This is a genomic window from Herbaspirillum sp. ST 5-3 (assembly GCF_004804275.1).
Lineage (GTDB): Bacteria > Pseudomonadota > Gammaproteobacteria > Burkholderiales > Burkholderiaceae_D > Noviherbaspirillum.
Genome location: NZ_STGI01000001.1, coordinates 227,718 through 454,282, shown reverse-complemented (window position 1 = coordinate 454,282; position 226,565 = coordinate 227,718). Strand labels below are relative to the sequence as shown.

General features: G+C 59.8%; 231 protein-coding genes and 1 riboswitch (2 of these 232 cut by a window edge). Of the genes, 121 read left to right on the top strand and 110 right to left on the bottom strand.

The window, feature by feature from the left end:
- Nucleotides 1-757, top strand: partial view of an AraC family transcriptional regulator gene (locus tag E6W33_RS02245; protein ID WP_136413819.1) — the 3' portion only. Its footprint begins 326 nt before the window's first position; 757 of the gene's 1,083 nt are visible here — the last part of the coding sequence; its start codon lies beyond the left edge, outside the window; it ends in the stop codon at nt 755-757.
- Between the two features lie 32 nt (nt 758-789).
- Entirely contained in the window at nt 790-2,307 is a 1,518-nt protein-coding gene (locus E6W33_RS02240) for a radical SAM protein (RefSeq protein WP_136413817.1), read from the top strand.
- Nucleotides 2,308-2,325: 18 nt separating this feature from the next.
- Here E6W33_RS02240 and E6W33_RS02235 read toward each other — a convergent pair whose 3' ends face one another.
- From E6W33_RS02235 to E6W33_RS02220, 4 genes are all read right to left on the bottom strand, one after another.
- Nucleotides 2,326-3,222 carry a sigma-70 family RNA polymerase sigma factor gene (locus E6W33_RS02235; protein WP_136413815.1) on the bottom strand — a complete coding sequence of 299 codons (897 nt, stop codon included), beginning with the start codon at nt 3,220-3,222 and terminating at the stop codon, nt 2,326-2,328.
- Nucleotides 3,219-3,791, bottom strand: a complete 573-nt coding sequence (locus tag E6W33_RS02230) for a hypothetical protein (protein WP_136413812.1) — start codon at nt 3,789-3,791, stop codon at nt 3,219-3,221. The genes E6W33_RS02235 and E6W33_RS02230 overlap by 4 nt, the downstream gene beginning before the upstream one ends.
- Nucleotides 3,751-4,191 carry a hypothetical protein gene (locus E6W33_RS02225; RefSeq protein WP_136413810.1) on the bottom strand — a complete coding sequence of 147 codons (441 nt, stop codon included), beginning with the start codon at nt 4,189-4,191 and terminating at the stop codon, nt 3,751-3,753. Before E6W33_RS02225 ends, E6W33_RS02230 begins: the two co-directional genes overlap by 41 nt.
- Before the next feature lie 98 nt (nt 4,192-4,289).
- Nucleotides 4,290-4,505 carry a DUF3717 domain-containing protein gene (locus E6W33_RS02220; RefSeq protein ID WP_136413808.1) on the bottom strand — a complete coding sequence of 72 codons (216 nt, stop codon included), beginning with the start codon at nt 4,503-4,505 and terminating at the stop codon, nt 4,290-4,292.
- A gap of 63 nt (nt 4,506-4,568) precedes the next feature.
- Between E6W33_RS02220 and E6W33_RS26880 the strand changes: the two genes are divergently transcribed.
- From E6W33_RS26880 to E6W33_RS02210, 3 genes are all read left to right on the top strand, one after another.
- Nucleotides 4,569-4,715 (top strand): hypothetical protein, encoded by a 147-nt coding sequence (locus E6W33_RS26880; protein ID WP_168798480.1) that lies wholly within the window; start codon nt 4,569-4,571, stop codon nt 4,713-4,715.
- A 64-nt stretch (nt 4,716-4,779) separates the two neighbouring features.
- Nucleotides 4,780-4,977, top strand: a complete 198-nt coding sequence (locus E6W33_RS02215) for a hypothetical protein (protein ID WP_136413806.1) — start codon at nt 4,780-4,782, stop codon at nt 4,975-4,977.
- Entirely contained in the window at nt 4,974-5,708 is a 735-nt protein-coding gene (locus E6W33_RS02210) for a phosphatase PAP2 family protein (protein WP_136413804.1), read from the top strand. The genes E6W33_RS02215 and E6W33_RS02210 overlap by 4 nt, the downstream gene beginning before the upstream one ends.
- A gap of 442 nt (nt 5,709-6,150) precedes the next feature.
- On the opposite strand, the gene E6W33_RS02205 is transcribed toward E6W33_RS02210, so the two are convergent.
- From E6W33_RS02205 to E6W33_RS02180, 6 genes are all read right to left on the bottom strand, one after another.
- The gene (locus E6W33_RS02205; RefSeq protein ID WP_136413802.1) at nt 6,151-7,002 is read right to left on the bottom strand and encodes a transporter substrate-binding domain-containing protein; all 852 of its coding nucleotides are present in this window, start codon (nt 7,000-7,002) and stop codon (nt 6,151-6,153) included.
- Nucleotides 7,003-7,082: 80 nt separating this feature from the next.
- Nucleotides 7,083-7,694: a transposase DNA-binding-containing protein gene (locus E6W33_RS02200; RefSeq protein WP_136413800.1), complete on the bottom strand. Its 612-nt coding sequence runs from the start codon at nt 7,692-7,694 to the stop codon at nt 7,083-7,085.
- Between the two features lie 247 nt (nt 7,695-7,941).
- The gene (locus E6W33_RS02195; RefSeq protein WP_136413797.1) at nt 7,942-8,964 is read right to left on the bottom strand and encodes a serine hydrolase domain-containing protein; all 1,023 of its coding nucleotides are present in this window, start codon (nt 8,962-8,964) and stop codon (nt 7,942-7,944) included.
- Nucleotides 8,945-9,481 carry an AAA family ATPase gene (locus E6W33_RS02190; RefSeq protein WP_136413795.1) on the bottom strand — a complete coding sequence of 179 codons (537 nt, stop codon included), beginning with the start codon at nt 9,479-9,481 and terminating at the stop codon, nt 8,945-8,947. Before E6W33_RS02190 ends, E6W33_RS02195 begins: the two co-directional genes overlap by 20 nt.
- A 64-nt stretch (nt 9,482-9,545) precedes the next feature.
- Nucleotides 9,546-9,899 carry a hypothetical protein gene (locus E6W33_RS27240; RefSeq protein ID WP_136413793.1) on the bottom strand — a complete coding sequence of 118 codons (354 nt, stop codon included), beginning with the start codon at nt 9,897-9,899 and terminating at the stop codon, nt 9,546-9,548.
- Between the two features lie 86 nt (nt 9,900-9,985).
- Nucleotides 9,986-10,900, bottom strand: a complete 915-nt coding sequence (locus tag E6W33_RS02180) for a LysR family transcriptional regulator (protein WP_136413791.1) — start codon at nt 10,898-10,900, stop codon at nt 9,986-9,988.
- A gap of 107 nt (nt 10,901-11,007) precedes the next feature.
- Between E6W33_RS02180 and E6W33_RS02175 the strand changes: the two genes are divergently transcribed.
- From E6W33_RS02175 to E6W33_RS02165, 3 genes are all read left to right on the top strand, one after another.
- Nucleotides 11,008-11,685, top strand: a complete 678-nt coding sequence (locus tag E6W33_RS02175; RefSeq protein WP_136413789.1) for a carbonic anhydrase family protein — start codon at nt 11,008-11,010, stop codon at nt 11,683-11,685.
- 335 nt (nt 11,686-12,020) lie between these two features.
- Complete coding sequence (locus tag E6W33_RS02170) at nt 12,021-12,716, top strand: HAMP domain-containing sensor histidine kinase (RefSeq protein WP_136413787.1); 696 nt, start codon at nt 12,021-12,023, stop codon at nt 12,714-12,716.
- 21 nt (nt 12,717-12,737) lie between these two features.
- Nucleotides 12,738-14,366 (top strand): tetratricopeptide repeat-containing response regulator, encoded by a 1,629-nt coding sequence (locus tag E6W33_RS02165; protein WP_136413785.1) that lies wholly within the window; start codon nt 12,738-12,740, stop codon nt 14,364-14,366.
- Between the two features lie 94 nt (nt 14,367-14,460).
- Here E6W33_RS02165 and E6W33_RS02160 read toward each other — a convergent pair whose 3' ends face one another.
- The 9 genes from E6W33_RS02160 to E6W33_RS02125 all read right to left on the bottom strand — a co-directional run bounded on the left by E6W33_RS02160 (nt 14,461) and on the right by E6W33_RS02125 (nt 22,827).
- The gene (locus tag E6W33_RS02160) at nt 14,461-15,642 is read right to left on the bottom strand and encodes a pyridoxal phosphate-dependent aminotransferase (protein WP_136413783.1); all 1,182 of its coding nucleotides are present in this window, start codon (nt 15,640-15,642) and stop codon (nt 14,461-14,463) included.
- Nucleotides 15,633-15,761, bottom strand: coding sequence for a hypothetical protein (locus tag E6W33_RS27765; protein WP_282183673.1), 129 nt, complete (start codon nt 15,759-15,761; stop codon nt 15,633-15,635). The genes E6W33_RS02160 and E6W33_RS27765 overlap by 10 nt, the downstream gene beginning before the upstream one ends.
- A 16-nt stretch (nt 15,762-15,777) precedes the next feature.
- Complete coding sequence (locus E6W33_RS02155) at nt 15,778-16,995, bottom strand: MFS transporter (protein WP_136413781.1); 1,218 nt, start codon at nt 16,993-16,995, stop codon at nt 15,778-15,780.
- 107 nt (nt 16,996-17,102) lie between these two features.
- Nucleotides 17,103-17,939, bottom strand: a complete 837-nt coding sequence (locus E6W33_RS02150) for an alpha/beta hydrolase (RefSeq protein WP_136413778.1) — start codon at nt 17,937-17,939, stop codon at nt 17,103-17,105.
- A complete protein-coding gene (locus tag E6W33_RS02145) occupies nt 17,939-19,000 on the bottom strand; it encodes a branched-chain amino acid ABC transporter permease (protein WP_136413776.1) in 1,062 nt (353 codons plus the stop codon). The genes E6W33_RS02150 and E6W33_RS02145 overlap by 1 nt, the downstream gene beginning before the upstream one ends.
- Nucleotides 18,997-20,013, bottom strand: coding sequence for a branched-chain amino acid ABC transporter permease (locus tag E6W33_RS02140; RefSeq protein ID WP_136413774.1), 1,017 nt, complete (start codon nt 20,011-20,013; stop codon nt 18,997-18,999). Before E6W33_RS02140 ends, E6W33_RS02145 begins: the two co-directional genes overlap by 4 nt.
- 13 nt (nt 20,014-20,026) lie before the next feature.
- Nucleotides 20,027-20,764, bottom strand: coding sequence for an ABC transporter ATP-binding protein (locus E6W33_RS02135; RefSeq protein ID WP_136413772.1), 738 nt, complete (start codon nt 20,762-20,764; stop codon nt 20,027-20,029).
- Nucleotides 20,761-21,540: an ABC transporter ATP-binding protein gene (locus E6W33_RS02130; protein WP_136413770.1), complete on the bottom strand. Its 780-nt coding sequence runs from the start codon at nt 21,538-21,540 to the stop codon at nt 20,761-20,763. The genes E6W33_RS02135 and E6W33_RS02130 overlap by 4 nt, the downstream gene beginning before the upstream one ends.
- A gap of 114 nt (nt 21,541-21,654) precedes the next feature.
- Complete coding sequence (locus tag E6W33_RS02125; RefSeq protein ID WP_136413768.1) at nt 21,655-22,827, bottom strand: substrate-binding domain-containing protein; 1,173 nt, start codon at nt 22,825-22,827, stop codon at nt 21,655-21,657.
- A gap of 277 nt (nt 22,828-23,104) precedes the next feature.
- Here E6W33_RS02125 and E6W33_RS02120 point away from each other — a divergent pair, with 277 nt between their 5' ends.
- The 3 genes from E6W33_RS02120 to E6W33_RS02110 are packed head-to-tail and all read left to right on the top strand — an operon-like array spanning nt 23,105 to nt 25,413.
- The gene (locus E6W33_RS02120) at nt 23,105-24,592 is read left to right on the top strand and encodes a DNA-3-methyladenine glycosylase 2 (protein WP_136413767.1); all 1,488 of its coding nucleotides are present in this window, start codon (nt 23,105-23,107) and stop codon (nt 24,590-24,592) included.
- A 2-nt stretch (nt 24,593-24,594) separates the two neighbouring features.
- Nucleotides 24,595-25,071, top strand: coding sequence for a methylated-DNA--[protein]-cysteine S-methyltransferase (locus E6W33_RS02115; protein WP_136413765.1), 477 nt, complete (start codon nt 24,595-24,597; stop codon nt 25,069-25,071).
- A 30-nt stretch (nt 25,072-25,101) separates the two neighbouring features.
- Entirely contained in the window at nt 25,102-25,413 is a 312-nt protein-coding gene (locus E6W33_RS02110) for a hypothetical protein (protein WP_136413763.1), read from the top strand.
- Nucleotides 25,414-25,674: 261 nt separating this feature from the next.
- On the opposite strand, the gene E6W33_RS02105 is transcribed toward E6W33_RS02110, so the two are convergent.
- The gene (locus E6W33_RS02105) at nt 25,675-25,887 is read right to left on the bottom strand and encodes a hypothetical protein (RefSeq protein ID WP_136413760.1); all 213 of its coding nucleotides are present in this window, start codon (nt 25,885-25,887) and stop codon (nt 25,675-25,677) included.
- On the opposite strand from E6W33_RS02105, the gene E6W33_RS02100 reads away from it, so the two are divergent.
- Nucleotides 25,881-26,801 carry a cation diffusion facilitator family transporter gene (locus tag E6W33_RS02100; RefSeq protein ID WP_136413758.1) on the top strand — a complete coding sequence of 307 codons (921 nt, stop codon included), beginning with the start codon at nt 25,881-25,883 and terminating at the stop codon, nt 26,799-26,801. The two genes, E6W33_RS02105 and E6W33_RS02100, sit on opposite strands and share 7 nt — an antisense overlap.
- 1 nt (nt 26,802) lies before the next feature.
- Here the strand turns inward: E6W33_RS02100 and E6W33_RS02095 are convergent, their stop codons facing one another.
- Nucleotides 26,803-27,024, bottom strand: a complete 222-nt coding sequence (locus E6W33_RS02095) for a glycine zipper 2TM domain-containing protein (protein ID WP_136413756.1) — start codon at nt 27,022-27,024, stop codon at nt 26,803-26,805.
- Nucleotides 27,025-27,161: 137 nt separating this feature from the next.
- Here E6W33_RS02095 and E6W33_RS02090 point away from each other — a divergent pair, with 137 nt between their 5' ends.
- Entirely contained in the window at nt 27,162-27,572 is a 411-nt protein-coding gene (locus tag E6W33_RS02090; RefSeq protein WP_136413754.1) for a GFA family protein, read from the top strand.
- A 15-nt stretch (nt 27,573-27,587) separates the two neighbouring features.
- On the opposite strand, the gene E6W33_RS02085 is transcribed toward E6W33_RS02090, so the two are convergent.
- The 5 genes from E6W33_RS02085 to E6W33_RS02065 all read right to left on the bottom strand — a co-directional run bounded on the left by E6W33_RS02085 (nt 27,588) and on the right by E6W33_RS02065 (nt 33,798).
- The gene (locus E6W33_RS02085; protein WP_136413752.1) at nt 27,588-27,932 is read right to left on the bottom strand and encodes a DUF4870 domain-containing protein; all 345 of its coding nucleotides are present in this window, start codon (nt 27,930-27,932) and stop codon (nt 27,588-27,590) included.
- 41 nt (nt 27,933-27,973) lie between these two features.
- A complete protein-coding gene (locus E6W33_RS02080; RefSeq protein WP_136413750.1) occupies nt 27,974-30,628 on the bottom strand; it encodes a DNA topoisomerase III in 2,655 nt (884 codons plus the stop codon).
- 223 nt (nt 30,629-30,851) lie between these two features.
- Nucleotides 30,852-31,328, bottom strand: a complete 477-nt coding sequence (locus E6W33_RS02075) for a DUF494 domain-containing protein (RefSeq protein WP_136413748.1) — start codon at nt 31,326-31,328, stop codon at nt 30,852-30,854.
- Between the two features lie 207 nt (nt 31,329-31,535).
- A complete protein-coding gene (gene dprA, locus E6W33_RS02070) occupies nt 31,536-32,651 on the bottom strand; it encodes a DNA-processing protein DprA (protein ID WP_136413746.1) in 1,116 nt (371 codons plus the stop codon).
- Nucleotides 32,652-32,667: 16 nt separating this feature from the next.
- Entirely contained in the window at nt 32,668-33,798 is a 1,131-nt protein-coding gene (locus E6W33_RS02065; protein ID WP_136413744.1) for a LysM peptidoglycan-binding domain-containing protein, read from the bottom strand.
- A gap of 177 nt (nt 33,799-33,975) precedes the next feature.
- On the opposite strand from E6W33_RS02065, the gene def reads away from it, so the two are divergent.
- Together def and fmt are read left to right on the top strand one after the other, a co-directional pair.
- Nucleotides 33,976-34,515 carry a peptide deformylase gene (gene def, locus E6W33_RS02060; RefSeq protein WP_136413742.1) on the top strand — a complete coding sequence of 180 codons (540 nt, stop codon included), beginning with the start codon at nt 33,976-33,978 and terminating at the stop codon, nt 34,513-34,515.
- Nucleotides 34,516-34,592: 77 nt separating this feature from the next.
- Complete coding sequence (gene fmt, locus E6W33_RS02055) at nt 34,593-35,546, top strand: methionyl-tRNA formyltransferase (RefSeq protein ID WP_136413741.1); 954 nt, start codon at nt 34,593-34,595, stop codon at nt 35,544-35,546.
- A gap of 48 nt (nt 35,547-35,594) precedes the next feature.
- On the opposite strand, the gene E6W33_RS02050 is transcribed toward fmt, so the two are convergent.
- On the bottom strand, nt 35,595-35,978 hold the full coding sequence (locus E6W33_RS02050) for a tautomerase family protein (protein WP_136413739.1): 384 nt from the start codon (nt 35,976-35,978) through the stop codon (nt 35,595-35,597).
- A 10-nt stretch (nt 35,979-35,988) separates the two neighbouring features.
- On the bottom strand, nt 35,989-36,606 hold the full coding sequence (locus tag E6W33_RS02045) for a cysteine hydrolase family protein (RefSeq protein ID WP_136413737.1): 618 nt from the start codon (nt 36,604-36,606) through the stop codon (nt 35,989-35,991).
- A 366-nt stretch (nt 36,607-36,972) separates the two neighbouring features.
- Between E6W33_RS02045 and metH the strand changes: the two genes are divergently transcribed.
- Nucleotides 36,973-40,716 carry a methionine synthase gene (metH, locus tag E6W33_RS02040; RefSeq protein ID WP_136413735.1) on the top strand — a complete coding sequence of 1,248 codons (3,744 nt, stop codon included), beginning with the start codon at nt 36,973-36,975 and terminating at the stop codon, nt 40,714-40,716.
- A 5-nt stretch (nt 40,717-40,721) separates the two neighbouring features.
- On the opposite strand, the gene E6W33_RS02035 is transcribed toward metH, so the two are convergent.
- The 3 genes from E6W33_RS02035 to E6W33_RS02025 all read right to left on the bottom strand — a co-directional run bounded on the left by E6W33_RS02035 (nt 40,722) and on the right by E6W33_RS02025 (nt 44,060).
- Complete coding sequence (locus E6W33_RS02035; protein ID WP_136414369.1) at nt 40,722-42,005, bottom strand: EAL domain-containing protein; 1,284 nt, start codon at nt 42,003-42,005, stop codon at nt 40,722-40,724.
- Nucleotides 42,006-42,323: 318 nt separating this feature from the next.
- On the bottom strand, nt 42,324-43,094 hold the full coding sequence (locus E6W33_RS02030) for a class II glutamine amidotransferase (protein WP_136413732.1): 771 nt from the start codon (nt 43,092-43,094) through the stop codon (nt 42,324-42,326).
- 51 nt (nt 43,095-43,145) lie between these two features.
- Nucleotides 43,146-44,060: a LysR family transcriptional regulator gene (locus tag E6W33_RS02025; protein ID WP_136413730.1), complete on the bottom strand. Its 915-nt coding sequence runs from the start codon at nt 44,058-44,060 to the stop codon at nt 43,146-43,148.
- Nucleotides 44,061-45,123: 1,063 nt separating this feature from the next.
- On the opposite strand from E6W33_RS02025, the gene E6W33_RS02020 reads away from it, so the two are divergent.
- The 4 genes from E6W33_RS02020 to E6W33_RS02005 all read left to right on the top strand — a co-directional run bounded on the left by E6W33_RS02020 (nt 45,124) and on the right by E6W33_RS02005 (nt 47,967).
- A complete protein-coding gene (locus tag E6W33_RS02020; protein ID WP_136413728.1) occupies nt 45,124-46,128 on the top strand; it encodes a LysR family transcriptional regulator in 1,005 nt (334 codons plus the stop codon).
- 62 nt (nt 46,129-46,190) lie between these two features.
- Complete coding sequence (locus E6W33_RS02015) at nt 46,191-46,880, top strand: C39 family peptidase (protein ID WP_211097205.1); 690 nt, start codon at nt 46,191-46,193, stop codon at nt 46,878-46,880.
- 172 nt (nt 46,881-47,052) lie between these two features.
- A complete protein-coding gene (locus tag E6W33_RS02010; protein WP_136413726.1) occupies nt 47,053-47,367 on the top strand; it encodes a hypothetical protein in 315 nt (104 codons plus the stop codon).
- A gap of 69 nt (nt 47,368-47,436) precedes the next feature.
- Nucleotides 47,437-47,967: a hypothetical protein gene (locus E6W33_RS02005; protein ID WP_136413724.1), complete on the top strand. Its 531-nt coding sequence runs from the start codon at nt 47,437-47,439 to the stop codon at nt 47,965-47,967.
- A gap of 39 nt (nt 47,968-48,006) precedes the next feature.
- Here the strand turns inward: E6W33_RS02005 and E6W33_RS02000 are convergent, their stop codons facing one another.
- Nucleotides 48,007-48,246 carry a hypothetical protein gene (locus E6W33_RS02000; protein WP_136413722.1) on the bottom strand — a complete coding sequence of 80 codons (240 nt, stop codon included), beginning with the start codon at nt 48,244-48,246 and terminating at the stop codon, nt 48,007-48,009.
- On the opposite strand from E6W33_RS02000, the gene E6W33_RS01995 reads away from it, so the two are divergent.
- The 3 genes from E6W33_RS01995 to E6W33_RS01985 all read left to right on the top strand — a co-directional run bounded on the left by E6W33_RS01995 (nt 48,245) and on the right by E6W33_RS01985 (nt 49,446).
- The gene (locus E6W33_RS01995; protein ID WP_136413719.1) at nt 48,245-48,532 is read left to right on the top strand and encodes a hypothetical protein; all 288 of its coding nucleotides are present in this window, start codon (nt 48,245-48,247) and stop codon (nt 48,530-48,532) included. The genes E6W33_RS02000 and E6W33_RS01995 overlap by 2 nt on opposite strands.
- 196 nt (nt 48,533-48,728) lie before the next feature.
- Nucleotides 48,729-49,001, top strand: coding sequence for a hypothetical protein (locus E6W33_RS01990; protein ID WP_136413717.1), 273 nt, complete (start codon nt 48,729-48,731; stop codon nt 48,999-49,001).
- Nucleotides 49,002-49,170: 169 nt separating this feature from the next.
- Nucleotides 49,171-49,446 carry a hypothetical protein gene (locus E6W33_RS01985; protein WP_136413715.1) on the top strand — a complete coding sequence of 92 codons (276 nt, stop codon included), beginning with the start codon at nt 49,171-49,173 and terminating at the stop codon, nt 49,444-49,446.
- A gap of 56 nt (nt 49,447-49,502) precedes the next feature.
- On the opposite strand, the gene E6W33_RS01980 is transcribed toward E6W33_RS01985, so the two are convergent.
- From E6W33_RS01980 to E6W33_RS01900, 17 genes are all read right to left on the bottom strand, one after another.
- Entirely contained in the window at nt 49,503-50,720 is a 1,218-nt protein-coding gene (locus E6W33_RS01980) for a hypothetical protein (RefSeq protein ID WP_136413713.1), read from the bottom strand.
- 469 nt (nt 50,721-51,189) lie between these two features.
- Entirely contained in the window at nt 51,190-52,632 is a 1,443-nt protein-coding gene (locus tag E6W33_RS01975) for a sigma-54 dependent transcriptional regulator (RefSeq protein WP_136413711.1), read from the bottom strand.
- A 367-nt stretch (nt 52,633-52,999) separates the two neighbouring features.
- The gene (locus E6W33_RS01970) at nt 53,000-53,698 is read right to left on the bottom strand and encodes an SAM-dependent methyltransferase (RefSeq protein WP_136413709.1); all 699 of its coding nucleotides are present in this window, start codon (nt 53,696-53,698) and stop codon (nt 53,000-53,002) included.
- A gap of 11 nt (nt 53,699-53,709) precedes the next feature.
- Nucleotides 53,710-54,612 (bottom strand): LysR family transcriptional regulator, encoded by a 903-nt coding sequence (locus tag E6W33_RS01965; RefSeq protein WP_136413707.1) that lies wholly within the window; start codon nt 54,610-54,612, stop codon nt 53,710-53,712.
- Nucleotides 54,613-54,839: 227 nt separating this feature from the next.
- Entirely contained in the window at nt 54,840-55,097 is a 258-nt protein-coding gene (locus tag E6W33_RS01960) for a DUF3567 domain-containing protein (protein ID WP_136413705.1), read from the bottom strand.
- A gap of 136 nt (nt 55,098-55,233) precedes the next feature.
- Nucleotides 55,234-55,593 (bottom strand): GTPase, encoded by a 360-nt coding sequence (locus E6W33_RS01955; protein WP_136413703.1) that lies wholly within the window; start codon nt 55,591-55,593, stop codon nt 55,234-55,236.
- Nucleotides 55,590-56,330 (bottom strand): response regulator, encoded by a 741-nt coding sequence (locus tag E6W33_RS01950; RefSeq protein WP_136413701.1) that lies wholly within the window; start codon nt 56,328-56,330, stop codon nt 55,590-55,592. The genes E6W33_RS01955 and E6W33_RS01950 overlap by 4 nt, the downstream gene beginning before the upstream one ends.
- A 129-nt stretch (nt 56,331-56,459) precedes the next feature.
- Nucleotides 56,460-58,754 carry an ATP-binding protein gene (locus tag E6W33_RS01945; RefSeq protein ID WP_136413699.1) on the bottom strand — a complete coding sequence of 765 codons (2,295 nt, stop codon included), beginning with the start codon at nt 58,752-58,754 and terminating at the stop codon, nt 56,460-56,462.
- Nucleotides 58,755-58,756: 2 nt separating this feature from the next.
- A complete protein-coding gene (locus tag E6W33_RS01940) occupies nt 58,757-59,266 on the bottom strand; it encodes a DUF4390 domain-containing protein (RefSeq protein ID WP_247869500.1) in 510 nt (169 codons plus the stop codon).
- Nucleotides 59,267-59,519: 253 nt separating this feature from the next.
- Nucleotides 59,520-60,836 (bottom strand): 16S rRNA (cytosine(967)-C(5))-methyltransferase RsmB, encoded by a 1,317-nt coding sequence (gene rsmB / locus E6W33_RS01935; protein WP_136413697.1) that lies wholly within the window; start codon nt 60,834-60,836, stop codon nt 59,520-59,522.
- A 45-nt stretch (nt 60,837-60,881) separates the two neighbouring features.
- Nucleotides 60,882-61,520, bottom strand: coding sequence for a LysE family translocator (locus E6W33_RS01930; RefSeq protein ID WP_136413695.1), 639 nt, complete (start codon nt 61,518-61,520; stop codon nt 60,882-60,884).
- 254 nt (nt 61,521-61,774) lie between these two features.
- Nucleotides 61,775-62,119, bottom strand: coding sequence for a DUF1840 domain-containing protein (locus tag E6W33_RS01925; protein WP_136413693.1), 345 nt, complete (start codon nt 62,117-62,119; stop codon nt 61,775-61,777).
- 119 nt (nt 62,120-62,238) lie between these two features.
- Nucleotides 62,239-63,492, bottom strand: coding sequence for an MFS transporter (locus E6W33_RS01920; protein ID WP_136413691.1), 1,254 nt, complete (start codon nt 63,490-63,492; stop codon nt 62,239-62,241).
- 1 nt (nt 63,493) lies between these two features.
- A complete protein-coding gene (locus tag E6W33_RS01915; RefSeq protein ID WP_136413689.1) occupies nt 63,494-64,015 on the bottom strand; it encodes a hypothetical protein in 522 nt (173 codons plus the stop codon).
- Nucleotides 64,016-64,066: 51 nt separating this feature from the next.
- A complete protein-coding gene (locus tag E6W33_RS01910) occupies nt 64,067-65,056 on the bottom strand; it encodes a DMT family transporter (protein WP_136413687.1) in 990 nt (329 codons plus the stop codon).
- 57 nt (nt 65,057-65,113) lie between these two features.
- Nucleotides 65,114-65,962 carry an AraC family transcriptional regulator gene (locus tag E6W33_RS01905; protein WP_136413685.1) on the bottom strand — a complete coding sequence of 283 codons (849 nt, stop codon included), beginning with the start codon at nt 65,960-65,962 and terminating at the stop codon, nt 65,114-65,116.
- 34 nt (nt 65,963-65,996) lie between these two features.
- Complete coding sequence (locus tag E6W33_RS01900; RefSeq protein ID WP_136413683.1) at nt 65,997-66,335, bottom strand: hypothetical protein; 339 nt, start codon at nt 66,333-66,335, stop codon at nt 65,997-65,999.
- A gap of 175 nt (nt 66,336-66,510) precedes the next feature.
- On the opposite strand from E6W33_RS01900, the gene E6W33_RS01895 reads away from it, so the two are divergent.
- On the top strand, nt 66,511-67,959 hold the full coding sequence (locus E6W33_RS01895) for a PLP-dependent aminotransferase family protein (protein WP_136413681.1): 1,449 nt from the start codon (nt 66,511-66,513) through the stop codon (nt 67,957-67,959).
- Nucleotides 67,960-68,094: 135 nt separating this feature from the next.
- Here the strand turns inward: E6W33_RS01895 and E6W33_RS01890 are convergent, their stop codons facing one another.
- Nucleotides 68,095-69,618, bottom strand: a complete 1,524-nt coding sequence (locus E6W33_RS01890; protein ID WP_136413679.1) for a YifB family Mg chelatase-like AAA ATPase — start codon at nt 69,616-69,618, stop codon at nt 68,095-68,097.
- Nucleotides 69,615-69,866, bottom strand: a complete 252-nt coding sequence (locus tag E6W33_RS01885) for an accessory factor UbiK family protein (RefSeq protein WP_136413677.1) — start codon at nt 69,864-69,866, stop codon at nt 69,615-69,617. Before E6W33_RS01885 ends, E6W33_RS01890 begins: the two co-directional genes overlap by 4 nt.
- Nucleotides 69,867-70,125: 259 nt before the next feature.
- Between E6W33_RS01885 and E6W33_RS01880 the strand changes: the two genes are divergently transcribed.
- From E6W33_RS01880 to E6W33_RS01825, 12 genes are all read left to right on the top strand, one after another.
- Nucleotides 70,126-70,851, top strand: coding sequence for a TorF family putative porin (locus E6W33_RS01880; RefSeq protein WP_136413675.1), 726 nt, complete (start codon nt 70,126-70,128; stop codon nt 70,849-70,851).
- Between the two features lie 11 nt (nt 70,852-70,862).
- The gene (gene glnK, locus E6W33_RS01875; RefSeq protein WP_136413673.1) at nt 70,863-71,201 is read left to right on the top strand and encodes a P-II family nitrogen regulator; all 339 of its coding nucleotides are present in this window, start codon (nt 70,863-70,865) and stop codon (nt 71,199-71,201) included.
- A 12-nt stretch (nt 71,202-71,213) separates the two neighbouring features.
- Complete coding sequence (gene amt / locus E6W33_RS01870; RefSeq protein ID WP_136413671.1) at nt 71,214-72,749, top strand: ammonium transporter; 1,536 nt, start codon at nt 71,214-71,216, stop codon at nt 72,747-72,749.
- Nucleotides 72,750-73,010: 261 nt separating this feature from the next.
- Nucleotides 73,011-74,309 carry a glutamate--cysteine ligase gene (gshA, locus tag E6W33_RS01865; protein ID WP_136413669.1) on the top strand — a complete coding sequence of 433 codons (1,299 nt, stop codon included), beginning with the start codon at nt 73,011-73,013 and terminating at the stop codon, nt 74,307-74,309.
- Nucleotides 74,310-74,312: 3 nt separating this feature from the next.
- Entirely contained in the window at nt 74,313-75,254 is a 942-nt protein-coding gene (gene gshB, locus E6W33_RS01860) for a glutathione synthase (RefSeq protein WP_136413667.1), read from the top strand.
- Nucleotides 75,255-75,352: 98 nt separating this feature from the next.
- Nucleotides 75,353-75,754, top strand: a complete 402-nt coding sequence (locus E6W33_RS01855; protein ID WP_136413665.1) for a PTS fructose transporter subunit IIA — start codon at nt 75,353-75,355, stop codon at nt 75,752-75,754.
- Nucleotides 75,755-75,771: 17 nt separating this feature from the next.
- A complete protein-coding gene (locus tag E6W33_RS01850; RefSeq protein WP_136413663.1) occupies nt 75,772-76,041 on the top strand; it encodes an HPr family phosphocarrier protein in 270 nt (89 codons plus the stop codon).
- A 7-nt stretch (nt 76,042-76,048) separates the two neighbouring features.
- The gene (gene ptsP, locus E6W33_RS01845; RefSeq protein WP_136413661.1) at nt 76,049-77,800 is read left to right on the top strand and encodes a phosphoenolpyruvate--protein phosphotransferase; all 1,752 of its coding nucleotides are present in this window, start codon (nt 76,049-76,051) and stop codon (nt 77,798-77,800) included.
- Nucleotides 77,801-78,023: 223 nt separating this feature from the next.
- Nucleotides 78,024-79,172 carry a homoserine O-acetyltransferase gene (locus E6W33_RS01840; RefSeq protein ID WP_136413659.1) on the top strand — a complete coding sequence of 383 codons (1,149 nt, stop codon included), beginning with the start codon at nt 78,024-78,026 and terminating at the stop codon, nt 79,170-79,172.
- Nucleotides 79,169-79,771: a methionine biosynthesis protein MetW gene (gene metW, locus E6W33_RS01835; RefSeq protein ID WP_136413657.1), complete on the top strand. Its 603-nt coding sequence runs from the start codon at nt 79,169-79,171 to the stop codon at nt 79,769-79,771. The genes E6W33_RS01840 and metW overlap by 4 nt, the downstream gene beginning before the upstream one ends.
- Before the next feature lie 114 nt (nt 79,772-79,885).
- Nucleotides 79,886-81,097: an AmpG family muropeptide MFS transporter gene (locus E6W33_RS01830; RefSeq protein ID WP_247869499.1), complete on the top strand. Its 1,212-nt coding sequence runs from the start codon at nt 79,886-79,888 to the stop codon at nt 81,095-81,097.
- A gap of 44 nt (nt 81,098-81,141) precedes the next feature.
- Nucleotides 81,142-82,020 (top strand): M48 family metallopeptidase, encoded by an 879-nt coding sequence (locus E6W33_RS01825; RefSeq protein ID WP_136413653.1) that lies wholly within the window; start codon nt 81,142-81,144, stop codon nt 82,018-82,020.
- Here E6W33_RS01825 and E6W33_RS01820 read toward each other — a convergent pair.
- Nucleotides 82,010-82,807 (bottom strand): exodeoxyribonuclease III, encoded by a 798-nt coding sequence (locus E6W33_RS01820; RefSeq protein ID WP_136413651.1) that lies wholly within the window; start codon nt 82,805-82,807, stop codon nt 82,010-82,012. The genes E6W33_RS01825 and E6W33_RS01820 overlap by 11 nt on opposite strands.
- Nucleotides 82,808-83,112: 305 nt before the next feature.
- On the opposite strand from E6W33_RS01820, the gene pyrE reads away from it, so the two are divergent.
- Nucleotides 83,113-83,778, top strand: a complete 666-nt coding sequence (gene pyrE, locus E6W33_RS01815; RefSeq protein WP_136413649.1) for an orotate phosphoribosyltransferase — start codon at nt 83,113-83,115, stop codon at nt 83,776-83,778.
- Between the two features lie 38 nt (nt 83,779-83,816).
- The gene (locus E6W33_RS01810) at nt 83,817-84,440 is read left to right on the top strand and encodes a DUF4124 domain-containing protein (RefSeq protein WP_136413646.1); all 624 of its coding nucleotides are present in this window, start codon (nt 83,817-83,819) and stop codon (nt 84,438-84,440) included.
- Nucleotides 84,441-84,497: 57 nt separating this feature from the next.
- Here E6W33_RS01810 and gatB read toward each other — a convergent pair whose 3' ends face one another.
- From gatB to gatC, 4 genes are read right to left on the bottom strand one after another with little or no spacing between them, the layout of a single operon-like run.
- Nucleotides 84,498-85,973 (bottom strand): Asp-tRNA(Asn)/Glu-tRNA(Gln) amidotransferase subunit GatB, encoded by a 1,476-nt coding sequence (gene gatB, locus E6W33_RS01805; RefSeq protein ID WP_168798506.1) that lies wholly within the window; start codon nt 85,971-85,973, stop codon nt 84,498-84,500.
- Between the two features lie 57 nt (nt 85,974-86,030).
- A complete protein-coding gene (locus E6W33_RS01800; RefSeq protein ID WP_136413641.1) occupies nt 86,031-86,513 on the bottom strand; it encodes a hypothetical protein in 483 nt (160 codons plus the stop codon).
- Between the two features lie 2 nt (nt 86,514-86,515).
- Nucleotides 86,516-87,976 carry an Asp-tRNA(Asn)/Glu-tRNA(Gln) amidotransferase subunit GatA gene (gatA, locus tag E6W33_RS01795; RefSeq protein ID WP_136413639.1) on the bottom strand — a complete coding sequence of 487 codons (1,461 nt, stop codon included), beginning with the start codon at nt 87,974-87,976 and terminating at the stop codon, nt 86,516-86,518.
- A 49-nt stretch (nt 87,977-88,025) separates the two neighbouring features.
- Nucleotides 88,026-88,328 carry an Asp-tRNA(Asn)/Glu-tRNA(Gln) amidotransferase subunit GatC gene (gatC, locus tag E6W33_RS01790; RefSeq protein WP_136413636.1) on the bottom strand — a complete coding sequence of 101 codons (303 nt, stop codon included), beginning with the start codon at nt 88,326-88,328 and terminating at the stop codon, nt 88,026-88,028.
- Between the two features lie 264 nt (nt 88,329-88,592).
- On the opposite strand from gatC, the gene E6W33_RS01785 reads away from it, so the two are divergent.
- From E6W33_RS01785 to E6W33_RS01760, 6 genes are all read left to right on the top strand, one after another.
- A complete protein-coding gene (locus E6W33_RS01785; protein ID WP_057290805.1) occupies nt 88,593-89,636 on the top strand; it encodes a rod shape-determining protein in 1,044 nt (347 codons plus the stop codon).
- A 99-nt stretch (nt 89,637-89,735) separates the two neighbouring features.
- Nucleotides 89,736-90,941 carry a rod shape-determining protein MreC gene (gene mreC / locus E6W33_RS01780; protein WP_136413634.1) on the top strand — a complete coding sequence of 402 codons (1,206 nt, stop codon included), beginning with the start codon at nt 89,736-89,738 and terminating at the stop codon, nt 90,939-90,941.
- Complete coding sequence (gene mreD, locus E6W33_RS01775; protein ID WP_136413632.1) at nt 90,938-91,453, top strand: rod shape-determining protein MreD; 516 nt, start codon at nt 90,938-90,940, stop codon at nt 91,451-91,453. Before mreC ends, mreD begins: the two co-directional genes overlap by 4 nt.
- Before the next feature lie 105 nt (nt 91,454-91,558).
- A complete protein-coding gene (mrdA, locus tag E6W33_RS01770) occupies nt 91,559-93,547 on the top strand; it encodes a penicillin-binding protein 2 (protein WP_136413630.1) in 1,989 nt (662 codons plus the stop codon).
- Nucleotides 93,547-94,668 carry a rod shape-determining protein RodA gene (gene rodA, locus E6W33_RS01765; RefSeq protein ID WP_136413628.1) on the top strand — a complete coding sequence of 374 codons (1,122 nt, stop codon included), beginning with the start codon at nt 93,547-93,549 and terminating at the stop codon, nt 94,666-94,668. The genes mrdA and rodA overlap by 1 nt, the downstream gene beginning before the upstream one ends.
- Before the next feature lie 248 nt (nt 94,669-94,916).
- Nucleotides 94,917-96,005 carry a septal ring lytic transglycosylase RlpA family protein gene (locus E6W33_RS01760; protein ID WP_136413625.1) on the top strand — a complete coding sequence of 363 codons (1,089 nt, stop codon included), beginning with the start codon at nt 94,917-94,919 and terminating at the stop codon, nt 96,003-96,005.
- Between the two features lie 6 nt (nt 96,006-96,011).
- Here the strand turns inward: E6W33_RS01760 and rsmI are convergent, their stop codons facing one another.
- Complete coding sequence (gene rsmI / locus E6W33_RS01755) at nt 96,012-96,920, bottom strand: 16S rRNA (cytidine(1402)-2'-O)-methyltransferase (RefSeq protein ID WP_136413623.1); 909 nt, start codon at nt 96,918-96,920, stop codon at nt 96,012-96,014.
- Between the two features lie 11 nt (nt 96,921-96,931).
- Between rsmI and E6W33_RS01750 the strand changes: the two genes are divergently transcribed.
- From E6W33_RS01750 to E6W33_RS01715, 8 genes are all read left to right on the top strand, one after another.
- A complete protein-coding gene (locus tag E6W33_RS01750) occupies nt 96,932-98,161 on the top strand; it encodes a penicillin-binding protein activator (RefSeq protein WP_136413621.1) in 1,230 nt (409 codons plus the stop codon).
- Nucleotides 98,161-98,535 carry a YraN family protein gene (locus E6W33_RS01745; protein WP_136413619.1) on the top strand — a complete coding sequence of 125 codons (375 nt, stop codon included), beginning with the start codon at nt 98,161-98,163 and terminating at the stop codon, nt 98,533-98,535. The genes E6W33_RS01750 and E6W33_RS01745 overlap by 1 nt, the downstream gene beginning before the upstream one ends.
- Nucleotides 98,536-98,661: 126 nt before the next feature.
- Nucleotides 98,662-99,258, top strand: coding sequence for a phosphoheptose isomerase (locus tag E6W33_RS01740; RefSeq protein WP_136413617.1), 597 nt, complete (start codon nt 98,662-98,664; stop codon nt 99,256-99,258).
- On the top strand, nt 99,251-99,892 hold the full coding sequence (locus tag E6W33_RS01735) for a BON domain-containing protein (RefSeq protein ID WP_136413615.1): 642 nt from the start codon (nt 99,251-99,253) through the stop codon (nt 99,890-99,892). The genes E6W33_RS01740 and E6W33_RS01735 overlap by 8 nt, the downstream gene beginning before the upstream one ends.
- Nucleotides 99,893-99,979: 87 nt before the next feature.
- Nucleotides 99,980-100,570: a LemA family protein gene (locus E6W33_RS01730; RefSeq protein WP_136413613.1), complete on the top strand. Its 591-nt coding sequence runs from the start codon at nt 99,980-99,982 to the stop codon at nt 100,568-100,570.
- Nucleotides 100,571-100,706: 136 nt separating this feature from the next.
- Entirely contained in the window at nt 100,707-102,632 is a 1,926-nt protein-coding gene (locus E6W33_RS01725) for a M48 family metallopeptidase (RefSeq protein WP_136413611.1), read from the top strand.
- Entirely contained in the window at nt 102,629-103,060 is a 432-nt protein-coding gene (locus E6W33_RS01720; RefSeq protein WP_136413609.1) for a DsrE family protein, read from the top strand. The genes E6W33_RS01725 and E6W33_RS01720 overlap by 4 nt, the downstream gene beginning before the upstream one ends.
- 73 nt (nt 103,061-103,133) lie before the next feature.
- Nucleotides 103,134-103,661 carry a TlpA disulfide reductase family protein gene (locus tag E6W33_RS01715; protein ID WP_136413607.1) on the top strand — a complete coding sequence of 176 codons (528 nt, stop codon included), beginning with the start codon at nt 103,134-103,136 and terminating at the stop codon, nt 103,659-103,661.
- A 75-nt stretch (nt 103,662-103,736) separates the two neighbouring features.
- Here E6W33_RS01715 and E6W33_RS01710 read toward each other — a convergent pair whose 3' ends face one another.
- The 4 genes from E6W33_RS01710 to E6W33_RS01695 form a co-directional block, all read right to left on the bottom strand.
- A complete protein-coding gene (locus tag E6W33_RS01710) occupies nt 103,737-104,381 on the bottom strand; it encodes a phosphatase PAP2 family protein (RefSeq protein ID WP_136413605.1) in 645 nt (214 codons plus the stop codon).
- Nucleotides 104,382-104,768: 387 nt separating this feature from the next.
- Entirely contained in the window at nt 104,769-105,743 is a 975-nt protein-coding gene (lipA, locus tag E6W33_RS01705; protein ID WP_136413603.1) for a lipoyl synthase, read from the bottom strand.
- 48 nt (nt 105,744-105,791) lie between these two features.
- Nucleotides 105,792-106,430 (bottom strand): lipoyl(octanoyl) transferase LipB, encoded by a 639-nt coding sequence (gene lipB, locus E6W33_RS01700; protein WP_136413601.1) that lies wholly within the window; start codon nt 106,428-106,430, stop codon nt 105,792-105,794.
- Between the two features lie 68 nt (nt 106,431-106,498).
- Nucleotides 106,499-107,347: a helix-turn-helix transcriptional regulator gene (locus E6W33_RS01695; protein ID WP_136413599.1), complete on the bottom strand. Its 849-nt coding sequence runs from the start codon at nt 107,345-107,347 to the stop codon at nt 106,499-106,501.
- 280 nt (nt 107,348-107,627) lie between these two features.
- Here E6W33_RS01695 and E6W33_RS01690 point away from each other — a divergent pair, with 280 nt between their 5' ends.
- The 4 genes from E6W33_RS01690 to E6W33_RS01675 all read left to right on the top strand — a co-directional run bounded on the left by E6W33_RS01690 (nt 107,628) and on the right by E6W33_RS01675 (nt 111,357).
- Complete coding sequence (locus tag E6W33_RS01690) at nt 107,628-108,188, top strand: Rrf2 family transcriptional regulator (RefSeq protein ID WP_136413597.1); 561 nt, start codon at nt 107,628-107,630, stop codon at nt 108,186-108,188.
- 49 nt (nt 108,189-108,237) lie between these two features.
- Entirely contained in the window at nt 108,238-109,383 is a 1,146-nt protein-coding gene (locus tag E6W33_RS01685) for a branched-chain amino acid ABC transporter substrate-binding protein (RefSeq protein WP_136413595.1), read from the top strand.
- A gap of 227 nt (nt 109,384-109,610) precedes the next feature.
- Nucleotides 109,611-110,327 (top strand): aspartate/glutamate racemase family protein, encoded by a 717-nt coding sequence (locus tag E6W33_RS01680; protein ID WP_136413593.1) that lies wholly within the window; start codon nt 109,611-109,613, stop codon nt 110,325-110,327.
- 16 nt (nt 110,328-110,343) lie between these two features.
- Entirely contained in the window at nt 110,344-111,357 is a 1,014-nt protein-coding gene (locus E6W33_RS01675; protein WP_136413591.1) for a type I asparaginase, read from the top strand.
- A 10-nt stretch (nt 111,358-111,367) separates the two neighbouring features.
- On the opposite strand, the gene arsN2 is transcribed toward E6W33_RS01675, so the two are convergent.
- The 5 genes from arsN2 to E6W33_RS01650 all read right to left on the bottom strand — a co-directional run bounded on the left by arsN2 (nt 111,368) and on the right by E6W33_RS01650 (nt 114,213).
- Nucleotides 111,368-111,823, bottom strand: a complete 456-nt coding sequence (gene arsN2, locus E6W33_RS01670) for an arsenic resistance N-acetyltransferase ArsN2 (RefSeq protein WP_136413589.1) — start codon at nt 111,821-111,823, stop codon at nt 111,368-111,370.
- On the bottom strand, nt 111,820-112,680 hold the full coding sequence (locus tag E6W33_RS01665; RefSeq protein WP_168798479.1) for a DMT family transporter: 861 nt from the start codon (nt 112,678-112,680) through the stop codon (nt 111,820-111,822). Before E6W33_RS01665 ends, arsN2 begins: the two co-directional genes overlap by 4 nt.
- A gap of 282 nt (nt 112,681-112,962) precedes the next feature.
- On the bottom strand, nt 112,963-113,274 hold the full coding sequence (locus E6W33_RS01660; RefSeq protein ID WP_211097204.1) for a cupin: 312 nt from the start codon (nt 113,272-113,274) through the stop codon (nt 112,963-112,965).
- Nucleotides 113,275-113,293: 19 nt separating this feature from the next.
- Nucleotides 113,294-113,806 (bottom strand): DUF3291 domain-containing protein, encoded by a 513-nt coding sequence (locus E6W33_RS01655; protein WP_136413585.1) that lies wholly within the window; start codon nt 113,804-113,806, stop codon nt 113,294-113,296.
- A 56-nt stretch (nt 113,807-113,862) separates the two neighbouring features.
- Nucleotides 113,863-114,213: a DUF2917 domain-containing protein gene (locus E6W33_RS01650; RefSeq protein ID WP_168798478.1), complete on the bottom strand. Its 351-nt coding sequence runs from the start codon at nt 114,211-114,213 to the stop codon at nt 113,863-113,865.
- 143 nt (nt 114,214-114,356) lie between these two features.
- Between E6W33_RS01650 and gcvA the strand changes: the two genes are divergently transcribed.
- Nucleotides 114,357-115,253, top strand: coding sequence for a transcriptional regulator GcvA (gene gcvA / locus E6W33_RS01645; RefSeq protein ID WP_136413581.1), 897 nt, complete (start codon nt 114,357-114,359; stop codon nt 115,251-115,253).
- Here the strand turns inward: gcvA and E6W33_RS01640 are convergent, their stop codons facing one another.
- The 10 genes from E6W33_RS01640 to E6W33_RS01595 form a co-directional block, all read right to left on the bottom strand.
- Nucleotides 115,254-115,523, bottom strand: coding sequence for a DUF493 family protein (locus E6W33_RS01640; protein WP_136413579.1), 270 nt, complete (start codon nt 115,521-115,523; stop codon nt 115,254-115,256). It lies immediately after the preceding gene.
- Between the two features lie 76 nt (nt 115,524-115,599).
- Complete coding sequence (locus tag E6W33_RS01635) at nt 115,600-116,451, bottom strand: D-amino acid aminotransferase (RefSeq protein WP_136413577.1); 852 nt, start codon at nt 116,449-116,451, stop codon at nt 115,600-115,602.
- Nucleotides 116,452-116,633: 182 nt separating this feature from the next.
- Nucleotides 116,634-117,779, bottom strand: a complete 1,146-nt coding sequence (locus E6W33_RS01630; protein WP_136413575.1) for a D-alanyl-D-alanine carboxypeptidase family protein — start codon at nt 117,777-117,779, stop codon at nt 116,634-116,636.
- A 99-nt stretch (nt 117,780-117,878) separates the two neighbouring features.
- A complete protein-coding gene (locus E6W33_RS01625; protein ID WP_136413573.1) occupies nt 117,879-118,502 on the bottom strand; it encodes an alpha/beta hydrolase in 624 nt (207 codons plus the stop codon).
- 1 nt (nt 118,503) lies between these two features.
- Entirely contained in the window at nt 118,504-118,821 is a 318-nt protein-coding gene (locus tag E6W33_RS01620) for an NAD(P)H-dependent oxidoreductase subunit E (protein ID WP_136413571.1), read from the bottom strand.
- Between the two features lie 85 nt (nt 118,822-118,906).
- The gene (locus E6W33_RS01615; RefSeq protein WP_136413568.1) at nt 118,907-120,046 is read right to left on the bottom strand and encodes a VanZ family protein; all 1,140 of its coding nucleotides are present in this window, start codon (nt 120,044-120,046) and stop codon (nt 118,907-118,909) included.
- 101 nt (nt 120,047-120,147) lie between these two features.
- A complete protein-coding gene (locus tag E6W33_RS01610) occupies nt 120,148-120,759 on the bottom strand; it encodes an ABC-type transport auxiliary lipoprotein family protein (protein WP_136413566.1) in 612 nt (203 codons plus the stop codon).
- A 13-nt stretch (nt 120,760-120,772) separates the two neighbouring features.
- On the bottom strand, nt 120,773-121,708 hold the full coding sequence (locus E6W33_RS01605; RefSeq protein ID WP_136413564.1) for an MlaD family protein: 936 nt from the start codon (nt 121,706-121,708) through the stop codon (nt 120,773-120,775).
- 9 nt (nt 121,709-121,717) lie between these two features.
- Complete coding sequence (locus E6W33_RS01600) at nt 121,718-122,485, bottom strand: ATP-binding cassette domain-containing protein (protein ID WP_136413562.1); 768 nt, start codon at nt 122,483-122,485, stop codon at nt 121,718-121,720.
- Nucleotides 122,485-123,612 (bottom strand): ABC transporter permease, encoded by a 1,128-nt coding sequence (locus tag E6W33_RS01595; RefSeq protein ID WP_136413560.1) that lies wholly within the window; start codon nt 123,610-123,612, stop codon nt 122,485-122,487. The genes E6W33_RS01600 and E6W33_RS01595 overlap by 1 nt, the downstream gene beginning before the upstream one ends.
- Before the next feature lie 126 nt (nt 123,613-123,738).
- Here E6W33_RS01595 and E6W33_RS01590 point away from each other — a divergent pair, with 126 nt between their 5' ends.
- From E6W33_RS01590 to E6W33_RS01580, 3 genes are read left to right on the top strand one after another with little or no spacing between them, the layout of a single operon-like run.
- Nucleotides 123,739-124,536, top strand: coding sequence for a biotin--[acetyl-CoA-carboxylase] ligase (locus tag E6W33_RS01590; protein ID WP_136413557.1), 798 nt, complete (start codon nt 123,739-123,741; stop codon nt 124,534-124,536).
- A 4-nt stretch (nt 124,537-124,540) separates the two neighbouring features.
- A complete protein-coding gene (locus E6W33_RS01585; protein WP_136413555.1) occupies nt 124,541-125,305 on the top strand; it encodes a type III pantothenate kinase in 765 nt (254 codons plus the stop codon).
- 15 nt (nt 125,306-125,320) lie between these two features.
- On the top strand, nt 125,321-126,028 hold the full coding sequence (locus E6W33_RS01580; RefSeq protein ID WP_136413553.1) for an SPOR domain-containing protein: 708 nt from the start codon (nt 125,321-125,323) through the stop codon (nt 126,026-126,028).
- 80 nt (nt 126,029-126,108) lie between these two features.
- Here the strand turns inward: E6W33_RS01580 and E6W33_RS01575 are convergent, their stop codons facing one another.
- The 3 genes from E6W33_RS01575 to E6W33_RS01565 all read right to left on the bottom strand — a co-directional run bounded on the left by E6W33_RS01575 (nt 126,109) and on the right by E6W33_RS01565 (nt 128,190).
- On the bottom strand, nt 126,109-127,233 hold the full coding sequence (locus E6W33_RS01575; RefSeq protein WP_136413551.1) for a branched-chain amino acid ABC transporter substrate-binding protein: 1,125 nt from the start codon (nt 127,231-127,233) through the stop codon (nt 126,109-126,111).
- Nucleotides 127,234-127,405: 172 nt separating this feature from the next.
- Complete coding sequence (locus E6W33_RS01570) at nt 127,406-127,618, bottom strand: zf-HC2 domain-containing protein (RefSeq protein WP_136413549.1); 213 nt, start codon at nt 127,616-127,618, stop codon at nt 127,406-127,408.
- On the bottom strand, nt 127,618-128,190 hold the full coding sequence (locus E6W33_RS01565; protein ID WP_136413547.1) for a sigma-70 family RNA polymerase sigma factor: 573 nt from the start codon (nt 128,188-128,190) through the stop codon (nt 127,618-127,620). The genes E6W33_RS01570 and E6W33_RS01565 overlap by 1 nt, the downstream gene beginning before the upstream one ends.
- A gap of 121 nt (nt 128,191-128,311) precedes the next feature.
- Between E6W33_RS01565 and argB the strand changes: the two genes are divergently transcribed.
- A complete protein-coding gene (gene argB, locus E6W33_RS01560; protein WP_136413546.1) occupies nt 128,312-129,223 on the top strand; it encodes an acetylglutamate kinase in 912 nt (303 codons plus the stop codon).
- A 66-nt stretch (nt 129,224-129,289) separates the two neighbouring features.
- Here argB and E6W33_RS01555 read toward each other — a convergent pair whose 3' ends face one another.
- Nucleotides 129,290-130,099: a TraB/GumN family protein gene (locus E6W33_RS01555; RefSeq protein ID WP_247869484.1), complete on the bottom strand. Its 810-nt coding sequence runs from the start codon at nt 130,097-130,099 to the stop codon at nt 129,290-129,292.
- A 170-nt stretch (nt 130,100-130,269) separates the two neighbouring features.
- On the opposite strand from E6W33_RS01555, the gene E6W33_RS01550 reads away from it, so the two are divergent.
- The 4 genes from E6W33_RS01550 to pabB all read left to right on the top strand — a co-directional run bounded on the left by E6W33_RS01550 (nt 130,270) and on the right by pabB (nt 134,675).
- Nucleotides 130,270-130,992: a pyrimidine 5'-nucleotidase gene (locus tag E6W33_RS01550; protein WP_136413541.1), complete on the top strand. Its 723-nt coding sequence runs from the start codon at nt 130,270-130,272 to the stop codon at nt 130,990-130,992.
- A gap of 25 nt (nt 130,993-131,017) precedes the next feature.
- On the top strand, nt 131,018-131,593 hold the full coding sequence (gene slmA / locus E6W33_RS01545) for a nucleoid occlusion factor SlmA (RefSeq protein ID WP_136413539.1): 576 nt from the start codon (nt 131,018-131,020) through the stop codon (nt 131,591-131,593).
- A 239-nt stretch (nt 131,594-131,832) separates the two neighbouring features.
- Nucleotides 131,833-132,723, top strand: coding sequence for a DMT family transporter (locus E6W33_RS01540; protein WP_136413537.1), 891 nt, complete (start codon nt 131,833-131,835; stop codon nt 132,721-132,723).
- Between the two features lie 101 nt (nt 132,724-132,824).
- Nucleotides 132,825-134,675, top strand: coding sequence for an aminodeoxychorismate synthase component I (pabB, locus tag E6W33_RS01535; RefSeq protein ID WP_136413534.1), 1,851 nt, complete (start codon nt 132,825-132,827; stop codon nt 134,673-134,675).
- On the opposite strand, the gene E6W33_RS01530 is transcribed toward pabB, so the two are convergent.
- Together E6W33_RS01530 and E6W33_RS01525 are read right to left on the bottom strand one after the other, a co-directional pair.
- Nucleotides 134,676-135,872: a YbfB/YjiJ family MFS transporter gene (locus tag E6W33_RS01530; RefSeq protein WP_136413532.1), complete on the bottom strand. Its 1,197-nt coding sequence runs from the start codon at nt 135,870-135,872 to the stop codon at nt 134,676-134,678.
- A gap of 4 nt (nt 135,873-135,876) precedes the next feature.
- Nucleotides 135,877-136,767, bottom strand: coding sequence for an EamA family transporter (locus E6W33_RS01525; protein WP_136413530.1), 891 nt, complete (start codon nt 136,765-136,767; stop codon nt 135,877-135,879).
- A 189-nt stretch (nt 136,768-136,956) separates the two neighbouring features.
- Here E6W33_RS01525 and E6W33_RS01520 point away from each other — a divergent pair, with 189 nt between their 5' ends.
- Nucleotides 136,957-137,355 carry a hypothetical protein gene (locus E6W33_RS01520; protein ID WP_136413528.1) on the top strand — a complete coding sequence of 133 codons (399 nt, stop codon included), beginning with the start codon at nt 136,957-136,959 and terminating at the stop codon, nt 137,353-137,355.
- Here E6W33_RS01520 and moeB read toward each other — a convergent pair.
- From moeB to gpmA, 5 genes are all read right to left on the bottom strand, one after another.
- Nucleotides 137,342-138,103, bottom strand: coding sequence for a molybdopterin-synthase adenylyltransferase MoeB (gene moeB / locus E6W33_RS01515; protein ID WP_136414361.1), 762 nt, complete (start codon nt 138,101-138,103; stop codon nt 137,342-137,344). The two genes, E6W33_RS01520 and moeB, sit on opposite strands and share 14 nt — an antisense overlap.
- A 98-nt stretch (nt 138,104-138,201) precedes the next feature.
- On the bottom strand, nt 138,202-139,503 hold the full coding sequence (locus E6W33_RS01510; RefSeq protein ID WP_136413526.1) for a divalent metal cation transporter: 1,302 nt from the start codon (nt 139,501-139,503) through the stop codon (nt 138,202-138,204).
- A 137-nt stretch (nt 139,504-139,640) separates the two neighbouring features.
- A complete protein-coding gene (locus E6W33_RS01505) occupies nt 139,641-141,122 on the bottom strand; it encodes a S41 family peptidase (protein ID WP_136413524.1) in 1,482 nt (493 codons plus the stop codon).
- 48 nt (nt 141,123-141,170) lie between these two features.
- A complete protein-coding gene (locus E6W33_RS01500; RefSeq protein ID WP_136414359.1) occupies nt 141,171-142,529 on the bottom strand; it encodes a peptidoglycan DD-metalloendopeptidase family protein in 1,359 nt (452 codons plus the stop codon).
- Nucleotides 142,530-142,613: 84 nt separating this feature from the next.
- Nucleotides 142,614-143,360: a 2,3-diphosphoglycerate-dependent phosphoglycerate mutase gene (gpmA, locus tag E6W33_RS01495; RefSeq protein WP_136413522.1), complete on the bottom strand. Its 747-nt coding sequence runs from the start codon at nt 143,358-143,360 to the stop codon at nt 142,614-142,616.
- A gap of 121 nt (nt 143,361-143,481) precedes the next feature.
- On the opposite strand from gpmA, the gene E6W33_RS01490 reads away from it, so the two are divergent.
- The 5 genes from E6W33_RS01490 to E6W33_RS01470 all read left to right on the top strand — a co-directional run bounded on the left by E6W33_RS01490 (nt 143,482) and on the right by E6W33_RS01470 (nt 146,263).
- Nucleotides 143,482-143,883, top strand: a complete 402-nt coding sequence (locus E6W33_RS01490; protein ID WP_136413520.1) for a rhodanese-like domain-containing protein — start codon at nt 143,482-143,484, stop codon at nt 143,881-143,883.
- Between the two features lie 13 nt (nt 143,884-143,896).
- Entirely contained in the window at nt 143,897-144,160 is a 264-nt protein-coding gene (gene grxC, locus E6W33_RS01485; RefSeq protein ID WP_136413518.1) for a glutaredoxin 3, read from the top strand.
- Nucleotides 144,161-144,235: 75 nt separating this feature from the next.
- Nucleotides 144,236-144,736 carry a protein-export chaperone SecB gene (gene secB, locus E6W33_RS01480; RefSeq protein WP_136413516.1) on the top strand — a complete coding sequence of 167 codons (501 nt, stop codon included), beginning with the start codon at nt 144,236-144,238 and terminating at the stop codon, nt 144,734-144,736.
- A gap of 36 nt (nt 144,737-144,772) precedes the next feature.
- Nucleotides 144,773-145,219: an SH3 domain-containing protein gene (locus E6W33_RS01475; RefSeq protein WP_136413514.1), complete on the top strand. Its 447-nt coding sequence runs from the start codon at nt 144,773-144,775 to the stop codon at nt 145,217-145,219.
- A gap of 42 nt (nt 145,220-145,261) precedes the next feature.
- Nucleotides 145,262-146,263 carry an NAD(P)H-dependent glycerol-3-phosphate dehydrogenase gene (locus E6W33_RS01470; RefSeq protein ID WP_136414357.1) on the top strand — a complete coding sequence of 334 codons (1,002 nt, stop codon included), beginning with the start codon at nt 145,262-145,264 and terminating at the stop codon, nt 146,261-146,263.
- A 3-nt stretch (nt 146,264-146,266) separates the two neighbouring features.
- Here E6W33_RS01470 and E6W33_RS01465 read toward each other — a convergent pair whose 3' ends face one another.
- Genes E6W33_RS01465 through E6W33_RS01455 form a run of 3 tightly spaced genes read right to left on the bottom strand, consistent with a single transcriptional unit; the run spans nt 146,267 to nt 147,659 of the window.
- A complete protein-coding gene (locus E6W33_RS01465; protein ID WP_136413512.1) occupies nt 146,267-146,632 on the bottom strand; it encodes a cupin domain-containing protein in 366 nt (121 codons plus the stop codon).
- Nucleotides 146,633-146,659: 27 nt separating this feature from the next.
- Nucleotides 146,660-147,034, bottom strand: coding sequence for a ribbon-helix-helix domain-containing protein (locus tag E6W33_RS01460; RefSeq protein WP_136413510.1), 375 nt, complete (start codon nt 147,032-147,034; stop codon nt 146,660-146,662).
- 43 nt (nt 147,035-147,077) lie between these two features.
- Nucleotides 147,078-147,659 (bottom strand): DJ-1/PfpI family protein, encoded by a 582-nt coding sequence (locus E6W33_RS01455; protein WP_136413508.1) that lies wholly within the window; start codon nt 147,657-147,659, stop codon nt 147,078-147,080.
- A gap of 373 nt (nt 147,660-148,032) precedes the next feature.
- Between E6W33_RS01455 and gspG the strand changes: the two genes are divergently transcribed.
- Genes gspG through E6W33_RS27760 form a run of 12 tightly spaced genes read left to right on the top strand, consistent with a single transcriptional unit; the run spans nt 148,033 to nt 159,325 of the window.
- On the top strand, nt 148,033-148,497 hold the full coding sequence (gspG, locus tag E6W33_RS01450) for a type II secretion system major pseudopilin GspG (RefSeq protein ID WP_136413506.1): 465 nt from the start codon (nt 148,033-148,035) through the stop codon (nt 148,495-148,497).
- A gap of 38 nt (nt 148,498-148,535) precedes the next feature.
- Nucleotides 148,536-148,997, top strand: a complete 462-nt coding sequence (locus E6W33_RS01445; RefSeq protein ID WP_136413504.1) for a GspH/FimT family pseudopilin — start codon at nt 148,536-148,538, stop codon at nt 148,995-148,997.
- A 4-nt stretch (nt 148,998-149,001) separates the two neighbouring features.
- Complete coding sequence (gspI, locus tag E6W33_RS01440; protein WP_136413501.1) at nt 149,002-149,379, top strand: type II secretion system minor pseudopilin GspI; 378 nt, start codon at nt 149,002-149,004, stop codon at nt 149,377-149,379.
- On the top strand, nt 149,379-150,032 hold the full coding sequence (locus E6W33_RS01435) for a prepilin-type N-terminal cleavage/methylation domain-containing protein (protein ID WP_348983143.1): 654 nt from the start codon (nt 149,379-149,381) through the stop codon (nt 150,030-150,032). The genes gspI and E6W33_RS01435 overlap by 1 nt, the downstream gene beginning before the upstream one ends.
- Nucleotides 150,029-150,991, top strand: coding sequence for a type II secretion system minor pseudopilin GspK (gene gspK / locus E6W33_RS01430; RefSeq protein WP_136413499.1), 963 nt, complete (start codon nt 150,029-150,031; stop codon nt 150,989-150,991). The genes E6W33_RS01435 and gspK overlap by 4 nt, the downstream gene beginning before the upstream one ends.
- 15 nt (nt 150,992-151,006) lie before the next feature.
- A complete protein-coding gene (gene gspL / locus E6W33_RS01425) occupies nt 151,007-152,257 on the top strand; it encodes a type II secretion system protein GspL (RefSeq protein ID WP_136413497.1) in 1,251 nt (416 codons plus the stop codon).
- The gene (gspM, locus tag E6W33_RS01420) at nt 152,254-152,781 is read left to right on the top strand and encodes a type II secretion system protein GspM (RefSeq protein ID WP_136413495.1); all 528 of its coding nucleotides are present in this window, start codon (nt 152,254-152,256) and stop codon (nt 152,779-152,781) included. Before gspL ends, gspM begins: the two co-directional genes overlap by 4 nt.
- Before the next feature lie 28 nt (nt 152,782-152,809).
- Complete coding sequence (locus E6W33_RS01415; protein WP_136413493.1) at nt 152,810-153,583, top strand: type II secretion system protein N; 774 nt, start codon at nt 152,810-152,812, stop codon at nt 153,581-153,583.
- Nucleotides 153,580-155,793, top strand: a complete 2,214-nt coding sequence (gspD, locus tag E6W33_RS01410) for a type II secretion system secretin GspD (RefSeq protein WP_136413491.1) — start codon at nt 153,580-153,582, stop codon at nt 155,791-155,793. Before E6W33_RS01415 ends, gspD begins: the two co-directional genes overlap by 4 nt.
- Nucleotides 155,790-157,229, top strand: coding sequence for a type II secretion system ATPase GspE (gene gspE, locus E6W33_RS01405; RefSeq protein ID WP_168798477.1), 1,440 nt, complete (start codon nt 155,790-155,792; stop codon nt 157,227-157,229). Before gspD ends, gspE begins: the two co-directional genes overlap by 4 nt.
- 3 nt (nt 157,230-157,232) lie before the next feature.
- Nucleotides 157,233-158,453, top strand: coding sequence for a type II secretion system inner membrane protein GspF (gene gspF, locus E6W33_RS01400; RefSeq protein WP_136413489.1), 1,221 nt, complete (start codon nt 157,233-157,235; stop codon nt 158,451-158,453).
- A 23-nt stretch (nt 158,454-158,476) separates the two neighbouring features.
- Complete coding sequence (locus E6W33_RS27760) at nt 158,477-159,325, top strand: type II secretion system protein N (RefSeq protein ID WP_136413487.1); 849 nt, start codon at nt 158,477-158,479, stop codon at nt 159,323-159,325.
- A gap of 27 nt (nt 159,326-159,352) precedes the next feature.
- Here the strand turns inward: E6W33_RS27760 and E6W33_RS01390 are convergent, their stop codons facing one another.
- From E6W33_RS01390 to dksA, 5 genes are all read right to left on the bottom strand, one after another.
- The gene (locus tag E6W33_RS01390; protein ID WP_136413485.1) at nt 159,353-159,550 is read right to left on the bottom strand and encodes a hypothetical protein; all 198 of its coding nucleotides are present in this window, start codon (nt 159,548-159,550) and stop codon (nt 159,353-159,355) included.
- Nucleotides 159,551-159,595: 45 nt separating this feature from the next.
- Complete coding sequence (gene hslU, locus E6W33_RS01385; RefSeq protein ID WP_136413483.1) at nt 159,596-160,939, bottom strand: ATP-dependent protease ATPase subunit HslU; 1,344 nt, start codon at nt 160,937-160,939, stop codon at nt 159,596-159,598.
- 27 nt (nt 160,940-160,966) lie between these two features.
- Nucleotides 160,967-161,503 carry an ATP-dependent protease subunit HslV gene (gene hslV / locus E6W33_RS01380; protein WP_136413480.1) on the bottom strand — a complete coding sequence of 179 codons (537 nt, stop codon included), beginning with the start codon at nt 161,501-161,503 and terminating at the stop codon, nt 160,967-160,969.
- A gap of 193 nt (nt 161,504-161,696) precedes the next feature.
- A complete protein-coding gene (locus tag E6W33_RS01375) occupies nt 161,697-163,139 on the bottom strand; it encodes a hypothetical protein (RefSeq protein WP_136413478.1) in 1,443 nt (480 codons plus the stop codon).
- A 431-nt stretch (nt 163,140-163,570) separates the two neighbouring features.
- Nucleotides 163,571-164,068 (bottom strand): RNA polymerase-binding protein DksA, encoded by a 498-nt coding sequence (gene dksA, locus E6W33_RS01370; RefSeq protein WP_136413476.1) that lies wholly within the window; start codon nt 164,066-164,068, stop codon nt 163,571-163,573.
- A 49-nt stretch (nt 164,069-164,117) separates the two neighbouring features.
- Here dksA and E6W33_RS01365 point away from each other — a divergent pair, with 49 nt between their 5' ends.
- Nucleotides 164,118-164,681 (top strand): hypothetical protein, encoded by a 564-nt coding sequence (locus E6W33_RS01365; RefSeq protein ID WP_136413474.1) that lies wholly within the window; start codon nt 164,118-164,120, stop codon nt 164,679-164,681.
- A gap of 19 nt (nt 164,682-164,700) precedes the next feature.
- On the opposite strand, the gene E6W33_RS01360 is transcribed toward E6W33_RS01365, so the two are convergent.
- The 6 genes from E6W33_RS01360 to E6W33_RS01335 form a co-directional block, all read right to left on the bottom strand.
- Nucleotides 164,701-165,741: a GTP-binding protein gene (locus E6W33_RS01360; protein ID WP_136413471.1), complete on the bottom strand. Its 1,041-nt coding sequence runs from the start codon at nt 165,739-165,741 to the stop codon at nt 164,701-164,703.
- Between the two features lie 16 nt (nt 165,742-165,757).
- Nucleotides 165,758-166,273 carry a Fur family transcriptional regulator gene (locus E6W33_RS01355; protein ID WP_136413469.1) on the bottom strand — a complete coding sequence of 172 codons (516 nt, stop codon included), beginning with the start codon at nt 166,271-166,273 and terminating at the stop codon, nt 165,758-165,760.
- A gap of 92 nt (nt 166,274-166,365) precedes the next feature.
- On the bottom strand, nt 166,366-167,568 hold the full coding sequence (locus tag E6W33_RS01350; protein WP_136413467.1) for a class I SAM-dependent rRNA methyltransferase: 1,203 nt from the start codon (nt 167,566-167,568) through the stop codon (nt 166,366-166,368).
- 89 nt (nt 167,569-167,657) lie between these two features.
- On the bottom strand, nt 167,658-168,620 hold the full coding sequence (xerC, locus tag E6W33_RS01345; protein ID WP_136413465.1) for a tyrosine recombinase XerC: 963 nt from the start codon (nt 168,618-168,620) through the stop codon (nt 167,658-167,660).
- Nucleotides 168,621-168,637: 17 nt separating this feature from the next.
- Nucleotides 168,638-169,306, bottom strand: a complete 669-nt coding sequence (locus E6W33_RS01340; protein WP_136413463.1) for a DUF484 family protein — start codon at nt 169,304-169,306, stop codon at nt 168,638-168,640.
- Between the two features lie 148 nt (nt 169,307-169,454).
- Nucleotides 169,455-170,459 (bottom strand): porin, encoded by a 1,005-nt coding sequence (locus E6W33_RS01335; RefSeq protein ID WP_136413461.1) that lies wholly within the window; start codon nt 170,457-170,459, stop codon nt 169,455-169,457.
- Between the two features lie 333 nt (nt 170,460-170,792).
- Here E6W33_RS01335 and E6W33_RS01330 point away from each other — a divergent pair, with 333 nt between their 5' ends.
- Nucleotides 170,793-172,304: an SEL1-like repeat protein gene (locus E6W33_RS01330; protein ID WP_136413459.1), complete on the top strand. Its 1,512-nt coding sequence runs from the start codon at nt 170,793-170,795 to the stop codon at nt 172,302-172,304.
- Nucleotides 172,305-172,345: 41 nt separating this feature from the next.
- Here E6W33_RS01330 and dapF read toward each other — a convergent pair whose 3' ends face one another.
- Genes dapF through E6W33_RS01315 form a run of 3 tightly spaced genes read right to left on the bottom strand, consistent with a single transcriptional unit; the run spans nt 172,346 to nt 174,931 of the window.
- Nucleotides 172,346-173,197 (bottom strand): diaminopimelate epimerase, encoded by an 852-nt coding sequence (gene dapF / locus E6W33_RS01325; RefSeq protein ID WP_136413457.1) that lies wholly within the window; start codon nt 173,195-173,197, stop codon nt 172,346-172,348.
- A 16-nt stretch (nt 173,198-173,213) separates the two neighbouring features.
- On the bottom strand, nt 173,214-174,080 hold the full coding sequence (locus E6W33_RS01320; RefSeq protein WP_136413455.1) for a lipid A biosynthesis acyltransferase: 867 nt from the start codon (nt 174,078-174,080) through the stop codon (nt 173,214-173,216).
- Complete coding sequence (locus E6W33_RS01315) at nt 174,077-174,931, bottom strand: lysophospholipid acyltransferase family protein (protein ID WP_136413453.1); 855 nt, start codon at nt 174,929-174,931, stop codon at nt 174,077-174,079. Before E6W33_RS01315 ends, E6W33_RS01320 begins: the two co-directional genes overlap by 4 nt.
- A gap of 197 nt (nt 174,932-175,128) precedes the next feature.
- On the opposite strand from E6W33_RS01315, the gene metK reads away from it, so the two are divergent.
- The 6 genes from metK to E6W33_RS01285 all read left to right on the top strand — a co-directional run bounded on the left by metK (nt 175,129) and on the right by E6W33_RS01285 (nt 181,957).
- Complete coding sequence (gene metK / locus E6W33_RS01310; protein ID WP_136413451.1) at nt 175,129-176,298, top strand: methionine adenosyltransferase; 1,170 nt, start codon at nt 175,129-175,131, stop codon at nt 176,296-176,298.
- 42 nt (nt 176,299-176,340) lie between these two features.
- Entirely contained in the window at nt 176,341-177,267 is a 927-nt protein-coding gene (locus tag E6W33_RS01305; protein WP_136413449.1) for a M14 family zinc carboxypeptidase, read from the top strand.
- 14 nt (nt 177,268-177,281) lie between these two features.
- Nucleotides 177,282-177,358: riboswitch (S-adenosyl-L-homocysteine riboswitch) on the top strand.
- A gap of 33 nt (nt 177,359-177,391) precedes the next feature.
- A complete protein-coding gene (gene ahcY, locus E6W33_RS01300) occupies nt 177,392-178,810 on the top strand; it encodes an adenosylhomocysteinase (RefSeq protein ID WP_136413446.1) in 1,419 nt (472 codons plus the stop codon).
- 125 nt (nt 178,811-178,935) lie between these two features.
- On the top strand, nt 178,936-179,274 hold the full coding sequence (locus E6W33_RS01295; RefSeq protein ID WP_136413444.1) for a phage holin family protein: 339 nt from the start codon (nt 178,936-178,938) through the stop codon (nt 179,272-179,274).
- 1 nt (nt 179,275) lies between these two features.
- Nucleotides 179,276-180,130 carry a methylenetetrahydrofolate reductase [NAD(P)H] gene (gene metF / locus E6W33_RS01290; protein ID WP_136413442.1) on the top strand — a complete coding sequence of 285 codons (855 nt, stop codon included), beginning with the start codon at nt 179,276-179,278 and terminating at the stop codon, nt 180,128-180,130.
- Nucleotides 180,131-180,466: 336 nt separating this feature from the next.
- Complete coding sequence (locus E6W33_RS01285; RefSeq protein ID WP_136413439.1) at nt 180,467-181,957, top strand: methyl-accepting chemotaxis protein; 1,491 nt, start codon at nt 180,467-180,469, stop codon at nt 181,955-181,957.
- Nucleotides 181,958-181,992: 35 nt separating this feature from the next.
- Here the strand turns inward: E6W33_RS01285 and E6W33_RS01280 are convergent, their stop codons facing one another.
- Nucleotides 181,993-182,535, bottom strand: a complete 543-nt coding sequence (locus E6W33_RS01280) for a 5-formyltetrahydrofolate cyclo-ligase (RefSeq protein WP_136413437.1) — start codon at nt 182,533-182,535, stop codon at nt 181,993-181,995.
- 74 nt (nt 182,536-182,609) lie between these two features.
- Here E6W33_RS01280 and E6W33_RS01275 point away from each other — a divergent pair, with 74 nt between their 5' ends.
- The 25 genes from E6W33_RS01275 to E6W33_RS01155 all read left to right on the top strand — a co-directional run bounded on the left by E6W33_RS01275 (nt 182,610) and on the right by E6W33_RS01155 (nt 216,468).
- Nucleotides 182,610-184,559, top strand: a complete 1,950-nt coding sequence (locus E6W33_RS01275) for a lytic transglycosylase domain-containing protein (RefSeq protein WP_136413435.1) — start codon at nt 182,610-182,612, stop codon at nt 184,557-184,559.
- Nucleotides 184,560-184,668: 109 nt separating this feature from the next.
- Nucleotides 184,669-185,634, top strand: coding sequence for a complex I NDUFA9 subunit family protein (locus tag E6W33_RS01270; protein WP_136413433.1), 966 nt, complete (start codon nt 184,669-184,671; stop codon nt 185,632-185,634).
- Between the two features lie 142 nt (nt 185,635-185,776).
- Entirely contained in the window at nt 185,777-186,490 is a 714-nt protein-coding gene (locus E6W33_RS01265) for a glutathione S-transferase family protein (RefSeq protein WP_136413431.1), read from the top strand.
- Nucleotides 186,491-186,500: 10 nt separating this feature from the next.
- Nucleotides 186,501-187,733, top strand: a complete 1,233-nt coding sequence (locus E6W33_RS01260) for a multifunctional CCA addition/repair protein (RefSeq protein ID WP_136413429.1) — start codon at nt 186,501-186,503, stop codon at nt 187,731-187,733.
- Between the two features lie 98 nt (nt 187,734-187,831).
- Complete coding sequence (locus E6W33_RS01255; protein WP_136413426.1) at nt 187,832-188,809, top strand: cytochrome c peroxidase; 978 nt, start codon at nt 187,832-187,834, stop codon at nt 188,807-188,809.
- Between the two features lies 1 nt (nt 188,810).
- A complete protein-coding gene (locus E6W33_RS01250; protein WP_168798476.1) occupies nt 188,811-190,292 on the top strand; it encodes a DAHL domain-containing protein in 1,482 nt (493 codons plus the stop codon).
- A 366-nt stretch (nt 190,293-190,658) separates the two neighbouring features.
- Nucleotides 190,659-192,449 carry a thiamine pyrophosphate-binding protein gene (locus tag E6W33_RS01245; protein ID WP_247869482.1) on the top strand — a complete coding sequence of 597 codons (1,791 nt, stop codon included), beginning with the start codon at nt 190,659-190,661 and terminating at the stop codon, nt 192,447-192,449.
- 9 nt (nt 192,450-192,458) lie between these two features.
- The gene (locus E6W33_RS01240; RefSeq protein WP_136413420.1) at nt 192,459-193,208 is read left to right on the top strand and encodes an SDR family oxidoreductase; all 750 of its coding nucleotides are present in this window, start codon (nt 192,459-192,461) and stop codon (nt 193,206-193,208) included.
- A gap of 16 nt (nt 193,209-193,224) precedes the next feature.
- Nucleotides 193,225-194,031, top strand: coding sequence for a citryl-CoA lyase (locus E6W33_RS01235; RefSeq protein WP_136413418.1), 807 nt, complete (start codon nt 193,225-193,227; stop codon nt 194,029-194,031).
- Nucleotides 194,028-194,864, top strand: coding sequence for a citryl-CoA lyase (locus tag E6W33_RS01230; protein ID WP_136413415.1), 837 nt, complete (start codon nt 194,028-194,030; stop codon nt 194,862-194,864). The genes E6W33_RS01235 and E6W33_RS01230 overlap by 4 nt, the downstream gene beginning before the upstream one ends.
- Before the next feature lie 56 nt (nt 194,865-194,920).
- A complete protein-coding gene (locus E6W33_RS01225) occupies nt 194,921-197,029 on the top strand; it encodes a TonB-dependent receptor (protein WP_136413413.1) in 2,109 nt (702 codons plus the stop codon).
- Between the two features lie 188 nt (nt 197,030-197,217).
- On the top strand, nt 197,218-198,339 hold the full coding sequence (locus tag E6W33_RS01220) for an ABC transporter substrate binding protein (protein WP_247869481.1): 1,122 nt from the start codon (nt 197,218-197,220) through the stop codon (nt 198,337-198,339).
- A gap of 111 nt (nt 198,340-198,450) precedes the next feature.
- Nucleotides 198,451-202,917 carry an EAL domain-containing protein gene (locus tag E6W33_RS01215; protein ID WP_136413411.1) on the top strand — a complete coding sequence of 1,489 codons (4,467 nt, stop codon included), beginning with the start codon at nt 198,451-198,453 and terminating at the stop codon, nt 202,915-202,917.
- Between the two features lie 496 nt (nt 202,918-203,413).
- On the top strand, nt 203,414-204,736 hold the full coding sequence (locus E6W33_RS01210; RefSeq protein WP_136413409.1) for an extracellular solute-binding protein: 1,323 nt from the start codon (nt 203,414-203,416) through the stop codon (nt 204,734-204,736).
- A gap of 127 nt (nt 204,737-204,863) precedes the next feature.
- Nucleotides 204,864-205,781 carry a sugar ABC transporter permease gene (locus E6W33_RS01205; protein ID WP_136413407.1) on the top strand — a complete coding sequence of 306 codons (918 nt, stop codon included), beginning with the start codon at nt 204,864-204,866 and terminating at the stop codon, nt 205,779-205,781.
- A gap of 2 nt (nt 205,782-205,783) precedes the next feature.
- Nucleotides 205,784-206,692, top strand: coding sequence for a carbohydrate ABC transporter permease (locus E6W33_RS01200; protein ID WP_136413405.1), 909 nt, complete (start codon nt 205,784-205,786; stop codon nt 206,690-206,692).
- A gap of 12 nt (nt 206,693-206,704) precedes the next feature.
- Nucleotides 206,705-207,802: an ABC transporter ATP-binding protein gene (locus E6W33_RS01195; protein ID WP_136413403.1), complete on the top strand. Its 1,098-nt coding sequence runs from the start codon at nt 206,705-206,707 to the stop codon at nt 207,800-207,802.
- A 9-nt stretch (nt 207,803-207,811) separates the two neighbouring features.
- The gene (locus E6W33_RS01190; RefSeq protein WP_136413401.1) at nt 207,812-208,684 is read left to right on the top strand and encodes a xanthine dehydrogenase family protein subunit M; all 873 of its coding nucleotides are present in this window, start codon (nt 207,812-207,814) and stop codon (nt 208,682-208,684) included.
- A complete protein-coding gene (locus E6W33_RS01185; protein ID WP_136414349.1) occupies nt 208,684-209,178 on the top strand; it encodes a (2Fe-2S)-binding protein in 495 nt (164 codons plus the stop codon). The genes E6W33_RS01190 and E6W33_RS01185 overlap by 1 nt, the downstream gene beginning before the upstream one ends.
- Nucleotides 209,165-211,534: a xanthine dehydrogenase family protein molybdopterin-binding subunit gene (locus E6W33_RS01180; protein WP_136413399.1), complete on the top strand. Its 2,370-nt coding sequence runs from the start codon at nt 209,165-209,167 to the stop codon at nt 211,532-211,534. Before E6W33_RS01185 ends, E6W33_RS01180 begins: the two co-directional genes overlap by 14 nt.
- Nucleotides 211,531-212,409 (top strand): NAD(P)-dependent oxidoreductase, encoded by an 879-nt coding sequence (locus tag E6W33_RS01175; protein WP_136413397.1) that lies wholly within the window; start codon nt 211,531-211,533, stop codon nt 212,407-212,409. Before E6W33_RS01180 ends, E6W33_RS01175 begins: the two co-directional genes overlap by 4 nt.
- Nucleotides 212,410-212,411: 2 nt before the next feature.
- Entirely contained in the window at nt 212,412-213,059 is a 648-nt protein-coding gene (locus tag E6W33_RS01170; protein ID WP_136413395.1) for a carbon monoxide dehydrogenase subunit G, read from the top strand.
- A 100-nt stretch (nt 213,060-213,159) separates the two neighbouring features.
- Nucleotides 213,160-214,161, top strand: coding sequence for a porin (locus E6W33_RS01165; RefSeq protein ID WP_136413393.1), 1,002 nt, complete (start codon nt 213,160-213,162; stop codon nt 214,159-214,161).
- A gap of 78 nt (nt 214,162-214,239) precedes the next feature.
- Nucleotides 214,240-215,433, top strand: coding sequence for a M20 aminoacylase family protein (locus tag E6W33_RS01160; RefSeq protein ID WP_136413391.1), 1,194 nt, complete (start codon nt 214,240-214,242; stop codon nt 215,431-215,433).
- Nucleotides 215,434-215,448: 15 nt separating this feature from the next.
- Nucleotides 215,449-216,468, top strand: coding sequence for an XdhC family protein (locus tag E6W33_RS01155; protein ID WP_136413389.1), 1,020 nt, complete (start codon nt 215,449-215,451; stop codon nt 216,466-216,468).
- A gap of 61 nt (nt 216,469-216,529) precedes the next feature.
- On the opposite strand, the gene E6W33_RS01150 is transcribed toward E6W33_RS01155, so the two are convergent.
- Nucleotides 216,530-217,894 carry an L-serine ammonia-lyase gene (locus E6W33_RS01150; RefSeq protein WP_136413386.1) on the bottom strand — a complete coding sequence of 455 codons (1,365 nt, stop codon included), beginning with the start codon at nt 217,892-217,894 and terminating at the stop codon, nt 216,530-216,532.
- A gap of 4 nt (nt 217,895-217,898) precedes the next feature.
- A complete protein-coding gene (locus E6W33_RS01145; protein ID WP_247869480.1) occupies nt 217,899-218,210 on the bottom strand; it encodes an NIPSNAP family protein in 312 nt (103 codons plus the stop codon).
- Between the two features lie 138 nt (nt 218,211-218,348).
- On the opposite strand from E6W33_RS01145, the gene E6W33_RS01140 reads away from it, so the two are divergent.
- The gene (locus E6W33_RS01140) at nt 218,349-219,035 is read left to right on the top strand and encodes a TetR/AcrR family transcriptional regulator (RefSeq protein WP_136413384.1); all 687 of its coding nucleotides are present in this window, start codon (nt 218,349-218,351) and stop codon (nt 219,033-219,035) included.
- Nucleotides 219,036-219,142: 107 nt separating this feature from the next.
- Here E6W33_RS01140 and E6W33_RS01135 read toward each other — a convergent pair whose 3' ends face one another.
- On the bottom strand, nt 219,143-220,279 hold the full coding sequence (locus E6W33_RS01135) for an ABC transporter substrate-binding protein (RefSeq protein ID WP_247869479.1): 1,137 nt from the start codon (nt 220,277-220,279) through the stop codon (nt 219,143-219,145).
- Nucleotides 220,280-220,500: 221 nt separating this feature from the next.
- Between E6W33_RS01135 and E6W33_RS01130 the strand changes: the two genes are divergently transcribed.
- Nucleotides 220,501-221,193: a GNAT family N-acetyltransferase gene (locus E6W33_RS01130; RefSeq protein ID WP_136413382.1), complete on the top strand. Its 693-nt coding sequence runs from the start codon at nt 220,501-220,503 to the stop codon at nt 221,191-221,193.
- Nucleotides 221,194-221,266: 73 nt separating this feature from the next.
- Here E6W33_RS01130 and E6W33_RS01125 read toward each other — a convergent pair whose 3' ends face one another.
- A complete protein-coding gene (locus tag E6W33_RS01125; RefSeq protein WP_136413380.1) occupies nt 221,267-221,758 on the bottom strand; it encodes an Lrp/AsnC family transcriptional regulator in 492 nt (163 codons plus the stop codon).
- Between the two features lie 138 nt (nt 221,759-221,896).
- Between E6W33_RS01125 and hppD the strand changes: the two genes are divergently transcribed.
- A complete protein-coding gene (gene hppD, locus E6W33_RS01120; RefSeq protein WP_136413378.1) occupies nt 221,897-223,009 on the top strand; it encodes a 4-hydroxyphenylpyruvate dioxygenase in 1,113 nt (370 codons plus the stop codon).
- Nucleotides 223,010-223,019: 10 nt separating this feature from the next.
- Nucleotides 223,020-223,901, top strand: coding sequence for a phenylalanine 4-monooxygenase (phhA, locus tag E6W33_RS01115; protein ID WP_136413376.1), 882 nt, complete (start codon nt 223,020-223,022; stop codon nt 223,899-223,901).
- A 3-nt stretch (nt 223,902-223,904) separates the two neighbouring features.
- On the opposite strand, the gene E6W33_RS01110 is transcribed toward phhA, so the two are convergent.
- A complete protein-coding gene (locus E6W33_RS01110; RefSeq protein ID WP_211097203.1) occupies nt 223,905-224,198 on the bottom strand; it encodes an EF-hand domain-containing protein in 294 nt (97 codons plus the stop codon).
- A gap of 233 nt (nt 224,199-224,431) precedes the next feature.
- Here E6W33_RS01110 and E6W33_RS01105 point away from each other — a divergent pair, with 233 nt between their 5' ends.
- Nucleotides 224,432-226,565: the 5' portion of an indolepyruvate ferredoxin oxidoreductase family protein gene (locus tag E6W33_RS01105; RefSeq protein WP_136413374.1), read on the top strand. 1,481 nt of this gene lie beyond the right edge of the window; the window shows 2,134 of its 3,615 coding nt (coding positions 1-2,134); it begins with the start codon at nt 224,432-224,434; its stop codon lies beyond the right edge, outside the window.

The following is a 226,565-nucleotide window of genomic DNA, read 5'->3' as shown; positions in this document are numbered from 1 at the left end:
CAGCAAACTGCGCTGCACCATGCTGGAATTTCGCCCGTACTGTGACGACACCCATTGCCGCTTGCAGGTGCGGGAACTGTTCGATCTCGGCGACCTCCGGACCCCGATACTGGAAGCCGCATTGATGGTGGTCGTGCGCCTTCTTCAAACCGTGCTCGGCCAGGTGCCGGAGGAGGTGCAGTACAAGCTGCCTTATCCCGAGCCCGCATGGAGCGCCGCATATGCCTCGTTGTTGCGAGGCCGCAAGCGTTTCGGCACGGTCTGCCTCGAAATCAAGCTGCCGCGCGCACTGCTGGATGCGCCTTGCCTCACCGCCGACCCGGTCGCCTTTGCATCGGCCCGGCGCGACTGCGAGCAGGCGCTGGAACAGATTCTGCACAAGAGCGATCTGCTGCAGCAGATCAGGCTGCGCCTGCGGGCATGCGCAGAGGCGTTTCCGACCTGCGAGGCCATCGCGGCGGAGCGGAACATGTCTTCCCGCACGCTGATCCGCAAGTTCAAGCAGCGCGGCACCAGCTATCAGGATTTGCTGGACGAGGTGCGCAAGGAGCGGGCGCAATGGCTGCTGCAGAACACCGCCTGTTCGCTGGCCGAGATCGCCGAGCGGCTGGGTTACTTCGATGCATCGAACTTCAGTCGCTCGTTCCGGCGCTGGTTCGGCGTATCACCCAACGTCTTCCGGCAGGCGAACCGCAGTCATGTCGAGAGTGCATCGCTCCCCCAATTGAATCGCGAAGCAGGCGGGGCGCAGGCGTAAAATAGCGGCTCACCGATTTGCCTGCCTTCCCTATGACCATCCTGCTTGCCACCCTGAACGCCCGTTTCACCCACGCATCGCTCGGGCTGCGTTATCTGCTCGCCAACATGGGCGACTTGCAGGAATCGACACGCCTGGAGGAATTCGTGATCGGCACCAAGACCACCGAAGTGGTCGAGAAGATACTGGCGCACAAGCCGCGCATCGTCGGCCTCGGTGTGTACATCTGGAATGCCGAGGAGGCCGCCAAGGTCGTCGCCGTGCTCAAGCGCGTCGCGCCCGAGCTCATCGTCGTGCTCGGCGGGCCGGAAGTGTCGCATGAAACCACCGAGCAGGCGATCGCGCAGATGGCGGACTATGTCGTCACTGGCTGGGGCGATGTGACCTTCCCGAAGCTGTGCCGCGAGATCCTGAACGGACCCAAGCCGCTGATGAAGATCCATGCCGGCGTGCAAGCGCCGATGAACGAAATCAAGCTGCCGTATGCGTTCTACAACGACAAGGACATCGCGCATCGCACGCTCTATGTGGAGGCGTCGCGCGGCTGTCCGTTCAAGTGCGAGTTCTGCCTGTCCTCGCTCGACAAGACCGCCTGGCCCTTCGATCTCGATACCTTCATGGCGGAAATCGAATCTCTGCATGCGCGCGGCGCGCGGCTGTTCAAGTTTGTCGATCGCACATTCAATCTCAACATCAAGTCGAGCTTGCGGATCATGCAATTCTTCCTCGACAAGCTCGCTGCCCATCCCGAGGACCCGGTCTATGCGCACTTCGAAGTCGTGCCCGACCATTTGCCGGACGCGCTGAAGGAAGCGATTGCAAAATTCCCGCCGGGCACGCTGCAACTGGAGATCGGCATCCAGTCCTTCAATCCGGAAGTGCAGGCCACCATCAGCCGCAAGCAGAACAACGAGAAGGCCGCCGACAATCTGCGCTGGCTGTGCGAACACTCGCACGCGCACTTGCATGTCGACCTGATCGCCGGCTTGCCCGGCGAGGACATGGAAAGTTTCGCGCGCGGCTTCGACCATCTGGTGCGGATCAATCCGCATGAAATCCAGTTCGGCATCCTCAAGCGATTGCGCGGCACGCCGGTGATCCGCCATACGCAAACCTACGGGCTGGTTTTCGATCCGTATCCGCCGTACACCATCCTGGCGAACAATTGCATCGACTTCGCCACCATGCAGCGCCTGGTACGCTTTGCGCGCTACTGGGACATGGTCGCCAATTCGGGACGTTTCGCCAACACTCTCAAACTCATCCTGGACCAATCGCCATTCGCCAATTTCATGGCGCTGTCCGACTGGATCTACGTCAAGACCGATGCTACGCATCGCATCGCCCTCGAACGCCTTACCGGCCTCGTCGGAGAGTGGCTGCGCGAACGCGGCCATGATGCCGAGGCAGTGACCGCGGCGATCGACAGCGATTACGCCGGCCAGATGCAAAAGCGCGAAGTGCGTCTCAAAGGCGCGGCAGAGCATGCCAAAAACAAGGCCAAGGCCGACGCGCTGCCGCAGCGGCAGGCGCGCCACATGGCTGCTTAGGCCACATGGCGGCTTAGTTTACGGCGCCACCATCTGCAGCTTGTCCGGATTGCGCGTCACGTAAATTGCCTTGATCTCGCCCGGCGCGCCGGGTTCGAGCGCGATCGTCTGCACCAGCTCGCCCTGCACGGTGGAAATCACGAAGCCGGGCAAGCCATTGATGCGCGCCGGACGGGTGCGATGCACCTGCGCATCGTACAGGCGCGCAAAGCCGATCAACACCTTCGCAATCTGATCGCGGCCGAACAGCGGCAGAGGCACGGCCGTGACATGGCCACCACCATCGGATATGAAGGTCGCATCTCGCGCCAGAACCTGCGCCAGCGCATCGACATCACCATCAAGCAGCGCGCGCGCAAATGCGCCTGCCAGACGTTGCTCTTCGTCCGGCGTCACCTTGACCGCGGGCCGGTTCGCATGCACGTTGGTGCGGGCCCGCGAGGCAAGCTGGCGGCAGGCGGATGCGCTGCGCCCCAGCGCCGCCGCAATCTCGTCGAAACCCATGTCGAACACATCATGCAGCAGGAAAGCCGCGCGCTCCAGCGGCGACAGGCGCTCCAGCGTCAGCATGAAGGCAAACGACAAGTCGCTGGCCAACTCATGCGCCGCCTCCGGTCCCGGCTGGAACGCCGCTTCGTCATCGACCACCGGCTCGGGCAGCCAGGAGCCGACATAGACCTCGCGCTGAGCCTGTGCCGACTTGATGCGGTCCAGGCACAGGCGCGTGACGGTGCGCGACAAGAAGGCGCGCGCATTCTCGACGCGCTCGCGATCCGTCGCATGCCAGCGCAGCCACGTATCCTGCACCGCATCCTCGGCCTCGGCGCGCGAACCGAGCATGCGATAGGCCAGTGCACGTAGATGCCGGCGATGCGGCTCGAAATCGTCCGCCGTCTGCGCTGCTGTCGCCGTCATGCTGCCGACTCGCGCACCGAGGAAGAAGGTGTTTGCGCAGCGACACGCGTCTCCGTCTCGCCGATGCGCACGCGCGTGCATGCCTGGCCATGGCCCAGTGCATATTTCAGAGTCGGATAGACCTTCCCCGCGGCGATCGACAATGCGAGCGACACCACCGCCCGCTGGCCCCAGCGGGCAGCGATCTGCTCGCGCAAGCGATCGGCTTCCAAGTCGTGCGCCAGCACTGCGCGCGCGTAGCGCACCGCGAGCGTGACATCCGGACCCATGGCCTTCTCGTCATTGTCGAACACCGCGCGCAGCAGCCGCGCGCTCACACCTTCCTTCTCCGCCATGGTCACTGTCAGCTGCGTGCAGGGGCCGCAATCCTCGGAGCGCATGGCGACGATTTTCGCCGCATACCAGGCATCGACCGGAATATCTTCTCGATGGCTCGACATCTTCATGACGGGAGCGAAGCGGGTAAAGGCTTTCCAGCTCGCGTCCAGTATCTCGTACAAATAGCTTGCGTCGTAATTGAACGCCCGCTCAAACGCGGCGAGCCGTCGCCGTGCGATCCATTTCAGCATTGAAGTTCTCCTTTGAAAAAATGCCATGCCGGCGCGGCCACGCCAGCCAAACCGCAACAACAGGAAGCAGGAACACGCCCGGCACGTCGCGCAGCCAATGATGAGCATCCATGGTGCCGGCTATCATCTCGCCGACGTGTACCAGCGCATGCAACACCAGAAAGAGGCTGCCCACCATGGCCGCCCGCCAGGCGGTCGCGTCGCGCCAGAGCCAGAAGAAACCGGTTCCGGCCACCAGGTAGGCGCAGCCGATGTCGCGCACGAAATGCGCGTTCAGCATTCCGGTTTCGGTGACGCCCGGCGTCGTTGCATACCAGAGGGCGGGCACGAGGAGCATGGCGAACCCGTTCGCGGCAAGCAAGGTCGCCAGCAACAGGCGTGCGGAAGGCAAAAAGTGCATGATGTTCCTCCTCCTGAAAAGTCTTTGTACTCTCAAGACGAGACAGCCAGCCGAAATGTGACATGTCCGCGCAAAAAACGCGAATGGCTGAAAAGGCATCATGCCGAGCGTTGACGCCAGGCGTCGATCAATTGTCGCGCCGCCTGATCGAGCGCATCCAGCGGAAGGGTGCGCGCCTGTTGAAAAATCATCATTGCGTACACCGTTGCCAGGGTATTCACTTCAGGCGACAGGGCGCGCTCCTCGCCGCTGGAAGGCCGCAGTGTGCGCCAGTAATTGATGGCTTGTTCGAGTTCGGGCAGGGTGATGTCCATTTTTCCATTCTAAGGCAGATACCCGAGCAATTTGCTCGGCAATCGCGGGCGAGGCGACAGCAGATGCCGACTGGTCAGCTTGCCTGCCATCCGGAAAAAGATATTGATCTACATTCACATACCAGCGGCGAAGGCGGCATAGAGTATGCGGATGACGAGATCGGGAAATTGATCGCTATGGCCCCGAATGCGCCGCGTCGCCTGCCTTGAAAAAGTAGCACTTAGGGCAAGCCGAGCCGTCGCCGCCCATGCGACACGCTTTGCCGGCCATGCTATGCTGCACGCCTTGGCCGATGAGGGCGGCGCCTTTGTTGGCACTAATCAATCTCTCGACTGTCTCAAGAAAAACATCCTGACCGTTCTGCGCCCCGGTCCACGGTTGGCCGCCTTCCGGGGCAAGGCTGCATCGCGCGCGATCCGCATGCCGGGCGCCGCACCGGGCATAAACGGTCTTTATCGGAAGCTGTCATGAAAACCCTGCAGAATACCTGGCGCACCTATGAACTCCTGGCCTTGCCGCTTGTGCTCGCCCCGTTCATCTTCTGGATTTTCGAGGCCACGCCGATCGACCGTGTTCTGATCGGCTGGTACTACGACGCGCATGCACACATGTTCCCGCTGCGCGACAGCCCATTCATGCAGAACGTCATGCATACCGGATTGAAGATGGCAATGATCGCCGTCGGCGTGGTGGTGCTCGGTGCATTTCTGATGACCTTCATCCGGCCGCAATGGCAGCCGCATCGCCGCAGACTGCTCTGGCTGTTCGTCGCCATGGTCGGCGGTCCGCTGCTGGTGTCCGTACTCAAATCCACCAGCACGCTGTATTGCCCATGGGACCTCGTCGACTACGGCGGCTCCGCGCCTTTCCACGCCTTGTTCGAACGCCTGCCTGCGGGTATCGCTCCCGGCAAATGCTTCCCCGGCGGCCATGCCTCCGGCGGCTTCGCACTGATGGCCGTGTACTTCGCATGGCGCGACACGCACGCCAGATTCGCCCGCCTGTTTCTCCTGATCGGCCTCGCCGCCGGCATGCTGATGGGATGGGCGCAGATGATGCGCGGCGCGCACTTCCTCTCGCACAACGTCTGGTCAGCCTGGGTCGTGTGGGTGTTTTTGGCGGTGTTTTATTATTTGCTGCCGCCGCATCCGGTGCGTCGTGCTGTTGTTGCAGATGATGAGGCGGTGGCGCGGGCGGCTTGAGTGTGAAGTGCGCTGAACGAAGCGTCTCGACGTACGGCAGCGGATGAGCGGGCAGGCGAGACAAAGACGAGCTTGATGAGTGCTTGGGCCGCCGTGTCGCTTGCTGCTCAGGACATGTATTCCAAGTTGATGCGGAGGTCAGGTGCTTACGAAATGGCGGCATTTTGTATGGCCGCTACCGACCCTTTGTCGTCGGTCATGTTTCTCGGAAGCGGTCGCTCAAAATCTAAACGCTCAGGTACCAATTCCTAATTGTTATTGCTTAGATCATTGCCCATCTTATTTCTCCATACACAGATTAATTAGCTTTACTGTTTTTCTCAAATCAAAATCTTCATTTCTAAAGCTAAAAAATGCCAAATTGCACCCATTAGGGGAACGCAAAAAATAATCGTTGAGATAGCAGGAAAACCTTTGGGAGAGAAGGCAACCTGAGCCGATTCTAAGGAACCGGCTTTTTTATATCGGCGCTTATCTTTGCGTCCATCGGACCGAGCTGGACTGCGCCGTCCATCACCACCCAAGGCACCTTCCAATACGTGGACCATTTCTCAGCCAATTGTTTGAATGTTCCATCTTTTTTCATGTGGTCTAGCTCGGATTGCCAGCGTTGAACAAGTTCGGGAGCTGTCGATTTGGAAAAACCGATATAAAGCTGTGTAATGAATAGCAGGTAGGCAGGCTCAAATTCTGCAATATCAAATCCCGCTTCCCGTGCATTGATCGGCAGATCGGTGTCGGTCATGATCATGGCGGACACGCGTCCAAGGATCAGTTTTTTAAACACAGTGGTCCATTGCACAGAATAATCCAAATTCGTAAAGCCGTTGCTTTTTAAGAATTGCTCCTTGGAATCCTCTGGCATCACACCAATTCTTTCCAACCTTCGTGCGTCGTCGAGGCTTTTGATGGAAATTCCGCTACCCTTCTTCACATACAAGAACGACTTGCTATACGCCAGCGGTCCGACCCATTGGAAAAGGTTTTCGCGCACTTGGGTTCGGGCCATCGAGAACAACACAACATTCGGCTGGGATTCCAATAGCCTGTAACTGCGCGCCCACGGAACAATCGTGATATCCCCCTTGTCGCCGGTACGTTTCATGATTTCGCGAACCACATCAGGCGCAAATCCTTTGATATCGTTTCCGTACACAAGACTCTTGTTCGGGACTTCTGTAAAGTTCATGGGCGGTTCGTGGAATGTATAGACAGAAAGCGTTTCCGCGTATACAACCGTCGAAAGAAGGCCCCAAAACGCTACGGCACAGCGTTTACCAAGTTGACCAAACATGACTGCCTTTCAGCCTACTTCTTCGACAAGGAGTGTTTGACGTATCCGTTTTTATAAGGACCCTCAATTACCCACAATTTCTAGCGCAAGCTCAAATCCAAGTTCAATTTCAGTAAGGCGAGAGAGTCCCGGCCAAATGACGGTGTTGCCCGGCAGGGGGGGCGTGCGAGCGTGAGGGCGCTGCATCCCTTGAATTGCTGTCGGTTCCAGAACTTGACTGCCACCAGGCCGTTTGGCAGCCCCTCCAATGTGACTGCCAAACGGGAATGCATCAGAAGACCGCAAATCGTCCGTGACATCGGGCGTCCCTGCGCATCCTTGCCAACAAAGGATTTGTGCGTGATGCCAACGGAAAAAGCATTGTCCCGCTGAAACGAGAAGGTTGTGGTGTTGTGCAAGATCAGCACCGGGCCGCTCGTGGTACGAACACGATCACGGGCCACTTGAAAATACCCTTCGAGGATCACGTTTTCCTGAACACGATCGTTGTCAAGAAAACGGCAGGCAGCCTTGGTGTTGACCCAGTCCTGGCACGTCATGGGAATGCTTTGACCACGATGTTCCCAAAGTTGCGTCGACAATTCCTGCATTCGCCTTGCCAGGCGCACATCGAAGAAGCAATAACCATCCAATTCCCTCTTCAGCCAGGCAGGCGTGTTCCGTCTCACGCCATGTTGCCGCGGTTCCATCATAGCTTCTTGTCCGACATCGTCCCCTCAGGCTAGGTCACGCCGGCCGCTATGTCAAAACTTATGGGTAATTGAAAGCCAATTTGTTCCATATGGACGGTATCCTGCCACCGGAATATTGCCGTCGCAACAACGATTGAAATGTAACGATGACCGGCGGCAATTGGCCGCAACCTGCCCGATTTCCCACAAACGCTATTTGATTAGAGCTACTACTTGTGACCTGAGACGCTTTTCTAACAACCACACATCACTCCGAGACGCACGCCTCCAACCACTTAAACGCAGGATGATCGCCAGGCAGTACTGTCCTGGTTACCTCGTCGATTAATCGAAGACCGGTATTGCTATTCGTAAAAACGACAATGCCCGCATGCTTATCAGTGCTACCCATTACGAAAGCGCGCACGCCCGGCATTTTTCCCCATTGAAAGAAAGTGCTATGAGTCGGTTCAAGGCCCCATCCAAGTCCCCACGCAACGCCCGCATCCATTTCAATGATTTCGCGTTCCAGGTTGGTCGCTGATCTGCTGGGTACATTTACCGCGGGCGTAAGCCATTCGGAAAAGGTAGCCGGTTTCAGGCGATCCCCCTTTAGCACTGCAGCCATGAAGGATCCGTAGTCGGCAGCGGTTGTCTGGAGCGAATACGAGGCATTTGCTGTCTGAGGGTGATGCTTTTCAATCCGTGCGCCTCCTTCGTGAGGGTTGGCCGCATTATTAACGAATCGAGGCTGCCATATGAAACTGGACGACATCATGTTGAGCGGTTCAAACACGAGTTGCTTCATTATGGGTTCCAATGACTCACCGGTAGCTGCCTCGATTGCACTTTGAAGATAAGTAAACCCAACGCTGGAATAGCTGAACCGTGCCCCCGGAGCAAAATGGATCCGCAACGTTTCCTTGCCACGCAAATTGGGAAGTCCAGAGGTGTGCGCGAGTATGTGGCGGGCAGTGATAGCGACTGCAGCTGTATCGTCCGGCACGATTGGCGGAACATACCTTGACAGTGGTTCATCCAGGTTCAAAGCACCACGATCCGCGAGCTGAAGCACTGCATAGGCCATCATGGGCTTGCTGAGAGACGCCACATCAAATACGGTTTGGGCATTGACGGATTCACGGCCGACAATATCCCTGATTCCGGCTGCGGTGACGGCTACTTCACCATGACGAATGACCGCAATAGATACTCCGGGAACCGATGCCCTATGGGCCAGAGACTGGATCAATGCCTGCAAAGCCATTTGATCATTTTTCACTATGCTCATTACTCGGACTTGTGGCGAGAGCCTCAATCAGAAATATCTGTGCTGATGCTTCAGAGGTTAAATGGAAACGCTGCCCGATAAAGCTTTCAAACAGTCCTTTGTGTCCGAGATACGAGCAAAGATCAGTGCGTCGATCATACGTCGCGGCCCATTCAGTCAATCGGCGTAGTCCTTCTTCGGATTGGGCCCTACCTAAATGTTTTTTGCTTACGCTACTTCGCTGCTCCAGCCTGACCTTGCACATGCCCCATGGAATATCCAGCCAGATAAGGCAGTCCGCGTCATTCAAGTACCGCTGCGCCAGCTCACCAAATACCCCTTCAACAATCCATCGGTCCACGCATTTCGTTCCGAAGATAAGAGCATCCACCTCCTCCTGGGTCCGCTTGCGATCAAAGCCGCCTTCTTGCCAGAACAAATGATCAAGGTGAACAACTCTGGCATTTGCATGGTCTGCTAATCGGGTCGCCAACCAGGTTTTTCCGCTACCGCTGTTCCCGATAATTATTGTCTTCATGAAACAAAGATTGTGATTTGTTCGACTTTGAGGTGGACGACTATTTGCTGGCTTAGCAGATTCGTTATGCGCGCTTCGTACCAATGAGTACCGGCTGGTAGAACGCATCATCCAATTGCCTGACATCTTTAAATCCAGCCTCAGTCATCAGTCTTAACAGTGTCGACGTCGAGATCGCGTAGTACCGCGACCGCATTGCGTGCGTCTTCACTTCGCCATTCGCCATATTCTCTTCCACAAAGAAGATCGTGATGTTGCAGTACCGATCCTCAAAGTCCCATACCTGAAAGAGCAGGTAGCGGCTTTGCCCTTGCATCCGAACGCCGTATGGCTTGACGATGTTCGTTCCTCTTGGCTCGTTATCGTAGTCACGAACCGTTATGACGCAACCGCCACCAGGACAAAGACAGGCATACATCTGAGCAAGAGCACCTCGTATGTCGTCGTCGGTGAGCAGATGCGGGCAGCAACTCGGCTGTAGTTGGTGTTGGCTATTCTTACCTGCTACACGCCTGACTCGCGCCGCTCACTCCATTCGAATGCTGACCGCTTGAGATGTTCGAGGAAAACAGCCGCAATCGGGGAAAGCCTTTTGCCGCGCGGATACAGAGTGAACCAGTGGGACTGGAGCGGGAATCCCGTCACGTCGAGAATTGTCAGTTGATCGTCCTCCGGCCGGGCTGGAAGTGCATGGCGCGAGATCACGGCAAGACCAAGGCCACCGGAAACGGCCTGCTTGATCGCCTCATTGCTGCCCAACTCCAGCCGCACGGCCGGTACGAAAGCGCTGCGCGCGAAGTAAGCATCGCATGCGAGGCGCGTGCCGGAACCACGTTCTCGAAGGATGAATCGCTCCGCCAGGAGGTCAGTGAGTTCCAGATGGCGCCCCTTCAGTCGGTGCCCTGCGGGAGCAATCAAAACCAAGGGGTTGTGCAGGAATGCATGCTGTTCGAGGTCAAGGCTCTCGGGCGGCATCGACATAATGTAAAGATCGTCACGGTTTTCGCGTAGGCGCGCGACGACGCCATCGCGGTTCAGAATCTCAAGAGCAATCTCGATGTTCGGATGTTTCGTACAAAAACTGCCCAGCAGACGCGGCACGAAGTACTTCGCGGTGCTCACCAGGGCGACGCGCAACCGCCCCTGCTCAAGCCCCTTCATCGCATTGATGGCCTGCTCGAACTCCATCCATTCGTCAAGCATTGCCCGTGCTGTCTCGGCGAGCGCCTCGCCAGCTTCGGTCAGGTGAAGGCGCTTCCCGATCTGTTCATATAGGGGCAGGCCGACGGCGTCGGCAAGCTCGCGCAATTGCATCGACACCGTTGGCTGCGTGACATGGCATGCCTTGGCGGCGCCAGTGACACTGCCGTGCTCGGCCAGCGCCAGAAAGAGGCGCAACTGGCGAAAAGTGGTGTTCATAGATTTTTAACTATACATATGATAACTAATATCGATTATTAATTATTTTTGCTTGTAGTTAACATAGTGGCCAAGCCCAATTGTCGAAAATCAAGATACGCCCGACCATGAAAACGCATACCTCCGAAACTCAAGCCACTTGCACCCCGGCACTTGCCTTGCAGTTCCTCAAGGACGGCAACGCCCGCTTCGTTAACAACTTGCGCGCCAGCCGCGATTTGCTGCAGCAGGCCAACGAGACGCGCGACGGCCAATGGCCGTTCGCCACCATCGTCAGTTGCATCGACAGCCGCACGTCAGCAGAGTTGATCTTCGACCAAGGCCTGGGCGACATCTTCTCCGTACGCATCGCCGGCAACGTGATCAACACCGACATCCTCGGCAGCCTCGAGTTCGCATGCCACGTGGCCGGGTCGAAACTCATTGTAGTGCTCGGGCACACCTCGTGCGGCGCAATCAAGGGGGCCTGCGACCATGTAGAGCTTGGCAACCTGACCGAACTGCTGTCGAAGATCCAGCCGGCGGTGTACGAAGAGAGCCACACCCCGGACCCGGCAAGGCGCAATTCGAAGAACACTGCGTTCGTGGAGAATGTTGCCGACCTGAATGTGCGCCGCTCAGTGCGATCGATCATCAACCGCAGCTATATCCTCGAGCACATGATCGCCGCCGGCAAGATAGGCATCATCGGCGCCAAACACAACCTGGCCAGCGGAGAAGTGGCCTTCTTTGACGACACCTGGGTGCACGACAAGACATCGATGCAGCGCGTCGTTGCCGGATAGTTGCGCTTCCGACCGACCGTACGGGAATTTCTCCTTAACCTCGATTGTATGCTTTCGCGGGTTTGGGAAGCTGCCGCACATGTGCTCTCAAGGCTGAACGGCGGTTAAACGGGGGCTGTACACCTCAGTAGTTCACCCCAACGACAGTTGTGGCGCGTCGAGATTTTTTGCGCTTCTCAAGACGGTGCTCCCTCGCTAGCCCTCGGGCATGACGAAAAATCTCCGATAAGCATCGCACTTGATCCCCAATGACATGTATTATGATGTTGCTCATAGGAAAGTTTGTCTAGGCAGCCTATCCCATCGGCATTTCCTGCCCTCGTAGCGAGCGAACCATGGAAGACCATCCGCCCCAGCCCGATCTGCCGATATTTTTGGCCTCGGCCGCTCACGACATGAAGAATTCCATCAGCATGTTGAGCGGTACCCTTGAAGCGGTCTTGCTCGACCCTGCGGTGCAAGCGCTGCCCGCCTACCGGCAGGTGGTGCACTTGCTGTATGAAACGCGGCGCATGAACGACAATCTGATCCAGCTGCTGGCCTTGTATAAACGAGTCGGCAGTCCCTCTTATCCGTTCGATCCCCAGCCACAAGCCATTGCCGATTTCGTCGCAGAGATCGAAGCACAACACCGCGTTTTGCTCGAAGCCAAGGGCATCGCATTCGAGGCCGACTACCCGCCGGAACTGATCTGGTGTTTCGACGAGGACCTGGTGGTCGGCGTCGTCGGACATGCCCTCAACAATGCCATCCATTACACCAGTGACAAGATCCGTTTAATCATCAATCAAGTCGGCGAGTTGCTGGAAATCCGCGTGGAGGATAACGGTCGCGGGTTTCCGCCGGCGATGCTGGAAGCGGGAGCGACTATCGACAGCGGCGTCGATTTCACGACCGGCAGTACTGGTCTGGGTCTGTATTTTTCGAGCGAGGTCGCCAAGGCGCACAAGCATCGCGGCCGCCATGGCAGCATTGCGCTGGAAAATGGCGGAAGTTGCGGCGGCGGTTGTTTCGTGCTGCGCTTGCCGTGAACGCAAGAATGAAGGACAGGTATGGACAAGCGTGAAATCACCGATTGGATAAGCAAGCAGTACTTGCTGATCGATGACTTTCCCAGCATGTGCCAGATGTTGCGCGACATGCTGCACAGTCTGGGCGCGCGCTATATCGACCAGGCGGAAAATGGCGCTGCCGCGGCCAGCATGCTGAGAAAGAAGAAGTACGATGTCGTGCTGTGCGACTACCATCTCGGTGGTGGCAAGAATGGCCAGCAGGTGCTGGAAGAGGCCAAGATCCGCGACCTGGTCGGACCTGCCTGTATCTGGCTCATGGTGTCTGGCGTCAAGAACGTCGAATCGGTGATGGGCGCCGCCGAATACCAGCCGGACGGCTACCTGCTCAAACCACTCACCGAAGCCTTTCTCCTGACGCGCTTGAACCGCGCCTGGGCGAGAAAGCAAGTGTTTCAGGAAATCGACCGCGCCTACGATGCCAAGGATTATCTGAAAGCGGTCGAGCTGTGCCACGAACGCCTGGAGACCGATCGACTCCACGCGCTGGACCTGATGCGCATGAAGGCAAACCTGCTCATGAAAAGCGGCGAGCCGGAGCATGCGCGCGCGGTCTTCGAGCAAGTCATGGTCGAGCGGGAATTCGTATGGGCGAAGACCGGCATCGCGAAAATACACGTGCAAAGCGGCGAATATGAAAGCGCAAGGCAACTCTTGCAGGAAGTGATCGAGGAAAACGTCTTCTACCTGGACGCCTACGATCAGCTTGCCTTTGCGGAGCTTCAACTGGGACACTTCGCCGAGGCGGAACAGGTGCTGGCAAGTGCGGCGAAGCTCTCTCCCAATTCGGTACTGCGCCAGAAAAACCTTGGCGCAATCGCGCTGAAGATGGGCCACTTCGATGTGGCCGAGAAGGCGTTCCGCAAAAGCGTGGAGATTGGGGAACACTCTGTACTGAAAACGCCGGATGCCTATTTCGGCTTGGCGCGCGTATGGGGGGAAAAGAACCAGGCGAAGGAAGCGCTGCAACTGCTGGCCACCGTTCAGAAGGAGTTCGACACCGAAGAAATTCGCTTGCGGGCGAAGGTCACGGAAGGTCTGGTCTATCACGAAAGCGGCGACTGGATGAAAGCGCGCAAGTCCGGTGATGAACTGGCGGAGCTGTTGGACAACACCAATGAACGGCCCGACGCCGATACCTGCCTGGACATGGCACGGCTGCTATTCGCCGTCGGAGTCAAGGACGCACCGGTAGAACTGTTGAGGGAAGTCGTGAAGAACAATCACGACAATGTGCCGCTCGCGCTGGAAGTGCAGCAGATCTTCGACAAGGCACGCATGAGCGAACAAGGCGCCGACATCGTGAACGCCGCACGTCGGGAAGCGAGCGAGTTGATGGATCGCGGCGTCATCCTGTGGAAGGCGGGGAAGCTCGCGGAAGCGGTGCAATGGATGCGGCATGCCAGGAGCGTATTGCCGTCGAATGTGCGCGTATTGTTCAATTACGCCCACCTTTTGATCGCGTATATGGAGCAAAACGGCGCAGATGCGACGATGGCGACGGAAGCACGAAAAACACTTTTACATGCGGACAAGCTTGCCCCAAATCAGCGACGCTTCGCGCAATTGCAGAAACAATTAGGGGCCTTGTTGCCGAATGGCGATGACTGATCCGGCTTCCGGAATATTCAAGGCATGCACGGTTTTGTTAACCGTACGCCATCAGATCCATCGGAGCCCGCACTCTTCGCGCTGAAGTTTTTCTTCAGCGCTTCTCAAGAAACCCCGCAAGCCGCTGCACCCCCTCATCCAGCCGCTCCAGCGAACTGGCAAAGCACCAGCGGATATATCCCTCGCCCTCAGTGCCGAAGGCATTGCCGGGCGCGAGTCCAAGCTTCGCTTCCCTCACCAGCTGCTTGCACAAGTCCAGCGTGTCCTGTGCGCCTTCCACGCGGAAGAAGAGGTACATCGCGCCCTTCGGCTTGGGCGAGGTTACGCCGGGCAAGGTGTTAAGGCGCTCATACAGGAAGTCGCGCGCCGCCTGATAGCGGGTGACGGTGTGCGCGATCACATCCTCGCCGCCCTGAATGGCGGCAATGCCGGCGCGTTGCACGAAGCCGGGCGCGCAGGAAGTGTTGTACTCGACCAGCTTGCCCAAGTCGGCCATCACGGCGGGCGGTGCCACCACCCAGCCGAGCCGCCAGCCGGTCATCAGCCACGACTTGGAGAAGCTGTTGGCGGAGACAATGCGGTCTTCGTCCGAGGCGATGTCGAGAAAGGACGGTGCGCAGGCCTTGGGGTTCGCGTTGTCATAGACCAGCCGCTCGTACACGTCGTCGGCGAGGATCCAGATGCCGTGCTTGCGGCAATGCGCGAGGACGATTTCCTGCTGCTCGGCGGTGATGACCCAGCCGGTCGGATTGTTCGGCGAATTGAGGAACAGGGCTTTGGTTCCCGGCGTGAGCGCGTCCAGCAATTGCTGGACATCGAGTTCCCAAGTTTGGCCGAACTGCAGCGGCACGCGCGCCACTTCCGCGCCCAGGATTCTCGGGATCTCGAACAGGTTCGGCCAGAGCGGCGTCACGGCCACCACGCGGTCGCCCGGGTTGATGATGAGTTGCGACAGCAGCATCAATGCCGATACGCCGGAAGAAGTCACGGCCACGCGGTTCACATCGACGTTTCCGTGCAGCGTGGACAGGTAGGCGGCAATGGTCTCGCGCAGCGGCAGGATGCCGAAGTTGTGCGTGTAAAAGGTATCGCCCGCGTCGAGCGCTTCCCTTGCGGCGTCGCGGATGAAGGCCGGCGTGACTTCGTCCGGTTCGCCGAACCAGAAGGGCAGCACGTCGCTCACGCCGATGCCGGCATTGGCGACCTCACGAATGCGCGAAGCGCCCAGGCTTTGCACGATGGGACGGGCGAGCGGTGCGGAGGAATTCAGAAGCATAGATAGATACGGTTGGCGAGATCGACAATGAAGGAAGGGCGCAGGTAGGCGAGAAACCCGATCGCCAGCACCGCCGCCAGGGCGACGCCGAACAGGAAGCGTTTGATCTGCTCGCGCATGATAGTGCTCGGGCGCTCAGGCGACCGCGACGTGCTGGCGCACGATCGCCTTCTCGTTGATCGGCAGATTCACGAGCGCAGCGAATACGCCGAGCGCGATCGTGATGCCCCATACCGTGTTGTAGTTGCCGTCACGCGTGAACAGATAGCCGCCCAGCCACACGCCGATGAAGCTGCCGACCTGGTGCGAGAAGAAGACGAAGCCCGACAGCATCGACAAATAGCGCACGCCGAAGATGCCGGCGATCACGCCGTTGGTCAGCGGCACGGTCGACAGCCACAACAGGCCCATCGCAGAGGCAAATATATACACCGACCATTGCGTGAGCGGCGCCAGCAGGAACAGCGCGATTACGATGGCGCGGGTGAGATAGATGGACGAGAGCAGGTAACGCTTGGGCAGGAAGCCGCCCAGCTTGCCCGCATAATAGGACCCGAAAATATTGAACAGGCCGATCAGCGCCAGCGCCATCACCGCAACGCCGGGGTCCATGATGCCTTTGTCCTTCAGGTAGGACGGCATGTGCACGCCGATGAACACGAGCTGGAATCCGCACACGAAGTAACCCGCCACCAGCAAGAGGAAGGGGCGATGCGAGAAGGCTTCCCTGATCGCTTCCTTCATGCTCTGATGATGCCCGGCCGCCTTGTCATGCGGCAGTTCGCGCAGGCCGAATGCCATCGGCAGCATCACGATCGCGACCAGCGCCGCGAGAATGAAGAAGGCGGTATCCCAGCCGGTGGATGAGATCAGCCGCTGCTCGACCGGCATCATCAGGAACTGGCCGATGGAGCTGGCGGCCGACGAAATGCCGAATGCCCATGAGCGTTTCTCGTCCGGCGCGACGCGCCCGATGATGCCGCTGACCGCGCCGAATGCGGTACAGGCCAGCGCCGCACCGATCAGGACGCCGGAGCCGATCACGAACAGCATCGGCTGGTTCACCATCGCCATCCACAGCAGGCCGCCCACATAGAACAAGGCACCGACTATCACCACCCGCGCCGTGCCGAAGCGGTCCGCTGCCATGCCCGCAAACGGCCCGAACGCACCCCACAGCAGATTCTGCAGCGCCATCGCCAGCGAATAGGTCTCGCGCGTCCAGCCGTGTGCCTGGGAAATCGGCTGCAGCCAGAATCCGAAGCCGTGGCGTACGCCCATGGCGAGCGTGAGTACCAGGCCGCTGGCGATCAGGACGGTTTTCAGTTGCGGGGCGCGGGTGGCAGTGAGCATGTCGGAATCTCGCCGGAACAGAGGAGGAACGGACGAGTTTAGCGTAAAGCGAAAGAACGTGTGGCCCGGCGGATCTTCCGGGCCACGGGCCGCTTACTGATTGGCAATCAGCCGGCGAGGAAGTTTCGGACCAGCGAAATTTGCTCGGGTACGTTCAATGCGGGCGCATGTCCGCAGCCGGGAATCACCGCGACCTGCGCCTTCGGTCCGCGCCGCTTCATTTCATCGGCCGTTTCCTGCAGCAGCAGATCCGATTCCGCGCCGCGCAGTACCAGCGTCGGCATGTCGAGGGCATCGTATTCGTTCCAAAGATCGTAATCGTTCGGGTGAACGATGAACTGCCGCACCATCGCGGGGTCGTAGTGCGGCGTCACTTTGCCGTTCGGCATGCGGCGCGTGGAGGTTTCGGTCATGCGCCGCCATTGCGCATCGCTTTGCCAGCCGTAGGGCTTGTATACCGTGCGGAAAAAGCCTTCGAGTTCCGACACCGTATCGAACTGAGGCGGATTGCCCGCATAGGACTTGATGCGCTCGATTGCGGCGGCGGCCAGCGACGGGCCGTTATCGTTGAGCACCAGGTGGCTGATGCGGCCCTTCAATGTGCTTGCGCCCGCCACCGTCCCGATCGCGCCGCCCATCGAAGTGCCGATCCAGCGTACGCGCGAAAAGCCCAGCTGGTCCACCAGCGATTGCGCGATCTTCGAATAGAACGCGAGGCAATATTCCGCATCGGGATCCGGGCTCCATTGCGACAGGCCGCGGCCTATGGTGTCGGGGCAGATGATGCGGTAGGTGTCGGAAAGTTCTGCCGCGATGTCGTCGAAATCGCGCCCGGTGCGCGCCAGCCCATGCCACATGATCAACGGCGGCGCGTCCTTCGCGCCCCATTCGACATAATGGATTTCACGATCACGGCAGCGCAGGTAATGAGAAGCAGGAAGCATCACGTCCTCCATGTGCGAAGTTTGCCGACGATTCCGGTCGGGAAGAAATACACCGACAGGATAAACAGTACGCCCAGCCACAACAACCAGCGATCGGGCGACAGCAGGGCGGACAGGACCGGCACCGCCTGCGTGGCATTCGCGGCCAGCGCCATCAGGTCCTGCAGGTAACTCTGTGCCAGCAGGAAAACGGTCGCGCCGCAGATCGCGCCATACATCGTGCCCATGCCGCCGATCACCACGATCAGCAGGATGTCGATCATGATCTCGAAGGACAGCGACGTATCCGGTCCGTTGTAGCGCAGCCAGATGGCGAGCAGACATCCCGCCAGCGTGGCGAACACAGCCGCCAGTACATTCGACCAGGTGCGGAACACCACGATGCGATAGCCGATCGCTTCGGCGCGGAAATCGTTTTCCCGGATGGCCTTGAGCACATGGCCGAAGGGTGAATTGACAATGCGCAGCATCGCGAGAAAGAGAATGACCGCCGCGACGAACACCAGGTAGTAGGTGATGAACCTGCCGTCCAGCCAGGCGCCGAGGAAAGGATCTTCGCTCAGTTGAAATGAAGGTGCGAGCACCTCCGGCAGCTTGAAGTTCAATCCGTCCTCGCCGCCCGTGATCTCGGACAGCTGCGATGCCAGTGTCTGGAACGCGGACGCGACCGCCAGCGTGATCATGGCGTAGAAAATCGCGCGTACCCGCAGCGAGAACAGGCCGATCACCAGCGACAGCAGCACCGACAGCACCACCGCGCCCAGCACGCCGACCAACAGACTGCTCCAGCCCGGCCCCATGCGCGAGCTTGCGATGGCCACGCCGTATGCGCCGATGCCGAAGAACATCGTATGTGCGAAGGACACGATGCCGGTGTAACCGAGCAGCAAATCGTAGCTCGCAACCAGCACGATGAAGATCAGGATCTTCGCCGCCACGTTCATCGACTTCGCGCCGGGAAACAGGAAGGGTGCGAAGGCAAGCCCGAGCACGATCACGGTCAGGATCACCGCCAGCACGCGGCTGCGCGGCAGGTCGTGGGAAAGGAGGCGCGTCATCATTTGTTGGTCACCGGATAAACGCCCTGCGGACGCCACAACAGGATGGCCACCATCAGGAGAATGTTGGAGAAGAGCGCAATCTTCGGCGCAAGGAAGCCGGTGTAATTGGCCAGCAATCCGACCAGCAGCGCGCCAAGGAAGCAGCCCGCCGTCGAGCCGAGCCCGCCGATGATGATCACGATGAAGATCAGCACGTTCACTTGCGCGCCCATCTGCGGGATCACGTTCTGCTGATACAGGCCCCACATCACGCCGCCGAGTCCGGCCAGTGCCGAACCCGCGATGAACACGCCGACGAACAGGCGGCGGATGCGATAACCGAGACTCTCGACCATTTCGCGATCCTGCACGCCGGCGCGGATCAGCAGGCCGAGCTTGGTGCGGTTCAGTATCAGCACCAGCGCGGCGAACACGATCAGGCCGACCACCACCGCCATCAGGCGATATTTCTCGATCGCGGCATCGCCCAGAAAGACCGAGCCACGCAGCGACGGCGGCAGCGGCAGCGGAATCTGCTGCGGCCCCCAGAATACCTTGATCAATTCCTCGCCGACCACCATGCCGCCCATCGTGATCAGGATCTGCTTCAGGTGCTGGCCGTAGACCACGCGCACCAGCACGCGTTCGAAGATGGCGCCGAGAACACCGGCCACCAGCATCGCCACCAGCATCGCCGCGCCGAGCGCACCGAGATTCTGCGCCAGGCTCTCCGCATTCGACCACTCCGGCAGCGCGCCCATCACCGACACGGCGACGAAGGCGCCCAGCGCGATGAACACGCCGTGGCCGAAGTTGAGCACATCCATCAGGCCGAAGATGAGCGTCAGGCCGGAGGCAATCACGAAGATGATCATTCCCATCGCCAGCCCTGCCGCCGTCAGCGTCACCCAGGTGGGCGTGGAGCCGACGAAGGGCAGTGCGGCCAGCGCGAGCGCGGGCACCAGCGCAAGCGGCGCCCAGTCGATTTTTTTCGCCGCCGGTGGCGCGGTCGATATGGTTGCGGTTTGTTCCATCCTGTTTTCCTGTCTAATGATGTGCCGCCAGCGACAAGCCCAGCAGGCGTGTCTGCAGTTCTTCATCTTCCGCCAGTTCCTGCATCAGGCCGCGATGCACGATCCTGCCGTCATCCATCACCGCCACCGTGTCGCCGAGCTGCTTCGCGAAATTGAAATTCTGCTCGACCAGAAGGATGGTCGTATCGGTCTGCTTCAGTTCGCGAAAGGCCGCAATCATGTTGGCAATGATTGCCGGCGCCAGGCCCTTGCTCGGCTCGTCGATCAAGAGCAGCTTGCGCGGCTCCACGATCGCGCGCGACACCGCCAGCATCTGCTTCTGTCCGCCGGACAGTTTGCCGGCCGGATGCAGCCAGAATTTCTTCATCGCGGGGAACAGCGAAAAAATCCACTCCAGCCGCTTGTCGTCGATTTCCTCGATGCGACGCGCCGAACGCGCTGCGAGCAGCATGTTCTCCTTCACCGACAGGTCGGCGAAGATGCCCATGTTCTCCGGCACGTAGGCGATGCCGAGCTGCGCAATGTCCGGCGTCGCTCTGGCCGTGATGTCCATGCCGTCGAACGTGATGCGTCCCTGCGACGCCTGCCACAAGCCCATGATGGTGCGCAGCGTGGTGGTCTTGCCCGCGCCGTTGCGGCCGAGCAGCATGGTCAGCTGGCCGCGCGGCACCTCCAGATCGACGCCATGCAGGATGTGATAGGCGCCGATGTGCGTGTGCACGCCGTCGAGTTTCAAGAGCGGTGCATTCATGCTGCATCCTCCACCGGCGCCAGGCCGAGATAGGCTTGCTGCACCACCGGCGAGGCGATCACCGTTTCCGGATCGCCGTCAGCCATCAGCGTGCCGTTGTGCAGCACGATGATGCGGTCGGCCAGTTCGCGCACCACGTCCATCTTGTGCTCGACCAGCAGGATGGTCTTGTCGCGGCGCGCCTTCAGTGCGCGGATCAGGTCGAGGATGACCGGCACCTCGTCCACGCTCATGCCGGCGGTCGGTTCATCGAACATGTAGACCTCGGGATCGAGTGCCATCAGCAAGCCGACCTCCAGCTTGCGCTGATCGCCATGCGGCAGCGCCGCCGCATGCATGTCGCGCTTGGCGGACAAGGCCACGCTTTCCAGCAATTGTTCCGCACGCTCGATCAGGGAGCGATGATGGTTCCACACATTCCACATATCCAGCCCGATGTGCTGGCGCGATTGCAGCGCAAGCCGCACGTTTTCCATCACGCTCAGATTCGGAAACAGGCTGGTGAGCTGGAAGGCGCGGCCCAGTCCGGCGTGGGTGCGGGCCGACGCGGACAGCGCGGAGATATCGCGGCCGTTCAGCAGCACCTGTCCCTCGCTGGCCTTGAGCTGGCCGGAGATCAGATTGAAATAGGTCGTCTTGCCGGCGCCGTTCGGCCCGACGATGGCCGTCAGCGTGCCAGGCGCAAACGCGCAGGACACGGCATTGACCGCGACATGGCCGCCGAAGCGGATGGTGAGATTGCGGGTTTCGAGCGAACCGGCGTGGTGCAGGGGCATGCGATCCTCCGCTGTCAGTGCAATGCAGCGACGCACCCCCGCCCCCTTGCAGGGGGACGGGGTTCGCCGCGGATTACTCGACAGTAGATTAGTAAAAAAGACGACGCGAAGAAATTACCGCTTGTTCCGGATCGGAATCTGCATCTCATCCATCTTGATCTCGCGCACCAGCTCCGGCACGCCCCAGGGCATGGCTGGATCGACCTTGATCTTGAAGTGGTACATCGACTGCATGGCCTGATGGTCTTCCTTGCGGAACATCATCTTGCCCTTGGGCGTGTCGAAGCTCATGCCTTCCATGGTGGAAATCAGTTTCTCGGTGTTGGTGTTGCCGCCGGTCTTCTTCAAGGCTTCCACCAGCGCGATGCCTGCCGCCATGCCGCCGGCCGTGAAGAAATCGGGCGGCGACTTGTAGCGCTTGTAATGCTCGGTGACCAGCCAGTTGTTGGCCGGGTTTTTCGGGATGGCGAAGTAGTAATAGGTCGCGCCTTCCATGCCCGGGAAGTTCTTGTATGCGGCCATCGCCGGCAGGATGTTGCCGCCGGTGGCGATTTCAATGCCGTAGCGCTTCGGATCGAGGTCGGCGATCTTGAAGGGATTGCCCGCACCTGCCCAGATGATGAAGATCACCTTGCGGCCCGGTTTGCCTTTCAGGGAATCGAACAGGCGCTGCGCACCGGCGGTGAAGTCCGTCGTGTTGGTCGGCAGGTATTCCTCATGCACCACCTTGGCCTTCTTCAGGGCTTCCTTGAAAGCCTTCACGCCATCGCGGCCGAAGGCATAGTCCTGCGCCAGCGTCGCGATCGACACGCCTTCCTTTTCCAGCGCCACCGCATTCGAAATCGCGTCCTGCGAGGAGTTGCGGCCGGTGCGGAAGATGTAGCGGTTCCACTTGTCGCCGGTGATGGCATCTGCCACGGCCGGTTCGACCAGCAGGATCTTCTTGTATTCCTCGGCCACCGGCAGCATGGCCAGCGCCACACCGGAACTGGTCGGGCCGACCGCGATATCGGCCTTGTCATCCGCGAAGGCGGAAGCCAGCTGCGACTTGCCCACGTCGGGCTTGCCCTGGTTGTCCTTTTCAATGACGACCAGCTTGTTGCCATTGACCTGCATGGTGCCGTTGGTGGCGTAATCCAGTCCCATCATCAGGCCGATCTGCGTCTGCTTCGCATAGGCTTCCAACGCACCGGTCTTGTCGTACACGTGCGCGATCTTGATGTCTTTTGCGTGGAGTGCTGTGGTGCAACATAGCGCGGCGACCGCCGCCATCAGGTGGTGTCTCATTGCGTCTCATCCTTCTTGTTGGTTGTTTTGGGACCCGATTACCTATGCATCGCGTAGAACGCCCAACCGAAACATCCCGGACGCTGGAGGGGAACTCCATGGACGACGCATAAGAAATCTGGCTCCGGCCAGATTACTCCAAGCCCTTACCGCAGGAAAGTAGTAGAAATACGGGGTGCAACTGATCTGCGCTGCATCAAACCGGGATGGTCTCGCCAAGGAAACTCATGTCCGAAAACGGCTAGACGCCGACTGGAGCGGCGCGTATAAAGTAGCCATGAACAGCCCCGACATGACGCCGACTGCCGGCATACCGACCCTGGATCACGCCAGTTGCTACCGCGCGCTGGCGGCGAAGGACACGCGCTTCGACGGCGTTTTTTTCACCGGTGTGACAACTACCGGCATCTACTGCCGCCCGGTATGCACGGTGAAGACGCCGCGTGAATCGTCCTGCCGGTTCTTCAGCTCTGCGGCTGCGGCGGAAGCCGCCGGATTTCGCCCCTGCCTGCGCTGCCGCCCGGAACTGGCGCCTTATGCCTTGCAGCAAAACCTGGCGCACGCGGTCTGGCAACGCATCGCCGCCGGCGCGCTCAACGACGGCGATGTCGAACGGCTGGCAGAAGAGGTAGGTCTGTCCTCGCGCCAGTTGCGCCGTGTGCTGTTGCAGCATTTCGGCGTGACGCCCGTCGAACTGGCGCAGACGCAGCGCCTCTTGTTCGCGAAAAAACTTCTGCAGGAAACCCGCTTGCCGATGGCGGATATCGCCTATGCCGCAGGTTTCGGCAGCGTGCGGCGGTTCAACGCCTTGTTCGCGGCGCGCTACGGCATCGCGCCGACGGCCATCCGGCGGACTTCCGAAAAAAACAGCCTCGATACGCCCGATGCGCTGAAGCTGCGCCTGGCCTACCGGCCGCCGTTCGACTGGCCGCGGATCTTGCACTACTTGTCCGGGCGAGCGATTCGCTCGGTGGAAGCGGTGCTGGATGATCACCCGCAGGGCGCCTATCTGCGCAGCGTGCGCATCGGCCAGGTCGAAGGCTGGCTGCGAGTGACGCACCTGCCCGACCGGCGACAGCTCGAACTGGAAGCGGCGCCGTCGCTTTCGCCGGTGCTGATGCCGCTGCTCGCACGCGTGCGCAGCCAGTTCGACCTCGACGCCAATCCGTCGCAGATCGAAGAACACCTGCGCCAGGATGCCTTGCTCGCGCCACGCATCGATGCGCTGCCCGGCCTGCGCGTGCCGGGCGCATTCGATGCCTTCGAACTGGCGGTGCGCGCGGTGCTCGGCCAGCAAGTCAGCGTCGCGGGTGCAACGACCTTGTCGGGAAGATTGGTGCAACGCTTCGGCAAACCGGTTGTGACGCCGTATGCGTCAGTGTCCTATCACTTTCCGCTTGCCGAAGATCTCGCCGCATTGGAGTCCGCTGACATTGCCGCCATCGGCTTGCCGCAGACCCGTGCGCAAACGATAGGCAATCTCGCGCAGTTCGCCGCGCAGGGCGGATTGCACATGCCGCCGGGGCTGCCGCTCGACGAGGCCGTCGCCCGACTGAAAACCGTACGCGGCATCGGCGACTGGACCGCGCACTACATCGCGCTGCGCGCATTGCGCTTTCCCGACGCATTCCCCGCCGGCGATCTCGGCTTGCAAAAAGCCGCCGCCGGCGATGGCGCGCGTCTCACCGAAAAACAACTCGCCGCACGCGCCGTCGCATGGTCGCCATGGCGCGGCTACGCGGCACTCGCATTATGGATGGCTTGATCATGATGTATTACACCGAACATCCCAGCCCGCTCGGCACCTTGCTGCTTGCTGCAAGCGACGTTGGCCTTGCCGGCTTGTATTTCGACGAGCACAAATACTTCAACGGCCCGCTGGGCTGGACACGCGATGACCGGCAGCCGCATTTGCGCGATGCCTGCGCCCAGCTCGACGAGTATTTCGCCGGCAAGCGCAGCGCATTCGATCTCTCACTCGACCTGCACGGCACCGCCTTCCAGCAGATGGTATGGCAAGTATTACGCGAACTGCCTTACGGCAGCACGAGCACTTACCAGGATGTCGCACAACGTGTCGCCAATCCGAAAGCCATACGTGCTGCGGGCACGGCCATCGGACGCAACCCGGTCTCGATCATCGTGCCTTGTCACCGCGTGCTCGGCAGTTCCGGAGGCTTGTCCGGTTATGCGGGAGGACTGGAGCGCAAGCGATTCCTGCTCGCGCTGGAGAAGAGGGCGTGAAGGAAAAACAGCTTCGCCCTGGAGGGAAGGATGGCACGGGACAGTGCCTGCGCTAGCAGGAGCAGCAGTGAGCCACGCGACCGACGACGCGCCGCCGCGAAGCGCACTGCCAAGGGTGATTACTTCGATGTGGAACCGGAGGTCGATGAACCGGTCGAGCCGCTTGTACCTGAACTGCTTGAGGTGCCCGAGGTGCCGGGCATGTCCGTCGAGCCGCTCGACGACGACGAGCCTGGCGCCGGCGTGGTCGGCACGGGGGTGCTGGAATTGCTGCTTGAGCTTGGCGAGGAACTGGACGAGCCGGGGCTGGTGCTGGACGTGCCGCTGGCGCCGGAACCATAGCTGCCCGATGCGCCGGAGCTTGGTGTGGACATGGTGCCGGTAGCGGATCCCGAGCCTGAGCCCATACCGGAAGACGAACCGGAAGTGGTTCCCGTTCCAGTGGTGCCGCATGCCGAGAGTGCCAGAGCGCATGCCAAAGGGATGGTCCATTTCATCATAAGAATTCTCCTTAAGAAATCGTGCTGATTCGCTGAAAGCGTGAGAAGCGACATGAGATATCCATCATGCCAAAATTGCATGCATGCGAGTGAGTAGAATCTTTCAATAAGCGAAAGTTCCGGCATAGCTTCGGCCTGATACATCGTGTTGCACATTACCGGAGAGCCACTGTGTGATGGAAATTTCCCGACGGCCGCATGCGTGCAGCGCGGCACTTGTTCCGCCATGTATCCCTGGGCAGGAGAAAAACTTGCGTGCAATCGAAACAGCAAGTAATGTGACGCCGTCATTTTCTTTTTGATAATCCCATGTCATCCCATTCCGACGGTTCTACCAAGGCGATTTTTTATGCGCTCGGTGCCAACGGCGGCATCGCGGTCGCCAAGTTTGCCGCATCTCTCTATACGGGGTCCGGGGCCATGCTGGCCGAGTCGATTCACTCGCTGGCCGATTGCACCAATCAGGTCTTCCTGCTGATCGGCCTCAAGGAAGCGAAGAAACCCGCCGATGAACTGCATCCGATGGGTTACGGTCGCGTGGTCTACTTCTGGGCGATGATGGTTGCGCTGCTGCTGTTCTTCCTCGGCGGCGCGTTTTCGGTCATGGAAGGCATCGGGCACCTGAAGCATCCCGAACCCCTGAGCAGTCCTGTCGTTGCCCTGGCGGTGCTCGGCATCTCCGTGGCGCTGGAAGGTTTTTCCCTCTATGGTGCGATGAAAGAGATACGCAAGATCTCGCACGGGAAATCCTTCGCGAAGTGGTTCCGCGAAACGCGTCAGTCAGAACTGATGGTGGTGGCCGGCGAAGACATCGCCGCGCTCGCCGGCCTGAGCTTCGCCTTCATCGCCGTGCTGCTGGCTGTCGTCACCGGCAATCCGGTCTGGGATGCCATCGGATCGATTGCGGTCGGTGTCCTGCTGATGATCGTCGCGATCTTCATCGTGCGCGAAGTCAAGGCGATGATTACCGGTGAATCGGCTGCGCCCGAAGTGCATGCCGCCATCAAGTCGCATATCGAAAACCATCACGAAGTAGACCACGTGATTCACCTGATCACGCTGCAATGGGGGGAGCAGTTGATGATCGCCGTGCAAGCCAAGATGCGGCAGCAGGCATCCGATGCCGCGCTGGTCGATGCGATCAACGTGGTGGAAGAAAGTATCCAGCGCAAGTGGCCGCAGGCCAAGTGGTGTTTCTTCGAGCCGGACGTGCTCGCCGGGAAGGATTGACTTATTTCTTCGGTTTGGTGACTTCGTTGCCGATCAGTCCGCCGACCGCCGCGCCGCCGACCGTACCTACCGTGCTGTCAGTCAGGACATGACCTGCGACACCGCCCAGCACCGCGCCCGTGCCTATGCCCACCTGTTGGTGGGTCGGCGTGCTGCCGCAGGCGGAAAGAACTGTTGCCATCGTCAATGCGCTGGCAATTGACATCAGCTTGCATGTACTCATCTTGCCCTCCGGAAGATCAGGTTGAAACTTGTAAATAAAGTGATGCGTATCCAGTTCGACTGTTGCTCTCCGGGGTGAGTTCCGGCGGACATTTCCACGCGGGAATCGTGCTGCGCTTTTTTCAGGAAAGGAAGAACATGATCGAAGGAAGTTGCTTATGCGGTGGCGTGCGCTATCGCTACGAAGGTGAATTTGGCACCATCACCGTCTGTCATTGCAGTGATTGCCGCAAGGCGCAGGGAAGCACCTCCGTGGTGGCCGCACCGATCGACGCAGCGCACCTTCAGTGGCTGCAGGGGCAGGGCCTGATCACCGAGTATGCATCCTCGCCCGGAAAGATGCGGGCCTTCTGCAGTCGCTGCGGAACGCCGTTGTATTCACGCCGCGATGGCTCGCCGGATGTGCTGCGGCTCCGCATGGGAACGATTGATACCCCGACTGACGCGCGCCCGGCCGCACATATCTTCGCGACGAAGCTGCCGGCGTGGGCGGCGATGGATGACGATTGTCCGCGCTATGAAGGCCTTGAACCGCAAGCGCGGCGTTAGCAGCCTGTTAGAGGGTCAGCTAACGAGGCGCAGCGCAATCGGATAGCGGTAATGCTTCCCCTTGGCCGCCGAGACGGCGCCGAGGATGCTGAAGATGAAGTTCGCGAGAAAGATCAGCGGGAACAGCAGGAAGCCGATCAGGATCAGCTTGAGCATCACGCTCGCGGCAAGGGCAATTGCGACCGTAATCTGAAAGTTCAGCGCTTCTCGTGCCTCCTGCGCGACAAAGCCCGCTTCGTCCCTTTTCACCAGCCAGAGAACCAGCGCTCCGACAAAGCCGGTGAAGACGCCCAGCAGATGCGCCAGCATCGCGAGATTGCATTCGTCCTTGCTCGGGCTGCTTTCAATCATCTCGTTCATCGCTGGCTCCTGATTCTTCGCCACGCCTCACGGCGCAAGCCTCACGCGGCTTTCTTGGCTGCGCTCTTTTTCGCAGCCGCTTTTTTCACAGCCGGCTTGGCCGCCGCCTTCGTAACCGTCTTTGTTGCCGTCTTTGTTGCTGTTTTCGCCGCGGCCTTTTTCGGTGCTTCTTCCTGCGCCTCTTCCGTGGCGGCCGCCTTGCCCTTCGCCGGTACCTTGGCCTTGCGCTCTTCGAACTCGAAGCTCACCTTGCCATTCTTGTCCTTCACCAGGAAAGCCTTGAACGGGCGGCGGGTACGTTGCGAAATGAAGCCGGGCAGCAGGTCCGTGCGGCCTTCGTTGAGCAGTTTGGCCATTTGTTCCGGCACGATTTCCTGCTGCAGGATGATGCGCCCGCTGCGGAAGTCGCAGGCCTTCGGCTTGGCGACGGTCTTCTCGCATACATAGGCCAGGCCCATCTCGTACACGCCGCTGCCGCACTTCGGGCAGGCGCCGAGCGGTGTCTGGTTGGAGAAGTCGACGCCTTCGCCATCCTCGTCGTCTTCCTGGCCCTGTCCGAAGTCGAACTCCAGCTTGTAGTTCTTGATCTCTTCGTCGCGCACGATCTTGAGTATGGCGGCGAACGGGCGGCCCATCTTGGAACGGAATCCCTGCAGCGGACCGATCTCGCGCTTGGCCAGCAGTTCCTCGACTTCCGCGATTTCAAACTGGCGGCTGCCGGGAATCTTGGTCATCGAGAATTCGCACTTGGTGCAGGCGAAGCGTCGATAGTTTTCCTTCACCACGCCGCCGCAATTCGGGCAGGGCGTCTTCAGCGTCGCGTAATCGCCGGGGATGGTGTCGTTGTTGTATTCCTTGGCGCGCTTGACGATGATCTGCGTCATCTGGGCAATCTCGCGCATGAATTCCTCGCGGCTGATCTTGCCGCGCTCCATCTGCGCCAGCTTGTATTCCCATTCGCCGGTCAACTCCGGCAGCGTCAATTCGTCGACGCCGAGGCCGCGCAGCAGCGTCATCAGCTGGAAGGCCTTGGCCGTCGGAATCAGCTCGCGGCCTTCGCGCAGCAGGTACTTCTCGTTCAACAAACCTTCAATGATGGCCGCACGCGTGGCTGGCGTCCCCAAGCCCTTGCCGGCCATCGCTTCGCGCAGGTCCTCGTCCTCGACCAGCTTGCCGGCGCCTTCCATCGCCGACAGCAGCGTCGCTTCGGTATAGCGCGCCGGCGGTTTGGTCACCAGTCCGTTCGCCGTGATCTTGTCGGTCTTGACCTTCTCGTCCTTGGCGACCGGCACCAGCGTTCCCGCGTTTTCCTTGTCGTCGTCGTTGGCCGCTTCCCTGCCGTAGATGGCGAGCCAGCCCGGATTCGTCATCACCTTGCCTTCGGTCTTGAAGGTATGGCCGGAGACTTCCGTGAAGCGCGTCGTCACGAGGAATTCGGCAGCGGGGAAGAACACCGCCAGGAACCGTCGCACCACCAGGTCGTACAGCTTCTGTTCGGGTTCCGACAGGTTTTTCGGCGCCTGTTGCGTGGGAATGATGGCGAAGTGGTCGCTGATCTTGGTGTTATCGAAGATGCGCTTGTTCGGCTTCACCCAGCTCTTGTTCAGGATCTGCTTCGCGAACTGATGGTAGTTGTTGTTTTCCGCCACGACTTCCAGCGTCTCCTTGACCGTATTCATATAGTCTTCCGGCAGGTGACGCGAATCGGTACGCGGATAGGTCAGTACCTTGTGCTTTTCATACAGGGCTTGCGCCAGTCCTAGCGTGTTCTTCGCGGAAAAGCCGAAGCGCGCGTTGGCCTCGCGCTGCAGGCTGGTCAGGTCGAACAGGGCGGGAGAAATCTGGGTCGCGGGCTTGGATTCTTCCGTGACCGTGCCTTGCTTGCCGCGGCATGCGGCGACGATCGATTCGGCGGCTGCCTTGCTCCACAGACGCTCGGCCCGCTTTTCCGCGTCGGTTTCATCCTTTTTGAATTTTGTGTCGAGCCAGCGGCCCTCATAGATGCCGGCGGCGCACACGAAGTCGGCGCGCACTTCCCAATAGTCGCGCGGCACGAAACTCTTGATCTTCTCTTCACGCTCGACCACGATCGACAGCGTCGGCGTCTGAACCCGGCCGACGGTTGTCAAATAGAAACCACCTTCCTTGGAATTGAAGGCGGTCATGGCACGCGTGCCGTTGATGCCGATCAGCCAGTCTGCCTCGCTGCGGCAGCGTGCGGCATCGGCCAAGGGCAGCATGTCCTTGTCTTCGCGCAGTCGCGCAAACCCGTCACGGATGGCCGCCGGCGTCATCGACTGCAGCCAGAGACGCCGGATCGGTTGCTTGGCCTTGGCGTACTGCATGATCAGGCGGAAAATCAGTTCACCCTCGCGCCCCGCGTCGCATGCGTTGATGGTGGCGGTGACATCCTTGCGCTTGAGCAGCTTTGTCAGCACTTTCAGACGTGATTCCGTTTTGGCAATCGGATTCAAGGCGAAATGCGGCGGGATCATCGGCAAATGCGTAAACGTCCATTTGCCGCGCTTAACGTCGTATTCTTCCGGTACGGCGATCTCGACCAGGTGGCCGACGGCGGAGGACAGCAGGTACTCGTCGGATTCAAAGTACTCATCGTGCTTGGTAAAGCCGCCGAGCGCCTTCGCGATATCGTTCGCGACAGAGGGCTTCTCTGCGATGATGAGGGTCTTAGTCATATATTCAGGATCTCGAAAGTGGCGCCGAAGCGCGCGCAATACAATGTGTGAATGCTGCCGGACAAGGTTGCTAAAACGAAAGTCCTACTAATATAACAACGATCCGGGGGATTTAGCGGCCAATGATAAGCGCGTTGCGGCGAAAACCGCAAGGAGGAGACGGGCAGTCGCTGGAGCGAGACAGCTTGGCGATTCGACAACTGGCGCAGATTTGCGCTATAAACTAATGTAGGAGACGCGGTTCGTCGTCGTCATCGTCGGCGAACAACTCGTCGAAAATCAATGCATCCGGTTCCTTGCCTTGACTCCAGAGCACCATCAGGACGATGACCTTGATCTTGTCGAGCGACACTTCCGAATCGCTGACCGCCAATGCGCGTTCGATAATGATCTCGCGCTGCATCGGATCGATGATCTTGGCGGACTCCAGGAATTGCAGGAATCCCACGGCTTCCGTACCCAGCACGTCAAGTTCCCGCTGCGCATAAATGCGCATGCCGAAAGAAAACGCGGTTTGCTGCGGATAACGGTCGGAATATTCGTTGGTGGCTTCGGCGAGATCTGTCAACCATCCCAGCGCCTGGGAGATCTCATCTTCTTCAAAGCCGACGGCGGACAACTTCTTGACCAATGCATCTGCGTCTGGACAAGCGTCGGGACGATAATAGGTTTCGTAAAGGTAAACGAGAACGTCAAACATGATTTACTGTAGCGTGAAGGTCGATATGCCGCAAGCGACATCGCGACCAGGTTTCGAAAAATGACACTCTCGTGATTCAGTTTTCCTTACCTGCGGCACCATGTCAAGCAAGAAAAACAGTGTCATGCCGGCGACAGTACAACGTACATCGAGCCCTTCTTTTTACAGCATATCCGAAAAACGGAGCGGTGACAGCAACAATTGGTGTCAGGATGTTGCGAGGCGACGCACCATGCCGCCAGGAAGCATTTCGATCAAACCGTCGAGTTCAAGTGTTAACAATTGCGCATGGATAGCGGCAATATCGACGTCGCAACGTGTAGCAAGAACATCGGGAGCGACCGGATCGAAACCCATCGCGACGAGGATTGGCGATGCTGCCGGCGCCTTGGCCGCAGGTGAAGGCGCCGGCGTCGGACGCAGCGGCACGTCGTGGTGCCTGATTTCCTCCAGCACGTCCTGTGCCGACTCAACCAGCTTCGCACCTTGCTTGATCAGCAGATGACAACCCTTGGACAGGGGAGAATGAATCGAGCCGGGGATGGCGAATACTTCGCGCCCCTGCTCAGCCGCCATGCGCGCCGTGATCAGGGAACCCGATTGCGCGGCGGCTTCGATCACCAGCACGCCGCGTGCCAGTCCGGAAATGATGCGGTTGCGGCGCGGGAAATTGGAGGCGATGGCCGGTGTGCCGAGCGCATATTCGCTGATGATGCAACCTTCTGCAGCGATCTGATGAGCAAGATTGCGGTTGCGGGCCGGATAGACGATGTCGGCCCCGGTGCCGATCACCGCGACGGTCGAACCCGCGCCTCGCAAGCTGCCTTGATGCGCAGCCGTATCGATTCCCAGTGCCATGCCGGAAATGATCGTCAGGCCGGCCTGGCTCAATACTTCGGAAAACTTTTCTGCATTGAGTACGCCTTGCGTGGTGGCGTTGCGGCTGCCAACGACGGCGAGAGAACGGTTCTGCAGCAAGTCGATCCGCCCCTTCGCGTACAGGATCAGGGGCGGATCGGAAATGTCCAGCAAGGCTTTCGGATAATCCGCATCGGCCAGCGTCAACACGCGGTTGCCCGGCTGTTCTGCCCAGGTCAGCGTCTTGTCGATTAATGCGGAAGCTTCATCGGAGGGCGGGGAGAGCAGTGCTTGCGCAATGCGCTCGGAAACGACTTTTTGCAAAGCAGAAAAGCTCGCCGAGAAAATATTTTCCGGCAAGCCAAAGGTATTCAGTAATTTGCGAGCAGTCTCCGGGCCCACGCCGGGAATCTGTTCAAGCCGGATCCACGGCGCAAGTTCTTGCGCCCAATCGTGTTGCGTCATTTAAAGCGGAAGAGGATTATTCAGGCGATTTCGCAATATCGCCGATTTGTACGGTATCTGTCACCTGCATGACCAAGCCGTACGAAATATTCTCGAACGCACGGAAGATGAAGAGGCTGCCATACTGGGTATCAGGCAGTTTCACTTTCGGACGGCCGAAGGAGCCGAAGGCCCAGAAGGAGCCCTTGTCGGTGCGGTCCGCCACGATTTTTCCGTAGCGATAGAGTTCTAGCACCGTGCCAAGGTCCATGCCATCCTTCTTGCCGCGATTGATCGCGACGATCTGGTTCTGGCCGGCTTGCGACACGCCGCCATAGACCGACACGATGCGTGCATTCACCAGATGTTCCGGCGGGTGCGGTACATAGTTCAGAATCGGCGTGGGCGGTACCGGCAGCAATCGATCGCCGATCCCCATTTCCTGCTTGACGGAAACAACCTTGAACACATGCGCTTCGTCCGCGGCTTGCGCCGGTCGTTCGAGCTTGATGGTGCCCAGATATGCTGCTTCATGTGCAATCACCTTGTTGGTATCCGGATCCTTCAGCGCGGTGCCGGGACGGAATACCTGGAATGAAGTGCCTGCACCAAGTTCGCCGCGGACATACGCCTTGTCGTCCTTGCCCAGCATGACCCGGCCCTCCTGGGTCGCGATGATGCGCGGCGCGGTGTCCAGTTCATCTTCCGCAATCACCAGCGGCTGCGACAGGAAGGGTTCAATGGCGTTCGACGGAATGGCGGGTACCGCTTCCTGGCCCAATCCTTCAGTACGCAATTGCGGTTCCAGCCGGACAGTAGGCACGCCGCGGCCATCCGCGGTTGCGCCAGCACCGCCGCCAACCGGCGTTCCAAGCCGCAAGCGGCCGGCGACGCGGTCGAAGTAAACGATCTGGCCTGGGTAAATCCAGTGCGGATTGCGGATCTGTTCCTTGTTCATGCCCCAGACTTGCGGCCAGCACCATGGATGCTGCAGGAACTTGCCGGAAATGCCCCACAAGGTGTCGCCGCGCACGACGGTGTGCTGGTCAGGTGCGTTGGGCAGAAAAGCACAGCGCGGCGAATGCGTGGCCTCCTCGCCGGATGCCGCAAAGCTGTTGAAGGCGGATGCCAGAGCGAGGATAAGGGCGGCTGTGCTAAACTTTTTCATGATCTGTCCGGTGAATGTGGCTCGAATACAGACAATAATGACTGCCACAGCATGTTGCCCGCATGTAAATAACTGCATGGCGAAACTTGTCAAATTGAATCAAATTCTGCACATAAATCCTTGAACTAGCAAGAGAAACGACGCTCTTATACCGTTGGTTTGTTGCACAAAAGCCGTATGTCATTACTAAATATTCTGCGTTATCCCGATCCGCGCCTGCACAAGATTGCCAAGCCGGTAACCGTTTTCGATGATCGGCTGAAGAGGCTTGCCGCCGACATGGCCGAAACCATGTATGCCGCGCCCGGCGTCGGCCTTGCCGCGACCCAGGTCGATGTTCACGAGCAACTGGTCGTGATCGACACCTCCGAAACGCACGACGACCTGCGCGTTTTCATCAACCCGGAGATCGTCTGGGCCAGCGAAGAGAGGCAGGTGTATGACGAAGGCTGCCTGTCGGTGCCTGGCATCTACGACGGCGTCGAACGTCCTGCCCGCGTGAAGGTGAAGGCGCTGGATCTGGATGGAAAATCCTTCGAAGTCGATGCCGAGGGACTGCTGGCGGTATGTATCCAGCATGAAATGGATCATCTCAAGGGCAAGGTGTTCGTTGAGTACCTGTCGCCGCTCAAGCGCAACCGGATCAAGACCAAGCTGTTGAAGGAAGAGCGGGAAATGGAGCGCGAAAAGAAAAAAGCCGTCGCAGCAGTCCGCTGATCCGGCGGCATTTCTTCGTCTGATATTTCCCTCAGGGTTTTCGCCCGTCCATCCGGGCAGCAACAAGATCAATAAACATGAAAATCCTCTTTGCCGGCACGCCGGAATTTGCCGCCGTCGCGCTGAAGTCCTTGTATGACGCCGGCTTCGACATTCCTCTCGTCCTGACCCAGCCGGACAGGCCCGCCGGTCGCGGCATGCAATTGCACGCATCGCCGGTCAAGCAATTCGCGGTCGCGCACGACATCCCGGTCGCGCAACCGGTTTCGCTGCGCCTCAACGGCAAGTATCCCGATATCGCGGAAGAGGCGCACGCCTTGCTGCATGCCACTCCACATGATGTGATGGTGGTCGCCGCTTACGGCCTGATCCTGCCGCGCAGCGTCCTGGATATTCCGAAATACGGCTGCATCAATATCCACGCCTCATTGCTTCCGCGCTGGCGTGGCGCCGCGCCGATCCACCGTGCCATCGAAGCGGGGGATGCGGAGAGCGGTGTCACCATCATGCAAATGGAAGAAGGGCTGGATACCGGACCGATGCTTTCGATGGAGCGCATTCCTATCGACGCTGAGGACACTACCGCAAGTTTGCACGACAAGCTTGCCGAGCTCGGCGCCAAAATGATCGTCGATGCGATGCGCAAGCTGGAGCAGGGCGCACTGACGGCCGTGCCGCAACCGGAAGAGGGCGTTACCTACGCGGCGAAGATTGCGAAGGAAGAAGCCGCACTCGATCTGACGCAGCCTGCGGAGGTACTGTGGCGCAGGATCCGGGCATTCAATCCGTTCCCCGGAGCATACGCGACATTCAACGGCGTCCCGGTCAAATTCTGGCGCGCCGAACTCGCCTCGGCTGACACCAGCGCCGTGCCAGGCCAGGTATTGGCAGCGAATGCGCAGGACGGTGTCCTGATTGCTTGCGGCTCGGGTGCGCTGCGCGTGCGCGAATTGCAGAAGCCGGGCGGCAAGCGTTTGCCGGCCGCGGAATTCCTCAAGGGGTTTCCGCTTGAAGACGGGCGTTTCGGCTAGGGCGTGTCATCAATTACTTCGCACTCCCGAAGTAATTGATGACACGCCCTAAACGTGAATCTGGCGGCCGCCCGCGAACGACCAGTTCTCCCAGGCGGTTTCCTTGAAACACACCATCACGTTTTCTGGATCGATGCCGGGTTCGCCGGACAGGTGCGTGATGATGTCGGCGAGGATTTTCTTCTTCACCTTGACGCTGCGTCCGAAGGACAACAGGATTTCGATCAATACGAAATCCTCCGTGCGTGCGGAGCCGGCATCCGGATAGTGGGGATCAAATAGAAAGTCCTCCGCATCCAATTCCAGCACGCGCTGAAATCGGTCCGTTTCGGGGACGCCGGACGCGACCAGCGCCGCATGCACGCCATTCAGTACCGATGATTTGAAATCGCGCGATTTTCCCTTGCGGGTGGTGAGGGTAACGAGTGGCATGATGATCCTTTCATTCCTGCACGGTGAGCGCAGTGATCGCAGCAGTCGGTAAAACTTCCGCAAAACTGTCGGATACCTCGGTCAGGGCCGCCCTATGCAGCGTCGCATGGTCCACGACGCCGTCGTCCCATGCGTCGATGTCGCGCGTAGCGCAGGCATCGCCCGGCACCAATACCTGATAGCCGAGCGGGCGTGCATCGCGCGCCGTGGTTGAGACGCACATATGCGTCATCAAGCCGCAGATGATGAGCGTCTTGATTCCGCGCGCCTGCAATTGCGCGTGCAGGTCGGTGCTGGCGAAACTGCTGGCGGTGGTCTTCTGAACCACGGCGTGCTGCGGACCGGGAGCCATCTCGGGGTGGAATGCAACCGTGTCGCCATCCTTTGCAAACAGCGGTCCCCCGGCCGGCCCCAGATGCTGGACATGAAAGACCGGCATTCCGTGTGCATCCGCGAAGTCGATCAAGCGTCTCGCATTTGCCATTGCGGACGCCCCGCCGGGAATCAACAGCCGGCCTCCGTCGAAATACTCCATCTGAAAATCGATCACGATCAATGCCGTGCTTTTGGCGTTCAACGTCTTGGTGGCGGCTACGCCGCTGATGGCGCGCATGGTCGGGTGTGGCATGGTGGCTCCCTGAGTGAATATGGCGTCAGCTTAGCGCTCGGAAGGCGGATGCGATACGGCTTTGAGCGCACAGGATATGTGCTGCCATGATTCAAATCGACACGGCCGACGCCGAGGAAAGTTGGGTTTTTATTAATAAATTTGCGCAAATACAACTGACTTTCTCCGTTGCCGGTCGGCATTTGCATGACGAATGCGCAAGCCCTTGATTCGACGTATAATTTTGTTTGCGCCGATTTGATTGAAAAGTCAAAACCAGCTTGCGGGCGCCGTGGTTATCACACCATGAATAAATACAGCTAAAGCGGACAAGGAATGACCCGGTCTCGCTTTCAGACCGGGTTTTTTGCTTTTTAGAGAGAAAAAATGAAACGCGAACCGATTTCCTCCACTGAAGCGCTGTTGCGCGACTTGTTGTCTCAACGCATCCTGATCCTCGACGGCGCGATGGGAACGATGATTCAACAGTACAAGCTGACGGAGGAGGATTACCGCGGCGCGCGTTTTGCCGACTACGCAGTGCCGGGCAAGGAGCTGTTCGTCAAGGGCAACAACGATCTGCTCGTGCTCACCCAGCCGCAGATCATTGGCGAGATCCATGAAAAATACCTCGCCGCCGGCGCCGATCTGATCGAGACCAATACCTTCGGCGCGACCAGCGTGGCGCAGGAGGATTACCACATGGGCCATCTCGCCTACGAGATGAATGTGGCCGCCGCCAGACTGGCCCGCGCCGCGTGCGACAAATATTCCACGGCCGACAAGCCGCGTCTCGTTGCCGGTGCGCTTGGGCCGACGCCGAAGACCGCATCGATTTCCCCCGATGTGAACGACCCTGGCGCACGCAACATCAGCTTCGACCAACTGGCCGCCGCTTACCTGGAGCAGACGCGCGCGCTGGTCGAAGGCGGCGTCGACGTGCTGCTGGTCGAAACCATCTTCGATACGCTCAATTGCAAGGCGGCCCTGTTCGCCATCGACACGTTCTTCGAGGAGTCGGGCAAGCGCTTGCCGATCATGATCTCGGGCACGGTCACCGATGCATCGGGCCGCATCCTGTCCGGCCAAACCGTGCCTGCATTCTGGCACTCGGTGCGTCATGCCAAGCCCTTGACCATCGGCCTGAACTGCGCGCTCGGCGCGTCGGTGATGCGCCCCTATGCGGAGGAATTGTCGAAGATCGCCGATACCTTCGTGTGCATCTATCCCAACGCCGGCCTGCCCAATCCGATGGCCGATACCGGCTTCGATGAAACGCCGGACGTCACGTCGTCGCTGCTGAAGGAGTTTGCCGAGGCCGGTTTCGTCAATATTGCCGGCGGTTGCTGCGGTACGACGCCAGACCATATCAAGGCCATTGCCAACGCCTTGCGCGATGTCCCGCCACGCAAGGTGCCGGAATCCGACCACCGCATGAAACTGTCCGGGCTGGAGCCCTTCATCATCGACGATGAATCGCTGTTTGTGAACGTGGGTGAACGTACCAACGTCACCGGCTCCAAGGCATTCGCGCGCATGATCCTGAACGAGCAATTCGATGACGCGTTGTCGGTCGCGCGACAGCAAGTCGAAAACGGCGCGCAGATCATCGATATCAACATGGACGAGGCGATGCTCGACTCTGTGGCGGCGATGACCCGCTTCCTGAACCTGATCGCTTCCGAGCCGGACATCGCGCGCGTGCCGATCATGATCGACTCGTCGAAATGGTCGGTCATCGAAGCCGGTCTCAAATGCGTGCAGGGCAAGGCAGTCGTCAATTCGATTTCGATGAAAGAGGGCGAGGAGGAATTCCTGCGCCAGGCGAAGCTGTGCCGCCGCTATGGCGCAGCAGTAATCGTGATGGCCTTCGATGAAGTCGGACAGGCCGACACTTTCGAGCGCAAGACCGAGATCTGCGCGCGCGCCTACAAGCTGCTGACGGAAAAAGTCGGATTCCCGCCAGAAGACATCATCTTCGATCCGAATATCTTTGCCATCGCCACCGGCATCGAAGAGCACAACAACTACGCCGTCGACTTCATCAATGCAACGCGCTGGATCAAGCAGAACCTGCCTTACGCGAAGATCAGCGGCGGCGTGTCGAACGTAAGCTTCTCCTTCCGCGGCAATGACCCGGCGCGCGAAGCGATTCACACCGTATTCCTGTATCACGCGATCAAGGCCGGCCTTACGATGGGCATCGTCAACGCCGGCATGGTCGGCGTGTATGACGACCTCGCGCCGGAACTACGTGAGCGCGTCGAGGACGTGGTGCTCAATCGCCGCCCGGATGCCACCGAGCGCATGATCGAATTCGCCGCCACCTTGAAGGCTGGCGACAAGAAGGAAGAGCAAAGTCTCGAGTGGCGCAACGAGCCGGTCGAGAAGCGGCTTTCGCATGCGCTGGTGCACGGCATCACGCAATGGATCGTCGAGGATACCGAGGAAATGCGCCTCAAGACGCTGAACGCCGGCGGCCGTCCGATCAATGTCATCGAAGGTCCGCTGATGGATGGCATGAACATCGTCGGCGACCTGTTCGGCCAGGGCAAGATGTTCTTGCCGCAGGTCGTGAAGTCGGCACGCGTGATGAAGCAGGCAGTCGCCCATCTGATCCCGTATATCGAGGAAGAAAAGCGGCTGGAAGAGCAGAAGACCGGCATTGCCGCCAAGCCCAAGGGCAAGATCGTGGTCGCAACGGTGAAGGGCGACGTGCACGACATCGGCAAGAACATCGTGTCGGTGGTCCTGCAATGCAATAACTTCGAAGTGGTGAACATGGGCGTGATGGTGCCGTGTTCCGACATCCTCGCGAAGGCGAAGGCGGAGAATGCAGACATCATCGGCCTGTCCGGCCTGATCACGCCCTCGCTGGAAGAGATGGCGCATGTGGCGAAGGAAATGCAGCGCGATCCGCATTTCCGCATGCTGAAGATTCCGCTCCTGATCGGCGGCGCCACCACCAGCCGCGCCCATACCGCAGTAAAGATTGCGCCGAATTACGAGGGCCCGGTGGTGTACGTGCCGGACGCTTCGCGCTCGGTGTCGGTCGCGCAATCCTTGCTGACGCAGGAGCAGCGCGATCAGTACATCGAAGACATCGAGAGCGACTACAAGCGCATCCGCGAGCAGCATGCGAACAAGAAAACGGTGCCTTTGCTCACCCTGGCCGAGGCGCGCGCGAACAAGGCAAAGCTTGAGTTCGCGCCGGTCAAGCCGAAGTTCATCGGCCGCCGCGTTTTCAAGAATTACGATCTCGCGACGATCGCGCAGTATATCGACTGGGCTCCGCTGTTCCAGACCTGGGACCTGGCCGGAGCATTCCCCGCGATCCTGAAGGATCCGGTGGTGGGAGAGCAGGCGCGCAAGGTGTTCGAGGAAGGCCAGGCCTTGCTGAAGAAGGTGATCGAAGGACGCTGGCTGACGGCGAACGGCGTGATCGCGCTACTGCCCGCCAATACGGTGAACGATGACGACATCGAAATCTACACCGACGAGACGCGCACGAAAGTCGCGTTCACCTACTACGGTGCGCGCCAGCAAACCGTGAAGCCGGTCATCGATGGCGTGGCGCGGCCGAACCAGTGTCTCGCGGATTTCATTGCGCCGAAGTCATCCGGCATTGCCGACTACATCGGTTTGTTCGCGGTCACCGCCGGCATCGGCATCGAGAAGCATGAAAAGCGTTTCCTGGACGAGCACGACGACTACAGCAGCATCATGCTCAAGTCGCTGGCGGACCGGCTGGCCGAGGCTTTTGCCGAACACCTGCACGAGCGTGTGCGCAAGGATTTCTGGGGTTATGCAGCGGATGAAACGCTCAGTAACGAGGAGCTGATCAAGGAAGCCTACAAGGGCATCCGGCCGGCGCCCGGCTATCCCGCATGCCCGGAACATACGGTTAAAGGCGACATGTTCAAGCTGCTGCAATGCGACGAAATCGGCATGCAGGTGACCGAATCGTTCGCGATGCATCCCGGCGCATCGGTATCAGGCTTCTACTTCGCCCATCCGAAGTCCAAATACTTCAGCGTCGGCAAGATCGGAACGGATCAGGTGACCGACATGGCGGCGCGGCGCGGAGTGAGCAAGGATGACATCGAACGCTGGCTGGCGCCGAACTTGTAGGACGTCTAGTGCACGTTGCGGGCGACGTTGTCGCTCCATTCGAAGGCGGAGACCTGTAGTTTGTACAGCTCTTCGCTGGACAGGCGGAAGCGTTCCACCAGGTCGTCCAGCATCTGGCCGGCCTCTTCGATGCGTTCCATGTGTTCGGCCAGTTTCAGCATGTCGCCAAAATCACCCCTGCGATGCAACAGGGCATCGCTGACCGCGTCGACGACAGCAACCTGTTCCAGAATCTCGGCCATCGGGATGCTGAACAGAGTGTCCATCAAGGACATGATGCCGACCGTGAATGCGGTATCGGCGATGCTGCGATTGTGCGGCTCATATTGTTGCGCGATCAGTTCCAGCAACTTGCCGCGTGTCGCGGCCAAGGTCAGCAGCGGCGTCATGCTCTGGCCCTTCTTGCACGGCTCCGCGTACAGCATGATCTGCAGCCAGCGTTGCAGCTGATTGCGTCCGAGCAGCAGCAATGCCTGGTTGACTGAATCGATGCGGCGCCGAACGCCGACTGCCGGCGTGTTCACCAGGCGCAGCAGGTTGAAGCAGAGCGAGACATCGTTCTTGATGGCGCGCTCGACTTCGGAAGTGTCCGCATCCGAGGTGATCAGCGTCATCAACTGCATGATGGCCAGCTGCGAGGGCGATAGCTTCTTGCCGCTCAGGATCACCGGCTTGGCAAAGTAGTAGCCTTGAAAATAATCGAAGCCGAGTTCGAGGCAGGTGTCGAACTGTTCCTGATTTTCGACCTTTTCCGCGAGCAGCTTCTTGTTCGCGCTCCTGAACCGGGGTGTGAGTTTGAGCAGTGCCGACAGTGGCATGTCGCGCAAATCGAACTTGATGATTTCGACCAGCGGCAGCAACTTCTGTACGTCATCGCTATCGGTAATCACATCGTCCAGCGCGAAGCGGAAACCTTCCTGCACCAGTTGTTCAATGCGCGCCAGGATCTCCGGCGTCACCTTCATCGTTTCAACGATTTCCAGCACCACTTGTTCGCGCGGCAGGAACTGGAAGATATCGCTCATCAGCACGGCAGCGTCGACGTTGACATAGCCGAGCACGTTGCCGATCACCTTTTCCATGCCGAGTTGCGAAGCATGCGCGATGACGGAGGCAGTCGCCGAGAGGTCATTGGTAATGTTGGCCGGGCCGACGGCCGCATTGCGGAAAAGAAGTTCGTAGGCTACCAGCGCCTGGCTGCGGTCGAGGATCGGCTGGCGGGCGAGGAAAAATTCCCGCACGCGCAGGGGACGGGCGTTACCGGCATCCGACGTCGAATTGGCCGACATTGCGGTCATGTTTTCGCCTTGGGTTTGTCTCTTGTTGATTATTCTCAGGCGCCGTCCGGTCTGAAAACGGCAAATGCGCACAGGTCGTATGGGTCGCAGTCAAAGTCGCTGCGTGCTGCGTGAAGACGGTTCGGGCGGCGTTCGCCGCGCTCTGAACTGCAACGCATACGGCCTGTCCGCACTTGCGGGAGGCGGCGCCGGAAGGGCGGTTTTTCTTCACTGTAGCGCATTTTTATTTCCATATCGCAACTTTCGATTGTGCGATGCAACCTGACACATCCGGAAGTCCCGGCGCCACGCCGAAAAAACCGTATGGATTCAAAGGTCTAGAGGCGCGCCCTCGACGAACACCTTCAATTCGCCAGGGGCAAATTGCGTCCAGCGTTCGTTGGTGGTCAGCGGTGCGGTGACGATGACCGCAACGCGATCATTGGGCGTGGTGACTTTCGAAAAATCGACACTAAGGTCTTCATCCGACAGCTTCGCAGTACTGAAAGGATGCTGGCGGACGACGTAGTGCAGTTGCGTCGAGCAGTGCGCAAACAGTGCATTGCCATCCGACAGCATCATGTTGAAGGTGCCGTTCGCGGCGATCTCGGTGCTCAGTTCGCGCATCGCCTGGCACAGTTCGGGCAATGCCGGCGGCGTATCGCCAAAGCGCCGGCGCAATTCCTGCAGCAGGTAACAGAAGGCCAGTTCGCTGTCAGTCGTGCCGACGCGGCGGAATGCACCGTTGAGCGTCGGCACGAAGTCCTTGAGGTCGCCGTTGTGCGCGAACACCCAGTAGCGGCCCCACAACTCGCGCACGAATGGATGGCAGTTCTCCAGCGCGATGCGGCCCTGCGTTGCCTTGCGGATATGGGCAATGACATTCTTGGATTTGATCGGCCAGCGTTTGATCAACTCGGCGACCGGCGATGCAATCGCGGCTTCGTAATCGACGAAATGACGCACGCCTGCGCCTTCGAAAAACGCGATGCCCCATCCGTCGTTATGCACGTCGGTCCGGCCGCCGCGCGTGGCAAAGCCGGTGAAGCTGAACACAATGTCCGTCGGGACATTGCAATTCATTCCGAGTAGCTGGCACATGATCTTGATGAGAATGCCTGTGACATAACAACATAGCACGTCCGCGCTGGCTTAGAGCAGCCAGGGGTCGCTCTCCGGTCGGGGATACTGCTTTGCGATGAAATCCACGAAGCTGCGCACCTTGGCGGATAGCAGGCGGCGGCTTGGATACACCATCACGACCGACAGCTGACCGAGTTCATGCTTGGGCAGCAGGCGCACCAGCCTTCCTGCCGCGAGGTCATCGCCCAGCGCAAACGAAGGGCGGATCACGATACCCATGCCGGCCAGCGCGCATTGGCGTAGCAAATCGCCATTGTTGGATATGACCTTGCTGGTGATCGGTATGTTGATCGTATCGCCGTGCGGGCCTTTGACCGGCCAGTGGCGGCGCATCTGCTCGTAGGAAAAATTCAGGCAGGCATGTTTCGAGATGTCCTCCAGCGTACGCGGCGTGCCGTGCTTTTTCACATACTGCGGGGACGCACACAACACGATTTCGGAGACGCCCAGTTGACGGGCGACCATGCTCGCATCGAACTTCTGGAAGTCGACGAAAATGCCGACATCGAAACGATCCTCGACCAGATCGACGGTGCGATCCGAGACCGTGATATCCAGTGTGACATCCGGAAACTGGGCCGCGTACAAGGGCAGCAGTTGGGCAAGGTGCGACTGCCCGAAACCCAGCAGTGAATAGATGCGCAGCGTGCCGCTCGGCTTCTTTGCGTGCGAGGAGGCGATCGCTTCCGCATCGTCGATTTCCTGCAGGATTTGCAGAACCCGTTCCAGATAAGCATGCCCGGTCTCCGTCAGCGACAGCTTGCGCGTGGTGCGGTTGAGCAGACGCGTGCCGAGATGCTCTTCCAGATCAGCGACGTGACGCGTGATGACTGCGTTCGAAATATTCAGCGCCTTGCCCGCACCGGCAAAGCTGCCTTGTTCGACCACTTTCGCAAACACGCGCATTGATTGCAGACGATCCATGTGCCCAGCCTCATTGTTTCTGAACGAGAAATAGTAGCTCGCAATTATTCATGTTTTTTGTTGGACACGCAATCCGTAATGCTTGCCGCTCCTTGAATACGCGCACCAGGCCGGGGCACTGCTTTGCGTGGGCACGTGACCATCAGCTTATTCTCCCGATATTTGATACGCGTCTGGCACAGTCGAGGACGGAAAACGCGGCCAAATCCGAGCCCTTGTGGGAATAGGCCAAGAAATCAGACGCTTACTGAATTGGCACAGGCCTTGCACAAGGGGCGTGTGAAGGAAGTGGACCGCTTTGCGCGGCGATGCGGGCAGACACCTCCAGCGATCCCGACACTTCCTTGCAATGAATACATCCGCGTATACCTCTCCGGTTCCCGCCATGGCTTGCGATTGCAGACGTGGCGGGTTTTTTTCGTGGAGCGATTGCTTCTCCCGGAAGCGTGCGATGCGATATACAGCGTTGCGTTACACGCGGCCCTTCCCTGGTCTCGTCCGGAGGCGCCGATCCTCGTCTCGCCAGGCCGTAGGCTTCTTTTCTGGAATCGTAACGGTGTACACATTTCGACCGAGACGATACGGCGCGCCAGCGAGACGGATTGCGCAAGACTGCCCGCCGGAGAGTGCTGATAGTTGACGGTGTAGCCTCGTATCGCGCTGAGATGGTCCCAAACTGTTGCGCTGCCGCGAGTTGAGGCGCCTGTCTATCCGGGGGTCAACGGAATTCGCGCCGCATACGATACAAGGGCGGACACGTAATTTCATACGTAAGCAGGAACTCCCGACAAATCAAGAGCTTGCGCGATGGGCGTAGGTTTTGCATGAAGTCGGCTCCCGATGCGGCGGAAGTGCTTGCCAGGGATTGAGCACGTGACATTTTCGTCGACCGGGCATTGATTGCAATTCATGAAATTGGTGCTGCCATCCGCGGCACGCAACGCGTTGCCTCGCTCTGATGGCAGATGCTTGCGGCAAGCGCCGGGTGACCAGAAGTGACGAGATGTGATAGTTGATCCGGCCAGCCGATGATCATCCGCACAGACATAGTAAAGGAAGACATATGAAGTATTCGAGAAATCAGGTTTCGGAACAAGCTCGCCGGCGAGATGCCGGACAAGCCATCTTTCGCTCTCGCGCACATGACGTACAGAAGATTTACGTCAGCCTGAAACAGTGGCGGATATTTCACGCCGTCATTGATTGCGGCGGATTCGCCGAGGCCGCCAAGACCCTGCATCTCAGTCAATCGACCATCAGTTATACCGTCGCGAAATTGCAGGAGCAGTTAGGCACGCCCTTGCTGAAAACCGAGGGACGCAAGGCTGCGCTGACGTCGGAAGGGCGTGCGCTGCTGGAGCGCTCGCGCCATGTACTGAAGGAAGCCATCGAGCTTGAGACCTTCGCACGCAATCTGGGCCAGGGATGGGGCGGCGATGTGCGTCTGGTGGTGGATCACAATTTTCCTTCGCAGATGCTGATGCGTGCACTGAGTAAATTCTCACAGGCCGGACGCGGTGCCGCGCAGGTGAAGTTGAGTGAAGTGGCGATGCTGCACGCCGAGGAGGTGCTGCGCGATACCACGGTGGATCTCGCCATCAGCGAGCGCGTTCCGCTCGGCTTTCTTGGCGAGCCTTTGCTCGAAGTGGAACATCTTCCGGTGGCTCATCCCGAGCATCCCTTGCTGCAGCTTGGCCGCGACGTCACATCGGCCGATCTTGCACAGCAGACGCAGATAGGCATCGGGAATGCGCAGGACAGGGATCGCGGCGCGGGTGCCGGCAGCGGATCGACGCAGCAGCGGTGGCTCATGAGCAGCATCGATACTGTCCTCGAGGCGGTCTCCGAACGCCTCGGTTATGCATGGCTGCCGCAGCACAGGATTCAACATTGGCTTGATGAGGGAACGCTCGTCCGCCTGCCGCTGAGCGACAAGCGGGTCAACAAGTCAATGTTGTATCTGATCCATGGCCGACCCTGGGCTGCCAGTCCGGCGGCAGGGCGGCTTGCCGATGTGCTGCGAAGCATGGCCACGCTTCCTCCCGAGTGCTCCGCTCGAACCGAATGAGTTCATGGCATCAAGAAGGGACAACACAAGATCGATCGCGTATCTCACAGGTGAATATGAAAATGAAAAAATTGCCGCAAGGATTGGCTCGCAAAATGATTGTCGTGCGACGTATGCGCCGGGTGGCTGCGATGCGCACCGCTGGTGTCGCTTTCGGCATTGCGCTGTGCAGCTTTCTATGGGCTGTGTCAGCGCATGCCGGTGACCGCCCGGTCAAGTCGCTGCTGGAAATGCGACGTGAAAACGTGGTGATACAGAAGTGGGATTTGAGCTGCGGAGCAGCGGCGCTCGCCACGCTGCTGCGATATCAGCACGGCGAAGACGTGAGCGAGCGCGAGGTGGCGCTTGCCTTGATGAATCGCGAAGAGTATATCCGCAATCCGCAACTCGTGCAAACCCGCGAAGGCTTCTCGTTGCTCGACCTGAAAAGGCATGTCGACGCGCGCGGCTATGTCGGGAATGGCTTCGGCAAGCTGCAAATGAAAGACCTGATTGCAAAGGCGCCGCTCATTGTTCCGATACAGACCAACGGCTACAACCATTTCGTTGTGTTTCGCGGAATGCAGGGCGACCGCGTATTGCTGGCCGACCCGGCATGGGGCAATCGCACCATGCGCGTTGAGGAGTTTGCCGAACGGTGGATCGATTATCCTTCGCTGGGGCATATCGGATTTGCAGTCCAGCGGCGGGATGGCAGCTTGCCGCCCAATCAGCTGGAGCCTACGCGGAACGACTTCGTGAGCTTGCGATAACAACCATCGATCGTCATCGACGATTCAAAAACTAGATCGACGGCGCACGATTCAATAGCTCATCATCGAAATTTGCTACTTATTTTCCGAGACGCGGGCAACTAAAGTGGAAGGGGACCGGAATGCACAGTCGGTTCCCCCTTTTGATTCCCCATCACTCAAGGAGATAAGTATGAAAAAAGCGCTGGCAGCCAGCCTCATTGCACTCCCCCTGTTGAGCTTGTCCTCCATGGCCTTCGCCGCCGAACCCGATGCGCACGAGCCTATGCTTTTGTCCGCAGCCCAAATGGATGACGTCACGGCGGGCGGCAGATACGACGCAGGTAGAGGATCCCTTGCGGGACATGGTTTCTGGCGCCCTTTCCCCGCTGTGTACAAGCGTGCCGAAATCAGCCAGATAAACATCTCGCCCGTTGTGATCATCCAGATCGGTAACAACAACACGGCAATTGTTTATAGCGGCAATTTCGCATCAATCTTCCAGTAGCATCGAATCGGCTGCCGGCCCGCGCACCCATCAGCGGGCCGGCAGCCGTCATGAAAGAAGGACGACGAAATGAAAGCAAATCTGAAAAGCAAACTGCTTGCACTGCCATTGCTGGCTTGTTCGGCATGGGCGTTTGCGGACGGGCCGATCACGCTCGATGCTCCGGCATTGGATGGCATCACGGCCGGCGCACAGCCCGTGATTGAGCGCATTGCCGACGTATTGGCGACAATACCCCGGGTTCCAGGGACTCCCTATGTCGGCGATTTGCTGACGCTGCTGGGACCGGATCGAATGGCACTATTGACGCAGCTCGCGTCCGGCGAGCCGATCACGTTTCGTCTGATCGCACCTGGCGAGCTTGTCGCCACCCAACAATTGCCTTCCGGCGAACAGCTCGTGCTCGTCAGGCAGCTCAATGCGGCAGAGGCATCGACGCTGCGCCCGCAGGCTCCTGGTGATACCGTATCGACGTATCTCTTGAAACCGGGTGAAAGCCTCAACGTGCAGCAATCCGGAAGCGCGGGCACGACCAATTACCTGTTCATCAACGGCACAGGAAACACCTCCGTCACCTCCACGCAAAGAACGGCTCTGTAGAGGCCCGGGCGCGTTTGCGCCATCCTCTCCTCACCACAATCAACCGCGTCGTTTCAGCGCCGCCTGCCGTTCATATTCCGGCAGGTGGCTGCTGGCGCTGGGGCGTGTTCGTTCGAAACGACCGATCAAAAAACTGAATGGAACGCGAGGAGGGCCGCAGGTCGACATCGAATTTTCATACTTATTTTTTCGACGCGCGCTGTTTAGAGTGAAAGCGAATCGCAGCACCATGCGTGTTGGCGTTTCGCGACCTTTTTTCAGTTTAGGAGAATTCGACATGAATAAATCACTGATGACTACCCTGATTGCCGCACCGCTGCTGTCTCTATCCTCGCTTGCATTCGCAGCCGAGCCGGTATCCAGCGAACCGATGCTGTTGAGCGCCGCCGAGATGGATGGCGTAACGGCCGGCCAACTATTCGATGCCGGTCTCTTCCAGATCAATATCTCGCCGGTCACGGTGGTTCAGATCAGCGCATTGAATTTCGGCGGCGGAAATAATCTGGCCGACATCATCAGCGGGAATCTGGGAGGCATTGGACAAGGGCTGACTCCCGCACCCTGAGAAGCCGCTGCCATGCCATGGCAAGTGTGATGCGCGATCGATCAATAAAGTCGTTCATGCGAAGCCGAACTCTCTCTGCGCTATCGAAATTTCGTACTTATTCTTCGACACTTCGTTGGCTAGAGTGAAAGGGAATCGCAGCGCATATTGCGTTCGCCTTTCATCACTTCATTACTATCAATTAGGAGCACACGAAATGAAAAAATCACTCATCACCACACTGGTTGCGGTTCCGCTGCTGTCCTTGTCGTCAATGGCGTTTGCCGCCGAGCCCGCTTCGTCCGAACCCATGCTGTTGAGCTCAGCCGAAATGGACGGCGTGACCGCAGGGGTGTTCGTTTTCAAGTGGGCCCAGGTTAATCAGCTCAATGCTTCTCCGGTCACGATCGCACAAGCCAATGTGCTGACCCTGGGCGGCGGCAATTACGCAGCAGTCGTTAGCGGCAATACCGCCGTGATTCATCAGTAACGGGGCTTCGTGTCCCGTGCGTGGTGCGCCTGATCTCATCGTTCGCGTGATGGGGCGAGGGGTGCGGCGGGTGTCACCACGCAGCTGATTGTTCAAATCAGTTACTGCACGCCTTCCGCAGGAAGCGCGTTCATGTATTCAGACCTATGCTCGTTTAGGAGTACGCAAAATGAATAAATCACTGCTCACTACACTCGTCGCGGCACCGCTTCTGACCTTGTCGTCGATGGCTTTCGCCGCCGACCCGGCGACGGCAGAACCAATGCTGCTGAGCGCGGCAGAAATGGATGGCGTCACTGCAGGCCAGACATACGTGTTCAAGTATGCCCAGGTCAATCAGGCCAACGCGTCGCCGGTCACAGCCCTGCAATTGAACCTGCTGTCGGTGGGCGGAGAAAATCATGCCTTCGTCGCCAGCGGCAACAACGCTTATATTTCGCAATAAGCCGCGTCGCATGAGCGAGAAAGGCGGGCAGATGCCCGCCTTTCACACATCCGGCTTCAGCGAAAAAGAATCGGAAGTGAAATCGTGAAGTTGTATTTTGGTGCATCGTTGCCCAGGCCAATGCCGAATTGCGTCACCAGTGTCATGTCACGCGACAGCACCGACGAGGCGCCGAGATTGATGAGGCCATAGGTCTGGTTCGAACCCGCGACTTTCGCGCCATTGAGTTCCTGATCCTTGCGATAGATCTGCGAGAAACCGAACTGCAGAGAAGTGGCCGGACTGGCGGCGAGCACGCTCGAAAGGGAAAGTCCCGCAACATCACCCGGCTTGACGCCATCCTTCTCCCAGGTCTTGCCATAGAAGGCGCTGGCGAAGAAGGCGAGCGGATCCTGACGCTTGAGCGCCAGCACTTCGGCCTGCAGCTGGCGATAACCGCCGAGCAGCGCCACGTTATTATCGGTACGCCGTCCGTTGCCGAAGTTGTAGCTCAGGCGACCGATCAGATCCGGTCGCCATCCGCTTTCGCGCGTCAGTGTCTTTGCCAGTCCCAGCGTGACATCGCCAATGCCGCTGCCATTGGCGGAAGTGGTGCCGCCGAGGTCCGTCGTTTGCGACGAGCGTACATAGTTATAAGGCAGGCTGAATTCCAGCTGGGATTGATACGGCAGGCCCGCGCGCAAGTCCAGGCGAGCGATGTTCTCGTTCCGGCGTGTGCGCTGATTGGCGAGCACCACGGTCGGCGTCGGCGATGTCGCGGTGGTAATCGTTGCCGGGACCGAGTTGCTGACTTCGGTGCGCCGATAGGAATAGCTCGGCGTCAGCTCAATCGTGCGCGGCGGCAGGAGTAATGCACCCGACTGGGTGAGGGTGCGTTCCAGTGCACGTTGCGCCGCTTCCTCGTCAACTTCAAATTTTCCGGGCGCTGAACGGGCGGTGGATGAGCCGCCGCTGCTTTGCGCTGACGCTGCGCGGGGCGGCGGCGCCGATGGCGTTGCCTGCGCCACCGTGGCTGCGGCCGGCTTGGCGCTGGTGGGCGCGCTCGCGACAGCCGGGTGGGCGATGGTTCCTCGCAATGCGGCGACCTGCTTTTCAAGTTGCTCTATTCTCTTTTGCAACGCTGCGGCCTGCGCATCGCTTCTGGCCAGGCGCTCCTGAAGCTGCTTCTCCCTCTTTTGCGCGGGGGTCTCCGCTGTCTGCGCCTGTCCCGCAAGAAGCAGCCCGGTCAGTGCCAGCGGGATCATGCGTGCATGACGTGTTTTTTGCCATTTCATCCTTATGCCACCTTTCGTTTCTGGTCCATGAAAAGGGTGTGAGGGAGGATGCGACACCGAGGCTGCGGCCGGCGGCAGTCAATGGAGGCTTGCAGAGCATGGGGTAGCTCCGTCAGGCACTTCACCACGAGCGTCTTCCGCAGGTTCGCGTTGCGCTACCCGCACCACAAATCGGCTTGCGCCGCTGTCGTCGTTCGCCGTGGTTCAGTCTTTCCGGGAGATGTCGGTAACACCGCCATGCATCGCGGCTCCGGACACGTGGTGCAGGCGCAGGGTGTTTCAGACAGGCTTCCGGGGCGATAGAAAGCCCGGTTGAATCGTATTTATGAAATGCGTTTCACGAGAAGCATCGTTCTCGAAGCGTCAATTATTCCAGTTGTCATTCCAGCCGCAGTGAGGAATCTCAACCGTTTGCGCCGACGAATGAAGCGCGCAGTGAACGCCGCCGGCGAAATCGGGGCTGGAAGACCTACTTGTGCGCTTCGAGGTCCGGCGTGCTGTTGCTGAGAAAGGGCGGCCGGGCTGTCGTGGCCATGTCGGGGCGGATATTGTATTTTTCGATCAGTCGGTACAGCGTCACGCGCGATACGCCCAGCAAGGAGGCCGCACGCGAAATCTGATTGCGCGACTGCGAGAGGGCGCGTCGTATCATCATGCGTTCTGCTGCGGCGCGCGCGTCTTCCAGCGACATCAGTTGCCCCTGGTCGCTGCTGCGATCCAGCCCGAGGTCTTCCGGCTGGATGAAGCGGCCTTCCGCCATGACGGTGGCGCGTTGCACGCGATTGACCAGTTCGCGCACATTGCCCGGCCAGGAATGGCTGAGCAGGGCATTCATCGCGGCCTTGGAAAAGCCGCGCAGGCTGCGATTGTGCATGCTCGCGAACTTGGCGAAATAGTGTTTCGCGATGTCCTCGATATCCTGCCCGCGGTCGGCCAGCGGCGGCATGCTGATGCACACAACGTTGATGCGGTAGTAAAGGTCTTCACGAAAGCGGCCCTGCTTCACCGCTTCAGCCAGATCGATATGGGTTGCGGCGATGACGCGCACATCGATTTCCAGCGTGTCGTTGCCGCCCACGCGCTCGATGGTTTTCTCCTGCAGGAACCGTAACAGGTTGACCTGCATGTCGAACGGCATGTCGCCGATCTCATCCAGGAACAGTGTTCCGCCCTGCGCCGCTTCGATACGGCCGATCTTGCGCTGGCTGGCACCGGTAAAAGCGCCTTTCTCATAGCCGAACAATTCGGACTGGAACAATTGCGGTGCAATCGCGCCGCAGTTGACGGCGACGAACGGCGCTTCCCTGCGTGCTGATTGACGATGAATGGAGAGGGCCGCGATTTCCTTGCCTGTTCCTGACGGTCCAGTGATCAGCACCGACGCATCGGTGCGTGCGACTTTCTGAAGCTGGTTGAACAACTGCTGCATTTGCGAGGTTTGACCGACCATCACGAAGTCGGAACCATTCGTCACCGGTGCCGGCGCGGCGTTGTGCTGTCCGTCGCGCATGAAGGCCATGCCCCATGCGTGACGCAGGGTCAGGACGATGTGGTCGAGGTCGGCCGGGATGGTAATGAAATTGAACAGATGCTCGCCGATGAATTCGCGCATGCGTGGCATCGAGATCAGTTCCTGCGCAACCAGCCCCACCCAGGAAATCCTGTTGTTGCTGACGAAGGGCTCGCATTTGTCGAGTTGCGCAAGTTCCGATTCCTGCGTCACGATCAGCAGGCCGACGCGGCAACCGTTCTGCATCGCGTCCTGAGCTGCTTCCAGCGTGAAGCATTCAATCAGGTTGAGGCCATGTTCCTTGAGGGTTTCGGTGTATGCGGCGGTTTGCCCGCTACGATTGCTCAGGCGCAACACGAGGACAGGCTGCGCCGCGGGGGCGGAATCGGAGACACGAAGCATATCGCAATACCTTTATTGTTGATGCGCGTCGAACTTCCGGAGGTGGATCGCTGAAGTGTCCGCGGCGTATGTTGCAACGCGATTGCGTTGCGCATTGCCCGCGAAGTGGGGATCGTCGGGAGAGTTCGGCGCGTGCCACTCGGGAGTCCGGTCGGAATTTGATCAAGAGCCGAGATTACCGCCTTTTAGTAAGGCGAACAATGCCATAAATAGGGGAGTTGACTGCAACCGAAACCGCGTTTGTGCTTTGTCAAACCGTCATTTCTGCTGCGAAATGCAGATAATATGGGGCATTTGAGGCGAAATTGTCCTGTAACCCGCATAAACATTGGATGTCAAAAAATGTAAAGTTATCCAATAAATTTCCTTACGGAAAATTTGGTTTTTGTCCTGCGAGGGATGTGACGCTTGTCCTACAGCGCCATAATCCATGTTCGGATGCGAGGTACTTCTTTTCGAACGGGCTGATCGGTGTTTCGGTTGAGAAACTTTCACATTGGATTTCGAAGCCGGTCAATTGCTTCAATGAGGCAGCGCATTCCTCGATGTAAATCCGCCAGTTGCTGCGGCATTCCAGAATGCCTCCCAGGGCGACAATGGTCGGAAACACCGGATGCCCGTGCCATCGACGCCCTAGCTGGCCGATTTTCGGCCACGGGTTGGGGTAAAGAATGTAATGGCGCGCGGGATGAACACCCGCTGCCAGCATGAGGCGCCAGTAATCGATCAAGTCAGCGCGCACACACAGGAAGTTGGTCGGCACGGCGTGGTCCCACAAGGTCTTGCGCGAGAGCCGATGGGCCGACTGATCGACGCCAATTACAAAATGATCGGGGAATTGCACCGCCAGATTCCGTGTCGACAGGCCTACGCCACAGCCGGCATCGAGAATCAGTGGCGGCTCCCCGGCCTGCCTCCATGCGGTCATGCTGCGCTCGAACGCATCGCGGTTGTAAGCCATTAGCGGTTTGAGAAAGGGCGTGCTGGCGTGCCTGGCAACGGTGGATGCGAGTCGATCGTGGATCGCAGTCTGTGCGCTGCTGACGGGGCGGGAATTGGCGTACATGGCGTTCCCCGCTATGCCCATTCCGGCGCGCGATATACCTCGGTCGCGAAATCGATGAATGCACGGACCTTGGGCGAGAGATGGCGGTTATGCGGATAGACCGCATACAGCTTGCGCGCGCGCAGTGGAAATTCGGGCAGCACCGGCACCAGCGTGCCGCGCGCCAGGTCTTCATGCACGATGAATGAGGCGGTCGTGGCAATACCCGTGCCCGCCAGTGCCGCGCTGCGCAGGGCAATGCCGGTATTCGCCTGCAGGCTGCCGCGTACGACAACGGTGCGGTGGCTGCCGTCCGGCATCGCGAACATCCATTCATTGGGCTTGGGCACCAGTGTGTAAGTCAGGCAGTTGTGCTTTGCAAGATCTTCCGGTGCACACGGGGTGCCGTGCTGTTTCAGATAGGACGGCGACGCCACCAGCAAGGTCGGCGTGACGGCCAGTTTCTTTGCCATCAGCGTCGAATCCGGCATGTCGCGCGCCAGGCGCATCGCGACATCGAAACCCTCTTCGATCAGATCGACATAGCGGTCGTTGCAGACCAGGTCGACGCTTAGGTCCGGATAGCGCGCCATGAAGTGCGGCAGCCATGACGCCATGTCGAGCGTGCCGAATGCCATTGGCGCGTTGATGCGCAAGGTGCCGCGCGGGCTGGCGTGATGCTGCATGATCGCCAGGTCGGCATCCTGCAGGTCGTCGAGAATGCGCCGCGCTCGCGCATAGTAGGCGGTGCCGGCTTCGGTCAGCGCCAGCTTGCGCGTGGTTCGATTGAGCAATTGCGCGCCAAGCAGGGATTCCAGTTGACGTACCTGCTTCGACATGAGCGTGTGCGAAACATTGAGCTCGGCGGCAGCAGCCGAAAAGCCGCCGGCTTCCACCACACGACAAAATGCCTTCAAGGCGCTGAATTGATCCATCGGTGACCTCGATGTCTGCTATCCCGAGCATCAATGACACAATGCCATCGACAGGGCCGCATCAATGCAGCCGGTCGTCTCTGTGCATCAGGAAAGGGAGTCGATTGAAATGCTCGCCATCATGCCACAGGCTGGCATCAAGGCACAGTATCGGGGGAGCTTCCGGTCGAGGTCAGGCAGCCACAGAATGCGGACCATGTATTCTGTGGCGGGGTTTGTAAAAAGCGCTAGTGCAGGGTCACTGGCTGGCGCATGAGCGCGTCATACTTACCGAGGAAATCATCGATCTCTTCGACGCTCGGCTCGGTCGCGATCAGGTTTTCCACTTCTTCGCGGAAAGACTTGGCGAGAGTGCCACCAATGAAGATTTCACGTTTGCCGGACTTGTCCATGATTTCGTATCCGCCAAAGCGCAAAGCCTCGCGGCCATCATCGGCCCCGAACTCCACCACGCTGTACTGCTCGCTGTTGTAGATTAAGTTCATGTTGCGCTCCTTGTGCCACCGAATGTTTACAGGTAACTCATTACCTTTGATGCAAAAATGGGGCCAGCGGACTCCATTTCAAGTCGCTCACCGGGTTTGCAAGGAATTAAAGCGCCTTATATCAGCAGCAACGGCGTCAGGCCTGCAAATCTTTAGTGAGCTGGAGCAATTTGTCGTAGGGCGCGCATGTCAAAAATTCACGTATGCGTTCCAGATGTTCCGATGTTGCCAAAGCGATATACAGGCGAACGGGAGGATGGCGCAGGACGCGATTGAGTGTCACGCGCATGGTGAGATTGCCTGTGCAGCACATGCATCCGGGTGCGATGCGTGCGATATGCAGGCCGGAGACGTCGGCATGCGCGGCAAGAGGTGTTCGGCCGTCGGGCAAACCCTCGAGGATGAGTGCCGTGTCGATCCCCGGCTCGAGGGTGTTCGCTATCGCCGCTTCGCGCGCGGCGGCAGTCGAGCCGGTGACCAGGGTGGTAAGCGTCAACCCTTTTTCGACAGCTTGTTCGGCTCGACGCCCAGTTGCTTGAGCTTGCGGTACAGGTGCGTCCGTTCCAGCCCGGTTTTTTCAGCGACGCGCGTCATGCTGCCGCCTTCACGGATCAGATGATGTTCAAAGTAGGCGCGCTCGAATGCATCGCGTGCTTCGCGCAACGGCAGATCGAATGACAAGCCGAAAAGGAGTGAGTCGGATGCGGCTCCTGGTGCTCCCGCCGCGGGTTGGGTGGCGCTGACGATGCCTGGCGATACTCCCGACGACGTGTAGGCCTGCGCGACGAACGTGCTTGCATGCTCATCAACCTGCGCAGGCGCCGGCACGGGACGCGGATGGTACATCGACACGGGGCGGACGACTTCCTGTCCACGCGACAAACCTTGTTGCACAGCTTTGAGCAGCTTCTGCAATGCGATCGGCTTTTCGAGGAAGTTGAGGGCGCCAATGCGGGTTGCTTCGACCGCCGTATCGATGGTGGCATGACCGGACATCATGATGACTGGCATGGTAAGCAAGCCATCCCGCTGCCACTCCTTGAGCAGCGTAACGCCATCGGTGTCGGGCATCCAGATGTCGAGCAGGACCAGGTCCGGTGCGCCTTGCGCACGCAGCTCGCGCGCCTGCTGGGCATTTTCCGCCGTCGTCACGGCATGGCCTTCATCGCCGAGTATTTCCGAGAGTAATTCCCGGATACCCATTTCGTCATCGACTACCAGAATGTTTGCCATATGCTTACCTTATTCGCTTCCGTTGTCGCGTGTTTCTGCTCGTCGCACTGCGGATGGTGCAGGTTACCTATTACGATTCGTTCATGTTGTCGCCCACGACGTCCGCAGCCTGTTCTGACTTGCCGAACATCATGTTCGTTCCGGCGCTAACTTTAACAGCAAAATCGACACTTTTGCGCCGGTTCCACTCGTCCGGTTCTTGATATCGACGCGGCCGCCGTGCTCGTCGATGATCTTTTTCACCATGGCAAGTCCCAGACCGGTTCCGCGCGACTTGGAGGTGACATAAGGTTCGAACGCGCGCGCCAGAATTTTGGAGGAAAACCCGGGGCCATTGTCGGTAATCGACAGCCGCACCGCGGTGCGCTGGTCGCCGTCGGAGTCCTGATAATGAATGGTTTCGGTCACGACGTCGATGCGCGGCTTGTCGGCGTCCTGCGGGCGGTCGGCCACCGCGTCTTGCGCATTCTGCAATAGATTATGGATCACCTGCCGCAGCTGCGTTGCGTCGCCCATGACCTGCGGCAGATCGGGCGCCAGCGTCGCGTGAATGATAGCGCGTTCGTCGCCACCCACATAGAGATGCAGGATTTCCTCGACCAGCGCATTCAGATGCAGCGGCGACAGCACCGCGGGCGGCGTCTTTGCATAGTCGCGGAAATCATCGACCATGCGCTTCATCGCCGCGACCTGGTTGACGATGGTGGCGGTGCCCTTGGTCAGCATGGTCGCATCCTGCCCCGCCAGCTTCGGCTCCAGCTTCATCTGAAGGCGTTCCGCGGACAGCTGGATCGGTGTCAGCGGATTCTTGATTTCATGCGCCAGCCGGCGCGCCACTTCGCCCCACGCGATCGAGCGCTGCGCAGAAATGACGTCCGAAATATCGTCGAACACCACGATATGCCCGACGCCGCCGGCAACCGGCAGGTAGGATCCGCGCGCCAGCAGCGTGATGTCGCTTTCGCCTTCCGACCCGACGCTGCGGCGCGGCACTTCGATCTGCTTTTGCCAATGCAGGTCACCGGCGCCGCCACCGGCCGATTGCGCACTTTGTTCGGAGAATGCCTTGGTGATGGCGTTTGCCAACGACTCGATGCCTTCGATGGCGCCGATCGGCTTGCCGATATGCGGATCGAAATCATGATGCAGGATGCGTTCGACCGACTCGTTGCAGGTCACCAGTTTGAACTGGCCGTCCAGCACCATCACCCCGGCCGACATGTTGGCCAGCACGGATTCAAGATAGGCCTTGGCATTTTCCAGCGCTGCGCGATTACGCTCGACCGAGGCGCGCGCCTCCGACAACTGGCGCGTCATGGTGTTGAATGACTGCGTCAGCGTGCCGAGCTCGTCCGAGGTGGCAACAATGGGACGCGGCGACAGATTGCCTTCGGCTACCGCCTTGGTGCCTTCGGCGAGCAGCAGCAAGGGTTGCGCAAGGTCGCCGGCGATCAGGAAGGCGGCCGCGATGGCGCTGAAAATTGCCAGCAACAGGGTCAGCGTCAAAGTCACGATATAAATCTTGCGCAAGCCGGTGCGTGCCAACGAGCGCTCCTGATACTCGCTGTAGGCCGCGCGCAGCGCCTCGGCGTTGGCCGCCAGATGCTCGGGCACGGGCTGCAGCAGTTGCAGGAAGCGAGACTCGTTTTGCAAGGACAAGCCATTGTTGGATGCAGGTATGGCAACGACCACGCGCAGCCGCAAGTCCGCCGCCTTCGGCTGTGCGTCCATATTGACCGTGGTGCTGTCCTTGCCGCTGTTGTCATGAAAATCAAATCCGCCTTCAATCGCGGAATAGCCGCGCGTCATGCGCGCCTGCCGCAACATCGCCGGGCTGGGCAGATCGGGCATCAAGGCCCCGATGCGACCGCCTACCGTAGCAACGATTTGACCATTGGCAGTAACGATAGTTGCTTCCTGCATCTGACTTTGTTCGCGCAGACGCGACAGCAGCGTCACCTGTGCGGAGTCGGACAGTTCGGACAGCTCGAGGGCGATGCTGCGCGCTTTCGCGCTCAGGTCCGCCAGCGAAGCGTCGAGCGCGGTGCGGCCCAGGGTCAGGCCGGACTCCAGCGCGGATTCGACGCGCACATCGAACCAGGATTCGATCGAGCGAGAAACGAACTGCACCGACACGGTGTAGATCACCGTGCCGGGCAGGATGCCGACCAGGGCAAACAGCAGCACCAGCCGGGCCATCAGGCGCGAGCCGAATTCGCGCCGCTTGTAACCGCGGTAAAGCCGCGCAAGAAGCAGGATGACCAGTCCGAGCAGCGATGCCGCGATCAGGGCATTAAGCACCAGCAGTTCGGGATAGTGCCGGTCAAAGAAGGCCGAGTTCTCGGATGCCGAGGCGAGCAGGAAAAGCAGGATGCTGACGACCGCGCCGCCAACGACCAGGAAGTAACGCAGGAAACGCTGCACGTTTATTCGGCCCTGTAAGTGAAGCGCTTCCAATCGGACGTGAAACGCCAGTCTGAGCTGTTCAGCGCATGCACCTGGAACGGCTTGGGCAGGCGGGCCACGTCCAAGCCCATGCGGACGGCCACGTTATAGGTCGCCCCGGACTTGAGTTCGCCCTTGTCGGCCACGACCCAGCGGGGCGGGCGGCGCACCAGCGACAAGGCATCGTCGAGTGAGCTGAAGTTTTGCTGCAGGCCGCCGCTGATCGCGGCATGGTATTGGTGCGTCAATACGTTGTAGGAGATACGAATGGTTTGCGAAGTGCTGATGGCTTTTTCATCGAACCAGTACCAGCGCGGTCGGGTCAGCTGCACATCAGTCGTGAAATAGAGTGGAATGCCGCGCGTGACGGCATCTTCCAGCCCGCGCGTGAGTTCGAAGGAAAAACTGATTGCCAGCTTGTAGCCTTCGTCCGTGCTTTCCAGGCCGGCCGAGGTGATTTCAACACCTTCGGCACGCGCCGTCACCGGCATCAGCGCCGGGGCGAGCAGAAGCGCCGCCAGCATCCAACCCGTCAACAGGGAAAAGAATCGGTGCGTCACTCGCAGGCGGCTTTGGTCGATGGCGAAAGCTGTCACTATATCCGATCAGGAAATCTTAACTCGAAAGCGGCAATCATCGGCCGTCGCAGTATTCGTCCTGTCATTCGCGGGACGGGGATAAGAATACGAGCAAATGATTGTCTTCATGCGCCTTTCTCGCTGACCGTTTCCGGCAACGATACTATCAGACGGGCGCTTTTTGGAATAGCGCATAGAACAAGCCGTCGTGATCTTGCCCCGCGTCCACGGTCGGCAGCAACTGGCCCGGGGCGGGCAGGCGGACGGCCTTGTTTCGCACGGCAAAAGCGGCGGCCTGCATTTCCGACTCCTGCGGCCACAACGAGCAGGTTACAAATAGCAATTTACCATCGGGTCGCAGCATCTGCCAAAGGTTGTCAAGAATTCTTGCTGAAACTGTTGCAAGCTGTGCGGCGTCGCCTTGCCGGCGCAGCCAGCGGATGTCCGGATGGCGACGAACGATGCCCGAAGCGGTGCAGGGAACATCGGCCAGGATGCGGTCGAACGGCTGTCCATCCCACCAGTCGCCGGCCCCGGCATCGCCTGCCTTTAGCGTGGCGGCCAGTTGCAGGCGTTGCAGGTTTTCCTCGATCCGTACGAGGCGCTTGGGATCGCTGTCGAGCGCCAGCAAGTCGACCTCCGCGCTTTCAAGGATGTGTCCGGTCTTGCCGCCGGGCGCGGCGCAGGCGTCCAGTACGCGCATGCCGTCGCGCAGATCCAGCAGCGGCGCGGCCAATTGTGCGGCAGCGTCCTGCACCGACACCAGTCCCTGCGCGAAGCCCGGGATCTGGCCGACCGGGATCGGCCGTTCCAGGCGCACCGCACAGGGGCCGATCTCGCGTGCGACGATGCCATTGTCTGCAAGGGTCTGCAGATAGCTGCCCATTGCGGTCTTGCGCCGGTTGATGCGCAGGGTGAGGGGCGGCGTGCTATTGCCCGCACTCAGGATCGCCTCCCATCTGTCGGGATAGGCTTGCTGCAGTGCGCCTATCCACCATGCCGGATAGTTCCAGCGGGCTTCCGGCTGCGTCAACACTTTCTGCAGCAGGGCTTCGCGTTCGCGCAGAAAACGTCGCAACACCGCATTGACCATGCCCTTCGCGTGGAACGTGGCGCTGTCGGCGGAACAGGCCGTGACCGCCTGGTCAACCACGGTAAAGTCCTCATACGGGGCATCGCCGCCGGCGTTGTCCGTATCGGAAATCAGCGACAGCGCGCAGCACAAGAGCGCGTGCAGTTCAGCCGCCTCCGGTGCTTTCCGTGCCAGCAGGCCCAGCAGCGCTTCGGCCCTGCCAAGCCGGCGCATGGTGCGGTAGGCGATGTCCTGCATCGCGCCGCGCGCCTGCGCCGGCGCGTTTGTCTGCGCAAAGACAGCCGCCAATGCCTGCGGCAGCGCAGTGCCGGCCTTCACCTTGGCCACGGCGCGCGCCGCGCCGAGCAGGCTGAACGCAAGCGAATCGGTTTTTAAACGTGGTTTTGACACATGACGCTGCGCGGCATGGCCGGCGCAGTCCTTGAAGTTGAGGGATCAGTTTCTGCTGAGAGCGAGTTTTGCGCCCAGCGCGATGAAGGTCGCGCCCACGGTGCGCTCCAGCCACAGCCGGATGCGCGGATTCTGCCCCGCATGGCGCGCCAGTGTGCCGGCAAGGATGGCGGTGCCGCTGTTCCAGCACATGCTGATGGCGGCAAAGGCGAGGCCCAGCAACAGGAAAGCCATGGTCTGCCGCGGCGCATCGGCGCGCACAAACTGCGGGATGAAGGCCAGGAAGAACAGGATGACCTTGGGATTCAGCACATTTGTGACGACGGCCTGCCAGAAAATGGTACGGCGCGAACGCACATCGTGCGCCGCGGTCCGTTCGGACGCGCTGCCCGGCTTGACCATGGCCATGCGAAGGCCGAGATAGACGAGATACGCGCCGCCGGCAAGCTTGACGAGCATAAAGGCGGTGGCGGAGGCAGCCAGGATCGCGCTCAGCCCGACTGCGGACGCGACAGCGTGCACGCAGCACCCGGCGGAAATTCCCATCGCGGACATCAAGCCCGCGGCGCGGCCCTGCGCAACGCTTCTGCCGACAATATAGGCCGTGTCCGGCCCCGGCGTTGCGTTCAACAGCAGGACTGCCGCACAAAACAGGCCGAAATTCGAAATGCCAAAGGTATCCATGCGCATTGCGCATCGGCAAGCGATGCAATGAAATAAAGATGTGATTGTAGCCGGAGTGGCGGCGAGTGAGGATTGCGTTGCCGCAGGCATGTATTGCCGCGCACGTCCGCGCGTGCGGGTCATGCCAGGCCTTTTGAAGATCGCGTGATCGCAGCCCGGCGGTGCGAGAAAAGTGCTTTGCTGCCGGCGCGACCTACTGGGAGGAAGTCACGTCCGCGCTCCGACAGCGACGGAATCGCCAATCCGGGGAGCCATCACACCCCCCACATGACATCGCGTCCCTCGTTCTTCGCAGCGCGCATCATTTCCAGCAAGGGATAGGCGCGCGTTGCAAAGCTGACAAACTCAACCGGCTCGTGTTCATTGTCATCCCAGTCTTCACCGTGATGCGCCAGAACGTCACGATGCACTTCCTCCGACAATGGATGCAGCCGGCTTTCGGCGATTTCCGCCTCCAGCGTCGAAACCGCCTGTGGCAGCTCGCCCGGCGTCAGGACGCCGCGCTTCACATCCTTGTTCAGCAAGTCGAGTATGCGTTTCGCATGCTCTTCGTACATCAACACTTCGGCAGCGGCTTTGGATTTGAACGTAACCAACATGAAGCCTCCAATGTTCAACTTAGAGCCTGTTCGGTATCTTTTTGGCAGGCCAAAAAGATACCGAACAGGCTCTCATAACTTAACCATAGCATGAGTTTCAGAATTTCCTATACGTCAAATCAGACCGCGTTTGGTTCCGCGCGGTTCATTAAAAAAGCGGCCAGCGCAAGCGCCTGGCCGGCGACGCACAGCGCGAACGCCAGTCGCATCGCATTGGCGGGTGAGGCGCCGTAGGTCTTGAACATGTCGATCAGCAGGCCCACACCCCATTGAACGACAAAGGCGCCGACGAAGAGCAGCAGGTTGTAGGCGGTATTGGCGCGGCCGGCCAATGCGATCGGGAAAGACAGGCTCACTTCGGTTTGCACCAGCGTGCCGACAGTGATGCATGTTGCCATGACGATCCACAGAATCCATGACCATGAGGCCGTCGTCACCAGCATCATGAGCTGCGCCAGAATGGTTCCCGCGAGGCCTACGATAATCACGCGCATGACCGGGATGCCGCGCGAACCGTGTTGCGCGACGTGACGCGGCGCCCACCATGACATCAAAAGGTAGGCCAGCAGCAGGGAAAGATTGAACATGAACAAGATGCGTGCCGTCTGTGCCTTGTCCATGCCGAGTACCGTGATCATCCACGGGCCGGCCCACAAGGTTTGCAGGGCAATGAAACTGCCGTGGTTGACGGTGCCCAGCAGCGCCATGCGGCGGAAATACGGATTGCCAAAGATATGCGCATAGCCCATGTCGGCGGCCGGACCGGACGGCGTGAGGCGTGACGATGCCGATGGATGCGCCGCCTCCACCTTTTTCAGCAGGAAAAAGATCGTTGTTGCAGTGGCGACGATCATCGCGCTCATGATCCAGAACACACCGCGCCAGCCGATCAGCGGCAGAGCGGCGTTGACCGGCACCGTCGCCGCCAGCGCGCCAGAAGTGCCGGCGACCAGCATCCAGCTGGCCAGCTGACTTTGGCGCTCAGGCGCAAACCATTGGCGGTAAGCCTTGAGCGGCGCCATCAGGCAAGCAGATACGCCGACGCCGATCAGGGCGCGGCCGATCCAGAGTCCTGGCAGCGATGTGCTGCTCGCAAAGATCGCTGCGCCAGCCGCGGCAAACAGCAACAGGGCCGACTCGGTGCGGCGCGGGCCGTACTTGTCGAGCCAGATCCCGAGCGGCAACTGCATGCTGGCAAAGCTGATGAAATAGGCGGAGGACAGCAAGCCGAGGTCTGCATTCGACAAGCTGACGTCGTCAACCAGGGCGGGCGCGATCACCGCATTCACCGAGCGGAATGCATAAGAAAGGAAATACGCCGAGGCGAAACTCAGGAAGACGCGAACCGCGAGCGCGACGCGAATCGGGCGCATCTCAATTGAGCTTGAAGGAGCCGAAGAAGGTGTCGGCCGCCTCCCGCGACAGTGTCCCTTCCTTGCCGAGCATCACGAGCTGGTAGACGCGCTTGTCTTTCGCAAGAAAGCGCGCCAGCAGCAGGCGCGATTCGGTTCCGCTTGCCTCGATATCGATCGTCGCCGGCGCGGTGCCGGACTGCGATACCTTTTCCTGCTTGATGGTGCCGCCGATATTGTGCACGAGCGCAGTTTTCATTGCGTTCAGTGCCTTTGGCGCCTGGGCGGCGTCAGGCAGTTCGGCGGTGCCGACCGCGAAAACGACCTTGTCGACTTCGGCTGCAGTCATGGTCATGGAAACCTGCAAACCATCGAGATTCACGGCACGCGTATAGCTGGCCGGTTTTGCGGGCAGGAGAACGACGAATGGTGCGCCGGATCCGTGCACCTCGCGCCAGTCGAGTTTGGGACTGCATGCGATGAGCAGGAGGGCGCATGCCACGCATGCTGCCTTGAAAAACGGAGCGAGGGAGAACTTGATCATGGACGAAATGGTATCAGTTGCGCCGGCTTTCGTCCGAAGACGGCCCGTACATCAATCCGCGCCCGATACGATTTCAAGCTGCCGCTTGGTGTCACCTCCACCCCGCGTCTTTTGAAAAGCGCGCAGGCCAAGCATCACGCCGACGCATAACAGCACGATGCCGGCCATCACCGGCAGGGGCGGCACGGCGCCGCGCCAGATGAATGCATACAGCAGCGCGGATAAGGTCTCGAACACGATCAGTTGCCCCGCCAGCGAGGTCGGAAGCCGCTGGCTGGCCTTGTTCCACAAGGTGGTCCCGAGCCAGGATGCGCACAGTCCAAGCGTCAGCATCAGGCCGATGAATTGCCACGGTCTGGGGCCGAGAGGAAACTCGAATCCATTCGGCAGGAAGCGGACGTATACCGCATAGCCCGCGAAGCCGATCAAGGCCAAGGGCAGCGTGGCCAGGCCTTGGGCGGTGGCCCAGGTGGAGGAGGAAATATGCGGATGCCGCTTCATGTGCCGCGCATTCATCACCGGATACCAGGTCCATGCCGCCAGCGCGCCGAGCGTGATGAAGCATCCGAGCGCGTACTCCGCGAGGGAGCGCTTGCCGTCGAGATGAGCCAGTTCGCTGGCGTTCACCAGCATCAGGCCGGCAAGGATAATCATCAGCGAAGGAACCAGCCGCCGCCACGCGATTGCTTCCGCTGGGTGACCCGGCGCCCAGTTCGACCAGATCGAAATGACAATCGGCAAGGTGCCGATCATCATGGTCGGCAATGGCGCGTCGGCCAACTGAATGCCGGTGGCGAGCGCCGCGTAGTAAAGGATGTTGCCCACCAGCGAAAGCTTGAGCGCGGCCGCCCAGTCCGCTTTCGACAAGGCGGCAATGCGGCGGCGGTCGAAGAGCGCCGGAACGAGCGCAATCAGTCCGAAGCCGATATAGCGTCCGAACGATAAAACCAGCCCGGGGTAATCGCCGAGCATGAGCGGCACCACGAACACCAGACCCCACATGAGGCCGGCGCCGAGCGCACACAATAATCCGATGAACATGATGCAAACGCAGAAAAATAGAACTGGTCCCATGCAGCCCTGCATGGATACAAGTGATTATCCGCGCTTGGCGGTTTCCGGTCTTGTACCGATTTGCTGTTGATATTGCGCCGGTGTGACGCCATAGGCGCGCTTGAACCAGCGGTTCAGGTGGCTTTGATCGGTCAGCCCCGCCGCGGCGGCTGCCTCCGACGGGCTGATGCGTTGTGCCAGCAGCGATTTGGCGCGGGCCGCGCGGCGCGCCTGCAGGTATTGATGCGGTGTGACGTGAAAGCTTGCGGAAAATGCGCGCACGAAGTGAAACATGGACAGGCCGGCTTCCGCCGCCAGGGTGTCGATGCTCAGCGTCTCATCCAGATGTGCTTCAATGCAATCCAGCACGCGCCGCATGCCTGCCGCGCGGCGCGTTTCACGCACGGATACGGGTCGCACGGCTCGCGTGTTTCTGCCGTAGCGCGCAACAATCGCATCAACCAGGAGGGTGAACTCGGACACGAAAGCGAGATCATCGGCTGCGTTCCACATCCGGCCAAAGGTCTTCCGGAAGGCTGCGGCCAGTTGCGGATCATGCGTTGCCGCATCAGGGAAAAAGGCTTCGCCGCCGGTCATCGCGCGCAAGGTTTCCGGCTCGATGTACAGCATCTGATAGGTCCATCCGGCCGCGACTTCGGCCTGGCCCGTGTGCATTTCATCCGGATTGAGCAGCACCAAAGTGCCGGCCGGAGCCAGGTGGTCCGTTCCCTGATAGCGGAAGCGCTCCACACCGGTCTCGATGGCGCCCAGCGAATAGCCGTCATGTACGTGCGGTGCGAACGCATGATCGACCAGCCGCGCCGAATACATCTCCACGCCCGGCAGATGCGGACTGGCCTTGAAGGTGACGAATTCGGATGGATGGCGGAACATGCCCGCCATCATAAATCTTTATCGACGTGGGCGCTTACGGTCGCTCGCCGTTGTCGGTAAGCAATTTGTTGCGCCGCGGCAGCAGTGCGAGCAAACGCTTGATCAGCGCGGCATACCTGGGTGCCGGCGCAAAACACCGTATTTCGGCGCAGTTGATTGCCGAGACCGCTGTCCAGCCTGCGGTTTGCGTCACATGTGCTTCACCTTCCCGCAAGACAAGATCTTGCTGCACCGCCTGTTCACCGATCCACATCAAAGGGCCGGTCACGCGCACGCCGCCGTGTGCTGTCACAATCGTCGTGCGCGCAGGCATGAACACGTGCAAAACCTGGCCCTTGCCTAGCCGGGTTTGCTGCGGAAGTTGCTGTTGCATTTGCGCTCCTTGCATGCCGTCATCGAGCTTCCATGGTAGGGAAGCAAGGCAAGGGAAAACAGGCACAGAACACGGCACGCTGCATCGGAACAGATCGCGCGCAAGGGATCTGTTATCGTTCATTTTTCTGCAATCTATATCTGTTCCGCACGCCGCGGACAGGCGATCATGCGACATGGATGCACGACCTCTTTACCGACAGCTGGCGGATCACTATCTGGGCGCGATCAGGATGGGCACCCTGGCGCACGGCGAACGCATGCCGTCGGTGCGCGCCATGATGCGCCTGCACGACGTCAGTCTCTCGACGGCACTCCAGGTTTGCCGGCAGTTGGAGAGTGAAGGCTGGATCGAGGCGCGTCCGCGCTCGGGCTATTTCGTGCGTCAGCCGAAACGACTTGCCATTCCGCCGCTCGAGGAGCCGGATATCGGGCAGCCGCTCGATCCGGCGCAGTATGTCGGGATACATGCCCGGGTGTCCGAGTTCATCGCCCAGGGGCGCCGTCATCCACCGAAAATCAACCTGTCGGGTGCGCGCGCCGCGCCGGATCTGTATCCCTCCCTGCAATTGAAGAACGCGGCTGTCCGCGCGCTGCGCCGCGATCCCGACATGCTGGTGCGTGCGGCCCCGCCGGGAGGCAATCCGCAATTCCGAGCCGTGCTGGCGAAACGCGCCATGGCAAGCGGACTGGTGCTCAATGCCGATGAGGTAATCGTGACGCATGGATGCATCGAGGCACTCAACCTTGCATTGCGCGCAGTCGCCCAGCCCGGCGATACCATTGCAGTCGAATCGCCGACCTTTTACGGCTTGCTGCAGATACTGGAAAGCCTTGGCCTGCGTGCGCTCGAAATTCCGACCAGTGCGAATACAGGGGTTTCCGTCGAAGCACTGGAATTGGCCATGCAAACCTACGACGACATCAAGGCGGTGGTCGTCGTTCCGCATCTGCAAAACCCGCTTGGCAGCATCATGCCGGACGCGAACAAGCAGCGTCTCGTACGATTGTGCGAACAGCACGGTATTCCGCTGATCGAGGACGATACCTACAGCGAACTGGCTGATGTCGAATCACCGCTCAACGCATTGAAGGCATGGGATCGTAGCGGAAATGTCATCTATTGCGCTTCGCTGCACAAGATCCTTGCACCCGGTATGCGCCTCGGCTGGATGGCTGCGGGACGCTGGCGCGCACGCGTTGCGATGCTCAAGTACGCACAGACACGCGACAACGAGGAGTGGTCGCAGGTTGCCGCCGCAGAGTTCCTCGCATCCACCGATTATGACCGCCATCTGCGGCGCCTGCGCGCAGCCCTGCGCGGACAGCGAGAGCGCATGGCGGAGGGGATTGCCGCCAATTTCCCGCTCGGCACACGGCTCACCGTGCCGGAAGGCGGCATCACCTTATGGGTTGAACTTCCGGAGAAACTGTCGGCCAAGGATGTCTTCGATGCGGCTCTGCACGAAGGGATTCTGTTTGCGCCGGGCTCGATGTTTTCCAACTCTGACCGCTTCGAGCACTTCATGCGGGTGAGTTGCGGCGGACGCTATTCCGACGATCTGGAGATGGCAATGCGACGGCTGGGAGATATTGTGGGAAGTCTGGCGAGGAAAGCGGCTTGATGCTCGCGTGCCGCATGCGGGCGCTTCGCGCGCCGAAGGTGAACACGATGCGGAGTTCGTCACTGCCTCGTAGTGCGGTGATCCTGCGTGGGTCGTGGAAGTGCCGGGGCGGCAGAGCCAGCCCCGACCGAGGGTTCAATGCTCGCGCAGCGCGCGGCGATATTGAATCGCTTCCGCCACATGCGGCTGGCGAATGATGTTTTCATCGGCAATATCGGCAATGGTGCGAGCGACTTTCAGCACGCGGTGATAGGCACGCGCGGACCAGTTCAGCCTCGACATGGCATGACGCAAGAGTTGTTCGCCTGATTCATCCGGCTTGCAATGCGCGTCGATCTCGGCCGTGGACAAACCGTGATTGCCCTTGCCCTGGCGCTTGAGCTGTCTTTCGAACGCCTGCTCGACGCGCTCGGCAATCACGCGCGACGGCTCGCCGTCGGCCTGCCTGAGCAATTCGTCATGCGGCAGCGCGCCAACCTGGATCTGCATGTCGATACGGTCAAGCAGCGGGCCGGAAATCTTGTCCTGGTAACGCGCCACCACATCCGGCGTGCAGCGGCAGCGATTGGCATGGTGGCCGAGGTAGCCGCAGGGGCAGGGGTTCATGGCCGCGACCAGTTGAAAGCGCGCCGGGAAATCGGATTGCCGCGCTGCGCGTGAAATCGTGATGTGGCCCGACTCCAAGGGTTCGCGCAGCACCTCGAGCACCTTGCGATCAAATTCGGGTAATTCATCGAGGAAGAGGACGCCCCGATGCGCCAGCGAAATTTCGCCGGGACGTGGCGTGCCGCCGCCGCCAACCAGCGCCACGCCGGAAGCCGTGTGGTGCGGAGCGCGGAAAGGGCGTGCCTTCCAGCGAGATATCGAAAAGCCGCTCGAAAGCGATTGCACCGCCGCTGATTCGAGTGCTTCTTCATCCGTCATCGGCGGCAGGATGCCGGGAAAGCGTGCCGCCAACATCGACTTGCCGGTTCCAGGCGGGCCGACCATCAGCACGCTATGGCCGCCGGCAGCGGCGACTTCCAGTGCGCGCTTGGCCTGCGCCTGACCTTTTACTTCGGCGAAATCGGGATAGGCCGGGCGTGCTGCGTCCGCGTGGGCACGATGTCGTGCGAGCCGGGCTTCTCCGTCGCTGGCGGCAAAATGGGCGCAGACCTGCAACAGGGATTCGGCCGGGAAAATCGACGCATCGCGCACCAGCGCTGCTTCGTCGGCATTGGCGCGCGGCAGGATGAAAGCGCGTTCCTTGCCGCTGACATCGCCGGCGCGGTGCATCGCATAGGTCATCGCCAGCGCACCCCGAATCGGGCGCAATTCGCCTGACAAGGACAACTCGCCCGCGAATTCGTACTTGTCCAGTTCGTCGGCAGGCATCTGGCCGGAAGCGGCGAGGATGCCAAGCGCGATCGGCAGGTCGAAGCGGCCGGACTCCTTCGGCAGGTCGGCAGGGGCAAGATTGACGGTAATGCGACGCGCGGGGAACTCGAAGCGCGCATTCTGCAATGCCGCGCGCACCCGGTCCTTCGATTCCTTGACTTCAGTTTCCGGGAGGCCAACGATGGTGAAGGAGGGCAAGCCGTTTGCCAAATGGACTTCGACCGTGACTTCCGGAGCTTGCATTCCGGAAAGTGCGCGGCTTTTCAGAACCGCCAGGCTCATTGTTCAGGCGCTTTTTTCAGCTGGGCCTCCAGCTCCGCGACGCGCGCTTCCAGTGCTTCCAGCTTGGCGCGGGTCTTGGCAAGGATCTGTGACTGAATATCGAATTCCTCACGCGTCACCAGATCGAGCCGGGAAAAGCCCTGCGTGAGCATGGCCTTCACATTCTTCTCGATATCCTTGGCCGGGGAGTTTTCGAGCGCCTGATTGATCTTTGCTTGGAGGTCGTTAAAAAAGTTGGTCTTGTCCATGATGAATCCTTGGTTGAATAAATCGCCCATTCTTGGTGCGGCCCACCATGGTGCGCGTCATGATGGTGCGGCTAGTGTGGTGCATTGTTTGAATTCGGTGCAGTCGCCATGGCGGCTGAAGCCGGCTTAAGGGGCAGATTGGCGTCGAAATGGAAAAATAATAACGCATCCCATGTGGAAAAAGGGTGGCATGAGTCCTGCTAAGTGGTTGGGAAAATGCAATTCCAGTCATTTTGTTCCAACACCAAAGGGAAACGCCATGAAAAAACTGATCCTCGCTTCCGCTGTGCTTGCCGTTTTCGCCGGCAGCCATGCTCAGGCAGAAGAGAAGAAGCCGGACCATGAAATCAGCTTCAATGCTTCCGTTGTCAGCGATTACCGTTATCGCGGCATCTCGCAGACACGCCTGAAGCCGGCATTGCAAGGCGGCGCCGATTATACGCACAACCCGACCGGATTCTACGCCGGCACCTGGTTGTCGACCATCAAGTGGATCAAGGACGCCGGCGGCGACGGCAATGTCGAATGGGACATCTACGGCGGCAAGCGCGGCGAGATCGTCAAGGACGTTTCCTATGATGTCGGCGTGCTGCGTTATCAATATCCGTCGAATGCACTCACGCCGAGTCCCAATACGACGGAAATCTATGGTCAGGTCGGCTACGGCCCCGCCTATGTCAAGTACTCGCACTCGCTGACCAACCTGTTCGGATTCGCTGACAGCAAGCGCAGCGGCTATCTCGACGTGGGCGCCAATCTTGAAGTCGGCGAAGGCCTGACGGTCAACCTGCACGCGGGACATCAGAAGGTGAAAAACAATTCGTCGTTCAGCTATACCGACTGGAAAGTCGGCGTGACCAAGGACTTCGGCATTGCGACCGCCTCGGCTGCGCTGATCGGCACCAATACAGACAACTATGTCGGGCGCGACGGCAAGAACCTCGGCAAGAACGCACTGCTGGTTTCCGTCGCCAAAACTTTCTAAGCGAGGCTGTCATGAAACTGATCACTGCGATTATCAAACCATTCAAGCTGGATGAAGTGCGCGAGGCCTTGTCGACGATCGGTGTGCAGGGGATTACCGTCACCGAAGTCAAGGGTTTCGGCCGCCAGAAGGGCCATACGGAGCTGTATCGCGGCGCCGAGTATGTGGTCGACTTCCTGCCCAAGACCAAGATCGAAGCCGCAGTGGACGACGCCATCGTCGACCGCGCCATTGAAACCATTGAAACCGCTGCACGCACCGGCAAGATCGGCGACGGCAAGATCTTCGTGTTCGACCTGCAGCAAGTCGTTCGTATCCGCACCGGCGAAACCGGTAACGACGCACTCTAAAGGAGGAGTGAAATGAAAAAATTCTTTGCAAGCTTCGTGGCGGCCGGCGTGCTGCTGTGCGCGGTCGGCTTCGCGCAGCCGGCGCTGGCTGACGATGCGCCATCCGCCAAGGCTGAAGCGGTCGTTGCCCAGGCATCCGCTCCCGCCGCGGCTGTCCCTGCTGCACCGGCTGCCGCCGCTCCGGCAACCGCCGCGCCTGCAGCACCGGCCGCCTCGGTTGCCGCCGCTCCGGCGCCGGCTCCCAACAAGGGTGATACCGCCTGGATGATGGTGGCCACCGTGCTGGTGATCCTGATGACGATTCCCGGCCTGGCCCTGTTCTATGGCGGCCTGGTCCGCTCCAAGAACATGCTGTCGATCCTGATGCAGGTCTTCATGATTTTCGCCTTGATCATCGTGTTGTGGTGCATTTACGGCTACTCGCTCGCATTCACCGAAGGCAACAGCATTATCGGCTCGCTCGATCGTCTGTTCCTGAAAGGGCTGACCCCGGATTCCAATACCGGCACCTTCAGCAAGGGTGTGGTGATTCCTGAATTCAGCTTCGTCGCCTTCCAGGCAACCTTCGCGGCAATTACCTGCGGCCTGATCGTCGGTGCCTTCGCCGAACGCATCAAGTTCTCGGCCGTGCTGTTGTTCGTCGTGCTGTGGTTCACGTTCTCCTACCTGCCGATTGCGCACATGGTCTGGTTCTGGCCTGGCCCGGATGCCTTCACCGATGCGGCTGCCGCTGAAAAGGCGACCGCTGCTGCCGGCTGGCTGTTCCAGAAGGGCGCGCTTGACTTCGCAGGCGGCACCGTTGTCCACATCAATGCCGCCGTGGCTGGTCTGGTTGGCGCATACGTGGTCGGCAAGCGTATCGGCTACGGCCGTGAATCAATGGCGCCGCACTCGCTGACCCTGACCATGGTGGGCGCATCGCTCCTGTGGGTCGGCTGGTTTGGCTTCAATGCCGGTTCCGCACTGGAAGCGGGCGGTACCGCGGCACTTGCCTTCATCAACACGCTGCTGGCGACCGCTGCGGCGACCCTGTCCTGGAGCTTTGGCGAGTGGATGGGCAAGGGCAAGCCGTCCATGCTGGGTGCTGCATCCGGCGCCGTTGCCGGTCTGGTGGCGATCACTCCGGCGGCCGGCTTCGTGGGTGTCATGGGTGCACTGGTGATTGGCCTGCTGGCCGGCATCGTCTGCCTGTGGGGCGTGAACGGCCTGAAGCGCCTGTTGGGTGCGGATGACTCCCTCGACGTCTTTGGCGTGCATGGCGTGGGCGGGATCCTGGGTGCCTTGCTGACCGGTGTGTTCGCTGCACCGTCGCTGGGCGGCACCGGCATCTATGACTACGTTGCCAACAAGGTTGCTGATGACTATTCGATCGCTGGACAAGTGTGGATCCAGTTCCAGGGCGTGCTCACGACCCTGATCTGGTCCGGCGTGGTGGCGTTTGTCGCGTATAAAGTGGTTGACCTGCTGATCGGCCTGCGGGTGCCGGAAGAGCAGGAGCGCGAGGGCCTCGATATCGCGAGCCACGGCGAATCGGCTTACCACTCCTGATCGACAGCTTCATCTCCCCGGCAGTCTCCGAGGGAATTTTCAAAGCGCCTCACCCGAGGCGCTTTTTTTTCGGCAAGCTCTTTAAAAAGGGCGTGTCCGCCCAGATTTAACTTTCGTCCATTATGGACGCCGGATGTTCGTTGCCAATTGTGAAATGCACATCCGGATTTCGCCTTCCTCTGACAACACCCCGTACACGCAATAGGACGATTACCGTTAGAATCTTCCTATTGCAAAAATGCTTACTGCTAGAAGGTTTCCATGGTTCCGCATCTCGTCACCGCCCTGAACGGTCCGCTTCTCGACCTTGAAAAGAAAATCCTGTCCGCGACGCCGTCCATCGAGCGCTGGTTCCGTCTCGAATGGCAGGAGCATACGCCGCCGTTTTACTGCTCGGTTGACCTGCGCAACGCCGGATTCAAGCTGGCGCCGGTCGACACCAACCTGTTCCCCGGCGGTTTCAACAACCTGTCGCCCGAAATGCTGCCGCTCGCGGTGCAGGCAGCGATGGCCGCAATAGAGAAATATTGTCCGGACGCCAAGAATCTGTTGCTGATTCCGGAGCGCCATACGCGCAACGTCTTTTACCTGCAAAACGTCGCGCGTCTGATGCAGATCTTCCGCCAGACCGGCCTGAATGTCCGTCTGGGCTCCTTGTCCGAAGAGGTGAAGGAACCAACCAATATCGACCTGCCCGACGGCAGCACGATCACGCTCGAACCGCTCGAGCGCTCTGCCAATGGCCGCCGTCTCGGACTGAAGAATTTCGATCCGTGCACCATCCTGCTGAACAACGATCTGTCCTCCGGCATTCCGCCCATCCTGGAAAACCTGCATGAGCAGAGTCTGTTGCCGCCGCTGCATGCCGGCTGGACCGTGCGCCGCAAGACCAACCACTTTGCCGCCTATGACGAAGTGGTGAAGAAGTTCGCCAAGCTGATCGATGTCGATGGCTGGATGCTTAATCCGTATTTCGCCAAGTGCGGCGAGGTCAATTTCCATGAGCGTACCGGCGAAGAATGCCTGGCCTCCAATGTCGACGCGGTGCTGGCCAAGATCCGCAAGAAATACAAGGAATACGGCATCAAGGAAAAGCCTTTCGTCATCGTGAAAGCCGACGCCGGCACCTATGGCATGGGCATCATGACCGTCAGGGATGCGAGCGAGGTGAAGGACCTCAACCGCAAGCAGCGCAACAAGATGGCGGTCGTCAAGGAAGGCCTCGAAGTCTCCGACGTGATCATCCAGGAAGGCGTGCATACCTTCGAACACATCAACGATGCGGTCGCCGAGCCGGTGGTCTACATGATTGACCGTTATGTGGTCGGCGGCTTCTACCGCGTGCATGCCGAACGCGGTGTCGACGAAAACCTGAACTCTCCCGGCATGCATTTCGTGCCGCTGGCATTCGCGCAGCAGCATGCCTTGCCCGACCTGCAGGCCAAGCCGGGCACCGCGCCGCCCAACCGTTTCTACATGTACGGCGTCGTCGCGCGCATGGCCTTGCTGGCCGCGTCGATCGAACTCGAAAAGACCGATCCGAATCCTGAAGTGTACTGATCCATGAAATTTGCCTTCCTCGCCGATCCGCTCGACCATTTCAAGATCCACAAGGACACCACCTTCGCGATGATGGCCGAAGCGGCGCGGCGCGGCCACGCGGTGTATGCCTTCGAGCAGAAGGACATGGCTTTCCACGCCGGCCTCCTGACGGCGAACGTCGCGCGCATCACCCTGACCGGCGATCCGCAAGACTGGTACCACGCGGAACCGGCGACGGCCATGCAGCTGACCGAGTTTGATGCGGTCATCGTGCGCAAGGATCCGCCCTTCAACATGGAATACATCTACCTCACGTATTTGCTGGAGGTAGCCGAGCGTCAGGGTGCGCGCATCTGGAATCGTCCGGAAGCAATTCGCAGCCATAATGAAAAGCTGGCGATCGCGCAATTTCCTGAATTCACCTCGCCGACCCTGGTGACCAGCGACGAGAACCGGATTCGCGCATTCCACCGCGAGCAAAAGGACATCATCCTGAAACCGCTCGATGGCATGGGCGGCATCGGCATCTTCCGTGTCAAGGAAGACGGCATGAATCTGGGCTCGATCATCGAAACGCTGACGGAAAACGGCCTGCTGACGATCATGGTCCAGCGTTTCATCCCCGAAATCAGCCAGGGCGACAAGCGGATCCTGCTGATCGGCGGAGAGGTGGTGCCGTATTCTCTGGCCCGTATTCCGCAGAATGGCGAAGTGCGCGGCAATCTGGCCGTGGGCGGGCTGGGCGTCGCGCAGCCGCTGTCCCGGCGCGACAGGGAAATCGGCGAAGCACTTGCGCCAATTCTTTTAAAGCGCGGCCTAATACTGGTAGGATTGGATGTTATCGGGGATTACCTGACGGAAATTAATGTCACCAGTCCGACCTGTTTCCAGGAAATCGCGCAACAAACCGGCTTCGATGTTGCCGGAATGTTCATCGATGCGCTGGAAAAGCAGTACCCATAAGAAAAATCCGCGCCGCGGATGAAGGACTGTCGAGGTCACGGCCGCAAGCCGATGTCATCCCCGCTAACCGCGACAAGTCCTGTTGAAACCTGAAAACCATGATCGGCATTCTGCTCCTCACGCATGCACCGCTAGGTAACGCCTTCATCGAGGCGGCAACCCATGTTTTTCGCGCGCGGCCGGAAAGAATGGAGGCGATCGACGTGCGCGCCGATCAGGATCCTGCGGAAGTCAACCGCCTCGCGCAGGAAGCCATTCATCGCATTGACGACGGCTCGGGCGTTCTCGTCATCACCGACGTCATGGGCGGCACACCTTCCAATTGCACGCTGCGCTTGTGCAGTCCTGGACATGTTGAAGTGATCGCGGGCATCAGCCTGCCGATGCTGCTGCGTGCCTTGACTTATCGTAACGACACGCTCGATGTCGTGGTCGAAATGGCATTGGCCGGGGGGCAGAGCGGGGCTGTGCGCGTAGACAACCGCGTCCGGCTTTCTTAAAACAAGATCGACAAGAAATGATTCAACAAGAAATTGAAATCACCAATAAGCTCGGATTGCATGCACGCGCGTCGGCCAAACTGACACAACTTGCAGCGAAGTTTCAAAGCGAAGTCTGGTTGACCCGCAATGCGCGGCGCGTCAATGCCAAGTCCATCATGGGCGTCATGATGCTGGCCGCCGGCAAGGGAGCGACAGTCACGCTGGAAACCGAGGGGGCGGACGAGAAAGCATGCTTTGACGCGATCGTAGAGCTGATCCAGAATAAGTTTGGCGAAGGCGAGTAAAGACGCGATGGCTTCTTTTACGCTTCATGGGATACCGGTGTCACGCGGGATTGCGATCGGCCGCGCGCACCTGCTCACGCCCGCGGCGCTCGATGTCAAGCATTACCTTATTCCGCAGGAGCAGGTCGAGGCGGAAGTGCAGCGCCTGCAAAGGGCGATTGCCACCGTCCACAAGGAACTGCAGACCATCTGGAATGACTTGCCCAAGGATTCGCCGGCCGAACTGGGTGCCTTCATCGATGTGCACGCGCTGATCCTGTCGGATCCGATGATCGCGGAAGTGCCGCTCGAAATCATTCGCACCCGCCACTACAACGCCGAATGGGCGCTGGTCACCCAGATCGATGAGCTGTCGGCGCAATTCGACGAAATCGAGGATGCTTACCTGCGCGAGCGCAAAGCCGACATTCTGCAAGTCGGCGAGCGCGTGTTGAAGGTATTGACCGGAAGCGCCAATACGCTGCCGTCGACCGACGGTTCGGACGAGCCAAGCGGGCGCATGATCGTGGTCGCGCACGACATTTCTCCGGCGGACATGCTGCAGTTCAAGAATCGTGCATTCGGTGGATTCGTCACCGACCTCGGCGGCCAGAACTCGCATACGGCGATCGTTGCCCGCAGTCTCGACATTCCGGCGGCGGTCGGCATGTATAACGCTTCCGCGCTGATCCAGCAGGACGACTGGGTCATCATCGACGGCGACGCCGGCGTGGTGATTGTCGATCCGACCCCGGAAGTGCTGGATCAGTACCGCGATCGCCAGGCGCGGCTGATGCGGGACCGCAAGAAGCTCGGCAAGCTCAAGAAGACGCCCGCCATTACCAGGGATGGAACGGAAGTCACGCTGCTGGCCAATATCGAGCTGCCCGATGATTGCCCGGCTGCGCTCGAAGCCGGTGCGATGGGGGTCGGCCTGTTCCGCTCCGAATACCTGTTCATGGGGCGCGTCGGCCTGCTCGGCAAGCTGCCGTCCGAAGACGAACAGTTCGAATCCTATCGGCAGGCAGTGGTCTCGATGAAAGGCCGGCCGGTAACCATCCGCACGCTCGATATCGGCGCCGACAAGCCGCTCGATGCAGCCGAACAGACCGCACTCAATCCTGCGCTCGGCTTGCGCGCGATTCGCTTCTGCCTGGCCGAGCCGCAAATGTTCATGGTGCAGCTCCGCGCGATCCTGCGCGCCTCCGCATATGGTCCGGTCAAGCTGCTGATACCGATGCTCGCCCATGCTTTCGAAATCGATCAGACGCTGGCCATGATCGAGCAGGCGAAGACACAATTGCGCGAGGCCAACAAGAAGTTCGACCCGCTGATTCCGGTTGGCGCGATGATCGAAATTCCGGCCGCGGCACTGACCTTGCCCATGTTCGTCAAGCGCATGGATTTTCTGTCCATCGGCACCAATGACCTGATCCAGTACACGCTGGCGATCGATCGTGCAGATCATGAGGTCGCCCATCTGTACAATCCGCTGCATCCGGCGGTCCTGTACCTGCTGTCGACCACGATCTCGATCGGTGCCAAGGCCGGCATTCCGGTGTCGGTCTGCGGTGAGATGGCCGGCGACACGAAGCTGACGCGCTTGCTGCTGGGAATGGGCCTGCGCGAGTTTTCCATGCATCCGTCGCAGATTCTGTCGGTCAAGCAGGAAATCCTGAACAGCGATCTCACGACCATTGTTCCGCACACGAAGAAGATCCTCCGTGCCATGGAGCCGTCGGCAATCATGGAAGCCGTCGACAGGCTGCGCGAGGTGTGAGGCCGGGGCAAAGAGAAGCCATGGCGGTTTGACAAGCAAGTTTGACTGCGGGAACCGACTTGGTTATCCTTATGCAAGGCGCCGATTTGATAATCAGCTTGCGGGCGCGTAATAAATACGGCTAAAGCGTGCTTGTTGATACGCCTGAACTTAGCCCGAAAAGCTGACCGCTTCTCGGGCTTTTTTGTTTTCTGCGCGCCATTGCGCACACTTTGGGATCGTCATGTCATCCTTGGGAATCGTTTCGCCGCAATCGATGCATTTTTCCGAGCCCTTGCCCTTGAGCAGCGGGGCCTCGCTAGCGGACTACACGCTGGTGTATGAAACCTATGGCAAGCTCAATGCCGATTGCTCCAACGCGGTCCTGGTCTGCCACGCCCTGAACGCCTCGCACCATGTCGCCGGCATGTATGAAGGCGCGGACGGCAGCAAGAACGTGGGCTGGTGGGACAACATGGTCGGGCCGGGAAAACCGGTCGATACCGATCGGTTCTTCGTCATCGGCGTCAATAATCCGGGTTCCTGCTTCGGATCAACCGGGCCGATGCAAATCAATCCGGCCACCGGCAAACCTTATGGCGCCGACTTCCCGGTCGTGACGGTGGAAGACTGGGTGCGCGCGCAGGCGCGACTGGCCGATGCGCTGGGCATCCAGCAGTTCGCTGCCGTGATGGGCGGCTCGCTGGGCGGCATGCAGGCCCTGGCGTGGAGCATGATTTACCCGCAGCGCGTGCGCCATTCGGTGGTGATCGCGTCCACGCCCAAGCTGTCCGCGCAAAACATCGCCTTCAACGATGTCGCGCGCCAGGCGATACTGACCGATCCGGACTACCACGGCGGTCATTATTACGAGCACAAGGTGGTGCCCAAGCGGGGCTTGCGGGTGGCACGCATGGTGGGCCATATCACCTACCTGTCTGACGATAGCATGGCCGAGAAATTCGGTCGTGACTTGCGCAACGGCGGTTACCAGTTTGGCTACGGGATCGACTTCGAAATCGAATCCTACCTGCGCTATCAGGGCGACAAGTTCTCCGAGTATTTCGATGCCAATACCTATTTGCTGATCACCAAGGCGCTCGACTATTTCGACCCGGCGCGGGAATATGGCAACGACCTGACCAAGGCGCTCGCCAAGACCGAGGCGCAGTTCCTGCTGGTGTCCTTCACCACCGACTGGCGCTTCTCGCCGGAGCGCAGCCGGGAAATCGTGCAGGCGCTGGTCAACAACAAGCGCCGTGTCTGCTACGCGGAAATCGACGCGCCGCACGGCCATGACGCTTTCCTGCTGGAGGACCCGCGCTACATGAACGTGGTGAAAGCCTATTACGACCGCATCTGGCAAGACATCACGCAAAGGGGACGCGCATGAACTTCCGCGAACTGATCACTTTCCGCCCGGACCTCGCGTTCATCGCGCACTGGGTATCGCCGGCCTCGCAGGTGCTGGACCTCGGCTGCGGCGACGGCGTGATGCTCGACTATTTGCAGACCGATAAGCAGTGTCTCGGCTATGGCGTGGAGATCGATGACAACAAGATCCCGGTCTGTATCAGCCGCGGCGTTTCGGTGATCCAGCAAGACCTGGAGACGGGACTGGCGATGTTTGCCGACGATGCCTTCGACACCGTGCTGTGCTTGTCTGCCTTGCAAATGATGAAGAACGTGGAGGGCGTCCTGCGCGACATCGCGCGCGTCGGACGCGAAGCCATTGTCTCCTTCCCGAACTTCGCCTACTGGCCGCATCGCTTCGCGCTGCTGCGCGGCCGCATGCCGGTATCGAAGTCGCTGCCTTATGAATGGTTTGATACGCCCAATCTTCGTTGCGCCACGATCAAGGATTTTGAGGAACTTGCGAACCGGGTGGGACTCGAAGTGCTCGAATGCGTCGCGTTGCAAGACGGCAAGCCTGTGTCCTTCCTGCCGAATTGGCGTGGCAGTCTGGCCGTGTTCCGCTTTCGTAAAAGATAATTCCTAAACTCTAGCGAGCACGACATGACATTGGCAGCGCCTTCCGCTACCGAACCTACTCCCGAGCCTGACACCAGGACGAAGCCGGGCTGGCGCCATTACTTCAATCGCCAGATGCTGATCTGCGTCTCGCTCGGCTTCTCGTCGGGCCTGCCGCTGTTCATCCTGTACAACCTGCTGTCGGCCTGGCTGAAGTCGGAAAACGTGGACCTGAAGGCCATCGGCCTGTTCGCGCTGGTCGGCTTCCCCTACACCTGGAAGTTCGTCTGGTCGCCCTTGATGGACCGCTTCCATTTCCCGATGCTCGGGCGACGGCGCGGATGGATGCTGGTCACGCAGATTGCCTTGCTGGGCACGGTGGCCTCGATGGGCCTGTTTTCTCCCCGAACCGAGCTGACCGCCATCGTGCTCCTGTGCGGCGCGGTCGCCTTCCTCTCGGCCAGCCAGGACATCGTGATCGATGCCTATCGCCGCGAAATGCTGACCGATGAACAACAGGGCTCGGGCACGGCGCTCTTCGTCAACGCCTACAAGCTGTCGACACTGGTGCCGGGATCGCTTTCGCTGATCCTGTCCGACTTCATGAGCTGGCAGTCGGTATTCTTCATTACCTCCCTGTTCATCTTGCCCGGCATCGTCGCCACGCTGATCATCGCCGAGCCGAAAATCTACGGCCAGCCGCCGAAAAACCTGCGCGAAGCGATCGTCCTGCCATTTCAGGAATTCATTCATCGCAGCGGCTGGTCGTACGCGCTGCTGGTGCTGGCGTTTATCTTTTTGTACAAGCTCGGCGACTCGATGGCAACCGCGCTGGCGACCCCGTTCTATATCGATCTCGGCTTCACGCGCACACAGATCGGCCTGGTAGCAAAAAACGCCGGCCTGTGGGCCAGCCTGTCCGGCGGCATTCTCGGTGCGATCTGGCTGGAGAAGACAGGCATCAACCGCGGGCTGTGGATTTTCGGCGTGCTGCAGGCCTTGGCGATTCTCGGATTTGCCGCCTTGGCGCAAACCGGTGTCAGCACCAATGATCACGCCACGCTGATGCTGGGCGCAGTGATCGGCCTGGAAGCGTTTGCCGTCGGCCTGGGGACTGCGGCGTTCACCGCCTATATCGCCACGACGACCGATCCGCGCTACACTGCGACGCAATATGCATTGTTCACCAGCCTGGCCGCCGTGCCGCGCACCTTCTTCAACGCGGCCACCGGTTTTATCGTGGACCAGACCGGCTGGTTCGTCTTCTTTCTTCTATGCTTTGCACTGGCGATGCCAGGCATGATGTTGCTGCCGAAGATTGCGCCCTGGAACGGCGAAAAGAAATAATAATCGGGTGCGCCGCCAGTGCGCAAAATTGTAGGGGGGGGCCGATGAAGCGAATCCATATCGCACCGTTGCTGATTGTTGCATGCTGTTTCGGCATGCAGCCGACTCTCGCGCAGACACAGGCCGAGGACGGCGTCAAAGTGGGGAAACCGTCTGCCTTGCGCAAGCTGGTGCCGGAAGACCAGGTGGAAGCCACCGCGCTCCAGCAATACACCGGCATCAAGCAGCAGGCGAGCCGCAAGGGGGCGCTGGTGCCCGACAGCGACCCGCAGGTCGTGCGACTGCATGCAATCGCGAAGAAGATCATTCCTCATGCTGCGCGCTGGAACGAGCGCGCGACGCAATGGCAGTGGGAAGTCAGCCTGATCGCCTCCAATGAAGTCAACGCCTTCTGCATGCCCGGCGGGAAGATCGCCTTCTACACCGGCTTGCTGAACTCGTTGAAGCTCACGGATGACGAAGTCGCCATCGTCATGGGACACGAAATCGCCCACGCCCTGCGCGAGCATGGCCGCGAACGCATGGCCAAGGGTACGCTCATCAATCTCGGAACGGCGCTGGGGTCCGCGCTGCTTGGCTTGAAAGATACCGGGCAGATGCTGGCGGGGCAGGGCGCCAAGCTGGTCATGCTGAAGTTCTCACGGAGCGACGAGACCGAAGCCGACCTGGTCGGTCTCGATATCGCCGCGCGCGCCGGCTATGACCCGCGCGCCGGCATCGCCTTGTGGCAGAAGATGGGCATGATCAGCAAGAACGCGCCGCCGCAGTGGCTGTCCACTCATCCGGCCGGCAACAGCCGCATCGAGGACATGCAAAAACACCTGCCCGAAGTGATGCCGCTCTATGCGAATGCCAAAGGGACGGCGCCCGACGCGCTTCCGCCCTATCAAAGCAACGTCAAGGGAATCGCGCCTATCCGCTGATGAAGGCTGACGCACCCTCGTACTCGACGACGAGCGGTGCATGGTCCGAGAAGCGCTCGTCCTTGTAGATGGATACGGCGCTCGCCCTGGCTGCAATGCCAGGCGTGGAGACGTGATAATCGATGCGCCATCCGACATTCTTCGCCCATGCCTGTCCGCGGTTGCTCCACCAAGTGTAGGCGTCGCCCGTGGTATCCGGGTGAAGCCGGCGATATACGTCGATCCAGCCCACTTCATCGAAAAGCCGCGTCATCCATGCGCGCTCCTCTGGCAGGAAGCCGCTGTTCTTCTGGTTGGATTTCCAGTTTTTTAGGTCGATTTCCTTGTGCGCGATATTCCAGTCGCCGCAGATCACCACCTCGCGCCCCGAACCGATGAGTTTTTCCAGGTGCGGCAGGAATACTTCCATGAAGCGGAATTTCGCCTGCTGGCGTTCCTCGCTGGACGAGCCGGACGGGCAATAGACGGAAATCACGCTGAGCTTGCCGAAATCGCACTGCACATAACGACCTTCGGCGTCGAATTCATCGCAGCCAAAACCCACTTGCACCGCATCCGGCTCGAATTTCGAATAGACACCGACACCCGAATAGCCCTTCTTTTCCGCGTAATGGAAGTGGCCGTGATAGCCATGCGGATTGAGGAACTCGGGCATCATGTCGGCGGCCTGCGCCTTCAGTTCCTGCACGCAGACGACATGCGGCGACTGCTTCGACATCCAGTCGAAAAAACCCTTTTTGGCGGCGGAGCGGATGCCGTTCAGATTGGCGGAAACGATTTTTAGCATGGGTGTCGAGGAGAAAAACGAGCGGCCAGTGCCCTTTCCGCAGATTCGTTGCAAGAATAAAAGTGGCGAAATCGTGTCGAGACAAGGAAAAAAGCGCAGCAAGGGCGACTCCCCTTGCGAGCATTTCTGACGCCGTATCGGCGCGATTCTCGCCATCTTTTATGCAACGAACCTGCGGAAAAGGGCACTAGCATAACCGAAATTTGTGGAAGCCGATTCGGTCATGCCGGGCGCATATCCAATTACAATGCCTGCTTGGCTGGAATTGAATCCGGCATTGTCAATTTATACATTTTGAGGTCATCTTGAGCAAGCTACGTCAGGAATTCATCGCGTTTTCCGTCTCCGCCGGTGTGCTGCGCTTCGGCGAATTCATCACCAAGGCGGGCCGCACGTCACCGTATTTCTTCAATGCCGGGCTGTTCAACGACGGCGCCAATCTGGGCAAGCTGGCCGAGTTTTACGCCCAGACCCTGCTCGATTCCGGCGTCGAGTTCGACATGTTGTTCGGGCCGGCCTACAAGGGAATTACACTGGCGTCGGCGACTGCGGTCGAACTGGCGCGCAAGGGACGCAATGTGCCCTTCGCCTTCAATCGCAAGGAAGCCAAGGACCACGGCGAGGGCGGCACCATGGTTGGTGCCAAGCTGCAGGGCAAGGTGGTCATCATCGACGACGTGATTTCGGCCGGCACCTCGGTTCGCGAGTCGGTAGAAATGATTCGCAACGCCGGCGCAACGCCTTGCGCAGTCCTGATCGCGCTGGACCGGATGGAGCGCTCCGGCAAGGATGGCGCCTTGTCCGAGCATTCGGCGGTGCAGGAAGTGACGAATGCCTACGGCATGCCGGTGATTTCTATTGGCAACCTGAACGATTTGCTGGAATATATTTCCAAGGCGGATGCCAATGAGGAGCTGGCCAAATACAAGGACGCAGTTGCAGCCTATCGAAGCAGATATGGGGTCATGTAGTTCATTGATGTAGCTCGTACACGCATTCGGGAGGTGCGATGAAGAGTTCACTCGGAATTGCCTTGTTCATTCCTCTGATCGTCGTGTCCTGGCAAGCGTCGGCGCAGATGTTTCAGTGCAAGGACGCGTCAGGACGCAGCATCACTTCCGATCGACCCATTCCCGAATGCGCGGACCGTCCCATGCGCGAACTCTCCACGAGCGGCATGCCACGGCGCGAAATCCCTGCGCCGATGACCGTCGAAGAGCGGCGCAAGATGCAAGAGCAGGAAGAAAAGCGCAAGGCCGAAGCGATCGCCGCCGAGGAGCAAAGGCGCAACGACCTCGCGATTCGCGCGCGCTTCCGCAGCGAGGCGGATATCGAAGCGGCCCGCAAACGCTCGCTTGAACCGGTCGAGGAGCAGATCAAGCGAGAGAAACTGACGCTGGCCAACGCAGAGAAGCAGCAGAAGGCGGCACAGTCAGAGGTGGATGCATTCAAGGCGAAGAGTGCACCGGTGCCGACCATCGTGCAACGCAAGCTGGATGATGCGGACCATGCCGTGGAGGCGTCGCAGAAACTGCTGCGCGATCAGGAATCGGAACTCGTACAAATCAATGCAAAGTATGAGGCGACCTTGAATCGGTATCGCGAGCTGGTGGGGCCGGTCGCCGCGAAATAGCTGTGCCGGTCGCTGCGGTCTGCGCCTGGCGCAATCCGCAGCGAGTGGATTGCGGAATTAACCGGCCAGCTTCTGCTTCAGCAGCTCCGTCAGTTGTGCCGGGTTGGCCTTGCCCTTCGTTGCCTTCATGGCCTGGCCGATAATCGCGTTGAACGCCTTCTCCTTGCCGGAGCGGTATTCCTCGACCGACTTGGCATTCGCGGCCAGCACCTCGTCCACGATCTTTTCCAGCGCGCCGCTGTCGGAAATCTGCTTCAAGCCTTTGGCCTCGATAATATCGTCCGCGAGCGTAGGCTTGTCGGACGGCGCTTCCCACATGCCCGCGAACACTTCCTTGGCAATCTTGTTGGAAATGGTGCCATCGGAGATGCGTTGCAGCAGGACGGCAAGCTGTTCAGCCTTCACCGGCGCATTCCCGATCTCGACGCCTTCGCGATTCAGCGTCGAGGAAACGTCGCCCATCAGCCAGTTCGCCGCCGGTTTGGCCTGCTCCTTGCCTGCTTTGGCGACCACGGCTTCAAAGTAGGCTGCCATGGCCTTCGACTGGGTCAGTACGGCGGCATCATACTCGGGCAAGCCGTAATCCTTCACGAAGCGTTCGCGCATCGCGCCCGGCAACTCCGGCATCGATGCCTTGACGCGGTCTATCCATTCCTGCGCGATCACCAGCGGCGGCAGATCCGGATCGGGGAAGTAGCGATAATCCTGTGCGTCTTCCTTGCTGCGCATCGAGCGGGTTTCCTTGCGGTCGGGGTCGTAGAGGCGGGTTTCCTGCACCACCTTGCCGCCATCTTCGATCAGCTCTATCTGGCGCCGCACTTCGAAGTTGATCGCTTCTTCGAGGAAGCGGAAGGAGTTCAGGTTCTTGATTTCGCAGCGCGTGCCGTATTCCTTCTGGCCCATCGGGCGCACCGATACGTTGGCGTCGCAGCGGAAAGACCCTTCCTGCATGTTGCCGTCGCAGATACCGAGCCACATCACCAGCGAATGCAAGGCCTTCGCATAGGCGACCGCTTCCGCAGCACTGCGCATGTCGGGTTCCGTGACGATTTCCAGCAGCGGCGTCCCGGCGCGATTGAGGTCGATGCCGGTCATGCCGTGATAATCCTCATGCAAGGATTTGCCTGCGTCTTCCTCAAGATGGGCGCGGGTCAGCTGCACGCTGCGCATTTCAGCCTTGCCATCCTTTTCGAGGACGAAGGAAACGGTCCCGCCTTGCACCACCGGGATTTCGTACTGGCTGATCTGGTAACCCTTCGGCAGATCCGGATAAAAGTAATTCTTGCGCGCGAAAATCGAGCGCGGCGCAACCGTCGCGCCGATCGCCAGACCGAACTGGATGGCACGTTCCACCGCACCCCTGTTCATCACGGGCAGCACGCCGGGCAGCGCCAGATCGACCGGGCAGGCCTGCGTGTTCGGTTCGGCGCCGAAGCGAGTCGCTGCGCCACTGAAGATTTTCGATACTGTCGAGAGTTGTGCATGCGTCTCGAGACCGATTACGACTTCCCACTGCATAGTTTTCTCACTTATAAAATCTGACTCATTCCCTTCCTCTTCACGAGGAGCGGCAGGGCGGGGATGGCTTGCTTATTCTTCATAACGGCACTTGCCGGTCTTCAAATCCACCGACAACTCCGTGAAATTGCTGCGCGATCCGCACAGCGCGGGGCAGCTCGGCTTGACCGCCAAGATGTCGCCTTCGCGCTCCAGCCGGATCGTGCAATTCATTCTGCGATCGAACTTGAAACCGCGTCGATCGCGTGCGGCGCGCGCATCCTTCAGTGCCACGCGCCACGTTGTTTTTTCCTGCTCGGTCCTGACCTCAGCGTTCAAGCCGTCGCTTGCGTCGATACTGCAGTCAAAACCGTGAGTGCTGCGAAACAGAGACGATTCCCAGAAAAAGGCATCGATGCGATCCCCGTTCAGCCGGAATTCGCCGGAATCGGCGTAGGTCACCGCTTCGCCGTCTTCGTTGCGCACCGCGCTGCAGGAAAAATGCGTGTCCAGCTGCTGCGCGAACGCCGTTCCGCCCATGCAGAGCAGTGTCAGCGTGACGGCGTTGCGCAACATGCTTATACGCCTTCCGGTTTGCGCTGATGCCAATCTGTCACGCGCTGGTATTGGTGCGCCACGTTCAGCAGCCGCGCTTCGTCGAAATAATTGCCGATGATTTGCAGGCCGACCGGCCGCTTCGCATTCTTCTCGCCCTGGCCGAAACCACATGGAATCGACATGCCTGGCAAGCCCGCAAGACTGGTCGACAAGGTGAAGATATCGGCAAGATAGTTGGCGACCGGATCGTCGGCCTTGTCACCGATATCCCATGCGACGGTCGGCGACACCGGTCCCATGATCACATCGCATTGCTTGAACGCGTTCTGGAAGTCCTGCGCGATCAGGCGGCGGATCTTTTGCGCCTGCAGGTAATACGCGTCGTAATAACCATGCGACAAGACATAGGCCCCGACCAGGATGCGGCGCTTCACTTCTTCACCGAAGCCCTCCGCGCGCGACTTGCAATACATGTCGGCCAGATCCTTGTATTCCTTGGCACGATGTCCATAGCGCACGCCATCGAAGCGGGACAGGTTGGACGATGCTTCCGCCGGCGCGATCACGTAATACACCGGGATCGACAATTCGGTTTTCGGCAATGAGATTTCGACCAGTGTGGCGCCCAGCTTTTCATATTCGCTCAATGCAGTCCGTACCGCCTGTTCGACGTCGCTCGCGAGGCCTTTGCCGAAATACTCACGCGGGATGCCGATTTTCAAACCTTGCAAGGGCTTGTCCAGATCGCGGGTGAAATCTTCGCTTGGACGCTCCAGGCTGGTCGAATCGTTCGGATCGAAGCCGGTCATGGCATTCAGGAGCATGCCGCAATCCTCGGCGGTCCGGGCCATCGGGCCGCCCTGATCGAGCGAGGATGCAAATGCGATCATGCCGAAGCGTGATACGCGGCCATAAGTCGGCTTGATGCCGGTGACACCGCACAGCGAAGCCGGCTGACGGATCGAGCCCCCGGTATCGGTCGCGGTTGCGGCCGGCGCCAGGCGGGCAGCGATCGCCGCAGCCGAACCGCCGGAAGATCCGCCCGGAATGGCAGCCTTGTCCCACGGGTTCTTCACCGGGCCGAAGTACGAGTTCTCGTTGGAGGAACCCATGGCAAATTCATCACAATTCAATTTTCCGAGCGTAACCATACCTGCCGTACGGAACTGTTTGACGACAGTTGCATCGAAGGGGCTGATGTAATTCGCCAACATTTTCGAACCTGCGGTCGAACGCCAGTCGCGCGTGACGAAGATGTCCTTGTGCGCAATCGGAATTCCGGTCAGCGGCGTGGTGTCATTTCGGGCAATGCGCGCGTCGGCTTCGGCGGCTTGTTGCAAGGTCAATGCTTCATCGACATGGATGAAGGCATTGAGATCGCTTTGCTGAATGCGGGTGAGGAACAGCTTGGCCAGTTCAGTGGCGGAAACCTGTCTGGCATGCAGCAGTGCTGAGAGTTCTTTGAGGGTCTTGGTATGCATAGGGTGGATTACCGCTGGGGCACTTTGTCCGGCGTGCTGACGGAGAGGATTATTCGATGACTTTCGGAACCAGGTACAAGCCGTCCTGCGTTGCCGGTGCGACTTGCTGGTATTCGTCGCGGCGGTTCGGTTCGGTCACGGCGTCCTCGCGCAAGCGCAGGGCGACGTTGTCTTGATAGGCTGCGATCGGATGATTCAGGGGCTCTACGCCGCTAGTGTCGACGGCGCGCATCTGTTCAACCAGTGCAAAAATGCCGTTGAGCTTGTCAAGGGTCTTGCCGGCCTGAGTGTCGTTCAGGTCGAGCTGCGCCAGTCGGGCAAGGCGCTTAACATCGGAGAGGTCGAGTGACATGATTGGGTAATTTGGGCAGCCGTTGACGGCTTGGTTACTCTAAAAAACAAAGGTGTTTTGGTTGTGGCAAATACTTGTCAAAACGCTTGTTGTAGCTTGAATTTGCACTGCATTTTTGACGTTTCCATCGACTAATTTCAGCTAAATTATAAGGTAGAATGTCGGGTTAATACCTTGCTGGCGCCGAAGCGTTTGAGCCGCCGCAGGAACGCGGGTTTTAACCTCTAATGTTTAAGCGCGCCACTTGGCGCATCAGGACAATACATGTTTGGATTCTTACGCAGTTATTTTTCTAACGACCTGGCCATTGACCTGGGCACTGCCAATACGCTGATTTACGTGCGTAACATGGGCATCGTGCTCGACGAGCCCTCGGTGGTGGCGATCCGCCAGCAAGGCGGTCCGAATGGCAAGAAGACGATCCAGGCCGTGGGCAAGGAAGCCAAGCAGATGCTCGGCAAGGTGCCGGGCAACATCGAAGCAATCCGCCCGATGAAGGATGGCGTGATTGCTGATTTCACCGTCACCGAGCAGATGCTCAAGCAGTTCATCCGCATGGTGCACGACTCCAAACTGTTCAAGCCGTCCCCGCGCATCATCATCTGCGTGCCTTGCGGCTCCACTCAGGTGGAACGTCGCGCGATTCGCGAATCCGCACTCGGTGCCGGCGCATCGCAGGTCTACCTGATTGAAGAACCAATGGCTGCCGCGATCGGCGCCGGCCTGCCGGTATCGGACGCGACTGGTTCCATGGTGGTCGATATCGGCGGCGGCACTACCGAAGTCGGCATCATCTCGCTGGGCGGCATGGTCTACAAGGGCTCCGTGCGCGTGGGCGGCGACAAGTTCGACGAAGCCATCGTCAACTACATCCGCCGCAACTACGGCATGCTGATTGGCGAACAGACCGCCGAAGCGATCAAGAAGGAAATCGGCTCCGCCTTCCCGGGTTCGGAAGTGAAGGAAATGGAAGTCAAGGGCCGTAACCTGTCCGAAGGCATTCCGCGCTCGTTCACGATCTCCAGCAATGAGATCCTGGAAGCACTGACCGATCCGCTCAACAACATCGTCTCTGCCGTCAAGAACGCGCTGGAACAGACTCCGCCGGAACTCGGCGCCGACATCGCCGAAAAGGGCATGATGCTGACCGGCGGCGGCGCGTTGCTGCGCGATCTTGACCGTCTGCTGATGGAAGAAACCGGCCTGCCCGTGATCGTTGCCGAAGACCCGTTGACCTGCGTGGTACGCGGCTCAGGCATGGCGCTGGAGCGCATGGACAAGCTTGGTTCGATCTTCTCCTACGAGTAATTCTGCACAATGCTTTACGCGCAACGCCTTGCTCTTTCCCTGCAAGGCGCGCGGGCGGACAGAGACACGTTACATTCCTGGTATCAACGTTAGGCCCTGATGGAATACAGTCCACCGCCACTCTTCAAACAAGGCGCCTCCGCACGCGCCAAAGTGGTGTTTTTCTCCCTGATCGCCCTCATCCTGCTGGTCGCCGACTCGCGCATGCGTTCGCTGACCACGATCCGCCAGGTAGTGGGCACCATGCTTTACCCCTTGCAGGTGGCAGCATTGCTGCCGCGCGACGCAGCCTACAGGGTCGGGGATTATTTTTCCTCGATGTCGGCCCTGCAAAAGGAAAACAACCGGATGAAGGAGCAGCAGGTTGTTAATGCGCAGACCCTGCAACAGGTGCAGCAGTTGGCTGCTGAAAATGCCCAGTTGCGCAAGCTGCTCGCTGCCAATGAGCGCGTCCCGGTCAGGTCGATACTGAGCGAGATCCTGTATGACGCACGGGATCCTTTCACGCGCAAGATCGTGCTCGACCGCGGCAGCCAGCATGGCGTATCGCCCGGTCAGCCGGTGATCGACGATATTGGCGTGGTCGGGCAGGTCACGCGCGTGTTCCCGTTCACATCCGAGGTAACCCTGTTGACCGACAAGGAGCAGGCCATTCCGGTTCAGGTGGTGCGCAGCGGGCTGCGCAGCATCGCCTATGGCCAGGGCCATTCCGGATCGCTCGACCTGCGCTTCATGCCGGCCAATGCCGACATCAAGAATGGCGATATCCTGGTCACATCGGGAATCGACGGGGTCTACCCAGCCGGTTTGTCGGTCGCCAAGGTTGTCCAGGTTGAAAGTAAGTCGAGCGATGCATTCGCCCGCATCGTCTGTCAACCGATGGCTGGAATCGACCGCAACCGGCAGTTGCTGATCCTGCTGACCGAGGCGAATTTCCCCGTGCGCCCGGCACCCGAGGAATCCAGGGACAAGAAGGACAAGCTCGGCAAGAAGCATGCGGCTGAGGGGCTCAAGGAACCCGCGAAGGAAACGCCGAAGGAGCCGGTCAAGGACGGCGTCAAGGAACAGAAGAACGAGGCTGCGCCCGCGGCTCCGGAACAAAAGACCCCGGCTGCCCCGGCAGCAAGCCCTGCGGTGCAAAAGCCGGCGACCGTCGCCCAGCCGAACGTGGCAACGGTCCAGAAGCCGGCCAATGCGCCGGCGGTGGCGCCCGCAGCGGTCGTCCAGCCCAAGCTGCAGGCGACCGCGCGGCCCGCTCCCGCAGCGCCGCAGACGACTGTTGAGCAAAAGGCAAGGACACCATGAACACGAGTCCTCATTACATTCTGCTTCCGGCCAATCCGCTGTTTATTGCGACCAGCATCATTGGCGCGTTTCTGCTGAATCTGCTGCCCTGGGACCATTGGTACGGCATTCCCGACTTTGTCGCGCTCGTGCTGGCGTTCTGGAGCATTCACCAGCCGCGCAAGGTCGGCATCGGGATTGCGTTCATGATGGGCTTGCTGATGGATGTGCACGACGCCAGCCTGCTGGGCGAGCATGCGCTGTCGTATACCTTGCTATCCTATTTCGCCATCATGATTCACCGCCGGGTGTTATGGTTCAAGCTGCCGACGCAGGCCGCCCATATCCTGCCCCTGCTGCTGCTGATGCAGGCGGTGCAACTGACGGTACGCTTGCTGGTCAGCGGCAAATTCCCCGGCTGGCTGTATTTCCTGGAAAGCATAGTCGCGGCCGTGCTTTGGCCGGTGGTGACCATGATCCTGCTGGCGCCGCAGCGCCGCGCGATCGATCGTGACGATACGCGTCCGATTTGAATACGAAACGTTCACGACCTTGAGATTGTCGAGAACAGCGCTGTTGCAAGCGCCTATCCCCTTCCTCTTTCTCGCTTGCACGCGAGTGGAGCGTAATGGCTGAGTATGACCGAGTTTAAGAATACCGAACGTGAAATACATCTGTTCCGCCTGCGCCTGTCGGCGGCAGGCGTGTTCGTGCTCATCTGTTTCGGATTGCTGATCACGCGCTTCCTGTGGTTGCAGACGGTCAAGTACAAGGACTATGCCAGCCAGGCCGAAGACAATCGTATTTCCGTCGTCCCGGTCGTGCCCAATCGCGGCCTGATCCTCGACCGCAACGGCGTGGTCCTGGCGCGCAATTTTTCCGCTTACACGCTCGAAATCACGCCCTCCAAGATCCAGGAGCCATTGGACGCGGTGATTGAACACCTGTCAGCCCTGGTCGATATCCAGTCCAAGGATCGCCGCCGTTTCCGGCGGCTGCTGGACGAAGCAAAGAACTTTGAAAGCGTGCCCATCCGCACCCGTCTGACGGATGAGGAGGTGGCCCGCTTTACCGCACAGCGCTATCGTTTCCCTGGCGTGGAGATCCAGGCGCGATTGTTCCGCCAGTATCCGCTGGGAGAAACCGCTTCGCACGTCATCGGCTACATCGGCCGCATCAGTCAGCGCGATGCGGAACGGATCGAGGACATGGAAGACTCGGCCAACTATGCCGGCACCGACTACATCGGCAAGGAAGGCCTGGAAAAGAAATATGAGGAGGTGCTGCACGGCACCACCGGCTACGAAGAGGTCGAGGTATCGGCAGGCGGGCGCGCGGTGCGCACCTTGTCGCGCACGCCGGCCACGCCCGGCCACAACCTGATCCTGTCGATCGATATCGAACTGCAAAAAGTCATCGAAGAAGCTTTCGGCGACAGACGCGGCGCCCTGGTGGCGATCGAGCCGGCGACGGGCGACGTGCTGGCTTACGTCTCCAAGCCCACTTTCGACCCGAACCTGTTCGTGGAAGGCATCGATCCGAAGAGCTGGGAAGAGCTGAATACCTCGATCGATCGACCGCTGCTGAACCGCCCGTTGATCGGCAGCTATCCGCCCGGTTCCACCTACAAGCCGTTCATGGCGCTGGCGGCGCTGGAACTTGGCAAGCGCACGCCGAACCAAACCATCCACGACCCCGGATTCTTCTGGTTCGGCAATCACAAGTTCCGCGACGACAAGGAGGGCGGGCACGGCAGTGTCGACATGTACAGGTCGATCGTGCAGTCCTGCGATACGTATTACTACATGCTGGCCAACGATATCGGTGTCGACGGCATCCATGATTTCATGAAGCAGTTCGGCTTCGGGCAATTGACGGGCATCGATCTGGAGCATGAGCGCCAGGGCGTGCTGCCGTCGACCACCTGGAAGCGCAATGCCTACAAGCGACCGGAGCAAAGGAAGTGGTATGCGGGCGAAACGATTTCGCTCGGCATCGGGCAGGGTTACAACTCATTCACGCCCTTGCAGATGGCGCATGCCGTGGCCACTCTCGCCAACAATGGCGTGGTGATGAAGCCGCACCTGGTGAAGATCGTCGAGAATGGCGCCACCAAGGAGCGCACCCTGACCGTGCGCAACGAAAGCTACCGCATCGACCTCAAGCAGCAAAACGTCGACTTCATCAAGAATGCCATGGTCGGCGTGACGCGCGAGGGAACCTCGGCGCGGGCGTTTGCGGGCGCCGGCTACGTCTCCGGCGGCAAGACCGGTACCGCACAGGTGGTGGGCATCAAGAAGAATGAAAAGTACGACGCCAGCAAGGTCGATGAACGTCACCGCGACCACTCGCTGTACACCGCGTTTGCGCCGGCGGACAATCCGAAGATCGCGATTGCGATCATCGTTGAAAACGGCGGTTTCGGCGCGGCGACCGCGGCGCCGATCGTGCGCAAGGCACTGGATTATTACCTCTTGGGCAAGCGACCCGAAGACAAGGACAAACCGGCTGTTCCGGTTGAAAAAACCGACGAGGTGAATGCCCGTCCGGTAGCCGAGCTGAAGGCGGAGGCAGAATCCGTCGGCGGCCCGAAAGCCGGCGCGGAAACCAAAGGAAACCAGGACTGATGGCAAGCATCGATTTGACCGAACGGCGGCCGCTCTGGCCGACCATCAAGCAATACCTGACGGTGTTCGACGGACCGCTGGCGATGATCGTCTTTCTGATCCTGTGCGTGAGTACGGTCACGATGTACTCGGCCGGCTATGACTTCGCCGGGCGGATCGAAGATCATATGCGCAATATCCTGATCTCGTTTGTCATCATGTGGATTGCGGCCATCCTGCCGCCGCAGACCCTGATGCGCTTTGCCGTGCCGGTCTATTCGGTCGGGATCGCCTTGCTGGTGGCGGTGGCTGTCTTCGGCATCGTGAAGAAGGGCGCGCGCCGCTGGGTCAATATCGGCGTCGTCATCCAGCCATCCGAGATCCTGAAGATCGCGGTGCCGCTGATGCTCGCCTGGTTCTTCCAGAAGCGCGAAGGGATGTTGCGCTGGCATGAATTTCTGGTGGCCGGATTGCTGCTCGTGATCCCGGTCGGGCTGATTGCGAAGCAGCCGGATCTGGGCACGGCCATCCTGGTCATGGCGGCCGGTTTCTACGTCATTTTTCTTGCCGGCCTGTCATGGAAGGTGCTGGTCGGCCTTGTCATCGCGGCTGGAGCCAGCCTGCCGGTGGTATGGTCGCTGCTGCACGATTACCAGCGTGAACGCGTCATGACACTGATCGACCCGACCACCGATCCGCTCGGCAAGGGCTTTCACATCATTCAGTCGACCATCGCGATCGGTTCCGGCGGCGTCACCGGAAAGGGCTGGCTGAAAGGCACGCAGGCACACCTCGAATTCATTCCTGAACGCACCACCGACTTCATCTTCGCGGTGTATTCGGAAGAATTCGGCCTGATCGGCAACGTCACTCTGGTGGTTCTCTATCTGCTTCTGATCGGCCGTGGCCTGATGATCGCCGCCAATGCGCCAACCGTATTCACGCGCTTGCTCGCGGGCGCGATCACGATGATTTTCTTCACCTATGCCTTCGTCAACATGGGGATGGTGAGCGGCATTCTTCCCGTGGTTGGCGTGCCTTTGCCCTTCATGAGCTATGGCGGTACGGCGTTTGTCACGCTCGGGGTCGCAATCGGCATACTGATGAGCATTCAGCGTCATCGCAAACTGGTCCAAAGTTGACGGCCGGATAGTTGCCCCGGAAACTTTTTCCGGGGCAGGCAGTCGATATCAATACAAAAACGACAAGCCTGTCCTTGCGGCAAGACGCTTGCCGGTGCAAACTATTTCCCATTGGAACGCTTATTGCCGCGTTCCATCCCGAAAAATTGAAATCTGACTACCTGCCGACCGCTGATTTGGGCGGGCGGGAGCCGCATGCGCAGTGCGGCGAGCACGTGTCTCGCCGGTCAAGAACGAAGGAGAACGCAATGTCATTGCGCAAGTACTGCAGTCGCTACCGATGTACGGCGCTGTTTTTATCGATCGTGGCGCCTGCGCTGATATTGGCTGGCTGCGGCAGCGTGCCGACATCCTCCGATTCATCCGCGCGAACCGGTGCGGCGTCCAGGTCTTCCTCCAGACTTCCCAAGCTGCCGCCCGCCGGATCCGGGCGCGGCGGTTATTACCAGGATGACGGCCCTGGCGACACGCCTCCCGAAGGCTTGCTCGACACGCCCGACGCAGTGCCCAAAATCGAGCCGTATTCGAACCGCGGCAACAAGCCTTATGTCGTGTTCGGGCAGACATACACGCCATTCACCGATGACCGTCCGTTCAAGCAGCGCGGCATCGGAAGTTGGTACGGCAAGAAATTCCACGGACAGAAAACCTCCACCGGCGAGCCGTACGACATGTACAAGATGACCGCCGCCCATCCCACGCTACCCATCCCGTCCTACGCGCGCGTGACCAACCTCTCCAATGGCAAGCAAGTGATCGTCCGCGTGAACGATCGGGGACCGTTTCATTCCAGCCGGATTATTGATTTGTCCTATACCGCCGCCTTGAAACTCGGCTATCTCGGCAAGGGCAGCGGTGAACTCGAGGTGGAGCGCCTGCTGCCGGACGAAATCGATCGCATGGCGAACGCCAGAAAGCAGGAGACGGCGCAGGCGGTTCCGGTGCCGGAGGTGTTGCCGGTAGCAGCGGCTGCGCGGCCGGAGCCGAAACCGGAAGCCGTCATGCTGCAGTCGGCCTCGCTCAATACGTCGGAGGAGCCGCTCGCCACGGTTTCCGCCAAACCCGTGCTCGTGTCCTTTACGCCGGACGCGTCCTCTTCGTCTCCGGCCGGCTTTTACCTGCAGCTCGGCGCATTCACGCAAGCCGAAAACGCGGAAGCGGCGCGCACCAGGTTGATGCAAGATGCTTCCTTGACGCTGCCGCCGGTGGAGCTGGTGCAATACGGCCTGTTCTATCGCTTGTACAGCGGGCCTTTCGCCAGCAGGGATGAGGCCGCGGAAGTCGCTGCCCGCTTGCAGCAGGGCGGCGGAGCCAAACCCTTGATCGTGCAGCGTTGAGTCGTGTCAGGTCGGCGTCTTCAGACGCAGTGCCCGTTCGTATAGCGCATTCTTTTTCTGCCCGGTGATTTGCGCCGCCAGCGCTGCCGCCTGCTTGACCGGACATTCGGCCAGCAGGATCGAGAGTACGCGATCGGCTTCGGCTTCGTCGTGATCGCTCTCCACGGCAGCGCCCTCCAGCAGAACCACGTACTCGCCTTTTTGCCGGTTCGCGTCCGCCGCCAGCCAGGCGCGCGCTTCGGACAGGGGGCAGCGGTGGACTTCCTCGAACAGCTTGGTGAGTTCGCGTGCGAACACGATTTGTCGCGTCGGCTCGAATGCGTTCGCAAGAGCGTCGACGGTCTCGGTAATCCTGTGCGGGGCTTCGTACACAACCAGTGTGGCAGTGACCTTGGTCAGGGTTGCGAGCAGGCTTTCACGCTGTTTTGCCCTGGCCGGCAGAAATCCGACGAAATAGAACCGGTCGTTCACCAGGCCGCTGGCGGACAGCGCGGTGACAGCAGCCGATGCGCCCGGCAGCGGCATGACGCGCAGGCCGGCATGCCGCACCGCGTCGACGATGCGCGCACCCGGGTCCGAAATGGCCGGGGTGCCGGCGTCCGAAACCAGTGCGATGCGCTGTCCGGACTGCAATCTCGCGATCAATTTCTCGGCCACCTCGCGCTCATTGTGTTCATGCGCCGGAATCAACTCCTTCGACAGGCCGTAACGCGCCAGCAGATGAGTCGTGTTGCGGGTGTCCTCGCAAGCGACGGCATCGGCCATGGCAAGCACATTGATGGCACGCAACGTGATATCGCCCGCGTTTCCGATCGGTGTTGCCACCACATATAATGTGGACAAAGGAAAGACTTGTTGCGACACCTCCTGCATCAGCGACAGCAGGGATGGAGCGTATGAAATGGGCGATGTCATGGGGAGATGTGATGTTCGGTCGGCTCGCGAAAGCGGCATTGCTTGGTAGTTTGCTCATCGGATTGTGCCTGCCTGCACGGGCAATTACAACCACGCCGGAAACGGACGCCGAGGCGAGCGAAGCTGTCTCGGTGACACCGGCTGCGTTTATTCCCTCTGACGCCATTCGGCTGGCCGACGACTCCGCGATTCCAAGGAAACAGCTAAGCATCGCTTTGCTGCTGCCCACCCGATCCGAAGCGCTTCGTGCTGCCGCCGAGGCGGTGCGGGCCGGATTCCAGGCCGCCTACGAGCATGAATACGACACGATTGCCATCAATATCATCGAGACCGGCGATGCACCGCAGGACATTCTTGCCGGATACCGAACCGCGAACGCTCAATCCGACATCATCGTCGGGCCGCTCTCGCGCTCCGGTGTGGCGGCGATCGTGCAGGCTGGCGTCATCGACAAGCCGACCGTGGCGCTCACTCCACCCGACAATGCCGGCACCTCGGACAGCGCCTCGCCGCCTGCCGGATTGCCGCCGCACTTGCTCGTGATGGGGTTATCGATCGAGGACGAAGCCCGGCAAGTGGCGAATTGGGCGAGCAGGGAACATCCGCATGCCAAGGCGCTGGTGATCTTCACCAAAACCGCCTGGCAACGGCGTGCGGGCAAGGCATTCGAGCTGCAATGGCAGCAACAAGGGCTGGAAGCCGAGATGATCGAATTGCCGTCCAATGACGGTTTCCTGAATGGCCGGATACTGTTGCAACTGAAGAAGCAGATGCAAAACGACACGCCCATGGTGCTGTTCCTTGCCCTGGATGCCGTGCAGGCAAGGCAGGTGCGATCCCTCATGGGCAAGCATGTCGTGCAGTACGGCACCTCGCAGCTCAATCCATTCGTTCCGTCAGCGACGGTCAGCGACGATCGCATGAACGAGCTGGACGGCACGCGCTTGCTTGATATTCCGTGGCAACTGCAGCCGGATCATCCGGCAGTGATGATTTATCCTCGGCTCGTCGTCGAAGCGGACCGCAAGCCGGATGCCGACCTCGAACGCCTGTATGCGCTTGGCATTGACGCCTATCGTGTCGCGCGCGAGATCGCCGCGCAGCATACGCATTTCGAGTTGGATGGCGTCACCGGCAAGCTGTCGGTCCGCATCGACAAGGAAGGCGCGCATTTCGCGCGCAGCGCGCAACAGGCGATCTACCGGGACGGCGGCGTCATGCCGACCGAGGATGTGCGCTGATGGGTGTGTTCGATGCACTCAAGGCCCGGCGCACTGTCAAACAGATCAGCGGCGATGCGGCCGAGGACCGCGCGCTGCAATTCCTGCAGCAACGCGGATTGACTCTGCAGGAGCGAAATTTCCGGTGCAAGGGCGGCGAAATCGATCTCATCATGCATGACCGCGATGCGCTGGTTTTCGTCGAAGTCAGAAAACGCACCGATGCGCGCTTTGGCGGCGCGGCCGCGAGCGTTACCGCGCGCAAGCAGGCAAGGCTGATCATCGCCGCACAAATTTTTCTTCAGGGATACAAAATGCCCCCTGCCTGCCGTTTCGATGTCATCGCAATCGACGGAGAGCAAATCGATTGGTTGAAGAATGCGATTGATGCATGAGCCGCGCGCTGATCCGTTCCAGTTAAATCACTTTCTTTTTTATTCCGGCAAATTATTTCCATCCGGTCTCGAAACCGCCTGCATGCCGGGCCCTTTCTTCCCCGACTGCACTATAATCGCGACATTATGACGAACCAACGCATCCAGGCGCACTTCCAAGAAAGTGCCGAACTGAAACTCAAAGCTGCCTCCCTTCTTGCCCATCCAATTTCTCAAGCCGTGGAACTTATGTTTACGGCATTGTCTAACGGAAATAAGATCCTTGCCTGCGGGAATGGTGGTTCAGCTGCCGATTGTCAACATTTCGCTGCCGAACTGGTCGGCCGCTTCGAACGTGAGCGTCTGCCATTGCCAGCGATGGCGCTGACGACCGATACCTCGATACTGACTGCAGTCGGCAACGACTACAGCTTCCAGGACGTGTTCAGCAAGCAGGTGCAAGCCTTCGGCCAATCCGGCGACGTGCTGCTGGCGCTGTCGACTTCGGGCAATTCGGCCAATGTGCTCGCCGCCGTCGATGCTGCACTGGAACGGGATATGCGCATCGTCGCCTTGACCGGGAAGGGTGGCGGGGCGATCGGCAAACGCATCACCGATGCCGACGTGCACATCTGCGTGCCCCATGACCGGACAGCAAGGATCCAGGAAGTACATTTATTGACAATTCATTGTTTGTGCGACGGTATCGACGTCGCCTTGTTCGGGGAGGAAGCGAATGACTAAATGGACGCGCGTAACACGTCCGCTGGCTACCATGCTGTTGTGTGGTGCCGTAATTACCAGCTTGCAGGGTTGTATCGAAATGGCGGTGGGTACTGCCGTGGTCGGCACGCTGGCCGCCACTGACCGCCGCACTTTCGGCGCGCAGACGGAAGACAAGGCGATCCTGGTCAAGGGCGAGGCGCGCGCGGCAAACGCGGTCGGTGACGCCGGGCATGTCAACGTCGCCAGCTTCAACCGCAAAGTGTTGCTGACCGGCGAAGTGCGCGACGAGGCCATGAAAGCCGCCGTTGAGCGCGAGGTGGGTTCCATCGAAGGCGTGCAATCGATCGTCAACGAGTTGGAAGTGGGCGGCGTGTCGAGCTTTACCTCGCGCTCCAATGACTCGCTGATCACCGGCAAGGTCAAGGCATCCTTCGTCGACGCCAAGGATATTTACGCGAATTCCATCAAGGTCGTTACCGAACGCGGCACCGTGTACCTGATGGGACGCGTGACCCAGCGCGAAGGACGAATCGCGGCCGACGTTGCGCGGGGCGTCAGCGGCGTGCACAAGGTCGTGAAGGTGTTTGACTACATTTCGGAAGACGATCTCAGGCAAATGTCCCAGTCGTCGGAAGAGCAAAACAGAAAATGACGGCGGGATAGGTAGTCGCCTGATCCTGAAATGCTATAGTAAGCCGCACATCGTTTCGATTTGCGGCTTTTTTCTTTGGGGGAATCCATGGTCGGAATCATCATCCTGCTAGGGCTTGCATTACTGCTCTTGTTCTGGGCAGTCGGCGCATACAACCGGCTGGTGAATTTGCGCAACCAGTTCAAGAATGCCTTTGCCCAGATCGATGTCCAGTTGAAGCGGCGCTACGATCTCATCCCCAATCTGGTGGAAACCGCCAAAGGCTACATGAAGCACGAGCGCGAAACACTGGAAGCGGTGATTGCCGCGCGCAACCTGGCCGTAACAGCCAACGCCAAGGCGGCGACCAATCCAACCGATGCCGGCGCGATGCACAACATGGCAACGGCCGAAAACGCCTTGTCTGCCTCGCTCGGGAAAATGTTCGCGCTGTCCGAAGCCTACCCTGAGCTGAAGGCCAACCAGAACATGATGCAGCTGACGGAAGAGCTGACCAGCACCGAAAACCGCATTGCGTTCGCGCGCCAGGCATTCAACGACAGTGTCATGCAGTACAACACCTCGCGTGAACAGTTCCCGGGCTCGATCATCGCCGGGATGTTCGCCTTCCCGGCGGCGGAGTTGCTCGAGTCCACCGAGTCGCCCGAGGAGCGCAAGGCAGTGAAGGTTTCTTTCTGAGCCATGCGCACTGCGCATCGGTTCTCGCCTTCTCTGACGCAATGGGAAGGCCGGGTGGAGGGGGGCGGACAATCATGACGCGTTGCGCAAGCACTCTGCCTTCCTCCTTCTGCAAGGGGAACTCATGGCGCCGCCCATGAATTTCTTCGAACAACAAGACCACGCCCGTCGCCAGACCAGGACGCTCATCATCCTGTTCACGCTGGCGGTCATCGCGATCGTCGCCGCCGTCAATATCGCGATGGCGCTGGTGTGGAGCTGGACGCAGACAGGATATGTGCCCGGAATGCGCGCCTATCCCAAAGGTTTCTTTGCCACCAACACCGCGATCACGCTGGCGTTGATCGCAGGCGGAACGCTGATCGAGATGTTCAACCTGCGCGACGGCGGCGACGCGGTCGCAAAAATGGCGGGCGGCCGCCTGGTTGCTCCGTCGTCGACCGATGTGCAGGAACGCAGGCTGCTCAACGTCGTGGAGGAAATGGCGCTGGCGTCCGGCATCGCTTGCCCCAAGGTCTACGTGATGGATCGTGAGGACGCGATCAATGCGTTTGCCGCCGGCTATAACCAGGACGAGGCGGTCGTCACGGTCACGCGCGGCGCGCTCACCCGGCTGACGCGCGACGAGCTGCAAGGCGTGATCGGCCATGAATTCAGTCATATCCTCAACGGCGACATGCGACTGAACATCCGGCTGATCGGATTGTTGTTCGGTATCCAGATGATCGCCGGATTCGGCCAGCATCTGATGGATTTCGGCTCCAGCATGTGGGGCGCGCGCAATCGCGACGACAAGGGGCCATCGGGCCGCGCAATCCTGTTCGTCACGGGACTGGCACTGCTTGCCATCGGTTACATCGGCATATTCTTTGGCCGCCTGATCAAGGCGGCGGTGTCGCGCCAGCGGGAATTCCTGGCCGACGCAAGCGCAGTCCAGTTCACGCGCAATCCGGATGGCATCGGCGGCGCACTGCGCAAGATTGGCGGATTGTCGCGCAGCATGCAACTCGGCTCGCGCATCCAACATCCGAATGCCGAGCAACTGTCGCATCTTTTTCTTGGCGCGCCCAGAACGAGTCTGACGAGCGGCCTGTTTTCGACCCATCCTCCGATTCAGGAACGCCTGCGCCGCATTTACGGCCGCAGCGTGGATGTGCTCGATGCGCCGGAGTTGCCAGGCGATGTCGCATCGCCGGATGCAAGGCTGGCGGATATTCCTTATGCCGCCACCGGTTTTGCAGAAGCAGAGCGGCCCTCGCATTGGGTCGCATTCGGCAGCGAAGAGTACGAAGCACGAACGTTGCCGCCGGAAATCGATAGCGCGGTGCGCGAGCCGCATGCGGCATGCGCGATGGTCTATGCGTTGTTGCTGGGTGAGGCCGAGCGCGACACACAACTTGGCATACTCGAAAAAGAAGCGCCGCAGCAAGCATCGCTCGTGCCTTTTCTGGCTGAGGCAATCGGTCGTCTGCCGAAAAGTGCGCGCTTGCCATTGCTCGACCTGGCAATGCCTGCGCTGAAGCAACTACCGGATTCGGCAAAGGACGCATTGCTCGCCACTGCGGACAGATTGATCGCGGCCGACAACAAGCTTACGCTGGCGGAATTCGTCTTGCAGACGGTGTTGACCCGGCGCCTGGATCCGCACGCGGGACGCGCAACCCCCGTGCGCTACGCCCGCCTGGAGATGCTGAAAGAGGATTGCAAGGTCTTGTTGTCGCTGATTGCGCATGTGGCAGCACCGGGTGCCGGTGTGCCGGCATCCGCGCTTTTTGCCAATGGCGCGAAGCGCTGCGAGGAACTGGCATTGTCGGCAAGCGACCTGAAACCTGTCGCTGCGCTCGATTACGCGCAGGTGAAGATTGCGCTGGATCATGCGCATCAGCTTGCGCCGCTGGCCAAGCCGGCGCTGATCAAGGCCTTGCTTGCCGCCGTCGGCGACAGCGATCCGATGCCGCTTGCGACAGCCGATTTGCTGCGGGCGATTTGCGCCGCGCTGGAGGCGCCTGTCCCACCAGCGGTGGCAGCAACCTACACGAACTATCATTGGGATCAGGGATGAAACGCACATTGCTCAAGCTGCTTTTTGCCGGATTGGCAGCGTTGATGGTCGGCGCAAGTGCATCCGCGGCCGAGCGCATCAAGGTCGTGTATCACTTGGTGGAAGGCATCGATCAGGCCGCACGCGCCATGGCAAACATTCGCAACCACTTGCGAGCGGAACCCGACACGCAGATCGTGGTGGTCGCTCATGGCGAAGGCATCCGGTTTCTGCTGAAAGGTGCGCAGGATCGCAACAACCGGCCCTTTGATAGTGCGATCAGCGAGCTTGCCGCTCAAGGTGTCGACTTCCGTGTCTGCCATAACACCTTGACCGCGCACCGGATTCCGGAGTCGCAATTGGTTCCGGAGGCGAAGCTGGTGCCGTCCGGCGTCGCCGAAGTGGCCCGTCTGCAGGCAAGGGAGGGCTTCGTCTATTTGCGTCCCTGACATGCTGGCCCGTAGCGCGTCCATGGCGGGACTATAATGAGTTTATTGGCATACACGATATTGGCAGAACCTCATGCAGTCCGATACTACTGTTTCCCCACGTCCTCGCTCCTGGACAAAGTTGCTGGGCGCAGCGCTTGTGATAACGCTTGCCGCAGTCGGTTATTTCTCTCTCTCCACGGAAAATTCGGCACCGGACGTTACCTTTTCCAGCGTGAATGGTGAAAAGATTCCCTTGCGCAGCCTGCGCGGAAAAGTGGTCATGGTGAATTTCTGGGCCACCAGTTGCACGACCTGCGTGAAAGAGATGCCGGAGATGGTGCGCACCTATAACGCGTTCAAGGACAAGGGACTGGATTTTGTCGCCGTGGCGATGAGTTATGACCCGCCCAACTATGTGCTCAATTATGCGCAGACCCGTCAGCTTCCCTTCAAGGTCGCGCTGGATACGCAAGGCGACATCGCGAAATCATTTAACGATGTGAAATTGACACCGACCACGTATGTGATCGACAAGAAGGGCAACATCATCAAGCGCTATGTCGGCGAACCGGACTTCGCCGCTTTGCACCAGTTGCTTGAAGAAGCATTGGCCGCCTGATCTTGTGCAAGCATCAAACAAAAAGCGCCGTCATGGCGCTTTTTGTTTTTATCCGGGATAGCTTGAAGCGGTCGGTCACAGCGCCGCTGGGGGGCGGCCACGCGGGCGGCTGATCCGCCATCCTTCTCGCGGGAACGGCTGATCATGGCCGGAAAAATACAAAGTGATATTGGTCAGCCATTGCTGAGTCGGCGCCGGATGCACGTAGGGCGCCGGCAGCAGGGCAAGCAGGCTGAAGGCGATACGCAGGGGATTGAACACCGGTCTTTGCAGCGACTTGCTCGCCACCCAGATGAAGCCGAGGCTGACGGCGCTTCCGAGCAACCATCCTGCCGTGATTTCAGACACTGAGTGCGCGTGCACCGCAATGCGTGATATGCCGACGACCACGCCGCAAGCCAAGCCAAGCAAGATGCCGAAGGTTCTCACTATCGCAGGCATACGTTGCAGCATCAGGTAGAACAGGACTGGCATCACTGCCGACGCGCGCATCGCATGGCCGCTGAACCCGGCGAAGTCCAGCGACCGGATGCCGATGCCCCAGCCGATGAAGGCCATTTTTGTGGCAATCACCACGCCCAGTCCGGCAGCAAACAAGATACCCCACCACAGTGCCAGGCGCCTTTCATTCTCGGCGAGGAGCCAGGCTGCGATCGCCAATGCGGCGAACGTCGTGATGGTGACGTCTCCGAATTTTGTAACTTCCGACCATGCAATCATAAGTGTTGGTATGGCAAGCGTGTCAGGCATAAGTTCATGTGGATTTGTAACGATGTACGCGGGACAACATGCCAGCGTGCAATCCTGTTGGAGTGCCGTTCGCCGGGGTTCGTCGGCGGGACTTCAGCGGTTTTCCTGCGCATCGCGTCGCATGCGCCAAAGGGGATGGTCGGCTTGGGAGGTGGTCAGAGAAAGGAGGCGTGTTGCACATCGCAGCGTATGCCCGGTTGCGAAACGGTGGCGCAAACGAAGTGGGCGGTCGCCCACGCCGTCATTGTCGGCGAAGCGGCGATCCGCTCCTTTACTTTTATCAAAATCGCAGGCCTGCGCGGACAAAGCCTTGTTCTGCCTCAGTTCGCAAGCAGGGCCGGCCTTGTCGCGGATGTATCAGATGACGCCGGCTCCATGCGCCTGCTGGTCGGCATGATAGGAGCTGCGCACCATGGCACCGACTGCCGCGTGCGCGAAGCCCATTTTGTAGGCTTCAGCTTCAAACATCTTGAACGTGTCGGGATGCACGTAGCGACGAACCGGCAAATGATCGCCCGAGGGCATCAGATATTGGCCGATCGTCAGCATGGTGACGCCGTGGTCGCGCAGGTCACGCATGACTTGCAGGATTTCTTCATCGGTTTCGCCGAGGCCGACCATCAGGCCGGACTTGGTCGGAATTTCCGGGCGCAGCTCCTTGAAGCTCTTGAGCAGATTCAGGGAGAAATGATAATCGGCGCCAGGACGCGCTTCCTTGTACAGGCGAGGCACGGTTTCCAGGTTGTGATTCATCACGTCGGGCGGCGTTTCCTTGAGGATCTCGAGAGCGCGCTCCATGCGGCCGCGGAAATCCGGCGTCAGGATCTCGATGCGGGTTTTCGGCGACATTGCGCGTACATGGCGGATGCAGTCGGCGAAGTGGCCGGCACCACCATCACGCAGATCGTCGCGGTCGACGGAAGTGATCACCACATAGCTCAGGCGCATGGCGCCGATGGCTTTCGCCAGCTTCTCGGGTTCGGTTGGATCGAGCGGATCTGGGCGGCCGTGGCCTACGTCGCAGAATGGGCAGCGGCGCGTGCATTTGTCGCCCATGATCATGAAGGTTGCGGTGCCCTTGCCGAAGCATTCGCCGATGTTCGGGCAGCTCGCTTCCTCGCACACTGTGACCAGCTTGTTTTCGCGCAGAATGCCCTTGATTTCATTGAAGCGCGTCGAAGGCGATCCGGCTTTCACGCGGATCCAGTCGGGCTTGGGCAGCTTTTCGGCGGGGACGATCTTGATCGGGATGCGCGCGGTTTTGCCGGCGCCTTTCTGCTTCTCGCTCGGATTGTAGGCGGGAGAAGGCTGCGGGTCTTTTTCGGTGGTCATGGACAGGTCGTTTCCTCGTCCGTCGCTTCGACGGGACGAAAGGCGCAATCACGCCGTTAATAAATCGATCAGGTTGTGAGCCAGTGCCGATTGCACGTCACCCAACGGCGCTTCCACGCCGACGGTTTTCATGTCCACGGTGGCCAGTCCTTCATAACCGCAGGGATTGATCCAGGAGAATGGGGCCAGGTCCATCGAGACATTCAGCGACACGCCGTGATAGGTGCAGCCGCTGCCGCGCACTTTCAGGCCGAGCGCAGCGATTTTTGCACCTTTCCAGTCGCCGCCTGACATGTAAATGCCGGGCGCGCCGGGCTTGCGCTCACCGTCCAGATTATACGCCCGCAAGGTGTTTATGACCGACTGTTCAATTTTATTCACGAATTCGCGCGCATACAGGCGCGCACCGGGTTTGCGGCGCAAATCCATTAGCAAATAGACCACCACCTGCCCCGGACCGTGATAGGTCACTTCGCCGCCGCGATCGGTCTGGACCACCGGGATGCCGTGCGCGTCGAGGACATGCGATGGATCGGCGCCCAGGCCAAGAGTGAAAACCGGCGGATGTTCGACGATCCAGAATTCGTCGGGGGTGTCGGGCGTGCGTGCATCGGTAAATGCGCGCATCGCGGCGAACGTGATGTCGTACGATTCGCTTCCGCGATGGATGATGGTGGGAGTCAGCATGCTTGCAAGTGTACCGAAAGCGCTTCCGTTTGTACGTCCCCCGCGGTTGCCTTCCGCGGTGCGACGAATTACAGCGGAATCGTATAGAAGTGGTGCTGATCCTTGTGCGGCGAGTTGTCGATCACCTTCAGGATGGTCGGGTCGATTTCCCCGCGCTTCGGATCGAACAGGCCGCACAGGCGCATCGCCTTGCGGATATCGATGCTCTTGCCGAGGAACTCAAACACGACGCGCGCGCAAGCAATCGAGCGCTGATTGCTGGACGACACGCCGAGCATCAGGCCGGACAGGCGGGCAACCTTGTTCTTGTAGGTCGGAAACAGGATCGTTTGCGCGATCTCGTTGCCCGTCAGCGACTCGTAGTCAGTCAGGAAGATGCGGTCGTTCAGGTAAAAGGTGCAGCCCATGTATTTGCATTTGTATGTCTGGTCAAGGTTGGCATGCTGCGGAAAGCGCTCCAGCCGCTCGTGATAGATCGCGCCGTCGTGCATGAAGATATGCACCAGTCCGCGCAGCACCTTGCCGGGCGCACTCATCGAGTAATAGTACTCGTAGTAGTAACCGAGATATTTGTCGAACTTGCCGGTTGATTGATGCTGCAGGCGAAGGATGTGATCAGTGTAGGCGGCGCGCTCGGTACGTTGCTTCGGGCGCACCTGCACGATCTGGTGGAAGTGTTCGCGCGGCAGATAGATTTCCGACGGTTCCACGCCAAAGAAATCACAAATTCGTTCCAGCGTGTGGCTGGACGGCTTGCTGGTGCCGTTCAGGTAGCGATTGAATTGAGCGCGATTGAGATTGAGCTTGCGGCAGACGTCGGCCACCGACCGGTAATAGCTGCAGAGCATGCGCAGGTTGGCGCAGAATTCGCGCTGCGCGGCGTGGATTGCCTTGGTATTTTCTGTCAGTGCGGTCATCAGATCCTCTTTTTTCTCGACGGCAACACGATGATGCTAGATGCCGCCATTTTAGCATCAAGTAGCATCAAGTCGCGCCAATTAGCGAAATGGCATTTGTCAAGCTTTATCCCTAAAGTTGCGTTCCACGTTGTCATCGCTTTAATCCACGGGGCGGTGCTTCAAGCAGGGACAAATAACAAAAACAAGAACATCGCTACCAGGCAGTGACTGCAGGCGGCGCAATCGGTCAGAAACCGGTTGTCGCCAAGCGCAGCAAGACCTCAAAAAGGAGACATCGATGGTGACTGTTGAAGACTGCATCCTCGGCAATAGTGCATTGCACGACCGTTTTTTTGCCACAACCGAAATCCTTGCCAAACTCGTTTCCAGTGCGCCGCGTGCCGTCAGCGTCGCTCAGCTGGAAGACGCCACCGGCCGCCCTGCCAAGGAACTGGCAAAACTGTGCAACAGCCTGTCGCGTGCCAACCTCCTGAAACACGATCCGTCCGCTTCCGACAAATGGCTGCTGACATGCGATCCCGGCACGGTCACGCTGGAGGACGTATTCCGCTGCGTGCTGGCGGACCAGCACAGCCGATCAAGGTCGGCAAGCAAGAGCGTACCGGAGCGCGTGCCCAGCGACGTCGATCTTCTGGTGATGCAGGCGATGATCGCGATCAACCAAAGCGTGTTCAAGCATCTGCGTCAGTTTTCTCTCGACCGCCTGAAAATCAGCGCGGCCGGCATGTTTCCCTCCCGCTCTCGCCAGCTCGGCGATTCCTGCCTGAACGACAGCTTCGATCTGGCGATGTCGGGCCGCGACGCAAGTTATGTTTCGTCTGTGCGGATTCCAGCCTAGGCGAGCTTTTTGCAGTACCTTTCTTTGTTTTTTCATTAGGAGACAATCCATGCAGTTCAAGACAAAAATGATTCCGTTGGCTGGCGCGATTGCATTTGCCTTTGCAGGTGCGGCATCGGCACAGGAACTGGTTGTCAAGATCGGCCACGTCGGCCCGATCTCCGGCGCCATCGCCCACCTCGGCAAGGACAATGAAAACGGCGCGCGCATGGCCATCGACGAGCTCAACGCCAAGGGCGTGACCATCGGCGGCAAGAAGGCCAAGTTCGAACTGCTGGCAGAAGACGACGCTGCCGATCCGAAGCAGGGTACTGCAGCAGCGCAGAAGCTGGTCGATGCCAAGGTCAACGGCGTGATCGGCCACCTCAACTCCGGCACCACGATCCCGGCCTCCAAGATCTACCACGATGCCGGCATCCCGCAGATCTCCCCGTCCGCAACCAACCCGAAATACACGCAGCAAGGCTTCAAGACGGCCTTCCGCGTGGTCGCCAACGACGGCCAGCTGGGCGGTACATTGGGTCGCTATGCAGCCGATCAGCTCAAGGCGAAAAAGGTCGCTGTGATCGACGACCGCACCGCTTATGGTCAAGGCGTGGCGCAGGAATTCATGAAGGGTGCAAAGGCCAAGGGCGTGCAGGTTGTGGCCCAGCAGTACACCAACGACAAGGCAACTGACTTCAACGCCATCCTGACTTCCATCAAATCCAAGAATCCTGACGTCGTCTTCTTCGGTGGCATGGACGCGGTGGCCGGCCCGATGCTGCGCCAGATGAAGGCACTGGGCATCAATGCCAAGTTCATGGGCGGCGACGGCATCTGCTCCGAAGGTCTGGCACAACTGGCCGGTGACGCACTGGGCGATGGCCAGGTGGTGTGCGCCGAAGCAGGCGGTGTGGAAGAAGCACAGAAGAAGGGCATGGAAGATTTCCGCGCCGCGTACAAGCAGAAGTTCGGCACCGACGTGCAGATCTATGCACCGTACGTCTATGACTCCGTGATGGTGATGGTCGAAGCCATGAAAAAGGCCGGCTCGGCCGAACCGGCGAAGTACCTGCCGGAGCTGGCGAAGATCAAGTACAAGGGCGTGACCGGCAATATCGCATTTGACTCCAAGGGCGATATCAAGGACGGCACCCTGACGCTGTACACCTACAAGGGTGGCAAGCGTACGCAACTGGCCGTCGTCAAGTAATACTGGCCGAATCAGCAGCAACTAGTAGTCTCCATCGAAGCGGTTGGCCTTGCGGCCAACCGCCTTTTTAACGCCACGCTCCTGCATTCACTGTCTGAAGATTTTCCGATTCGCCGATACAACACAGGAAGACCCCGCATCCAATCGTCGTGACGACGCGGCGATCTGCTGGCACACTACCTGTTCGTCACCGCTGAAAACAACGTCGCCCGGTTAAGGATTCGGCCATGCAAACCATCTCCACCGCACGAAAGAAGATCGGCATCATCACCGGTTCCGGACCGGAAGCGGGCCTCGACCTGTGGGGCAAGGTATTGCGCGCCAGCCGGAAGCAGCAGGGCGACCGTTTCCGCGGCGATCTCGATGCACCGAACGTGACGATTTTTTCCGAACCGGCGCTCGGCTTGTCGATGGAGCTGGAGGCGAATGACAGCGCGGTCTGGAAATGCCTGAAAGACGCGGCGCAAGCGATGGCGCAGCGCGTCGATTACTATGCGATCGCCTGCAATACCCTGAACTACTATCAACCGCAACTGGAGGCGCTGCAGCTGTCGGCGACACTGATTTCATTTGCCGACGTCGCGCTGGAATACCTGCAGGCCAATCGTATCGAACGCATTGCCTTGCTCGGTGCGCGCCCGGTCACCGATCTCGGCCCGTGGTCCCATTACCGCAAACTGGCTGAACATGTCGATATCGAACTTCCGAGCGCAGCGGTTGCGCAGCGCTTGCATCAGCTGATCTACGACGTGAAAACCGTCGGCGGCCAGGTTGCCGGCATTCGCGAACGTTTCAGCGAAATCCTGAACGCACTTGAGTCCGACCTTGTTCTTCTCGCATGCACCGAATTGCCCTTGATACCGCTGGAGCCCGGCACCAAACCCGCAGTTGACGTGACCGACCTCGTCGCGCACAAGCTGGCAAGGCTGGCGAATACCTATTGAGAATGTCGAAAAAAAGATGAGCAGAAAACACATCGGCCTGATCTATACCGGCGGCACGGTCGGCATGCGGCAAACGGCGCAGGGTTATGCCCCGATGCCGGATTTTGCTTCGGCCCTGGCCGGCTTGCTGGATGGGCACGACAACAATCTGCCGCGCTATACCTTGCACGAATACGATACCCCGATCGACAGCTCCAACGCGACCCCCGAGGATTGGCAAAGAATCGGGCGCGATATCGCCGCGCGCTACGATGATCACGATGGGTTCGTCATTCTGCACGGCACCGATACCATGGCCTATACGGCGGCAGCGCTGTCCTTCATGCTGCAGGGCCTGCGCAAGCCGGTGATCATGACCGGCTCGCAGATTCCATTGAGCGCGCCGCAGTCCGATGCGCCGCAAAACCTGATCGCCGCATTGCAGGTGGCGGCATCCGATGCCGTCAATGAAGTTGCCATCTATTTCAACCGGCGCCTGCTGCGGGGCAACCGTGCCACCAAGGTGAGCATCGCCTCGCTCGATGCTTTCGACAGCCCCAACTATCCCTGGCTGGCGGAAGCGGGAAGCGATATGCGCTTCAACGCGCAGGCGCTGCTTGCACGCGCCGCCAAGGAACGATTCGAGCTGCCGGCATACACACAACATCTTGTGCTGCCGATACGGTTCGTGCCGGGACTGCCGGTGCGCGTCGTGCAGGCGATGCTTGACCTGAAGCCGGCGGCAGTGGTGTTGCAGTGCTACGGCGCCGGCAACATACCTGACCGCGATCCTGCGCTGCTGGAAATGCTGAAACAAGCGAATGCTGGCGGTGTGGTGCTTGTCGCCTGCAGCCAGTCGCCGCAGGGGAAAGTGTCGATCGGCACCTACGCCGCTGGCGCGGGCATGACGGCGGCGGGCGTGGTCGGCGCGAGTGACATGACGTTCGAGGCCATTTTCGCCAAGCTGCATCACCTGTTTGCGCTCGGCTTGAGTCCGGATGTGGTGCGCAAGGAATTCCTGCGCAATCTGAGCGGTGAGCTGACGGAGTGAGTCTATGCTTTCAGGTCGTTCGGCGCTTGACCATGAAAGTCGACGACGCCGGACACAGACCTGAAAACTGCGCCGTCGCCCGAATCGCATCAGGCGCATCCGCTCTTGCCGCGACCCGATAGCCGCGCTTTTCAAAAAACGGCGCGGCCGTTGTCGTTAACAGATAAATGGCCGCCACACCCTGGGCCTCGGCATGCTCTTCCGCGAACTTGACCAGACGGCCCCCCAATCCCTTGTGACGCTGTTCAGGCGCAACGGCCAGGGAGCGCAGCAGCGCTACCGATGAATAGACCTCCAGTCCGACAGCACCTGCCAGGTCGGCGCCGGCAAAAGCGCCGAATAGCTGCAGAGTCTGCGAGGACGCCAGATCGGAGGCGGGCAGATGGCATGTGTCAAGGAGTTGTTCCAGTTGCGCGCAGCGCACGATGGGGCGGATCTCGATGCCGGGGAGTGCAGGATTGGTCATGTTCCTTCCTTGCCGGACGCGATTCGCATCTCGCTCAGTATCAATGCGCAGACAACGATTGCGCCGCCGGCGATGCCGCGCCAGCCCAGCGCCTCGTTCAGCCAGACCCAGCCGAACAGCGCAGCAAATACCGGCTCCATTGCATAAATGATCGCTGCCTTGTCCGCAGGTACCTCGCGTTGCCCAATGGCTTGCAGGAACAGCATGGCGGCGGTGGCACAGGCACCCAAATAAAAAAACGTCGCGTAATGCGGTGCAAGACGTACTGGAAGGCTCAACAGTGCATCGCTATGGATCGATTGCAGCAGCATCCATAGTGTAGCCAATACCGCCATGACGGCAATCTGTGCCGCAGCAAGATATTTCGCATCATGCCGGCTCGCCCGCCGTGACAAGACGATGATGTAAAGCGCGTAGGCGACGGCGCAGACCACGGTGGCTGCATCGCCGACGAGATTGCCGCCGTCCTCCCACGACATCAATCCGATTCCCAGCCCGGCCAGCAAGGCCGCCAGCAGCGCCATCCACGACAATCGGCCGCCGAACAGTGTGCCCAGAAAGGGCACCATTACCACATTCAGGCTGGTGAGAAATGCACTGCGATTCGATGAAATATGCTGCAATCCATATGCCTGCGCCACGTAGGACACTAGTGCCAGAATGCCGAGCAGGAGGCCATCGGCCCACGCACGGCGAGGCGCTTTCAGCAGGAATGGCGTCATGCAAAGGGTCGCCACCAGAAAACGTGTTGCCGAAATCTCGACGCCGTTCAAATCGACGGCAACTGATTTCAGCAGGGGAAAAGAGGTTCCCCAGACGAGAGTGACGAGCAGCAGGATCAGAACATTGGAACTCATTGGCCGCCTATGCGCTTGGCCCCGTGCGGGCTGTCCACCATTCGGGCTGGCCACCATTCTAGCGTCACTTGCCTCGCCGCCGCGAAACATGTTTCGATGCGTGCTGTGGCATTGAGCTGCCTGCTAGTGTCCCGAATCAGAAGTTCGTTGAATAATAAAACTGATGCAATGGACGTCAGACGAGGCGTAAAGCGGAGCAAGGCTGGGTGCCTTGCGAGCATTTGTAACGAAGGATGGCGTGCATTTCATCAGTTCTATTCAACGAATTTCTGACTCGGTACACTAGATACTACCTTCCTTTTCAATCACCAGGATGCGCGCCGCGCCGCGCGGGTGTGCCACATGCTCACAGCCGACGCCGGCAAAGAAGATATCGCCAGTGCGCAGTTCCGCAGTCTTTTCATCGCCGTTCTCGCGGTAGTGCATGTCGACGATGCCATCGAGCACGGCAAACACTTCTTCGCCGTCGTTGACATGCCATTGATACGGTGCGTCGGTCCAGTGCAAGCGGACGCTTGTGCCGTTCATGCTGGCGATGTTCATTGCGTCCCAGGGCTTGCTGGCAGTGAAGTCGCGGCTGCGGATTACTTTCACGCTTTACTCCTGAAGGCATTCACGGATGGACTGGAGTCGCCAGCGGGGAGGTGGCGTTGGACGGCGGTGCCGCGCCCGTGACCGACTTGCCCAATAGCGATGCGAACGAAAACGCGAACTCCGTCTCGCCATGCAGTTGCAGATAGGCGAGGCGCTCCTTGGCCTCGGCAATCGTGGGAATATGGCCGGGAGCTATCCACCAGAGCGCCATGTAGACATCATTGAATCGCTCAAACCATTGCCTGCGCTGTCGCATGACCTCGGCATGCGCAGTCTTGTAGACGTAATGCCGGAGATGCTCCGGCGATTGCCATACCGAGAGATTGATCAGGATGCGTTCATCTTCATAAGGCTGCAGGGAGGTCGCGTCGCCCTGCTCGGTCTTGAGGCGCCAGACGAAGCCAGTGCTGGCTTCCGCCAGGGCGTTGATCTCCTCAAGACGCGCGACGAAACCGGACATCACGGGATCGTCTATCGCCGCGCGGGCTCGCCCGATGTTGACCTGAGCGATATGACATGGGCGAGTCTTCATTTTTTCTCCATTCCAAATGTTCCAGTTGGTATCGGGAGCCTGCGTCGTGCTGCCTTTCAGCAGTTCGTGCTGCATGCACGATGGCGTTTGAGCGAGGCGCTGACCGTGCGTCCGCGCGCGAAGCGCGATGCGAGATCCGCCAACAGCAGCTTCAAGGTCTTCAGCCATTGGATTGCCGGCGCGCATTCGATGCGGCCTTCGGTCTGGTCGGCTTCGACCACGGTGATGCGGCCGGGTATCGTGGTGAAGGTGTCGCCGGCATGCAGCCAGTAGTCGTGCGAAATGCCTTCGACGGTGATCCATACGCGACCTTGCGTGACGCGCAAAGTATGGGCACGTCCGGCGACGCCGGAAACGGCCTGGCCGGCCGGGATGCTGAGTACCTGTTTTGTGAATAAGCCTCTCATGATGGTGCGCTCCTGAAATAACGGCGGCATCGCTGCATGCTTGCAGATTCGTTCGATACCTCACCGTGCAAGATCATTCTAGTGCTTGCGGAGCGCGTGTCTAAACGATATATTTTTGATTCTCTTGCTAATATTATTCACATATGGCCGACTTCAGACGACTTCCCAATCTTGCCGCGCTGCGTGCCTTCGAGGCGGCTGCGCGGCATGGCAATTTCTCACGTGCGGCGGAGGAAATCCATGTCACGCATGGCGCAATCAGTCACCAGGTGCGCGCGCTGGAGGAGGAGTTGGGCGTCGCCTTGTTTGCGCGGCATGGCAAGCGCATTGCCATCACGCCGGACGGCGAGCATTTCGCGGCGGTGTTGCGCAAGGCGATGACCGAGATTGCCGGTGCGGCGGAAGCATTGCAGGCAAATGCGAAGCAGACGCGGCTGACGGTCACCTCGCTGTCGTCGTTCGCTGCGCGCTGGCTGTCGCCGCGGCTCGGCCGTTTCATCGAGCAGCATCCCGGTCTGGAGGTGATGCTGCAGTCGAGCAATCAGTTGACCGATTTCGTGCGCGAGTCGGTCGACCTCGGCATTCGCTTCGGCCATGGCAACTACCCGGGGCTGACTGTCGAGAAAATCATGGACGATTATTACTATCCGGTTGCCAGTCCCCGATTCAACCGCGGGAAGTTGCCGCGCACGCCGCAGAAGCTTGCGCAGCATCCCTTGCTGAGATGCGTGATGGAGCCGTGGACGCCGTGGTTCCGCGCAGCCGGACTGGATTTGCTGGAGCCGACCGGCGGCCTGGTGTTTCAGGATTCATCGATGCTGGTCCGCGCGGCCGCCGAGGGCCATGGCATTGCACTGGCGCGGCACTCGCTGGCCATGATGGAGATCGCATCGGGTGAGTTGGTGCGCCTGTTCGATATCGCGATCAGGTGCCCGCAGTCGTATTACCTTGTCTGTCCGCCGGAAGCGATGCAGAAGCCGCAGGTGCGGGCTTTCCGCGACTGGCTGTTTGACGAAGTGGCTAAGACGCCGCAGGCGTGATTACAGCACCACTTTGACCATCGGGTGCGATGAGAGCGCGCGATACAGATTGTCGAGCTGTTCGCGGCTGGTGGCGCGCACCGTGATGGTCAGGGACAGGTAAGTGCCTTTCGACGAGGCGCGCATTTCCATTTTGCCGGCATGGAAGGTCGGGTCGTGCAGCCTGACGACCTCGACCATTGTTTCTGCAAACGCTTCCTGCATGATGCCCATTACCTTGATGGGAAAGTCGCTCGGGTATTCGATGAGGGAATCGGTGGCTTGGGACATGGCTTGCTCGCTCGCGCGCTAATGTGCAGATGCGGCTTCGCGTGAATGCGAAACCGCGAATATCAATGCGCGTATTTTACGCTCTCTTGGCGTCCTGGTATGCCGCGTAAAGCTTGCGGAACACCGGGCCCGGCTCCCCGTTGCCGATGCGCTTGTCGTCGATCTGCACGACCGGGAGCAGTTCTCGGCCGGCGGAGGAAATCAGCACTTCATCGGCGGCAAGCACTTCCTCGCGCGTCATGCGGCGCGCCTCAAACGGAATGTTGCCGACGCTGCACAATTCCTCGATCAGGCCGTAACGAATTCCTTCCAGAATCAGCGAGTCCTTCGGCGGCCCCATCAGCTTCCCATCCTTGATGACCCAGACGTTCGAGGACGAGCCTTCCGTCAGGAAGCCGTCGCGGAACTGGATGGACTCCATGGCGCCATGGTCCACCGCATATTGAGCGGCCAGGACGTTGCCGAGCAGGGAAATCGACTTGATGTCGCAACGCAGCCAGCGCTTGTCTTCAAGCGACACGCAGGCGATGCCGTTTTCGCATAACTCGGCGGCGGGCGGCGTAAAGGGATTGGTCATGATGAACACGGTCGGCGTCACGCCTTGCGGGAACGCATGCGCGCGCCTGGCGACGCCGCGCGTGACTTGCATGTAAATCAGCTGGTCGTCGGAGGCGAGCGCCGAGCTCACGCGTTCGATCAGTGACATCCATTCGGCCTCACTGTGCGGATTGTGGATGCCGACCGCATTCAGGCTGCGGAAAAGGCGGGCCATGTGATGCCTCGGCCGAAACAGGCGGCGCGCATACATCGGGATGACTTCATAGACGCCATCGCCGAAAATGAAGCCGCGGTCGAGCACCGGGATTTTCGCTTCGGACAGCGGTGTCATTTCACCATTGAGGTACACGAGCGGGTCTTGGTCTTGCATGACGATTCCTGTGAAAGGGGATAAGTCATTCTTGCATAATCACAGCGAGGCGATGATGCAAAATCGGTATGGGAGAGGGAAGTGCGGGGGAGTGCTGGCGGGTTGACAATCGGGCCGATGCCGTTTGCCGGAAGAGCGCAGGGCGGACGTCGGATGTCCGCCCTGCAGGAAGACTCAGACTGTTACTTCATCCACAAACGGACCGAATCCCATGCGCGGCCGAAGATGCTGGCCTGATTGACTTGTTCCAGCGCAAGCACCGGCAGTTCGGTCAGCGCCTTGCCGTCGACCATCACCTTCATCACGCCGACCTTGCTGTTCTGCGCAACCGGTGCGACCAGCGGATCCTTGCGTTCCAGTACCGGCTTCATCTTCTCAGCCACGCCCTTCGGCACGGTGACGTATACATCCTTCGTGAAACCGATCTTCACCTGGCCCTGCGAGCCTTTCCAGACTTCCGGCGTCGCGACAGGCTGGCCCTTCGCGTACAGCTTCACCGTGTCGAAATTCTGAAAGCCCCAGTTCAGCAGCTTCTGGCTTTCCTGGCTGCGCACCTGGTCGGAGACCGTGCCGAGCACGACTGCAACCAGGCGGCGGTCGCTGTTGCCGGAGGGGCGGTGCGCGGTAGAAATCAGGCAGTAGCCGGCGGTCGAGGTGTGGCCGGTCTTCAGGCCGTCGACGGTCGGGTCGGCCCACAGCAGACGATTGCGGTTCTGCTGCTTGATCTTGTTGTAGGTGTATTCCTTGATCGAGTAGATCTTGTAATCCTCGGGATGATCGTAGATCACATGCGTTGCCAGGGTCGCGAGGTCTTCCGCGGTGGTGTAGTTGCCGGGGTCGGGCAGGCCGTGTGCGTTGGCAAAATGGGTCGACTTCAGGCCCATGCGCTCCGCTTCGCGGTTCATCAGGTTCACGAAGGTCTCTTCGGTTCCCGCGACCGCTTCGGACAGCGCCACTGCCGCGTCATTGCCGGACTGGATGATCAGGCCGTACAGCAGGTCGTTGACTTTTACTGGCGTGGCAGGATCGATAAACATTTTCGAGCTGCTCTTGTCGACTTTCCAGGCGCGCACCGAAACGTTGACCATCTGGTTCGGGTCGAGCCTCTTTTCCTTGATTGCGGAAGAGGCAAGATACGCGGTCATCAGCTTCGCGAGGGATGCCGGTTCGACACGCATATTGGCTTCATGGGACGCGAGCACCTGACCGCTGGTGGCGTCGAGCAGCAGCCACGACCTGGCGTCGATGGTCGGTGCGGGAACGGATTGCGCGAAGGCGCAGGACAACGAGAGCAAGGTGGCGGCCAGCGCCGCTAGAAAGTTTTTCATGGATATGCAATACGAAAGCTGCCCGGGTCGGGGCGGATGACAAGAGGAAACAAGCTGCGAAATTATAGCGCCGCGGCCTGCACGGTTTTCAGGCAGGTTTTAGCGATGCCAAATTTCGACCACGAAATTCTTTATATGTTGCAACTTGCGATGAAAAAAATGATCGGCACCGGGAATCACGACGACCGGCAGGTCTTGCGGGCGCGCCCAATCGAACACATCCGCCAAGGGAATGGTGTCGTCCAGCTCGCCATGGATCAGAATGGTGTTGGCAGGAACATGGGGAACGTCCCATTTGCCGGCGGCCGTTCCGACCAGCACCAGGCGTTCGGCAGGCTTGCCCTGTTCGCTCAGGCGTTGCTGCAAACTTGCCTGCACGAAGGTGCCAAAGGAGAAACCCGCCAGCGCGACCGGCAGACCAGGGTATTGCTGTTGCATATGCGTCAGCAATAGCGCCATGTCGTCGGTTTCGCCGCGGCCGGCGTCATGCACGCCTTCGGACTTGCCGACACCACGGAAATTCATGCGTACGGCGACATAGCCGAGTGCGACAAAGGCGCGCACCAGCGTCTGCGTCACCTTGTTGTCCATGGTGCCGCCATACAAAGGGTGGGGATGGGCGACCAGCGCGAGGCCGCGCGGTTCGCCATGCGGCAGGTCGAGTGCGCATTCCAGCGCGCCCGCAGCTCCGCGCATCGTGAAGCGTTGCGTGTGGGCGTTCATGTCAGATCTTCAAGCGCTCGACGACTTTACCGCCGATGATATGGGAGTCGATGATTTCATCGATGTCATGCGTGTCGACGTAGGTGTACCAGGTGCCTTCCGGGTAGACCACGATCACCGGTCCTTCTTCGCAGCGGTCGAGACAGCCGGACTTGTTGATGCGAACCTTGCCCTGGCCGCTCAAGCCCAGTTGCTTGATGCGGTTTTTCGCGTGCTCCTGTGCGGCTTGCGCTCCCTTGTCGTAACAGCAAGGGCGACCTTCTTCGCGCTGGTTCACGCAAAAGAAAACATGATGTTGATAGTACGGCTTGTCAGACATGTCAGAGTTTTCGGGTGTTCCGTCAAAGGCGCAATGATACACCCGGCTCGATTTTCGCTCCCGGCCCGCGTGCCCGCAGGCAGCATCAGTTCTTCTTCAGGCGATGGGCCGGATGCAGCAAGAACCACAGCGCCAGGAACGGCCAGAACACCGACAAAAAGTGCGCCGCGCCGTTGAAGTTCAGGAATTTCCCTTGCGTCCAGGCCTGAAGCGTCGCGACGAAATAGGGATTGGCCGGGACCAGGTTGATGACAATGAAACTGAGCAGCAGGCTGATGGCAGCGATCCGGCGCTGTGCCACGGGTGGCGCATACGCCAGGCCGGTGACCATCATTGCGCCGATCAGCAAGCCGCCCTTGGCGCCGGGGGTAAACCAGGCGAGTGCATTAGCCGGAGCGAACAGCAAGGCATTGGCCATGAATTTGGTGGCCAGCACCACGATCGTCAGGGCGAGCAGCAGCGGCGCCTTCGACACCTGCTTGCGCAAGACGCAGGACAAGGTGAGCAGCGCGCCGGTGAATCCGCAGGCCGTGATCATGGTTTCCGCCAGCCAGTATTCCTGCACGGTCAACTGAAAATCGCGCAAGAGCATTGCGACCAGATCGACCGGCGTGTCCAGCCAATCGGACAGCCACTCCGAAAGTATCGGCACGATCTGGCCGTGGCCGAACAGATAGCCTTGCGGATAGATCTGGGCGAGCGGCCACAAGCCGACCACGATCAGGCCGCGGCCCGCCTCTGGCACAAACCAGTCGCGGCGCAATTGCAGCAGGCGGCTCTGGGTCAGGAAGAAGGGACTCAGCAGGACGCCAGCCGCCGCGCCCAGCACGGTTCCGGCCAGATTGGTGAGGAAATCGAGGTTGGAGGAAACGCGGTTCGGCAGAAAGGTCTGAATCGCTTCCATCGCGCCGGACAGCAGCATGCCGCAGAAAACGGCAAGGATCGCCGCCGACATGCCGCGCACGCTTGGGTGCAGAGCAAATACCACGAGTACGCCGAAGGGGAGATAGCCAATCACGTTGGTGACGACGTCGAACCCGGTCCAGTAATGCGGCATGGGCGCGAGCAGGAAGCTCCAGAACGGCAACCCCATGCTGTGCCAGTTGGAGAACGGGTACAGGCTGGCGTAGACGATCAGGAAGGTATACATCAACAAGCCGACCCGCGCGAAAGTCGATACATGCGCGGGTGGGGGCGTGTGCGGAATGTCCTCGTTTGACGGCATTGTTTGCTGGATGAACAACCTGCGGCTCGGCGAGTCGCGCGCTGCTTGAATGACGGATGGCTCTCTATTCTCGATTCATGCGCGCGCCGGAGCAAGCGAAATTATTTCAGGTCGAGCGTATTCAGCCACACGATCAGATCCGCGATCACCGCATCGCTTGCCGCGGCCAGCGCCTTCGCTCCGCCAGCTGCATCCGCACTTGGCGCCGGCGCTTGCCGGTTGATCGATTTCTGCGCGATCAGGACGCGCCCCTTGTAAACTGAAGCGCGCAGGCCGACGCGCGCCACGCTTTGGCCGGGCGTCTGGAAGTATTGCGTGAAGTCGTCGGCTTCCAGGCGCAGCACCGGGATGTTGATCGCGCCGTCGGACGCGGGCAGCACCACGCCCCCTGCCTGTGCGATGCGGGACTTCAGCTGTTGCAGCAGCAGTTGTCCGGGCGCCATGACCCAGCGGGCTTGCGCATAGGGGCGCGGCTGTTGCTCATTCGCATAATCCAGGCGAAAGAAAATCATCGTGCTGTCCAGCCATGCAGGCACCTGAATGTCGGCGACGCTGATCGGCGGCAAGGCAGGCAATGCCGTGCCTTGCTTCGTATGCAGCGGTCCGAGGTCGTAGAGGATGGACGACTCGGGCCGCGGTAATGCGCATCCTGCAAGCAGCATCACGTAGAGGGCGATCCATATCGATAGCAGCAGTGAGGCGATTTTTTTCATTGGCGTTTTCCTTTTACTTCGACGGCGCTGCAAAACCCGGCTCGCCCGGCCCCGGCGCGATCACCGGCGGACCGAACAGCACGCTTTGCGGACGCTGGCTCAGATTGTCGAGCGTGCGATTGAGCGCGCGTATCGACGAGCGCGCTTCGCCGGCCAGCGGCAGCGTGTCGTGTTCAAGCTTGTCCGCCACGGAACCGAGCCGGTCCGCGCTGGCGGAGAAGGTGTCGATCGGACCGCCCGGCGTCTGCAGCTTGGTGCTGAGGCCGTGCAGGCTGTTGGTGAGGCCGCTGACATCCTTCGACAGCGTGTTCAGCGAATTGAGCGTCTGCTGCGTCTGGTTGGCCAGTGCCGGCAGTCTGGCGAGCGTCGGCTCCAGGCGCCGCGGAATGGTTTCGATTTCGGTGGCGGCCTTGCTCACGTTGTCGAATGCGTTCAGAATCGCCTTCTGGTTTTCCGGCTCCAGCATGTTGTTGATGCGTCTGGCAACCTCTTCCGTCTGCTTCAGGATCGCCAGCCCGCGGCCTTGCAATTCGTCGAACAGGCTGGGCCGCATTTCGATGCGTGCGATCTGCTGCTTGCTGCTGCGTACCCTGACCGGACGGCTGCCATCGTCATCCAGCTGCACATAGGCGATGCCCGTCACGCCTTGATAGCCGAGCGTGGCGAAGGTCGATTGCGTGATCGGCGTATCGGGACGCACGCTGATGTGTACCAGGATCTGGCCGACCACCTGCGGATCGAAGGTGATGTCGTCCACCTTGCCCACATCGAGGCCGCGATATCGTACATCGGCTTGCGGATTGAGGCCGGGGATCGAAAGCTTGGTCGCGATCTGGTACGGCACCCATTCAACCTGGTCGCGGTTGAGCCACAGGCCGACCAGTATCGCGGCGATCAACAGCGCAATGGTGAACAAACCGGCCACCAGTGCATGCGATTTGTTTTCCATGATGGGGTGTCAGCTCCTTAAAACTTCCAGCGCGCGCTTCCCACGCTCGCCGAGGAAAAACTGTTGAATGAAAGGATGCGGAATCGCGATCACCTGTTCCGGCGTACCGGTGGCAATGACGCGCTTCTCCGCCAGTACGGCGATTCGGGTCGACAAGGCAAACAGCGTATCGAGATCATGCGTGACCATCACTACCGTCAGATGCAATTGCTGATGCAGTCCGCGGATCAGTGCAACAAAACTTTCCGACAGGTCCGGGTCCAGTCCGGCTGTCGGTTCGTCAAGAAAAAGCAATTCCGGTTCCAGTGCCAGCGCACGCGCCAGCGCCACCCGCTTGACCATGCCGCCGGACAAATCGGCCGGCATTTTCAGGGCATCTTTCGGCGTGATGCCGACCATGTCGAGCTTGAGCAGGGTCGCATCGCGGATCAGGTCTTCCGGCAACGCATGCAGCTCGCGCATCGGTTGCGCAACGTTATCGAAGGCCGTCAGCGCCGAAAACAATGCGCCGTGCTGGAACAGCATGCCCCATCGATTGCGCAGGCTTTGGCGCCGCCCGCCGTCGCCGCCGATATCTTCGCCGAATACCTGCACGCTGCCGCGCGTCGGCGTTTCCAGTCCGAGCATCTGGCGCAATAGCGTCGTCTTGCCCGAACCAGAGCCACCGACCAGCGACAGGATTTCTCCTTGCTGCACCTCCAGGTTCAAGTCCTGATGGACAACGAACTGACCGAATTGCGTCCACAGGTTGCGGATCTGAATGACCGGGTTTGCCATCAGGAGAACCCCACGCCCTTGAACACGATGGCGAACACGGCATCGGCCAGGATGACGACGGTGATCGCGGTCACGACCGAGAGCGTGGTGCCTTGTCCCAGGCTTTCGGTGTTCGGCTTCACGCGCAATCCGAAATGGCAGGCGACCAGCGCAACCAGACTGCCAAAGACGATGCCCTTGCCGAGGCCGATCCAGTAATTCGGCAGCGGAACGGCGGATGGCAGTTGCTGCACGAAGTAGGTTGCCGACAGTCCGAGTTCCAGTTTCGCCGCGGTCATCCCGCCGAGCAGGGCGATTGCATCCGTCCACACCACAAGCAGCGGCATCGAGATTGCCAGCGCAAGCACGCGCGGCAGGATCAGCCGGAAGCCGTGCGGCATGCCCATCACCAGCATCGCGTCGAGTTCTTCGGTCACGCGCATGACACCGAGCTGCGCGGTGATGGACGATCCCGAGCGCCCGGCGACAAGAATGGCGGCCAGCAGGGGACCCAGCTCGCGCACAATGCTCATGCCCAGAATATTGACCAGGTAGATGTCGCCGCCGAAGGTGTGCAATTGCTGCGCCGAAAGGTAGGACAGCACCACGCCGATCAAAAATCCCACCAGTGCGGTAATGCCGAGCGCCTGATAGCCGATATGGAAAATGTTCGCGGAAATTTCCTTCCATGGTCCGCGCAATGGGCGCAGGGCGAAACTGCCGAGATCCAGCGTCAGTTGTCCGATCAACGCGACGAAACTCTTCAGATGATCGGCAAAGCCCAACACCATATTGCCGATCGATACTGTCGAGAACCAGTGCTGCTCTTCCTGTTCCGGCAGCTTGAGCGCGCCGGCTTGTTCAATGCGCCTGAAAATGTCTTCGTGGATTGGCAACAGACTGAGTTGCCGTGGCCGGGACTTGCCCCATGCATTCCAGAACAATTGCGCGCCGATATGATCGAGCGCGGTAATCTGCGTCAGATCCCATGCAACGGAAGCACGATCGGCAAGCTTCGCCAGTTTCGCTTGCAGTTCTGCGATGACCCCCGCTTGCGCCAGCGAATTGACTTGCCAATTGCCGCTGGCGGAAACGCTTGCTGGCGTCCCTGTATTGACCGCGAGGACGGGTGCTTGTTGAATTGGCATGGCAAGAGTTTAAGGGAGAAAATGCCGGGCGTCATCCGTCGCCACAAAGATGCGGTTCAGCCTTGCGGCGGCGGGTATGAAACCGACTGAATTTCTTTGCGACAAGCATGCCGTTACAATGCGCATATGACAGACATTCTCTCACCCGAACGAATCGCCGGCTTCTGCCGGCCCGCCGCGCAGCAGGTCGCGGTCAAGATCGTCGATGAAACCGGCTCCACCAACGCCGACTTGCTGGCAGCCTTGCCGCGCTTGACCACGCCCACATTGCTGATCGCGCGAAAGCAAACCGCAGGGCGCGGACGAGCAGGGCGCAGCTGGCTGTCGGAAGCCGGCAAGTCGCTCACGTTTTCGCTGGCGTGGAAATTCAATGCGCCAGTGCAATCGCTGATCGGCCTGCCGCTGGCCGTCGGCGTCGCGATTGCGGATGCGCTCGCCATGTTCAATGTCAGCGTGCGCCTCAAGTGGCCGAACGACGTGCTGTATCAGGGAAGAAAGCTGGCCGGCGTGCTGATCGAATCCGCTTCCGCCGGACATGTGCCGCATGAAGCGAGCTGGGCGGTGATCGGGATCGGCATCAACATGACGGTCAATGAGCAACTCGCTGCGCAGATCGGGCGGCCCGTCGCGAGCATTCCCTGGCTGGCGGAACTGGATCAGGATATGCTGATGGCGACCCTGCTGAATGCCTTGAGCGATGCGCTGGTGCAGTTCGAACATGAAGGACTGGGCGCATTTACGCAAAGATGGAACGCGCTGCACGCCTATACCGGCCAGACCGTTGTGATACTCGATCGCGGTCAGGTGCTGCAGGAAGGCGTGGCCGTCGGCGTCGACAGCATCGGGCGTTTTGTGCTGGACACGGCAAGCGGACGCGCTGCGATCATGGCAGGCGATGTATCGCTGCGAGCAAAGGAGAATTGAGCGCATGTTGTTATTGATTGACGCCGGCAACACGCGGGTGAAATGGGCCCTGGTGCCCAACAGCGCGCGCGGCGCGAAGGAACTTGGCCGCTGGACCGAATGCGGGATGGTCGAGCATGCGCAGCTGAAGCTGCTGTGCGAGGCATGGCGCGGCCAGAAAGTCGTGCGCGTCCTGATTTCGAATGTCGCCGGCCAGAACATGCGCGCGGCGCTTGAACAGACCTTGCTCGGCGCGTTCGGCATGCATCCGGTGCCGGTCGAATGGTTCTCCTCGTCGGAATCGATGGCGGGCGTGCAGAACAATTATCGCAATCCGCAGCAGCTCGGCTGCGACCGCTTTGCCTCGGCCATCGGCGCGCATGCCTTGTTCCCCGGGCAAGCCCTGATCGTCGCCACCTGTGGCACCGCGACCACCGTCGACGCGATTACTGCGGAAGGCGTTTTCCTCGGTGGTATGATCTTGCCCGGCCTCGGGTTGATGGCCAGCTCGCTGGCGAAAAATACCGCACAGCTGCCGCAAGTCGCGCAGGACCTCGACATCGCCGAACCCTTTGCCGATCATACCGACGCGGCGATCGTCAGCGGTTGTCTTGCGGCGCAGACCGGTGCGATCGAGCGTGCGGTCGGCGCCCATGAACGCCGCCACGGGGCGGGACAATGCATACTCTCCGGCGGAGCGGCAGCGCTGATCGCGCCGCACCTGACGGTACCGCATGTGCAGGTCGACAATCTCGTGCTGATCGGTTTGCATGCGGTTGCGATGCAATAGAAAACCATTCACATCATGCTGAAATTCTTTTTCTGGATATTGTTGCTGGCGAATGCGGGATTGTTCGCCTATCAGCGCGGCTATTTCGACGTGATGCTGCCGAGCGGACGCGAGCCGGCACGCATCAGCCAGCAATTAAACGCCGACAAGATCAAGCTGGTGCCCGCTTCCGCGGCGCAACCGGCGCCTGCATCGCCTGCGCCGCCGGCGGCGGCACCCACGGAGGCCCAGGTATCGGCCGTCGAGAAAAAGGAAGAGACGCTGGCCTGTGCCGAAATCGGCAACTTCAACATCGAGGATGCCAAGCGCTTCCGCGACCAGATCGCCGCCTTGTCGCTGGGCGATCGGCTGGTGCAGCATCCGGTCCGTGAGGTAGCGTCGCACATGGTCTACATCCCGCCGCAGGCTGACAAGGAGGCGGCGGAGAAGAAAGCGGGCGAATTGCGCCGCCTGGGTGTCGAGGACTTCTACATCATCCAGGACAACTCCAGCCTGCGCTGGGGTATTTCGCTCGGCGTGTTCAAGCAGGAAGAGGCAGCGCGCGCCTTTCTTGTCAGCCTGAACCAGAAGGGTGTGCGCAGCGCACGCATCGGTGAGCGCAGTGTGACATCCAGCCTGGTGGCCTTCCAATTGCGCGGGCTGGATGCCGCGACGAAGAGTGCGGTGGACAAGATCAGTGCCGGTTTCCCCAAGCAGGAGATGCGCCGCTGCGAACCTGCCTGACGACCATGCCGCTTTAAAGACCGAAGGTCCGGGCCCCGCCCGTTGGGAGGGGTGCCGGTCATCGAAAGGCAAACCAGTCCTTACAACAAGTCGCGCTGTTCGATGAGCTGCCCGCCGACCGATTTGTAAATCACCACCGTGCCGTCCTTGATGTCCCCTTTGTCGTCGAATTCGATGGAACCCTGGACCTTTCCCGAGAATGCGCCTTTTGCCAGGGTCGGCAAGTAATTCGCCGGCACGGCGGAGCCTGCCTGCTGCATCGCCTGCGCCAGGACATGAATGCCGTCATAGGACAGGGTGGAATACGCGCCAGGGACCCCGAACCTGGTTTTGTACATTTCGGTGAAACCGATTCCGGAAGACAGCCATGAGGGCGGCACGCCGGCGATCGTGCAATAGTAGTTGGCATCGGCATTGCCTTGCGCGCCCTTGACGGTGGAGTTGTCGCACATCGCATCGGCGACCACGAACCTCGCCGACGAGCCTGCCTGACGCAAAGCTTTCAGCAAAGGCAGTCCGCCCGCTTCGTCGCCGCCGAAAAATACCGTGTCCGCGTTCGCGTCCCGGATCTGTTTCGCCAGCGCGGCGTAATTCGCATTCTTCGGATCAAGGCTTTCGCGCGGTGGCTGCAGCTTGCGCGTCTGGACGATGCGGCCGACTTCATCGGCAATGCCGACGCCGAAGATGGTGCGGTCATCCACGATGTAGAGCGACTTCGCACGCAGTTTATCGGTGATTAACCGGGCCAGCGTCGCGCCTTGCTGGATGTCGTCGGCAGTGATGCGAAACGCGGTTTTCAGACCCATGCGCGTGTATTTCGGATTGGTCGACACGGACAATTGCGGAATGCCCGCTTGCGCGTACAAAGGTGCAGCGGCAATCGACACCCCGGAATTGAAATGTCCGAACACGGCGGCGATGTCGGCATCGATCAGTCGTTTTGCCGCGGCCTTGCCTTCATCGGGTGACGCCTTGTCGTCCTCGACCACCAGTTCAAAGCGGGCGCGCCTGCCGCCGATGGTGAAATAGTCGCGGTTAAGCTCCTCCACCGCGAGTTGCGCACCGTTGGCGATGTCCTTGCCATATTGCGCCAGCGGCCCGGACATGGGGGCTACCACGCCGATCTTGACGGTGATCTGGCGGCTGCAGGCGCCAAGCAATGCGATGACTGCCATGGCGCAGGCGATACGGATGAATCGTTTCATTTTCCCCTCCTCATGCTTGCCTGAATGCAGGCTGATCTTAGAAGGGCTTGGATCGTATTTTATTGCGTATTTTTTGCAGGAAGTCGCGTTTTGTTCGGTGTGAGGCACCGACTGTCATCATTTTTTCCGCAGTGCGTCAAATTCATGATGTTATGTTTTGCCGGCCTTTCGGTCACGTCCGGTCGCGTTCATTGTCGTTTTCGGCGAGAGAGCCCAGTTGACGCATTGCGCGCCGGATCAGTTGCATCTGAGCCGTGAAATTCTGGCAAGCGGTGCATACCAGCAAGTGCATGCGCACACGCGTGCGCTCCAGCAACGACAGCTGACGGTCGAGGCCCTCGGAGGTGAGACGGTGTACTTCCTTGCAAGTGGGCTTGAGTGACATTATGTGGCGTTCCCTGATTTGCCAAACCAGTTCAGGTCAAGGCATTCGCGCAATTGCACGCGCGCACGATACAGCATGACCCAGGCATTAGACGTGGAAATCCGCAATTCCTTACAGATTTCGTCGGTGTCGAGTTCCAGCCATTCCCGCATCATGAAGATGCGCGCGGTTTTTGCCGGCAAACGCTCCAGACAGATTTCCAGGACACGAAAAAAATCCTTTTGTTCGAGCGTTGCATCCGGATCGCCCCATTGCCGCGGCATATCCACCGTATGGCCGTCCGGCTTGAACAGCGCGTCGATCACCTCGGCATCCGACTGGTCTGCTTCGGCTTCGATGGGCACTTCGCGCTTTGATGCACGAAGCACATCGACGATCTTGTGTTTCAGGATGCCGGTCACATAGGTGCGCAAGGAGGACTGGCCGGCGAAACGCTCCGGCTTCTCCAGGACGGCGATCAGCGCATCCTGGACCACATCTTCGGCGAGGCTGTCATTGCGAAGCTGTAAAGCGGCAAAACGCACCAAGGCGGGGCGCAGGCTTTCGAGATCCTGAAGCAAACTGGCAGTCATATGCGCCTCATTGTCATTTGCGCAAAAGCCTAGCGGATCGGCCGGGGAAATACAAGAAAGCCGCCGAGAAATCGCCGCGCTTTCCCTGTAAAATCGCGAAAATCAATTTTCAGGACTTGCCATGACCGATTTCTCCGATTCTCAAACCGACCTCACCGGAGTTGCGCCGCAAATCAAGGCGGAAATCCTCGCCGAAGCCTTGCCGTACATCCGCAAATTCCATGGCAAAACCATCGTCGTCAAGTACGGCGGCAATGCGATGACCGAAGAGCGCCTGAAACACGGCTTCGCACGCGATGTGATCCTGCTGAAACTGGTTGGCATGAATCCGGTGGTGGTGCATGGCGGCGGCCCGCAAATCGACAGCGCGCTGAAGAAGATCGGCAAGCAGGGCACCTTCGTTCAGGGCATGCGCATCACCGACGAAGAAACCATGGAAGTGGTGGAGTGGGTGCTGGGCGGCGAAGTGCAGCAGGATATCGTGATGCTGATCAATCATTACGGCGGGCAGGCGGTTGGTTTGACCGGCAAGGACGGCGGCTTGATTCGTGCGCGCAAGATGCAGATGCCGGACAAGGAAAATCCGGGCAAATTCCTCGATATCGGCTTTGTGGGCGAGATCGATGCCATCAATCCGGCAGTCGTGAAGGCGCTGCAGGATGATGCCTTCATCCCCATCATTTCGCCGATCGGCTTTGGCGAGGACGGGCAGGCGTACAACATCAACGCCGATCTGGTGGCGGGCAAGATCGCGGAAATCCTGAAGGCGGAGAAGCTGATCATGATGACCAATATTCCCGGCGTGATGGACAAGCAGGGTAATCTGCTGACCGATTTGTCGGCGCGCGAGATCGATGAGATGTTTGCGGACGGGACGATTTCAGGCGGGATGCTGCCAAAGATTTCGTCGGCGCTGGATGCGGCGAAGTCTGGGGTGAATACCGTGCATATCATCGATGGCCGGATCGAGCATTCGCTCTTGCTCGAGGTGCTGACGGAGCAGGCGTTCGGGACCATGATCCGCTCGCATTGATTGTTGTTGCAGTCATTCCCGCGCAGGCTCGCCGACACTGACACCGGCGGGCCGCCTGCTTTTGTTTCAGTACAGCTTTTCCACTTCATATCCCCGCGCGCGCAGCAGATTCGGCAGTCCCTGCTCTCCCACCAGATGCAGCAGGCCGATACCGACAAAAATCGTCTTGTCGTTCTTCAGCAGTGCCTCGATCTTGTTCGCCATTTCGGGGTTGCGCTTGCCGAGCAAGACTTGGCGCATGAATTCCGATGAAGCCGTCTTTTCATTCGGCAGATCACGCACGATGTCATCCAGCGCCTTGCCGTTGGCATTGGCCCAGGCGTCGATCAGGGCTTGTGCGCGCTTCAAGGCCTGGCCATCGCTGAGTTCTGCCAGGTTCTCGCGCAGGTATTGCTCCTGCATCGCATCCGTCATGTCGTCGAACAGCGACATCTGATATTCCGCCGATTCCAGTTCCTGCACCGCCTTGGCCTGCTTGTCGACGAGGGACAGCAGGAACATTTCAATGCCGTCGCTGCGCCGATAGCCGTTGCGCTCGAGGTCGATGCCGATCAGGAGATTGGCCACGATCCAGGGCTTCATGTGACGGATGTTTTCAAACGGGAGTCCGAACTTTTTCAGCGTGCCTCGAAGCTGTGCCACGCTGTCCGGCGACAGATGATGTTCGATCGTGTCGCCGCCGGCGTAGACGCCATGCTTCTGCAAGGCGGCCTGAAATGGCGCATCATCACGGACATCGAGTTCCAATACGAGTTTGCTTGAACTCGTCAGCGCACGGGTGACTTGCGGTTCAAGCGGGAAGAAGCTGGGCAGGCCGACGTGAATGGTGCCGAACAGGTAAGCCGTGTTGTTGTGGTGGCGGATTCGATACAGCATACCGCGCTGCGGAGGAGTGGCTGCTTGTGCTGTAGCGCCGGCTGCTGCATTATTCTCGGCATGCGCGAACGGGAAAAAAAGACCGATCAACGCGCTTAACAAAAAAACAATCCCGCTCTTCATGATTCTCCCTGAGCCTGTTGCGACCGGCTTTGAAATGACTCTATCAGATGCCCAAGCCGATTTGGTTGTTCGATCTCGACAACACCTTGCACAATGCATCGCATGCGATTTTCCCGGCGATTAACGCGAACATGAATGCATTTATGGCAAAGGTGCTGGGCGACGGCGAAACGCTCGCCGATGCCGACACCGTGAACGCCGCGCGGCTGGCGTACTGGAAGCGTTACGGTGCCACCTTGATCGGCATGATCAAGCATCACAATGTGCGCATGGAGGACTTTCTCCGTGAAGCGCACCAGTTCGACAATCTCGCCGAGATGATTCGCGCCGAACGCGGCCTGGCGCGCCTGCTCAAGCGCCTGCCCGGGCGCAAGATCCTGCTGACCAACGGCCCGCGCCGCTATTCGCAGGAGGTGATGCGTCATCTCGGATTGCATCGGCATTTTGCCAAGCACATCGCCATCGAATCGATGATGGTGCACCGCCAGTTGCGGCCCAAGCCCTCCAGGCTCCTGCTGCGCAAGCTGATGGCCAGGGAGCGTGCGATGCCGCGCCAGTGTGTACTGGTAGAAGACACTGCCGATACCCTGAAAGCCGCGAAAGCGCTGGGCATGCGCACCGCCTGGGTCACGCAGTATCTCGCGACCAATCCGAATCTGCGCCAGGCTGCGGGAAACCTGCCGCATCCCGCTTTCACAAAGCGCCCCTTTTACGTCGATGTCAAAGTAAAATCAGTAATGAAACTACCGGCAATGCTTCATCGGCTATAACGGATTGCTTACACCTACTACTATCATGGCAACTACCAAACCGGGCGAACGCAAGCTGCAAATCCTCCAAACGCTGGCAGGCATGCTGGAACAGCCAAAGGGAGAAAAGATCACCACCGCAGCGTTGGCGGCGAAACTGGACGTGTCGGAAGCAGCGCTGTACCGGCATTTCGCCAGCAAGGCGCAGATGTTCGAGGGGCTGATCGAATTCATCGAATCGACCGTGTTCGGTCTCATCAACCAGATCAGCGAACAACAGGAAAACGGCTTGTCCCAGGTGCAGGCGATCATCGGCATGCTGCTCAATTTCGCCGAACGCAATCCGGGCATGACACGGGTGCTGATCGGCGATGCACTGGTCAATGAAGACGAACGTCTGCAGGTACGCATGAACCAGTTCATCGAACGCGTCGAGCTGGCGATCAAGCAGTCGCTGCGCATTGCAGTCACGCAGGGCCAGGCGCGTGAAGAGGACGTTGCGGTGCGCGCCAATCTGATCACCAGCCTGGTGGTCGGCCGCTGGCACCGTTTTGCCAAGAGCGGCTTCAAACAGAGCGCGGTGGAAAACGCACAGGCGCAAATCGGCATGCTGCTGGGTTGATGAGAAGTCGACGAAAAAGTATCGACGTTTTTTGACTCCCTGATCCGAATTTGCTTTGTTTGTTGCACTGATCGAGACCGATTGGTGCGGCGCGACCCTTCATAAAATTTCTTTTGTTCGGAGTCGCGCCATTCCGGATTGCCTTGTCTACTGCGACCGAGCCATGACTGCCGATCGCGTCCTGCGTGGAACGCCAAAGCTCAGTACACTCTCAGTCTTTGCGCTTCCGACATCGGCACATGACCTCGAACAAGAGCTTCCCCGCATTTGCGTTTGCTGCGCTGCTATTGGGTGGCATGGCGATCGGCTTCGCCGGCATCCTGATGCGCCTGTCCGATGTCAATCCTCTCGCATCGGCGTTCTGGCGCATGGCGCTTGCGGCGCCGTTCCTGTGGATGTGGGCGCTGGCCGTGCGTCGTCAGGATGAGGCGGCGAAAAAGCGGACTGACTTCACCAAGGCTCTGGTGCTGGCCGGGATCTATTTCGCCGGCGACATGGGCGTCTGGCATCTGTCGCTGCACTACACCACCGTCGCAAACGCGACCCTGCTGTCGAACTTCGCGCCGATCTTCATCGCGCTGTGGATGTGGATCGCCCATCGTGTGCGGTTCGCGCGCATTTTTGTGGTCGGCATGGTGATCGCACTGGTCGGCGCGGTGATGCTGGTCGGGGCAAATGCACCAGACAGTGCGCACGGCGGCGGGCACAAGCTGCTGGGCGATACCCTGGGATTGGCGAGCGCGATCTTCTATGCGGCCTATCAGCTCGTCGTCAAAGACGCGCGCAACGCGTATTCGACCGCGCGCCTGATGGCGTGGAGCACCACGGTGACCGGGCTCGCCCTGTTGCCGTTCGCACTGACGGCGCCGGGCAATTTCTGGCCTGCCGAGATGACGGGTTGGCTGCCCTTGCTGGCCTTGGCCCTGGTTGCACAGATCGGCGGACAAACCGTGATCGCCTACGCATCGGCGCATCTGCCGGCTTCACTGTCCTCGGTGAGCTTGCTGATACAGCCTCTGACGGCGGCTGTTGCGGCATGGATCATTTTTCAGGAAGCGATCGGGCCGATTCAGATGGCCGGCGGCGCCTTGTTGTTGTGGGGCATTTACCTGTCGAAACGCGGCAGCTGAGGAATCGAGCGCAGGGTGCCATTGGCTTACAATACCGGTTTTCGCGCTCCCTGATTTGAATTCGCGGCCGTGCGACCGCTTTCCGACTGCCTGATACCGTCTTGGATTCCTCCTTCCATCCTTCTGCCGACTGCTTCGCGCTGCTCGACGACTGCGACGCCAGCGCCTCCGATCCGCGCTCGCGCCTGCACAGCGGCTATGTCGGCAGCCTGAGCTGCCGCAGCGCCACGGAGCTGCCCGACTTGCTGCAGGCCATGCAGGATGCATTGCGGCAGGGGCGGCATGCCGTCGGCCTGTTTGCGTACGAGCTTGGGGCGGAGCTGCATGGCATTGCGCCGCATGCGGACATGCCGCCGCTGGCGCAGATTCTCCTGTTCGAGCGCTGCGAACGATTGTCATCGGCGCAGGTGGAAGCATGGCTCGCCGAGCGCACGCACGACGCACCGCGCGCGGGCATTGCTGACGTGTCGGCCAATGTCAGCGAACAGGAATTCGCAACGGCAATCGAACGCATTCATGGCTATATCGAAGCCGGCGATACCTACCAGATCAATTACACCTACCGCCTGCGTTTCGACGCCTACGGCAGTCCGATTGCCTTGTATCGCCGGTTGCGCGAGCGCCAGCGTGTGCCGTACGGGGCAATGATTGTGCTGCCGGACGGACGGGCTGTACTGTCCTTGTCGCCCGAGCTGTTTATCCAGCATGCGCAAGGCGTGATGACCGCGCGTCCCATGAAAGGCACGGCTGCCGCCAGCGGCGACGCGCAGAGCGACGCGGAACGTGCGGCAGCGCTTGCCGCCGACACGAAGAACCGCGCCGAGAATCTGATGATCGTCGATTTGCTGCGCAATGACCTTGGCCGCATCGCACGCTTCGGCTCAGTGCATGTGCCCAGGCTGTTCAGCGTTGATCGCTACAGCAGCGTGCTGCAGATGACATCCACGGTGCAGGCCCGGGTGCGCGACGATGTTTCCCTGACAGACGTGTTTGCCGCGCTGTACCCCTGCGGTTCGATTACCGGTGCGCCCAAGCGCCGTACGATGCAAATCATCCGCGAACTGGAACCGGAAGCGCGCGGCATTTACACCGGTGCGATCGGCTGGTTCGAAGCGCCGCAGGAAGGCCGCAGTCTCGGCGATTTCTGCCTGTCGGTGCCGATACGGACGCTGGCACTGCAAGCACCCCAAGGCGGCATGCGCAAGGGCGAGATGGGTGTCGGTGCGGGCATCGTGCATGACAGCGTCGCCGCCGATGAATTCGCCGAGTGCAGACTGAAGGCCCGCTTCCTGACCGGACTGCCGAATGACTTTGAACTGCTCGAAACGATGTGCGCAAGCCGAAGCGAAGGCGCCCGCCATCTCGATCTGCACTTGAAACGCTTGCGCGCGTCGGCCGCGTATTTCAGTTTCAACTTTGACGAGCAAGCGATCCGGGACAAGGTGCGCCAGTCCTGCGACATGCTGCCATTCGACGATGCATTCCGCATGCGGCTGGCATTGAGACAGGATGGAAGCTGCGTGATTCAGACCGGGCCGCTGGCGCCGCTGGCGACTCCGGTCAAGATCCTGCTCGCGGCCAGCGCAACCGCGTCCGAGGACTTGTTCCTGCGCCACAAGACCACGGTACGAGAAAAGTATGACGCGGCATGGCGTGCGGCCGAAGCGCAGGGTGCATTCGACATGCTGTTCTGCAATGAGCGCGGCGAATTGACCGAAGGAGGGCGCAGCAATGTGTTCATCAAGATCGACGGTCGCTGGCTCACGCCACCGCTGGCGTCAGGATTGCTGCCCGGCGTGATGCGTTCGATCCTGCTCGCCGATCCCGCATGGAATGCCGAGGAGCGGTGCCTGACCGTGGAGGACTTGCGCAGCGCGGAGGAAGTCGCGGTCTGCAATGCGCTGCGCGGCGCTCTGCCAGCGCAGATCGTGTGGGACGCTGCAGAACGCTGATCAGTCGCGTGCCAGCGCACGCTGCCTTGTCGCCAGCGCGGCACCGACAAACAAGGCGACCGCGGAAAACACCAGGCCGCGCTGCAAACCTCCCGCCGTATCCGAGATCCAGCCGACCACCGTCGGGCCTGCGATCTGCCCGAACGCAAACACCGTCGTGAATCCGCTGATGCCGGTCGACCACGCCTCGGAAGGCAGATTGTGGCGCACCAGCGCCGTGGTGGACGCCACCACCGACAGGAACACCGCACCGAACAGCGTTCCCGAGATGAACACGGCCAGCGGTGCGCTGCTCAGTACCGGCAGCAAGGTCGCCACGCCCAGCAGAGCGTTCAGGATCGCCAGTGACTGTCCGCCCTTGAAGCGGTCCAGCATGTGGGCCCAGATGCGCGAGGAGGCCACCACCGCCAGCCCCAGCAGGGCATAGAAGGCCGTGATCGCCGGTGCGGACATGCCCTGTTCCTTCAGCAGCGCGATGACGAAAGTCATGTAGCCGATATAGCCGACGCCGAACATGAAATAGCCGGCCAGCCCGAAGGCGAACGAGCGAATGCGGAAATGGCTGTGGCCGCCGCTTGCGGCCGGCTTGCCCTCGATGTGGTGCGCCGGCTGCGCCATCAGCAAGGTCATCAGAAAGCAAACGCCGCCCAGCGCCAGCCATGCCCATTGCCAGGCATGCACCGCCTCTCTTGCCGCGGCGGCGCTCAGGACGGCGGGGACGAGCAGGGCCGACAAGCTGATGCCGAATCCGGTGCCGCCATAGTACAAACCGATCAGAAAGCCGGCCCGTTCCACATGCAATGCGGCCAGGCGCGCTGCCAGCACGCCTCCGGCGATGAAGATGAATGCGCTGGCAATACCGGCCAGCACTCGCTGCAGCAACAGCATGTCGGCGTCCGTCACGAAGCCGGACAGGGCCATGAACACGCTGGCCAGCACAGCGCCGCCGATCAGGGCGGTTTGCGCTCCCCAGCGGCGCATCAGCATCGGCGTGATCAAGGCGCCGACGAAATAGCCGAAGGCATTGGCGGTATTCATCGCCCCGGCCAGCAAATACGACCAGCCGAGGTCGGCGCGCATCGGCGGCAGGAGCAGTGCGTAGGAAAAGCGCGTCAGGCCGAGCGAGATGGCCGCGCCCATCGACAAGGCCAGGGCCGTCAGCAGGGGATGGCGAATGGCGAAGTCGTGTTTGCGCATGGATTCAGCGTTCCGGGTTGACTGGTTCGTGACGCGATGCCGACAAGACCATGCCCATCGACATTAAGACGATTATCCCGCCGACCAGGGTCGACAGTCCGACCGATTCATGCAGAAAGAGGAAGCCCCACAGCATGCTGAACAGCGGGATCAGGAAGGACACGCTCATGGCGCGCGTCGGGCCGACCTTGACGATCAAGGGAATGAACAGGGCCTGCGCCACGCCGGACGACAGCAGCGAGATGGCGATGATGCAGCCAATCGCCAGCGGCGACGGCATGGCATGCGGCAGGGAAAACGGTATGCTCGGCGCCATGATTAACCCGCCCAGCGCAAGCGAGCCGGTTGCCATCGCAATCGGATGAATGCCGCCGGGGCGGCCGGTCTTTTTCACGATAATGCTCGACAAGGCATAACAGGCAGCCGCAACCAGGCACGCACCGATGGCAAGCAATGTCGCAGCGGTGATCGGCAAGGTGCCTGCGCCGACCAGGATCGCGACACCGATGACGCCGAGCACCAGCCCGCCCAGCTTGAGCATCGTCAGGCGCTCCGCCAGCCAGACCACCGAAAACACCGCGCCGAACAGCGGTGCGGTGGCATTCAACACGGCGGAATGCGCCGCGGGCAAATACAGCGCGGCGAACGAAAAGCAGGAAAACGGAATCGCGCCGGCAAACAGTCCGACCACCACGAAGGGCTTCAGGTTCTTGCGCCAATCCATTCTGACGCCGGTCAGCGCAGCGAAGACCATCAAGGCAGTGCCGGCCAGCGAAGTGCGCAGCGTGGCGGTCAGGACTGGGCCGAATTCCGGCGCCGCGACGCGCAGAAAAATGAATGAGCCTCCCCAAATGGCGGCAAGAAAAACCAGCTTGATGAGATCGGCTGCGGGCATGAACGAAGATGGGAATTGCTTGGGAGGAAAGAAAACAGCCGTTCGATTGTAGCACTGCCCCTTTCGCCGTGCCGAAGGGTGCGTTGCATCCAATCGCGGTGCGGCGCGGAGTCCGAGCCTGTAAGCCGGTTGATACAAGCCAAAGAGCGACGCAGGGAATCGCCAATAATCATGTCAGGGGAGACTGACATGTTCAATCGAAAATCCGGATGCGCCATTTTACCGGCGGGCTTGGCTGCAACCGTCGCGGGCGTCGTCGTTGCGATTTCGCTGGCAGCGTGCCGCAGCGATGATATGAAAAGGGAAACGGCGGCGGACGGTTTCGTCAGTACAGCGGCAAACGTGGCGGGCGATAGCGGGAATGCGAGCGACGCCGTCGATGCGACACAAGCCTTGCCTGCGGAATCACGCCATTTTGCCGTGTACAGCGTCTATCGTGCGCTCTTCGACGAGCCGGTGACAGAGACTTCCGGCACGAGCGATATTATCGGCAATTCCATGATGGAGAGCGCGACGTCGATCAGCGCCGAGCGCACTGTGCAAATGGCTCCGACGTGCTCGATGCGCGCGTTGATCATGCAGGATTAGCCGCATTCCCGCAGACCGGGCAGGCAGGCGTGCGCGCAATCTTGATGCTGGTCCACTCCATATGACGCGCGTCCAGCAGAAGAAGGCGCCCGGCCAGGGATTCCCCCACCCCGGCGACCAGCTTCAGTGCTTCCGCCGCCTGCATGGCGCCGATGATGCCAACCAGCGGCGCGAACACGCCCATGGTTGAACACAGCACCTCCTCGAATTGCTGTTCCGGCGGAAACAGACACGCATAGCAGGGCGCATCTTCGTGGCGCGTATCGTAGACGGAAATCTGGCCGTCGAAGCGGATCGCCGCGCCCGACACCAGCGGCACCTTGTGCGCGACGCAGGCGCGATTGACCGCATGCCGGGTGGCGAAGTTGTCGCTGCAATCCAGCACGACGGTGGCCTGTCGTACCAGTTCCGAAAGGCGTTCGCCTTCCACGCGCTCATTCAAGGCGCATACCTCGACCTCGGGGTTGATCCGGGCCAGCGTCTGCTTGCCGGACTCGGCCTTCGGCTGGCCGACGCGCTCGGTGGTATGCAGGATCTGGCGCTGCAGGTTGGTGAGATCGACAGTGTCGTTGTCGACCAGCGTGATCTTGCCGATGCCGGCCGAAGCGAGGTAGTACGCGGCGGGGGAGCCGAGGCCCCCTGCGCCGATGACCAGCGCGTGCGCAGCCAGCAATTTTTCCTGGCCCTCGATGCCGATCTCGTCGAGCAGGATATGGCGGGAATAGCGGAGAAGTTGATTGTCGTCCATGGAGCTGTTTTGCTTGCCGAGCCGGAGCGGCTCATTCATCAAGCTCATTCTAAAGTGCACGGAGGGTCCGCACCAGCTTTTCTCCGCCATGACACGCGCTAGTGCATCAATGCCCAGAACATGGCGCCCACGGCGGCGGCCATCATGACGGTCGCCAGCCACCCGGCGATTCGCAGCCGTGCGCCGATCACGAAGCGTCCCATGATTTCCCGATGCCCGGCCATCAGCATCATCACGGCCATGATCGGCACCGAGATCACGCCATTGATGACTGCGCTCCAATACAGTGCCTTGATCGGATCGACCGGTGTGAAGCACAAGCCGATCCCGCCGAGCGTCGCAACGGCAATGATGCCGTAGAATTTTTTCGCCGTCGCGGGCGTGTGTTCAAGTCCGTCCGTCCAGTTGAATGCGCCCGCCATGGCGTACGCGGCGGATCCCGCAAGGGCCGGGACCGACAGGAGCCCGGTGCCGACGATTCCCATGCTGAAGAGCAGGTAGGCAAATTGCCCGGCGATGGGCCGCAGTGCCGTTGCAGCCTGCGCCGATGTCTGGATGTCCGTGATGCCGTGTGCATGCAGCGTCACCGCTGCCGTCAGGATGATAAAGAAGGCGACCAGGTTCGAGAATCCCATGCCGATGATGGTATCGAGCCGTATGCGTCTGAAATTCGCTTTCGCCTGATCGGGAGCCTCCTTCAGCGGAGAGGATGCCGGGTTGGCCTGTTGCTCCTCAACCTCTTGTGACGCCTGCCAGAAGAACAGGTAAGGGCTGATCGTGGTGCCAAACACTGCGACGATGGTGGTGATGAACTCCGGCGTCCACGACAGGCGTGGCAGGAACGTCGCCGCGGCGGCTTTGCTCCATGGAACGTCGACGACCAGCGCCGTCGCGACATAGGCCAGCAAGCCCAGTGTCAGCCATTTCAGAAAGCGGACGTACCGACTGTACGGAATGAACACCTGCAGCAGGAGCGAGACGATGCCGAGCGTTGCCGCATAGAGATGCGGCGGCCCGCCTATGAGCAGGGCGAGGGATTCGCCCATGGCAGATACGTCGGCGGCGATATTGATCGTGTTGGCAACCAGCAGCAATCCGACGACGGAATAGACCAGCCAGGCAGGATAGTGAATGCGCATGTTGCTCGCCAATCCCTTGCCGCTCACACGGCCGATCTTTGCGCTGACGATCTGGATACCCACCATCAAAGGATAGGTGAAGAACACCGTCCAGAGCATGTTCAAGCCGAATTGCGCGCCGGCTTGCGAATAGGTGGCGATACCGCTGGGGTCGTCGTCGGCGGCGCCGGTTATCAGTCCCGGACCAAGCTTTTTTACCCAGGACTGTTTTTGCGCCGGCAAGCTGCGTGGGGATGCAGGCAACGCTGTCGGGTCTTGCATGTTTCTGTCTCCGGCGGGCTTCCTCTGTGTAAATTACCCTTTGTCGGGCCCGAAGGCATGACAACACGCAAAACATGCGTCTTGCCGCAAAAGAAAAAGGCCGCATCGCTGCGGCCTTTTGTCAGTGCAAGGGAGGCTTATTTCTTCTCGCCGTGCCCGTTACCGTTTCCGTTCTTGTCACCGTTCTTCTTTTCGTTGATGGTGTTTTCCTTCTTGCTTTCGATCTGCGCAGACTTGGAAAGCTGCACCGGCATGCCTTTCAGGTGGTTCAGCGCCTGTGCCAGCTGGAAGTCGTCCTTGCTGCCGAACTCGAGCGGCTTGCGCTTTTTCTCGAGGGCGGCGATGCGCTGTTCTTCTTCCAGTTCATCGATCTTGCGCGCCGCTTCATCCTTGTCCTTGTCGTTGTGCAGGTGCTTTTGCAGGTCCGATTCACGCAGGCGCAGGCCGTTCAGCCCGTCGCCGTCGGCGTATTCATCCACCAGCAAGTCAGGCACGATGCCCTTGGCCTGGATCGAGCGGCCGTTCGGCGTGTAGTAGCGCGCCGTGGTCAGCTTGACCGCGGTGTCGGCGGTCAGCTGGCGGATGGTCTGCACCGAGCCTTTGCCGAAAGTCTGCGTGCCCATGATGGTGGCGCGCTTGTAGTCCTGCAGGGCGCCGGCGACGATTTCCGATGCGGAGGCGGAACCGGTGTTGACCAGCACGACCATCGGCACTTTCTTGATGGCATCCGGCAGTTTCGCCAGCGGGTCGTTTGCCGCCATGCGCGAGGAGGTGTAGAACTCGCGGCGTGCATAGAAAGTCTGCTTCGAATCCGGCAACTGTCCGTTGGTGGAGACGACAGGCACATCCTTCGGCAGGAAAGCGGCCGAGACGCCGATCGCGCCCGGCAGCACGCCGCCCGGATCATTGCGCAGGTCGAGCACGAGGCCCTTCAGGTTCGGGTCCTGTGCATAGATTGCGCTGATCTTCTTGGACAGGTCGTCCACGGTCGGTTCCTGGAACTGCGCGACGCGCAGCCAGGCATAGCCGGGTTCGATCACCTTGGACTTCACGCTTTGCACGCGGATTTCCTGACGCACGATGGTGACGATGATCGGCTTGTCTTCATCCTTGCGGGCGATGGTCAGCGTGATCTTGGTGTTCGGCTCGCCGCGCATGCGCTTGACCGCTTCATCCAGCGTCAAACCCTTGACCGGCGTGTTGTCCAGGCGGGTAATGAGGTCACCGGCTTTCAGGCCGGCCTTGAACGCAGGCGAATCCTCGATCGGCGAGATGACTTTCACATAGCCGTCTTCCATGCCGACTTCGATGCCGAGGCCGACGAACTTGCCCTGCGTGCCTTCGCGCAATTCCTTGAAGGCCTTCTTGTCGAGATAGGCGGAATGCGGATCGAGCGATGCGACCATGCCGGAAATCGCTTCTGTCAGCAGTTTCTTGTCTTCGACAGGTTCCACGTAATCGGTCTTGATCAGACCGAATACATCGGCTAGCTGGCGCAGTTCTTCCAGGGGCAGCGGGGCGGTGTTCTTTTGCGCGCTCGCGTCGAATTGCATCGAACCGGCGATGCCCGCGATGACGCCTAAACCGATAAGGCCGAAGTTCTTAAGTTTGCTGCTCATGTCTCCACCTGAAAGTTGCACAAGCCTGGCTGTCCGGCACACTCGTGGTCATTTTGCGAATGTGCCTGACAGCCAGGCTAGCGGATCGATTGCGCGGCCTTGATGCCGCATTTCAAAGTATAAACCCGATTGTTCGTTGCCGCCGCTATTGCCCGCGCTGGCAATGATTTCGCCCGTTTTGACAATATCACCAACGCGTTTCAGCACCGCCTGGTTGTTGCCGTAGATGGTCATGTACTGATCGCCATGGTCGACGATGATCAGATTGCCAAAGCCGCGCAGCCAATCGGCAAAAACGACCTGGCCACCGGCCACGGCCTTGACATCCGCGCCTTCCGCCGTGCGGATGAACAAACCTTTCCAGCTCGGGCCGTCACCGCGCTTGCTGCCATATTTGGCGACCACGTCGCCCTTGACCGGAAGCCGCAGTTGCCCGCGCAGCCCCCCGAATGCTGGCCAGTTCCCACGGCCAACAGACCCGTCTTGGACGCCGCCATCCGGCGTGAGTTCATTTCGTCCCAACAATTTTGGTGGTGCATCATCGTCAATTGCATCAGGATTACGACCCGGTGTTTTGACGGAACTCAGCTTTGCCGCCGCCGCGGCCTCGGTTCTTGCCTTCGCCCGGGCGAGTTGCTCCTGGCGACGCCGCTCCTGCGCGGCAGCTTCGGCCTTTCGTTGCTCTTCGATTAATTTTGCCAGCTTGTCGACAAGCCCGGCGAGCCTTTGGTCATCGCGCTCGATATTGCCGGCCTGCTTGCGCTGCGCGGCCAATTTGTTCGACAGTTGCGCGAGCAGGGTCGCGTGGTGCGCCTTTTCCTGCTCCAGCCGGGCTTTTTGCTGGCGCTGTTCCTGCGCGATCTGGTCGAGCTCGCCCTTGGCTTCCTGGGTTGTCGCCTTGTTGTCTTCGATCGCGTGGAGATTCGCGCGCAGCGAGCCGATCAGTTTTGCCTGCGCCTGCGAGACGTAGCCCATGTACTGCAGGTCGCGGTTGATGCGGTTGGGATTGTCGCCGGAAAGCAGCAGCTTGATCCGGTCTTCGTTGCCGGCCATGTACTGTTCGCGCAGCAAGGTCGCGAGGCGCTTCTGCTGGTCGGCGATGGATTTGGCGAGCCGGTCCTGTTCTTCCGACAAGCGTGTAATTTTGGATTCGATCTCGTGCTGGTCCTGATCCAGCTCGTGCAGGGCGCGATTGGCCTGCGAAATCGCCTCTTCCGAATGCGCGAGCGCATCGGCTGCATGGCTTTTGGCTGTTTCGGTCTGGGAGATGTCGTGCTTGAGCGCGTCGAGTTTCTTCTGCAACTCGGCGCGCTCGGCCTCGGCCTCGTGCTTCTGGCGCGTGCGTTCGCTGACCTTGGCCGCAAAGCTTGCGGTGTGGAGCAGCAGCGCGGTCACTCCGAGCGCAATGAGGCATCTTCTCCCGAAGGACGTGCGATCAAACAAGAAGATTCCTATCAGGTTCCGAAGTGACGAATGGGCTGCATGGCGAGCTTACTTGGCTTTTCCCTGGCTGGCGACCGCCTTCATGGCCGCTTCAATTGCCGCCTGGTCGCCCAGGTAATAGCTCTTGATCGGCTTCAGATCGGCATCCAGCTCATACACAAGCGGCTGGCCGTTCGGGATGTTCAGGCCGACGATGTCCTTGTCGCTGATGCCGTCCAGGCTCTTGATCAGCGCGCGCAGGCTGTTGCCGTGGGCGGAAACGAGGATTTTCTTGCCGGCGCGGATGGCAGGAGCAATCGACTCATCCCATGCAGGCATCACGCGCGCCACGGTGTCCTTCAGGCATTCGGTGAGCGGAATCTGTTCCTTTTTCAGGCTGGCATAGCGCGGGTCGTTATACGAGGTGCGCGGATCGTTCGGCTCCAGCGGATTCGGCGGGGTGTCGTAGCTGCGGCGCCAGATCAGAACTTGCTCGTCGCCGTACTTGGCTGCGGTCTCCGCCTTGTTCAGGCCCTGCAGGGCGCCGTAATGGCGCTCGTTCAGACGCCAGTCGTTCACTACGGGCAACCACATCAGGTCCATCTCGTCCATGGTCAGCCACAGGGTGCGGATCGCGCGTTTGAGCACCGAGGTGTAGGCGAGGTCGAAGGTGAATCCGGCTTCCTTCAGGATCTTGCCGGCCTGGCGTGCCTCGGCGATGCCTTTTTCCGTCAGATCGACGTCCGTCCAGCCGGTAAAACGATTGTCCAGGTTCCACGTGGATTCGCCGTGACGCATGAATACGATTTTGTACATGGTTCAGTAATGAAGAGAAATAAGGAATTTATAAGATGATGCCGTGATTTGGAAATCCTGTTTCGGCTTCTATTTTATAATGTCGGGATTGCTTAAAACCATTTAGGACCATTGGAGTACTGTGAAATTCTTCCTCGACAACATCTGGCTGATCGGCATTGCCCTCATTTCCGGCGGTGCCTTGCTCTGGCCAAACCTTCAGCGCCGCGGCAGCAGAGTGTCCCTTTTGCAGGCGACGCAACTCATCAATCAGGGCAAGGCCGTGATTGTCGATGTGCGTGAGCCGGCAGAGTTCGGCGCCGGGCATTTGCGCGACGCAAAGAACATTCCATTGAAGGAACTGTCGAACAGGATCGGCGAACTGGACAAGTTCAAGTCGAAATCCGTGATCGTCGTTTGCCAGTCCGGCACGCGCTCGGCCAAGGCTGTGGCAGCGCTCAAGAAGGCCGGATTCGCGGAGGCGTTCAGCCTGGACGGCGGCGTCGCCGGCTGGCAGGCGCAGGGCCTGCCGATCGCGAAGTAATGGAGCAGCAATCATGACCGCACGTGTTGTAATGTACAGTACCGCCGTCTGCCCGTATTGCATCATGGCGGAGCGGCTTCTGAAGTCCAAGGGCGTCGAAAACATCGAAAAGATCCGCGTCGATCTGCAACCGGAACAACGCGCCGAAATGATGCAGAAGACAGGACGCCGTACCGTGCCGCAGATCTATATCGGCGACACGCACGTCGGCGGCTTCGACGACTTGAGCGCATTGGATCACGCGGGTAAGCTTGATCCGCTTCTGCAAGGCGCATAACGCTTGGCAGCTTGAACCGAAGGGACGGCATATGCGCCGTCCTTTTCCTTATTATTACACTCACGAAAGTAGCCCATGTCCGACCAAAACCAACAACCCGTATTCCAGATCCAGCGCGTCTACCTGAAGGACATGTCACTGGAGCAGCCCAATTCGCCGGCAATTTTCCTGGAGCAGGAAGCACCGAACATCGAGGTCGCCGTCGACGTCGGCGCCGAAGCGCTGGCCCAAACGATTTTCGAATCGACGGTCACGATTACCGTCACCGCCAAGATCAAGGACAAGGTTGCTTTCCTGGTTGAAGGCAAGCAGGCAGGCATCTTCGAAGCGGCCAACATTCCGCCGGAACAGCTCGACCCGCTGCTCGGCATCGGCTGCCCGAACATCATCTACCCGTACCTGCGCGCGAACATCGCCGACATGATCACCCGTGCCGGTTTCCCGCCGGTGCATCTGGCCGAGATCAATTTCGAAGCGTTCTACCAGCAGCGCCTGCAAGCTGTGGCGGAACAGCAGCAGAAAGAAGGCGGCTCCGGTCTCGTCATGCCCGACGGCACGGCAGCTACCAAGCAGTAACAAGCTGCGGTTTTCACGAGAACAGGGAGGGTGTTGATGAAATCTGCGCGATTGCTCGTCTTGTCCATGCTGCTGCTGTCCGCAGCGGGCATTGCACAAGCGCTGGAGTTCAAGTCCGTTGGCGCCGCACCTGCAGTGCTCTACGACGCGCCCTCGGCGAAGGGCCGCAAGGTGTTCATCGCGCCGCGGGGCATGCCTGTCGAAGTCGTGCTGACCTATGGTGAATGGACCAAGGTGCGTGACGCCGCCGGCGATCTGGCCTGGGTTGATTCCAGGCTGTTGAGCACGCGGCGCAACGTGATTGTCAGCGCGGCAAATGCGCGCGTGCGCGAAGCCGCCTCCGACGCTTCCGCCATCGCGTTTACCGCAGACAAGGGCGTATTGCTGGAACTGGTCGAACCCGCCGCGGGCGGCTGGGTCAAGGTGCGCCATCGCGACGGGCAGGGCGGATTTGTGCGCGCGTCCGAAGTCTGGGGTGAATAAGGGCCTATGTCAGCCAACTCCGCTTTCAAGACGCATCAGCCGATGAATGTCACCATCCTCGGTGCCGGCGCCTGGGGCACCGCGCTCGCGATCGTGCTGTCGGACCGCCATCATGTCGTGCTGTGGGGCCGAGAGGAAGACGCCATGCGCGAGGCAGCAGCCAAGCGCGAGAATGCGGCTTACTTCCCCGGCTTCGCGCTACCGCCCAGCCTCAAGGTGACGTCCGATTTTGAATCGGCCGTAGCGAATGTGAATACCGGTGGCGAGCGTTTGCTGATTGTTGCGTCTTCCGTTGCCGGATTGCGTCCGCTGGCGCAGCGGCTGCAATCCCATCGCATTCCCAACATCGTGTGGCTGTGCAAGGGCTTTGAAGAAAAGACCCAACTGCTGCCGCACCAGATCGTGCATGAAGAACTCGGCGCGGCCATTCCGCATGGCGCATTGTCCGGGCCGTCGTTCGCGCAGGAAGTCGCACGCGGCCTGCCGTGTGCGCTGACCATTGCCTCCGATTCGCCGGAGCTGCGCGACTGCGTGGTGCGCGCCATTCATGGTCGGTCGATCCGTGTGTACTCGACCGATGACCTGATCGGCGTCGAGGTGGGCGGTGCAGTAAAGAATATCCTTGCCATCGCCACCGGCGTCATTGACGGCATGGGACTGGGCATGAATGCGCGTGCCGCACTCATCACGCGCGGCCTGGCTGAAATTACGCGCCTGGGCATCGCGCTTGGCGGACGTCCCGAGACCTTCATGGGGCTGGCAGGCATGGGCGACCTGATTCTGACTTGCACCGGCGATCTGTCGCGCAATCGGCAGGTTGGCCTTGGCCTGGCACAGGGCAAGAAGCTCGATGCGATCGTCGCCGAACTCGGGCATGTCGCCGAAGGTGTGCGTTGTGCGCAATCGGTGCGTTTGCTTGCGCACGCTCATGGCGTCGATATGCCGATTACCAATGCAGTGGCGGCGGTCCTGTTCGATGGCGATTCGCCGCGCGAGTTGGTGGAAAGCTTGTTGTCGCGCGACCCGCGGATCGAGTCTGCCTAGACATTAATTAGAATGCTTGGCGGCACCTGAGCCAGACGGATCAGGCTTGCGCAGGATCGTCATCAGCACCGATGTATTTTCCAGAGCATTCAACGCATACGGCACGTTGCCTTCAAGATAGAGCATCTCACTGGCCGTCAAGACTTGCGTCTTGTCATGTGCCTGCACTTCCACCGTTCCCTCGATGCATTGAATCGTGATTTCCCCCGGGACATGATGTTCGGGAACGGACCTTCCTTTTGCCAGCACGACGCGCATCACTTCAAGGTCCGCCGTTCTCAGTAGCGCGGTAGACGCGGTTTGCGTCAGCTTGTCGCCGAGCGGACGAATATCGATTTTTTCTCCGGAAGTGGCGTGGTGCAGCGACATGGGCGATCTCCTTGCTCGATGCGGGTTTTATCGAGACTGCATCAGCACCATGTTTGTTCCATTGTTCATCGTGGGCGCACCGCCGGTCATCAATTTGGCACCCGCAAGCGGTATGCGTTTGTCGGTGGAGATCGCGCCGTCGACCATCAGTGACAGGTAGCGCAGACAACATACGCGCAGGAAGGAGGTGAAATTGTCGATTTCACCCCGGTATTCGACCAGTTCATCGTACAGCTTGGTGATCAGTTGATTGACGCTCATGCCGTCGCGCGTGGCGATTTCTTCCAGCGCATGCCAGAACAGGTTCTCCAGACGGATGGATGTGACTGCGCCATGCAGCCGGATGGAGCGCGCACGGCATTCGTAGAGGTGTGGATCGGCCTTGACGAAGATTTCACACATGGGCGCTCCTGCGTTGGTTGTATGCTCCGGTCGTTTGCTAAGGTTATAGCACAATCTCCGTGCCCAGTAATTTGAGGAATTGCGCGATCCATGCGGGGTGCGCGGGCCAGGCTGGCGCGCTGACGATGTTGCCGTCGGTAACCGCTGCGTCCACTGCGATTTCGGCATAATGTCCGCCTGCCTGCTCGACTTCCGGACGGCAGGCGGGATAGGCGGAGCAGCGCTTGCCTTCGAGAACGCCAGCCGCGGCGAGGATCTGCGCGCCATGGCAGATCGCTGCAATCGGTTTTTTCGCTTGCGCGAAATGGCGCACGGTTTCCAGCAGCGTCGCGTTGAGCCGCAGATATTCAGGCGCACGTCCGCCGGGAATCAGCAGTGCATCATAGGAAGCCGGTTGCACCGCGTTGAAATCGTGCGTCAGAGTGAAGCGATGGCCCGGCTTCTCGGAATAGGTCTGGTGGCCCTCGAAATCGTGGATCGCGGTGACCACGAAGTCGCCCGCCTTCTTGTCCGGACACACTGCGTGGACTTCGTGACCGACGGCGCGCAAGGCCTGGAACGGGACCATGATTTCATAATCTTCACCGAAATCGCCGACCAGCATGAGGATGGTTTTGGCAGCCATGATCTTGTCTCCTTTGAAGTTGTAAGGAGGGTCATTGTTCGCCTTGTCGTCATGGAGCGGGTAATCGCCGGTTACTACGTGCGGAGACAATGCATTGACCAGTCTTGAAATGGCGCGCTTTGCCCTGCAGATCAATGTCGCCGTACGGTTCCGGAAATAAATTTTTTTCCTGCGAAGCGTGGATATTCATCCAGGAATCAAACACCCAAGAGACAGAAAATCCGCGAATTTTGTGCTTTGCAGCACTTTTTCCGTATGCTGCTGTCCTACCTCTTTTCACTATTCGGAAGTATGCAGCTTGCGCTGGGGCAAGCTGATGTCCTTCCTTGGCTTTATACTAATGTTCATTTGTCATTCTCGAAAAGAAACTTCCATGATCGCTAACCTTGCCTTCTCACCACGCCGCAAGCTCGCCAAAGCCGTCAGCCGCGGCTTTACCCTGATTGAAATCATGGTGGTGGTTGTCATCATGGGTATTCTGGCGGCGTTGGTGGTGCCCAAGCTGATGGGCCGCGCCGACGACGCACGCATCACTGCCGCCAGGCAGGACATTGCGACCCTGATGCAGGCGCTCAAGCTGTACAAGCTGGACAACCAGCGTTACCCGACCACCGAGCAGGGCTTGCAGGCATTGGTCGCCAAGCCGACCAGCGGTCCTGCGGCGAATGGCTGGAAGAGTGGCGGGTATATCGATAAATTGCCGAAGGATCCGTGGGGCAACCAGTATCAATACCTGTCCCCCGGTGTCAAAGGCGAGATCGATATTTTCTCCTACGGTGCCGACGGACAGCCGGGCGGTGCCGGTAACGACGCAGATATCGGTTCGTGGGATCTATAGTCAACGCTTCTCTCTCGTACGCCGCGCGCGGGCCCCGCATGAAACAGGCGCGCGGCTTCACCTTGCTTGAATTGCTGGTGGTGCTGGTGATCGCCGGCATTCTGATGGGCGTGGTCGCTTTCAATGCGATGCCGGGCGAGCGGCAGGCATTGCAGAACGAAGCGCAACGCATCGCACTCCTGCTGCAGCTCGCGCGCGATGAGGCGATCGTGCGCAATCGTCCGATTGCATTCGAGGCGGATTCCGAACGCTACCGTTTCCTGATCCGCGATGGCGACAAGTGGGAACCGCTGTCGCAGGACGATTTGCTGCGTGAACGCGAATTCAAGCGGGCGCCGATTGCCTTGTCGATCAGCCCGCCGGTCGCGGCGGAAAACAATCCCCTACGCATCATCTTCGGCCGTGAACCGGTCGACAAGCCGTTTGTGCTGACCATGGCAGCGGGCGATGCCAGTGTCGCAGTCCGCGCCGACGGCATCGGCCATTTCGTGGTGGAGTGAACGCATGCATCGCCGCCTCTCCCGATCCTCAGGATTCACACTGCTCGAAGTGCTGGTTGCACTGGTCATCGTCGGCACGGCGCTGGGTGCAAGCCTGCGCGCCGTCGGCAGCCTGACGCAGAACAGCAATGGCTTGCGCGCATCCATGATGGCGACCTGGTCGGCGGAAAACCGCCTGGCGCAGATTCGTCTCGCGCATGAATACCCGGCTTTCGGCAAGCGCAGCTTCGATTGCTCGCAAGGCGATCTGCGCCTGACCTGCGAAGAGGAAGTGTTCGCGACGCCGAATCCGTTTTTCCGACGTGTCGAGGTCAGTGTGTTCGATGGCGACAACATGGATCGCCGCATCATCAAGCTCGCCCAAGTGGTGTCGCAGGGGTGATGATGAACGGGAAACGACGCGGTTTCACCCTGATCGAATTGCTGGTGGCCATCAGCGTGCTGGCTATCGTTGCGGTGCTTGGATGGCGCGGACTCGACAGCATCATCCGGGCGCGTGTTGCGCTGACCAGTGAACTGGAAGAGACACGCGGGCTGCAGCTCGCGTTCGCACAGATGCAGAGCGATTGCGGAAATATTGTGGACCAGGGCACGATCGGAGCGGGGCGACAGATACTCGATACGCAGGCCGGAAGATTGAGCCTGGTGCGCACCGTGTTTGCCGAAAATCAGCCCTCGCGCATCCAGGTAGTCAGCTACCGGCTCGAGAACGGCGTATTGATTCGCCGGGAATCACTGGCAACGCGGGATTTGAATGAACTGGACACGGCATGGAAGGCAGCAACCAGCAACGGAGAAATCGGCCCGGCAGTTGCCCTGAACTCCGACATCGACAATATGGCCATCCGGGTCTGGAAGGAAAGCACCGGCTGGACGAGCGATGCGAGCATTGCACCGACACCCGCGCCCGCACCCGCACCCGTGCAGGGAGCGGCGCCCCTTAACCCGGCGGTGCCGAGCGGCGTCGAAGTGGCTTTGCACATGCGTAATCGCGGCGCCAGGCTGGTGAAGATCTTCCTGCTGGGGCCGGCATGAGAATGCAACCCATCCTGCATCAGCGCGGCGTGGCGGTCATCACCGCCTTGCTGTTGACTACGCTCGCGATCACCATCGTCGCCAGCCTGTTCTGGCAGCAGCAGGTACAGGTGCGCTCGATCGAAAACCAGCGCTTGCAGTTGCAGAAGCAGTGGATACTGCGCGGTGCGCTGGACTGGACCAAGCTGATCTTGCGCGAGGACAAAAAGACTGACTCACGGACCCGCAGCATAGTTGATCATCTCGGCGAGCCCTGGGCGGTTCCTCTTGCCGAGACCCGGCTCGATCAATACGTGGAGAACGGACGGACGGAGACCGATGTCCCCGATGCCGCGCTGTCCGGTGGCATCGTTGACGCCCAGTCGCGCTTCAACATCACCAATCTGTACCCGCCACCGAGCGGGCCCGTCGACGCGGACGAGGTGGCGGCCTTCGGGAAGCTGCTGACCAATGTCGGACAGAATCCGGCACTCGCTCGTGCTACCGCGGAGTTGATGCAGTCCGCGCTCAGCCGCCCGGCCGCGTCGACCGGCAGCACCAATCCGCAATCGCAGCCGCTGACGATCTCTTATGTTGACGACTTGCTGGCCGTACCCGGTTTTACCCCGGAGATACTCGCAAAGTTGAGGGATTTCATTGTGGTTCTGCCGGTGAGGACTAATATCAACGTCAATACCGCCGCGCCGGAGGTTCTGTCTGCCAGAATTGCTACACTGTCGCTTTCGGAGGCAGCATCATTGGCTGTCAATCGGGAAAGCGCATGGTTCAAGACCAACGCTGAATTCACCGGTCTTCTGCCGAAGCAGGCGTCGGTCAAGCCGAACACGATTTCGGTCAGCACGAACTATTTCCTCGTGAATGGCAAGGTACGCCTAAGCCGCGCAACGATGGACATGCAGGCCTTGATCGAGCGCCAGGATAACGGCAACACAAAAATTCGCTGGATCCGAGAAAACTAAGAAGAAAGAGATATCTTGAGCACACTGTATATCCGGCTGCCGTCGCATGCCACCGCAGAGAGCCAGCAACCCGGCATGCCGCTGTATTGCCAGTTCGCGTCGGCAGGCAACAGCGGCGCGATCGAGCGGGAAGGGGTGGCGGCGCTGTCCGAATTATCCGAACTGGTCGGCAAATCCCAACGCACGGTCTTGCTGCTCGCGGCGAGCGATGTCACCTTGCTGCGCGTGAAAATGCCGCCCCTGTCCGGCGCGCGCCTGAAAGCGGCGCTGCCCAATCTGGTGGAAGATCAGCTGATGAGCGATCCCGCCGAATGCGCTGTCGTCGGCGGCGAGATGCATGAAGGCGTGCGCACGGTCGCGGTTGTGCAGCGTTCGTGGCTGGAGATATTGAACAGGACCTTGATTGGACTCGGCGCGCGCAGCATCAGCGCCGTGCCTTCGCAGTTGTCCCTGCCGCGCAGGAATGAGGCGGCAAGCGCGGCCGTTTCCGAGCACGGCACCGATATCGACATCGCCGTGCGCATGGGCGAACAGGACGGCATCGGCCTGTCGATCGTCGCCGATCAGCCCGAGTCTGCGGCATTCGACGCGATGCAGTCATTGAGCGCGGTCGTACCGCATGGACCGATCGACTTGTACGTGCCGCAGGCCCGCGTGCGCGACTACGAGGAATCCCTGCATGTCGCGCCGCCCTTGCAGGAGCGCATCACCATTCATGCCGACAGCTGGCAGCGCTGGATCGCTGGCGCGGGCAAGACCTCGATCGACATGATGAGCGGACTGGGCGCGGCAAGCGGCCCCAGTTTCGACTGGCGCCCATGGCGCTGGCCTCTTGCGCTGGCGGCGGCAGTGCTGCTGGTCAATATCATTGGCCTGAACGTCGACTGGATGCGCATGAAACGCGAGGCCGACGTGCTGCGCAACGGCATGATCCAGACCTACAAGTCCGCTTATCCGAAAGATACCGTCATTGTCGATCCGCTGGCGCAACTGCGGCAGAAGATGGCCTCCGCGCAGCGTGAGTCCGGCGAAATCGCTCCGGACGATTTTCTCGCGCTGTCCGCGGCGGTTGGCGAAGCCTTGTCCAGCGCCGGCAAGAGCGGTTCCGTCGTGGCGTCGCTGGAATATCACGATCGCGCCTTGACCGTCAAATTCAAGCCCGACGCCGGTGTTTCGCTTGAGCAAATGCGCGGTGCGCTGGCCGCACGCAATGTGACTGCCTCGCAGCCGGCCTCCGGCACCTGGCTGGTCAGGAGCACCAAATGAACGCAAGGAACGCACGCACCACTCAGTTGAGCGGCCTGAAGCAGTCGCTGTCGACGTTCTGGAGCGAACGCAACAAGCGCGAGCAGAACATGCTGCTCGCTGCCATTGCCGTCATCGTGCTCGGCCTGATCTACGTCTTGTTCATCGATCCTGCGCTCAGCGGCCGTACGGACATGGCGAAGAAACTGCCGGCCTTGCGCCAGCAGGCTGCGGAGGTGCAGGCACTGGCCAAGGAATCGACGACCGTGTCGCGCAAGAATGCTGGCCCGGTTACGACGATGACCAGGGAGAGCATCGAAGCGGCTCTCGCGGGCAAGGGATTGAAGCCGCAGAATGTTACCGTGACCGGCGAAATGGCGAAGCTTCAATTGAACAGCGTGTCCTTCGCCGGCATCACCGACTGGCTGGCGGACATGCAGCGTACCGCCCGCGTGTCGGTGGTCGATGCGAAGGTCGAAGCACTGACGCAACCCGATATGGTCAATGCAAGCTTCACCCTGCGCCAGCAGAAAAGCGAGCAATGATGCGGGTTCATGACCGGATGGAGATGCCGTGCGCCGCCTCGTGATATGGTTGCTGGCGGGTGCCGCGACCATCCTGTTGACCGTGATCGTGTTTTGCCCGGCGGCATGGATGGCGGCGATTCTCGAGGGGCAGACCGGCGGGCGCTTGACGCTCGGTGATGCACAGGGCACCCTATGGCGGGGCTCCGCCTTCATCGGCGGTGCGCCGAGCGGTGCTGATCCGGTGACGCCGCTGTTGCCCGGGCGCTTCGCATGGCGCTTGTCGCCGCTGGTGCTGCTGGGACAGGTCGATCTGCACCTGGAGAATCCGGCGGCACTGTCGCAAGCGGTCGCCATCGCCGGAAGCTGGTATCAATGGCAGGTGAGTCCGGCAAGTGTTTCCTTGCCTGCGGAACGATTGGCGGGATTGGGTGCGCCGCTGAACACGATTCGGCCCTCGGGCCAGATGCGATTGTCATGGACTCCCTTGCAGGTCGCGAGGCAGGGAGGCGGTCTGGAAGTGATAGGGACGATGACCTTGCGGATGAGCGACATTGCTTCGCGTCTGTCACCGATCAAACCGCTTGGGGATTACCAATTGATAATGGATTGGCGCGGCCGGCAGGCACAACTTGCGTTGAAGACACTGCAAGGGCCGATGTTGTTGAGCGGCAATGGGACGTTGTCGAACGGACGTCTGCAGTTTTCAGGAAAGGCAGAAGCGGAAGCAGGACAGGAAGAAAGGTTGGCAAATCTTTTGAATTTGCTGGGACAACGCCGAAGAGAAGGCGACAAGGATGTTATCGCGCTAGAGTTCAAATGAAAAAAAATCAATCAGCAGAAACATTACAAAGGCCGGCGGGTTGGCGCAAAGTGGGAGCAACCGCCTTGTTGTTGTGCGCAATGACGACGAGCTTCCCGCCCGTTTATGCACAAGATCCCTCGTCCAATCAGGCGACCCTGAATTTTGTGGGCGCTGATATCGAGTCGGTCATCAAGGCGATCGGCCACTATACCCGGACCACTTTCGTCATCGATCCGCGCGTCAAGGGCACCATCAACCTGGTATCCGAAAAACCGGTCACCAAGCCGCAGGCCATGGAGTTGCTCGCCTCCGCCTTGCGCCTGCAGGGCTTTGCCATGGTGAAGATCGACGGCTATACCAAGGTCGTGCCGGAAGCCGATGCGAAACTGCAGGCCGGTCCGACCCGGCCGACCGACGTACGGGGCGACCAGATTGCCACGCAGATCTTCCGCCTCAACTACGAGTCGGCAAACAACCTGGTACAGGTGCTGCGCCCGCTGATTTCGCCGAACAACACGATCAACGTCAATCCCGGCAACAACAGCATCGTCATTACCGATTATGCGGACAACCTGAAGCGTCTTGGCAGGATCATTGCCGCACTCGACACGCCGGCCGTCGGTGACCTGGATGTCGTGCCGGTGCGCTATGCCATCGCCACCGACCTCGCGACGACCGTCAACCGGCTGGTGGAGCAGAGCGCCGGCCCGGTTCCGGGCGGCGCTGCAGGCACCATGTCGGTGCTGGCCGATTCGCGCACCAATTCCCTGATTGTGCGCGCGCCATCGGTGGCGCGTTCCAATCTTGCAAAATCGCTGATCGCCAAGCTGGATCAGCCGACCGCGCAGCCGGGCAATGTGCACGTGGTGTATCTCAGGAATGCCGACGCCGTCCGGCTGGCGCAAACGCTGCGTGCAGTTGTTGCTTCCGACAGCAGCACGCAACAGGCGGGTACCAGCGCACAGCAGCCGCAGCAACAGGCGCAACAGCCCGGATTTGCGATGGGGCAGCAGGGCCAGCAGGGGCAGCTCGGACAAGGCTCTTTGTCGCCTTCGTCGCCGACCCCGACCGCCTTGCCGACCGGCGGGCCGGCCGGCTTCATTCAGGCTGACCCGGCGACCAATGCGCTGATCATTACCGCCAACGAGTCGGTGTATCGCAATCTGCGTGCCGTCATCGATCAGCTCGACGCACGCCGTGCGCAAGTCTATGTCGAATCGCTGATTGTCGAGGTTACGGCAGATAAGGCTGCCGAGTTCGGCATCCAGTGGGCCGGCTTGACCGGCGACGCGACCAGCGACTATCGGCTTGGCATCGCCAGCGGATTCGGGCAGGGCGGGAACAATCTCATCGCTCAGGCAGTCTCAAAGGCAACCACCGGCAATCCGATTGCGCCCAGCAACGGCATCAATGTGGGTATCTTCAAGCAGGTGAACGGTTCGCTCACGCTGGGGGCATTGGCCCGCGCACTGGAATCGGAAGGCAACGCCAACATCTTGTCCATGCCGAACCTGATTACGCTCGACAATGAAGAAGCGCGGATCATCGTTGGCCAGAACGTGCCATTCATTACCGGCACCTTCACCACGGCGGCTTCCGGTGCGCAGAATCCGTTCCAGACCATCGAGCGCCGCGATGTGGGTTTGTCCTTGCGCGTGCGTCCGCAGGTTTCCGAAGGTGGTACGGTCAAGATGGCGATTTATCAGGAAACATCGAATATTCAGACCACCAGCAAGGCATCGGACATCGTTACCAACAAGCGTTCGATCGAAACCAACGTCCTGGTCGATGATGGCGAAATCATCGTGCTCGGCGGCCTGATCGAGGACAAGGCATCGGACAACGAGGAAAAGGTGCCGGGGCTGGGCGATATCCCCGTGGTCGGCAACCTGTTCAAGTACCGCACCCGCAGCGGGAACAAAACCAACCTGATGGTGTTCCTGCGGCCGACCGTCATCCGAACCAGCGAACAGAGCAATAATGTTGCAAGCGATCGTTATGACTTCATCCGCAATATCCAGATGAATACGCAACAGGCGCCGTCAGCGGTGCTGCCCAACGTCAACGTGCCGGTGCTGCCGCCCATGCAGAATGGCCGCCCGGTTGGCGGTTCCCTGCTGAACCTGCCGCCGCGACCGGAGCGCGAGGCCCAGCCGGCTGCGCCAGCGACCGCGCCCGTGCCGGCGGCCCCACCACCAACAGATCAGAACCCAAGCAGACAGCAATGAGCAATACCATGACCGACGCCCGCCTTTTACCTTACGCATTCGCCCGCGACCACGCGCTGCTTGCGCGCCGCAGCGAAACGGCCGGCAATGCCGTCGAGGTGTGGGTGTCGGAAGCAACCGTTCCTTCCGCCATCGCGGAAGTCAGCCGCCGCTTCGGCCGCGTCAAGCTCAAATCCTTGCCGCGTGAAGACCTGGAAGCAGCCATTGCGAAAGCCTATGCCAATTCCGGAAGCGATGCGGCGCAGGTGGTCGACGAAGTGGAATCGGATCTCGACCTGACCAAGCTGATGCTGGACATGCCGGCCATCGAAGACCTGCTGGAATCGGCCGACGATGCACCGGTGATCCGGATGATCAACGCGCTGCTCACGCAGGCCTTGCGCGAAGAAGCATCGGATATCCACATCGAGCCCTTTGAGCAGGTTTCCGTCGTGCGTTTCCGTGTTGATGGCGCGCTGCGTGACATCGTGCGGCCGAAGAAGGCGATACACGCATCGCTGATTTCGCGCATCAAGATCATGGCGCAACTCGACATCGCGGAAAAACGCCTGCCGCAGGACGGCCGCATCACATTGCGCATCGGCGGCAAGCCGGTGGATGTGCGCGTATCGACCTTGCCCACCGGCCATGGTGAGCGCGCGGTGCTGCGTCTGCTCGACAAGGAAGGCGGCCGGCTCGACCTGGGACATCTCGGCATGAGCGCCGATGTGCAGAAGCAATTCGACGAACTGATCAGCCAGCCGCACGGCATCGTGCTGGTCACGGGCCCGACCGGTTCCGGCAAGACCACGACCTTGTATGCGGCCCTGTCGCGGCTGAACACGCCGACCACCAATATCCTGACGGTCGAAGATCCGATCGAATACGAATTGCCGGGCGTCGGCCAGACCCAGGTCAATGCGCGCATCGACATGACCTTTGCCAAGGCATTGCGCGCGATCCTGCGCCAGGACCCGGACATCATCATGATCGGCGAGATCCGCGATCTTGAAACGGCGCAGATCGCCGTGCAGGCATCGCTCACCGGTCACCTCGTGCTGGCGACCTTGCACACGAACGATTCGGCTGCAGCGGTCACCCGTCTACTCGACATGGGCATCGAACCGTTCCTGCTCTCATCCTCGTTGCTCGGCGTCGTCGCGCAGCGTCTGGTGCGCAAGCTGTGCCCGGTATGCCGTCGGCATGACGGGCAGGAGTGGCACGCAGTCGGCTGCGACAAGTGCGGGCACACGGGTTACCAGGGCCGTGTCGGCGTGTATGAATTGCTGCTGACGACCGATCAGATCCGCGCGCAGATCCACGACCAGACATCGGAAGCGGAAATTCGTGCCACGGCCCAGAGAAACGGCATGCGCACCATGCGTGAGGACGGCGAGCGCTGGCTTGCCGACGGCACCACCACGCAGGCGGAATTGCTGCGCGTAACGAAAGAGTAAACGATGCCGGCATTCCGCTACGAAGCCGTTGATGCCGCAGGGGCCACCAAAAAGGGCGTGGTCAATGCCGACAGTGCGCGCTCGGCGCGTTCGGACCTGCGCTCGCAAGGCTTGGTGCCCATCGTGGTCGATGCCATCGCCACCCAGGTCGACGAACTGGGACAGACCAGGATCCGGGCTTTCGGCGACCGCTTGTCGACTACCGAGCTTGCACTCTTTACGCGCCAGCTCGCCAGCCTGCTCGAGGCAAGCCTGCCGCTGGAACAAGCCTTCACCGCCTTGCTGGAACAAGCCGAGCGGCCCTACGTGCGCGACCTGGTGGCATCGATCCGTTCCGAAGTGATGGGCGGCGCATCCTTGTCCGATGCCTTGTCGCGACATCCGCGCGACTTTGCCGATATCTATCGCGCGCTGGTCGCATCCGGCGAACAGATCGGTCAGTTGTCGCATGTGCTGTCGCGTCTGGCCGACTACATCGAGCGTCGCAATTCGCTGGTGCAAAAAGTGCGGCTTGCATTCACCTATCCGGCAATCGTGACGGTCGTGGCATTTTCCATCGTGATATTCCTGCTCGCCTATGTGGTGCCGCAGATCGTGTCGGTCTTTGCGAATACCAAGCAGAAGCTGCCGATCCTGACCGTCATCATGCTGGCGATTTCCGATTTCGTGCGCAGTTACGGCTGGATCGTCCTGCTGGCCTTTGTTGGCGGTCTGTTCGCATGGCGCACGGCATTGAAGAATCCGGACGTCAAGTACCGCTGGCATCGCTGGCTGTTGAATGCACCGCTGTACGGCAAGTTCGAACGCAGCCTGAATACCGCGCGTTTCGCTAGTACGCTGGCCATCACGACCGGCTCCGGCGTGCCCATACTCCGAGCGCTGCAAACCAGCCGCGATACACTCTCCAACGTCGCGATGCGAGAACAGGTGGAAGAAGCGACCAACAGCGTGCGCGAAGGCGTGAGCCTGGCGCGCGCACTATCGGCGCACAAGCATTTCCCGCCGATGCTGATTCACATGATTCGTGCCGGCGAGGTTACCGGCGAATTGCCTCAGATGCTTGAGCGGGCATCAAACGCGCAGGAACAGGACCTGGAACGGCGCGCGATGACGATCGCGGGCCTGCTGGAACCGGCACTGATCCTGGTAATGGGCGTGGTGGTCTTGCTGATTGTGTTGGCGGTGTTGATGCCGATTATCGAAATCAACCAACTGGTGCGATAACAAAACAAATAAAAAGGAATGTGATGAAGCGCTTGCCGCTTGCTGCGAGTTTCTTGATGTTCATTGCCCTGTGCGCCTCGGTCGCTTATTGGGCGATGCAGTTGTTCAAGCCGCCGGTGCGCCCTGTCGCGCCGCCAGTGCGTGTTGCCGCCGCGGATGTACACCCGGAGGCAGCCGCAGCATTGTTTGGCGGGCGCTCAGGGCCGGTTGCAGGTGCCAGCAACTATCAACTGAGAGGCGTGATCTTCTCCGGCAATCCGCATGACAGCATTGCGATCCTGAGTGCCGACGGCAAGCCGGCACAGCCAGTGCGGGTCGACGCCGAAGTCGTACCGGGCGTCAAGGTAAAAGAGGTGCACCGCGGGTATGTCTTGCTATCCGAGGGTGGGGCCACCAAACGGGTGGAGTTGCCTGAGAATGCGAAAGGGCAGGGCGGTATTGCGATGACGCCATCGGGGAGTTCGGCATCGCCGGCTCCGGCCCAGAGTCCGGCGGTTTCCGGTCGGCCCGGGCAAATGACGCCGCCGGCGGCGACGACCGCTCCACCGACCATGGTCGTGAGTCCGCCTCCCTCGGCGGCCCAAACACAGACGCAGCCGACTGCGAACGGATCGGGAAGCTCGGCCGCTACCATGCCTGCACCAACTGCTGGACTACCTTCTCCGGTCGTCACACCGACACCCGTGCCGGCGGTGCCGGCGCCAATGACACCGATTCCGGCGACACCTCAAGTCGTCACGCCCGCACCGGCTCCCGCGCCAAGCCCGCAAAACGCTGCGCCTGCCGCGCCTGCGACGCAGCCCTACGCACCCTTCACGAACCAGGTTCCGCCGGGTACGGCCGGACCGAACACGCCTTTGCAGAGCCGCTGATTGCTGCAGACTAGCGCAAGTCCTGCGCTAGTCGTCGGACTCGCCGATCACTTTCTTCAACAGGCGTTGCTGCAATTGCCGACCGGCGGACGCGGATTTCCGATGGGATCCGGCGACGCGTTGTTTTGCCGCCAGCGCAATCGGATTGCGCGGCTTCAGCGCCCGTTGCGACGGTTCGACCCGGATGATCATCTTCTGCCGTTTCGAGAGTGCCTTGTTAGCCATGATGAAATGATGCGAGGCGGGCGACCAGGCCCGCCTTGACTGCGCTTACAACACGTAGCGCGACAAGTCTTCGTTGTCGGACAGCGCGCCGAGTTTGTCGTCCACATACGCGGCGTCGATCGAGATGGTCTTGCCGGAGGATTCACTGGCCGTAAACGACACTTCTTCCAGCAGTTTCTCCATCACGGTGTACAGTCGCCGCGCGCCGATGTTTTCGGTTTTTTCATTCACCGAAAACGCGATTTCCGCCATGCGCTGGATGCCGTCCTGGGTGAATTCGATCTTCACGCCTTCGGTATCGAGCAGTGCTTCATACTGCCGCGTGAGGCAGGCGTCGGTGCTGGTCAGGATGCGCTCGAAGTCCGCAATCGACAAGGATTCCAGTTCGACGCGGATCGGAAAACGTCCCTGCAACTCCGGAATCAGATCGGAAGGCTTGGCGAGATGAAACGCACCTGAGGCGATGAACAGGATGTGGTCGGTCTTGATCATGCCGTACTTGGTGTTGACTGTCGTTCCTTCCACCAGCGGCAGCAGGTCGCGCTGAACGCCCGCACGCGACACGTCGGCACCGCCGACCTCGGAGCGGCTCGCGATCTTGTCGATCTCGTCGAGGAACACGATGCCGTTCTGCTCGACGTTCGCAATCGCTTTCTGCTTGAGTTCATCGTCGTTGATCAGCTTGGCGGCTTCTTCCTCGATCAAGAGCTTCATCGCCTCCTTGATCTTTACCTTGCGCTTCTTCTTGCGTGATGCGCCGAGCCCGGAAAACATCGACTTGATCTGCTCCGTCATTTCTTCCATGCCGGGCGGCGCCATGATTTCCATGTGCGGACCGGTATCGGCCACTTCGATTTCGATCTCGCGGTCGTCGAGTGCACCTTCGCGCAAGCGCTTGCGGAAAGTCTGGCGCGTCGTGTTGCCGGCCTGTTCGCCTTCGTTCGCGTTGGGCGATGCGCTGAAACCGAAATCACGTGCCGGTGGCAGCAGGACGTCGAGGATGCGATCTTCCGCAGCATCTTCCGCGAGCGTGCGCACCTTGCGCATTTCCGACTCGCGTGTTTGCTTGATGCCGATGTCGATCAGGTCGCGGATGATGGTGTCGACATCCCGACCGACGTAACCGACCTCGGTAAATTTGGTGGCTTCGATCTTGATGAAGGGAGCGTCGGCCAGTTTCGCCAAGCGACGTGCGATCTCGGTTTTGCCCACGCCGGTCGGGCCGATCATCAGGATATTCTTGGGCGTGATTTCGTGACGCAGAGGTTCCGTCACTTGCTGGCGGCGCCAACGGTTGCGCAAGGCAATCGCCACCGCGCGCTTGGCACGCGACTGGCCGACCACGTGCTTGTCCAGTTCGGAAACTATCTCTTGGGGAGTCATGTTCATGATGAAGTGTGGACGCGTCGCTGCGCGTCAGTCGAGGGTTTCGATGGTATGCGACAGATTGGTGTAGATGCACAGTTCGCCGGCAATCGTAAGGGCTTTCTTCACGATCTCGACCGGCGACAGTTCCGTGTTGTCCTGCAGGGCTTTGGCTGCGGATTGTGCGTAGGCGCCGCCGGAGCCGATCGCGCCGATACCGCTTTCCGGTTCCAGCACATCGCCATTGCCGGTAATGATGAGTGTCGATTCACGGTCTGCCACCAGCAGCATCGCTTCCAGGCGGCGCAGGATGCGGTCGGTGCGCCAATCCTTGGCCAGCTCCACGGAGGCTCGCATCAGATTGCCCTGGTGCTTCTCGAGCTTGCCTTCAAAGCGCTCGATCAGCGTGAACGCATCGGCAGTGCCACCGGCAAATCCCGCCAATACCTTGCCCTGATACAGCTTGCGCACCTTCCGCGCAGTGCCTTTCATGACGATATTGCCGAGCGTCACCTGGCCATCGCCGCCCAGGGCGACAATATTGCCGCGACGCACGGACAGGATGGTCGTGCCGTGAAATTGTTCCATGCTTGCCTCTGAAGTGAATGTTGATGTGCAATCTCACTGCAAATAAGGGCTGTGTGCTGGATTACAAGTAGTGTAGCTGACGGATCACCATGTGCCGGCCCACATGGGCAGATGCGCGTCGGGAGGGGCAATGGTGGTCGCTTCCCGCAGACAGCTTCAGCCGGCGCCGAAGCCCCAGGTCGTGAATGGGATGTCAGTTCTTGCGCGGAACGATGCGTACCACGTCTTTGAGGCCGATCATGGCGAACAATTCCGCAACGAGGTGATTGACGTGATGGAATTCGATGAGCTTGCCATTGCCGCAAAAGGGTGCGAGCCCGGTCAGCATACGACCGGCGGCGTTGAAATCGATGCGCGTCAGCTGCGAGCAGTCGACGATTGCCGGACTGTGTTCGTCCGAATAGGCAGCGATCGCCAGGATAAGATTATCGATTTTTCCCTCGATCAGCGCCGGCATCATGAAGGCTTCCTGGGTCTGCGCGCTGGCTGGCGCTTCGGCTGCAGCAGTGGTTACCTTGTTTTTCGGTGCGACGAAGGCCGGGGGAGAGACTTCGAAGGTGACACAGTAATCGATACTGGCCTCCTCGAATTCGCTCTCGCGGTTCAGCAGGCGCAGAATTTCCAGCAGCAACAGCCAGGAATCTTCGCTGTCGTCGCGCCGTCCCACTTCCAGGATTGCGCGGATCTTTGCAGCCAGTTCCGGTGCGCCAACCAGAATCAGTTCATGTCCTGATTTCTGCAGTTTTTTCAGCTCCCCCAGCAACAGTCGACATCCAGCCGGAGCAACTTCGGAGATGCGCATGAACTCAAGGCGCAGCACACGATGGCTTTCGGCCAGCTTTTGCATGCGCTCAATCAACTTTGCGCTGTTGTCGTCGAGTTTGCCGGAAAAAGTCACCATCGGGACTGCACTTGACGCCGCGTTGTTGCGAACCCCTTGCTGACAGATGCCTGTCCATGCCGGCGGCGAGGTTTCGAACTTGTTCGCATACGCGATCGATAGTTGTTCGAATTCCTGCTGCTTTCCGAGAGTCTGGTACAGGTCGAACAGCATCCACCATGCGGTACGCGTCATGCTGCCGAGATTGTCTGCTTCGGTCGCAGCGCGCAGCATCTGCTCCACCATTTCATTCTGACCGTTTGCGTAGAGGACAGCGGCTTCTTCGAGCAGCGCGGTGGCTTCGGAAGCCGGCGAGGCGACATTGCTGACGGCAGTCTCTCCGCCCAACAGGAATTCGGTGGTGGTGCCGAAATCATCCTGCGCCTGCCCGGCCGCTGGTGACGGTGGCGAGGACTCCTTTTTTTTCGATTCGGCTTGCGGTGTTTGTTGCGGCGTTGCTACAGCGCGGGGCTTCGGAGGCGGAGGTGCGATCGTCTGGGGGCCGGGAATTGTCTTGCCGATTTGCGTCGTCGTTACATTCACGAATTCCGACGACATCTCCGATTCGATGGCGTCGATCTTCTGCGCGGTCGCGAGAGCTGCCTGCGCATCGCGCTTGGCCGATTGCGGGCGTGCGCCGGCCTTGCTGCTGTCAGTGCGAGGCGAGTTTGTCTGGCGTTTTGCGCGAGAGGCGTCCTTGTCCGCAGGCTTGACCTGCTGACCGCTCTTCTTGCCAAAAAGCGAAAAAATCCCCACGTTTTCCCTGAGCTGATTATTGTTTGACTCCCCTGCAATACCTTGTGCAGAAGAATTTCATAGTAAAGGTAACACAAATCTCGCGCGGACTTGTCATTACAGCGGTTGAGTGATTGTTTGTCAAACGCCGCGTATTTCACCGCCTGCGGAGAAGAAGGGCAGCCTCGGCGTCGCATGCCGCTCGACGATGTCAATTCGTCCAGATTGGGCGGCATTCAAGTATTCGCAATGGCATTGCGAATATGCGTTTTCGTAAAAAGCAGAGGACTCAAGCGCGAGATTCAGCGACAGCGGGATTGCCAGCACGCCTTGTCATGGCACGCACGATGGCCATGCACGCCAGAAGAGGCCTGAAAACAAACAAGCGTACGCTGCAGTGCATCGTACGCTTGTTGTAAAAATGTCGAACCCCTTGCGGGGTTCTACGGTGATCAATCGCCGTACAGCTTTTGCTTGAGTTCGCGGCGCTGTTGCGCTTCCAGCGACAAGGTTGCGGTCGGCCGTGCCAGCAGGCGCGGGATGCCGATCGGTTCGCCGGTCTCTTCGCACCAGCCGTATTCGCCTGCATCGATGCTGGCAATGGACTGTTGTACTTTCTTCAGCAGTTTGCGTTCGCGATCGCGTGTACGCAGTTCAAGCGCATGCTCCTCTTCGATGGTTGCACGGTCGGCGGGATCAGGCACCAGCACGGTTTCGCGCAAGTGCTCGGTCGTTTCACCGGCGTTCTTCAGCAGTTCCCGCTCCAGGGCCTGCAGGCGCGCCTTGAAGAAGGCCAACTGTGCCTCGTTCATATAGTCCTTGTCGCTCATCTTGAGGATTTCCTCTTCGGTCAACAAGGTGCCGTCAGCCGGCGCGGCGGGGGTCGATTTCGTTGTTTTGGTAGCCACTTCGCGTACTTTCGAAACTACGGGTTTTTCCATTTTATCCATGAATCCGGGGCTTTCATTGTTACCGCTCATAGAAGCACCGGATGCCTCCTTGGAACTCCGAGTCGAAGCCGGGATGTGTGATGCAGGCTTCGATTCAGTTGCTCCATTGGCCGTTTTCGGGGTGACGCTGTTGACAGCTGCGCGCGTTTCCGCAGGCATCGTCTCTTTCGCCGCTGTCCCCGTGACGGCGGTTTTTGCCGCTGGTTTGGCGGCGGATTTTACACTGTTTTTTACCGTGGCTTTGCTTGGTTTGGCAATTGGCTTTGTCGCAGCAGTGGAAGTCTTCGGGCTTGGCTTGGGTGTGGTCGCGGCGGTCGTCGCTTGCTTGCGCGCAGCCGTTTTCAGCAAGGGCTTCTTGGCAGACGCGGTATCCGTCTTGCTCTTCGATGTGGCAGTTTTCGCTGCTTCTTTGACGCTCTTGGCCGCTGTGCCCTTTGTGGCGGATCTTGTAACGGTTGCGCTCATGTTTTCCTCTGAAAAAGAACCGCTCGACCTGTTCGCCTCCTGCCTGAAAAACGTCACACCCGCTGTTTCAGTGAGATTCGAATCGTATCGGGCGCCGCTTGCGACATTTTTCCACGCATATTGCCAAACGACCACCTCCGCTGCTTGAACCTACATCAAACGTTAGTTTATACCAAACACTGTTCCAGACCGCGAATAAAAGTTTCTGCCGGAAGATTTTTCCCGATGAACACCATTTTGCTGCCGCGCGCTTCGTTTTCGGGCCATTTTGCGCCAATATCGGTGCCCATCATCTGATGGACGCCCTGGAACACGACCTTGCGATCCGCGCCATCCATCCACAATACGCCCTTGTAGCGCAGCATTCGCGGGCCGAAGACCTGCACCAGATTGCCGAGAAATTCGTCGAGCTTTGCGGTATCGAATGGTCGATCGCTTTTGAAGACAAAGGCGGCGATTTCGTCCGAATGATGCGAATGATGATGATCATGATGCCCATGGTCGTGATCGCAATGCTCGCCGCACGCATGATGTTCGTGATCGTGCTCGTCTTCAGCGAGAAAGTCCGGATCGATTTCCAGCTTGTCGTTCAGGTTGAAGCCGCGCAGGTCAAAGACGTCGCCGATCGGGACCTGGCCGAAATCGACCTTGCCGACCGGTGCGCGCGGATTGATGCGCTTCAGGCGCGAGATCAGCATATCGACTTCATCGCTGCTGACCAGGTCGGTCTTGGACAGCAGCAGCTTGTCCGCGAATCCGACCTGTCTTTGCGCCTCTTCGTGTTCATCCAGTTGCTGCATCGCGTGCTTGGCGTCGACCACGGTAATCACGGCATCGAGCATGTAGTGCGAGGCAACTTCATCATCCATGAAAAAGGTTTGCGCAACCGGACCAGGATTAGCCAGTCCGGTAGTTTCGATCACGAGATGGTCGAAACTCAGTTCGCCGGCATCGCGCTTTTGCGCCAGCGCGCCAAGCGCGAGAATGAGGTCGCCGCGCACCGTGCAGCAGACGCAGCCGTTGCTCATCTCGACGATCTGTTCATTGCTTTCCTGGACCAGGATTTCGTTGTCGATATTCTCCTGGCCGAATTCGTTCTCGATCACCGCGATCCTGTGGCCGTGCGGCTCGCGCAGGACGCGGTTGAGCAATGTTGTTTTGCCGGCGCCGAGAAAGCCGGTAAGTATGGTTGCAGGTACCAGATTCATGTGCTGTCCGTCGATTTCAATGCGCGCAATCGGCGCACCATCCCTTGATTGTGAATTCAATATCGTGGCTCTGAAAGCCTTTTCCAAGGCTTTCGTGCAGCGCATCCCGCAGCAATCCCGCTTCGCCTATGCTGTCCAAACAGAATACCTTGGCGCAGCGCGTGCATTTGAAGTGCCCGTGCTGATGATGCGGTACATGGGCATCTTGCCGGACGCTGCGGTGTTCGGCACCGGCGCTGTAGCGGAATACGCGATCGTCGCCCGCAATCTTGTGCGCCAGCCCGGCGTCGGTCAGGCAATCGAGCGCGCGGTAGAGCGTCACGCGGTCCATGTCCGCCAGCGCGTCCTGCACGTCCTGATGTGTGAAGGCGCGCTGCGCATCCAGCAGCGCCGTCAGCACTCTCACCCGCGCAGAAGTCACGCGCACCGACGCGCTTCGCAACTGGGCTTCGGCGAGCGCCGTCGCATTCGTCACATCGGTCTTTCGGGTCGCCCGCGGGGGGAGTGAGGCTGACTTGGCTTTGCTGCTCATTGATTTGTTGCAATGAAAAACAAGAGCCCGAGATTATGACTTAGTTTCTCAATCCGTCCACAAAAATTGACGTTGATGCAATTCAAATGCGCTCATGGTTTGTGCAACATCAAGCCCTTTAAGTATTCCCCCTCGGGGAAACTGGTGGTCATCGGATGATCGACCCCAGCGGAGAGGCGCTTGAGGATGTGTGCGTCGACCTTGGCGTCGTTGGCGGCGCCGGCCACGATTTTCTGGAACAGATCGGCGCTGATCGCGCCCGAGCAGGAGTAGGTAAACAGAAATCCGCCCTCGCGCAGCAACTGGAAGCCAAGCAGGTTGATGTCCTTGTAGGCGCGCGCGGCGCGATCGACGTGATCGGGCGAGGAGGCGAATTTCGGCGGATCGAGCACGATCAGGTCGAAGGATTTTCCCTGTTCGCGCAGCGAGCGCAGCGTCTTGAACACGTCGGCATCCCACCATTCCGCTTTGGCGGTGTCGAAACCGTTAAGAGCCATGTTGCGCTGTCCCACGGCAAGCGCTTCGCCGGAGGAGTCGATCGAAATCACGCTCTTTGCGCCGCCTTTCAGCGCCGCCAGCGAGAAGCCGCCGGTGTAGCAGAAGCAGTTCAACACATCGCGTCCGGCGGCATGTTCCATTACCAGCTTGCGGTTGTCGCGCTGGTCGATGTAAAAGCCGGTCTTGTGACCAGTCTTGATATCGACCACGTAGCGCACGCCGTTTTCGGTCACCAGCGTTTCCGCGCCCGGTTCGCTTCCTGCCAGCGTGCCTGTCACGAGCGGCAAGCCTTCGCGCTCGCGCACCGACGCGTCGGAGCGCTCGTAGACATTGGGGCAACCGGTTTCGGCGATCAATGCTTGCACGATCGCTACTTTCCAGGCTTCGACGCCAGCCGACTGGAACTGGCAAACCAGCCAGCCCGGCTTGCCGCCGTACCAGTCAACCACGAGTCCGGGAAAGCCGTCCGCTTCACCGAAGATCACGCGTATCGCGTCCGTGTCGCGCACGTTCGCCATGCGATAGGCCAGGGCCTTTTTTATGCGGCGCTTGATCAGCGCATGATCGATCGGCTCGCTTTCGTTGAAGCTCCAGACGCGCGCGCGGATCTGCGATTTCGGGCTGAAGGCTGCACGTGCCAGGAATTGGCCGGAGGAAGATTGCACGAGTGCTGTAGTGCCTGGCTTGTTCTTTTCTTCCGGCTTGCCTTCGACGCGGTCGATCGCAGTCGGAAAGATCCAGGGGTGGCGGCGCAGCAGGCTTTTTTCCTTGCCGGGCTTGAGGGTAATGGTAAGCATGAGGTCAATCCAGGATAGGGGGTGTCCACGGAAAACAAGGAATTTCCACACGGTCATTTCTCCGCGTTTTCCGTGTCTTCCGCGGAGCATTAGATTTTGTCTTTTTTTCGTGCTCGCGGATGGGCGGCATCATACACCTGCGCGAGACGCTGGAAGTCGAGCGAGGTGTAGACCTGCGTGGCGGCAATCGATGCGTGGCCCAGCATCTCCTGCACCGCGCGAAGGTCGCCGGATGATTGCAGCACATGCGAGGCGAAGGAGTGGCGCAGCACATGCGGATGCACATTGGCTGGAATACCGAGTGATTGCGCATGCGCTTTCAGCCGCAGCTGGATGACGCGCGGCGACATGCGTGTGCCACGTTCGGTCAGGAAAAGCGGATGCGGATCGATCTTGACGAGAGTGTCGCGTGCTGCGAGCCAGGCGGTGATTGCCTGCAGCGCCGGTTGGCCGACCGGCACCTTGCGCTGCTTGTTGCCCTTGCCGGTAACGCTCACCTCACGCTCGTCAAAATCGATCCAGCCGGCCGATTCGTGGTTGCCTTCCTTGACGAAGCGCAGGTCCAGTGCCGCCAGCTCCGACACGCGCAGGCCGCTCGAGTACAGCAGCTCGAACATCGCACGGTTGCAAAGCTGGCTGGGGGAATTGGCGTCGCGTCCAGGGCTGGCTTCGGCCACGATCCGCACTGCATCATCGGCTGAGAGTGCTTTCGGAAGGGGTTTGCTACGCTTGGGCGCTTTGATGCCTTCGACCGGGTTGGCTGCCAAGGTGTCGTGTTCCGCCAGCCACTCATAGAATCCGCGCCAGGCGGAGAGCTTGCGCGCGATCGATCGCGCGTTCAAGCCTTTCGCATGAAGCTGCGCGGCGAATTTGCGAATATGAAAATGCGAGATCGCCGAAAGTGCCGGATTGCCGGGGAGCGTGTCGGTCAGCGCGACCAGTTCCACCAGGTCGCGCCGGTAATTGCTGATGGTGTGCGGTGACAGCTTGCGCTGCTTTTCGAGGCTATCGAGATAGCTTGCGATGCGGGCGTGATTTGTGGAGGCGCTCACGCTGAAGGAATCGATCTTTAATCAAGCAGGCAATTCATTGCCGCGCTCGCGGTTTCGCCGATCTTCGACAGATAGTCGGTGGCCATGTCGGAAGTGAAACGCTGCGGGTCGGGCGAGCCGAGCACCAGCAGACCGAACGCTTCCGTTCCGGTGTCGTTACGTAAGGGGAGCATTGCGATCGACTGAATGGATTCAGCATCGTCAATCCATGATGCCGCTTCGAAATCCTGATTCGGGCCGCAGTAGGGCGTGGTCAGTCCGTTGCAGAAAATTTTTGCGTCCTCGGATACTTCGGCGGCAAACCAGGTATGGGAATATTCTTCGGCCACACCCCAGATGCGCAGGGTCGCGTGCGGCACCGAAAAGATTGTATGCAAACCATTGATCAAGGTATGGGGCATGTCCACATCATTGCGTGCCATCAGCAGCGAACGCGTCCACAACAGGAACTTTTGCGTGATTGCGTCATTTTCCTGTGCAATGCGCAGCAATTCCGACAGGCGCAGTTCCAGCGATTTGATTTTGTCTCGCAGAACTTCCATCTGCCGCTCTTGCAGTGAAACCGTGCGCCCGGCCACCGGACTGGTCAGCTTCACCCTTGCCAGCAGTTCGCTGTGCTCTTCAAAAAAATGCGGATTGTCCGAAAGATAGTCGGCGATGGCGGCGGAATCCAGATGTTGGCTCATGGGTGTCGATTAGTGATGACGGGCAAGATCACCGGTGATTTTAACCGACAACGCCGGGCATGCGGCACCTATGTTCGCGGCAAGCAAATAAAACAGGGCCGCCTGAGCGACCCTGTTTCACGATGCCTGTTGCAAGTGCAGCATGTACTCAGAACAAATGGCGGACGCCGACATTGAACGCCTTGTCTCCGGTACCGGCCTCGGTTGCATTGCCAACGGTAAAGGCTGCGCCGTTCTTGTTGGTGATGCGGGCGTAGGAAGTGTAGAAGTTGGTACGCTTGGAAACCGCGTGCGTATAGCCGAGCGCCCATTGATGCGCGTCGGCGTTCAGGGCGGATCGGTCATCGCGGCGGACATAGGATGCGAGAACTTTCCCGGGGCCGACTGGTGCACTTACGCCCACCATGTAATCGCGATTGTCGACGGTACCAAAACCCTGGTCCCGCTGAAACGCGATATGGGCAGCCGCGACGCCAAAGTCCCATTTGCCGCCGATCATCGAATTACGTGCATCGTCGGTGCCCGTGGCATTCTCTGTCCGATGGTGAACCAGCTTGACGACGGCCGGTCCGTTGACATAGCCCACGGCCGCGCCCCATTGGCGGTTGGCCCTGTTGTTGCCTGCAACTTCACCGAGTCCATAGGCGAGTTCGCCCGCGAATCCGCTCCATTCCGGCGTGGTGTACTTGATCGTGTTGTTCATGCGAACGCCGGTTGGCCCGGTTCCGCCGGGAATCAGGTTTTCAATATTGCCTGCCAAGCCGGTGCCGAAGGGATCGACCTGGTCCAGTGCGGTGTGCAAAGGCGTGTACTGACGGCCGAACAGCAGATTCCCCCAATTGCCGCCCAGACCGACATAGGCTTGGCGACCGAACAGGGTCCCGCCCTGACCTGAGGTGCCGGTATCGACATTGAATCCCGCTTCCAGCAGGAACTTCGCAGACAAGCCGCCGCCCAGATCTTCATTGCCCTTGAATCCGAGCCGCGAACCGTTCTGCACGCCGCTGGTCAATTTCGTCACAGTTCCCGCCGGGCCGCCGCGCTCATTCACAATACCGGCGTCGACAAGGCCGTAGATGGTCGTGGACGTCTGAGCGGAAGCGGCGCTGGCAAGTGCGCCAAGCACAGCAAGTGCGATGAGTGACTTTTTCATTTTGCTCTGTCCTTATTAATAAAAAGTTTGCTGAATATCCGCATTAGCCGGATATGCCAACGGTAAGCGCTGGCACGCGCAAATTGCCCGTACTGGTGGGATGTTCGATGGCTGTTTGACCAAAAAACGAAAAGTCGGCTTCGGATGTGGTTTTTTTGTCACATTTTTCTGTGGAAAACCGGCGATATTTATTTAATTTCCAGTAATTCACATTAATTGTCGTCAATCACTTTGATTTTTGGTTTTATCGTCAAGGTTTGACCTCGCTCAGTCGCAGCTACATCTATCTGCGGAATACTGAAGCCAATCGAGTTTCCAATTTGGCAACAATACATGGCAAATCGCGAGGAGTTATTGATGATTCGCGCCGCACGCGCGGGTCAAGCGTCGGCGCAATTGAATCTGGGAAGGCGGTACCTCTTCGGCGGCACAGGCTTGCCGAAGAGTCTTGCGACGGCCTTGTATTGGCTGGATCGTGCTGCGCAGCAAGACGAGCGGGATGCATGGCTTTTGATCGGACGCCATGTGCCTTATGAAACAGTCCGCCAGGCAACGCATCCATCCAAGCTATACGTCTGGTATGAACGAGCCTTTGATGCCGGTGTGGCGCAAGCCGGGCTGGTGCTGGCAAAACTTGTGCTCGGGCAAGTCGACGGTGCGGTCAGCGAGGCGATGCGGGAAAAGGCTTTGCGTGCCTTGCACGCGGCCGCCCAGGCTGGAATTGCCGAAGCGCAATGGCTGCTCGCGCAGTCGATCGGCCATGTGGAAACGCCGGCGCTTGATCGCCATGCGGACGACGAACATCGTGCCGCGGATGACAAGGCGATGCTGGAATGGGCCGTGCGCGCAGCCAACAGCGGCGTGGTGGACGCTCAGTATGCCTTGGCTGAACACGCCTGGGCGAGCGGCCAGCGCGACGAATTCCTGCGCTGGGCGCACCCGTTGGCGCGTGCCACGGTGGAGCGAATTGCGGCGCCAGGCGACGCATCGAAGGTCGATGTCAGTCTGGTGGGGCGCTGTGCAAGGGCATTGTGCGAAGCAGGTGAATTCGGAACCGACGTACCGCGCTTGCTTGAATTTGCCGCTCAGGCAGGAGAAGGTGCCGCGCAGCTCTCGTTGGGATTATGGCTGGCGCGCATGGATACGGGCGGCAAGCGTGTCGATGCGATTCCCGGACCCGCGAACTACAAGAAAGCCATCCGCTGGCTGCTCGCGGCAGCGGAGCAAGGAGAGGCCGATGCCTGGTTTGCGCTGTCGCGCATTTATCTGAAAGCGGAATGCTCGCAGCGCAATCTGACGGACGCGCGGCGATATCTTGAGCGAGCAGCGCAAGCAGGGCACGGGCTTGCGCAATTAGAGCTGGGGACACAGTTATGGCGTCACCGGCGCGAAGACGAATCGAATGATGTGCGTGCACTGCGCTGGATGCAGCAGGCGCAGGCAAAGGGCGTCGCCGAAGCGGCGCAACTGATTGGCAAGATCGCGGCGCCGCCGGAGCCTGCTCCGTGGGCGCAGGACATCCTGCCGCGCCTGACGCGAGAAATCACCGACCTCTATCCCCAGCTGGCAGCGCGCATCGAACTGGCCGCCTTGTTCGGTTTGTCGAGGACGGAGGCGTTACTGATCGACCTGAAAGTGGCGGACCAGGGGCAGTGCCTGGTCATCGACGTTCGTGCGCATCATCCGCACAGCAAGCGCAGGTTGATCCTGGTGCGCAGCGCAGTCGAACGCCAGGCACTCGACCGACTGATCGGCGTGTTCGAGCACGTCAACTGCGGTCCTGACGGACCAGAGGGAAATTACCGGCAGCGCTTGTACCGATTGAAGATGCTGGAACGCAGTTAAATCGATTTCACGAGCGGCATGCCGTCACGGATTCCGCTGTTTCAGATCTCGATCTCGCCTTCGAATACACTCACAGCCGGCCCGGTCAGCCTGACCGGCGCGCCTTCACCCTCCCAGGAGATGGAGAGATCGCCGCCGCGGGTCGATACCTTCACCGGCGTATCAAGCAAACCTCGGCGAATGCCTGCAACGACGGCCGCGCATGCGCCGGTTCCGCAGGCCAGTGTCTCTCCTGCGCCACGCTCGAAGACGCGCAATTTGATCTGGTGACGATCAACGATTTGCATGAAGCCCGCATTGACCCGCTTCGGAAAGCGCGGATGGAGTTCAATCGCCGGACCGTCGAGCTCGACTGCAGCAGTGTCCGCAACGTCGACCACTTGTACGGCATGGGGATTGCCCATCGAAACAACCGAAATCCAGGTCGTTTTGCCGTTAATGTCCAGCGGCCATAGCGTGTCGCTGCCTTCCACATTCCCCTGCAAACCCTTGGCGTCGAAGGGTACCCGTTCCGGCTCCAGGACTGGTGCGCCCATATCAACGGTGATGCGGCCATCGGCTTCGAGCGTCGGCTCGATGACGCCGGCCATGGTCTCAACCTTGATCGCGCGCTTGTTCGTCAGGCCTTTGTCGGTGACGAACTTGACGAAGGCGCGGGCCCCGTTGCCGCATTGTTCGACCTCCCCGCCGTCCGCGTTGTAGATGCGATAGCGGAAATCGACGCCGGTCGCCTGCGGTTTTTCTACTACCAGCATCTGGTCTGCACCGACGCCAAAGCGGCGGTCGGCCAGCCGCTTCCATTGCGCTGGCGTGAAGTCGATGTGCTGGTTGATTGCGTCGATGACGACGAAATCATTTCCCGCACCATGCATCTTGGTGAATTTGAGTTTCATTCTGAGATTATAGTGCTTAACCGTACACGCTCGTTTCGCCCGCCGGCCTGGTCTTGAACCGTTTGTGCGCCCAGAAATACTCTGCCGGCGCTTCCAGCGCGCGCTCTTCGATGAAGGCATTCATGCGCCGCGTGGCGGCGGTGATGTCGCCACCGGGGAAGTCTTCCCACGGCGGATAGAAGCGGATTTTCCATCCCTGGTAATTGGGAAGAAAGGTGGCGATGACTGGGATCACCTTGGCGCCAGTAGCGGCGGCAATGCGCGCGGGAGCCGTCAGGGTCGCTGCCTGTATGCCGAAAAAGGGAACGAATTCCGCGTCCTTGGCGCCGAAATCCATATCCGGCAACATGAAAAACGGCAGGCGTTCGCGCATGGCGCGGATGATAGGCTTGACGCCTTCGCCGCGAGAAAACAATCTGACGGGATGAAAGCGCGACCTCCCTTTGCGCAGCGCGTCATCAAACGCCTTGTTCTTTTGCCGCGTGTAGATCGAGCACGCGGATGTTTCCAGTGCCACGGCAACGCCGGCGACATCCAGGCAAACGAAATGCGGACAAAGCAGGATGGTCGGACCGGATTGAATGACATCCATCGGCACGCCCGGTTCCACCTGGATGAGGCGCTTCAGCCGCGCTTCCGGCGCCCACCACAGGACGGCGCGTTCAAGCACGCTGCGCGCATAGGCCTGGAAGTGCTTTTTCGCGATGTCGCGCCGCTCGTCTTCGGAAAGATGAGGCAGACACAAACGCAGATTGGTGAGCGCGATCTTGCGGCGCGACCCCACGACCGCATACAGCAACGATCCGATTGCCTCACCCATTCGGCCGAGCAGCGGCAGGGGCAGCCAATGCAGCAGCCACATGATTCCCAGCAGTAGTTTCATAGATTTCCTGTTTTCCCGGGAGGAGCGGCGATGCCTTCCGGGACCTTGTAACGGTTATAGCTCCAGAAGTACTGGGCGGGGCAGCGCGCGATGAGCTTTTCCATCGCGATATTGATGGCGCGTGCCTGCTCTTCGGCACTGCCGCCCATCGGCTCGTCGAACGGGATGAAGCGTATCAGGAAGCCGGCGCCGTGCGGAAGACGTTCGGCATAGGTGAGGATGATGGGCGAACCGGACATCTGGTGCAATTTGGCCGGCAGCGTCATCGTATATGCAGGCTTGCCGAAAAATTCGGCCCAAACGCCTTCGCCGTTTTGCGGCACCTGGTCGGGGAGTATCCCGATCGGACCTCCTTGTCGAAGCACTTTCAGCAGCGTTCGCACGCCCGACAGGGTGGCCGGCGCCAGCCGCAAGTCGCCGCGAGCGCGGGCGCCTTCGATCAGCGGCTTCAAGGCTTGCTTGCGCGGCGGCCGATACATCACCGTCAACGGCGTCCTGGTCGCCACGTATTGCGCGGTGATTTCAAAACAACCGAGGTGGGGCGTGAGAAAAACGATCCCGCGCTTCGCATCGAGTGCCGTCTGGACGACATCCCAGTTGTCGACCTGAACTGTGTTCAGGATCCGATCCTGCTCTGCGCACCAGATAAAGGGAAGTTCCAGGATATTCTTGCCGGCTTCGCGTATTGCCGACGGCAAATGATTGCCGAAGCCCGCACGCGCCATATTGTCTTTCAGCCGGCGGCGATACGAAGGGGATGCCAGGTACACCAACCAGCCGAGCGCAGAGCCGATCGCATGCAATGCTGACAAGGGAAGGACTGACAGCAGGCGAAAAAGAGTGACGAGCATCAAAAAACGACGAGATATTTGGCGATTTTTTTACAGACGCGTAAAATAACACAACCGTGGCCCGTCTTTCGATGTCTCCACGATAATCCGCCGAGTTAACAGACAACTTGCGAGGCGGCCTATAAATATCGCTAAAGCGTCGCAGGCACATTGGCTGGCCGCGACATGGTCAACAATAATCCTAGAAGGAGCCTGCGATGGCAAACGAAAACGAATACCTCTTTACTTCGGAATCCGTCTCCGAAGGTCACCCGGACAAAGTCGCCGATCAGATTTCCGATTCGATCCTCGACGCCATCCTCACCCAAGACCCGAAAGCGCGCGTCGCGGCAGAAACCCTGTGCAATACCGGCCTGGTTGTCCTTGCCGGCGAAATTACCGCAGCGGCAAACGTCGATTACATTAGTGTTGCACGCGAAACGCTCAAGCGCATCGGCTACGATAACGCCGATTTCGGCATCGACTACAAGAGCTGCGCGGTGATGGTCTGCTATGACAAGCAGTCGCCCGATATCGCGCAGGGGGTGGACGAAGGCAGGGGCCTCGATCTGGATCAGGGCGCGGGCGACCAGGGCCTGATGTTCGGTTACGCCTGTGATGAAACGCCGGAACTGATGCCGGCCGCCATCTACTATTCGCACCGCATCGTCGAACGCCAGTCGCAACTGCGCAAGGACGGCCGCCTGCCCTGGCTGCGTCCGGATGCCAAGTCCCAGGTCACGCTGAAGTACGTCAACGGCGTGCCGGTTGCCATCGATACCGTTGTGCTGTCGACGCAACACAGCCCGGAGATGACGCACAAGGCGATCGAGGAAGCTGCAATCGAAGAAATCATCAAGCCGGTCGTGCCGCAGGAGTGGCTGAAAAACACCCGCTATCTGGTCAATCCGACCGGCCGTTTCGTCATTGGCGGTCCGCAGGGCGATTGCGGCTTGACCGGACGCAAGATCATCGTCGATACCTACGGTGGCGCGGCCCCGCACGGCGGCGGCGCATTCTCCGGCAAGGATCCGTCCAAGGTTGACCGCTCCGCCGCCTATGCCGGCCGCTATGTCGCCAAGAACATCGTTGCCGCAGGTCTTGCCAAGCGCTGCCAGATCCAGGTGTCGTATGCGATCGGCATCGCACGGCCGACATCGGTCATGGTTACCACCTTCGGCACCGGCAAGATCAGCGACGAGAAGCTGGCGGAACTGGTGCAAGAATTGTTCGACTTGCGCCCGAAGGGCATCGTCCAGATGCTGGATCTGTTGCGTCCGATCTACGCGAAGACGGCGGCTTATGGTCATTTCGGCCGCGAGGAGCCAGAATTCAGCTGGGAGCGCACCGACAAGGCTGCTGCACTGCGCGCCGCGGCGGGATTGTAGAAGCGCCAGACCTGCAGTGGCAAAATCGACAAGGTTTTATTGATGATCAAGTTTCTCCGTCACGCCACTGCAGTTCTCGTCACCGTCGTCTGTCTGCCGGCCCTTGCGAATCCCGCCAGCACGAGTAATGCCCCGCCGCAAAGCGATTGGTGCAAGCAGCTGACGCCGCGTCTGCCCGATGTGTCCGTCGCTACCTGCCAAGGCAGCGCGCTGGTGCCGACCGGTTCGGTGTCGCGCAAAGGTTTCCCTATCCTGATGCGGTCGATTCCTGCCGCCAGATCCGGCAAGCATGGTGTGCCGATGCGGGTGTTGCTGCTTGGCGGAATTCATGGCGATGAGCTGACCGCTGCGTCTATCGTGTTCCAGTGGATGCAATGGATGCAAACGCAACCGGCCCAGGAGTTTTACTGGCATATTGCGCCTGTCGTGAATCCCGACGGTTTGCTTGCGAAAAAACCGCAGCGCGTCAACGCCAATGGCGTCGACCTCAACCGCAATTTCCCGACGCCGGGATGGGAGAAGGATGCGCAGCGCTACTGGACCAGGGTGACGGGTAGCGACCCGCGCCGTTTTCCCGGCCAGTCACCACTGTCCGAACCGGAAACCCGCTGGCTGAATGATGAAATGGAACGTTTTCAGCCGGATGTGATTATTTCGGTGCATGCCCCGTTCGGTGTGCTGGATCTCGATGGCCCCGCCAAGGCACCGCGCCGTTTTGGTCGCCTGTATTTCAATCGCGTCGGCGTGTACCCGGGTTCGCTCGGCAATTATGGCGGCCTGCACAAGAACGTGCCGGTGATTACGATCGAATTGCCGAATGCGCTGGCCATGCCGGCGCAGGCGGAAGTGCGACGTATCTGGCTGGACATGCTGGACTGGATCGGACGCAGCGTTGCGCCGAAGTCGAAAAAAGCGGCCACATTATCGATCCAGCGCACTGCCGCAAACGCGGCACTGGCGGCGCATTAAGGTATAATTTTCTGCTCCAAGGAGCGTTGCAGCACGGTTTTCCCATGACCGTGTCAGGCTTGGATGATCTTCGCAACGGCGCTCACGTTACTTTTTTCTATTTTCTCAAGGAAAGGAGGGCGTGATGAGCGCCGTTATCTCTACCAGCACTTCCCAGGACTACTTTGTCGCCGATCTCGGCTTGGCCGATTGGGGCCGCAAAGAGATCAAGATTGCCGAAACCGAAATGCCCGGCCTGATGGCCATTCGCGAGGAATTTGCTGCCTCGCAACCGCTCAAAGGCGCACGCATCACCGGTTCGCTGCACATGACCATCCAGACCGCCGTACTGATCCAGACGCTGGAAGCACTGGGCGCGCAAGTGCGCTGGGCATCCTGCAACATCTACTCCACGCAAGACCATGCAGCGGCCGCCATTGCCGCCAATGGCACGCCGGTATTCGCATTCAAGGGTGAATCGCTTGATGAGTACTGGGATTTCACGCACCGCATTTTCGAATGGCAGGACGGCGGCTATTCCAACATGATTCTCGACGACGGCGGCGATGCGACCCTGTTGCTGCATCTCGGCGCGCGCGCCGAAAAGGACATCGGCGTGCTGGCCAATCCGGATTCCGACGAAGCCATCTGCCTGTTCAATTCCATCAAGAAGAAGCTGGCGACCGACAAGACCTGGTATTCCACACGTCTCGCGCAAATCAAGGGCGTGACCGAGGAAACCACCACCGGCGTGCATCGCCTCTATCAGATGCACAAGGAAGGCAAGCTGGCCTTCCCGGCAATCAACGTCAACGACTCGGTCACCAAGTCCAAGTTCGACAACCTGTACGGCTGCCGTGAATCGCTGGTCGACGGCATCAAGCGCGCGACCGACGTCATGATCGCCGGCAAGGTCGCCGTCATTGCCGGCTACGGTGATGTGGGCAAGGGTTCGGCGCAGGCGATGCGCGCCTTGTCCGCGCAAGTATGGGTTACCGAGATCGACCCGATCTGCGCGCTGCAGGCGGCGATGGAAGGCTATCGCGTCGTCACCATGGACTACGCCGCCGAGCATGGCGATATTTTCGTCACCTGCACCGGCAACTACCATGTGATCACGCATGCGCACATGAAGAAGATGAAAGACCAGGCCATCGTCTGCAATATCGGCCACTTCGACAACGAAATCGAAGTCGCCGCGCTGCGTCAGTACACCTGGGAAAACATCAAGCCGCAAGTCGACCACGTCATTTTCCCCGACGGCAAGCGCATCATCCTGCTGGCGGAAGGCCGTCTGGTCAACCTCGGTTGCGCGACCGGACATCCGTCCTACGTGATGAGCTCTTCCTTCGCCAACCAGACGATTGCACAGATCGAACTGTTCACCAATACCAAGTCCTATCCGGTCGGTGTCTACACCTTGCCCAAGCACCTGGACGAAAAGGTAGCTCGCCTGCAGCTGAAGAAACTGAATGCGCAGCTCACCGAGCTGACCGATGAGCAGGCGGCGTATATCGGCGTGAAGAAGGAAGGCCCGTACAAGGCCGATCATTACCGTTACTAAAACGACGGCTCCTCCGCGATGCGGAGGAGTTGCGCGTTGCGAAGCAAGGCTGGCAAGAGGTGGCCGCCGGGCGTGCGCGCCCTGCGGTCTGACATCACGTCCTGTGAACTGATCGGAGGCGGACCATGCGTTTACTCATTACCTGGTTGATCAATGCGGCTGCGCTATTTGCATTGCCGTATCTGATGCAGTCCATCCGCGTCGAAAATTTCAGCACTGCGCTGATTGCCGCGCTGGTGCTGGGGCTGGTCAACGTGCTGATCCGGCCGATCCTCGTGCTGCTGACCCTGCCGGTGACGGTGCTGACGCTGGGCCTGTTCATCTTCGTGATTAACGGTTTGCTGTTTCTCGCCGTCGCCAATTTCGTCAGCGGATTCCACGTCGCCGGGTTTTGGCCGGCGGTCGGCGGAGCCATCTTGTATAGCCTGATTTCGTGGGCGCTGTCATCACTCATACTTAAATAAGATGAAGCCAAATAATTTCAGCATTGAGTTTTTCCCGCCCAAGACGCCCGAGGGCGTGGAGAAACTGCGTGCCACCCGTCTCAAACTGGCGGAATTGAAGCCGAAGTATTTTTCGGTGACCTTCGGCGCGGGTGGTTCGACGCAAAAAGGGACACTTGAGACGGTGCTCGAGATCCGGCGCGAAGGCCATGAGGCGGCGCCGCATTTGTCCTGCATCGGCAGTTCGCGCGACAGCCTGCGCGAGATCCTGAACGAGTACAAATCGCATGGGATTCGGCGGCTGGTTGCGCTGCGCGGCGACCTGCCGAGCGGCTATGGCGCGGTGGGCTATTCATCCGGGGAATTCCGTTATGCGAATGAACTGGTCGAATTCATCCGTGCCGAGACCGGCGACTGGTTCCATATCGAAGTGGCGGCTTATCCGGAAATGCATCCACAGGCGAAATCGCCGCAGGATGACGTGCAAAATTTCGTGGGCAAGGTGAAAGCCGGTGCCAACGCGGCGATCACCCAGTATTTCTACAATGCGGATGCCTATTTCCGTTTTGTCGAAGAAGCACGCAAGGCAGGCGCCGATGTGCCCATCACTGCGGGAATCATGCCGATCACGAATTACTCGCAGTTGATGCGTTTCTCGGATATGTGCGGCGCCGAGATTCCACGCTGGATTCGTCTCAAGCTGGCCAGTTTCGGGGACGACAGCGCGTCGATCAAGGCATTTGGCCTGGACGTCGTGACTGCCTTGTGCGAACGCCTGCTGGCGGGCGGTGCGCCGGGCTTGCATTTCTATACGCTCAACCAGGCAGTCGCCACGACTGAAATCTGCCGTCGTCTGGATGCGTCCGGGGCGCGCTGAATTTCGCTTTCTTCACGATCCTCATGTCTCACGCGGGCCGGATTGCCGGTCCGCACTTCCTCCTGATCGGGAGCGGTTTTTACGGCTTTTCTATCCGTCGCTTGTTGCAATCCCGTCTGCGGAACATCCTTGATCGTCGGTTTGTTGTCTGCAAAGTTGCAGAAAGCATGCAGCGAGGCCGATAAACTGGCATTATCTCGTTGCTGTGCGGTAACTCACAGCTTCTTTTTTCAACAAAACGGACTGGAATGCATCGCTGCTCCTGTTTCCGGCGATGTTGTCATTTCGATAAAAACAGAATTCCGGTCGCACGGAATCCAGTCACGGGAGACATCCATGAACGCGGCAAACATCAGGCTCAGTGTTCGCCTTGCTTTTGTTTTCACTCTTGTTCTGTTGGCGACAGCTGCGATCACGCTTCTGGCCGCGGCCTCGACACAGGGAGGCGTGCGCAGCGCCATCATCGGCACCGGCGTGCTTGTCGTTGTGCTCGGCGCCATGGGCGGCTGGTGGATCGTGCGCAGTCTCACGCGCCGGATGCAGGTAGCGCTTGAGAGTGCCAGGAGGATGGCATCCGGCGACCTGACCGGCACGTTCGACGAGGCGGGGGGCGACGAGATCGGCGAGCTCATGCATTCGTTGAAGGAAATGAACGACCGGCTCTTCAAGATCGTCAGCGATGTGCGCAATGGCACCACGACCGTCACCAGCACCTCCTCGCAGATCAACCGCGACAATACTTCCCTGTCGGAGCGCACCGAAACCCAGGCCAGTTCTCTGCAGGAGACAGCGTCGTCGATGGAGCAACTGACTTCCACGGTCCATCAGAATGCGGAAAACGCGCAACAGGCCAATCGTCTTGTGCTTTCGGCGTCGGAGCAGGCAGTCAGGGGCGGCGATGTGGTCGATCAGGTGGTGACAACCATGGGATCGATCAAGGATAGCTCGCGCAAGATCGTCGACATCATCGGCGTCATTGACGGCATCGCGTTCCAGACCAATATCCTTGCCTTGAATGCTGCCGTCGAGGCCGCGCGCGCAGGCGAGCAGGGACGCGGCTTCGCGGTCGTGGCGGCGGAGGTGCGCGCACTGGCGCAGCGCTCCGCCGGTGCGGCGAAGGAAATCAAGACGCTCATCAACGACTCCGTGGAGAAGGTCGAGGCCGGCGGCAAGCTGGTGGACGATGCCGGCCACACCATGGATGAGATCGTGTTGTCGGTCAAGCAGGTTGCCGAAATCATCAGGGACATCAGCGCGGCGAGCAATGAGCAGAGCGCCGGCATCGCTTCCGTCAATCACGCGATCACGCAAGTCGACGGCATGACGCAACAAAATGCGAAACTGGTCGAAGATGCGGCCAGGACCGCGACTTCGCTCAATGAGCAAGCCGTATCCCTGCTGAGATCCGTCTCAGGCTTCAATCTCGGCGACCGCGAACACGGCAACGCCGACGAGGCCGTTGCGATGGTCAAGCGAGGCATCGAATTTGGCAGGAAGCACGGCAAGAATGCCTTGATCGACGAGATCAACAAGCTCGGCAAGGGGCAATTCATCGACCGCGATCTTTATCTGATGGCGATCAGCGTGGATGAGGCGGCGTTTGTCGCACACGGCAATAATCCGCGCACGGTCGGGCTTGGCCCGGCCAGCAAGGATGTCGACGGCAAGCTGTTCGTCAAGGAAATGGCCAACATGGCCAAGTCCAAGGGGCAGGGCTGGATCGAATACAAATGGGCCCATCCGGTGACCAATGAAATCAAGGTCAAGTCATCCTATCTGGAACGCGCCGGCGATGTGCTGATTGCTTGCGGCATCTACAAGACCTGAGCGCAGGCAGCGACGGACTGGTGCGATGATGTCACTCAGTCCGTGATCATCAAATCCATCGGCACGTCATGCTGTGATACGTCGAACCGTGTTCGCATGCAGGCATAGGCAATGCCGACGGCCGCCGGGCGCGGCCGCGAGGCCAGTGTGCGGTCATAGAAACCGCCTCCATAGCCGAGACGAAACCCGCTCGCATCAAAACCCACGCAGGGAATCAACAAGGCGTCCGGCTGCACGGCTTCACCCGATGCGGGAACCAGCACGCCGAAAGCATCCTTCGTCAAAGGATCGCCCGGTGCCCATGCAATGAATGCCAGCGGCGCCTCCCGTCCGGTCACAATCGGCAGGGCAAGTGTTACCCCGAGAGATGCGAGTTCAAGATAGGCGCCGCGCAGGTCGGGTTCCGCACGCATCGGCATGTAGACACCCAGGCAAGAAGGGCGATCCTGCTTCCACCATGCGAGCACGCGGCTGGCAATGCGCTCATCGCGGCCGCGTCGAACTTCCGGATCAATTGCTTGTCTGCATGCAAGCAGCTCACGCCGCAGGTCGGCTTTTTGTGCAGTGTTTTCAGGCATGGATTTGTCGCGATATTCGTGACTTCACATGCTATCCTACAAAATGTAAAGTCAGTGTTAGAGAAGGCCTTTTGATGTTTCCCATGAAATGGATTGCCGGCATTGCGCTTGCTGCGGCTTCGGCGGTTCTTGTTGTGCCGGTTGCGGAGGCGAAGAAGCCTGTTGCCGTTCTTGCCAGCGACGACGATGTGTTTGCCGCCCTGCGCGAAGCATCGCGCAACGGCGATACCGCCCGTGCGCAGGAGCTTGCTTCTCGCCTTGGCAATTATGCCATTCCTTCCTATGTCGATTACTTCCGTCTGCGACCGCGCATCAACAGCGCCTCGGAGCAGGAGATCCGCGATTTCCTGAACCGTTACGAAGGCAGCGCGATTGCCGATCGCCTGCGCAACGATTGGCTGCTGGAACTGGGGCGTGCGCGCAACTGGACGCTGTTCGATGAACAATATCCGCAGTTCGTGGTGAACGACGACACACAGGTGAAGTGCTACGCCTTGCTGTCGAAAGCGGAGAAAGGGCAGAACGTTGCGGACGAGGCGCGTGCCTTGCTGGTGGCACCGCAAAATTATGGCGAAGCCTGCGCTTCTCTGATTTCAACGCTGGTTCAGACCAATCAGTTCACGGCGGACGACTTCTGGGCGCAGGTGCGATTGGTGGCGGAATCGGGCTTCGGCGGGACGATACGGCGCATCGCACCGGCGATGGATATCAATGAAAAAATATTGATGCAGGCGCTCGAGAAGCCGGACGCGGTACTGGCGCGCGGACCGGGAAGCGGCCGTGTGAGTCATGAAGTTTTCATTGTGGCATTGGGGCGCAGCGCAAGGAACAATCCCGAGCGTGCGGTCAAGGCATTGGTGTCCGCTTCCGAGCGTCTGAGCGAGCGTGAATTGGCGCAGAGCTGGGCGCAGATCGCCTTGCCGACCTCGGTCAAGCTTGCACCGGATGCGGTGGTGTACTGGCATCGCACGGCCGGCGCGCCCTTGTCGCTCGATGGCTATCAGTGGAAGGCGCGCACCGCGCTGCGTGCAGGCGAATGGAAACTCGTGAAGGCGACAATCGACTCCATGCCTGCCTCCTTGCGCAAGGATCCGGCCTGGATTTACTGGCTGGGGCGTGCGCAGCTCGCCGAGGGCAACAAGGACGAGGCACAGCAACTGTTCCGGTCCATCACGGACCAAACCAATTTCTATGGCCAGCTCGCGCTGGAGGAACTGGACCAGAAGATCGCGATTCCGCCGCGCGCGCAGCCCGTGACCGCGGAGGAAATAGCGCCGATGGCGAACAACGAGGGCTTTCGCCGCGCGCTCAAGTTTTTCGACATGAACATGCGCTTTGAAGGCTACCGCGAGTGGAACTGGGAATTGCGCAAGATGAACGAGCGTCAGCACCTGGCCGCGGCGGAATTCGCACGGCAGAAGAACGTGCTCGATCGCATGGTCAACACCTCGGACCGCACCCGGTCGGAATTCGACTTCACCCAGCGTTTTCCATCGCCGTTCCGCGACGTGATGCTCTCGGCGACACAGCGGCTCGGCCTCGACATGGCATGGGTGTATGGCCTGATTCGGCAGGAATCCCGCTTTATTTTGAATGCAAGATCACAAGTTGGTGCGTCTGGCTTGATGCAGATCATGCCAGCCACCGCGCGCTTCGTTGCGCGCAAGATCGGTATGAGCGATTATGCTCATGGGCAAGTAACAGACATCAATACCAACATCGTTCTGGGCACGAACTACCTGAACATGGTATTGCACGATCTGGATGATTCGCAGCCTTTGGCAACGGCTGCGTACAACGCCGGACCGGGGCGTTCGCGCGCATGGCGATCGACGCTCCCGCGTGCGGTGGAAGGAGCAATTTTCGCGGAGTCGATTCCGTTTAATGAAACCCGCGAGTATGTGAAAAAAGTGTTGTCGAACGCGACCTACTATGCGGCGCTGTTCGAAAGCAAACCGCAGTCGTTGAAGGCGCGTCTGGGAATGGTGGCGCCGAAAGGATTTACTGCAAGCGACTTGCCTTGACGCGAGCAGCGACAGAGCGGAGCTGATTCTCCAAGCACCTGACATTGCGCTGGTGCGCGACCCGCGCTGTGTGCATTGTCAGATGCGCTTACTAAGAAAGGCTCTGGCAATGGAATATCAATCCGTTCTGATTATCGGGGGCACCGGTTTCATCGGCAGCCATATCGTCGCCAAACTTGCGGATACCGGTTGCCGGGTGACGGTGCCGACGCGACGCGAGTCGCATGCGCAACATCTGCTGCTGCTGCCGGACGTCGAACTAGTGGTCGAAGCAAACGTGCACGACGACGCGCAGTTGCGCAACCTGATCCGCGGCCAGGATGCGGTGATCAACCTGGTCGGCATCCTCCATGGCAAACCGGCATCCTCCGGCGCATCCTATGGCCAGGATTTCGCGCGGGCCCATGTCGAACTGCCGAAGAGAATCGTCGCTGCTTGCGCCGAGCTGGGCGTGCATCGCTATCTGCACATGAGCGCGCTGGGGGCAGCGCCCGATGCGCCGTCGATGTATCTGCGCTCCAAGGCCGACGGCGAAGCGGCCGCCATGTCCAATCCCGCCGTGCGGACGACGATATTCAGGCCGTCGGTGGTGTTCGGCGACCATGATCATTTCCTCAACATGTTCGCATCCTTGCAAAAGCTGTTGCCGGTCATGTTGCTTGCCAACCCGGATGCGAAATTCCAGCCGGTATTCGTGGAAGACGTGGCACAAGCTTTCGTCGCGTCGCTTTACGATGATCAGACGATCGGCAAGACCTATGAGTTGGCGGGGCCGAAGGTCTACACGCTGCGCGAGCTGGTGGAAGTCGCCGGCAATTATTCGGGCCATCCGCGGCCGGTCGTCGGAATGCCGCATACGCTGGCGCGCTTGCAGGCATTCATCCTGGAACACCTGCCCGGAGATCCGGTGATCACGCGCGACAATCTCGATTCGATGAAAGTCGATAATGTCGCACATGGTCCGATGGCTGAAGAGCTCCACATCGAGCCGACACCGCTGGAAGCTGTGGCGCCCTACTATCTGCGCGGCTTGCAGCCCCACGGTCCGGTCGATTCGGTGCACGTCGCGCCCTGACACTTCCCTGGTAGCAACCTGAACGTGACTTTGCCGGTTTGGCAAAGTCACGCAAAAGCTTTATCCTCGAATGTTTCCGTGTGCCGCGGCACGGGGTGACGCCATTTCACGCGAGGCAATACCGAAACGACAGGACAGAAGCATGCAAAGCACCGAACTCGACCCGACACTTTCCCAAACACTCGATGCAGCCAAGAAGTCGAGCCTGAAACTCGTCATCGCCAACAAGAACTACTCGTCCTGGTCGATGCGCCCATGGCTGGTCATGACGGCGTTCGGCATCCCGTTCGAGGAAATCCGCATTTCGCTTGACCGCCCTGACACCTCGTCGCGCATCGCGCAGTACTCCTCTGCCGGGCGCGTTCCGGTGCTGATTGCCGGCAAAACGACGGTGTGGGATTCATTGGCAATCTGCGAGTATCTCGCGGAACAGTTTCCGGACAAGGGCTTGTGGCCGCGCGACGTGGAAGCACGTGCAATCGCGCGCTCGGTGTGCGCTGAAATGCATTCCGGCTTCACTGCCCTGCGTACGGCGATGTGGATGAACATTCGTGCGAGCTTCCCCGGCAAGGGGCGCACGCCGCAAGCGCAAGCCGACATCGCGCGCATCTGCGAAATCTGGGAAGACTGCCTGGCCCGCTCCGGTCCGCATCAATTCCTGTTCGGCGACTTCTCGATTGCGGATGCGTATTTCGCACCGGTCGTCATGCGTTTCCGCACCTTTGGCGTGTGGCTGGCCCCGGCACTGCAGGCCTACGTCGACCGCGTCGTGGCACACCCCGCGGTGGCGCAATGGATGCGCGAGGCGGTCGCGGAACAGGACAGGATCGAAAAGTACGAAGTCTATCCGGATTGATCGCAAGGCAATGAAGACCTATGTCGTCGGCGGCGCGGTGCGCGATGCATTGCTCGGTCTGCCGGTACAGGACCACGACCATGTGGTGGTCGGCGCGACGCCCGACGAGATGATCGCACGCGGCTTTACGCCGGTAGGGAAGGACTTCCCGGTATTCCTGCATCCGAAGACGCATGAAGAATATGCGCTGGCGCGTACGGAGCGAAAGACTGCGCCGGGCTACAAAGGCTTTCTGTTTCATGCCGAACCCGACGTGACGCTTGAGCAGGACCTGGTCCGGCGCGACCTGACGATCAATGCCATGGCGCAGGGCGAGGATGGTGTGATCGTCGATCCGTTCGGCGGACGGAAGGATCTGCAGGCACGCGTGTTCCGTCATGTGTCGGAGGCCTTCGCGGAAGATCCGGTGCGCATTCTGCGCGTGGCACGCTTTGCGGCGCGCTTCACCGATTTTTCGCTCGCACCCGAAACCAATGCGCTGATGCGTCGCATGGTGGAAGCAGGCGAAGTCGATGCGCTGGTACCCGAACGCGTCTGGCAGGAGTTGTCGCGTGGCTTGATGGAGACGAAACCGTCGCGCATGTTCGAGGTATTGCGGGCCTGCGGAGCGCTGGAGCGCATCCTGCCGGAGCTCGACGCGCTGTGGGGTGTACCGCAGCCGGAGCAGCATCATCCGGAGATCGACACCGGCGTGCATGTGATGATGGTGATCGACTATGCCGCGCAGCGACAGTTCAGCCTGGCGATTCGTTGCGCCGCGCTCATGCATGATCTGGGCAAGGGCACGACGCCAAAGGAGGAGTGGCCCAAGCATCACGGTCACGAAGCACGCAGCGTGCGTCTGGTCGAACAGGTGTGCAAGCGGCTGAAGATTCCGAACGACTGCCGCGACCTCGCTGTGATGACCGCGCGCGAGCACGGCAACGTGGGACACGCGCTGGAGTTGCGCCCCAATACCATCGTCACTTTGCTGGAGCGTTGCGACGCTTTCCGCAAGCCGCAACGCTTCATTGACATGCTGCGTGCTTCCGAATGCGATCATCGCGGCCGCGCCGGCTTTGCTGACAGGCCGTTCCCCCAGGCCGCACATCTCGAGTCGGCGCTCAGCGCGGCGCAATCGGTCAACGCCGGTGAGATCGCGGGCCGTTACCTCGAACAACCACAGCACATTCCCGAGGCAATCCACGCGGCGCGCGTCGCGGCGGTGAACGAGATTATCAACAAGGCAATGCCGCGCGCTTGACGCGCTAATTTGTTTCTGTTGTGCAACTCGATTGCGGCGATTCTTGCTATCCTTCACGAATGGCAAATGCCATTTGGATGCGCAGATTGTTGATCGCCATGTTCACTTTTCGATTGCTTGCCTTGATGGCGATGCTGCTGGGTACAGCCGGCGTCCGGGCGGCGGACAGCGTTGACACAAGCATGCGGCTTCTGCCGGATGAGCCTATCCGGCCCCTGCCTGAAAAGATCGAATTCAATGCCGCCAAGGCAGCCCTTGGCAAGCGCCTGTTTTTCGATACGCGCTTTTCCCGCGACAATAAGGTCAGTTGCGCCAGTTGCCATGATTTCGCCAGGGGCGGCGCGGACGGGCGGGCGCGCCCGGTCGGAGTCGATGGCCGGGTTGGCATGATCAATGTGCCGACCGTATTCAACAGCGGATTCAATTTTCGCCAGTTATGGAACGGCAAGGCTGAAACACTGGAGCATCAGATCGATCTGGTGATCACCAATCCCAATGTGTTCGATACAAGCTGGACAAGCGTGCTTGCCAAGCTGTCGCTCGATGCGGAACTTGTACGCGATTTCAAGAATGTCTACCTCGGCGGTCTGAGCCGCGAGAGTGCCATGGATGCACTCGCCGAGTTCGAGCGTTCGCTGGTGACGCCTTCGCGTTTCGATGCCTACCTGCGCGGCGACGCCAATGCCATCACCGCGGAAGAAAAGCAGGGCTATGCACGGTTCAAGAGTTATGGCTGCATCGCATGTCATCAAGGCATCAATGTCGGCGGCAACATGTTCCAGGTATTTGGCGTGGTGCGACCGTACCTCAAGCCGGACGACGCCGACTTCGGACGCTACCTGGTGACCGGACGCGACAGCGACAAGTTTGTGTTCAAGGTGCCAAGCCTGCGCAATGTCGCACGCACGGCGCCGTATTTTCATAACGCGTCGGCGGCAAACCTGGAAGAGGCAGTCGATGTCATGTTCAAGTACCAGCTCGGACGATCGGCACCGAGGGCAGACAAGACGCTGATCGTCAAATTTCTCAACAGCTTGAGCGGGCAGGTCCCGTCACATGCGCTTGCCGAAAAATGAAATGAGACATCCGCGCGCCCTGCTGCTCTGCCTCGGCTTCATCGTTTTGTCGGCCTTGTCGGGATTTCTGTACTACCGGACGCAGGCCATTGATATCGATGTGCAGGATCACGTCCTGCCGGTGTTGCGTGAACTCAAGCAACTGGACGCCGAATGGAATGCCAATGTGCTCAAGTCGCGCATCGGCATCAACAGCAACTATGATCCGGTCACCACGCTCTTGCAACATCTGCACGCGTTGCGCGCTCGTCTGAGGCAGGGCGTCGACATGGCGCAAGGCAATGCGCTTGAAACGGCATCGCATCAGCTGGAAGTCGCGTTCGCAAGCAAGGAAGACCTGATCGAGCAATTCAAGTCGCAGAACGCCTTGCTGCAAAATTCACTGTTTTATTTTCCGACTGCGGTCGAGGACCTCCACGCGATGCTGCACCAGGAGCATGGCACAGGCTCGAAGCAGGTGCGGCCGCTCGCCGCGCTGTCAGCAGAGGTCGATCAGCTTCTGACGGATATCCTGCTCTTCAACCTCAACCCGGCGGCGGAGCTGGAAGAAAAAATTCTCTCGACGGTCGCCAGGATCGAGGAGCGACGCGGCACCTATCCGGACACGCTGCGAGAGTCGCTGGATTTGTTGACCCGACATGCGCGCATCATTGTGCGGCAACGTCTGGCCGAAGATGCGCTGACGACGCGCATTGTCTCCCTGCCGACCGCAAAACGGATCGACGATGTGAGAAGTGCATTTGATGTGCAATTCAAAAGCATGCTGGAGGAGAAACAACGCTATCGGACGTATTTGTTCGCGTACTCGGGATTCCTGCTCATCCTGTTGTCCTATGCGGCATGGCGCCTGATGCACAGCTACCAGGTGATTGCGCGGGTCAACAAGCATTTGCAGGTCGCCAATGAAACACTGGAACAACGTGTCGCAGAACGCACCGCGGAGCTGGAGCATCGGTCCGCGCAACTGGCGGAGCTGGCAACCTACGACACCCTGACCGGGCTCATCAATCGTCGTCATCTCATGGCGGAGCTGACACAGGCTTTGCAGCGCGCCGAGCGGCGCGGATGGGTCGTCGCCCTGATGTTCATCGACCTCGACGGGTTCAAGGAAATCAACGACACCTACGGCCATGCGGCTGGCGACCGTGTGTTGCAGGAAGTCGCGGCGCGCATCAAGCGGCATGTGCGCAAGGAAGATGCGATGGGCCGCCTCGGTGGCGACGAATTCGTGATCGTGCTGAACGAAATACATATTCCCGATGGCGCGATCCGGATCGCCGAGGCTGTGTTGCATGAGCTGCACGCGCTGACGGAACTGGACGGCAGGGTGATCAGGATTTCGGCCAGCATCGGCATCAGCAGCACGAAGGGCGGCGCAAAGTCTCCCGAACTGCTGCTGAGCGAAGCCGATCATGCGATGTATCGAGCCAAGGAGTGTGGCAAGAGTTGCTATCGCTTCAGCGACGCCACATGTCATGCATGAGGGTATCCCGAAATGCTTGCATTTCGGCAATCCTGATTTTGTCCGCTTCTCTCGTCCGCTTCTCGTTTCTGAAAGCGCGGTTTCAAAGACGTCTCTTTTGAGTGACGACACATATTTCGCATCAGCATTCCCGAGATGTACTTTCTTCACTTCAGCTTACTTCTGGCTGGCAATTTACGGTAACATTGCCCGGGGTTAATAACTGGCTCTTGGAATGGGATGCGGTTTTGTGCTTCTCGCTAAGAACAATAAGGGAGTCGTTAAACAGATCGAAAGCAAGCATCCATTATGCGCACCAACATCTCGCACACATACTATGTTCATGACGAGGAACAGGACAACTCTCAAAGCAGTTCCGAACCCTCCGTGGAAATTGAAGTTGCCGATTTGTTGGTGGCCTACCTGGAGCAGATTGGCGTCGAATACATCTTCGGCGTTCCGGGTGGCGCGATCGAACCTCTTTACAATGCCATCGCAAGAAGCCGCCGCAGGGGAGGTATTCAACATATCCTCGCGCGGCACGAAGCCGGTGCGGCATTCATGGCTGATGGCTATGCACGCGAGACAGGCAATATCGGCGTTTGCTGCTCCACCTCCGGTCCTGGCGCGACCAACCTGATTACCGGGGTCGCGGGTGCCTACGACAACAACATCCCGATGCTGGTGATCACCGGCCAGCCGGCCTTGCCTGCATTCGGCAAGCACGCGCTGCAGGAATCCAGCTGTACCGGCGTCAATGTGCTCGGCATGTTCCGCCACTGCACGCGCTACAACTCGCTCGTGTCCCATCCGAAGCAACTTGAACCGAAATTGATCGCCGCGCTGCAGAGGGCAACCCGCACGCCGCGCGGGCCGGTGCACTTGAGCATGCCAGTCGACGTGTTCCGCAGTCCGAGCACCCCGGCGCAACCGTCGTACGATCTGCGCCAACTACTGGCGCCCTCATCGCTCGTTGATGAAGAGGCGGTGGACACCGTGTACCGGATGGTGCTCGACGCAAAAAAAGTCGTTCTGCTGATCGGCGGATGGTGTGGCGAAGCTGCGGGCTCGATTCTTCAGTTCGCCGCATTGATCGGCGCGACCTTTGTCACCACGCCGGACGGCAAGGGATCGGTCAGTCCGCATCATCCCTTGTTCCGCGGCGTATTCGGATTCGGCGGCCACGCATCGGCGGAGGCGGCATTGCGCGACGAATCAGTGGACCTGATTCTCGCGGTCGGCGCCAGCATGGGCGAATGGAACAGCGGCGGATGGAGCGACAGCCTGCTGAACGAGCGCATGGTGCACATCGACGAATCGGAAGACCATCTCGCGCTAACGCCGATGGCGCGCTTTCATGTGCGCGGGCGCATTCTCTCGATTTTCAATCGCCTGCTCGAACGCATGAAGGACGTGAGCAAGCACGCTTCCTACGAAATCGAGCACGCGCGCGCCTCGCGCGATCTGGACATACGTGTATCCGACCCCGACCGCATGTTGTCGGACATGGACAAATACCTGAGCGACGCAACGCCGATCAAGCCGCAACGATTGATGCGCGAGCTTGGGCTGATGTTCCCGCCGACCACGCGCTTCCTTGCCGATACTGGCAACAGCGTCTCCTGGTCCACGCACTATCTGCACCCAAGAGACCGCCGTGTCGGTGAACGCCGGCTGGGCAGCGAACGCAAGCGAACGCTCGGACGTCGCAAGACCTCCGGCGGATGGCTGCGGGTGACGATGAATTACGCCCCGATGGGATGGGCGATCGGCGGCGCAGTCGGCACTGCCGCCGCCAATCCCGACGCGCCTGTCGTATGCATCACCGGGGACGGCAGCATGCTGATGAACGGACAGGAAGTCTCGGTCGCTGTAGCAGAAAAGCTCGCCGTGATTTTTGTCGTACTCAACGACCGGGCGTTGGGCATGGTCAAGCACGGCCAGCGGCTGGCCAAGGCGGAGCAGATCGGATGCGATTTGCCCCCGACCGATTTTGCGGCGCTGGCGAGGGCGCTTGGCGCGGAAGGATTCACGATTCGCTCCCCGGAAGATTTGATGAAACTCGATGTGGAAGCGATGTGCACGCGCGCGGGGCCGACCTTGCTGGATGTGTTGGTGGATCCGGAAGAGGTACCGCCGATGAGTGTTCGGATGCGCATTTTAAGAGATTTGCTTTAGGAAGAAACGATGAACCGGCTAAAAGGAAAAAACGTATTGATCACTGGCGGGACCAGTGGCATTGGGTTGGCGACCGCGAAATTATTCAAGGACGAGGGCGCGTCTCTGATTATTACGGGCAGAGATCCCGAGGGATTGGCTCGTGCACAACAGGAATTGGGAATTGAAACGCTGGCGATTTGCAGTGACGCAAGCGATATCTCCGCAATCGAGTCACTGATGGAACAGGCGAGAGCACGTTTCGGAACAATCGATGTGTTACTCCTTAATGCTGGTGCGGCGAAGGCGGCTCCCATTGAACATGTCTCCGAGTCGCTTTTTGACGAAATCATGAATACCAATTTCAAGGGGGTGTTCTTCACGATTCAAAAAGCGTTGCCGCTGTTCAGTTCCAGTGCGTCGATCATCGTCACGACCTCGATTACGAATCAATTGGGCTCTCCCAACTTCAGCGTATATGGCGCGAGCAAGGCGGCGTTGCGCTCTGTCGTGAAGTCGCTAGCGCTGGAATTGATTGAGCGCGGCATAAGAGTGAACGCTATTAGCCCGGGGCCGATTGCCACTCCGATTTTTGATCGCTTCGGACTTCCTGCGGAGATGGTCAAGGCCGTCAAAGGGGAGATCGAGCGCAAATCCCCCATCAAGCGATTTGGAACACCCGACGAAATTGCAAAGACTGCGTTGTTTCTCGCTTCCGACGACTCCGCATATGTGGTCGGCGAAGAAATCGTGGTCGATGGCGGCATGAGTTTGTTATAGCGGGCGACCAAAGACAATGAGCGAAAAAGAAAACCCGAACGCCATTCGCAGCCGAATTTGGCGAGAAGAAGCCGAGCCGGACAATCCATTTGCTACCAAGGCAGCCTATTGCCGAGGTTTTGATGTCTACGGCGAAATGGTGGGGCAAGCACGCTGGGTGGAGATGCTCTACTTGCTTTTTTTTGAGGAGCCGCCAACGGCAGCACAAGCGGATTTATTGGAGGCTTTGGCTGTTGCCCTTGCCAACCCAGGGCCTCGCGATGCTTCCATACATGCTGCAATGTGCGGGGGTGTCTGTGGCTCGACAGCTGCATCTTCGTTAATGGCCGCGCTTGCTGTTGGCGCCGGGCAGTTGTCAGGGGGTCGGGAGATTTTCCTTGCGATGGAAGGTTGGGCTTCTTGCGGCACCGATCTTGGCGCATGGAAGAACCGCTTCGATAACTTCCCAACGCCTGCGGGGAGTATTTGGCCAAAAGCTGATCACCCCCCTGGCTTTGACCCACACGGCGTCAGTACTGCTACAACAGTGACGCAAACTCTTTCCTGCCTGGTTCGATATCAATCCGGACCGTTTCTGCCCTGGCTGAATGAGAACAGGGAAGCAATGGAAAAGCTTGCCGGAATCCCTCTGGCTCTATCGGGGGTTGCCGCAGCTGCATTCGCCGACCTTGGGTTCTCACCTGAACAGGCGGAAATGGTTCACCTGTTGTTGCGGCTGCCCGGTGCTGCCGCTCACGCACTGGAACAGCGTCCGCTCGGCTACAAGAAATTTCCATTTGGGACAGTGGAGTTGGTTGATGAATCCGATTGGGGACAGCCATGAAGACAGGGTCGAAGGGGCCGGATCTGTTGCGTGAGAATGTCGGCGTGCTAAAAAGCCGCATGGGGACTTTTTTTCCGGGAAGTCATGTGATATTTCGAGGCCATGACCTGCATACAGAGCTCAAGGACATGGACTGGGTGGAGCTCTATACGTTTGGTATCACTGGACGTCGTTTCTCTCCGAAGGAATTGCGGTTGCTGCATTCGATCTGGACCTACACTAGCTATCCGGATGTTCGACTCTGGAATAACAGGGTCGCTGCGCTTGCCGGCAGTGCTCGCAGTACTGGCAATCTAGGTGTAGCTGCTGCGTTGGCAGTATCGGAAGCATCGATTTATGGGCGTGGAATTGATATACGCGCGATTGAATTTCTTCTGCGTACGCGCAAGCAATTGGACGAAGGATGCTCCTTGGAGGAGTGCGTTCGTCGAGAATTGGAAAGCAATCGTAGTATTGCGGGTTATGGCCGACCGCTTATCAACGGCGATGAACGCAACCAGCATTTGCTGGCGTTGAAAAAGGAACTTGGTTTCGGTGAAGGAGTATATCTGCGACTCGCATTTGAGATCGAAGAGTTTCTGTTCGCAGGCCGCTGGCGAATGAAAATGAATTACGCAGGATTGGTTGCCGCGCTGGCCGCCGATCTCGGATTTTCACCCCGCGAATATTACCTTTTCTTGTTTCCCGCATTTCTCGCGGGGATGCAACCGTGTCTTATAGAAGCATCAGAACGTCCTGAAGGTGCTTTATATCCGATTTCATGTAGTGATATTCTCTATGAGGGGAGGTCGAAGCGCCCATGGAGAAACACAGGCAGCAGTTCTAGGGAGTGACCCAGCACCTGATCAGAGGCCGAGCATGTTGGTGCAAGATTAAAGGGGAAAAGATTATGCGACCGTTGCAACGTCGAGCGTTTTGTGCCGTACTTGCTCTCTCGTTGGCCGACATTGCTTCTGCACAGACTGCCGATGAGGAGGATCTCGCCCTTGCATACGGCGATAAGGAAACGATAAGCATCGCTACAGGTAGCCAACAATCGATTGCTCGGGCACCGGCGGTGGCAACCGTCATTACAAGCCGGGAGATTGAAGCGATGGGCGTGACGGATCTTGATCAGGTGTTGGAAAGCGTGCCCGGTCTTCATGTTTCCGTCTATTCACAGGCCTTTAACCCCATTTATAGTTTTCGCGGCATATTCACAGGCTACAATCCTCAAGTTCTAATGCTGGTCAACGGCATCCCAATTACCACGGTTTTTCTTGGAAACCGCAGTCAAGTTTGGGGGGGGATGCCAACTGAGAATATTGCACGGATCGAGATAATTCGCGGGCCTGGGTCAGCGCTATATGGAGCAGATGCATACTCGGGTGTGATTAACGTCATTACGAAAACGGCCGCGGACATCAAGGGCACCGAGTATGGCCTGCGAGCCGGTAGTTTCAATACGCGTGACGCGTGGATTCAGCACGGCGGCAACATTGGCGCGCTGGAGGCCGCGTTCTATCTTCGAGTCGGACATACCGATGGACAGAAAGGCGTGATACAGCGAGACCTACAGTCTCTCCTCGACCCTGTTTTCGGGACCAACGCTTCGCTTGCGCCGGGGCGTGTCAATGCAGTTCGAAATGCAGTTGATGCTCGTGCTGACCTCGCATTAGATCAATGGCGCTTTCGCGCGGGTTTTCAACAGCGAGAGGTTGGCATCGGCGCTGGTTTGGCGGAAAGCCTGGATCCGAATAGTCGTGCACCAGCTTCACGCTTGTACCTGGACATGACTTATCGGGATGCGAACTGGGCACCGAATTGGGACGTTTCTGCGGTTTTTGGCTATTACGATGTCAAGGAGCAGCCAGGAGATCCTGCGTATATGTTATTCCCGCCAGGAGCATTTGGCGGAACATTCCCGAATGGGGTATTCGGGAATCCTGGCCACTCAGAACGCCATTCACATTTCAGTCTGTCATCCTTCTACACTGGCTTTAGCGATCATCGAGTCAGAATCGGAGCTGGTGCCCGGGAGGAGGATTTATACGACACGAGAGAATTCAAGAACTTCAATCTGGTAACAGTTCCAGGTGTTGGTCCTGTATTTCTCCCACTGCCGAGCATAGTCGATGCTACGGGTAACCCCTCATTCATCTACATGCAACCGCATAAGCGACATTTAGCTTATGTCTTCGCTCAAGACGAATGGAACCTCGCAAAAGACTGGTCGCTTACAGCAGGCGTGCGTCACGACCGTTATTCGGATTTTGGAAGTACAACCAATCCACGTCTCGCTTTGGTATGGGACGCTGCGTACAATTTGACTGTCAAGGCAATGCATGGGCGCGCGTTCAGGGCGCCGAATTTCACCGAGCTTTATAGCATCAACAACCCGGTGACAATCGGTAATGCCAACCTCAGGCCTGAGACCATCGCGACCAACGAACTTGCATTTTCTTGGAAGCCGGCATCGAGTCTGGAGACCAACCTCAGCCTGTTCCAGTACAAGATGAGGGACATCATCCGCTTTACAGCGAATACCGATCCGACTACGGGCTCAACAGCGCAGAATACCGGAGACCAAACAGGGCGCGGCCTCGAATTGGAGACAACCTGGGATGCGACGCGGAACCTGCGCTTGACAGGTAGTTACTCACTCCAGCATTCCACAGATGAGGCGACTGGGCAGGATGCGGGATTGGCTCCGCGCAAGCGTCTTTTCTTGCGAGCAGACTGGCGCTTGGCTCCGTCATGGCAATGGGGCACCACAATCAATCACGTCGCCGATCGCCGGCGCCAACCGGGTGACAACCGCCCGCAGATTGCCGACTACACCACCGTCGACATGACTTTGCAACGAGAAAAGCTTGCCGGCAATTGGGACTTCCGCGCGACGGTGCTTAACCTATTTAATCGCGATGCGAGGGAGCCGAGCTTCGCACCGGGGAATATTCCATTTGATTTGCCGTTGCCTGGTCGGGCCGTTTATTTCCAGGTTCAGCATAGCCTTTAGCGTTGATCTGAACCCGACTCAGGAAAGTGGAGGTCATTACCGACCTCGTGTCCGGAGCGTTGTAATTTAGCGTGGGGCGTTTCGCGCGCAACTCAGGAACCTTTCTCCAAAGCATCCATCTGCGCTATCCTTCGATACTATCGGTAACTGTTTGTTTCAAAAAGGCATATGTTCGCTGGGAATGCTCAATGATGAGCTGCTTGCAGATTGGCGCGTTGCGTTTCGGGTTCGGCTTTTTGCTGCTGCTCGCGCTGGCTGCCGCCCATGCCGGCCAGGGAATGCTGTCTGCGAAGCCGGAGCCGCTTGCTGCCGGCTACCAGGCGAATACGCCAGCAGTCCAGTTACCGATTGAGATCGGGCCCAAGGCAAGATACCAGGACCTCAATCCGATTACTCTTGCCGAGTTGGGGGACCAGGCGCGACGCGGCGACTTTGCTGCCACCGCGGGGGCGCTGGCCATTGTTTATCCTGATATCGGCGAACCGTATCGCAGCATCTTCGCTAGGATCATTGAGGGCATCGAAGACGGTGCGAAGTCAGCGGTGCGTCATTATCCGATCGGGCCGAACGTGGAATCTGCCGAACTCGGGGCGCAGCTGAAACGCAACGGGGCGAAAGTGGTGATTGCGCTGGGCCGACAGGGACTGAAGGCGGTATCGGGACTCGACCGCGATATTCCGGTCGTGGTCGGCGGCGTGCTGGCGGTGCCGGAAAACGAAACGCGCAATCTGACCGGTGTGAGCCTGACGCCGGATCCGGCGCTGCTGTTCTCCCGCCTGAAAAGTCTGCTGCCTGGTGTCAAGCGGGTGATCGTCATCTACAACCCGCAGAACAATGAATGGCTGATCAAGTTCGCCCGCGAAGCAGCGAAGGCGCAAGGCCTGGAGCTGGTGGCACACGAGGCGCGTGATCTTGCCAGCGCGGCGCGCTTGTATGAATCCGCCTTCGCTTACAGCGAAGCCCGGCGCGATGCCATCTGGTTGCCGCAGGACGCGACCACGGTCGATGAAACCATCATCCTGCCACTCGTCTTGAAGGAATCCTGGAACCGCAACGTGCCGGTGTTTTCCAGCAGCTTCCTGCATGTGAAAAAAGGCGCGCTGTTCGCGCTCTATCCCAACAATCTGGAACTCGGTCGCACATTGGCCGGTTCCGCGCTTGCTGCCATGGCGGGCGATTCACGTCGCCGCGGCGTACAGCCCTTGCGCGAGGTGCAGACCGCGGTGAATCTGCGCACCGCCAGCCATATCGGCTTGAGCATCGGTTATCAAGAACAACGCAATTTCGATTTCATTTTCCCGGAGCCTTGATGTATAGACTCGCACAAGACTGGAACACCTGTTTTCTGCCGGATGGCTTGATGGTCCGTTCAACATGGCGACGCGCCTGCGCACGCCTTGGCCTGCAGTGAGTGTGACCCTATGTTCCGCGATTCACTGAGCCGCACCGGCTTCCGAAGGCAGCTGACCATCACGGTCACCGCTGCCATTCTCGGACTGGCCTTGTTTTCTTCATTGATGAACTCCTGGGAGGCCGGTCGCCGGATGGAAGGCTACCTGGTCGAGCAGGGGCAGCGCATCGCCGAGAACCTGGCGCGACAGAGTATTCTTGCGCTGCTTTACCGCTCGCCCGAGAACGTGCGCGAAGGTGTGGCCACGACGCTCGCATTTCCCGATGTGCTGCAGGTGGAAATTACCGACGCCGCGCATAAGGTGCTGCTGTCGCAGGCAAAGGCCGGTGTTGATCTGCCGCCGCAAAGCCGCATTACCGGCCAGCCGGTGTCGCGCGCAACGCTGGAGCAGCAAACCGACAACGAATGGTATTTCAGTGCACCCGTGTACGGCGGGCAGTCCGATTCCTCGCCATTCGAGATGCAGGAACGCCAGCCGCAATTGCTCGGCTATGTCCATGTGACGATCGGCAAGGGAACACTGAACAAGCTGATCGCGTCGCTGTTGATCGGCAATTTGGCCGTCACGCTGTCGTTCGCGGCGGTTCTGCTGGGGATCATGCGGCTGCTTGCGCGTCGCATGCTGCAACCGCTGCAGGCGTTGTCCAAGCTGATGGGGCGCGCCGAAGCGGGCGAATCCGGCATGCGTGCCGTACCGAACGGACCGCGCGACATCGTGGAAATGGCGCATGCGTTCAACAAGATGATGGGCGTGCTGGAAGAACGCGAAGCCGAGCTGAAGCAATCGCGCGACGAGGCATTGCATACCGCCTTGATGAAGACCCAATTCGCGGCGACGGTCAGTCATGAGGTGCGCACGCCGCTCAATGGCGTGGTCGGCATGCTCGACATGCTCAAGGAAATGCAGCTCACCAAGCGTCAGCAGGAATGCGTCGATGTGGCGTGGAATTCATCGCGCGCGCTGATCGAGCTGATCAACGACATTCTCGACTTCTCCAAGATGGAGGCCGGCAAGCTGGAACTGGACGAGGTCGACTTCGATCTGCGCAAACTGGTCGAGGAAGTGATCGAACTGCTCGCCAAGCAGGCGCAGCAAAAGGGGCTGGAGATCGGCTACCTGATGGCACCCGGCGTTCCGGAACGGGTGAGGGGGGATTCGCTGCGTCTGCGCCAGGTGTTGCTGAATCTGATCGGCAATGCGGTGAAATTCACCGAACACGGCGAGGTCGCTGTGCGGATTTCCTGCATCGAGGAGAACGACTTCGGACTGCGTTTCGATGTGGTCGATACCGGCATCGGCATGAGCGAGGATGCCGTCAAGCATATCTTTGACTCATTTGCGCAAGCGGACCGTTCGACCACGCGCAAATACGGCGGCACCGGGCTTGGCCTGGCGATCTGCAAGCAGCTCGTTGCACTGATGAAGGGCGAACTCGGCGTGAGCAGCCAAAAGGGCAGGGGCAGTACCTTCTGGTTCACCGCGAGCTGCAGGCAAAGCGATACGCAGGCGCTGTCGGCCGACGATCGCACATTGTTCGGCAAGCGCGTGCTGGCCGTGGACGAAAGTGAAATCGTGCGAGCGTTCATCGAGCAGACGCTGGCGTCCGCGGGCATGCGTTGCCATGCCGTGACCAATGGCGCCGAGGCGCTGGCCGAACTGGCGCGAGGCGAACATGCCCGCACCCCCTATGACCTCCTGATCATGGACGTGGACGCGATCGACGAGCGCGGCAGCGATCTGGTGCGCCGGATTCGTGTCGAAGTCCAGATGACAGTGCCGCGCATGCTGGTGCTGGATCGCTATGCGTCGCCGATGGGCAGCAGTTCGCTGGGGGCCGACATGTATCTCGGCAAGCCCTTGCGCCGCGATCGGATGATGGAGGCGGTGCGCCGCTTGCTCCCGGGAGAACAGGCGATCGGCGTGTCGCTATTTCCGCCCTCGCAGCCGCTCGCAAGGCATCGCGTCGCCAAGGAATTCCGGGTGCTGGTCGCCGAGGACAATCGCACCAATCAGATGGTCGCCGCCGGCATGCTGACGATGAACGGCTGCGAGTGCGAGTTTGCCTCCAATGGACGCGAGGCAGTCGAGGCGGCGCGCCGAGGCCGCTTTGACCTGATCCTGATGGACTGCAGCATGCCGGAGATGGACGGTTACGAGGCGACGGCGCATATCCGCAATTTCGAGGAACCGCTCGGAAGGCGTACTCCCATTGTGGCGATGACCGCCAATACGCAGCAGGGCGATGCAGAAAAATGCCTGGCCGCCGGCATGGATGACTATCTGGCGAAACCGATCACCCTGGTCGAACTGCGCTTCAAGCTGGAACGCTGGCTGTCGCGGCATGAGCACGGCGGGCGATCGGAACTGCCGGAAGTCAGCGTCAACGACCTCGATAACAATCCGATCGACCAGCTCGTGTTCGACAAGTTGCGCGAGATACTGGGGCCGGCACTTCGGCAAACGATCACGCCCTTCCTGGAAGACACGCCCGACTACCTGACGCAATTGGAGCAGGCAGTGCAGGACGGTAATGCGGATGCAGCGCGCGCCATGGCTCACTCGGTCAAGGGCAGCAGCGGCAACCTGGGCGCGACTGTCCTGGCACAGCTAGCGAAGGAAGCGGAAGATCTGGCCATCGAGCACCGGGTGGCCGATATCCGTCCGCTATTGCCGCGCCTGCGGCAGGCGTTCGACGCGGTGGCGATGGTGCTAGGCACGGAAGCCTATGTCGAGGACCGCTTGAGCATCCGCAGGGGAGAGGAAGTGGCGCAGGTGCTGATCGTCGACGACGATCGCAGCACGCGCAGCTCATTGCGTCACACGCTGCAACGCGATGGCTTCCAGGTCGAAGAGGCCGCCGACGGCGCGCAGGCCTTGCTGATGCTCAAACGCCTGCAGCCGGACGTAATTCTGATGGATGCGGTGATGCCGGTGATGGACGGCTTTACCGCTTGCGCCCGCGTGCAGGAATTGCCCAATGGACGCGCCATTCCGGTGCTGATGATTACTGCGCTGGAAGACAATACCTCGGTCGAGCGCGCGTTCGCCGCCGGGGCCAGCGACTATATTCCCAAGCCGATCCACTTCGCCGTCTTGTCACAGCGCGTGCGGCGCATCATCGAAGCCAATCAGGCCGAGAAGCGCATTCGTCATCTCGCCTACAACGATCTGCTGACCGGCCTGCCGAACCGCGCGCTGTTCATCGACCAGCTGGGACGACGTATCGAACAGGCGCGTGTCGCCGGCGAGTCGATCGCCGTGCTGTTCCTCGACCTCGACCGCTTCAAGAACGTCAACGACACGCTCGGTCATGATATCGGCGACAAGTTGCTGGTGGCGGTGGCGCAACGCATCCGCCGCAGTGTGCGCAATGCAGATTGCGTGGCGCGCCTCGGAGGCGACGAGTTCACCGTGGTGCTGGCCGAAGTCGTCGGTCCCAACGCGGCCGTCGCCGCGGCGCAGAATATCTGTCGTTCACTGGCAACGCCTTTCCAGATCGACGGGCACGATATCTTTGTCACCACCAGCGTCGGCATTTCGATCTATCCGCACGACGGCACCGACGTCGGCACCTTGCTCAAGCATGCCGACACCGCCATGTACCGCGCGAAGAAAACCAACAGCGGCTTCCAGTTCTTCGAGCCTTCGATGGAGCGTTCGATTTCGGAGCATGTGCGGATGGAAAACGATTTGCGTCGCGCGATCGAACGCAACGAACTCGATGTGCATTATCAACCGCAGGCGCGCGTCGACAATGGCATGATCATTGGTGTGGAAGCGCTGGTGCGCTGGCATCATCCTGCGCGCGGCATGGTGTCGCCGGTGGAGTTCATCCCGCTGGCCGAGGAAACCGGGCTGATCAATCCGATCGGTGAATGGGTGTTGCGGACTGCCTGTGCGCAGATGCAGCGTTGGAACCAGGCGGGACGGACCATGCGGGTGGCGGTCAATCTGTCGGTCAAGCAGCTGCTGCAAAAGAACTTCGCGGAGATCGTGGAACGTGCGCTGGAAGACACCGGCCTGCCAGCCAATCTGTTGGAGCTGGAGATCACCGAAAGCACCTTGATGGAGCATGCGCAGGATACGCTGGAGGCATTGCATCGCTTGCGTAGCCTGGGTGTGCGGCTGTCGATCGACGACTTCGGTACCGGCTATTCATCCTTGTCCTACCTGAAGCGCTTTCCGGTCGACATCATCAAGATCGACCGCTCCTTCGTGCGCGACGTGCCGGACGACTCGGATGACGCGTCGATCGTGACCGGCATCATTGCGCTGGCCCACAGCCTGCGACTTGAAGTGGTGGCGGAAGGCGTGGAGACCGAAGCGCAGTTGCGCTTCCTGCGCGAACAGCGCTGCGATCTGCTGCAGGGCTATTACCTGAGCAAGCCCGTGCCGGCGGAGCAGTTTGCGCGCGATCTGCTGACGAGGGAACCGCCGCATTGGGAAGGGCAGACGAAGACGCTGCCTGGCATCTGATACGCGTCTGCCATGCGAAATCCGGTTATGTCGGCAACCGGATTTCGGCATTCCCATCCGAGTGGTGGATTGAGGCAGCCTCCCGGATGCCCATATTCCGCCTCCGCATCATCGCCCGCTCACAGCCCGGAAAGTAACGCGGGGCACCCGTTGCGATGACTGCCGGCGTAGCGCCAGCACTTTTCTTTCTCCCCTGCGGATACGCGCTGACGGCCACGTCGAGGTCGTTGGTTGCATTTCTATTTTGTCATTTTTATCGTCGTACGACGATAAAAATTTGACCACATTGTTTGCTCTGCAGGGTCTTGTGTAGGCCGATAGCAGCGAATTGCTGAAATCAATAGGCTCAAATCGCTCCCGATAAAAATATTTATATCGTCACTTGACGATATAAATATTTCCGGCAATAATTCGCAAAATAAGAAAAATAACGGTGCACAGGGTTTTATGCGGTGCTGCGGGTCCAAAAAGCGCAGCCAACAATAACGGAGGAGCAATGAGCAACAATCATTCAAGCAGGCGCGACTTCCTGAAGATGTCGGCGGCAGCCGGCCTCGCAGGAACGGGCATCTTTTCGCTGGCGGGCAACGCGCACGCTGCCGATGCGATCAACTTCTACACTTGGTCGGCGGCGGTCGATGCGGTGAAAAGCCATCTGACCGCATTCGAAGCCAAGACCGGGATCAAGACCGTCTACAACAATGCACCATGGGCGCAGTATCGCGACACCATGGTTACCAAGTTTGTCGGGAAGGCGCCGCTTGACGTGCTATGGGTTTCCGACAGCTGGCTTCCCGAGTGGGCTGACGCCGGCTGGATCGCGCCGGTGAACAACTTCCCGGAGCTGATGAAGTACAACGCCGAGACCGACGACTTCTGCACCAAGTCGATGCAATACAACGGCAAGCAGTACGGCCTCACCTACTACTCCGATTACATGGCTTTCTTCTACGACGAGGAAAAGCTGAAGAAGGCCGGCATCAAGGCGCCGCCGAGCACCTGGGAAGAGTTGGTGGCGCAGTCGCTCCAAATCAAGAAGGCCGGTATCTGCGAGTACCCGATGATGCTGTCGATGGCGCGCGAAAGCTGGCTGATCGAATTCCTCTCCGCCATGGTGTATTCGCACGGCGGACGCTTCACGGACGACAACGGCAATGCCTTGATGGATGACCCGAAGAAGGGCGCACAGCAGGCCTTGCAGTGGATTGCCGATGCCGTCAACAAGCACAAGATCATTTCCCCGGCGTGCGTGGAAACCGGCGAGCTGAACGGATTGAAAGCCTTCGGCGCCGGCAACCATGCGTTCGCCTTGTTGAGCCGCTATCGCATCCGCACTCTCAACGATCCGAAACAGTCGCAGATCGCCGGCCGCGTCCACCAGGCCATGATGCCTGCCGGTCCGCAAGGTTCGCACGCCACCGTCGGCTGGATGCGTTTCCATGGCATGACTGCGCAGGCGGCTGCCGACAAGTCCCGCGCGGCGAATGCGGCGAAGCTGATCGAATGGTTTGGCGGCAAGGCGGACGGCAAGTACCAGTTCCAGAAAATGCTCTTCACCGATGTCGGTTCCGGCTTCGGCGCCAAGGAACTCTTCAAGGATCCCGACATCCGCGCTTCATACCAGAAGTACTCCGATATCGCGATGTACGAGAAGCAGCAGCAGCTGGTCAAGAAGAAAGACGTTGTGACCCGCTGGTTCGGCGAGTGGGACGAAGTCAACGGGACGGCATGGCAGTCGGCCGTCCTCGGCAAGACTTCAGTTGCCGACGCGCTGAAGAAGTCCGCCCAGACCTGGAACCAGCTCAAGAAGCAGAGCTAAGACGAACCCTCCCCAAGGGGTAAACCCCGCAGGCAATCAGGGCGCCGCTTGGGCGCCCTGATTGGCCCTGCTCATGCCGAGACGGAGCGATGCCCAGCATCGTTCCACTCCTTGAAAGACCGAACCGATGAAAATCAAAAGCAGTGGTCCGCGCAGCGCCTTTCGCTATCCATCGAGCGCATACGACCAGAAGAGCGCGATGATCTTCATCGCGCCGATGATGCTCGTACTGAGCGTCGTTGCCGTCTTTCCAATTCTTTACTCGTTCTGGATCAGCCTGTTCGACCTGAAGCTGTCGCGCCCGCACCGGGCGCCCTTCGTCTGGTTCGACAACTATGTGCACCTGTTCCAGGATCCGATGTTCTGGACCTCGGTGTGGCGCACCACCTCGTTCACCGTGGTATCGGTCGCGTGCATCATGCTCATCGCCATGCTGATGGCCATTCTGCTGAACGAAGAATTCCGCGGCCGCCGCATCTTGTCCGCCGTCCTGCTGGTCCCCTGGGCCATTCCCTATGTGGCCAACGGATTGATGTGGAAATGGATCTACGACTCCAGCTACGGCGCGCTCAATGGACTGCTGCTGCAACTCGGCTTCATCCAGAAATACATCGTGCTGCTCGGCGATGTCGACAAGACATTGCTGCTTATCACAAACGCCTTCGTGTGGAAGGAAGTGCCGCTCGCCACCATTCTCCTGCTGGTCACCTTGAAATCGGTGCGGCCGGACTTGTACAGCGCCGCCAAGGTCGACGGCGCCAACGTGTGGCAACGCTTCATTCACATCACGCTGCCTTCGCTCAAGCCCGGCTTCCTGCTGGTCATGATTTACGAAACGATGATGGCAATTCGCCACTTCGACATGTTCTTCATCCTGACCGAAGGCGGTCCGGCCGACGCATCGCATGTGGTCGCATGGGAAGTGTACGTGGAGACCTTCCGCAAGCTGGCATTCGGCACCGGCGCGGCGCTCGCTTACATCATGGCGATCGTCACCTTCGTGCTGGCCTTTTTCATCATCCGCAGCATGGGTAAGAAGCTCTGAACATGAATATCGCTCACCTCGGCAGGCGCGCCCTGCTATTCATAGCCTCCGTGCTGTTCATCGTCTACGTGCTGGCGCCGATCGGCTGGCTCGTTTCGTCCTCGTTCCAGTCCGAAGCGGAAATCACCTCCGTGCCGCCGCACTGGGTACCGCACGCGCCGACGATGGACAACTTCAACGCCATCTTCAAGGCCAAGGAAAAAGTCGTCACCTACGAGACGCGCAAAGAAGGAGATACGGCAACCGGCGGCTTCATTCCGTCCACCGCGAAGAACCTGCTCCCGTCCATGTGGAACAGCTTCATCGTGGCGATCGCCGTCGTCATTCTCAACTTGCTGGTCAGCGTGCCGGCAGCGTATGCGATGGCCAAGATCCGCTTCATCGGGCGATCGACATCGATCTACTTCATGCTCACCACGCGCGTGATCCCGGACATCGCACTCGTCGTGCCGTTCTTCCTGTTCGTGCAAAAGCTGGGCCTGCTGGATAACCTGCTGTCGCTCATCATCACCTATCTCGCGATCACGGTTCCTTTCAGCATCTTCATCCTGCTCGGCTACTTCGAGTCGCTGCCGGATGAACTCGACAAGGCGGCGCGGGTGGACGGCTGTTCACGATTCCAGACGCTGACGCTGGTGTTCCTTCCGCTCGCGCTGCCCTCGCTGGTCGCGGTCGTGTTGTTCACCTTCCTCACGAGCTGGAACGAATTCCTGCTGGCGCTGATGTTTACGCAAACGCCGGCCTCGCAAACCATGCCGATCGTGGTCGCGTCGTTCACGTCCGACTTCACGATCAGTTTTTCATTCATCAACGCAGCGGGCGTGCTGGCGATCATTCCGCCGGTGATCATCGCCATCATGTTCGAACGCTACATCGTCTCCGGCCTGACTGCCGGCGCGGTAAAAGGCTAAGGAGAAAATCCAGTGGCACGCATTAAATTCGAAAACGTCGGGAAACGTTATCCGAACGGTTACGTCGCGCTCGACAACCTGAACCTCGACATCGCCGACAAGGAGTTCCTCGTCCTGCTCGGCCCGTCGGGCTGCGGCAAATCGACTACGCTCAACATGATCGCAGGGCTGGAGGACGTCACCGAAGGCAACCTGTACTTCGACAATGAGGTGATGAATACCGTCCCGCCGCACAGGCGCGACGTGGCGATGGTGTTCCAGAGCTACGCCCTGTATCCGCACAAGACGGTGTACGAGAACATCGCTTTCGGCCTGCGCATGCGCAAGCATCCGAGCGACGAGATCGACCAGCGCGTGCGCGACGCCGCGCGCCGACTTGAAATCGAACCGCTACTGGAACGCCGCCCGGACCAGCTTTCCGGCGGTCAGCGCCAGCGCGTCGCACTCGGCCGCGCGATGGTGCGCCAGCCGCTCGCATTCCTGATGGACGAGCCGTTGTCGAACCTCGATGCCGCATTGCGTATTTCCATGCGCGCCGAGATCAAGCAATTGCACCAGGCGATGCAGACCACGTTCGTGTATGTGACGCACGACCAGGCCGAAGCATTGACGCTCGCCGATCGTATCGTCGTCATGCGCAGTGGCGTGGTACAGCAGATCGGCACGCCGGACGCCATCTACGAGCGACCGAGCAATATGTTCGTCGCATCCTTCCTCGGCAACCCGCCCATCAATTTCCTCGAAGGGAATATCGTGGTGGCCGGCGACGCCGTGCTGTTCAAGCGCGGCCAGCTTGAAATCATCCTGCCGCCGCACATTGCGCAAAAAGTAGCGGGCGACTCCGGCCGCGCCGTCGTGCTGGGGATTCGCGCCGAGGACGTCGATGCCCACGCCGAGCAGCGCGCGCGCGAGTGCGTGCAGGGCAAGATCATTTCCGTCTTGCCGGTCGGCTCCGACCAGTTCCTGGAGCTTGAAGCCGAAGGCGTGAAGCTGTTCTTCCGCGTCGGCAAGGAAGTCCAGCACAAGGACGGCGAGAACCTTCGTCTCGCACTGAATCTGAATCGCCTGCATCTGTTCGACAAGCAGAGCGGCCACACCCTGGTCTGGTAAAGGCGTGCAATGAAGCCGGCAGCCTTTTCCTATCACCGTCCGAGTTCGCTCGAAGAGGCGCTCGAACAGCTCGCGCATAGCGGCGAGAATGTCAAGGTGATTGCGGGCGGGCAGAGTCTCGGCCCGATGATGAACATGCGTCTTGCGACGCCGTCCGATCTGGTCGACTTGAACGATCTCACCGAGCTGGCTTACATCCGCGACGCCGGCGATGCACTCGAAATCGGTGCGCTCACCCGTCATCATCAGATTGAAGAATCGGCAGTGGTGAAGAGCCGTTGCCCTTTGCTGGCGCAGGCTGCGCAAACCATCGGACACTACGCGATCCGCCAGCGCGGCACGCTGGGCGGCAGCCTTGCCCATGCCGATCCGGCAGCGCAACTCGCCCTGGTCGCCGTGACCCTCGGTGCGCAGATCAAGGTCGTCAGCATTCGTGGACAGCGCACGATACCCGCATCCGAATTCTTTTTGTCGGTCATGGCAACCGCGCTGGAGCCGGATGAAATCATTCTCTCGGTGCGCTTCCCTGCGGCGACGCCGGATGAAGGCGCATCGTTTCAATTGTTCAACCGGCGACACGGCGACTTCGCCATTGTCGCTGTCGCCATCACCGTTGCCTTGCAGGCAGGTCGCGCGGCGCGGCTGCGGGTCGGCATCGCCGGGACCGGGCCTGTCCCGGTCGCGTACGAGGCGGTCGCGCGCTTATTTTCGGGCCGTGTCGCCGATGCCGGGTGGATCGGCGAGCTTGCCCAGGCCGTGCGTGGCGCCGTCGCGCCGGAAGACGATGCGCGCATTCCTGCCGAATTTCGCAGGGAGATCACGGCGACCCTGGTCAAACGCGCCATCGAGAGCGCCATTGGACGCGCAGAAGGACAAGCATGATGGACAAGCTCCCCGTCACACTGACAGTCAACGGCATCAACCACGAGATTCAGGTCGAGGCGCGCAAGCTGCTATCGGATGCGCTGCGTGAGGACTGTCATCTCACCGGTACGCATGTCGGCTGCGAGCATGGCGTGTGCGGCGCCTGTACGGTTCTGGTCGATGGCAAGGCAACGCGTTCCTGCCTTAGCTTCGCGGTGCAGATGGAAGGACATGAGATTTCAACCATCGAGTCGGTAGCGCACGATGACAAGCTGTCACCGCTGCAGCAGGCAATGCACGAGGAGCACGGCCTGCAATGCGGCTTCTGCACGCCGGGCATTGTGATGACCTTCGAGGCATTCCTCAAGAACAACCCCGATCCGAGTGAAGAAGAAATTCGCGAGGCGCTCTCAGGCAATCTCTGCCGCTGCACCGGCTATCACAACATCGTCAAGGCGATCAGGAAGGCAGCGGAGCAAATGAAGAATGGCGGCGGGCATGACAAGCGCTGATTTTCAGTCCATCGGCAAGCATGTGCCGCGCCGCGAGGACCGGCGGCTGCTGACCGGCCATGGTCGCTACATCGACGACATCGATGTGCCGGGCGCGCTGCACGCGTGTTTTGTACGCTCTCCGCACGCGCACGCACGGATTCTCTCGGTCAATGTCGAGGCCGCACTGGAGATGCCCGGCATCCTTGCGGTTTTCACCGGTCATGACCTTGCGCAGTGGACAACGAAGTTGCGCATGGCGCCACCGATAGACGGCCTCCAGCCGGTGGAAATGGATACGCTGCCCGTCGCCAAGGTGTGCTTCCAGGGCGATCCTGTGGCCTGCATCATCGCGACCGATCGCTATCTCGCGGAGGACGCGATCGAAAAAGTGGTCGTCGAATACGAAGTGCTCGAAGCGGTCGCCACCATGTGGCGCGCGCTCGACGCCGGTTCGCCGAAAGTTGATGAGAGCCTGCCGTCAAACCTGCTGTCACACCAGCGTTCGGAACATGGCGATGTCGAGTTCCGCAAGCGCGAAGCCTTTCGCGTGATCGAAAGCACCTTCTCGCAACACCGCCAGACGCATCTGCCGATCGAGACACGCGGCTGCATCGCCGTGTGGGATGAGGGACGTCAGCACCTCACGTTTCATGTCGGCACGCAGGTGCCGCATCCTTACCGCACCACGCTGGCAGCACGCATGCGGCTGACCGAATCGCAGGTCACCGTGATTTCGCCAGATGTGGGCGGAGGCTTCGGCCAGAAGATCGCGTTGTACCGCGAAGAACTGAGCGTTGCCGCTATTGCGCGCCACATGAAGCGGCCGGTGCGCTGGCGCGAGGACCGGATGGAAAATCTGCTGGCATCCTCGCAATCGCGGGAAGATTTTTGCCGTACGCGGGCGGCCGTCGACGCCAACGGCCGCTTGCTCGGCCTCGAGCTGGAAATCATTGAGGACTTCGGTGCCTACAGCTTCTATCCCGGCAACTATCTGGCGCGTGTGGTGGCCATGATCCTGACCGGGCCATACAAGGTGCAGGACTACACGTTCGACGTGAAGGTGGTGTTGACCAACAAGGTTGGCAACGGCCCCATGCGCGCGCCCATGGCGATTACCAGCTGGGTAATGGATGGCACGATGGATGCGATCGCGCGTGAACTCGGGCTCGACCCGGTGGAGGTGCGCCGGATCAACATGCTCCATCCGGAAGACTTGCCCTACACGATGGCGACTGGCGAGGTGCTCGCAGACATCACGCCGCGCGAAACCTTTGAAGCGGCTCTGGCAAAGATCGGTTACCAGGAATTTCGCGACCGGCAGCAGCGCGCGCGGGCAGAGGGGCGTTACCTCGGCCTCGGCATGTGCACGGTGGTTGAATCCACCACCTACGGTTCGCGTTTCTACAAGTCGGCCGGCATCGCCGGTTCCGGCCACGAGGCCGCATGGTTGCGCATCGAACCGTCGGGGGCTGTGAATGTGTCCGTCGGGCTTGGCGCAACCGGGCAGGGCTACGAGACTTCATTGACACAGGCCGCCGCCGAAGGTCTGGGCGTTCCGCCGCAGCAGGTACACCTGCATCTTGGCCATACCGATGTGGCTCCTTACGGCATGGGCAGCCGTGGCGCGCGTGGCGGCACCGCAGGCGGCGGTACGCTGTACCTCTGCGCGCAAGAGGCATGCGCCAAGGTGCTTGCCATCGCCGCAAAGCTCCTCGAACTCCCGGATAGCGCTTCGCTGCGGATGGCGGGTGGCCGTGTTCAGCGTGCCGAGGGCGGCGAATGGAGCGATACCCGACTGACGCTTGCCGACATTGCGCGTACGGCCTATCTCGACCCCCTGGCACTGCCTGAGGGAATGAGTCCGGGCCTTGAGTTCCACAAGACCTACGATCCGCCGCCGATGACATATTCCAACTCGACACATATGTGCGAGGTGGAGGTGGATGTCGCAACAGGTGCGATCCGCTTTATGCGCTACCTGGTTGCGGAAGACTGCGGCACCGTGCTGAGTCCCGTCGTCGTCGAGGGGCAACAGCATGGCGCAATCGCCATGGGCTTGTCCGGCGCGCTCTACGAGCATGTGCATTACGACGAAGGTGGACAGAACCTGTCCGGCACGCTGGCCGATTATCTGGTCGCCACGGCGCATGAGCTTCCCCATTTCGACATCCTGCCGATGCACACGCCGAGCCGCGCCACGCCCGCCGGCATCAAAGGCATGGCCGAGGGTGGCGTGATGGGCGCGATCGGCGCGCTGACCAATGCCGTCAATGATGCGCTTGCACCCTTTGGCGTCGTCGTCGACAGGCAGCCACTTACCCCGATGTATCTGCGCGAACTGCTGCGCGACAAACAGGAGAGGAATCACAAATGAGTGCAAACACGAGCACCCGCATCGGCTTCATCGGCCTTGGCATCATGGGCCGCAGCATGGCGGGGCATATCTTGAACGCGGGCTACCGGCTCAACGTCTACAACCGCTCCCGCGACAAGGCGGATGAGCTGGTCGTCAGGGGCGCCACCTGGTGCGATACGCCCGGCGACGTCGCTGCGGCATCGGACATCGTGATCACGATGGTGGGATTTCCGCATGACGTCGAAGAGATCTACCTGGGCGAAAACGGTATCGTGGCACGCGCCAACCGGGGTGCGGTCCTGATCGACATGACGACTTCCAGTCCGGCATTGGCCGAGCGCATCGCAGCCGAAGCGGACAAGAAGAAGTGCTATGCCATCGATGCGCCCGTATCCGGCGGGGACGTCGGCGCGCGCGACGCTAAGCTGGCGATCATGGTTGGCGGCGATCCTGCGGCCTTTGAAAAGGCATTGCCGGTGCTGCAGCGCATGGGCACGAGCATCGTCCTGCAGGGTGGTGCCGGCGCCGGCCAGCACACCAAGATGTGCAATCAGATCGTGATTGCCTCGACCATCATGGGCGTGTGCGAAGGGCTGGCCTACGGCAAGCGCGCCGGCCTCGATCTCGACACTGTGCTCAAGTCCATCGGCGGCGGCGCGGCCTCCGGCTTCCAGCTGAACGTGCTTGGCACTCGCATCATCAAGGGCGACTTCGCGCCGGGTTTCTTCATCGAGCATTTCATCAAGGATCTGGGCATCGCCCTGGCCGAGGCGCATTGCATGCAGCTCGATCTGCCGGGCGTCTCGCTGGCCCGCAAACTCTACGAACAACTCGCAGCGCAAGGTTACGGCCGCAACGGCACGCAGGCGCTCTTCAAACACTACGAGAAATAAGCATGGCGATGGATTTTTCAGGTGAATACAGCATTCCGGCCAGGCAGCAGCAGGTATGGGATGCGTTGAACGATCCGGCCGTGCTGCAGACGTGCATTGCCGGCTGCAAGCAGCTCGACAAGGTTTCTGACACGGAGTTTGCCGCCATCGTCGGCACGAGGGTCGGGCCGATCTCCGCAACTTTCCGGGGCAGCGTGCTGTTGTCCGAGCTTGATGCGCCGAATGGCTACACATTGACCGGTCAAGGGCAGGGCGGCGCGGCCGGCTTCGCGAAGATGACTGCGCGCGTTTCGCTGGCCGGCAATGGCGACGCCACGACGCTGAAATACGTGGCGGAGGCGGACATCGGCGGCAAGCTGGCAAGCGTCGGCAGCCGTCTCGTGCAAACCGTTGCAAAGAAGAACGCGGACGACTTCTTCACGGCATTCGCCCGTCACTTCGACGGCGCCGGCATGCCGGCGGAAGCCGTGTCGGCTCCACTTGCGCCGGCAGCGGCGCCGCGGGCGAGCGCAGCCGCCGCAACCACGGCAATGGCATCGGTTCCGTCATCCGCTCCGCCTTCGATATACAGCGCTGTGCCCGCATGGATGGCCGTCTTTACGTGCGCCATCGGCTTCGGTTTCGGTTATTTCGTGGCACTGGCGCGATAAGAGATTTGCAGCAAATGCCGACCTGACGGTTCGGCAGGCAACACGAAGTCACCGTCAAACAAATCGATACTCAAAAATACTGCTTCCTCAGGAGAGACTAATGAAAAAATCGCTACTTGCGCTTGCTGTGCTGGGTGCATTCGCTGGAGCCGCTTCGGCGCAGACCAATGTTGCTGTCTACGGCATCATGGATCTCGCACTGGACTTCCAGGGCGGCGGCGCGGCCGGCTCAGCCACCAAGCTGTCCAATCCGTTTGGTTCGCGCATCGGCTTTCGCGGTACCGAAGATCTCGGCGGCGGCATGTCGGCAAACTTCGTGCTGGAGTCCGGCTTCACCGCCGACACTGGTGCGCTGAGCCAGGGCGGACTCATGTACGGACGCCAGGCATTCGTCGGCCTGAAGGGCAATTCGGGCGCACTGACGCTGGGACGCCAGTACAGCCCGCGCTTCCTTGCGATCGCGCAAGTGGCCGATCCGTTCAATGTCGGTTTTTCCGGCCAGGCGCATAACCTGATCGATCCGGATGGCGTGCGCGTCAATAACGCCATCAAATACACCACGCCGACCTTCAACGGCTTTACCGCCGACGTCCTGTATGGCCTTGGCGAAGTCGCAGGCGACAACTCGGCCGGCCGCCAGCTGGGGAGTTCCATCGGCTATGTGGCTGGTCCGGTGAATGTGCGTCTTGCCTACCACAATCGCAACGGCAATCCGTCGACCATCGCCAGCACAAGGAACACCATGCTCGCGGGCACATATGACTTCGGCGTCGCCAAGTTGCACCTTGCCTACAGCGACAACGACGGTCCGGCCGCCAAGGGTTCCACAGACAATCGCGACTACCTGATCGGCGCAACGGTGCCATTCGGCGCCAGCACGGTGCGCGCATCCTATATCCGCAAGGATGACCGGACCGCCGCCAACCATGATGCCAACCAGTTCGCGCTCGGCTACTTCTATGCCTTGTCCAAGCGCACCGATGTCTACACGGTTTATTCGCGCATCAGCAACAAGAATGGCGCGACATTCACCGTCAACAACGGCTCCGATACCGGCATCGGCGATCGTGGCGTCAACGTCGGCCTGCGTCATTTCTTCTGACCTGCGCTCGACGTCATCACCTGAGAAAAGGCGCCTCGCGCGCCTTTTTCGCCAACTATCCACTCTCCGGAGAAACGCGTGAACCTGATTGATCCGATCATCCAGTTCCATCCCGAATTGCAACAGATCCGGCGCGACATTCATGCGCATCCCGAACTCTGCTACGAAGAGCAGCGAACCGCCGATCTGGTTGCCGGAAAACTGACCGAGTGGAACATCCCCATTGTGCGGGGCATGGGCAAGACCGGCGTGGTTGGCATCATCAGGAACGGCAACAGCCAGCGCGCGATCGGTTTGCGCGCCGACATGGATGCGCTGCCGATGCAGGAAGCGAATACCTTCGCCCATACTTCCAGGCACGACGGAAGGATGCACGCCTGCGGTCACGATGGCCATACGGCGATGCTGTTGGGCGCAGCGCAGTATCTGTCGCGCCAGCGGCATTTCGACGGTACCGTCTACCTGATCTTTCAGCCGGCCGAGGAAGTCGGCGCCGGCGCCAAACGGATGATGGATGACGGACTCTTTGCGCAATGCCCGATGGACGCGGTGTTCGGCATGCACAACTGGCCGGGGCAGGCGGTCGGCACTTTCGGCGTCACGCCGGGGCCGATGATGGCCTCATCGAACGAGTTCGAAGTAATCGTGAAGGGGAAGGGCGCGCACGCCGCGCAACCGCACAAGGGCATAGACCCGATCATGGTTGCCTTGCAGCTCGCGCAGGGCTGGCAGACCATCATCAGCCGCAACAAGAGCCCGCTCGACGCCGGCGTGTTGTCGGTGACGCAAATCCATTCCGGCAGCGCGACCAATGTGATTCCCGACACAGCACGCCTGATCGGGACCGTGCGCACCTTCCGGCCGGAGGTGCTGGACCTGATTGAAACCCGCATGCGGGTCATGGCGGAACATACGGCCGCCGCCTTTGAGGCGGAGATCGAATTCAAGTTCGAGCGCCTTTATCCGGCCCTCATCAATCATGCGAAGGAAACCGCCATCGCGGTCGACGTCATGAAATCGATCGTCGGCGAAGCGAATGTCAATCCAGCGGTCGAGCCGACAATGGGGGCGGAAGACTTCGCTTTCATGCTGCAGGAAAAGCCGGGCTGCTATGTCTTCATCGGCAACGGCGAAGGCGACCATCGCTCGGTGGGGCACGGACTGGGTCCGTGCAACCTGCACAACCCGAGTTACGATTTCAACGACGCCTTGCTGCCGATAGGTGCGACCTACTGGGTGCGCCTGGTGGAGCAATATCTGTCACGCGCATAGAGCGAAGGGGCATCCGTGGACAGCATCGATCTCGAAGTATTGAAAGCCTGCGACGAATGGATCAACGCAGGCCGCAAATGCGAACTCGTGACCGTCATCAAGACCTGGGGCTCGAGTCCGCGGCCGGAAGGCGCGATGCTCGCGATATGCGAGGATGGCCGCGTGGTCGGATCGGTGTCGGGCGGATGTATCGAGGACGATCTGATCGAGCGCGTGCGCAAAGAGGGGATCACCCGAGCGCGTCCGGAGTTGATCACCTACGGGATCACGGCGGACGAGGCACATCGCTTTGGTCTGCCGTGCGGCGGCACGATACAACTGGCGATCGAACCCTTGTGCGGAGACAGCCGCATTGATGAATTGCTGCAGCGGCTTTCCCGCCGCGAATTGGTAGCACGCCGCCTCGATCTCGCAACAGGGCGGGTCGTGTTGGGACCGGCGGGTGCCGGCATGAGCATGCAGGCATCGGAGCATGCCTTGACGACGATTCATGGGCCGCGCTGGCGCCTGGTGCTCATTGGAGCAGGGCAGTTATCGCGCTTTGTCGCGCAGATTGCCGCTGGCATGGATTACGCCGTGACGGTGTGCGATCCGCGCGAAGAATATCGCGATGGCTGGCAGGTTCCGGGAGTCGAATTGCGGCATGCCATGCCGGATGATGTTGTGATCGAAATGAAGCTGGATCGCCGCAGCGCCGTGGTGGCGTTGACGCATGATCCGAAGCTTGATGACCTGGCGCTCATGGAGGCCTTGAAGTCCGATGCTTTTTATGTCGGCGCGATTGGGTCGCGCGCCAACAACGCCAAACGACGCGAGCGGCTTAAGCTGTTTGATCTGGATGATGAGCAGATTGCGCGCTTGCGAGGGCCGGTTGGGCTTTATATTGGCAGCAAGACGCCTGCGGAGATTGCGATCTCGATTCTTGCGGAGATGACGGCGGTGAAAAACGGGATTGTGTTGTCGGAGGATTTGCGGGTCGCGTACGCGAAAGGGCCAGCGGCGATCGGGGAATCGGGCTGTGTCTCTCTTCGGTAATTCCGTAGCCCCTTGGTGGGGTACGGAATCGCCGAAGAGTCGAGCGCTTCACCGTCATCCGTCAACAAGCCACCACACTCACCGCCAGCCCGCCCAGCGAAGTCTCCTTGTACTTGCTGTGCATATCCGCGCCGGTCTGCCGCATCGTCTCGATCACCTTGTCCAGTGATACATGGTGCGTTCCATCGCCGCAGAGGGCCAGGCGCGCTGCATTGATGGCCTTGGTTGCCCCCATCGCGTTGCGCTCGATGCAGGGAATCTGCACCAGGCCCCCGATCGGGTCGCAGGTGAGCCCGAGGTTGTGTTCCATGCCGATCTCGGCGGCGTTCTCGATCTGTTCGTTGGTGCCGCCGAGGGCGGCGGCCAGCCCTGCCGCAGCCATGGAGGCAGCGACGCCGACCTCGCCCTGACATCCGACTTCAGCACCCGAGATCGAGGCGTTTTCCTTGTATAGCGAGCCGATCGCCGCGGCGGTCAGGAGGAAGTCGCGCATGCCCTGTGTCGACGCGTTGTCGCAGAACTGTTCATAGAAGCGCAGGACTGCGGGGATGATGCCGGCTGCGCCATTGGTCGGTGCGGTGACGACCCGGCCGCCTGCGGCGTTCTCTTCATTGACCGCAACGGCGAACGCATTGACCCAATCCAGCTCTTGCAAGGGTTGCACATTCTTTTTTTCGAGCAGGCGTTCATGCAGGTGGCGTGCGCGGCGGCGAACATTGAGCCCGCCGGGCAGAGTGCCTTCCTGTTTCAGGCCGCGTTCGATGCATGCTCGCATTGTGGTCCGGATGCGGTCGATTCCCACGATGATGTCACGCTCGCTGCGCAGTGCCTGTTCGTTTTCGAAAGCGAGTGCTGCGATCGACATGTTCCGTTCGCGCCCGATCCGCAGCATGTCCTGCGCTGAACGATAGGGGTGCGGCCAGGCGACCGGTGACTGTACGGGCTTGCCGATCTCGTCGGCACTCACGACAAAGCCACCGCCGATGGAAAACAGGAGTTGCTGCAGCAGCAGTCGGCCATGCGTATCGCTTGCGGTAAAGCGCATTCCGTTGGGATGTTGCGGCAGCGTGCGCCCCATGTGGAACAAGAGATGCGACGTTTCCGAGAAGGGAATCAGGTGCTTGCCGAGGAGCGAGATTGTCCCCGATTGACGGATCGCGGCCAGCGTCGGGCCGATGCTGTCGACATCCACGGTGTCCGGCGCTTTGCCGGCGAGGCCGAGCAGGATCGCGCGGTCGGTCCCATGTCCGGTGCCGGTCAACGCAAGGGAGCCATAAAGGTCGACAGTCACGCTGCCGACCTGGCCGAGAAGGCCGCCGGCTTCCAGATCCTGCGCGAACTGGCGGGCCGCGCACATCGGGCCCACGGTATGCGAGCTCGACGGCCCGATGCCGATTTTGAAGATTTCAAAGACGCTGACCGGCATGGGATTACTTGATCGGCGAGAAACTGACCGGATTCAGGAAAACGCTTTCCTGATGGACCAGGTACGGGAGAATCGAAGGCACGAACGCTTGCCATTCCTTATCGGCCGCCAACAGCGAGCGTTGGGTGCTGCGATGGCCGAAATCGTCATAACCCCATAGAAAGACAATCGAGTTCAGCGTGCCGGATTCCTTGGTCCAGCAGCCGACCAGCTTGGCGTAACGCGTGATGATGTGGAGACCGTTTTCCTGATAGATTTTCAGGAACTCAGGCGCCTTGCCTGCCTGCACCTGATAGGTGCGCATTTCGAGAATCACTTTTTTTCTCCCTTTGAATGAATACCCGACCAAGGAAGTTGGGTAAAATACCTCCTCGATCCATTTCTTATATCGTCAACTGACGATATATTTTGCCACAAACATGGGCGGGCCTGTGCGCCAAGCCAAAAAACAACGATGAAAGCAAAGTCCGACCTGCTGGCCGAAAGCCGGCACAAAAAATCCGTGGCCCCGAAAAGCAAGGGCCGGCGCCCGACTGCACGCATGCCGCAGGCAGAACGCCGTGTACAAATCCTGACCAAGGCGTACGAATTTTTTTCCGAGTACGGACTCACGGCGCAAACGCGTGCCCTGGCTGACGCGTGCGGCGTGTCGCAGCGGCTGCTGTACAGCTTGTTTCCCAACAAGGCAGCCTTGCTGAATGCAGTTTACGAGACGGAGATCGCGGGACCGATCAAGGCAATCTGGTTCGTCCAGCTCAGGGATCGCAGCAAGCCGATCGAGGAGCGCCTGATGGCGTTTTACAAGGAATATTACGACTGCATCCTGACGCGACGCTGGCTGCGCCTTTTCCTGTATGCATCGCTGTCCGAAGAGGGAATGGCGCCGACTTACATTGCGGGAATCGTCACGCACCTATTGGAGATGATTGTCGAAGAAGCCGCGCGCGAGGCGAAGTTGCGCCCGCCGGAAGATCCGGCATACATGCAGGAAATCGGTTGGATCCTGCACGGCGCGGTGTCGCATCTGGCCATCCGCCGCCATATCTATCGCGATGCCAATCCGCTCGATGCCGAGACGGTGGTCGGCATGCACGTGCGCTCATTTCTGGGTGGTCTGAAGGCAGTCCTGCCGCCCGCATGAGGCACGCGGAAGCCTTCCGGTCATCAATTTATATCGTCAAATGATGATATAAATCCATTCCCATAAGCTGCGCATGCGCGACGGAATTGCGCACACCCCTGGCTGCCTCAGCGCACGAAGCGGCCGTCCTTGCCGATCATCGTCAGCTCGACGAACTCGCTGCCGGTATGGTCATGCGGGCCGTAGGTCACCATCAGGCCGCCGAAGTCGACCCGCTGCATCGATTCCATCGCATGAATGAAACCTTCGCGCGTCAGATTGCGTCCGGCGCGGCGCAGTCCTTCGACAAAAACCTTCGCGTTGACGAAGCCCTCCATCGCCGCATAGGACATCGTTACCTTGGTGTTCTTTGTGGCGGAGTGGAATTCCTGTCCGAGCGGCGTCGTCAGCAGATGCGGGGCGGGGGTGATCTGCGAAACGATCACGCCATAGCCGGCCGCGCCGAGGTCCTTGACGAAGGCGTCCGAGGAATTGTTCGACATGGTCATGATCAGCATATGGCCGCCTTGCGCGCGGATGGCTTTGATGACTTCCACCGTGTTCTTGGCGGAGCTGACGATGATCAGCGCACCGGGATTGGGCTTGATGACTTCCGTTGCCGTCGCCTTGTAATCCGGATTGACGCGAGCGAACTTGGTGATGGCGACCGGCGTCAGCATGCGTGCTTCCATGGCCTTCTTGAAGCCGGCCAGGCCGTCCTGGCCGAAGGCGTCGTCCACGTGCAGGATGCTGATCGACTTCACGCCAATGGTGTCGAAATGCTCGACCGCGCGGATGACTTCATCCTGGTACTTGGCGCGGATGTTGAACAGCAGGCGGTGCACAGGTTCATGAAAGACGGCGGCGCCGGTGCTGGGCGCGACCAGCGGCACATTGTTTGCCTCAAGTAGCTGCAGGATGCCCTGGGTGTGCGGCGTCCCGCGCCCGCCGAACAGCGCGAAGACCTGATCCTTCTTGATCAGGGTTTCCGCATTGGCGAGCGTGAGCGCTGGATCAAACTTGTCGTCCAGCATACGCATCTCGATTTTCCGGCCATGCACGCCGCCTTGCTTGTTGACGAGGTTGAAGTAGGCATTGGCGCCTTCATTCAGCTCCTTGACCGGGGCGGCCACTGTGCCGGTCAGGCCAACCGTCTGGCCGATGAGAATGGTGGAGTCGGTCACACCGGTCTCGGCCGATGCCGTAATCGCTGTGCCGATAAACAACATGGACGCGATCAATTTACGCAGAGCAGCAGCCATCATGAGATCCTTTTTCAGAGAAGGCGGGAGGTCATTGTTGAATCTTGCCAACAGCGCCGCAATTGTGGGTTTTACGTAACAGGCAAGATCAATTACATGACATCCTACGTTGAGTTGTATCAAGCAAATCGTATTAATGAAGGCGCTTATGCCATCATTTTTCCGTTTCGCTTAGAATGACATTGTGCGCTGCACAAATTGTTTACAGTTATCAGGATTGCACTATGAAAACGACCGATTTGGCTGGCCTGACCGCCCCTCCGCCGAACAGTGATGATCAGTCCGGTTCGGACAAGCCGACGATACGCGTCAAGGAGCTTTCCGAGCGCGATCGGCGCCGCCTGTTGATGCACTTTCTTGCGCTGGACGAGAGCGACCGCTTGTTGCGTTTCGGCACGGTGCTGCCGGATGAATTGATCACACGTTATGTGCAAATGCTCGACTTCTCGCGCGATACGGTGTTTGGCGTGTACGACGACAATCTTCGGCTGGTGGGTGTAGGACACCTGGCTTTTGCACCGCGTGAGGCGCTGCCGCCGCTGAGCGAAGCGACCTTGAAAGCGCGCATCGCGGAATTCGGCGTGTCCGTTTCGGCCACGGCGCGCGGCATGGGGATCGGCTCCAAGCTGTTCGAGCGTGGCGCCATCCACTGCCGCAACGAGGATGTGGACACGCTCTACATGCACTGCCTGTCGTCGAACCAGACCATGATCCATATCGCGGCCAAGGCGGGCATGGAAATTCATCGCGACTACGGCGAAGCGGATGCCTATCTGAAGCTCACGCCGGCCAATCCCGGCAGCATGCTGGCCGAGGCGGTGGAAGAGCAGTTCGCCTCCTTCGACTACACGATGAAAGCGAACGCCAAGGCCGCCGTGAAATTGTTGAGGAAATTGCCGGGGATGAAGAAGGGGTGATTTGATTTGTCCACGGAAAGCACGGAAGGCACTACAACAAGAGCTCCGTGCCTTCCGCAAATCAAGACGCGTATCAAACCAGCGGCAGCGCTGTTGTGTCCTTGATCTTTTGCAACGCAAAGCTCGACTTCACATCCAGCACGGCAGGATGCTTGAGCAGGGTCTCCATCATGAAGCGCGAGAAGTGTTCCATGTCTTCCACGTGCACGCGCAGTAAATAATCCATCTCACCGGTCATTGCGTAGCAGGCGACGACTTCCGGCCAATTGTCTACCGAGGCAGCAAAGTCGGCGCGCGGGGAGCGCACACTCCCGGTCGGCGTGTCGCTGTGTTTTTCCAGGCGTACGTTGACATAGGCCAGCAGCCCGAGGCCGATCTTGTCCGGATCAAGCAGGGCGACATACTGCCGAATCACGCCCGACTCCTCCAGATTCTTGATGCGTCGCAGGCAAGGGGAAGGCGAAAGGCTGACCCGGTCCGCCACTTCCTGGTTGGTCAGCCGGCCGTCGGACTGCAGAATCGACAGAATCTTCAGGTCCGTCTTATCCAGGTTTGTTCTTGACATGGATCACCAATTTCAAAAAATTATTGGCAATATTATTGCCAATTTTCTGAATCCGTGCCCACATTTTAAAATTTTATGCCGCCTGTCCTTGCCTATACTTGAAGCAGATATTTGCCAAAATCACACAAGGAGACAGGCATGGAATTCCAACCCTGGGACAACCCCATGGGCACCGATGGCTTCGAATTCATCGAATATGCCGCCCCTGATCCCAAAGCGCTCGGCGCGCTGTTCGAACAGATGGGATTTGCCGCCATCGCCCGCCATCGCCACAAGGATGTAACGCTGTACCGCCAGGGCGACATCAACTTCATCATCAATGCCGAGAAGGATTCGTTTGCGCAACGCTTTGCCCGCCAGCACGGGCCGTCGATCTGCGCGATCGCGTTTCGCGTGAAGGACGCCGCGTATGCCTATCGGCGCGCGCTGGAGCTCGGCGCCTGGGGCTTCGACAACAAGACCGGGCCGATGGAACTGAACATTCCCGCGATCAAGGGCATCGGCGACTCGCTGATCTACTTCGTCGATCGCTGGCGCGGCAAGGAAGGCGCTTCGGGAGCCATCGGCGATATCAGCATCTATGACGTCGATTTCGTTGCCATTCCCGGCGCCGCTGCCAATCCGGTAGGCCACGGCCTGACCTATATCGATCATCTCACCCACAACGTGCATCGCGGACGCATGAAGGAGTGGGCGGAGTTCTACGAGCGCCTGTTCAACTTCCGCGAGATCCGCTATTTCGATATCGAGGGCAAGCTGACCGGCCTGAAGTCGAAAGCCATGACTTCCCCCTGCGGCAAGATCCGCATTCCGATCAACGAGTCCTCCGACGATAAATCGCAGATCGCCGAGTATCTCGACCTCTACCACGGCGAGGGCATCCAGCACATCGCGCTCGGCACCGACGATATCTACGCGACGGTGGAATCGATGAAGGCCCGGCAGGTGGCTTTCCAGGACACCATCGACACCTATTACGACCTGGTCGACAAGCGCCTGCCGGCGCACGGCGAGCGCGTCGACGACTTGCGCCGCTTGCGCATCCTGATCGATGGCAACAGCAATGCGACAAGGCGTGAGCTGCTGCTGCAGATCTTCACGCAAACCGTCATCGGCCCGATCTTCTTCGAAATCATCCAGCGCAAGGGCGACCAGGGCTTCGGCGAAGGCAATTTCCGCGCATTGTTCGAGTCGATCGAACTCGATCAGATTCGCCGCGGCGTGCTGAAGAGCGACAGCGTTTCCGCCTAAGGAGCAGAGCATGAATACCACGGTCGACCAGGCGGATTTCTTCAAGACCCTGGAAGAGAAGTCGGATGGCGCCAGCCTGCGTGGCGACTACAGCCGGTGCGACGCCCAGTACGTGGTCAGACAGGACAGCCGCGGCTACACGGCGGAGCAGCAAGCACTGTGGCGCAAGCTGTATCAGCGCCAGGCAAATCTGCTGCCCGGGCGCGCCTGCGAGCTGTTCATCGACAGCCTCGGCAAGCTCGACGCATCGGCGGAAATCCCCTGCCTGGAGCGCACCAGCGAAGCGCTGCACAAGGCGACCGGCTGGCAGCTCGTCGCGGTGCCGGGCCTGATTCCCGACCTGACATTCTTCGAGCATCTCGCCGAGCGCCGCTTTCCGGTGACGGTGTGGCTGCGCGAACCGCATGAGTTCGACTACATCGTCGAGCCGGACATCTTCCACGATTTCTTCGGGCATGTGCCGCTCCTGTTCAATCCGATTTTTGCGGATCATCTGCAGCAGTTCGGCAAGGGCGGCTTGAAAGCATTGCGGCGTGACGCCTTGAAGTATCTGGCGCGCCTGTACTGGTACACGGTGGAGTTCGGACTGATTGAAAGTCCGCAGGGCCTGCGTGCGTATGGCGCCGGCATCCTGTCATCCGGCGGAGAGATCGAGTATTGCCTGACCAGTCCGAAGCCGCGCCGCATTGCGCTGGACGCGGAGCGTACGATGCGCACGCTGTACAAGATCGATTCGTACCAGGAAACCTATTTCGTGATCCGCGATTACCAGCATCTGTTCGATGTGACCGCGCCGGACTTCGCGCCGATTTATGAAAGGATCAGGATGCAGGAAGCTTTGCCGGCGAACAGTCTGTTGCCGGGCGAGATCAATATTGCACCGAACCGCTGATGCTCAGCTCGACACCCGCTGGCGCACCAGCGCCCGGATTTCGTCGCGCGTCACCTTGCCATCCTTGTTGGTATCGAGGCGATCGAAATTGTCGGTGAGGCGGCCCCAGTTTGCGGCTTCAGCCTCTGTCCTGGAGAGCGCGCCGTCGCCGTCCTTGTCCGCGGCCTTGAACTGTTCATCGAACCTGGCGAGAAAGTGCGGCTTGCGTGGAGCAGCCGGCTCGGTGGCCGACTGGGCGACTGCCATGCTGGCGCCGAATACCGCTGCCCCGACCATCAGCAGAAAAGTGGATTGCATGTTACCCTCTGAAACGCTTTTTCCGACTGATTTACTGTAAGTACGCCGCTGCAATTTCACCAAGGCATTTACGCCTTGTTACACCTCTCCGGTGTTGCAGTGTGCATTGAGTGACATGCGCTGCTGTGCTAATGTGCGCGTGTCAAAACGATAAAACGGCAAGCCCACAAGGCGGGTCAGTTTGACAGCGAAACCATCGCACCCAAGAACACAATTTTTGGCCTGGAGACCGAATGAATGCACCCTTGAATTCCGGGCAGCGTCAGCTGCTGGAAAACATTTCCCTCGACGACAAGTTCACGCTGGAGCGCGGCCGCGCTTTCATGACCGGCACGCAAGCCCTGATCCGCTTGCCAATGCTGCAACGCCAGCGCGACGTCATGGCGGGATTGAATACCGCCGGTTACATCACCGGCTATCGCGGATCGCCGCTCGGCAATGTCGACATGACCGCGATGAAGGCGAAGAAATATCTCGAAGCCCATCATGTCAAGTTCCATCCCGGCATGAACGAAGACCTGGCCGCGACCGCCGTATGGGGGACGCAGCAGGTCAACCTGTTTCCGGGCGCGAAGTACGATGGCGTATTTTCGATGTGGTACGGCAAGGGCCCCGGCGTGGACCGCTGCGGCGACGTGTTCAAGCACGCCAACATGGCCGGCACCGACAAGAATGGCGGCGTGCTGGTGCTGGCCGGCGACGACCATGCGGCGAAATCTTCCACCACCGCGCACCAGAGCGAACACATCCTGAAAGCCTGCGGGATTCCGGTGCTGTATCCGTCCACGGTGCAGGAGTATCTCGACTACGGCCTGCACGGATGGGCCATCAGCCGCTACACCGGCTTGTGGGTGGCGATGAAATGCGTCACCGATCTGGTGGAATCCGGCGCTTCGGTCGAACTCGATCCGGATCGCGTGCAGATCGCATTGCCGACCGATTTCGAATTGCCGCCCGGCGGCCTCAACATCCGCTATCCGGACGCGGTGCTGGAGCAGGAAGCGCGCATGAACCACTACAAGTGGTATGCCGCGCTGGCCTATGTCCGCGCCAACAAGCTCAACCAGATCATCTGGGACAGCCCGCGCGCGCGCATCGGCATCATCACCGCCGGCAAGTCCTATCTCGACACGCGCCAGGCGCTGTATGACCTCGGCATCGACGAAGCGGTCGCCCGGGACATCGGTATCCGCCTGTACAAGATCGGCATGACCTGGCCGCTGGAGGCCGAGGGCGTGCGCGCCTTCGCGCAGGGCCTGGAAGAAATCATCGTGGTGGAAGAGAAGCGCCAGATCCTCGAATACCAACTGAAGGAAGAACTCTACAACTGGCGCGACGACGTGCGTCCGCGCGTGGTCGGCAAGTTCGACGATACCGGCGAGTGGAGCGGCAACCACCGCGAAGGCCACGGCAACTGGCTGCTGCCGGCGACCTATGAACTGAACCCGGCACAGATCGCACGCGCGATCGCGGCCCGCATTTCGAAATACTTCGCCGGCCAGCCGATCGAGCAGCGCGTCAAGGAACGCATCGCCTATCTGGAAGCAAAGGAATCGGTGCTCAAGGTCGGCAGCGCCAAACCTGATCCGAACAAGGACCGCATTCCGCATTTCTGCTCAGGCTGCCCGCACAACACCTCCACCAACGTGCCCGAAGGCAGCCGCGCGCTGGCCGGCATCGGTTGCCATTACATGGTGCTGTGGATGGACCGTCGCACCTCGACCTTCACGCACATGGGCGCCGAGGGCGTGACCTGGGTCGGCCACGCGCCGTTCACCAACGAGCAGCATGTGTTCGCCAACCTGGGCGACGGCACTTACTTCCATTCCGGCTTGCTGGCAATTCGCGCCGCTGTCGCAGGCAAGGTCAACATGACCTACAAGATTCTGTACAACGATGCGGTGGCCATGACCGGCGGGCAGCAGTTTGACGGCCCGCTCGATCCGGCAATGATCTCGCGCCAGATCGCTGCCGAGGGCGTGAATCCGATCGTGGTGGTGACGGACGATCCGGGCAAATATCCGGCAGGCGTGAACTGGGCGCCGGGCGTGACGATCCGCCATCGGGATGAGCTCGACACGGTGCAGAAGGAATTGCGCGAGGTGAAGGGCGTGTCGGCGATCATTTACGACCAGACCTGCGCTTCCGAAAAGAGGCGCCGCCGCAAACGCAACGAGTATCCGGACCCGGCCAAGCGCACCGTGATCAACGAAGCAGTGTGCGAGGGTTGCGGCGATTGCAGCGTGCAATCGAATTGCCTGTCGGTCGAGCCGCTGGAAACCGAGTTCGGGCGCAAACGCCAGATCAATCAATCCTCGTGCAACAAGGACTTCTCCTGCGTCAAGGGCTTCTGCCCGAGCTTCGTCA

Coding starts and splice junctions, on each gene's coding strand:
- E6W33_RS01350 (WP_136413467.1), bottom strand. CDS start 167,568: ATGCTTACCATTACCCTCAAGCCCGGCAAGGAAAAAAGCCTGCTGCGC.
- E6W33_RS02000 (WP_136413722.1), bottom strand. CDS start 48,246: ATGTCGAATTCTCCTAAACTGAAAAAAGGTCGCGAAACGCCAACACGC.
- E6W33_RS01600 (WP_136413562.1), bottom strand. CDS start 122,485: ATGGCAAACCCGGTCATTCAGATCCGCAACCTGTGGACGCAATTCGGT.
- E6W33_RS01205 (WP_136413407.1), top strand. CDS start 204,864: ATGAAAATCAAAAGCAGTGGTCCGCGCAGCGCCTTTCGCTATCCATCG.
- amt (WP_136413671.1), top strand. CDS start 71,214: ATGAAAAAATTCTTTGCAAGCTTCGTGGCGGCCGGCGTGCTGCTGTGC.
- E6W33_RS01390 (WP_136413485.1), bottom strand. CDS start 159,550: ATGGCTAACAAGGCACTCTCGAAACGGCAGAAGATGATCATCCGGGTC.
- E6W33_RS01240 (WP_136413420.1), top strand. CDS start 192,459: ATGAACCGGCTAAAAGGAAAAAACGTATTGATCACTGGCGGGACCAGT.
- grxC (WP_136413518.1), top strand. CDS start 143,897: ATGACCGCACGTGTTGTAATGTACAGTACCGCCGTCTGCCCGTATTGC.
- E6W33_RS01650 (WP_168798478.1), bottom strand. CDS start 114,213: ATGAGAGGCTTATTCACAAAACAGGTACTCAGCATCCCGGCCGGCCAG.
- E6W33_RS01275 (WP_136413435.1), top strand. CDS start 182,610: ATGTTTCCCATGAAATGGATTGCCGGCATTGCGCTTGCTGCGGCTTCG.
- E6W33_RS02180 (WP_136413791.1), bottom strand. CDS start 10,900: ATGAACACCACTTTTCGCCAGTTGCGCCTCTTTCTGGCGCTGGCCGAG.
- E6W33_RS01675 (WP_136413591.1), top strand. CDS start 110,344: ATGAGCAGAAAACACATCGGCCTGATCTATACCGGCGGCACGGTCGGC.
- E6W33_RS02125 (WP_136413768.1), bottom strand. CDS start 22,827: ATGAGACACCACCTGATGGCGGCGGTCGCCGCGCTATGTTGCACCACA.
- E6W33_RS01595 (WP_136413560.1), bottom strand. CDS start 123,612: ATGCCAATTCAACAAGCACCCGTCCTCGCGGTCAATACAGGGACGCCA.
- E6W33_RS02230 (WP_136413812.1), bottom strand. CDS start 3,791: ATGCTGAAATGGATCGCACGGCGACGGCTCGCCGCGTTTGAGCGGGCG.
- gatC (WP_136413636.1), bottom strand. CDS start 88,328: ATGTCACTCGACCTCTCCGATGTTAAGCGCCTTGCCCGACTGGCGCAG.
- E6W33_RS01580 (WP_136413553.1), top strand. CDS start 125,321: ATGCTGAAATTCTTTTTCTGGATATTGTTGCTGGCGAATGCGGGATTG.
- E6W33_RS02030 (WP_136413732.1), bottom strand. CDS start 43,094: ATGTGCCAGCTACTCGGAATGAATTGCAATGTCCCGACGGACATTGTG.
- E6W33_RS01985 (WP_136413715.1), top strand. CDS start 49,171: ATGAATAAATCACTGCTCACTACACTCGTCGCGGCACCGCTTCTGACC.
- E6W33_RS01185 (WP_136414349.1), top strand. CDS start 208,684: ATGGACAAGCTCCCCGTCACACTGACAGTCAACGGCATCAACCACGAG.
- E6W33_RS01980 (WP_136413713.1), bottom strand. CDS start 50,720: ATGAAATGGCAAAAAACACGTCATGCACGCATGATCCCGCTGGCACTG.
- E6W33_RS02065 (WP_136413744.1), bottom strand. CDS start 33,798: ATGAAAAAGTTTAGCACAGCCGCCCTTATCCTCGCTCTGGCATCCGCC.
- E6W33_RS01685 (WP_136413595.1), top strand. CDS start 108,238: ATGCAGTTCAAGACAAAAATGATTCCGTTGGCTGGCGCGATTGCATTT.
- E6W33_RS01920 (WP_136413691.1), bottom strand. CDS start 63,492: ATGCGCCCGATTCGCGTCGCGCTCGCGGTTCGCGTCTTCCTGAGTTTC.
- E6W33_RS01460 (WP_136413510.1), bottom strand. CDS start 147,034: ATGTGTGAAATCTTCGTCAAGGCCGATCCACACCTCTACGAATGCCGT.
- E6W33_RS02045 (WP_136413737.1), bottom strand. CDS start 36,606: ATGCCACACCCGACCATGCGCGCCATCAGCGGCGTAGCCGCCACCAAG.
- gcvA (WP_136413581.1), top strand. CDS start 114,357: ATGGCCGACTTCAGACGACTTCCCAATCTTGCCGCGCTGCGTGCCTTC.
- E6W33_RS01735 (WP_136413615.1), top strand. CDS start 99,251: ATGACTAAATGGACGCGCGTAACACGTCCGCTGGCTACCATGCTGTTG.
- E6W33_RS01255 (WP_136413426.1), top strand. CDS start 187,832: ATGTTCACTTTTCGATTGCTTGCCTTGATGGCGATGCTGCTGGGTACA.
- gpmA (WP_136413522.1), bottom strand. CDS start 143,360: ATGTACAAAATCGTATTCATGCGTCACGGCGAATCCACGTGGAACCTG.
- gshB (WP_136413667.1), top strand. CDS start 74,313: ATGAAATTTGCCTTCCTCGCCGATCCGCTCGACCATTTCAAGATCCAC.
- E6W33_RS02155 (WP_136413781.1), bottom strand. CDS start 16,995: ATGCTCACTGCCACCCGCGCCCCGCAACTGAAAACCGTCCTGATCGCC.
- lipA (WP_136413603.1), bottom strand. CDS start 105,743: ATGACCACCGAAAAAGACCCGCAGCCTTCTCCCGCCTACAATCCGAGC.
- E6W33_RS26880 (WP_168798480.1), top strand. CDS start 4,569: ATGCCGACTGGTCAGCTTGCCTGCCATCCGGAAAAAGATATTGATCTA.
- E6W33_RS02200 (WP_136413800.1), bottom strand. CDS start 7,694: ATGATGGAACCGCGGCAACATGGCGTGAGACGGAACACGCCTGCCTGG.
- E6W33_RS01880 (WP_136413675.1), top strand. CDS start 70,126: ATGAAAAAACTGATCCTCGCTTCCGCTGTGCTTGCCGTTTTCGCCGGC.
- E6W33_RS01530 (WP_136413532.1), bottom strand. CDS start 135,872: ATGCGCAAACACGACTTCGCCATTCGCCATCCCCTGCTGACGGCCCTG.
- E6W33_RS02140 (WP_136413774.1), bottom strand. CDS start 20,013: ATGGAACAAACCGCAACCATATCGACCGCGCCACCGGCGGCGAAAAAA.
- E6W33_RS02195 (WP_136413797.1), bottom strand. CDS start 8,964: ATGAGCATAGTGAAAAATGATCAAATGGCTTTGCAGGCATTGATCCAG.
- E6W33_RS01280 (WP_136413437.1), bottom strand. CDS start 182,535: ATGCCTGAAAACACTGCACAAAAAGCCGACCTGCGGCGTGAGCTGCTT.
- E6W33_RS01135 (WP_247869479.1), bottom strand. CDS start 220,279: ATGATGGCTGCTGCTCTGCGTAAATTGATCGCGTCCATGTTGTTTATC.
- E6W33_RS01750 (WP_136413621.1), top strand. CDS start 96,932: ATGTTCGGTCGGCTCGCGAAAGCGGCATTGCTTGGTAGTTTGCTCATC.
- hppD (WP_136413378.1), top strand. CDS start 221,897: ATGGAATTCCAACCCTGGGACAACCCCATGGGCACCGATGGCTTCGAA.
- rodA (WP_136413628.1), top strand. CDS start 93,547: ATGGCAAGCATCGATTTGACCGAACGGCGGCCGCTCTGGCCGACCATC.
- E6W33_RS01230 (WP_136413415.1), top strand. CDS start 194,028: ATGAAGACAGGGTCGAAGGGGCCGGATCTGTTGCGTGAGAATGTCGGC.
- E6W33_RS02205 (WP_136413802.1), bottom strand. CDS start 7,002: ATGTTTGGTCAACTTGGTAAACGCTGTGCCGTAGCGTTTTGGGGCCTT.
- E6W33_RS01225 (WP_136413413.1), top strand. CDS start 194,921: ATGCGACCGTTGCAACGTCGAGCGTTTTGTGCCGTACTTGCTCTCTCG.
- E6W33_RS01890 (WP_136413679.1), bottom strand. CDS start 69,618: ATGAGCCTGGCGGTTCTGAAAAGCCGCGCACTTTCCGGAATGCAAGCT.
- gspF (WP_136413489.1), top strand. CDS start 157,233: ATGCCGGCATTCCGCTACGAAGCCGTTGATGCCGCAGGGGCCACCAAA.
- E6W33_RS01190 (WP_136413401.1), top strand. CDS start 207,812: ATGAAGCCGGCAGCCTTTTCCTATCACCGTCCGAGTTCGCTCGAAGAG.
- E6W33_RS01820 (WP_136413651.1), bottom strand. CDS start 82,807: ATGCTAAAAATCGTTTCCGCCAATCTGAACGGCATCCGCTCCGCCGCC.
- E6W33_RS01360 (WP_136413471.1), bottom strand. CDS start 165,741: ATGAATCTGGTACCTGCAACCATACTTACCGGCTTTCTCGGCGCCGGC.
- E6W33_RS01640 (WP_136413579.1), bottom strand. CDS start 115,523: ATGTCCCAAGCCACCGATTCCCTCATCGAATACCCGAGCGACTTTCCC.
- E6W33_RS01170 (WP_136413395.1), top strand. CDS start 212,412: ATGGCGATGGATTTTTCAGGTGAATACAGCATTCCGGCCAGGCAGCAG.
- E6W33_RS01175 (WP_136413397.1), top strand. CDS start 211,531: ATGAGTGCAAACACGAGCACCCGCATCGGCTTCATCGGCCTTGGCATC.
- E6W33_RS02130 (WP_136413770.1), bottom strand. CDS start 21,540: ATGCCCCTGCACCACGCCGGTTCGCTCGAAACCCGCAATCTCACCATC.
- E6W33_RS01825 (WP_136413653.1), top strand. CDS start 81,142: ATGAAGCGAATCCATATCGCACCGTTGCTGATTGTTGCATGCTGTTTC.
- E6W33_RS01265 (WP_136413431.1), top strand. CDS start 185,777: ATGCAAAGCACCGAACTCGACCCGACACTTTCCCAAACACTCGATGCA.
- E6W33_RS01745 (WP_136413619.1), top strand. CDS start 98,161: ATGGGTGTGTTCGATGCACTCAAGGCCCGGCGCACTGTCAAACAGATC.
- E6W33_RS01635 (WP_136413577.1), bottom strand. CDS start 116,451: ATGCAAGACCAAGACCCGCTCGTGTACCTCAATGGTGAAATGACACCG.
- E6W33_RS01510 (WP_136413526.1), bottom strand. CDS start 139,503: ATGCAAGACCCGACAGCGTTGCCTGCATCCCCACGCAGCTTGCCGGCG.
- E6W33_RS02240 (WP_136413817.1), top strand. CDS start 790: ATGACCATCCTGCTTGCCACCCTGAACGCCCGTTTCACCCACGCATCG.
- E6W33_RS01575 (WP_136413551.1), bottom strand. CDS start 127,233: ATGAAACGATTCATCCGTATCGCCTGCGCCATGGCAGTCATCGCATTG.
- E6W33_RS02035 (WP_136414369.1), bottom strand. CDS start 42,005: ATGTCGGCCAATTCGACGTCGGATGCCGGTAACGCCCGTCCCCTGCGC.
- E6W33_RS01585 (WP_136413555.1), top strand. CDS start 124,541: ATGTTGTTATTGATTGACGCCGGCAACACGCGGGTGAAATGGGCCCTG.
- E6W33_RS01930 (WP_136413695.1), bottom strand. CDS start 61,520: ATGGATACCTTTGGCATTTCGAATTTCGGCCTGTTTTGTGCGGCAGTC.
- gspM (WP_136413495.1), top strand. CDS start 152,254: ATGAACGCAAGGAACGCACGCACCACTCAGTTGAGCGGCCTGAAGCAG.
- E6W33_RS01125 (WP_136413380.1), bottom strand. CDS start 221,758: ATGTCAAGAACAAACCTGGATAAGACGGACCTGAAGATTCTGTCGATT.
- E6W33_RS02110 (WP_136413763.1), top strand. CDS start 25,102: ATGGCACGGGACAGTGCCTGCGCTAGCAGGAGCAGCAGTGAGCCACGC.
- E6W33_RS01470 (WP_136414357.1), top strand. CDS start 145,262: ATGAATGTCACCATCCTCGGTGCCGGCGCCTGGGGCACCGCGCTCGCG.
- dksA (WP_136413476.1), bottom strand. CDS start 164,068: ATGGATAAAATGGAAAAACCCGTAGTTTCGAAAGTACGCGAAGTGGCT.
- E6W33_RS01285 (WP_136413439.1), top strand. CDS start 180,467: ATGAACGCGGCAAACATCAGGCTCAGTGTTCGCCTTGCTTTTGTTTTC.
- E6W33_RS02015 (WP_211097205.1), top strand. CDS start 46,191: ATGAAAAAATTGCCGCAAGGATTGGCTCGCAAAATGATTGTCGTGCGA.
- E6W33_RS01915 (WP_136413689.1), bottom strand. CDS start 64,015: ATGATCAAGTTCTCCCTCGCTCCGTTTTTCAAGGCAGCATGCGTGGCA.
- E6W33_RS02115 (WP_136413765.1), top strand. CDS start 24,595: ATGATGTATTACACCGAACATCCCAGCCCGCTCGGCACCTTGCTGCTT.
- E6W33_RS02215 (WP_136413806.1), top strand. CDS start 4,780: ATGCTGCACGCCTTGGCCGATGAGGGCGGCGCCTTTGTTGGCACTAAT.
- E6W33_RS01455 (WP_136413508.1), bottom strand. CDS start 147,659: ATGGCTGCCAAAACCATCCTCATGCTGGTCGGCGATTTCGGTGAAGAT.
- E6W33_RS01260 (WP_136413429.1), top strand. CDS start 186,501: ATGAAGACCTATGTCGTCGGCGGCGCGGTGCGCGATGCATTGCTCGGT.
- E6W33_RS01625 (WP_136413573.1), bottom strand. CDS start 118,502: ATGAACGCCCACACGCAACGCTTCACGATGCGCGGAGCTGCGGGCGCG.
- E6W33_RS01695 (WP_136413599.1), bottom strand. CDS start 107,347: ATGACCGCACTGACAGAAAATACCAAGGCAATCCACGCCGCGCAGCGC.
- E6W33_RS27765 (WP_282183673.1), bottom strand. CDS start 15,761: ATGCGCGAGCAGATCAAACGCTTCCTGTTCGGCGTCGCCCTGGCGGCG.
- E6W33_RS01910 (WP_136413687.1), bottom strand. CDS start 65,056: ATGTTCATCGGATTATTGTGTGCGCTCGGCGCCGGCCTCATGTGGGGT.
- E6W33_RS01630 (WP_136413575.1), bottom strand. CDS start 117,779: ATGAAAAACTTTCTAGCGGCGCTGGCCGCCACCTTGCTCTCGTTGTCC.
- E6W33_RS02190 (WP_136413795.1), bottom strand. CDS start 9,481: ATGAAGACAATAATTATCGGGAACAGCGGTAGCGGAAAAACCTGGTTG.
- E6W33_RS01615 (WP_136413568.1), bottom strand. CDS start 120,046: ATGCCGTCAAACGAGGACATTCCGCACACGCCCCCACCCGCGCATGTA.
- E6W33_RS01555 (WP_247869484.1), bottom strand. CDS start 130,099: ATGCTGTATCGAATCCGCCACCACAACAACACGGCTTACCTGTTCGGC.
- E6W33_RS01140 (WP_136413384.1), top strand. CDS start 218,349: ATGAAAGCAAAGTCCGACCTGCTGGCCGAAAGCCGGCACAAAAAATCC.
- E6W33_RS01680 (WP_136413593.1), top strand. CDS start 109,611: ATGCAAACCATCTCCACCGCACGAAAGAAGATCGGCATCATCACCGGT.
- arsN2 (WP_136413589.1), bottom strand. CDS start 111,823: ATGACCAATCCTGCACTCCCCGGCATCGAGATCCGCCCCATCGTGCGC.
- secB (WP_136413516.1), top strand. CDS start 144,236: ATGTCCGACCAAAACCAACAACCCGTATTCCAGATCCAGCGCGTCTAC.
- E6W33_RS01665 (WP_168798479.1), bottom strand. CDS start 112,680: ATGAGTTCCAATGTTCTGATCCTGCTGCTCGTCACTCTCGTCTGGGGA.
- E6W33_RS02210 (WP_136413804.1), top strand. CDS start 4,974: ATGAAAACCCTGCAGAATACCTGGCGCACCTATGAACTCCTGGCCTTG.
- gspK (WP_136413499.1), top strand. CDS start 150,029: ATGAGAATGCAACCCATCCTGCATCAGCGCGGCGTGGCGGTCATCACC.
- E6W33_RS01320 (WP_136413455.1), bottom strand. CDS start 174,080: ATGAAACTACTGCTGGGAATCATGTGGCTGCTGCATTGGCTGCCCCTG.
- E6W33_RS01435 (WP_348983143.1), top strand. CDS start 149,379: ATGATGAACGGGAAACGACGCGGTTTCACCCTGATCGAATTGCTGGTG.
- E6W33_RS01150 (WP_136413386.1), bottom strand. CDS start 217,894: ATGCCGGTCAGCGTCTTTGAAATCTTCAAAATCGGCATCGGGCCGTCG.
- E6W33_RS01315 (WP_136413453.1), bottom strand. CDS start 174,931: ATGCTCGTCACTCTTTTTCGCCTGCTGTCAGTCCTTCCCTTGTCAGCA.
- E6W33_RS01520 (WP_136413528.1), top strand. CDS start 136,957: ATGTTCAATCGAAAATCCGGATGCGCCATTTTACCGGCGGGCTTGGCT.
- E6W33_RS01895 (WP_136413681.1), top strand. CDS start 66,511: ATGGATGCACGACCTCTTTACCGACAGCTGGCGGATCACTATCTGGGC.
- E6W33_RS02145 (WP_136413776.1), bottom strand. CDS start 19,000: ATGATGACGCGCCTCCTTTCCCACGACCTGCCGCGCAGCCGCGTGCTG.
- E6W33_RS01760 (WP_136413625.1), top strand. CDS start 94,917: ATGTCATTGCGCAAGTACTGCAGTCGCTACCGATGTACGGCGCTGTTT.
- E6W33_RS02025 (WP_136413730.1), bottom strand. CDS start 44,060: ATGGATCGTCTGCAATCAATGCGCGTGTTTGCGAAAGTGGTCGAACAA.
- lipB (WP_136413601.1), bottom strand. CDS start 106,430: ATGCTGACTCCCACCATCATCCATCGCGGAAGCGAATCGTACGACATC.
- ptsP (WP_136413661.1), top strand. CDS start 76,049: ATGGCTTCTTTTACGCTTCATGGGATACCGGTGTCACGCGGGATTGCG.
- fmt (WP_136413741.1), top strand. CDS start 34,593: ATGAAAATCCTCTTTGCCGGCACGCCGGAATTTGCCGCCGTCGCGCTG.
- E6W33_RS01465 (WP_136413512.1), bottom strand. CDS start 146,632: ATGTCGCTGCACCACGCCACTTCCGGAGAAAAAATCGATATTCGTCCG.
- mrdA (WP_136413630.1), top strand. CDS start 91,559: ATGACCGAGTTTAAGAATACCGAACGTGAAATACATCTGTTCCGCCTG.
- E6W33_RS02100 (WP_136413758.1), top strand. CDS start 25,881: ATGTCATCCCATTCCGACGGTTCTACCAAGGCGATTTTTTATGCGCTC.
- E6W33_RS01330 (WP_136413459.1), top strand. CDS start 170,793: ATGGCAAATCGCGAGGAGTTATTGATGATTCGCGCCGCACGCGCGGGT.
- E6W33_RS01720 (WP_136413609.1), top strand. CDS start 102,629: ATGAAACGCACATTGCTCAAGCTGCTTTTTGCCGGATTGGCAGCGTTG.
- E6W33_RS01940 (WP_247869500.1), bottom strand. CDS start 59,266: ATGCCGGTGACGGCGCGTGCCGAAGGTGTTGAAATCACCTCGGCCGGC.
- E6W33_RS01710 (WP_136413605.1), bottom strand. CDS start 104,381: ATGATTGCATGGTCGGAAGTTACAAAATTCGGAGACGTCACCATCACG.
- E6W33_RS27760 (WP_136413487.1), top strand. CDS start 158,477: ATGAAGCGCTTGCCGCTTGCTGCGAGTTTCTTGATGTTCATTGCCCTG.
- E6W33_RS01610 (WP_136413566.1), bottom strand. CDS start 120,759: ATGAAAAAAATCGCCTCACTGCTGCTATCGATATGGATCGCCCTCTAC.
- def (WP_136413742.1), top strand. CDS start 33,976: ATGTCATTACTAAATATTCTGCGTTATCCCGATCCGCGCCTGCACAAG.
- E6W33_RS01810 (WP_136413646.1), top strand. CDS start 83,817: ATGAAGAGTTCACTCGGAATTGCCTTGTTCATTCCTCTGATCGTCGTG.
- E6W33_RS01725 (WP_136413611.1), top strand. CDS start 100,707: ATGAATTTCTTCGAACAACAAGACCACGCCCGTCGCCAGACCAGGACG.
- slmA (WP_136413539.1), top strand. CDS start 131,018: ATGGCAACTACCAAACCGGGCGAACGCAAGCTGCAAATCCTCCAAACG.
- E6W33_RS01355 (WP_136413469.1), bottom strand. CDS start 166,273: ATGAGCAGCAAAGCCAAGTCAGCCTCACTCCCCCCGCGGGCGACCCGA.
- E6W33_RS02075 (WP_136413748.1), bottom strand. CDS start 31,328: ATGTTTGACGTTCTCGTTTACCTTTACGAAACCTATTATCGTCCCGAC.
- E6W33_RS02160 (WP_136413783.1), bottom strand. CDS start 15,642: ATGCTTCTGAATTCCTCCGCACCGCTCGCCCGTCCCATCGTGCAAAGC.
- E6W33_RS01550 (WP_136413541.1), top strand. CDS start 130,270: ATGCCCAAGCCGATTTGGTTGTTCGATCTCGACAACACCTTGCACAAT.
- mreC (WP_136413634.1), top strand. CDS start 89,736: ATGGAATACAGTCCACCGCCACTCTTCAAACAAGGCGCCTCCGCACGC.
- E6W33_RS01180 (WP_136413399.1), top strand. CDS start 209,165: ATGACAAGCGCTGATTTTCAGTCCATCGGCAAGCATGTGCCGCGCCGC.
- E6W33_RS01850 (WP_136413663.1), top strand. CDS start 75,772: ATGATTCAACAAGAAATTGAAATCACCAATAAGCTCGGATTGCATGCA.
- E6W33_RS01655 (WP_136413585.1), bottom strand. CDS start 113,806: ATGAAGACTCGCCCATGTCATATCGCTCAGGTCAACATCGGGCGAGCC.
- dapF (WP_136413457.1), bottom strand. CDS start 173,197: ATGAAACTCAAATTCACCAAGATGCATGGTGCGGGAAATGATTTCGTC.
- E6W33_RS02080 (WP_136413750.1), bottom strand. CDS start 30,628: ATGACTAAGACCCTCATCATCGCAGAGAAGCCCTCTGTCGCGAACGAT.
- E6W33_RS01525 (WP_136413530.1), bottom strand. CDS start 136,767: ATGCCCGCAGCCGATCTCATCAAGCTGGTTTTTCTTGCCGCCATTTGG.
- E6W33_RS02050 (WP_136413739.1), bottom strand. CDS start 35,978: ATGCCACTCGTTACCCTCACCACCCGCAAGGGAAAATCGCGCGATTTC.
- E6W33_RS02170 (WP_136413787.1), top strand. CDS start 12,021: ATGGAAGACCATCCGCCCCAGCCCGATCTGCCGATATTTTTGGCCTCG.
- E6W33_RS01250 (WP_168798476.1), top strand. CDS start 188,811: ATGAGACATCCGCGCGCCCTGCTGCTCTGCCTCGGCTTCATCGTTTTG.
- E6W33_RS01540 (WP_136413537.1), top strand. CDS start 131,833: ATGACCTCGAACAAGAGCTTCCCCGCATTTGCGTTTGCTGCGCTGCTA.
- E6W33_RS01995 (WP_136413719.1), top strand. CDS start 48,245: ATGAATAAATCACTGATGACTACCCTGATTGCCGCACCGCTGCTGTCT.
- E6W33_RS01960 (WP_136413705.1), bottom strand. CDS start 55,097: ATGAACTTAATCTACAACAGCGAGCAGTACAGCGTGGTGGAGTTCGGG.
- E6W33_RS02105 (WP_136413760.1), bottom strand. CDS start 25,887: ATGACATGGGATTATCAAAAAGAAAATGACGGCGTCACATTACTTGCT.
- E6W33_RS02095 (WP_136413756.1), bottom strand. CDS start 27,024: ATGAGTACATGCAAGCTGATGTCAATTGCCAGCGCATTGACGATGGCA.
- gatA (WP_136413639.1), bottom strand. CDS start 87,976: ATGCATACCAAGACCCTCAAAGAACTCTCAGCACTGCTGCATGCCAGA.
- E6W33_RS01220 (WP_247869481.1), top strand. CDS start 197,218: ATGATGAGCTGCTTGCAGATTGGCGCGTTGCGTTTCGGGTTCGGCTTT.
- E6W33_RS01970 (WP_136413709.1), bottom strand. CDS start 53,698: ATGTACGCCAATTCCCGCCCCGTCAGCAGCGCACAGACTGCGATCCAC.
- hslV (WP_136413480.1), bottom strand. CDS start 161,503: ATGGAACAATTTCACGGCACGACCATCCTGTCCGTGCGTCGCGGCAAT.
- E6W33_RS01235 (WP_136413418.1), top strand. CDS start 193,225: ATGAGCGAAAAAGAAAACCCGAACGCCATTCGCAGCCGAATTTGGCGA.
- E6W33_RS01605 (WP_136413564.1), bottom strand. CDS start 121,708: ATGGAAAACAAATCGCATGCACTGGTGGCCGGTTTGTTCACCATTGCG.
- E6W33_RS01505 (WP_136413524.1), bottom strand. CDS start 141,122: ATGAGCAGCAAACTTAAGAACTTCGGCCTTATCGGTTTAGGCGTCATC.
- E6W33_RS01165 (WP_136413393.1), top strand. CDS start 213,160: ATGAAAAAATCGCTACTTGCGCTTGCTGTGCTGGGTGCATTCGCTGGA.
- E6W33_RS01900 (WP_136413683.1), bottom strand. CDS start 66,335: ATGCAACAGCAACTTCCGCAGCAAACCCGGCTAGGCAAGGGCCAGGTT.
- E6W33_RS02020 (WP_136413728.1), top strand. CDS start 45,124: ATGAAGTATTCGAGAAATCAGGTTTCGGAACAAGCTCGCCGGCGAGAT.
- E6W33_RS01885 (WP_136413677.1), bottom strand. CDS start 69,866: ATGGACAAGACCAACTTTTTTAACGACCTCCAAGCAAAGATCAATCAG.
- E6W33_RS01130 (WP_136413382.1), top strand. CDS start 220,501: ATGAAAACGACCGATTTGGCTGGCCTGACCGCCCCTCCGCCGAACAGT.
- E6W33_RS01830 (WP_247869499.1), top strand. CDS start 79,886: ATGCTGATCTGCGTCTCGCTCGGCTTCTCGTCGGGCCTGCCGCTGTTC.
- gspG (WP_136413506.1), top strand. CDS start 148,033: ATGATCGCTAACCTTGCCTTCTCACCACGCCGCAAGCTCGCCAAAGCC.
- E6W33_RS01305 (WP_136413449.1), top strand. CDS start 176,341: ATGATCAAGTTTCTCCGTCACGCCACTGCAGTTCTCGTCACCGTCGTC.
- phhA (WP_136413376.1), top strand. CDS start 223,020: ATGAATACCACGGTCGACCAGGCGGATTTCTTCAAGACCCTGGAAGAG.
- E6W33_RS01475 (WP_136413514.1), top strand. CDS start 144,773: ATGAAATCTGCGCGATTGCTCGTCTTGTCCATGCTGCTGCTGTCCGCA.
- E6W33_RS01730 (WP_136413613.1), top strand. CDS start 99,980: ATGGTCGGAATCATCATCCTGCTAGGGCTTGCATTACTGCTCTTGTTC.
- E6W33_RS01620 (WP_136413571.1), bottom strand. CDS start 118,821: ATGTCTGACAAGCCGTACTATCAACATCATGTTTTCTTTTGCGTGAAC.
- E6W33_RS01855 (WP_136413665.1), top strand. CDS start 75,353: ATGATCGGCATTCTGCTCCTCACGCATGCACCGCTAGGTAACGCCTTC.
- hslU (WP_136413483.1), bottom strand. CDS start 160,939: ATGAACATGACTCCCCAAGAGATAGTTTCCGAACTGGACAAGCACGTG.
- E6W33_RS01975 (WP_136413711.1), bottom strand. CDS start 52,632: ATGCTTCGTGTCTCCGATTCCGCCCCCGCGGCGCAGCCTGTCCTCGTG.
- moeB (WP_136414361.1), bottom strand. CDS start 138,103: ATGGACGACAATCAACTTCTCCGCTATTCCCGCCATATCCTGCTCGAC.
- E6W33_RS01335 (WP_136413461.1), bottom strand. CDS start 170,459: ATGAAAAAGTCACTCATCGCACTTGCTGTGCTTGGCGCACTTGCCAGC.
- argB (WP_136413546.1), top strand. CDS start 128,312: ATGACCGATTTCTCCGATTCTCAAACCGACCTCACCGGAGTTGCGCCG.
- E6W33_RS01965 (WP_136413707.1), bottom strand. CDS start 54,612: ATGGATCAATTCAGCGCCTTGAAGGCATTTTGTCGTGTGGTGGAAGCC.
- E6W33_RS02175 (WP_136413789.1), top strand. CDS start 11,008: ATGAAAACGCATACCTCCGAAACTCAAGCCACTTGCACCCCGGCACTT.
- E6W33_RS02085 (WP_136413752.1), bottom strand. CDS start 27,932: ATGAACGAGATGATTGAAAGCAGCCCGAGCAAGGACGAATGCAATCTC.
- E6W33_RS02220 (WP_136413808.1), bottom strand. CDS start 4,505: ATGGACATCACCCTGCCCGAACTCGAACAAGCCATCAATTACTGGCGC.
- E6W33_RS01445 (WP_136413504.1), top strand. CDS start 148,536: ATGAAACAGGCGCGCGGCTTCACCTTGCTTGAATTGCTGGTGGTGCTG.
- E6W33_RS02235 (WP_136413815.1), bottom strand. CDS start 3,222: ATGACGGCGACAGCAGCGCAGACGGCGGACGATTTCGAGCCGCATCGC.
- metW (WP_136413657.1), top strand. CDS start 79,169: ATGAACTTCCGCGAACTGATCACTTTCCGCCCGGACCTCGCGTTCATC.
- E6W33_RS02150 (WP_136413778.1), bottom strand. CDS start 17,939: ATGCTTCCTGCTTCTCATTACCTGCGCTGCCGTGATCGTGAAATCCAT.
- E6W33_RS01715 (WP_136413607.1), top strand. CDS start 103,134: ATGCAGTCCGATACTACTGTTTCCCCACGTCCTCGCTCCTGGACAAAG.
- E6W33_RS01905 (WP_136413685.1), bottom strand. CDS start 65,962: ATGTTCCGCCATCCATCCGAATTCGTCACCTTCAAGGCCAGTCCGCAT.
- glnK (WP_136413673.1), top strand. CDS start 70,863: ATGAAACTGATCACTGCGATTATCAAACCATTCAAGCTGGATGAAGTG.
- E6W33_RS01950 (WP_136413701.1), bottom strand. CDS start 56,330: ATGGCAAACATTCTGGTAGTCGATGACGAAATGGGTATCCGGGAATTA.
- E6W33_RS01840 (WP_136413659.1), top strand. CDS start 78,024: ATGTCATCCTTGGGAATCGTTTCGCCGCAATCGATGCATTTTTCCGAG.
- E6W33_RS02135 (WP_136413772.1), bottom strand. CDS start 20,764: ATGAATGCACCGCTCTTGAAACTCGACGGCGTGCACACGCACATCGGC.
- E6W33_RS01295 (WP_136413444.1), top strand. CDS start 178,936: ATGCGTTTACTCATTACCTGGTTGATCAATGCGGCTGCGCTATTTGCA.
- E6W33_RS01565 (WP_136413547.1), bottom strand. CDS start 128,190: ATGACTGCCAGTTTGCTTCAGGATCTCGAAAGCCTGCGCCCCGCCTTG.
- E6W33_RS02090 (WP_136413754.1), top strand. CDS start 27,162: ATGATCGAAGGAAGTTGCTTATGCGGTGGCGTGCGCTATCGCTACGAA.
- E6W33_RS01990 (WP_136413717.1), top strand. CDS start 48,729: ATGAAAAAATCACTCATCACCACACTGGTTGCGGTTCCGCTGCTGTCC.
- E6W33_RS02120 (WP_136413767.1), top strand. CDS start 23,105: ATGAACAGCCCCGACATGACGCCGACTGCCGGCATACCGACCCTGGAT.
- gshA (WP_136413669.1), top strand. CDS start 73,011: ATGGTTCCGCATCTCGTCACCGCCCTGAACGGTCCGCTTCTCGACCTT.
- E6W33_RS01800 (WP_136413641.1), bottom strand. CDS start 86,513: ATGTTGCGCAACGCCGTCACGCTGACACTGCTCTGCATGGGCGGAACG.
- E6W33_RS02165 (WP_136413785.1), top strand. CDS start 12,738: ATGGACAAGCGTGAAATCACCGATTGGATAAGCAAGCAGTACTTGCTG.
- E6W33_RS27240 (WP_136413793.1), bottom strand. CDS start 9,899: ATGTATGCCTGTCTTTGTCCTGGTGGCGGTTGCGTCATAACGGTTCGT.
- E6W33_RS01270 (WP_136413433.1), top strand. CDS start 184,669: ATGGAATATCAATCCGTTCTGATTATCGGGGGCACCGGTTTCATCGGC.
- E6W33_RS02010 (WP_136413726.1), top strand. CDS start 47,053: ATGAAAAAAGCGCTGGCAGCCAGCCTCATTGCACTCCCCCTGTTGAGC.
- E6W33_RS01340 (WP_136413463.1), bottom strand. CDS start 169,306: ATGAGCCAACATCTGGATTCCGCCGCCATCGCCGACTATCTTTCGGAC.
- ahcY (WP_136413446.1), top strand. CDS start 177,392: ATGAGCGCCGTTATCTCTACCAGCACTTCCCAGGACTACTTTGTCGCC.
- gspE (WP_168798477.1), top strand. CDS start 155,790: ATGAGCAATACCATGACCGACGCCCGCCTTTTACCTTACGCATTCGCC.
- E6W33_RS02225 (WP_136413810.1), bottom strand. CDS start 4,191: ATGCACTTTTTGCCTTCCGCACGCCTGTTGCTGGCGACCTTGCTTGCC.
- E6W33_RS01925 (WP_136413693.1), bottom strand. CDS start 62,119: ATGTTGGTTACGTTCAAATCCAAAGCCGCTGCCGAAGTGTTGATGTAC.
- E6W33_RS01590 (WP_136413557.1), top strand. CDS start 123,739: ATGACAGACATTCTCTCACCCGAACGAATCGCCGGCTTCTGCCGGCCC.
- E6W33_RS01570 (WP_136413549.1), bottom strand. CDS start 127,618: ATGTCACTCAAGCCCACTTGCAAGGAAGTACACCGTCTCACCTCCGAG.
- metK (WP_136413451.1), top strand. CDS start 175,129: ATGGCAAACGAAAACGAATACCTCTTTACTTCGGAATCCGTCTCCGAA.
- dprA (WP_136413746.1), bottom strand. CDS start 32,651: ATGACGCAACACGATTGGGCGCAAGAACTTGCGCCGTGGATCCGGCTT.
- E6W33_RS01215 (WP_136413411.1), top strand. CDS start 198,451: ATGTTCCGCGATTCACTGAGCCGCACCGGCTTCCGAAGGCAGCTGACC.
- E6W33_RS01200 (WP_136413405.1), top strand. CDS start 205,784: ATGAATATCGCTCACCTCGGCAGGCGCGCCCTGCTATTCATAGCCTCC.
- metH (WP_136413735.1), top strand. CDS start 36,973: ATGAAACGCGAACCGATTTCCTCCACTGAAGCGCTGTTGCGCGACTTG.
- mreD (WP_136413632.1), top strand. CDS start 90,938: ATGAACACGAGTCCTCATTACATTCTGCTTCCGGCCAATCCGCTGTTT.
- E6W33_RS01740 (WP_136413617.1), top strand. CDS start 98,662: ATGACGAACCAACGCATCCAGGCGCACTTCCAAGAAAGTGCCGAACTG.
- gspD (WP_136413491.1), top strand. CDS start 153,580: ATGAAAAAAAATCAATCAGCAGAAACATTACAAAGGCCGGCGGGTTGG.
- E6W33_RS02005 (WP_136413724.1), top strand. CDS start 47,437: ATGAAAGCAAATCTGAAAAGCAAACTGCTTGCACTGCCATTGCTGGCT.
- gspI (WP_136413501.1), top strand. CDS start 149,002: ATGCATCGCCGCCTCTCCCGATCCTCAGGATTCACACTGCTCGAAGTG.
- E6W33_RS01210 (WP_136413409.1), top strand. CDS start 203,414: ATGAGCAACAATCATTCAAGCAGGCGCGACTTCCTGAAGATGTCGGCG.
- rsmI (WP_136413623.1), bottom strand. CDS start 96,920: ATGACATCGCCCATTTCATACGCTCCATCCCTGCTGTCGCTGATGCAG.
- E6W33_RS01690 (WP_136413597.1), top strand. CDS start 107,628: ATGGTGACTGTTGAAGACTGCATCCTCGGCAATAGTGCATTGCACGAC.
- metF (WP_136413442.1), top strand. CDS start 179,276: ATGAAGCCAAATAATTTCAGCATTGAGTTTTTCCCGCCCAAGACGCCC.
- E6W33_RS01110 (WP_211097203.1), bottom strand. CDS start 224,198: ATGCAATCCACTTTTCTGCTGATGGTCGGGGCAGCGGTATTCGGCGCC.
- E6W33_RS01785 (WP_057290805.1), top strand. CDS start 88,593: ATGTTTGGATTCTTACGCAGTTATTTTTCTAACGACCTGGCCATTGAC.